Origin of the sequence: Klebsiella pneumoniae (genome assembly GCF_000742135.1) — a bacterium.
In the GTDB taxonomy this organism is placed as follows: Bacteria; Pseudomonadota; Gammaproteobacteria; order Enterobacterales; family Enterobacteriaceae; genus Klebsiella; species Klebsiella pneumoniae.
Genome location: NZ_KN046818.1, coordinates 372841 through 601961 on the forward strand (window position 1 = coordinate 372841; position 229121 = coordinate 601961).

Consider the following 229121-nt stretch of genomic DNA (forward strand, 5'->3'; position numbering starts at 1 on the left):
AACCGAGTCTTAACTGGGCGTTAAGTTGCAGGGTATAGACCCGAAACCCGGTGATCTAGCCATGGGCAGGTTGAAGGTTGGGTAACACTAACTGGAGGACCGAACCGACTAATGTTGAAAAATTAGCGGATGACTTGTGGCTGGGGGTGAAAGGCCAATCAAACCGGGAGATAGCTGGTTCTCCCCGAAAGCTATTTAGGTAGCGCCTCGTGAATTCATCTTCGGGGGTAGAGCACTGTTTCGGCTAGGGGGTCATCCCGACTTACCAACCCGATGCAAACTACGAATACCGAAGAATGTTATCACGGGAGACACACGGCGGGTGCTAACGTCCGTCGTGAAGAGGGAAACAACCCAGACCGCCAGCTAAGGTCCCAAAGTCATGGTTAAGTGGGAAACGATGTGGGAAGGCACAGACAGCCAGGATGTTGGCTTAGAAGCAGCCATCATTTAAAGAAAGCGTAATAGCTCACTGGTCGAGTCGGCCTGCGCGGAAGATGTAACGGGGCTAAACCATGCACCGAAGCTGCGGCAGCGACACTATGTGTTGTTGGGTAGGGGAGCGTTCTGTAAGCCTGCGAAGGTGTGCTGTGAGGCATGCTGGAGGTATCAGAAGTGCGAATGCTGACATAAGTAACGATAAAGCGGGTGAAAAGCCCGCTCGCCGGAAGACCAAGGGTTCCCGTCCAACGTTAATCGGGGCAGGGTGAGTCGACCCCTAAGGCGAGGCCGAAAGGCGTAGTCGATGGGAAACAGGTTAATATTCCTGTACTTGGTGTTACTGCGAAGGGGGGACGGAGAAGGCTATGTTAGCCGGGCGACGGTTGTCCCGGTTTAAGCATGTAGGCTGGTTGTCCAGGCAAATCCGGATAATCAAGGCTGAGGTGTGATGACGAGGCACTACGGTGCTGAAGTAACAAATGCCCTGCTTCCAGGAAAAGCCTCTAAGCATCAGGTAACATCAAATCGTACCCCAAACCGACACAGGTGGTCAGGTAGAGAATACCAAGGCGCTTGAGAGAACTCGGGTGAAGGAACTAGGCAAAATGGTGCCGTAACTTCGGGAGAAGGCACGCTGGTGTGTAGGTGAAGTCCCTGCGGATGGAGCTGAGACCAGTCGAAGATACCAGCTGGCTGCAACTGTTTATTAAAAACACAGCACTGTGCAAACACGAAAGTGGACGTATACGGTGTGACGCCTGCCCGGTGCCGGAAGGTTAATTGATGGGGTTATCCGTAAGGAGAAGCTCTTGATCGAAGCCCCGGTAAACGGCGGCCGTAACTATAACGGTCCTAAGGTAGCGAAATTCCTTGTCGGGTAAGTTCCGACCTGCACGAATGGCGTAATGATGGCCAGGCTGTCTCCACCCGAGACTCAGTGAAATTGAACTCGCTGTGAAGATGCAGTGTACCCGCGGCAAGACGGAAAGACCCCGTGAACCTTTACTATAGCTTGACACTGAACATTGAGCCTTGATGTGTAGGATAGGTGGGAGGCTTTGAAGCGTGGACGCCAGTCTGCGTGGAGCCAACCTTGAAATACCACCCTTTAATGTTTGATGTTCTAACGTTGGCCCCTCACCGGGGTTGCGGACAGTGTCTGGTGGGTAGTTTGACTGGGGCGGTCTCCTCCCAAAGCGTAACGGAGGAGCACGAAGGTTAGCTAATCCTGGTCGGACATCAGGAGGTTAGTGCAATGGCATAAGCTAGCTTGACTGCGAGCGTGACGGCGCGAGCAGGTGCGAAAGCAGGTCATAGTGATCCGGTGGTTCTGAATGGAAGGGCCATCGCTCAACGGATAAAAGGTACTCCGGGGATAACAGGCTGATACCGCCCAAGAGTTCATATCGACGGCGGTGTTTGGCACCTCGATGTCGGCTCATCACATCCTGGGGCTGAAGTAGGTCCCAAGGGTATGGCTGTTCGCCATTTAAAGTGGTACGCGAGCTGGGTTTAGAACGTCGTGAGACAGTTCGGTCCCTATCTGCCGTGGGCGCTGGAGAATTGAGGGGGGCTGCTCCTAGTACGAGAGGACCGGAGTGGACGCATCACTGGTGTTCGGGTTGTCATGCCAATGGCACTGCCCGGTAGCTAAATGCGGAAGAGATAAGTGCTGAAAGCATCTAAGCACGAAACTTGCCCCGAGATGAGTTCTCCCTGAGACTTTAAGTCTCCTGAAGGAACGTTGAAGACGACGACGTTGATAGGCCGGGTGTGTAAGCGCAGCGATGCGTTGAGCTAACCGGTACTAATGAACCGTGAGGCTTAACCTTACAACGCCGAAGATGTTTTGGCGATTTGAGAGAATTTTCAGCTTAGATTCAGAGTTGAGTACGCAATAATTTGCGCAGCAGCAAGGCGACAAGCGACGGAAAGGAAGGAGCATACTGAAGTATGTGACTGACTTTACGAGCGCAGGCAACGCAGCTGATGCGATAAAGAATTGCGTACTGAGCACAAAGAATTTGCCTGGCGGCACTAGCGCGGTGGTCCCACCTGACCCCATGCCGAACTCAGAAGTGAAACGCCGTAGCGCCGATGGTAGTGTGGGGTCTCCCCATGTGAGAGTAGGGAACTGCCAGGCATCAAATAAAGCAGAAAGCCCGGTCGAAAGACCGGGCTTTTTGTTTTATCTGTTGTTTGTCGGTGAGCGCTCTCCAGAGTAGGACAAATCCGCCGGGAGCGGATTTGAACGTTGCGCAGCAACGGCCCGGAGGGTGGCGGGCAGGACGCTCGCCATAAACTGCCAGGCATCAAACAAGTGAAGAGCCCATCCTGCCGGATGGGCTTTTTGCGTTTCTGTCGTCCGGCCAGCGTGCCGGCATGTCTCCCCGGTGGCGCTGCGCTTGCCGGGGCTACGGATCCGACACGGGGCTACGTCCCTGTGGCCGGACAAGGTGCGCAGCACCGCCTTTATTGCTTCGCAAAATAGCGTGACGAATGCTTGTGGCATGGTCAACCGGATAGTGAATTTACCGGATGATACAAGTCGGAAAATAATTATCAGCAGCTACGATTAATATTATCTCTTTATTTCAGCGCCATTATATTGTGCCCCGGTAAAATAATGATGCGGCCTCTTCCTCCCACAAAATAACGCGTTTACGCTTCAGAAAAAATATTTCCGTGACTGGATACTTCGCTTCCGGATGTATTGTGGCGAACGGTATGCTTCTTCCCTGTTTTTGTCTAAATGAGCTTTATCATTAACACTTTGTTAACTTGATCTGGTTTATATGGCAGCAAATTTGATATACAAAGAGGGATGATTGCCTGTATGGATGCTGCCCGAAATACCTTGCGAGACATATGCAGGTTCTCGGCTGGCAAATGAGAATAGAAATGAAAATCCTGCTTAACTGGTCGCCATTGCGCCAGCTCTTCACTTACATTCAGGAGCGCTTTACCTTTCTGGTGCTGCTCTGCTGGCCAGCGATTATCTGGTTATTCTGTCGGGTCGGCGTGTGGCTCACCGATAACGTTTATGAACTGCTGGGAAAATCACCCGCCCAGTCCTTCACCGTGTATCTGCAGCCGTTTATGACCCCCGGCACGCTGCTGCGCATCTCCATCAGCTGGGTGGTGTTGCTGTTCATTCTCTTCAGTATGGCGATGGCCTTCACCTGGGGTTTACGTCGCTTTATGAATCGCCATAAATAAACCATTCGGCCGCCGTAAGTCGACGGCCCTTCTTAAGCCTTTATGCCATCTCACCAATAGTCTTACGAAAACGCAGCAACGCGATACTAAAGAACACTCCGCCGATAGCCAGCAAGGTTAAGAACTGCGGCCAGACGATGGCGAAGCTGGCGCCTCGATACAATATCGCCTGCGCCAGGCTGACGAAGTGGGTGGTCGGCATGGTCAACATAATATCCTGTACCAGCTGCGGCATACTTTCTCGCGGCGTGGATCCGCCGGAGAGCATCTGCAGCGGCAGTAAGACCAGGATCATCAGCAGCCCCAGCTGCGGCATCGAGCGGGCGAGGGTGCCCATAAAAATGCCGATTGAGGTCGTGGCGAACAGGCTGAGCGCCACCCCCAGCATAAACAGGGGAATCGACCCTTCAATGGGCACCTGCAAAATCCCCTGTACCATCAGCACCACCAGGCCCATCGACCAGATCTTGGCCAGCATAATTTCAAACGGCGTGATCGGCATCACCAGCAGATGCTCAATGGTGCCATGTTCCCGCTCGCGGATCAGCGCCGAACCGGTGAGGACAATGGCCAGCATGGTGATATTGTTGATGATCGCCATCACCGCGCCAAAGCGCTCCTGCTCAAGGTTAGGATTAAAACGCATCCTGACCGCCAGCTCTACCGGCAGCACGCTGTTATCCCGATAGCGGGCGATAAAACTGTTTACTTCGCCGGTGATAATATTCTGGATGTAACCGTTGCCGGTAAAGGCCTGACTCATGCGCGTGGCGTCGACGTTGACCTGGATTTCCGGCTGCCGACCGGCCAGTACATCGCGCTGGAAGTTAGGCGGGATGTTGATGGCGAACGTGTAGCGCCCGGCATCCAGCCCGGCGTCCATCTCATCAGCGGTGATCAGCTCCGGCTCAAGAAACCAGGGACGGTAAAAAGCGTTAATAATGCGTGAGGAGAGCTGTGATTTATCCATATCAGCAACCGCGATCGGCGCCAGGTGCAGCGAACCGGGCATCACCGTGGCCGAGGAGTACACCGACACGGTAAACGCAAACACGATCAGCGCCAGCATCGCTTTATCACCGAGCAGGCTGCGCAGCTCTTTGACGCCAAGATTATAAATATTGCGTAATCCGCGCATCATCCCTCCTGTTTCTTCAGCAGCAGCACGCTCAACCCGAGCACCAGCGGCACCGCAATCAGTAGCGGAATGAATGAGCCCCACAAATCGCTAATATTCAGCGCTTTGGAAAAGGTCCCGCGGGCGATAGTCAGGAAGTGGCTGGTCGGGTAGATTTGCCCAATCCAGCGTCCGGGACCTTCCAGCGAGGCCACCGGATCGATCATTCCGGAAAACTGGGTTGCCGGGATCAGCGTAATAATCGCGGTACCGAAAATAGCGGCGATTTGGCTCTTCATAAAGGTTGAGATCAGCAGCCCCAGACCAGTGGCGATGGTGACATACAGCAGCGCCGCCAGGGTCAGCGTCAGGAAACTCCCCTTATGCGCGACGCCAAAGACAAAGACCGACAGCGCGCACAGCAGGAAGAAGTTAAACATCCCCAGTACGATGTAAGGCAGCTGCTTGCCGAGCAGGAATTCGCTGCGGGTGGTTGGCGTCACGTACAAGTTGATAATCGATCCGAGCTCTTTCTCACGCACTACGCTCAGGGCGCTGAGCATCGCCGGGATCATCATCAGCAGCAGCGGGATCACCGCCGGGACGATGGCCGGCAGGCTCTTCACATCTGGATTGTAGCGATAGCGGGTCTCGATGGAGATGAGCGAGGTATCGCGCTGCGGGCTGCTCTGCCGGCCGGCCATCTCCTGCAGCCAGGCCAGATGCATCGCCTGTACGTAGCCGCGCACGGTTTCCGCGCGGTTGGGCATCGCGCCGTCCACCCACACGCCGATTTGCACCGGCGTGCCGCGGGCGATATCGCGACCAAAGTTCGGCGGGATCTCTATTGCCACCGCCAGCTCGCCATCGCGCATCCGGCGGTCCAGTTCGTCATAGCTGTGCAGCGGCGCCTGCTCGATAAAGTAGCGTGAACCGGCTATGTTCTGCGACCAGCCCTGGCTGCTGAGGGTTTGATCGCGGTCGAGGACGGCAAAGCGCAGATCCTCAACGTCCATGCTGATCCCATACCCCATGATAAACATCAGGATCACCGTCCCCAGCAGCGCCAGCGTCGATCGTACAGGATCGCGGCGCAGCTCCAGCGCCTCGCGGCGGCTATAGCTAAACAGCCGGCGAAGACTGAAGGCCTGCCGTGGAGCCGTATGTCCGGAATGCGATGCCACAGCAGACGTGGGTTCTTCTGGTACTGGAGAGGACGGCTGGGCCTCTTTAAGCCAGGCGATAAACGCCTCTTCCAGGCTGTTTGAACCGCGCTGCTCGACCAGCGCCTGCGGCGTATCGCTGGCCAGCACTTTGCCGGCGTGCATCAGGGAGATACGATCGCAGCGTTCCGCCTCATTCATAAAGTGGGTGGAGATAAAAATGGTCACCTGATCCTGCCGCGCGAGGTCTACCATCAGCTGCCAGAACATATCCCGCGCCACCGGGTCGACGCCGGAGGTCGGCTCGTCGAGGATCAGCATCTCCGGGCGATGGATGACCGCCACCGCTAACGACAGGCGCTGACGGATCCCCAGCGGCAGATCGGCGGGAAGCGCGTCTTCAACCTCGGTCAGCATAAAGCGCTCGCACATTTCCGCCACCCGGCCGGGGATTTCGCCGTCCGGAATATGGAACAGGCGGGCGTGCAGCTCGAGGTTTTGCCGGACGGTCAGCTCGCTATAGAGCGAGAAGGCCTGCGACATATAGCCCACCCGCTGGCGGGTGGCGATATCCTTCGGGTCGACCGGCTGGCCGAACAGCCAGGCTTCACCTTCGCTGGCGGGCAGCAGGCCGGTGAGCATCTTCATGGTGGTGGATTTGCCGCAGCCGTTGGAGCCGAGGAAGCCGAAGATTTCACCGCGGGCGATGCGGAAATTAACGTGGTCGACGGCAACAAAGTTGCCGAAGCGCATGGTCAGGCCGCGCGCTTCGATGGCGATCTCTTCCTCACGGCTGTCGCGCGGTGGGATAACTACCGCCCTATGTGCCTGACGCTGTGCTTCTGGCAGCAGGGCGATAAACGCCTGCTCCAGGGTCTGGCTGCCGGTCTGGGCTTTGAGCTCTGCGGCGCTGCCGGTCGCCAGCACCTCGCCGGCGTTCATCGCCACCAGCCAGTCAAATCGCTCGGCCTCTTCCATGTAGGCGGTGGCCACCAGCACGCTCATCGCCGGCTGGCGCTGGCGAATACTGTCGATAAGCTCCCAGAACTGCGCCCGGGAGAGGGGATCGACGCCGGTGGTCGGTTCATCAAGGATCAGCAGCTGCGGATCGTGGATCAGCGCGCAGCACAGGCCGAGCTTTTGCTTCATCCCACCGGAGAGTTTTCCGGCGGGGCGATCGCGAAACGGCGCCAGCCCGGTACTCTGCAGCAGCTCGTTGATGCGCAGTTCGCGCTCGGCTTTATCGTGGCCGAACAGGCGGGCGAAGAAGTCGACGTTTTCATACACCGAGAGAGTGTGATAGAGGTTTTTCCCCAGCCCCTGCGGCATCCACGCGATTTTCGGGCACACCTCGCGGCGGTGATGCACATCGCGCATATCGCCGCCAAGCACCATCACGTTCCCCTGCTCGATGATCCGCGCCCCGGCGATCAGCGAAAGCAGGCTCGATTTGCCGACGCCGTCCGGGCCAATCAGGCCAACCATACGCCGTGCCGGGATCGCCAGACTGATATCGCGCAGCGCGATGGTGGCGCCAAACTGCTGACCAACATGTTCCAGCAGGGCGACGGGGGGCGAGGTATCCTGCGGCGTCAGTTTCATTGCGGCAACCTCACCGCCAGGGCATCAGGCCAGGGTTGTTGTTTATCCAGCCGTACGTAAGCCATACCGGGCAGGCCGGTTTTGACATACTCCAGGTGCTGCGCCAGCAGCTCCGGCGGGATACGCGCTTTGACGCGGAACATTAGCTTCAGGCGCTCGTCGCTGGTCTCGACCGTTTTCGGCGTGAACTGGGCGACGCTGGCGACAAAGCTGATATTGGCCGGGATCACCAGATCCGGCGCGGCATCAAGGACCAAGCGCGCTTCGCTGCCGAGCGCCAGCAGACCTGCCTGTTCGGTGGGCAGAAAGAAGGTCATATAGACATCGGCGAGATCGACCATGTTCAGTACCCGGCCACCGGCGGCCAGGACTTCGCCTGGCTCAGCGACGCGATACTGAATGCGGCCGTCGCGGGGGGCTTTCAGCTCGCTATCGTCAATATCGGCGAGGATCCGCCGCTCGGTCGCCTGGGCGGCTTCGACGCGGGTTTGCGCCTGAATAATGCTGGTGCGGGCAGCTTCGATGGCGGCGCGGGCGGCGGAGACCTGGGCTTTCGCCGATTCCAGCGCCGCGCGGGCGCTCTCGGCGGCCGCGCGATCGTCATCCAGCTGCTGGGCGGAGACGGCGCCATGCTGGGAGAGGGTGTTGGAGCGAACATGGCGTTTCGCCGTGGAATCCAGCTCCGCCTGACGCTGCTTCACTACCGCTTCGCTGGCGCGCATTTCACTTTGTCGCTGATCGAGCAAGGCTCTGGCGGCCAGGACCGCGCTTTCCGCCTCCTTGATTTGCGCGGCGGCTTCAAGACGCTGCTCGTTCAGTACCCGGGTATCCATTCTCGCCAGCACCTCTCCCTGGTGCACGAACTGACCCTCTTTGACCAGAATGGTGTCGATACGCCCGGCGATTTTACTGGCAATATCGACTTCGGTGGCTTCGATTCGGCCGTTGCTGCTGGCAAACCCCGCCGGGAGTCCCGGCGGGCGCAGCAGCCACCATGCGGCGGCGGCGAGCACCACCAGTAAGCCGACAAAATACCCTGCCCAACGTTTCTTTATTTTGTCCATACGCGACTCGCTTGATTCCCTGTGCTGAGTGGTGCGCGTGTTTCCTCCGGCGGGCGGAGCGTCCTTCTTGCGAAGGACGAAAAAGTGGAGGGAGGGCCGCTGACGCCGCGCTCTGCCGCGCCGATGCGCAGCCGCTCGCTGGGCTACTTATGTGGTCATCATCAGCGATCCTGGCCTTAATGAAACACGCATAGTGAGAGCTACCGTTAACGCGATAGTAACAGCCGGGGCGATATTGTCCATACGAAAGGCAGGGTCTTGTCGGCGTGTTAACAAAATTATCCGCACAGGGAGTATTTCACCATCTCAGAACAGCACCGGCAGACCCAGCCCACGCTTCACCTCATGCAGCGTCTGCTGTGTGAGGTGGTGGGCGCGTTCGCTGCCCTGGCGCAGCAGCTCCAGCAGCATCCCTTTATCCTGAATAAAAGTGGCCCTGCGTTCGCGGATCGGCGCCAGTAGCGTCTGCAAGCAGGTCTCCAGCTCATTCTTACACTGGCGATCGCCCAGCCCGCCGCGCTGATAGTGGGCTTTCATCTCTGCCACCCGCGCCTTATCGCTGTGGAATGCATCGAGATAGGTAAACACCACGTTGCCCTCGACATGCCCCGGATCGCTGACTCTCAGGTGCGTCGGGTCGGTATACATCGCGCTGACCGCGTGGTGGATCTCCTCCTCTGTGGCCGATAACGTCAGCGTATTGCCCAGCGATTTCGACATTTTGGTGTTGCCATCGACGCCCGGCAGGCGACTCACTTCGCTGAGTAGCGCCTTGCAGTGGCGCAGCACCGGCTCGCCGGTGAGGCTATTCATCTTGTGGACGATCTCGTTGGTCTGCTCAATCATCGGTAGCTGATCGTCGCCCACCGGCACCAGTTCGGCCTTGAACGCGGTGATATCGGCCGCCTGGCTAATCGGATAGGCGAGAAAACCCACCGGCAGCGAGCGGGCGAATCCCTTCTGGGCAATCTCATTTTTGACCGTCGGATTACGTTCTACGCGGGCGACGGTGACGATATTCATATACAGCGCGCTGAGCTCCGCCAGCGCCGGCAGGGCGGACTGCAGGCAAATAGTGGTGAGCCTGGTGTCGATGCCGACGGCCAGATAATCGGCCATGACTTCGAGGATATGGTGGCTGATTTTTTGCGGATTGCTGCCGTTGTCCGTGAGCCCTTGCAGGTCGGCGATCAGGATAAATTGCTGGTGGTTATGCTGCAGCGCGACGCGCTGGCGCAGCGAGCCGACGTAGTGGCCAAGATGAAGTTGGCCGGTCGGGCGGTCGCCGGTGAGGATGGTTTGTGGATGGTTCATCAGGGACTCCTTATCAGACTGTTCAGCCGAAAGACGTCCTGAAAACACCAAAGCCGCCTTCCGGCGGCTTTGAAAATGGAAACGTGTATCGTGCCGCCTGTTATGCAGGCAGCCACCAACGGCGGGGATAGGTAACGATAACGTTTCTGTTCATAGGGAGTATCCTGCCACGGAAGGGGCTGGAGGCGCAATCAAAAATCACATACTTTTCCTGATGTTATTTATGTGATTGTTTTTCGGTAAATAACGAAGCGGGAAAAATATATTTTCTCTGCGACCCGATCATTATTCTGGAACAACAAACTATGTTGCATTTTTTTTGTGAAAAAGCTCACGCCACAGGATTATAGTATTATTATCCATATTTATAGCTGAATATTACCTGTCTGCTGTTACAGCTTGTGTTTATTCTCTTCTAAATTATTAACATTATTACAATTTCTATCTATTTTTCCGCTTTGCGTCATACCCCTGTCTGACTACAACGTATTGAGGCTAATTATTATGTATAAACGTCTGGTCGTTAATATTTTTTCATCCTTGCTGTTGGGGGCTGCGCTTATTTCCGCGCCGGTATATGCGGCGGAAAAAACCGTAGTCAATATTTCAAAAGTGGACGGCATGCCATGGTTTAACCGGATGGGTGAAGGGGTAGTCCAGGCCGGGAAAGAGTTTAACCTCAACGCCTCCCAGGTAGGGCCGTCCAGCACCGATGCGCCGCAGCAGGTGAAAATTATTGAGGACCTGATTGCACGTAAAGTGGATGCCATCACTATCGTGCCTAACGATGCCAACGTGCTGGAGCCGGTATTCAAAAAAGCCCGTGACGCCGGCATCGTGGTACTGACCAACGAATCGCCCGGGCAGCCGAGCGCCAACTGGGATGTGGAGATAATCGATAACGAGAAGTTCGCTGCTGAATACGTGGAGCATATGGCCAAGCGGATGGGTGGCAAAGGCGGCTACGTTATCTATGTCGGTAGCCTTACGGTACCGCAGCACAACCTGTGGGCCGATCTGCTGGTGAAATACCAAAAAGAACATTACCCGGACATGCATGAAGTCACCCGCCGAATGCCGGTGGCGGAAAGTGTTGATGATTCCCGCCGTACCACGCTCGATCTGATGAAAACTTACCCGGATCTGAAAGCGGTGGTCTCTTTTGGTTCGAATGGCCCGATTGGCGCGGGGCGCGCGGTGAAAGAGAAGCGTGCGAAAAATAAAGTCGCGGTCTACGGGATGATGATCCCCTCGCAGGCGGCTTCTCTTATTAAGAGCGGCGATATTACCGAAGGGATCACCTACGATCCGGCGACAGCCGGCTATGCCCTCGCGGCCGTCGCCAGCACCCTGCTGAACGGCAAAACCATTGAGCCGGGATTTGAACTGAAAGAGCTCGGTAAAGCGGAGGTCGATAGCGACAAGCATATTATCCGCTTCCATAAAGTGCTGCTGGTAAATAAAGACAATATTGATTCGCTCTACTAATCCACCTTCCGGGGCGCCTGCCGCCCCGGCTTAACCAGCCAGGGGATGCTATGGAACCTTTCCTTTCCCTTCGACACGTCAGCAAAACCTTCCACGCCAACCGCGCGCTCAATGATATCAGCATCGACTTTATGCCCGGAGAAGTGCACTGCCTGGCCGGGCAGAACGGTTGCGGGAAGTCGACGTTGATCAAAATTATCTCTGGCGTCTATCGCCCGGATGAGGGCGCAGCGATGACGCTGGGCGGCAAGACGTGGCCCAAACTGACGCCAGCGGCCTCTGTCGCCCATGGGATCCAGGTGATTTATCAGGATCTGTCACTGTTTCCCAATCTCAGCGTGTGGGAGAACATTGCTATAAACCACTATCATCGCGGCGTGCTGGTGAGGCGCAGCGAACTGCGACGCAGTGCGGAGCAGGCGATGCGCAGTATTAACGTCTCGCTGCCGCTGGATGCCGCCGTGGAATCGCTCTCCATCGCTCGCTGTCAGCTGGTGGCTATCTGCCGCGCGCTGGCGCAGGATGCCCGGCTTATCATTATGGATGAACCCACGGCCTCATTGACCCATCAGGAAGTGGAGGGACTATTGCATGTGGTGCGCCAGCTGCGTGAGAGGGGGATCTGCATCGTCTTCGTAAGCCACCGTCTGGAAGAGGTCATGGCCGTATCGGACCGCATCAGCGTGCTGAAGGATGGCAATCTGGTCGGCACCTTGCCGGCGGCAGAGGTAACCACCCGCCGGCTCGGTTTTCTGATGACGGGCCAGGAGTTTGACTATCAGGTGCGCGATCTGTGGCAGGGGCAGGGCAGTACGCCGGTGCTGGAGGTGCGCAATCTCAGCCGCAAGGGGGAATATCATAACGTCTCCCTGAAGGTCGAAGCCGGAGAAGTAGTGTCGATAGTCGGCCTGTTGGGCGCCGGGCGAACAGAGCTGTGCCTGAGCCTTTTCGGCATGACCCGCCCTGACAGCGGCGAGATCCTGATAAATGGCCACCCGGTGCGGTTGCGTAGCAATCAGGACGCTATCCGCCACGGTATCGGCTATGTCTCCGAGGACCGTATGTCGCGCGGCCTGGTGATGAGTCAGTCGATTGAAAACAACATTATCAGCACCGTGTTTCATAAAGTGAAAGGCGCTTGCGGACTATTGAGTGATAGTAAAGCTCAGCAGCTGGTCGCAAGAATGGTCAACGCGTTGACCATTAAGGCGCCGGATACGCATCTGCCGGTGAATACCCTCTCCGGTGGTAATGCCCAGCGCGTTTCTATCGCCAAATGGCTGGCGATCTCTCCTAAGCTGCTGCTCCTCGATAGCCCAACCGTGGGGGTGGATATCGCAAACAAAGCCGGGATCTATCATATCATCAGCGATTTGGCTGCCCATGGTATCGCCGTGCTGATGATTTGCGACGAGATTGAAGAGGCGTGGTACCAGAGTCATCGCATCCTGGTGATGAAGCAGGGCGAGTTGACCCATAGCTTCCTGCCGGACAGCAGTACCCAGCAGCAGATAGCGGAGGTGGTCAATGGCTAATCTGTTGAAACGACATGAATTCTGGTTAGGCATGTTCATTATTGCGCTGTGCCTGCTGCTGGGCTGGCGCAGTGAGGAATTTTTCACTTTCGGCAATATTTACGACCTCGCTAATAACTATGCGATGCTGACCATTCTCGCCTGTGGTCTGTTCGTGGTGCTGATCGCCGGCGGGATTGATATCTCCTTCCCGGCTATGACCATTATCGCCCAGTACGGCATGGTGGTGATGCTGCAAAAAGTAGGCGGCAACTTCGCGGTGGCTTTTGTGCTTGCCGGCGGCATCGGCGTGCTGCTGGGGCTGGTGAACGCGCTGTTGGTTAATCGTCTGCGGGTGCCCTCGATCATTATCACCATTTCTACGCTCAACATTTTCTACGGTTTGCTGCTGTGGTTAAGCAAAGGTGTCTGGCTCTACGACTTCCCTCCGTGGTTTGAAAAGGGGGTTATGCTGTTCAAATATACCGATGCCGATGGTTACGATTACGGCCTGGGGCTGCCGCTGCTGACGATGATCGTCGTGGTGCTGTTGACCGCGTTTATCATGAATTTCACCACCGTTGGCCGCAAGATCTATGCCATGGGGGGCAACCGGGAATCCGCCAGCCGCGTCGGCTTCAGCGTGCTCCGCCTGCAGCTGTTCGTTTATGGCTATATGGGGCTAATGTCGGGGGCCGCAGGTGTCGTGCAGGCGTGGACAGTGATGACCGTTGCGCCGGATTCACTGCTGGGCTATGAGCTGACGGTGCTGGCGGCGGTGGTGCTGGGCGGCACCAGCCTGATTGGCGGGCGCGGAACTCTCACCGGTACGCTGCTGGGGGTGATTTTACTGGCGGTGATGCAGAACGGCCTGAACCTGCTAGGGGTCTCCTCCTACTGGCAGACCCTGATCACTGGGGCGATCATCGTCGTCAGCATCAGCGTAACGGCATGGAGCCAGCATCAGAACCGGAGCTTGTTATGAAAAAATCGTGGCGCAACAACGTTGAGTTTTACCTGATCGGCCTGCTGCTGCTGATGGTTATCGCCTTTAGCATCGCCATGCCAAACATCTTCTGGTCTGTCAGCAATTTCCAGTCGATTGCCTCGCAAATGCCGGTGCTGGGGATCCTGGCGCTGGCGATGGCCATGACTATGCTTTGCGGCGGCATTAATTTGTCAATTATCGCGACGGCTAACGCCTGCTCGCTGGTGATGGCTTGGGTGGCGACGAGCTATCCGCCTGGGGGCGCTACCGCGCTGGCGACGCTGCTGGCTGGCGGAGGGGCGGCGATGATCATTGGCCTGTGCAACGGGATATTGATCGCCGGGATCCGCGTTTCGCCGATCCTGGCTACCCTTGGCATGATGACCCTGCTCAAAGGGATAAATATTCTGATCACCGGCGGCAGCGCCATCGCTAACTATCCGCAGTGGGTGCTGTGGCTGAATCACGCCCAGTGGTTCGGTATTCCGCTGCCAATGTGGCTTTTTGCGGTGGTGGCGGCCGGGCTGCGGGTGCTGCTGGAGAAAAGCCCGCTGGGTCGGGCGATCATGTTGATCGGATCCAACGAACGGGCGACCCATTATTCCGGGATCAATACCCGGCGGGTGTTGATGTGGGTATATGTCATCTCGGCCCTGCTCTGCGCGGTGGCTGCGTTTCTGATGATGTCGAAGCTGAACTCAGCCAAAGCATCTTATGGGGAATCGTATTTGCTGGTGTCGATCCTCGCGGCGGTGCTTGGCGGCGTGAATCCGGATGGCGGTAGCGGGCGCATCGTTGGGATGGTGCTCGCGCTGTTCCTGCTGCAGATTATTGAGAGTGGGTTCAATATCCTCGGTATCAGCCCCTATTTGACGATGGCGCTGTGGGGCGTATTGCTGCTGTGCTTTATCCAGGCGCGAGGCATGCTGGGACTGGAGAGAGCCGGGTAAATGACCCGTCCTCGGGGGCGAAGACGGGATAGCCAGTTATTCGCTACGCAAATGCACCGCCAGGCCGCTTTGCCCTGGCGCCAGCTCCGGGCGCAGCGTCAGCGACGGGATCAGATAATCGCCATGATTCTGGCGGCGGAATGGAATGGGCTCGGTTTGCCACAGCGTGTCCAGCCGCTCGGCCAGGGCGGCGCACTGATCGGCGAACTGCCCGGCATCGGTTTTATCCGTGCGGTAGAACACCAGCGGCGGAAGCACCTCAAAGCCGGGGTAGAACAGCATACCGTGCTGAATGGGGAACAGGATGTCGTCGATGGGGCCATTGATCCCGCGCGGTGAATAGTGTTCCGCCCAGCCGCCGGCGGTGACGATCAGCATCGCCCGCTTGCCGACGAAAGTGCCTTCCCCGTAGCGATCCCCCCAGTGGCGGTCGCTGTGCTCGCCGACGCCATAGGCAAAGCCCCAGGCGTACACCCTGTCGATCCAGCCCTTCATGATGGCGGGCATCGAGAACCACCATAGCGGGAACTGGAAAATCACCGTATCGGCCCACAGCAGCTTTTCCTGCTCGGCTGCGATATCCGCACTTTGGGTGCCCTGGGCAAAGGCCTGTTTGGAATCGAGGGTCGGCCGCCAGAACTCGCCGACCGGCGGGGCGCCGCTGTCATCGGCGTCATACCCGGCCTTCCAGCGCATGGCGTAGAGATCGGAGACTTGCACTTCATGCCCGGCCTGCTGCAGATGGCGGACGGCAAAATTTTTCAGCGCGCCATTGAGCGAGCGCGGTTCCGGATGGGCGTAAATCAGCAGTACTTTCATAATATCACCTCTGGCGTATGGAGAGCTGCAGAGTAGGAAAGCTGACGCTATAGTAGAAATTAATTACTTAAATTCCCGGTATAGTCGTGATTAATTTACAGCGTCTGGATCTCAATCTGTTGCGCACCCTGGATGTGCTGCTTAGCGAAAACAACGTTACCCGGGCGGCGCAGCGGCTGAATCTGTCGCAGCCCTCGGTAAGTATTCAGCTCGCCAGGCTGCGGGAGATTTTCGCCGATCCGCTGCTGATGCCGGGCCCGCGCGGCATGCAGCCCACCGCCCGCGCCGATGAGCTTCGCCAGCCGCTGCGCGCCGCATTAGCCGCGCTGGAGCAGGCGGTGGCGCCGGTCAGCCCTTTTGATCCGGCCACGGCGGCGGAGACCTGGCGGGTGGCGGCGACGGACTATATGGCCTCGGCGATCCTCCTGCCGATGCTGGCTGGGTTACGCCAGGCCTCTCCCGGCAGTCGGCTGGCGGTATTCGAGCTGCAGCCTGCGCGGCTGGAGCAGCAGGCGGCCAACGATACAGTAGATCTTTTCTTTCATACCCGCGAGGGCGCGCCGCCGGGGCTGCATCAGCGCCTGCTGTTTCGCGAACGCTACGTGCTGGCTGGCCGGGCGGAACATTCGGCGCTGCGGCCTGGGCTTAGCCTGGAAACGTTCTGTCAGCTGGAGCACGTGATCGTCTCCCCGGACGGGGGCGGCTTCAGCGCGGCGACCGATATCGCGCTGGCGAACCTCGGACTGATGCGGCGGGTTGTCCTTTCCGTGCCACATTTCCTGTTTATGCTGGAGACCCTGCGCAATAGCGATCTGGTGGCGGTCCTGCCGGAGCGGCTGGTGCGCGGGCAGAGCGGGCTGGTGGTCGTCGAGCCGCCGCTGGCGGTCGCCGGCTTTGAGATGCTGATGCTGTGGCACGAGCGCTGGCACCGCGACCCGGCGCATCAATGGCTGCGTCAGTTCATTGTGAATTCACTGGAGGAACAGACATGCTGAGTGGACTGAATCACCTGACCCTGGCAGTCAGCCAGCTGGCGCCGAGTGTGGCGTTTTATCAGCAGCTGCTGGGCATGACGCTGCATGCCCGCTGGGACAGCGGGGCTTATCTCTCCTGCGGCGATTTGTGGCTGTGCCTGTCGCTGGATCCGCAGCGGCGCGTTACTCCGCCGGAAGAGAGCGACTACACCCATTATGCGTTTAGTATTAGCGAAGCCGATTTTGCTAGCTTCGCCGCCCGCCTTGAGGCTGCCGGCGTGGCGATCTGGAAGCTGAACCGTAGCGAAGGCGCTTCGCACTATTTCCTCGATCCCGATGGCCATAAGCTGGAGCTGCACGTCGGCAGTCTCGCCCAGCGTCTGGCCGCCTGCCGCGAACAGCCGTATAAGGGGATGGTGTTTTTTGAGGATGAGTAAGTGGTAACTGGGAACCTGTAGCCCCGGTAAGCGCAGCGCCACCGGGGAGATGAGCGTCGTGTATTAACCTTCGAGGTTCAGTTCGACATTGCACTTGAACACCAGGAAGCCCATCAGCGCGCACAAGTTCACCAGACGGCTGAGATTATTACTATTGCCGTCGAATCGGAGGCTGGAAACCAGAGATATCAGCGCCACATGCAGGGGGGATGTAGGTATTTTTAGTCGCAGGCGTACTTTCGCCAGCAGCGGCTTATCACCTGCCATCCTGCAGTAAACTTAGTGCAGCGTGTTAATATGATGCTGCTTAAAATTCTCCGCCTGCGCCAGTACGCCCATATACACATCATCATTCGCCACCGGTGGGAACTTATGCTTATGCAGTAACAGAATGAGTTCCACTTTCAGTTTCGCTTTAATGTCATCACGCTTGCTCCAGTCCGGATACTTCGAGGTGTTATCGACCACCGCCTTCATCTCTTTCGCCAGCGCCAGCATCTTGTCATCCTCATAGGTGAATTGATACTTATCGCGCATATGCGCCAGAATGTCGTAGAAGGCTTTCTCTTCGATATCAATCCCCATTTCGGCGTAGGTACCCATTTCGGTTTTGATATCGTAGATAATATCGGTCATCTCCTGGCTGAAAGAATCAAACTCTTCACCGTTGAGAACATCATCTTCCCGGCGTTCGTTATATTTATCCATAATTGACTGGAAACGGCGAGTAAAGTTGATCCCCTGAAGCTGGTTGATCTTTTTAAAGTCGCTAATGGCTTTTTCCAGCAGCTTTTGCAGCAGCTGAATTTTGGTTGCCGGCAGTTTGATCTTATTGATTCGCGCCAGATAATCGTCGTCGAAAATATCGATCGACTCCGCTTTTTTGTCGCCAAGGAAAAACAACTCTTCCACGCCGTCGGCCTTCAGCGCATCGGCAATCATCTCGCGTACGCGGGCGTTCATTTGGGTCACGTCCGGTGCGTCGCCTTTGGTCAGCTTGAAGACGATGGAGCGCACGGCAATATAAAAGTGAATGTAGTCGCGCTCGGTCTGCGCAAGCGCTTCGCTGCCGCAGCAGACGTCGTAGGCCGCTTTCAGGCGCTTCACCAGCCCCATAAAGCGGCGCTCTGTCTTCTGAGTGCGCATGACAAACTCTGCCGCCTGATTCAGGCAGGCCAGCTGCGCCTGCGGTTCTCCTGTGAAGTAAGCCCGGCTGTCGAAGTCGTGCAAAACCTGCGCCAGCAGTTCGAGATGGTTTTTCACCTCAATCACTGACTGCTGGATATCTTCAAAGTTAGTGGCGTCAATGCGGGAATACATCGCCAGCGCCTGGTTCATCTGGCGCTTAATGCCGATATAGTCGACGACCAGCCCTTTACTTTTGCCTTCCAGCTTGCGGTTAACGCGGGAGATGGTCTGGATCAGGTTATGCTTTTGCAGCGGCTTATCGATATAAATAGTGTCCAGCTCCGGTACGTCAAAACCGGTCAGCCACATGTCCACCACGATGGCGATTTTGAAATTTGATTTGTCGTTTTTGAACTGCTTATCCAGTTCCTTGCGGTACTCTTTACTGCCCAACAAATCGTACAGTTGTACGCTATCGTCTTTGCCGCGGGTCATTACCATCTTGACCATTTCGGACGGCGGCAGTTCCTTCTGCTCCTGCTCGGTAAGCTCTATACCATCCGGCGCTTGTTTCACCGCAAACCATGCCGGACGAAAGTCTTTTAATTGACGATAGAAATCCCAGGCAATTTCCCGGCTGGCGCAGACAAACATCGCTTTACCTTTCACCGTGGAGCCTTCGGTGACACGTTTTTCATAGTGTTTAGCAAAGTCTTCCGCCAGCGCTTTCAGGCGGTCTTCATCACCGAGAATGGCGTTCATAGTGGCGCTGGCTTTTTTGCTCTCGTCGATTTGCCACTCGTTGGTGCCCGCATTGGCGCACTCTTCGTAATATTTTTCCACCTCTTCCAGCTTGCGGGCATCGAGGATGACCTTCGCGGCGCGGCCTTCATAGACGATGCGCACGGTGATCTCATCCTGCACGGATTCGGTCATGGTGTAGCTGTCGACGATGTTGCCAAAGACTTCCATCGTGGCGTCGATAGGGGTACCGGTAAAACCAACATAGGTGGCCTGTGGCAGCGAGTCGTGCAGATATTTGGCGAAACCGTAAGTTTTGCGCACCTTGCCATTTTCTTTATCGACGATCACTTTCTGATCGAGGTTGACCTGGCTGCGGTGCGCTTCGTCGGAAATACAGATGATATTGCTGCGCTCGGAGAGCAGTTCAGTGTCTTCGGTAAATTTATGGATAGTGGTCAGGAAGACGCCGCCGCTGTTGCGACCGGCCAGCTTTTCCCGCAGATCCTCACGGCTGGTTACGGGCACCACGGTCTCGTCGCCGATATAGTTTTTGGCATTGCACATCTGCGCCGAGAGCTGATCGTCCAGATCGGTGCGGTCGGTGATCAGCACGATCGTCGGGCTGGCGAACTCGACGCTTTTCATCAGCAGACGGGTTAAGAACTGCATGGTGTAGCTCTTGCCGCAGCCGGTCGCGCCAAAGTAGGTGCCGCCCTTGCCGTCGCCGAAAGGTTTACGCGCCCGTTCGATGCTGTAGTACAGCTTGCGCGCCGCATAATACTGCGGGTAGCGGCAGCAAATTTTTACTTCGTGTTTGGCTTTATCCGGGAAGCAGATAAAGTTTTTGATCACGTCCAGCAGACGGACCGGGTGAAACAGTCCCTGAATCATCGAATGCAGGGAGGAGATGCCGTCCTGCTCGCGGTTTTCATTGCCGGTAACTTTGCGCCAGGAGTAGAAATACTCGTATGGCGCAAAAAGGTTACCCATGCGGTTATTGACGCCGTCGCTGATAATGCACAGCGCGTTATAGACAAACAGCTGCGGAATATCGCGGCGATAGCGGGTGCAGAGCTGCTTATACGCATCGCCAATATTGGCTTCCTGCTCGCGCACCGCGCTTTTAAATTCAAATACCACTAACGGCAGGCCGTTGATATACAGGATGGCATCCGGAATACGCGGCTGGTTTTCTTTGCCGGTGATGGTCAGCTGATTGACGATTTTAACCCTGTTCAGCGGCTGGATAAGATAGCTTGCAGGGGGCTCAGCAGCATGCTGCAGCGGCATGTCTTCGGTATCGAACAGTTCACGCAGCGCAGCGGCCTGGTGCCGGGTATCGAGCAGTTCGATATAGAGATCTTTCTGCTGGCGATCGTCGCGTTTAAACAGGAAACCGTTGGCCAGCCAGGCGCAGAAGGTTTTATTGCTTTCGTAGAGATCGGAGGCGGGCAGGGTGGTGAGCTGCTTAATCAGCCGCTGGATCTCCTCTTCGGTGATGCCGTCGGCCTGATAGCGGGCGGCGAGGTAATGGCGAAGATCGTCTTCGATAATCACCTGATCGAGGCTGGAACGCGGGACATCATCGCCGATCAGGTGCTGATAGCCCTGATCCTGTAGCAGTTCGATAATGGCTTGTTCTAACTTCGCTTCACTGAATGAGAGATGCATATCTCGCTCCGGCCCTGGCTGTTTTTCTGGTAAAGGTTCCTGTTACTAAAGAAAACCTTACCAGAAAGCCCCTGATTTAACAGGGGCAAAATGCATTAAGCGGGTTCGGTTTGGGTTACTAAATCTGGTAGATCCTCCAGGGACAGCTCGCCGGAGATAAGTTTGGGGAGCAGAGTGTCGCGGAGGGCTGTTAAAGTATTATTTTCAGCTGTATTAGAAAACCAGTTCATAAATAATGGGGCTACATTATCTTCAAATATAGAAATTATCGCATTAGAGGGACGTGTAAATTTTGTTGAGGATATTATAAGTTTATTAAGATTCTGTTGCGCTGAGCCCGTAGCTTTTGATGCTATTTCATATGCTTTATCGCTGACAAAATTATAGACATAGAATGGATATTTTTCTGAATACAATCCACAACATGCTTGGTTGGCTGTCATCTTATCGCCAATAAGACACACTTCTCCCGCAGTTGCACCGTACATTGCAACAACGGTTGTATACTTTGCCCATAATTTCGCTGAGCTATTTAGTAATCCAATATCTGTGATTTTTTCTTTTGTATCTAATACTATTTTCCCTTTCACTTCGCCAGATGAAAGCCATTTTATTGTACCTTCATCCCAGAATGATGTTTCCTTTCTTGAAGGTGTTCCCCCACTCTGAATCAAATCACAGAATGAATCGAAAGTCACGCTCTCCCACCCCTTTGGTACCCAGCCCAACTCTGTTTCTTCAAATTCAGCGGGGAATAGTGCACGAATATCCGCCGGAAGTGGTTTGAAATCTGCACTATTGCGTACTTTTTGACGCAGTTCGGCGCGAGATTGCAGCGTTTCCGGGATTGAGTTTACTGCATCCAGCGCGTTATCAATCACCGGGTCGAAATCCACAAACCATGATTTGAACAGGGTTTGGGATATTTGTTCTAGGGTGTTATTAATAGCGTTATTTTTAATTATTCGATCGTTAATTTCATCCAGTATCTTTGCCATTTTACATTGCAAATGATATTCAGGATAGGGAATTAATATTGACTGAATAACTGCAGGGCTTAGGTTTGGTTGTCCGCTTCCCGAAGCATTGTTAAACAATATGTTTTGATACTGCTTAGTTGTTAAAATATAATATAAATAGCTAATGTTGAGTTTTTTTTCATCGGCAATGAATTTACCTACACGTTGGTTTAGATAGGGGGCTTTATCTCCATTAAAAGATAAGCGACCAACTCTCCCAACACTGCCTTGCCCTGTCATTGCGATTAATACATCACCATTATTTAATCTGAATTTTTTTAGACCTTCAACTGTTTTGGAAGTAACGCAGTGACTATCTTCAAGAGTAACAAACCCGTCATGAATATTTTTAATCTTAATAACAGGATATCCAATATCTGTAAAATCTTTACTCTTAAATGCATAACCGGATATGAAAGTACATCCATCAGAAACCGGGGCTAGAGGAAATTTAGTTTTTCCTAATGGGGAATTATAAACCATAACCCAGCGCCTCCAGGTTCTGGCGTATTGCCTTATCCAGTTCTTCCGCCTGCTTCATCTGTGCAAATAACGTCTGCGATAACTCGCGCATTTTGATTTCAAACGCCACACCGTCGTCTTCCTGCTCGGCGGCGCCGACGTAGCGGCCGGGGGTCAGCACATAGTCGTTAGCCTTGATCTCTGCAATCGTCGCAACCTTGCAGAACCCGGCCCGATCTTCGTACTGCGCCAGCTTGCTGTCGCCGCGCTTAACGCGCTCAGCCAGCTCTTCTGGCGTGCTGCGCCAGGCATGGTAGGTATCGGCGATGGTGACGATATCGTCCGCCGTCAGCTCTTTGGTGGTGCGGTTGATCATGGTGCCAAGGTTACGCGCATCGATAAACAGCGTCTCACCCTGACGGTTGCGATAGCCTTTGGCCGGATCGGCCGCCTTCGACTTGGTCATAAACCACAGGCACACCGGGATCTGGGTGGTGAAGAACAGCTGGCCGGGCAGGGCAATCATGCAATCGATCAGATCGTTTTCGATCATCTGCGCGCGGATCTCGCCTTCGCCGCTGGTGTTGGAACTCATCGAGCCGTTCGCCAGCACAAAACCGGCGGTGCCGTTGGCCGACAGCTTGGAAAGCATATGCAGAATCCAACCGTAGTTAGCGTTACCGGTTGGCGGCGTGCGGTAGCCGGCAAAGCGCGGGTCTTTGGTCAGCTCGGCGTCGTTGCGCCAGTCTTTCAGGTTAAACGGCGGGTTGGCCAGAATATAGTCGGCTTTCAGGTCCGGGTGCTGGTCGCTGAAGAAGGTGTCCGCCGGGCGTTCGCCGAGGTTGGCGGAAAGACCGCGAATCGCAAGGTTCATCTTCGCCAGCTTGTAGGTCGTCGCCGTCAGCTCCTGACCGTACAGGGCGATATCGCGGCTTTTCCCCTGATGGCTTTCGACAAATTTCACCGACTGGACAAACATCCCCGCCGAGCCGCAACACGGGTCATAAATTTTGCCCTGGAACGGTTCGAGCATTTCGGTCAGCAGCGTCACCACGCATTTTGGCGTATAGAACTCGCCGCCGCCTTTGCCCTCGGTGGCGGCGAACTTGCCGAGGAAGTATTCGTACACGCGACCGACCAGGTCTTCTTTCGACAGCGCTTCGACGTCGGTTTCGTGGGCCAGCGTTTCGATGTTATCGATGGTGTCGATAAGCGACGCCAGCTTCTTGGTTTCCAGATTCTGGCGGCTGAAGTAGTTGTCCGGCAGCGCGCCTTTCAGCGTCGGGTTGCGCTTCTCAATGGTGGAGAGCGCAGTATCAATGCGTACCGCAATGTCGTCCTGCTTGGCATTTTGCTTGATGAACGACCAGCGCGCCTCTTCCGGCAGATAGAAGATGTTGTCCTGCTGATAGAAGACTTCCATCTCAAGGAAATCGCCCTGTCCCTCGTCTTTCATCTTCTGACGGCGGGCTTCAAACTTATCGCTAATAAATTTGAGGAACACGAGGCTCAGCACCACGTGCTTGTACTCAGAGGATTCAACGCTGCCGCGAAGCTGGTTCGCGGTATCCCATAATGTGTCTTCAAAGCCTTTCTTTGCTTTGGCTTTTTTGGTTGGTGCTTTGGCCATGATGAACTCGTTCTGGAAAAATTTGGTGGCTATTGTAACGGTAAAAGCGGTGAAGTTCGCCCTCTACTCAATATCCAGCTCATCAAACAGCTGTAAGTCTACGTCGAGCAATTCAACGGCATTACTGCGTCTGATCCCGACGTTGTTTTCAATCAACAGTTCCAGCAGGCGATCGCCGTCAATTAGCGTAATCGGCGCGGCTCCGGGAAATAGCGCCGCCTCTGCACATTTCGCTGCAAATTTTCCGGTGGTGATAAGCGTGCCGCGAATGGCTTTGTGGTAGGGCAATGCGCCGCGCAGCTGATCGATAAACGGGCGGGTAATAGTATTTTGCATCCGCTTCACCTGCACCACTTCGGTAATGGTAGTGATGCCAACCTGCACTTTACCGACCACATCCACGCCTTTATCGCCGGAGGCTTTGGTCACTTCGACTTGCTCATAGCCCATTGCTTCCAGCAACTGGCCGACCAGATGCTCAAACTTGTAGGGATTCATGGTGGATATTTGCTCGCGCAGTAATTCCTTTTGCTGCTGGTTATAGCGTTTAACCGCATCCAGCAGCTCTTTGCGCGGGTCGGTTTGGCGTTCTGGCAGCGCTTTGCCAAGCCACTTTCTTCCTGCTTCGGTGATTTTGTAGCTCATGCCTTCACGAGTAATAAGTTCGCGCTCGACCAGATTGTAAAGCCGGGCATAGAGCGTTGTTTTAACTGAACTGGGAGAGGCGAATTTAGAGTGCTGATGCAAGAAAGCCTGCCATTCCGGAAGCAGATCGGCGCGCCGGGCCTGTTCGCGACCGGCGAGCAATTCCAGTAGCTGCAGCATGCCTTCGATATCGTCCAGTTTACGCAGCGTCGCTTCATCGTGAGCGAGGAATAAACGTCCCTGTTCACTGGGATGCCAGCCGCCATCCTCATCGGTCTGCATCAAATCGAATAGCGGATTATTGATAAACATATAACAGCCATAGCTGTGGCGGGGGTTAAGTATATGGTTATCGGTATTCCAGATTTGCCAGGCTATTTTGGCGTCTTCTCCGCTCAGTCGTTCCTTAATCCAGTGGTCCGGCTCTGACCAGTCTACCGGGTTTTGCGGGGTACCGGTCTGTTCCTGAATGGCGGAGATCATATTACGGACAGATTTTACTGAGCATCCTGCTACGGCTTTCATCATCGCTCGGGTCTGGTCGTAGGTCGGGAATAACGGAGTAATGACTTTGTAATTTCGCATGGCAATTCCTTCGCTAAAGCAATGTACGGCATCATGCCATTTTATAAAGGCTAATGGCGGGCCGACTATCATTAAATTCGTTTAATTTCATTCTATTGCTCGCCTGGCTGATGGTGAGTGTGTTTATCCCAGAGGCGGCGCTTGCCGCGCCTTTTCCGGGCTACTGGCCCCGTAGCCCGGTAAGCGCAGCGCCAACGGGGAGAACAGGCTAAACCTCACTCCATCGCCACCTTCACCGCTTCTCCCAGCTTCACCATCACCGCTTTATGTTTCTCGGTCGGCGGCAGGGCGCAGTTGATCCTGACGCAGTTGCGATACTTGCCCGCCGCGGAAAACAGCGAGCCCGGCGCGACCTGGATCTTCAGCCGGCACAGCTGCTTGGCGACGCAGACCATATCTACCTGCTCCGGGAGCTCAACCCACAGCATAAAACCGCCCTTCGGCCGGGTGACGCAGATCCCGCAGGGGAAAAATTCCCGCAGCCAGCAGGTGTAGATCTCGATATTGCGCTGATAGATCTGCCGCATCCGCCGCACGTGGCGGTGGTAGTGGCCTTCGCGAATAAAATTGCAGGCCGCCAGCTGAGTGGAGGGGACGTTGGTCCCGCTGGCGGCGTACTTCATCTGTAGCAGCTTGTCGTAGTAGCGCCCGGGGGCGATCCAGCCGATACGCAGCCCGGGGGCGATGGTTTTGGTAAAGGAGCTGCAGAGCATCACCCGGCCGTCGATATCCCAGGAGTGGATCGTGCGCGGGCGCGGGTATTCGGTGGCCAGCTCGCCGTAAATATCATCCTCGAAAATAACGATATCGTAGCGTTGGGCAAGGTTCAGCACCGCGCGCTTGCGGGCGTCCGGCATGATAAAGCCCAGCGGGTTATTGCAGTTTGGCACGAGGATCACCCCTTTGATCGGCCACTGATCCAGCGCCAGCTCCAGGGCCTCGATGCTGATCCCGGTTTCCGGATCGGTGGGGATCTCAATCGTCTTTAATCCCAGCCCGCGCAGCATCTGCATGGTGCCGTAGTAGCAGGGGGATTCCACGGCGATGATGTCCCCTGGCTGGCACACCGACAGCAGGGCCAGCGACAGCGCGCTGTGGCAGCCGCTGGTGAGCACCAGATCGTCGGCAGTTACCACCGATCCGCCGTCGAGCATCAGGCGGGCGATCTGCTCCCGTAGCTCGCGACGCCCGGCCAGTTCGTCATAGTTCAACACCTCAGTGAGGTTGTGCTGGATAGCCCGGCTCAGTTCACGCCAGATGGGCTTCAGGCTTGGCTGCGTCACGTCCGGCGAGCCGCCGCCGAAGGGGATGATCGATTTATCGTAGCGGGCGTCAAGCATGGTCAGCACCTGATCCCACTGGGTTATCTCCACCGGGCGCTGGACCGGACGCGACATCGGCGGCACCGGCGGCTGGGCTTTGCGCGGGGCGACGAAATAGCCCGATCGCGGCTGCGGCACAATCATCTGCTGCTGCTCAAGCAGCTGATAGGCCTGCTGGACGGTGCTGATGCTGACGCCGTGCTCCTGGCTCAGGCTGCGCACCGACGGCAGCTTTTCGCCATGGCGATACAGGCCCTGTTCGATGCGTTCGGCCAGCAGCGTAGCGAGATGTTGGTAGCGGGTCATGCTGTATCCTTAATTGCCGCCATACAGATGGAATAACCAGTACAGATGGGCGTAAAAATTGGGCTCTGGTGTACGTTTTAGCTAATCTGTATGTTAAAGAAAAGCGTTTTGTGAATCTGTATTCCTTACCCCCAAATCCGTGAAGATAAAGCCTCTGGCAAGGTGAGGAGGTAGAGGATGGAATTTCACGAGAACAGGGCAAGACAGTCATTTATCGGTTTCGTACTGCTGGTGCGGTTTATCAAAAAATGGTGGCTTCAGGAGCAAACGCGCAGAGTTTTGCAGCAAATGAGCGACGAACAGCTGAAAGATATCGGCCTGCGTCGGGACCAGATCAATTAAAACGTGCAGTTTTTACAGGCAAACCTTCTTCATTATCCCGGTGAGCGCAAAGTGCCGCCGGGATACATTCACGAAATTTATCAATTGATGCGGCACGACCTTCCGTTTCTTGATACTTACCCTGATAAGTATTATTTTCTTCTCAATAATGAGAGGAAGCCCCGTGACTGAAGACGAACTGTTTGCCCGCCGCCCGCTGGGGATGCGGATGGCTATGGTGGTGCGCCAGTGGCGCGCCATTATTGACTCCGCTATCACCGATACCGGACTCACCCAGTCCAGCTGGACGGTGCTGATGCAACTGCATCAGCTGGGAGACAACGTCTCGGTCAGCGAACTGGCGGAGGTGCAGGGCATTGAACTGCCGCCGCTAATGCGCACCCTCTCATTACTGGAAAAGCAGGGCTATCTGGTGCGTTCCACATCGCCATATGACAAACGCATTCGCCTGCTGACGCTGACCGCTGAGGGGCGGGCTATTCTGGAAAAACTGAGCTGCGTGATCGAGACCTATCAGGAGCGCGTAACCCAGACCATCCCGGAGGCCGATCTCGCTACCTTCAGCGCCACGTTAAATCAAATCGCCTGCCGTTTGCGGAATATCCGCGAAGAAGATAACAAGATCTAACACACTATGATGACGCCTGAACAAAAATTTGCCCGCTGGGTACGGGTGAGTATTGCCGCTTTTCTGGGAATATTCGCCTGGTTTATCGTTGCCGATATCTGGATCCCGCTGACGCCGGACTCCACCGTCATGCGCGTGGTGACCCCGGTTTCGTCGCGGGTCTCCGGCTATGTCTCGCACGTCTACGTGCACAACAACAGCCAGGTGAAAAAGGGCGACCTGCTGTATGAGCTCGACCCAACGCCATTCATTAATAAAGTTGAAGCGGCGCAGATCGCCCTCGAGCAGGCGAAACTGAGCAACCAGCAGCTGGACGCGCAAATCGCCGCCGCCCGCGCCAACCTGCGCACCGCGCAGTACACCGCGCGTAACGATAAGGTCACCCTCGATCGCTACCAGCGCTTGAGTACGATGCAGAACGTCTCGCAGTCCGACCTCGATAAGGTGCGGACCACCTGGCAGACCAGCGAGCAGTCGGTCTCGGCGCTGAACGCGCAGATCCAGAACCTGCTGATCCAGCGCGGCGAGCGCGACGATAAGCGCAACGTCACCCTGCAAAAATACCGCAATGCGCTGGAGGAGGCGCAGCTGAACCTAGCCTGGACCAAAGTGCGTGCGGAAACTGACGGCATGGTCAGCAACCTGCAGCTGAACCCGGGGATCTACGCCACCGCGGCGACGGCTGTGCTGGCATTGGTTAACAACAACACTGACATCGTCGCCGACTTCCGCGAAAAAAGCCTGCGCCACACCGCGGTGAATACCGATGCGGCGGTGGTCTTTGACGCCCTGCCGGGTCAAGTCTTCCCGGCGCACGTGACCAGCAGCGACGCCGGGATTCTGGCGGGACAGGAGGCGGTGAACGGTCAGCTGTCGCAGCCCGAGCAGTCCACCCGCTGGGTGCGCGACGCCCAGCGGATGCGCATTCACGTCGCGCTGGATCAGCCGCTGGACAAACCGCTGCCGACCGGCGCCCGCGCTACGGTGCAGCTGTACAATAGCGAGGGACCTTTCGCCCGCACCTTCGCCGGCCTGCAGATCCACCTGGTGAGCTGGTTGCACTATGTCTATTAATACCCTGGCGCACGTCTTTACGCCGCACGGCAATATCGTCTACACGGCGAATGATTTTCGCCAGACGGTGCGTATCGCCGTGGCCGGGACCATTGCGCTCAGCATCTCCACCTTCTACGACGTGCAGTACGGCGTATTTTTCGTCGTTTATCCGCTGATGCTGATGTCGCTGGTGCCGATGTTCAACCTGCACGTCGCCCGCCAGTTTATATTTAGCGCGGCGGTAAACTGTGTCGAAATGGTGCTAATTGTCGGCTATTTGTCGCAGTGGCCGGTGATCATGACCCTGGTGGTGTTTGCCCTGTACGTGATGCGTTTCCGCTTTATGAGCCAGGGACCGCTGTTCCTGTTGGGATCGATGGGGGTGGTGTGCCAGAGCACGATGCTCAATTTTATGAGCTATCCCACCAGCAACTGGCACACCCTGATGTTCTCCAATATGGAAGCCTGCGTGATGGCCGTGGCGCTGAGCGCGCTGCTGCATTACCTGATCCCGGACGTCGAACCGCGCAAGCCGCCGCCGCGGATTGAGAAAGACGCCGCCCGCATCCGTCATGAGTCGCTGCTCTCCGGTACGGTAGCGACGATCATCTTTGTGGTGTTTCAGATCTGCGATCTCAGCGACTCGCTGTCGGCGCTGATGGCCGGGATCCTGATCCTGTTCCCGATGCACTATCGCGGGGCGGTGATCAGCTCGATCTGGCGCGTCGTCGGGGTGGTGCTGGCCTGTCTCTATATACTGGTAGTGCAGCTGATTATCTATGATTTCAGCAACCACATGATCCTGATGATGCCGCTGATTGGTCTCGGGCTGGCCTTCAGCGCCCGCCTCCACGTGATGGAGAAAGTGGGCGCCGGGGTGGGCTTCGCCAGCATCACTACCATCGGCATTATGTTCGGCCAGAACCTGCATCCGTATCAGGATCTGGTGTTCAGCGATCTGTACCGCATCACCTCGGTGACGGTCTCGCTGGTGGTGACGCTGACCCTGGTTTTTCTCATGCACCGCCTGCTGAACTGTTTCGCGGCGACGCGTTTTGTGGTGAGCGATTAACCTGCAGGTGGGAAGGTGGCGAGACAGCGCCATGCTTCCCCGTTCTGCTGATACAGCGCCGCCGTCTGTTCCGGGACGATCCAGCCTCGCGCATCGGCTTCCGTCCCCTCCAGCAGGATGCACAGCCCGCAGCCGCTGCGCAGCTGGCGGGGTATATCTTTGACCTCGAAGGCCACTCCCGCCGCCTGCAGGGCTTTGCGCATCCGCACCACCCCCACCGTGGAGTGAAATAAAAACAGAAACGTTGTCATCCGCGCCTCCGCTGGCGCTGGCCGATCAGCGCCGCGCCGATCGCCCCGGCAAACTGGGCGTCGGGATGGGTTGTCACCGCCATGCCGACATGGCTTTCCAGCATCCGGGCAAAGGCGGCGCAGTGACTGACGCCGCCGGTAAACAGCAGCGGCCCCTGCGCCGATAAGCGGCCAATAAAGTTCGCGCTGCGCCGGGCCATGGCGTTAATCACCCCGGCCAGAATCGCCTCCGGCGCGACACCGGCCGACCGCAGGCTAATGACCTCCGATTCGGCAAACACCGTGCACATACTGGTAATGGCGTGCGGTTCCACGCCGTCGGTAATGGCGTCCAGTTGTTCGACGCTGGCGCCGAGGGTGCGTGAAATGACTTCCAGAAAGCGGCCGGTGCCGGCGGCGCATTTGTCATTCATCAGGAAGTCGCTGAGGTTTCCCCCGGCGTCCAGCTGGATAACTTTGCTGTCCTGGCCGCCGATATCAATCACCGTGCGGGTGTCCGGCGCCAGCAGGCGGGCGCCGAGGCCGTGACAAGAGATCTCCGTCACCTGCTTATCGGCAAAATCCACCAGCTGGCGGCCATAGCCGGTGAGGGTTAAAAAAGGCGTCTCCGTGAGGCCAGCGCGCAGTGTCTCCCAGGCCTCGTGGATGGCGTCGGCGGGGCGAAAGGGGGTGGGGCAGAGGAAGCGGCGCACGATGACGCCGTCCGCCAACAGGATGCCTTTTGTGGCGGTGGAGCCGGAATCAATGCCAACCGTATAGTTCACGCCAGCTCCTTAAAGCATTTCGATAAAGGCGGCGACGCGGGTGCTGAGCTGGCCGAGGTCCGCTGTCGAATAGTCGGTTTCAATCGCCATGTAAGGAAGATCGTGCTGTTGGCGCAGATGGCGTTTAATCGCCAGCGATTCCACGGCATAGGTATGGCAGGCCTGCAAAATGACGTCGATCACCCCGTCGGCCTGATACTCCTCCACCATCTGGCTCAGCAGCTGCAGACGCTGGTCGTTGGGGGAGATACAGGAGCAGCCGATGGCGAGATATTTATCGGTTAAGGCGTCGTAGACGTCACCCTCTTCCGCCACGCAGCGCTCGGTCGCTTTCGCGCCGGTGCAGTTCTCATAGCCGACCACCCAGCCGCCGTTTTCCTCGATGGCGCGGACCACTTTTTCCGCCGCGCCGCCGATCGGGCAGCCGGTGATCAGGATCCGCGGACGAGGTTCCAGCCGTTTACCCTGCTGCCACTCCTGATGGATGCGCTCCGCCATGGCATGCAGTTCATCAATCAGGGCGGTTTTGTCGAAACGAAAAGTGGCGCCGTACACCACTTTCAGGATGTCGCCGCCGCTGAGCGCCGGCGGATTGAGCTGCCCGAGACGATAAAAGTGGGCCAGCGCCCGGCGCTCGCGATTTTTCAACACGATGGCTTCGCGCAGCGCCGCCTCGCTAATCGGCGTGCCAAACCGGGCCTCAATCACCTGCTGCAGGCGCAGGATCTCCGTTTTCCACAGTGCGCGCGAGGCGGCATCGCTGGCGCTGTTCGGCAACTGCATGACGTGGACCGCCTTGAACTCGGCCATGTACTCATACATTTTCTTTTTGCCGTCGCAGGTGGTTTCCCCAACCACCAGGTCAGAGAAATAGAAGTAGGGACATTTATCGGTTTTGCCGAAGCCGTAGCTGCTTTTGATAAGCGGGCAGAGGTTGCGCGGGAGATCTTTTTCCGCTTCCTCGATGGTTTCATCGGAGGTTGAGCACAGCGAGACGACAACGGCGCCCGCCGCCATGGCGATCTCCTGGGGCATAAAGGTGCAGTAAGTGCCCACCAGCGGTACGTTCTGCTCTTTAAGATCCATGACGGTGAGAAAGCCCTTCTGGCGAGCTTCTGAGAACTGGTCAAAAATGGCGGGTAGATCGGTGATAAGCGACATGGTTTTCCTTCCCCGTACACGGGAGATGCTGAAAGAGTCGCCATTATAGCCATGGTGTATGCAGGGTTTTATTGATCTCCTGCGTCTGTACGCGGTGTTAATAGACCTTTTTCAAATCCATCTCTTCCTGGATACGCTCGCTCCATGCCTGATGGGTGCGGATGGCCTCTTCGATACCGGCGTTGTAAAACAGCGGCCCCAGCTCTTTGGCGATAAAGTCGACGAAAAATTCGGCGTCAAACTGCTCCAGTTCGAGGTCGAAGGTCTCTGCGCAGTACTTGCTGAGCCTGTCGCGCAGCAGGTCGCGCTGCGCCTGGCTGAGTTCAATGTCATTCATGATGGGGCTTTCTCCGTAAAAGGGCTCACGACTGCCGGGCTTCGATCACCGCTTGTCCGCGCTGGTGGCGTAACAGTCCGGCCAGGCAGCAGGCGGCGACAATCCCGGCGGCCACCGCCAACAGGTGGAAGGGGAGTCTGCCGCCATGGAACCACAGCCAGCGCGCGCCTTCAATTGATAACGCGCTGACGCTGAGGATCACGATATTCAGCGAGGCGGAGACCGTGCCTTTCGGCAGGTCGTTGGAAAAGAGGGTAAAGCGAAACAGCGTCGGGAAAATCAGCCCGATGCCGAAGGCGTAGAAGCAGGTGCCGAGCACCGACCACAGCCAAACGTGGTGCCATACCAGATTGCCAACGATCAGGATGGCCAGGCCGAGCATCTGTACCGGCACCGCGCTGAGGACAAAGCGCGGGCGGGTAGGGTCTTTTACCCAGCGCGCCACCGACAGGTTGGCGATGATAACGGCGCTGAAGACCGGCACCTGGCTCCAGGCGAACTCGCTGGTGGTCAGTCCGCCGGCGTCCATTAAAATCACTGGCGATACCGCCACCCAGCTCATCAGCGGAATATAGCTCAGCGACAGCGTGGCGGCGCCGAGTAAAAAGATGCGGTTGCGAAAGACGTTGCGAAAATCGCGCAGCACGCCCAGGGGGCTGAACGGCACATCGCCGTGGCGCACCGTCTCCGGCATGGTCAACAGCAGGCCGAGCCAGGCTACCAGCCCCATGGCGGCGATAATGCCGAACAGGGCTTTCCAGTGGATGAAATGCATCAGCGCCGCGCCGGAGAGCGGGCCGACGATCGGCGCCACCAGCACGACGGAGGTGATCACTGCCATCAGCCTGATCGACCTTTTTTCCTCAAAGGCCTCCTGTACGGTGACGTAGCCGACGGTGGCGATAAAGCAGATGCTGGTGCCCTGCACGAAGCGGGCAATCAGGAACTGCGTCATGGAGGTGGTGAACAGGGTCGCCAGGCATGCGAGGGTGAAAATTAGCGCGCCGGTGAGCAGCACCGGACGCCGTCCTATCCGGTCAGAGAGCGGCCCCAGCAGCCACTGTAGCGCCATGCCGCCGGCCATATACAGGCTCACCGAGGCCGGAGCCAGCGCCACATCAGCATTGAAATCCCGCACCACGTGCAGGATCCCCGGCTGGATCAGATCGGTAGTGAGATAAGCGGAAAAATCATACAGAATTAACGCCGCCGGGAAGAACAGCGCGGCGGCGTGTCGGCTCAGCCAGTGGGAAATCCTGTGCATCATCTCGCCCTCCCTGTGGAATATTTATCAGCGCTATTGTTCGGATAGTATCATTGCTAACCAATATGCAGATGCAGCAGCGAGGGGATCTGCGAGAGCAGCCACAACAACAGGCCGATGGTTCCCCCCACCAGGGTACCGTTGATGCGGATGAACTGCAGATCTTTACCGATATTGAGCTCGATCTGCCGCGACATATCGCGGGCGTCCCAGCTCTTCACTGTGTCGCTGATATGGCGGGTGAGGAAGGCGGCGAACTCCGGCGCCACCCGGTGCGCCGCCTGCTCCAGGTGTTCGTTAAGCGATTCGCGCAGCGCATCGTCGCGGAGTAAGGTTTCACCGAACCACTGCCCCGCCTCGGCGATACGCTGCTTAATACGTGAGTCGTCGCTGCTGATATCGTTTTTTACCCAGCCGCGCAGGTCGCCCCATACTTCGCCAAGATAGTGGTTAAAGGTCTCATCATTTTTTAGCCAGGCTTTGATGTTATCGGCCTTCTGCGCCATATCCGGGTCGGATTTCAGGTTATCGATAAGCTTTTGCACGGCGCGGTCAAAAGTCTGACGGATCTGATGCGTACGGTCGTGAGTCACCTCGTCCAGCAGGGTATTCACCGCGTCGGTGACCATCTCAGCGCTGTGCTCGCCGAGCCACTCGGTGGGTAGGAGTTTGGCCTTCAGCGGGTGTTCGGTCTCCAGCCAGTGTACGATGCCGCGGGCGATAAAGGCGCGGGAGCTGTCGCGCTGCAGCAGGGCGATCAGTTGGTTTATCAGCGAATCGAGCAGCTTTTGATGGCGATTGTCGCGGGTCAGCCCCTCCAGCATCATGGCGCTGGTCTGCGTCAGGTCGACCTTATCGATAGCCTTATGCACCGCGCGTCGCAGCAGACGTTGAATGCGCGCGTCATCGGTCAGTTCGAGAAAACCGCTCATCACCTGCAGCAGGTGCTGGCCGACCCGTCGGGCGTTCTCCGGCTGGCTGAACCAGTTGCCGAGCATCAGGGCTGGCTGATAGCGGCGGATCAGCGCGACCAGCGACGGGGTATCAAGGAACTTTTCCTCGACAAAGCGGCCGAGGTTGTCGGCGATGCGGTCTTTATTGCGCGGAATAATCGCCGTATGGCGGGCGACAAAGGGCAGCGGAATACGGCGAAACAGAGCCACGACCGCAAACCAGTCGGCCAGCGCCCCGACCATCGCCGCTTCGGAAATAGCTTTTAGCGCACCGACCCAGGGCGACGGTGGTAGCGCGAGGGTAGTGATAAAAATGGCGGCTGCAATCAGCAGCAGCGACAGCGCCAGCAGTTTGGCGCGTTTCAGTTCAGCGAGTTTTTCCATATGCTTAAGCATATAGCCTGACGGCGAGGTCGTGCAAAAATCGCCAGATAATCCCCAGGCCGAAGAGCATCAGGATCGCCCCCGCCGCCCGCTCGACCCGCCAGACGATGGCGCCCAGGCGGCGCTGTATCTGCGGCAGCGCAATCGCGCTCACCAGCAGTAAATCCCAGAAGAACACCACGCTGACCATCCACAACCCGCTCACCGTTTGCTGAAGCAGGGTCACAGCCGGCCCGAGCAGGGAAGTCATCAGCGCCAGATAAAACAGGGCGTTTTTGGGGTTGAGCAGCGATGATCCCAGCCCGAGCAGCAGCTGCCTGCCGAACCCCGGACGCGCTGCGCGAACGCTCTCCACCGCCAGCGTTGCGGGACGGCTGCGTATCAGCAGGCTGCCAATCCACAATAAATAGCCCGCCCCCAGCAGCTCGATGAGCAAAAAAAGCAGCGGCGCCTGGCGCAGAAGCCCCCAGCCGACGATGGCGAGCACAATATACAGCGCATTGCCTGCGGCGATGCCGAGACACAATCCGATGCTGCCGCGGATCCGGTAGCGCACGGCGTAGCCGACCAGCAGAAAAAAATCAGGGCCCGGACTGAGCAGAGCGACAAAGTGGGACAGGGCTAACGCCGGGAAGGCGGCGGGAAAGAGCGTCGATAAGGTATGCATAGTGGCCTCGATAATGGTGCAGAGGCCACCCTACGCCAGGTGGCGTATTACTTATTGTCAGATATTGATCTGCTTTGCGCATACTGCCGCGGCGTGGCGGCGGTATAGCTGACAAAGGTTTTATGGAAATGGCTCTGATCGGCAAAGCCAGCCTGATAGCCAACGTCGGCGATAGGATCCCCGGCGCGTAAGCGCGTTTTCGCATATTCGATGCGCGCCATGTTGATCAAACTGGCAGGCGTCAGGCCGGTATCTTGTTTCACGGCGCGGATAACGGTCTCTTTACGAAGCGCGCTGTCGTGGGCCAGCTTATCCAGCGACGGCGACGCCGGCAGATCCATCGCCAGGCGCTGAAACAGCAGGGCGCTGGCGTGATGTGGCGCCTGCGGCGCGGCGGCGCACAGCGGCAGCGCGTGCAGGAGTTGCGCCAGCCGGGCGGGCAGTTGTTCAAGGCTCCCGCGGTTCATCAGGGCGACAACCTGCTGGAAACTGGCAAAGAGAGGGCTGTCGCGCAGCAGCGGCTGCGGCGAGGTGATACTGGCGCCAGGGGGAATATCCGGGCGCTGCGCGCGGCACCATGTCGCGTCCAGGTAAAGCATGTGATAGCTGCGCGGCCTGTCATGCAGCGGATTACAGCTATGCGGCGCGTGCGGCGGGATCACGATCAGATCCCCGGGCTGTAGCAGGTACTCCTGGCCAGCGCACAGGCAGCGCGTTTCCCCCTCGATAATCGCCCCCACCGAGAGCTGGGGGTGGCTGTGGCGCTTATAGGCCTGGCGGCTGCGCCAGGTGCTGCGCAGCTCCAGCCACGGCAGACGATCGTCTCGCCAGAAGGTTTGGGGAATATCTCGGGTATGGTTCACTGCTTTGGCCTTTGCTGCGGGGATAAGCCGTTTATAGCATGCTGCGCCGAGGCTGTCGCCCGCCTGGATTTGCGTACCGCGTCGAAAAAGGATGTCACGCTTGCAGTCCGGGGAAATATGTTTTCGTAGCGGAATGTAAAATCCCGGTTTCCGGGGTGCCAGAGACATTCATGGGATGTAGAGTCCCTGCAGGATAAGCAGGCAGGGATGAGCCGATGGCAAAGGGCACCACCTCGACGCCGCATGATGCGGTGTTTAAACAGTTCCTCACTCAGGCCGACACCGCGCGCGATTTTCTGGCGATCCATCTACCGCCTGCGCTGCGTCAGCGCTGCGACCTCGATACCTTACAGCTGGAATCGGCAAGCTTTATCGAGGAGAGCCTGCGGGCCTGGTACTCCGATGTGCTGTGGTCACTCAAAACCGCGTCTGGCGAGGGCTACATGTATGTGGTTATCGAACATCAGAGCTCGCCGGATGCGCAGATGGCCTTCCGCCTGATGCGCTACGCCATCGCCGCGATGCAGCGCCATCTTGATGGCGGTCATACAAAACTGCCGCTGGTGGTGCCGATGCTCTTCTATCACGGAGCGACCACGCCATACCCGTGGTCACTCAACTGGCTGGACTGTTTTGCCGATCCACAGCTGGCGAGTGAGCTTTATATCTCGCCCTTTCCGCTGGTGGATGTCACGGTGATCCCCGACGATGAGATCGTTCGCCACCGGCGCGTGGCATTACTCGAGCTGATACAGAAGCATATTCGCCAGCGCGATTTAATGGGCATTGTTGAGCAACTGACGACGATTTTACTTAGCGGGGACGCTAATGACAGACAGCTAAAAACGCTGTTTAATTATCTGCTGCAGACTGGCAACGCGCGCCGCTTTGGCCGGTTTATCCACGAAGTGGCGCAACGGGTTCCTCAGCACAGGGAGAGATTGATGACCATCGCTGAAAGATTACAGGAAGTGGGCCGCAGAAAAGGCAAACGGGAAGGCCGGCTTGAAGGCAGACAAGAAGGCCGGCAGGAAGGACAGCATGCCGAGGCGCTGCGCATTGCCCAGAGGATGCTGGCCGACGGCATTGCCCGCGAGACGGTGGTGAAAATCACCGGCCTGACCGCCGACGAGATCGCCGCGCTGGCGCATTGATAACGCCGGGGCGGACTGACGGTCGCCCCGGTTAGCCTCTTTATGGAATATTCCGGATATACCTAACTTTACCCGCATCGCCAGCCATCTCGACTACCCTTAATATCCTTAACGGCATTTTTGACTGCCTTAGTAGCGATAACAAGGAGACATGCGATATGGCCTATCAGACGGTGAATCCTGCGAACAATCAGCTTATTAAAACGTACCCGGCGCACAGCGATGCGGATGTGGAGGCGGCGCTGCAGCAGGCGGATGCGCTCTACCATTCTGCCTGGGCAAAAGGCGATATTGAACCGCGGCTGGCGGTACTGCATAAGCTGGCGGATCTGATCGATAGCCGGGCGGAGGAGCTGGCAAAAATCGCTAGCCAGGAGATGGGGAAACTCATTAAGCAGAGCCGCGGCGAAGTGAAACTTTGCGCGCAGATCGCCCGCTATTACGCCGATAACGCCAAATCGTTCCTGGCGCCGGTGAAGTATCCCTCCGAACTGGGTGAAGCCTGGGTTGAGCACCATCCCATTGGCGTCTTACTGGCGGTGGAGCCGTGGAACTTCCCCTATTACCAGCTGATGCGCGTCCTGGCGCCAAACCTGGCGGCCGGTAACCCGGTTATCGCCAAACACGCCAGCATTGTGCCGCACTGCGCGGAGACCTTTGCCCATCTGGTGCGTGAGGCCGGCGCTCCGGAGGGGGCGTGGACCAACCTGTTTATCTCCCAGGATCAGGTGGCGAAGATTATCGCCGACGATCGCGTGCAGGGCGCGGCGCTAACGGGGTCGGAGAAAGCCGGCAGCGTGGTGGCGGCGCAGGCGGCGAAGCATATTAAGAAATCAACGCTGGAACTGGGCGGCAATGATGTGTTTGTCGTGCTGGACGATGCCGACCTGGAGCGCGCGGTGAAAATCGGCGTCCAGGCGCGGCTGAACAACGCCGGCCAGGTGTGTACCGCTGCCAAGCGCTTTATCCTGCACGAAAATATCGCGGATGCGTTCCTGACAAAATTTAGCGAGGCGTTTCGCCAGGTGAAAATCGGCGATCCGCTGGATGAAAGCACCACGCTGGGGCCGCTCTCTTCCAAAGATGCGCTGGATACCCTAAGCAAACAGGTGGACGAGGCGGTGAAAAATGGCGCTAAGCTGCATCTGGGCGGCAAAGCGGTGGCTCGAGAAGGCAATTTCTTTGAACCCACCATTTTGACCGGTATCACCCGTGATAATCCGGCGTACTTCGAAGAGTTCTTTGGCCCGGTGGCGCAGATCTACGTGGTGAAAAACGATGAGGAGGCAATCCAGCTGGCCAATGATTCCCACTATGGTCTGGGCGGCGCGGTGTTCAGTCAGGATATCGAACGCGCCAAACGGATGGCCTCCGCCATTGAAACCGGAATGGTTTATATCAACTGGCTCACCGATACCGCGCCGGAGCTGCCGTTTGGCGGCGTGAAGCGTTCCGGTTACGGACGGGAGCTCTCCGATCTCGGCATCAAAGAGTTTGTGAACCAGAAGCTGGTGGTGGTGCGCCGCTAAGCCTATGACCCGGCCATAAAAAAACCTGCCATTCGGCAGGTTTTTTTTATGGCTAATGCTCAGCGCACCTTAACTTTATCGCGGGGCGTTGACCATAATCAGAAGGTGACCCCGCCGCCCACATAGGCGCCATCAATCAGGGTGTGGTTCGGGCGACCCTCTTTACCGTCAACGCTCACATGGCGGTAACCCACTTTCAACGTCACTGGACCAATCGGAGACCAGCTCACGCCGCCGTTCGCTTCAACATAGTTTTTCACGCTGTTGTTCAGACCATCCGGCGCGACATACCCTTCGCCAAACACGTGGATGCTGTCGGTCAGGGCCACGTTCACTCCGCCGCCGACCGGAAACGCGACGCCGTTATCGCCTTTTTTCGGCCCGAGGTAGATGGCTTTCGCGCCGGCGTTGAGCATCACCGGGCCCACTTCCAGGTTGTAACCCGCGCCCACGCCGCCGGTCTGGCTACCATCATCGGTATTCTTCAGCCAGTGGCTTTCGGCGTACAGTCCAGAAGAGGATTTACCCATTTCCATATTCAGATTAGTGAAGTTTTTACCCTGTTCAACGGTAAACCCCACCGCCATGGCGGAACCAGAGACCGCGGTCAGGGCTGCAAGAATAAGGATGTTAAGCTTTCTCATGGTTTACTCCTCGTCAATAAAGTTGTCTGAGGGCACCTTAACAAGCGATGTTTACCTCTGCAAATGTGACTTGCGTCGATTTTTTATGCTGGTTTTGTCAGGAAGGTGTTTTGAAAATGTTGTAATGGCGTTGGGTTACGGCGAGGTCAATCATCAAATTTAGCCTGTTTAGCCGTGGTTTAATTGGTGGGCTAAACAGAAACTGAACAGAGCAGTCATTAATTATTAAGGGGCCTATTCATTCAGTTTCTTATAATTTCCAAAAATGTTTCTACTGTTACTTATTAAAACGTTGCTTTACATTTTTCGACGCGCTGCCGACGTTTGGTCCCTGTTTTTGACGAGGTCTCAGAGGGAAGGGGGCCTGCGCCTTAGGGCGCAGGCGGGCAGGTTAGCGTCGTAACCCGGCAAACGCCGCGCGAATTTCCTCTTCCGGCAACTGAATGCCGATAAACACCAGCGTGCTGTGCGGCGTTTCATCGCCCCACGGGCGATCCCAGTCGGCGCTGTAGAGGCGCTGCACGCCCTGGAACAGCAGGCGATTTGGCTCGCCGTCGATCCACAGCATGCCTTTATAACGCATCAATTGCTCGGCGAAGGAGAGCAGCAGATTTTCCATTACCCGTGAAACTTCACTGATATCCACCGGATAGTCGAGCTCGACCACAATCGACGAGACGTCATTCTGTTTTTCTGCCACAAAATGAAAGCGCGGTGTGGCGCTGACAACCTTCTCTTCCAGCATAAAACCGCTGGTGTTAAACAACTGGCTTAAATCGATATCGCCGTGAATGACGGTATAAATCGGCGCCCGCGCGTTAATGCGCGCCAGCCGTTCACGCAGCTTTTCGGTGTCGCCGGCGACGTCGGTTTTGGTTAACAGGATCCGGTCCGCGTAGCCGACCTGCGACTGGGCGATGGTGAACTGATCCATCTGCTGGTCGGCATGGACGGCGTCAACCAGGGCGATCACGCCGTCCAGCAGATAGCGCTCGCAGAGCACCTGATGGGAGAAAAAGGTCTGGATAATCGGCCCCGGGTCGGCCATGCCGGTGCATTCAATCACCAGCCGGTCAAACTCGATTTCGCCGCGATCGCGACTGTCGAGGAGATCGAGCAGGGCGTCTTCCAGTTCGTTGGAGCGTGTACAGCAGATACAGCCGTTGGTCAGGGTTTTAATCTGCGTGGCGCGGTCGCCGATCAGCTGATCGTCAACGGAGACTTCGCCGAATTCGTTTTCAATTACGGCGATTTTGAAACCGTGCTGCTCATTGAGGATATGGCGCAGCAGGGTGGTTTTTCCTGCGCCGAGAAAACCGGTGAGTAGGGTGACTGCAATCGGTGCCATTATTGCCTCCATTAACAGCAGCGTACGCCGCCTTTGCCGTCGCCGCCGTAGCGGGCCTGCTGGCGTTCGCGGAAGAATTCTTCATAAGTCATGTACGGCTGATCCGGATGGTTGGTTTGCATATGCGTGACGTAGTTGTCGTAATCCGGAATGCCAATCAGCATTTTTGCCGCCTGACCGAGATATTTTTTTGCCTGACCTAAGTTACCAAACATTATAAGTTCCAGATAACGAATAAAGCCGGATGGCGGCTAGCGCCATATCCGGCCTACGTTAATGCGCTTTTGGTAGGCCGGATACGCGTAGCGCTATCCGGCATCAGGGTTAATGATGTGACGAGGTCTTCACGCCGCCTTCCGGTACCGGCACATACGGAGTCTCTTTGTCGGTACGCACCTTATTGTTGCGGACATTGAGCCAGGTTTTGATGCCGTAGAAGATGATGCTGTACACCACCACCAGGAACAGAATACTCAGGCCGGCGTTGGTGTAGTTGTTGACCACGATATGGTTCATGTTGGCGATCTGCTGCGCGGTCAGCTCGCCGCCGGCGGCAATCTTCTCTTTATATTGCTGAGCCATAAAGAAGAAGCCTTCCATCTGCGGGTTGCTGCTGAACAGCTTCAGGCCCAGCGCCCAGGTGGTGCACAGCAGCAGCCATGCCGCCGGGATAACGGTGACCCAGATATATTTGGTGCGCTGCATCTTGACCAGCACCACGGTGCCAAGCACCAGCGCCACGGCGGCCAGCATCTGGTTAGAGATCCCGAACAGCGGCCACAGGCTCTTCACGCCGCCCAGCGGGTCGACCACGCCCTGATACAGCAGGTAGCCCCACAGCCCGACGCAGCCGGCGGTACCGATAATCCCGGCGACCAGCGAGTCAGTTTTTTTCAGGAACGGCACGAAGTTACCCAACAGATCCTGCAGCATAAAGCGGCCTGCGCGGGTACCCGCATCCAGCGCGGTGAGGATAAACAGCGCTTCAAACAGGATACCGAAGTGGTACCAGAAGCCCATATCCGCCATCGGGATGATTTTATGGAATACGTGGGCGATACCGACGGCCAGCGTCGGCGCGCCGCCAGCGCGGTTCAGTACCGAAGGTTCGCCGATATCTTTCGCCGTCTGCAGGATCTGCTCAGGTGAAATCACAAAGCCCCAGGAGCTGACGGTCGCCGCCGCGTGGACGGTGACTTCTTTCAACTGCGCGGCGATCATCGCCGCGTTTTCACCGCCCATTTCATGCAGGTTCGGCATGACGATGCCCAGTCCCGCCGGCGGGGTGTTCATCGCGAAGTAGAGACCCGGTTCGATAATCGAGGCCGCAACCAGCGCCATGACTGCAACAAAGGATTCCATCAGCATCGCGCCGTAGCCGATAAAGCGGGCATCGGTTTCGTTGGCCAGCAGCTTCGGCGTGGTGCCGGAAGCGATCAGCGCATGGAAACCGGAGACCGCGCCGCAGGCGATGGTGATAAACAGGAACGGGAACAGCGCGCCTTTCCACAGCGGGCCGGTACCATCAATGTACTGGGTCACTGCCGGCATTTTCAGGTCCGGGTTGAGGATAACGATCCCCAGCGCCAGGCCGACGATTACGCCGATTTTCAGGAAGGTGGCCAGATAATCGCGCGGCGCCAGAATCAGCCATACCGGCAGCAGCGCGGAAATAAACGCGTAGCCAATCAGGGTAAAGGTGATGGTGGTGTCTTTAAAGGTCAGCGCCGGGCCCCAGTACGGGTCGTGGGCAATCACGCCGCCGAACCAGATAGAGGCCACCAGCAGCACGATACCGATAACCGACACTTCACCGACGCGGCCTGGGCGCAGGAAGCGCATGTAGATCCCCATAAACAGGGCGATAGGCACCGTCGAGCAGACGGTAAACACGCCCCACGGGCTTTCCGCCAGCGCTTTCACCACGATGAGCGCCAGCACCGCGAGGATGATGATCATAATCAGGAAGCAGCCGAACAGGGCGATAGAGCCCGGAACCGGCCCCATCTCCTGTTTAATCATCTCACCCAGCGAGGCGCCGTTACGCCGCGAGGAGATAAACAGCACCATGAAGTCCTGTACCGCGCCCGCCAGCACCACGCCGGCCAGCAGCCACAGGGTACCCGGCAGATAACCCATTTGCGCGGCCAGTACCGGGCCGACCAGCGGGCCGGCGCCGGCGATCGCGGCAAAGTGGTGGCCAAACAGCACGTAGCGGTTGGTTGGCACATAGTTCAGGCCATCGTTATTAATGACCGCCGGCGTGGAGCGCGTCGGGTCAAGCTTCATCACCTTCTGCGCGATGTACAGGCTGTAATAACGGTAGGCGACGAGGTACACAGAAACCGATGCGACGACGATCCACAGGGCACTGACGTGCTCACCGCGGCGCAGGGCGACGACTGAGAGGCAAAATGCCCCGATGATTCCGAGAATCACCCAGGGTATGTGCTTGAATAGTTTTTTGGTATCCATAGTAAAACCTGGCGTTAATTAGATGAATAATTGGCCGAAGCCGTCTGGTTTTAAGTAAGGGTTGATGGAGGTATTGATTAGCTAGGCTGCCTCCGATCTTGCCAGAACAGCGCGCGCGTAAAGTTGGGTAAATCGGTGAGTGGTTGTATAGGGGGTTAAGCGGTTACTTGCGGGGGTAAGCGGTTAGATATGAGTACGAGAGCGCGTAAATGTGTGATTAAGCTCACAATATTATTCTGCGCATCTCAAAGATATGCTTTCAAACTGAGGATAACGGTTTTTATCACCCGCAGATCACTATCTTTATTTCAAGTAGAGGTATTTTGATATTATGCTGACTTTGCCATGTCGTATGGATAGCGTTTAACAAAGGGAATTCGAGTTATGAAATTTGTAAAGATAATGATCATCGCCAGTGCTTTTTACTTAACATATGCTCATGCAAGAGAGATACATCAGGCTGTTGATGAGCCGGCAGCCCCTTATAATTTGCGCTGGGGGATGAGTTACGATGAGGCCAGAAACACGCCTTTATATTCTCTGGAGGTATCAGATATCAATTATGCCGGAAAAGACCCGGATCTGATTATCTCAACGCTGACTCCCCAGGAAGTGGGGGCGTTGAAATATCAGGAGATGAAGCTTTATTTCGATAAGAATAAAGGGCTAAAAAGTGTTTTTGTTAGCGCTGATGTTGATTCCAGTCAGCAGGCCTATAAAGTTGATGATGGCCGGGAAGCACTCGCCTTATATAATGAGGAAGTTAAGGTTCTTGATCGAGAATATGGGCCAGCGACAATCAAAGAAGAGTTCATTGCAGAAAGAGGGAAATTCTATCAAAGTCTTGCCGCCTGCATTGCAAAACAGCAGGAGTGGTATAATAAAAGATTAGATCTGAATAAAATAACAAATTGTTCAACCTGGCAACGTACTTATAAAAAAGGTCGGGTAACCGTTTTGCTATACATCGAACCGAGACAAGTTTCCAAACATTATATTTATAAATAAATTAAAGGACTTAACGGTGAGAATGTATAAGATTTTTTTAGAATTATTGCCATGGTCATTATGGTTATGATCCTTTCTGATTGTCGTCAGTCGTATTATATTGCCAGAAATACGGGGCGCAATATAATGACCTTATCCGACCATCAGCGCGCTAAATCGGCGTTAAACGCTAACGATTTAAATGCAGCTCAGGGCTACCTGACGGGAGAAAAATACAATAATCGCTACAGGCCTGTTAGCGGTGAGGAATCCTGGGGAAGTTTACAATATCGGGCGGCGAAAATCGTCGCCAACGCCGCGGCGAACGGTCAAAAAGTGCGTGATGATGCGCTCTATCTCGCTTATATCTCTTTGTTTGAAGCAGAAGAGGGAGTGCCCGAACATCCCGATATTATGTTGGGTTACATGCATAAAGCCATGGCGCTACTGTTAGCGAATCCGCAATTACTCGATAAAATCGATTCTAAAAATGTCAGTACTTTACCCAGCCAGTTTACCCTTGAACGCTATGCTGTATGGCAATATTTATACGATGGCGGCGAGATTGACTGGACCAAAAAAGCGCCTGAAGGTGAAGGTTATACAATTGCTGGTGAAAGCTATCAGACCTGGAATATCAAGTTAAAAAAAGCCATCTGGAATCGGGGAGACGCTTTTTTAACAAATATAGGTAAACAACAATTTATTCATGACGCTATAGATTATTCGCAATTTCCGGTTATTGCCTGTACCGCCAGGCGAAAAGGCTGGCACTTAACATTACCTGCTGACTACCGGGAACAAAATTTCCGCGGCGGTGGACGTTTTGATTGGGCTTCATGTCGCGCTGTTGAATAAGGCTGGCGGGTGAGATGACGCATATTAAGCGCCAGGTTTACGTATCGGGCGATAAGTAAACCTGGGCGCGGATTTTAGACTGCGACTTCCATTTCCATCATCACCGGATGGAAACGGCGTTTAAAGTAAATCAGGCCGTGCCCTTGCGGGCTCAGGGTAATATTCCTGATCTCCACCAGATACACCAGGTGGGTGCCGATGGTTTGCACCTGGCTAATCTCGCCTTCGAGGCTGGCCAGCGAGCCTTTCAGCACCGGCTGCCCGAGCGCGCCCTGCTGCCAGCCGCTGAGGGCAAACCGTTCTTCCATCGTCACCCCGGTCATCCCGGCGAAATGACGGGCCATGATTTCCTGCTCGTGGTTCAGCACGTTGATGCACAACTTGCCGTTGCCCTGAAACACCGGGTTCATCGCGCTGTTGGCGTTGATACAAACCATTACCGATGGCGGCGTATCCGTCACCGAGCATACCGCCGTGGCGGTAATGCCGCAGCGGCCGGCTTCGCCTGCGGTGGTGACAACGTTAACCGCAGCCGACAGGCTGGCCATGGCATCGCGAAAACGCAGGCGTTGTTCATCTAATTGCATTATGACCTCCCGCTGTGAATTACTTCAGCAGCTTATCCAACATGTTGATATCAGCGTTATTGTGCAGATGCGGCACCGTCCAGCCGTTCTGGTCGTACTCGGACAGGCAGCGGTCGACCATCGCCATCATTTTGTCCATATTGCCGGAGCTCTGCGCCTGGCGCAGACACTGCAGGCGAATTTCATCCTGGCTACCGGAGTAGTTGATCTCATACAGTTCATGGCGGCCGCCGAATTCGCTGCCGATCGCGTCCCACATCAGTTTGAGGATCTTGATACGTTCAACGTGATCCATACCGTTGGAGCCGCGCACGTACTTCGCCAGATACTGGTCGATCTGCGGGTTGTTCAGATCGCGGGCGCTGGACGGCAGATAAATCAGGCCGCTGGTGACGTTGCGCTCGATGATGTTCTTGATCTTGGCGTAGGCCATCGGCGCCATCACGCGATAGGTCTGCAGCGCGGCGTGATCCGGCAGCCATGCGCCGTTGACCCACGGCGTCGCTTCCGAGCACATGGAATCGCTCAGCGCCCAGAACATGTTGCGCCACGCCACCACTTCGCCAAGGTCGGCCTGCACGCCGCGGAATTCGAGGGTGCCGGTACATTCCAGAGAGCGCTTCAGCAGGGCGGTGATAAAGTCCAGTTTTACCGCCAGGCGTACGCAGGCCTGCAGCGGGTACATGCGGGCGAAACCGCCTTCCATGGTCCAGCGACGGCAGCGGTCAAAGTCGCGGTAAATCAGTACGTTCTCCCATGGGATCAGCACCTTATCCATCACCAGAATCGCATCGTTCTCGTCGAAACGGCTGGAAAGCGGATAGTCGTACGGCGAGCCGGTTGCACCGGCGACCATCTCATAGGAGGCGCGGGAGATAAGCTTGACGCCTTCGGCATCCATCGGCGCGACGAACATCAGCGCGAAGTCCGGGTTCTCGCCCATCACCTGCGCGGAGCCGAAGCCGATCATGTTGTAGTGGGTCAGCGCCGAGTTGGTGGCGACCACTTTCGCGCCGCTAACGATGATCCCGGCATCGGTCTCTTTTTCCAGCTTGATGTAGACGTCCTTCACTTCATCGGCCGGCTTGTGGCGGTCGATCGGCGGGTTGACGATAGCGTGGTTAAAGTACAGGCCGGTTTCCTGAATGCGGGTGTACCAGTTGCGGGCGTTCTGCTCGAACTGGCCGTAAAACGCCGGGTTGGCGCCCAGCGCGCAGCCGAAGGCGGCTTTGTAGTCCGGGGTGCGGCCCATCCAGCCGTAGCTTAAGCGCGACCACTCGGCGATGGCGTCGCGCTGCTGGCGCAGATCGTCGGCGCTTTTCGCCACGCGGAAGAATTTATGGGTGTAGCCGCCGCTGCCGGTATCGGTGCCCCAGCACAGGGAATCCTGCATCTCCGGTTTGTGCAGCGCATCGTACAGCTGAGCGACGGAGGCCGCGGCATTACGGAAGGCCGGATGCGTGGTGACGTCTTTCACGCGCTCGCCGTAGATATAAATTTCGCGGCCATCCTGCAGGCTTTTTAAATACTCTTCGCCAGTTAACGGGCGTTTCGCGTCGGCGCGGAAATCTTCAGGTTTCATAGGGGCCTCTTCAGTATTTATCGGAATAATGATGTTAAATATATGTTTTGTTTTTGTTGTTTAATTGAAGCGGTTATGGCGCTTGTCGTGAAGGGACGTTTGCGACAACGGCGGGTACTTTTCAGGCGGGAGTGAATTTTGTGATCTCTGCAACTTTTACCGGCTGGCGCGGCGCTGACCCGCCCTACGGTCTGTAGCCCAGGCAAGCGCAGCGCCGCCGGGGTATTACGACACCGGTACTTTTTGCGCCCGGTAGCTGCTGGGCGAGCAGCCGACCTGGCGGCTAAAAAAGCGCGCAAAATAGGCGGGGTCTTTAAACCCCAGCTGCCAGGCAATCTCATTGACCGCGCTATCGGAAAACAGCAGCAGGCGCTTCGCCTCGCGCAGCTGACGGTCAAATATCAGCCGCTTCGGCGAACGGTTGGCGAAGCGGCGACAGATGTCGGTCAACCGCGATTCGGTCAGATGCAGCTCCCTGGCGTAATCCGGTACCGTCCAGTGCTGATGGTAGTGGCTGTCGATCATCTGGTTAAAGCGCTGGAATAGCTTCAGCTCGCCGCGCATCCCGCTGGCGGCGTGATCGTCGAGCTTTGCGTTACGCAGCAGCAGGGTAAAGACCGCCTGCGCCAGTAGCGCCAGGGTATGCTCCCGCCCCGGCAACTGGGCGGTAGATTCCCGGCGAATCAGCTGCCAGTAGTGGGCCAGCGCCGCCAGCTCGTCGGGTTTATCCGCCAGCGACAGGCAGATCCCCGGCAGGCCGAAGGTCTCCCGCGTGCCGGGATAAAGTACCTCCAGCAGCGGCCAGATCAGCTCCTCATGGACCGTCAACACATGGCCATCGCTATCGGACTCGGTAATAAAAGCGTGCGGTACCGAGGGCGGCGTTATCACAAACAGCGGCGCCTGCACCGAATAGCGATGGTCATCAAGCTGCAGCTCAATCTGTCCGGTATCAAGGTAGTGCATCTGGAAATAGCGGTCGTGGCGATGCGCCTGCATGTCGCGGCCAAAAAAGGCCGCCATGCGGGAGAACGATTGGTAGTGCACCTCTTCGGTACCCAGACTCTCGTCGTAATCTTTATTGATGTCGATGTTGGCGATGGAATGCTGGCACATACCCGCTCCTTAGTGGCCTTTTTGCGCCGCTAATCCCGGCGCGGCGGCGTCCTCACGCTGGCTCATTGGAATGCGGGTAAGCACCAGCGCGCCGACGATCAGTAATCCGGCGACAAACCACAGCCCGGAGCTAAAGCTGCCGGTGGTATCGCGCAAAATGCCGATCAACAGCGGGCTGACGGCAGAGCCGACGTTGCCGATAGCGTTGATCACCGCCAGCGCCACCGCGCGCGACTGCAGGCTGATCACCCGATCCGGGGTGGTCCAGAAAATGGCCATCGCGGTAAAGGATCCCACCGAAGCCATAATAATGCCGATCAGTTGGATCAGGCTGTGGTGCGTTGCCGAAGCCAGCAGCCAACCCGCCGCGGCGAACAGGTAGGGCAGGATGGTATGCATCTTGCGCTCTTTGCGGCGGTCGGATCGGCGGCTCCACCAGATCATGCCGAAAATAGTGCAGAACTGCGGGATCGCCGCCAGCAGGCCAATCATGATGTTGCTGCTGCCGGTGTTGAAGCTCTGCAGGATCTGCGGCGTCCAGATATTAATGGCGCTGAGGGTATTGGTCAGGCAGAAGTAGGCGAGGGTATACATCAGCACCGCTGGCGTCAGTACTTCGCGCAGCGTGGAACGCGGCGAAGCCGGGACGATCGCCGCATGTTCCCGTTCGCGATCGATCATCGCCTTCAGCGCCTGTTTCTCTTCGTTATCCAGCCAGTTGGCTTTATCCGGCGTGTCGTTGAGGAAGAACCAGGTGACGACGCCGAGCACCACCGACGGCAGGCCTTCCAGCAGAAATAGCCATTGCCAGCCTTTCAGGTTCCACAGGCCGTCGAGCGCCAGAATATAGCCGGAAAGTATCGAGCCGAGCATCATGGTCACCGGCATGGCGATCATAAACAGGGCGTTGGCGCGGGCGCGATGGTAGGCCGGGAACCACCAGGTCAGATAGACGAGGATCCCCGGTAGAAAACCGGCCTCGGCGATGCCGACCAGCATGCGCAGGATGTACAGCGTATGCGGGCTGGTGGCGAACATGGTGCAGGTCGAGGCGATCCCCCAGACCACCATGATCCCGGCGATCCAGCGGCGCGCGCCAACTTTCGCCAGCATGATATTGCTGGGGATCCCGCACAGCACGTAGGTGACGTAGAACAGCGTCGCCGCCAGGCCGAACATGGTGGAGGTCAGGCCGAGATCTTTACCCATCGTCAGGCCGGCGAAGCCGATATTAATTCGATCCAAAAATGAGAAAACAAAGAGAACAAACAGGAAGGTAATCAGGCGGCGGAACAGCTTTTTGATCACCCGGTTTTCTACTTCAACGGCTTTATTATCATTGTGTTGCAGGGTAGAGGTAGTCATGTTGCGCTCCACATTATCCGTTCAATAGACGGATTTATTGTTATCGGTTGTGGTGGTTGCGTTGTGGGTAAACCGGGCCGCCAGCGCTTCTGCGCCGCGGGCCAGCAGGGTGGTATCGACGCCGACGGCGACGAACAGCGCGCCCAGTTCGAGATAGCGTTTCGCCAGCTGTTCATTGGCCATCAGGATCCCCGGCGCCTTGCCGGCCTGACGGATTTGCTGGATGGCATCTTCAATGGCGGCCTGCACTTCCGGGTGCTGCGGATTGCCGCCGTGACCCATATCAGCGCTGAGATCCGCCGGGCCGATAAACACACCATCCACCCCGTCGACATCGAGGATCTGCGACAGATTTTTCAGCGCTTCGCGAGTCTCAATCTGTACCAGCACGCACATGGCGTCATTGGCCTGGTGGATATAATCCGGGACGCGATTCCAGCGTGAGGCGCGGGCCAGCGCGCTGCCGACGCCGCGAATGCCGGCAGGCGGGTAGCGGGTGGCTCTGACCGCCAGCCGCGCTTCTTCGGCGTTCTGCACCATCGGCACCAGCAGGGTTTGCACGCCGACGTCCAGCAGTTGTTTAATTTGTACCGGATCGTTCCACGACGGACGCACCACCGGCTGGCTGGGGTAGGGCGCAATGGCCTGAAGCTGGGTCAGCACCGTTGGTACATTGTTGGGCGCGTGTTCGCCGTCGATCAGCAGCCAGTCGAAGCCCGCGCCGGCCAGCAGTTCGGCGCTGTAGCTGCTGCACAGTCCAAGCCACAGGCCGATTTGCGGACGGCCCGCTTTTAAGGCGTCTTTAAAGGCGTTATTCATGGTGTTTCTCCTAGACAAACCGGCAGCTGATGACGCCCATGTTGCCGTAGTCGACGTGGAAGGTATCGCCCTTGCGCGCCGGGACCGGGCGGGTGAAGGAGCCGCCGAGGATAATCTGCCCGGCTTCGAGCTGGACATCGTACGGCGCCAGCTTGTTGGCCAGCCAGGCCACGCCGTTGGCCGGATGATTGAGTACGCCCGCGGCGACGCCGGTCTCTTCAATTACGCCGTTGCGATACAGCAGGGCGGAGATCCAGCGCAGGTCGAGCTCGTCCGGTTTAATCGGCCGGCCGCCGAGGATCACCCCGGCGTTGGCGGCGTTGTCGGAGATGGTGTCGAACACTTTGCGCGGACGCTGGGTTTCCGGGTCGATGTTGTGGCAGCGCGCGTCGATAAGCTCCAGCGCCGGGATAACGTAGTCGGTGGCGTTGTAGACATCAAACAGCGTACAGTTCGGGCCGCGCAGCGGTTTGGCCAGCACGAAGGCCAGCTCGACTTCGATACGCGGAACGATAAAGCGGTCGGTGGGAATATCGCTGCCGTCGTGGAAGAACATATCGTCGAGCAGCGCGCCGTAGTCCGGCTCGCTGATCTGCGAACTGGCCTGCATCGCTTTAGAGGTCAGGCCGATCTTGTGGCCTTTGAGCACGCGGCCTTCGGCGATCTTCATCTCGACCCACTCGCGCTGGACGGCGTAGGCGTCCTCAATGGTGATCGACGGATAATCCAGCGAGATCGCGCGGATCTGTTCACGCTGCTTTTCGGCCTGGTTCAGCCGCTGGGCAATCAGGGTACGGGTCTGTTTATCGAGCATAGTGATTCCTGTGGCATTGTATTGCCGGATGGCGCTTCGCTTATCCGGCCTACAAATTCATGGCCGTTGTAGGCCCGGTAAGCGCAGCGCCACCGGGCAATTTGCACATTATTTAAATAACGCGTGCACGTTGTTTTGTTTGTAGTTCAGCGTCGGGTCGAGCTCTTCCATGGCGAACGACAGCGCCAGATAGCGGCTCTCCATTAGCGTCGCGAAGTGGGATTTGATCAGCGCGAACAGCATATCTCCCACGTCCTGACGGCTCTCCAGGCTGCGCCCGGCGCCGATCTTCAGGGTCATATGCACGAAAGCGTAATCCTGCCTGCCGTCGGCCATCTGCCAGGTATCCAGCCAGTGGGCGCGGCTGCGGATCCCACCGATCGGAAAGATGCCGGTGGCGGCCAGCGCCTCGTTGACTTTGGCGAACAGCCCAGGCAGATCGGCCTGCTCGCGGATGTTGTCGGTACATTCGGCGATAAAATGCGGCATGGGGCCCCCTTACGCCTGCGCTGGCAACGGGAACACGGCGTTAACCTGGCCGGTACCGGAGCTGGCGAATAGCTCGGTGATAAACTCCACCTTGCCGTCGTATTTATCCCAACCCAGCAGGCCGAGCAGCATCACCGTGTCGTGCATGTTGCCTTCGCCGTAGCAGTAGTCGGCATACTCCGGCAGCATGGTGCAGAACTCTTTGAATTTGCCCTCGCGCCACAGCTTCACCACCCGCTCATCCATCTGATGATCAAACTCGCGGGTGTAGCTGTTCATCCCCTCTTCGGCGCGCTGGTCATCGATAAAGCGGTGCGACAGCGAACCGCTGGCCAGCACCGCCACGGTGCCGTCGTATTTCTCAATGGCTTTGAGGATCGCTTCGCCCAGCCTGCGGCTATCGGCAAAGTCGTGAACGGTACAGAAAGCAGAGATAGATACCACCTTGAAGTGCTTATCGCTGTTCATGTAGCGCATCGGCACCAGGGTGCCGTACTCCAGCTTCAGGCTGGGAATATTGTGCGCTTTGGCACGCACCCCGAGCTTCACCGCCTCGTCGGCGATAAGCTGGCCCAGCTCCGGGTTGCCGTCGTAGTCGTAGGTCATGTCGCGAATGAAATGCGGCAGTTCGTTACTGGTGTAGACGCCCTGAAAATGGTCGGCGCAGTTGATGTGGTAGGCGCTGTTGACCAGCCAGTGGGTATCAAACACGATGATGGTATCGACGCCCATTTCACGGCAGCGCTTGCCAATTTCTTTATGCCCGTCGATCGCGCCCTGACGGCAGCCGTGGTTTTTCCCCGGCAGCTCAGACAGATACATCGACGGCACGTGAGTGATTTTTGCTGCTAACGCTAACTTACCCATATCAGACTCCCCATTTCGGGATCGGATGGTCGCCCATCGAGATGCAGACGTTTTTCATTTCGGCGAACACTTCAAAGCTGTACTCGCCGCCTTCGCGGCCGGTGCCGGAGGCCTTCACGCCGCCGAACGGCTGACGCAGGTCGCGCACGTTCTGGGTGTTGACGAACACCATCCCGGCTTCAATACCGCGCGCCAGACGCAGCACTTTGCTGACGTCCTGGGTCCAGATATACGACGCCAGGCCGTATTCCACATCGTTCGCCAGGCGCAGCCCTTCCGCTTCGTCTTTGAACGGCAGCAGGCAGGCGACCGGGCCAAAAATCTCTTCCTGGGCGACGCGCATACGGTTGTCGACATCCGCCAGCACCGTCGGGCGCAGGAAGTTGCCGGCTTTCAGATGCGCCGGCAGGTCGGACGGTTTATCCGCGCCGCCGGCCAGCAGGGTGGCCCCCTCTTCGATGCCGAGGCGAATGTAGCCGGACACTTTCTCCCAGTGCTGCTGGCTAATCAGCGCGCCGACCTGGGTGTTCGGATCGGTCGGATCGCCTACGCGCAGGCGATTGGCGCGCTCGGCGAAGCGTTTAACGAACTCGGGGTAGATACTCTGCTGAATAAAGATGCGCGAGCCGGCGGTGCAGCGTTCGCCGTTGATCGAGAAGATGGTGAACAGCGCGGCGTCAAGCGCGCGCTCGATATCGGCATCTTCAAAAATCAGCACCGGCGATTTTCCGCCCAGCTCCATGGAGTACTTTTTCAGACCGGCGTTTTTCATGATGTTGCGGCCGGTGGCGGTGCCGCCGGTGAAGGAGACGGCGCGCACATCATGATGGCGCACCAGCGCGTCGCCGGCGGTGGCGCCGTAGCCCTGCACCACATTGAGTACGCCAGCCGGGATCCCGGCTTCCAGCGCCAGCTCGCCCAGACGATCGGCGGTCAGCGGCGACAGTTCGGACATTTTCAGCACCGCGGTATTCCCCAGCGCCAGGCACGGCGCCACCTTCCAGGTGGCGGTCATAAACGGCACGTTCCACGGCGACACCAGCGCGCAGACGCCAACCGGCTGCACGAGGGTGTAGTTCAGCATCTTGTCGTCGACCGGATAGGTCTTGCCGTTCATCTGCTGGCATACTTCGGCGAAAAATTCGAAATTGTGTGAGGCGCGCGGGATCAACACGTTTTTGGTCTGGTGGATCGGCAGGCCGGTATCGGCGGTTTCCATCGCCGCGATCTCCGGGACGTTCTGATCGATCAGATCCCCCAGGCGGCGCATCAGGCGCGCGCGCTCTTTCATCGGCAGGTTAGCCCACTTCGGGAAGGCCTCTTTCGCCGCCGCCACCGCCTGGTTTATTTCGGCTTCACCGCCGGAGGCGACTTCCGCCAGTACCTCGCCGGTGGCCGGGTTGGTGGTATGAAAATAGTCTGCGCCGGCAACGTTTTTACCGTTGATCCAATGGTTAATCTTTTTCATGACAGTGTCTCCTCATACGCTTGCTGGCTGATGATATGGTTGACCAGGCGGCCCACGCCCTCGACTTCAACGATCACCTCATCGCCCGGCACCACATCGGATAGCCCTTTCGGCGTGCCGGTGGCGATCATGTCGCCCGGTTGCAGGGTCATAAATTCGCTTAAATAAGCGATGAGGAACGGGATGCTGAAGATCAGATCGGCGGTGGTGCCCTGCTGGCGCAGTTCGCCGTTGACCCAGGTGCGTAGGGCCAGATTATGCGGATCCGGGATCGCCTCTTTGGCGACGATCCACGGGCCGATCGGCGTCAGGGTGTCGCGGCTTTTCACCCGCAGGTTCGGGCGGTAGTAGTTTTCCAGATAGTCGCGGATCGCGTAGTCGTTGCACAGGGTATAGCCAGCGACATAATCCATAGCCTCGGCTTCGCTGACGCGGCGCGCGGTTTTCCCAATCACCACCACCAGTTCGGCTTCGTAGTGCATGTATTCGACGTTATCCGGGCGTACCGACTGCTGCTGGTGGCCAGTAAAGGTGTTCGGCGCTTTGATAAACACCAACGGCTCGGTTGGCGGTTTAAATTCCAGCTCGCTGGCGTGATCGGCGTAATTCAGCCCCAGCGCGAACAGCGTGCCGTCGGCGGGCGGCAGCCAGCGGAATTCACCTTCTTTTAATACCGTGCCATCGTCCAGGCGCACCTGGTCGCGTTCATTGACCAGCACGTCGCGTACCTGTCCTTGCCATTCAATGCGTGCCTGTTTCATGCCAGCTCTCCTTCTGCGACAACCGGGTTTTCGAGCGCCGGGAAACCGTCGGCGAGAATACGTACCCGGTCGCCGGGGCGCAGCGTGACGCGGGAGTGGGGCGTGCCGATAAGGATCGCGTCGCCGGGATTGAGGGTGGCGAATTCGCTTAAGGCGCTCAGCAGCTGCGCGGCATTACGCTGCAGATCGCCGGTATGCCAGCTATCCGCCTCGCGGCCGTTGATTTCGGTGATGATGGTCAGATCGTCGACGTTGCGTACCGCCGATAGCGTGCCGATGGGGCAGAAGCCATCGCGGCACTTGGCTTTGATCGCCGGGCGATAAAAACTCTCTTCCGGCAGACTCACATCGTTAGCCAGCGCGTAGCCAGCGATATAGTTCGCCGCCTCTTCCGCCGCCACTTTACGCGCGGTTTTGCCGACAATCAGCGCCACCGTTGCGCCGCTTTGTACGGTCTCGCCCTGCGGATACGGGATCGCTTCGCCATCGCCAATTACGGTATTGCGCGGCTTGATAAACCAGACCGCGGTTTTCGGCGGCGTCTTGTAGGGGGCCTGTTGAAACGCCTCGCGCCAGGCGTCGAGCTGGCTGCGATGATTGAGCGCAACGGCGAAGATGGTACCTTTCATTCACCACTCCTCTGGGACAGATTTCGGTTCAAAGGGATTTCGTTAATATATTAATGATCATCTTTTATGCTTTGCGCTGAGGTTTAGCAACTGGAAGTGAATGTTTTGTGATCGGATTAACACAATATTTACATAGCAATTACTTATTTGTTGTAAATCAATAATTTGAATATTTTTCAGGAAAAGACTGGTACTTTTCAGGTGCAGAAACCGGTTGTACATGGCAGGATTAACGCTAATTATTAAGTTATTAATAAGTTTTTGGTGAGGCTGTTGAGGGGATACTATGCATGATTCATTAACCATTGCCTTGTTGCAGGCGCGTGAAGCGGCGATGGCCTACTTTCGACCGATCGTCAAACGGCACAATCTCACCGAACAGCAGTGGCGGATCGTGCGAATTCTCGCCGAACGTCCGTCGATGGACTTTCACGATCTGGCCTTTCGCGCCTGTATCCTGCGCCCCAGTCTGACCGGTATTTTGACGCGTATGGAGCGGGATGGGCTGGTGCTGCGCTTAAAGCCAGTTAACGATCAGCGCAAGCTGTACGTCTCGCTGACGCCTGCCGGAACTGCGCTGTACGAAAGCGCCCAGGCGGAGGTGGAAGAAACCTATCGCCTGCTGGAGGCCCAGTTCACCACGGAAAAGCTGCAGCAACTGACCTCCCTGCTGGAGGAGTTTATTGCGCTTGGCGTCCCTGCCGGGCGCGGTGATGAAGAAGAGTAGCGGTTACGGCTCGGCGCTCAGCCTGGCGAGGGCAATAAGCGTTTCCGCGCGGGCGGGGGACAGCGGCTCTCTCGGTTGCGGCAGCGGCCAGCCATACAGCCAGCGGGCGCTGGGTCAGTTTGGCCTGCAGCCAGTCGTCGGCGGCAGCCACGTCGCCGCAGCGCACATCCTCGCAGCGGCACAGCAGGCTCTCCGGCGTCGCCGCGTTTTTCAAAGATTCCGCCAGCCGGAAGGCGCGGTTTATGGCGTCGGCGAAGCGCTGCCAGCGGCGGGAGCGGCGCTTGCTCAATGATATTCGTCACGTCGCCTCCGGCCTGGTTCATCGTATCCGCCACCGCCTGCAGGCCGCCCGCGCTGCAGCAGAGGATCAGTTTCTGCCAGTAAACCACGCCGCCGCCGTCGGCGGTTTCAAACAGCACGCTGTGCGCGGAGGGGCGGGCAATCAGCCGCGCGCCGTTCACCTCCCGGATGGCGGCGATGTCGTTGGGGATTTACTACTGGGGCGCGCGCAGCTGCCTGCCGCAGGCTAACTTTAGCGGAGACGAAGAAGAGTAAAGGAGAACAGTATGGAGTCGGTAACTCTATCGTTACCTGAAGCTTATGACCTGGCGCTGGAGGTACTCAGCGCCAATGGATTTAGCGCCGACCACGCGGCGGCGATTGCCCGCAATGTGACCGCCGGGGAGCGCGACGGCTGCGCTTCCCACGGCCTGTGGCGGCTGTTGGGCATTGTCGATACCCTGCGCAAAGGTAAGGTATCGCCCGATGCCGAGCCGCAGATCCATGACCAGGCGCCGGGGATTGCGCGGGCGGACGCCGGGGGCGCTTTTTCACTGCTGGCCTACGAGCGCGCGCTGCCGCTGCTGCTGGAGAAGGCGCGCCACAATGGCATTGCGGCGCTGGCAATTAATCGCTGCGTTCATTTTTCCGCGCTGTTTGCCGATATTGAGCCGTTGACCGAGGCAGGGCTGGTAGGGCTAGCCTGTACGCCAAGCCACGCCTGGGTCGCCCCGGCGGGCGGCACACGTCCGCTGTTCGGCACCAACCCCATCGCCTTCGGCTGGCCGCGGCAGGATAAGCCGCCATTTATTGTTGATATGGCGACCAGCGCTGCGGCGCGCGGCGAGATCCAGCTGCATCAGCGCAGCGGCAAAGCGCTACCGGAAGGCTGGGGAATCGACAGTCAGGGACAGCCAACGACCGATGCCGCAGAGGTGCTGAACGGCGCGATGTTGACTTTCGGCGGCCATAAGGGCTCGGCGCTGGCGGCAATGGTTGAGCTGTTGGCCGGGCCGCTTATCGGCGATATGACCAGCGCCGAATCGCTGGCGTGGGATAACGGCGCGGGCGGTCTCCCCTACGGCGGCGAGCTGATTCTGGCGCTGGATCCGCAGCGTTTTCTCGGCGCGCAGGCACCAGAGCAGCTGGCGCGCGCCGAAACGCTGTTCATGGGTATGCAGGAACAAGGGGCGCGTCTACCGGGCGAGCGGCGTTTTGCCTGCCGCCAGCAGAGTGAACGGCAGGGGGTCATTATCAGTCGTTCATTGCATGATGAGATTTGCGCCTTGCGCCAGGGCGGGTAAGGCGCGAAGCGCCGCCGCCGGGACATCCCCCGGTTTTCCTACGCTTAGCCGGGCTACCGAACGTCGCGGGTTGTGTAGCCCGGGTAAGGTGCGAAGCGCCGCTATCCGGATGCCTGTCAAAACAGCGTGTCGAGCTCGTCCAGCACGTTGTAGTCGTCATCGACCAGCAGCAACGTCTTCCACTTATCAAAGGTCAGACACGGGTGCGAGGTGCCGAACAGCAGAATATCGCCGACCTGCACATCGCTGCCCGGCGCCAGGCGCAGCATACAGTGCTGATCCATGATGCCGGTGCTGACGATCGACTCCGCGCGCAGCGCTAACTGCTGGCCATTACGATAATGGGCGATCGGTTGCGGCAGCCCGGCGTCGAAAGCGCAGTCGCGCTTGCCGAAATTCACTACCGCGCGATCCGCCTCCGGCACCGATTGCACCATCGCCATCAGCTCCAGCGCTGAAGTGAGATCGCCGGCGAGATCGCAGGCAATCGGATCGCGGGCGATCAGCTCTTGTTGGGCGAGATCGTAGATCCCGCGATCGTGGGTGATATAACAGCCAGGGCGAATAACGATACGGCAGCGGCGCGGTTTTGCCGCCGCCAGCCAGATATTGCATACCACGTCATACCAGACGGTGCCCGCGCCGGTGAGAATGAATTCGCCGTCAACCAGCGGCTCCATGCGGCAGGCAAGCGCCGCAGCCTGCTGTAACAGCGCTTCCACCTGCGGCTGCGGATCGTCGCCGTGCAGCACCCCTTCATACAGTTCCAGACCGCGTAGCCGTAGCCCCGGCAGGTCGCTTACCCGCTGCGCCAGCGCCAGCGCGTCATCAACGCTACGACAGCCGCAGCGCCCGCCAGGCACGCCAAGTTCAATCAGCACATCCAGCGTTTGTCCCTGGTCTGCGAAGAATGCGGAGAGGGCGCGCACGTTGACCTCGCTATCGACGCAGCAGATAAAATCCACCGCCCGATAGTGGGCTTTTAGCTGCGCGACCACCTGCATATTGGCTTTGCCGACCAGCTGATTAACCATCAGGACGCGTTGGATGCCGCTGGCCATTGCCGCGCTAGCCTGCCAGGCGCTGCCCACGCCGATCCCCCACGCCCCCGCTCGCTGCTGCGCCTGAAATATCCATGGCGTCATTGTCGTTTTACCATGCGGCGCCAGCGATACGCCGCGGGCGTCGGCGTAGCGCTGCATCCATGAAATATTATTTTCCAGCGCCGACTTTTTTAGCAGCGCGGCGGGTAGACAGACCTCTTCCGCCAGCAGATTAGCCGGCGCGGACATGAGGGCGGATTTGTGCGGGATGAGCGGTGCTGAATGGTATTTCATAACACTATCCTTTCAGGGTTTATAATCGGTTAGTCGCTGGGTATCATTTATAACTATTTGATAAATATATTTTTAATATAAAAATGTTATTCGTTTTGAATAAAAGTATCACAAAACGATCTGAGTTTTGCGTAGTTTTCCACTGTTTTTTGCGCTTGTAAATGGTTAACTTATCGGCATGTCGAAAGGGAGTAATTGCTATGAAAGTTGACTGGCTTTTCAAAAACGTCACGGTGATCGACGGGAGCGGCGGGCCGCAATACCGTGCTGATGTGGCGGTGAAGGGCGATCGAATTATGGCTATCGCCCCGGCGCTGGACGTTGCGGCGGAGCAGGTGATTGATGGCCAGGGGCGGGTACTGGCGCCGGGCTTTATTGATGTGCATACCCATGATGATATCAACGTGATCCGCATGCCGGAGTACTTGCCGAAGCTCAGCCAGGGGGTGACGACGGTGATCGTCGGCAACTGCGGGATCAGTGCGGCGACCGCCACCATGCGGGGGGAAGTGCCGGACCCAATGAATCTCCTCGGCGAGCAGCAACACTTTATCTATCCCACCGTGGAGGCTTATGCCCATGCGGTGGAGGCGGCGCGACCGTCGCTGAACGTCGGCACGTTAATCGGTCACACCGCGCTGCGCAATAACCATATGGACGATCTGTTTCGTCCGGCGAACGAGACGGAAATCGCCGGCATGCGCGTACAGCTACGCGATGCGCTGCGCCAGGGAGCATTAGGGCTCAGTACCGGGCTGGCCTACGCCAGCGCCTTCCAGTCGACCACCGAGGAGGTGATGGCGCTGGCGGAAGAGCTGGCGGCCGGGAAGGGCGTCTATACCACCCATTTACGTTCAGAGTTTGAGCCGATTCTCGAGGCGCTGGACGAAGCCTTCCGTATTGGCCGTCACGGCAACGTGCCGGTGGTGGTTTCGCACCACAAGTGCGCCGGGGCAAAAAACTGGGGGCGTACCAAAGAGACGCTGGAGTTTTTCGATGAGATGCGCCAGCAGCAGGATATCGCCTGCGACTGTTATCCCTATTCAGCCAGCTCATCGACGCTGGATATGAAACAGGTGACCGACGAGTTTGATATCGTGATTACCTGGTCCGAAGCGCAGCCGGAGCAGGCGGGGAAAACGCTGCAGCAGATCGCCGATGAGTGGCAGGTGAGCCTGCACGACGCCGCGGCGCGGCTGATGCCGGCGGGCGCTATTTATCACAACATGGACGAGCAGGACGTACGGCGGGTGATGCGCTATCCGGTCACCATGATTGGCTCTGACGGGCTGCCGAACGATCCGATGCCGCATCCGCGCCTGTGGGGCGCCTTCCCGCGGGTGCTCGGCCACTATAGCCGCGACGAGCAGCTATTCCCGCTGACTACCGCGGTACACAAGATGACCGGGCTGTCGGCGGCGCGCTTCCAGCTGGCGGATCGCGGGCTGGTGAAAATTGGCTACTTTGCCGACCTGGTGCTGTTTGACCCGCAGACGGTGCGCGATGTCGCCAGTTTCTCCGACCCGAAACGACCGGCGGACGGCATTGAGGCGGTGATGGTCAACGGCGTGATGAGCTACGGCAGTGATAAGAAAATTACCGGACGGGCAGGGCGTTTCCTGCGTCGTCGGATGGACTAAGGAGTTGAGTATGAGTATCAAGCGTTATGGCGTAGAAGGCGGTACCGGTACCGGCGGGCAGCACCTGCCGTTCGCGCGGGCGGTGGAAGCGGGAGGCTGGCTGTACGTTTCCGGCCAGACGCCGATGAAGGACGGGGAAGTGGTGGAAGGCGGGATTGTCGACCAGTCGCGTCTGGCGATTCAGAACTGCGTAGATATCATGACCGAAGCGGGCTACACCCTGGCCGACGTGGTGCATGTTAAAGTGATCCTCACCGATGCGCGCTATTTTCAGTCGTTCAATAAGGTATTTCGCGAGTTCTTTGGCGACAACCCGCCTGCCCGCATCTGCTGCGTAGCGGACCTGGTGGTGGATTGTAAAGTCGAAGTGGATGTGACCTGTTTTAACGCTTCTCGCGCATAAAAAGTTAGTAACCAGAAATATAAACAGTCATTTTGAGCGCTGAAATAATTCAGCGCTTCGTAGCCTTTTACCTTTTCAAAATTAACTGGCAGGATGTGAATTATGAATAGTCATGTCTTTTTAGTCGGCTTTATTATTTATGCGTTAGCCATGATTTGGCTTGGCTGGTACGTGTCGCGTCATCAAAAAAGCGGTGAGGATTTTTTACTCGGTGGCCGTTCTTTGCCGCTGTTCCTGACGCTGGGGTCCACCGTGGCGACCATGGTGGGAACCGGTTCAAGCATGGGAGCTGTCGGGTTCGGCTACAGCAATGGATGGGCCGGGATGCTTTACGGCGTGGGCGGCGCCATCGGTATTTTACTGGTGGCCTGGCTGTTTGCGCCGGTGCGAAAGCTGCGCTTTATGACCATGAGCGAAGAGCTTTCTTATTACACAGGGGGCAGCCATTTAATTAAAAATCTCGTCGGGATAATGATATTTATTGCCTCAATTGGCTGGCTGGGGGCACATATTCTTGGCGGGAGTATGTATTTAGCCTGGGCGACAGGAATTAATCTGACGGTGGCAAAAATTATTATTGCCATGGCGTTTGCGATTTACGTCATTATCGGCGGTTATTCTGCTGTTGTGTGGACGGACACCATTCAGGCATTAATTCTGTTTTTCGGTTTTATCCTGATGGCGATTCTGGCGCTGGTTCACGTCGGGGGGTGGGATGCCATCGTTCAGGCGATGGATCCAAAGGCGATGAGCCTGTTTGCGGTCGATAAGTTGGGGACTATTCCGGCGCTATCGCTGGCGATGGTCATCGGCGTCGGCGTGCTGGCAACCCCTTCCTATCGCCAGCGTATTTACTCGGGAAAAGACGTCTCTTCGGTGCGGCGCTCGTTTGTCTATACCGGTGTGCTGTATCTGTTTTTCTCGGTGCTGCCGGCGGTTATCGGCATGGCGGCCTGGACGATGAACCCCAATCTTGAGAACAGTAACTACGCCTTCCTGTTCGCCACCAGCTTCTTACCGGCGATCCTGGGGCTGGTGGTCCTGATTGCCGGACTTTCCGCCACCATGTCTTCGGCCAGCTCCGATGCGATAGCCGCCGTGGCCATCATGATGCGGGATGTCTATACCCTCGTTACCGGAAAAATGCCGCCGGCGCATAAGGCGATAACGCTCTCTCGCTGGATGCTGGCGTTCGTTATCGGCCTGGCGATGATCTTCGCCCTGACCTCGAACGATATCATCAGCTATATCACCAAAATGATCTCCATGCTGATGTCCGGGCTCTTCGTCTGTTCCATTCTCGGCCGCTTCTGGCTGCGCTTTAACTGGCAGGGCGCGCTAACCGCGCTGCTGAGCGGCATGCTGGTGTCTATTGTGGTTCTGGTTAAGGCCGACTGGCTGGCTTACTGGGGCAATCCGTGCATTCCATCGGTTGTTGGCAGCTTTGTTTCCGCTATTTTTGTTACCGTCATGACGCCAGCCAGCAAAATCAGCCGTCAGCAGGCGCTGGAAATGATTACCCAGGAGCGGGAAGGGGAGGCGATCCCGGCGAAGACGGTAGTGCAGGTCTCAGGAGAAACACAATGAAGGATTATATTGCCGTCGACTGGGGCTCTACCCAGCTGCGCGGCTGGCTGATTCGCAACGGCCAGTGCGTCGAAACGAAGCAGCTGCCGATGGGTATTACCCGCCTGAACGGACGATCGCCTGCTGATGTATTCGCGGAGCATTTGGCCCCCTGGCGCGGCGCACAGGCGCTGCCGGTGCTGATGGCCGGGATGATCGGCAGCGACGCGGGCTGGCAAGCGGTGCCGTATCTGGACAGTCCGACGGCGATCGACGCGCCTGGGCGGCAGCTATGCGCCGTTGCTGAAGGCGTGTGGATTATACCCGGCCTCAAGATTGAACAGGACGGGGATTTCAACGTGATGCGCGGCGAAGAGACGCAGCTGCTGGGGGCCTGCCAGCTGGCGCCGGCGGAGTGTTACGTGCTGCCGGGTACCCACTGCAAATGGGTACAGGTGGTAGGCGGCGGGGTGCGTCATTTTGTCACGGCGATGACCGGCGAACTGCATCATCTGCTGATGACGCAATCGCTGATCGGCAAAGGGCTGCCTGCCCAGCAGCCGGACGATGCGGCGTTTGAACGGGGGCTGGAAAAAGGGCTGGCGCAGCCGTCGCTGATTAGCGAACTGTTTGTCGCCAGGGCCGCCCGGGTGCTGGGAGGTCTGGCGGCGAGCTCAGTCAGCGATTACCTCTCCGGGCTGTTGATTGGCGCGGAGGTGGCGACCCTGGGGCAGCGTTTCCGTACTTCTGCCGTCACGCTGGTTGGCGAACCGGCGCTGAATGCCCGCTACGGTCGGGCGATGAAGGCGCGCGGAATGATGGTTAACAGCTGCAGTGGCGATGAGGCATTGTTGGCTGGCATGGCGAGGATAATGCATGAACAAGATTAAGCTGGTGGCGATTTTACGCGGCATTCAACCCGCTGAGGCGGCAGATCATATTGAGACGCTAATAAATGCAGGCTTTCGCTATATCGAAATCCCGCTCAATTCGCCGGACTGGCAGCAAAGTATTCCGGCGATGGTGCGTCAGTTTGGCGAGCGGACGATGATTGGCGCGGGAACGGTGCTGAAGGTTGAACAGGTTGATTTTCTCGCTGAAGCTGGGGCGAAACTTATCGTGACGCCCAATACGGCCCCGGCGGTGATCCGCCGCGCGGTAGATAAGGGGATGCTGGTGTGCGCCGGCTGCGCGACGGCCTCCGAGGCGTTTAGTGCGCTGGATGCCGGGGCGCAATGGCTGAAAATCTTTCCGTCATCAGCATTCGGCGCGGACTATATTCGCGCGCTGAAAGCGGTGTTGCCGCCGGAGGTTCCGGTGCTGGCGGTCGGCGGCGTGACGCCGGAAAGTCTGGCGACCTGGATACAGGCGGGGTGCGCCGGTGCCGGTCTGGGCAGCGATCTTTATCGCGCCGGACAGGCCGTGGAACGTACCCGCGAGCAGGCGGAGAGGTTTATCTCCGCCAGTAAAAGTTAGTCCCCCAGCGGCTGCCGATCGACGCCGCCGCGGTGGCTGTCGAGCGCCAGCTTAATACGGCGTAATTTGCCTTTTGCCTGGGGTTTGTTGGCCATCGCCAGTTCGGTGGCCAGCACATCGACCATCGCCAGCATCGCGTAACGGGAAGTGCTGGGCTTAAAGATATAGTCGTTTTCCCGTACCAGCAGCGGTAGCACCAGATCCGCCTGTTCAGCCAGCGGCGTTCCGGCGGGGGTAATCGCAATAACCTTCGCGCCGTACTGGCTGGCAATCGCCGCGCTCTCGATGATTTCCCGGGTATAGCCGCCCAGAGACAGCACGATCACCACATCTTGCGGCGTCACCGCCGAGCTCATCATGCGTACCAGCAGACCATCGCTCTGGCTGACTACCGGCAGACCGAGGCGAAACAGGCGATACTGAATTTCCTGAGCGCAGATGGTCGAACCGCCGCCCATCCCCAGGGCGAGGATCTGCCGCGCATCGCTCAGCCAGCTCACCGCGCGCTTCAGCGCCTCGATATCCAGCGCCCGCCGGTTGGTCTCCAGTACGCTGATGATTGACTCATAGATCCCCTGGACGCCTTCGAGATCCGGAACATCGAGGATAAACCGCTGGCCGACCGCAAGAGATTGCGCAAGCTTCATCTTCAGCTCGCGGACGTCTTTACAGCCGAGCGCCCGGGCAAAACGGGTGACCGAAGCCTGGCTGGTTTGCGTCAGACGCGCTATCTCGGCGATGGGCAGCTCCGCCGCCGCCGCGACATCATCGAGAATAAACTGCGCAATGCGTTTTTCGGTCGCCGTGAGTTCCACAAAGCGATCGGTTATGCAGGAAATAATATCGATTGACCAGGACATACGGTAACAACGGGTAAGTTTTGAATGGTACTTTGTACCATATTGCGCCGCTGAAATCAGTGCTGAAGTCTACAACGCCAGGCGCATGGCGCAGCGCGACTCGGGCGGCAGGCCGTGCCGGGTCTCCTGTTCCCTTTTTGCTGCCAGCCCGGCGGGCAGGGTCAGCTCATCGAGCATGGCGAATCCCAGACGGGTATAAAACGGCGCATTCCACGGCACCTCGCGGAAGGTGGTGAGGGTTACCGCCGGGTAGCCCATCTGCCGTGCGCTCTCGATAACCCGCTCCAGCAGCATCCGGCCGATGCCCTGTTGCTGCCAGGCTTGGTGGACGGCGACTTCGACGATAAATAACGCATCGTCGAGCGGTTCGGTCAGAATAAAGCCAACGGGTTGCCCGGCGGCTACCGCCAGCAGGCTATGCTCCGTTTCCAGATAATCATGATGGCGCGCAACGCTAATCACCTCGCTGTCCGCCAGCCAGGCGAGAGAAGGGATCTGGCGAAATGCCTGGGCGGCAGAACGTTCAATGGCGGGCAGAAGGGCGATATCGCTCTCCTGAGTCAGGCGTAATACGGCACCGGCAGTTATAGTGTTAGTTTTCATCACCTCAGCATAGCAGCCTTCGGGAGAAAAGTATGGAGCTGACCGCCGTTCCCGCCACGCAGTTCAGCAGCGTGCAGTTAACGGATATTCTCAACGCCTGTTTTGAAGCCTACCTGGTGCCTGTTACCCAGTCGGTAGAGGGATTTGTTCAGCGTTTTAGCGCCGAGGGGATGAGCCTGGTCGATTCCCGCGTCTGGCTGGCCGGAGATGAACCGGCGGCGATCGCGATCGTCGCGCGCCGGGGGAGTGCCGCTCGCCTGGCGGCCTTTGCCCTGCGCCCGGCCTGGCGCGGCAAAGGCCTGGGCCGGAAACTGATGCAGGAGCTGCTGATGCTTTTGCAACAGCAGGGGATCGAGACGGTATTCCTGGAGGTGATCCGCGATAACCATGCGGCCGTCGCGCTGTATCAGTCGCTGGGCTTTACGCGACGCTATGGGCTCTGCGGCTACCTGAGTACAGAACTTCTGCCCCCGGTGCCGGGCGTATTGCAGCTTTATCCCACCCTGTCCCTGCTTCGGCGCGCCATTGAGGAGAGTAACAGCCAGCTTCCCTGGCTGCTGGATCCGCTTACCTTCGCCACTCTGCCATGTCAGGTCGTGACGCTGGAACATCGCGCCTTCGCGGTTCTAACGACGGCGGGCTCGCGCCCTGTACTGTCGTTTTTGTGGGTGGAGCCCGCCGCCCGCCGCCAGGGGCTGGCGCGTGAGCTGCTGATGGCGCTGGCGCAGCAGTTCCCGGGCATTGGTACTTCGGTGACGGTCCCGGAAACTTTTACGCCGCTGTTTGCCGCGGCCGGCTATACGCCGCTCTCGCTGCAGCAGTATGAAATGACGATGGATCTGGCCGACGCGAAGTCGGCTTAGCCAGGAGTGTGCGCTGGACCGCAAAAAAACAGCACGGGCCGTCGATAAGCCTCTCTTTTCCCGCATCATATCCCTTCGTAATGGCGAAGAGGGGGATGCGATGCGTAAAACGGAACTGTTGGCTTTTTTGCAAAATCAGACCGATTTTTTCGATCCGGATAACCTGAGCGAGGTCTTTACCGCCAGCTGGCTGGCCCGGCGTTTCGCGATGCAAAGAAATACCGCCAGCCATTATCTCAATCAGCTGGTCGCTCAGGACGTGCTGGTGAAAATCAACACCCGGCCGGTCTATTTTCTGCATAAAAAAGCCTTTTGCCAGCAGTTCTACCCGCTTTCCCGCAGTGAGTATGCCAGCATGGCGGAGTTACTCGCGGAGAGCGACCGCCAGCCGGAGCAGGCGGACCATTTTTCGTTGCTGACCGGGCATGACGGCAGCCTGCGTAAACCGATTGAGCAGATGAAAACCGCGCTGTTTTATCCTAACGGCGGGCTACCGCTGCTTATTACCGGCGACAGCGGGACCGGCAAAAGCTATATGGCTGAGCTGATGCATGAGTTCGCCATCGCCCAGGGGCTGCTGGCGCCCGATGCCCCCTTTGTGAGCTTTAACTGCGCGCAGTATGCGAGTAATCCGGAGCTGCTGGCCGCCAACCTGTTTGGCTACGTCAAAGGCGCGTTTACCGGTGCGCAGAGCGATAAAGCGGGGGCGTTTGAGGCGGCAAACGGCGGGATGCTGTTTCTCGATGAGGTCCATCGCCTGGATGCTCAGGGGCAGGAGAAGCTGTTCACCTGGCTGGATCGTAAGGAGATCTACCGGGTGGGGGAGACCGCGCAAGGCTTGCCGATTTCGCTGCGGTTGGTGTTTGCCACCACCGAAGATATTCACAGCACTTTTCTCACCACCTTCCTGCGCCGAATCCCGATCCTGGTTAGCTTGCCCGATCTTCAACACCGTAGCCGCGAGGAGAAGGAGGCGCTAACGCTACAGTTTTTCTGGCAGGAGGCGCGCACGCTTGCCGCCCGGCTGCAACTAACGCCGCGATTGTTGCAGGTCCTGACGCAGTATGTTTATCGGGGCAACGTCGGCGAGCTGAAGAATGTGGTGAAATACGCCGTGGCGTCAGCCTGGGCCAGGTCTCCGGGCCGCGAAATGCTGACCGTGAGGCTGCACGATCTGCCGGAGAATGTCATGGCCGCGACGCCAGCGCTCAGCGAAGCGATGGGCCAGCAGGAGCCGCTGCTTATCGAGCCGCAGACCAGCCTGGTCTGGCTGCTGCGTGCGCGCGACCCGGTACAGGGGCTGATCTATGACGTTCAGTGTCGGGTTCTGGCGCAGTATGAAGCGGTGCTGAATAAAAAAACGGTCTGGGAAGAGGCGCAAAGGAGCATGGGGGAAGAGATTGAAACCCTCTTCGATCGGCTGATCTTTGATAATCATGACTCCAGTAGCCCGCAGATGCTGCTGCTGATCGCTCATCAGGTTCGGGAGGAGTATTATCGCCTGGAAAAGCGCTTCAATATCCAGTTTAACGGCAACTGCCTCTACGCCCTGAGCCACTACCTGATCCACCGATCCCGACAGGCGCAGTCCACGATAAACAATGAAAAAGCCCGCCAGCTGGAGGACTTCCTGGTACAGAAGTTTCCGCTGCTGTATCGCTTTTGCGAAGCGATCCTCGGTGCGTTGACGCTGAAGCTGGATATTGAACCCCAGCGTATCGACCTGCTGCTGTTAGTGCTGTGGTTCCACAAGAATGGCGCCATCAGCCAGCAGCAGGTGACCCGGGCGATAATTCTCGCTCACGGTTACGCTACCGCCAGCAGCATCGCCAACGTGGCGAACCGCTTGCTGAAAAGCCAGCTCTTTGAGTCATTCGATATGCCGCTGGACGTGACGCCGGAGGCTATCGCTAACCAGGTGATGGCCTACATAGAGAGCCATGCCCTGGCATCAGGATTGATAATCCTGGTCGACATGGGATCGCTGAACGCCATTCACCGCCATTTTAATCGTCGCCTGAGTACGCCGATGGCGATCATCAACAATGTCTCCACCGGTATGGCGATGTACGTCGGGGAGCGCATTTTGCAGGGCGTTATGCTGGAAGATATCGTCCGCGAGATCGGCGATGACCTTGCGATTGAGCACCAGCTCTATTACCCGCAAACCGATAAGCCGCGGGCGATTTTAACCACCTGCGCGACCGGTCTGGGCGCGGCGGCGAATCTGTCGGCGCTGTTAAAAGCCAGCATTCCTGAAGCGCTTGGCATTGATATTGTGGCCTGCGATGTGGAGACCCTTGCCGATCCCGCGCGACGGGAGCCGATGCTAAGCCGCTATGAGGTGCTGGCGATCGTCGGCACCCTGGATCCGCATCTTGCCGATCTACCCTGGATCTCGCTGGATTCGCTGATCTCTGGCGAAGGGAGTCGTCCGCTGATGCGCATTTTTGGCGAACTGGCGACGGCGGAGCAGGTCAGCGAGATCAACAACCTGATCCTGAAAAACTTTTCGCTGCGCCGGGTGATCGAGTCGGTGACGATCCTCGATACGGCTAAGGTGATCAACCAGGTTGAGCAGTTTTTGCTGCGCTATGAGCATCTGGCCGGGCGCGATGTACCTAACGATCGTAAGGTCGCGCTGTATGTGCATATCAGCTGTCTGATAGAGCGATTAATTCGTCACGCTTCCCCAGCCCAATACACTGGAGGGCAGTGTCCGGATCGCGCGCTGGCTACGCTACGCGAGGCCTTTAGTGTCATAGAGAGCGGGTATAGTGTCAAAATTCCCGTTGTAGAGCTCTGCTACATTCACGATATCCTGACGCGGGAAACGGAATTTATTCAGGAAGATCAAGACTTTTAACACATCTCTTCTTTTTTATCCTTGCGTTAGCCGACGCGCCACTGTTTCTGGCACGTCGGTTGCAATTAAGAAAGCAGTGGAATGCGCTTTCGAGGTAAGGATGAAACGACACTATATTTTTGCCAGCCATGGCAGCTTTGCTAACGGTTTGTTGAACTCCGTGGAACTGATCCTCGGTAAACAACCCGATATACATACCTTGTGTGCCTACGTGGAAGAAGAGGTCGATCTGACGCAGCAGGTGGAAGCGCTAGTGGCGCGTTTCCCGGCGCAGGATGAGCTGATCGTGATTACGGATATTTTTGCCGGTAGCGTGAATAACGAGTTTGTTCGTTTTTTATCTCGCCCACATTTCCATTTATTATCCGGTTTAAATCTGCCGTTAATTATTGACTTGCTGATTTCCGCAGCGGAAGACGATACCGAAAAATTAATTACCGAGGCATTAACAAACGCCAAAGAGAGCATTCAGTACTGCAATCAAACGATTGCCAGCGCGATGACTATGGATAAAGACTTCTGAAATGAGGAAGCATGATGATTACATTATTAAGGGTAGACCATCGATTACTTCACGGCCAGGTGGCCTTTTCCTGGACCCAATATGTCGGCGCCGATTGTATTTTAATCGCCAACGATAGCGTCCCTGGTGATGAGCTGCGGAAAACCACCATTAAGCTTGCCAAACCGCCCTCGGTGAAGCTGGTGATTAAAAATATAAATGATTCTATTGAGGCAATAAAAAGCGGGGTTACCGATAAATATAATTTATTTATTGTTGTGGAGTCGGTTAATGACGCCTGGCGTATTGCCAGCGCCCTCGACGAAATAAAAAGCATAAATCTTGGCGGAATAAAGGCTAAAGAGGGCAGTAAAAATATCTCTAAGGCGATTAATTTACTGCCGACAGAAATAGAACAGCTACAACAACTGGTGGGCAAGGGCGTCGAAGTGGAGATTCGCCAGGTCCCGAACGATCGCAAACAGCTTTTTGCGGAATGCGTGTAATTCCGGAGGACAGATTATGGTAGAGGCTCTCTTACTGGGTCTGGTGGCGTTTATCGCGCAATCGGAATATGCCTTAGGGACGTCGCTAATTTCACGGCCTATCGTCACCGGGCTGCTGACCGGGCTGGTGCTGGGGGATGTACAGACCGGCGTCATTATGGGCGCGACGCTGGAGCTGGCGTTTATCGGCTCTTTCTCCGTTGGCGCCTCGATCCCGCCCGACGTGGTGACCGGCGGTATTCTCGGCGTGGCGTTCGCCATTACCTCTGGCGCAGGCACAGAAACGGCGTTGCTGCTTGGCCTGCCTATCGCCACGCTGACTTTGATCCTGAAAAACATCTATCTGGGGATGTTCATTCCAATGCTTAGCCAGAAGGCGGACGGGTATGCGGAACGGGCGGATCTCCGCGGCATTGAGCGGATGCATTTGATTGCCGGATTCGGCCTGTCGCTGATGCTTGCCGCGGTGGTCACCGTCTCATTCCTGGTGGGCAGCAACGCGGTGAAATCCCTGCTCGATACGATCCCGGAATTTATCAAACATGGGCTCAGCGTCGCCACCGGCATCATCCCGGCCCTCGGCTTCGCGATGCTCGCCAGGCTGCTGATTAACAAGAAAGTGGCGCCGTATTTTTTCCTCGGTTTTGTGCTGATGGCCTATTTGAAAATCCCGGTGACCGGTATCGCCATTCTCGGCGCTATCGTGGCGGTGGTCATGGTTAACGTCACCGCATTGAATTCACCTCGTATCACGACAGAACAAGGAGTCAGCGATGACGACGAAGATGATTTCTGAAGAGACCCTGCAGCCGCAGGCGCAGGAAGAAACCCGGATTACGCCGCGCGATTTACGCCGGGTGTTCTGGCGCTCTTTCCAGATGGAGTTCTCGTGGAACTATGAGCGGCAGATGAATCTCGCCTTTGTTTACGCGTTGATCCCGGTGCTGAAGAAGCTCTATCCGCGCAGAGAGGAGCTGGCCGCAGCGCTGAAGCGGCATCTGGTTTTTTTCAATACCACGCCGCATATCGTCACCCTGCTGCTGGGGATCACCACGGCGATGGAAGAGAAAAACAGTCAGCAGAAAAACATGGATGCCACTGCGATTGATAACGTCAAAGCCTCACTGATGGGACCGTTAGCCGGGCTGGGTGACTCTTTCTTTTGGGGGACGCTGCGCCTCATCGCCACCGGGATCGGCACCAGCCTGGCGCTGAAGGGCAACATCCTCGGGCCGATCCTGTTTCTGCTGGTGTTTAACGTGCCGCACATTCTGGTGCGCTGGTGTTTTACCCGCTGGGGCTACGTACTGGGCACCGGGGTCCTGCAGCGGATCCAGAAGAGCGGAATGATGGAGAGCCTGACCTACGGGGCGTCGATTATCGGTCTGATGGTAGTCGGGGCGATGACCGCTTCAATGATCGATATCACCATTCCTCTCTCCTTCGGCGCCGGGGAGGCCAAAACCCAGGTACAGGACATTATCAACGACATTCTGCCCTGCATGCTGCCGTTGGTGAGTTTTGGCATCGTCTACTGGCTACTGGGACGGAAAGTTAAACCGCTCTCAATTATTGGCGGCATGGCGCTGGTGGGCATTCTGGGTTCGTGGATCGGATTGTTTTAACGGGAGTGAGCTATGCGACCAACAATGATGACATATATCAGTGAAGAGCCGGCCTGCCTGGCGCAGATCCTGCGCGACTACCGGCAAAAGCTGGCGCCGATTGAAACCTTCGTCCGCCAGCACCCGGTACGGCGGATATTATTGCTCGCGACCGGATCGTCGCTGAATGCCGCGCTGTGCGCGCGCTATTTCTTTGAGCAACGCTTCGGTGTGCTGCTTGACATTAAAGAGCCGTACAACTTCACCCATTACGACGCGATCGACCCGCATGCCGATCTGGTGGTGGCGATTTCACAGAGCGGAAAAAGCGCGTCGACGCTGGAGGCGATGCGTAAGGTACAGGCTTCCGGCAAGTCGGTTTTCGCCCTGACCTCAGATCCGCAAAGCCCGATAGGATGCGCCAGCGATGGCGTTCTGGATATTAATACCGGGATCGAGAGCGTAGGGTTTGTGACCCGCGGCTTTAGCGCGACGGTGCTCAACCTGTTGCTGATAGCGCTGATCATTGCTCGTAAGCAGGAGAAAGCCAGCGAGGTCGAGGAGCAGCACTATCTCGCTGAATTGCAGCGGCTGGTAGCGGCGATCCCGGAGGTTATCGTACGCACCTCGCGCTTTATTGACCGCCATAGCGAAACGCTGCGCAGCGGCGAGCGCTTTGTCGCCACCGGCTACGGCGCGCTGGTTGGCGTGGCGAAGGAGTTCGAAACCAAATTTACCGAGACGGTGCGCGTGCCTTCCAGCGGCTTTGAGCTGGAAGCCTATATGCATGGCCCCTATCTGGAAGCCAATGCCCGCCATGTGATGCTGTTTATTGAAGATACGCCGGACGCGCGAACCCGGGCGCTGCGCGACTATCTGGCGCCGTCCATTGGCCGGGCCTTTACCCTGACGCTGGGTGACGAAGAGGATGCTCAAACGCTGGCGCTAAACTGTCCGTGCGAGCATCACCTGGCGCCTCTGCTGCTGATTGTCCCAGTGCAGATGCTCGCCTGGCATACCGCAGGACTGAAAGGCATCGATCTGGCTAAACGTATTTTCGACGATTTTGACCGCGTCTTAAAAAGTAAAATCTGAATATTCAGGAGAAAACTATGTTGGGTTTTAATCAGGACGAGTACCTGACCAGTGCTCGCGAGATCATCGCTGCGCGTAAACAGGCTGAAACCGTAGCCGACGATATTTATGACAGCGGCTGTAGCGCATTATTTTTTGCTTCGGTAGGTGGTTCCCTGGCGCCGATGATGGCAATTAATGAATTTGCCAAAGAATTAACCAGCGTGCCGGTATATCTTGAACAGGCCGCGGAGTTAATCCATCGCGGACATAAAAAATTAAATAAAGATGCGGTTGTCGTTACGTTATCTAAATCCGGCGATACCAAAGAGTCGGTCGCCATTGCCGAATGGTGCAAGGCACAGGGGATCCGCGTGGTGGCTATTACTCGTCACGCCGACTCGCCATTGGCTGCCGCCGCCAGCTGGCATATTCCGATGTGCCACAAAAATGGCGTGGAATATGAATATATGCTGCTGTACTGGTTATTCTTCCGCGTCATTTTTCGTCACGGCGAGTTTGCTGATTATGCGCGATTTGCCAGCCAGCTCGAGTTACTGCCGGAAAATCTCCTGCAGGCGAAACGCCAGTTCGATCCCCGAGCGGATAGCATTGCCGCGCAATACCATGACTGCGACTATATGATGTGGATTGGCGGCGCGGAAATGTGGGGCGAGGTCTATCTGTTCTCAATGTGTATTCTCGAAGAGATGCAGTGGAAGCGGACGAAGTCGGTGAGCTCCGCTGAATTTTTCCACGGCACCCTGGAGCTGCTGGAAAAAGAGGTTCCGCTGTTTCTGGTGAAAGGCGAGGGGAGATGCCGGGCGCTGGACGAACGCGTCGAGCGTTTTGCCGAAAAAATAACTGACCATCTGGTGGTTATCGACCCGCGCGACTATCCGCTGAACGGCATTGATGACGCGTTCCGCTGGATTATGGCGCCGTGCGTGGTGTCCACCCTGCTGGTGGACCGGCTGGCGGCCCACTTTGAACACTATACCGGCCACGACCTCAATATCCGCCGTTACTACCGGCAGTTTGATTACTAAGCCGTGATGATGGCGGCCAGCCGGGCTGGCCGCCATGCTATTCTCCGAGGCGCTTCCCAGAAAATTGTCGTCAAACCCAACCGGGTAAAAACCGGTGATAGAGTCCGGCTTACCTTCTCTTTCAGGCAAGCGGATGGCCATGAAAAAACGGATGACCTCGACGCCGCACGATGCGGTCTTTAAGCGATTTCTTCGTCACCCGGAGACAGCGACTGATTTCCTCACCCTCTACCTTCCCGAAGCGATCCTTCAGCGGTGCGATTTCTCTACCCTGAGGCTGCAATCGGCGAGCTTTATCGATGAGGATCTGCGCGCCTGGTATTCAGATGTCCTCTGGTCGGTGCAGACCACCTGCGGCACGGGGTATGTTTACGTGGTGATAGAGCACCAGAGCTCACCGGATAGCCATATGGCCTTTCGCCTGATGCGCTATGCGATTGCCGCAATGCAGCGCCACCTGGATGCCGGGCACAAAACGCTGCCGCTGGTGGTGCCGATGCTTTTTTATCACGGTGCAACCAGTCCGTATCCTTTTTCCCTCAACTGGCTGGATGAATTTGCCGACCCGCAGCTGGCGAAGACGCTGTATGGCTGTCCGTTTCCATTGATCGACGTGACGGTGATGCCGGACGATGACATCGTGCAACATCGGCGAGTCGCCTTGCTGGAGCTGATGCAAAAACATATTCGCCAGCGCGATCTCAGCGGCATAACGGAGTCGTTGGCGGCCGTTGTGATGCTGGGATACACTAACCGTCGACAGTTGAGAATGCTGTTTCACTATATGCTGCAGTACGGTAATACGGTCGAGCCGGGCGTGTTTCTCCGCCGGCTGGCCCGCCGTCTGCCACAGTATGAGGAGACATTGATGTCTATCGCGCAAAAGCTTAAGCAGGAAGGTCGGCAACAAGGCCGACTGGAAGGCCGGGAAGAAGGGCACCTGGAGGGCTTGCAGGAAGGCAGCCGACGCGAGGCGCTGCGCATTGCCGGCAGTATGTTACAGAATGGCCTCGACAAAGAGATGGTACAGAAGATCACCGGACTGTCGGCTGATGAACTACAGCCGCTGTGTGGTTAACGTCCTGCCACGACAACCGCTGCCCGGCACGAAAATCCGCCGGGCAGGATTGCGTTAGCCTTCGCTTTTCACCACTTTGATCTCCACCATGCCGATCCCCAACTGACGCGGGGAGTGGCCGAGGATATTGCCCTCGTTAGTGGTTTGCGGGTCCGGCGGGGTGATGATCAGCGTGTTGCTGCGCGTTGGGTTGTCAAAATGCAGCGTCGTGGTAGTCACGTCATTATCCAGAGTGAGCACTTGCTCACTTTCTCCAACTCGCACCGGAATTGGCTTATTGGCGTTTGGGCCATAAGCTTTGGCGGTGATCACCAGATCAAATTTCTCCGGCAGCGGCTCTTTATATTCAATCTTCACGTCGCTGCCCAACTGAGCATTGGACCACCGCCCCCACGACTCGGGACGCGAAATACCGCTGAACTGTTTAACCTCTTCCGGGGCGCCAGCGACGTTAAACACGAAGCTGTCGGCCTTATAGCGAATATCGTTGTCGACAATTTTCAGCGTATCGACGTTGCCCTTATAGCGCTCCATATCGATAAGGGTGTCCCTGAAGGCGGTCTTGCCTTGCCACTGCGGCTTATCAACGTGCTGGACCTTCTGCTCACCCCCCAGCTGTCCCTGCGAGACGCACCAGTCGGTGGAGAGCGCCAGCTCAGGCGACCACAGCTGGCCCATTTTATAGCAGCGATCGACCCACACGAAATTATCCCGTGGCGCGAAATCGGCCAGCTGGAAGCGCAGCGGCGCAGAGTATTCACTCTCCGGCAGCGGTTCTACGCGCTGGTCAGATACCCGCAGCAGCAGCGGCAGGCGGAAATGGCTGCCGGAGAAAGCGATCATATTTTTCTGCGAGTCGATGGTGAAATTCTTCATTTCTTTGGGGAAATTCCACAGGCGGATCACGTCAGGCTTCCATGCCAGGACTTTCTCTTTCATATTCATGAAAATACCGGAGAGCGACTGGCCGGAGAGGCTGCTACGCCCGAGGCCGATATAGTTATCGCCGCCGAGAATATCCAGCACCGTCGCGCCGTTATCCATGGTGTTGCGTTTCACCGCCAGGGTCTCCTGCTGCGGTTTATCGCCGCGCAGGACGAAGAACAGATTGCTGCGATCGTGCTTGTTGAGATAATCCCAGGCGCTGTTCTTCATGGCCAGGTGATCGGAAGAGACCACGATGACCGTGTTTTTGAAATAGGGTGAGGCTTTAATCTTCTCTATCAGCGCGGCGATATGTTCCTGACTGCAGCTAACGGCGCTGAAAGAGAGGTTTTTCTTGCCGTCCACATCATAGCGTTTATGCTCGCAGGTGCGTGAGATAAAACCGTCGGGATGGTGGGTATCCACCGTCAGGGCGAAGAGCGAGAAGCGTTTCCCGGACTGCGACAGCTCTTCGAATTTTTTCCAGGTCTCGTCGAGCACAGTGTCGTCATAGAAGCCCCAGTCGTTGCGGTAGGTAGGATCCGCCACCGTAGTTTTTAGCTCTTCCGCCCCGTACAGATGATCGAAGCCGTGGGATTTAAGAAACACGTCTTTGCCGGCAAAGCGCAGGTTAGCCCCCTGCACAAAGTAATTCTCGTAACCGGAGTTCTTCAGAATATCGCCAAGGCAAATATTCTGTGGAAAGAAGCTGGAGACTGAGGCTGAGGCATTACCTTCGAACGGCGCGAACAGCGGAATGCCGCACTGTGAGGCGACCATGCCGGCGATAGTGTAATCGGTCCCCGGCAGCTGCATGGTATTGCTGAAATCAATGGCCTCAGCTTTAATTCTGCCAAGCTCAGGGGTGAGGTTGGGGAAGGCGTCGTTATCAAAATAGGTGCGCTCGAGACTTTCGCCATAGATATAGACCAGGTTCAGCTGCGGATTGTCGATTTGCTTCGACGGCTCTTTATAGTACGCGGCAAAGTCTGGATCGCCCTCGCGTGACTGGGATTTCACCAGCTCGCTGATCTGATGGAAGGCCGGGCTGGCATCAACGGAGGCCAGCGCCAGCAGTAGCGCCGCCAGGCTGTAACCGACGTGATGAGGATGATGCCGACGGCGGCGCAGCACCCAGCCGAGGGCGCCAAAGACGGCGACCAGTGCGACGGCCACGCCGACCCCCGGCAGTATATATTTGCCGATCCCGGCGCCGGTCAGGCTGTTGGTCAGAGTGTAGAGTACCGCGTCGTTGATGCCGTCGCCGGTGAAGTAGTCACTGGCGTAGAGGGTGATATTCAGCACCACGAACAGGCCTAACACCGTGAGCGTGGCGGCAAACCACCAGGTGTTACGACCCGCTTTCCAGGCATACAGCACCACCGAAGCTAAAAATAAGGCGATGGATAACAACTCTGACACAGCTCATCCTCATTAATGCCAGTTATCGGCTGGCAGAACAGATTACTTTTCAAGCCCCACTGTAATTGCAGCGCCATCTTGCTGCAATTCTAGCGTCATGAAAGTGTGCAGTTATTCAGAATTGGTTTAGAAGTTGCCTTTTTTGATCGGCATCGCATCGGGTGAAATGGGAAAACGGAACAGGAAAACTGCAAAAAAAAGCGTTTCAGGCCGCGGCGCCGCCGCGAAGGCAACAAATGCGGCCTTGTCAGTCAGGATCAGGAGAGGAAATTAACACCCTGTTTTAAGACCAGATCGCAGGCTTTGGTTTTTACCTGTTTCGCCAGCGAGCTATTGCCGAGCGTATTCAGGTCCAACTGCTGGCCGTTTTTGCTGTTGAGCAGCCCCTGCAGGCCATCCAGATAGCTGGTGTCCTGTTTTTGTTTTTCCGGCGTGCTAAGTCCCAGTTTATCCAGCACCTGATTTTTGACGTTATCGGCGCTGGTCACGGAGGCCAGCTTCTGTTTCGCGCAATATGACAGGATCCCGGCCGCATTATTCATGCTGCTGGCGGTCAGGGATTGGCTGCTGCCGTTAAGCAGGCTGGTTAGCGAGGAGACGGACATGCCGCCGCTGGCCTGGGCGTTACTGCCGCTGAGCTGGCTGGCAGCGCTGTTAAGGGAATCCTGCCAGGAGGCGGCGTGGGCGCCAGAGAGGGTAAACGCGCTAACGGCAAGCGCGGCAATAACGCTATTTTTAAACGATTTCATAGACGGACTCATAAGCGTGACTGAATAATCGCTTTAGTATAACGCCGTCGTCGCCCGGAAATCTCTTAATACTCCTTGCCTGTAACGCGGTGCCGGTAACTTTCCCAATTGAAGATAACCCACAGGCTGTTGCCGAGCCGCATACGGTCCATCACCCGCTCGCCGAGCAGTTTGTTCATCTCTTCCATATTGCTGTTGGTGAGCATCCCGGTAGGTCGTTTGGAGGATGAGCGCCGGTCAACTATCTGATTGATAATGACCTTTTCATAGCGAGACTCCGTCTGCATACCAATTTCATCGATCACCAGCAGGTCGACCATGCTGAGGTCGTTAAGCAACTGTTCTTCGCTCGTTTCCCGGTTGCCGAAGGTATCTTTCATCGCCGACATAATATCGGCCACAGTGATGATTAAGACCGACTTCCCGCGCAGCAGCAGCTCGTTGCAAATGGCTGCCGCCAGGTGGTTTTTGCCAGTGCCCGGTTTACCGGAGAAGATAAAGCTGGCGATATTGCCATCGAACTCTTCCACGTACTGGCGCGCCCGGGCGAGCGCATTCATCTGCCCCTCGCACTCGACGCGATAGTTATCAAAGGAGCAGTTCTGATGCAGCGGGCGGATCCCCGAGCGGTTGAAGGTGCGCTGCATTTTCATCGCGCGATTCTCTCGCTCCAGCGCTTCGGAACGCAGCCGGCCTTGCTCTTTTTGCCAGGCCAGCAGCTCTTCGCCGGTTTTAAACGCCGGTTCAATATGTGCCGGCATCATTTTCTGCAGGCGTTTCATCAGGTCGCCAACGTTTTTCATGCTCATCCTCGGAAACCTCGCGGAATATGGCTGTCGGGTTCGCTAACGCTGTTCACATCGCGCTTCGGCTGTCCGCCGTTGCTGGCGCGGCTGATTTGCACGCTACGCGCCAGCTTCTGCTGCCACTGCACGTGGTGAAAGACTTTACCTTCCGCCTGCCAGTAAGCGACGAAAGCGGCCAGCTCTTCGGGGGTAACCGGCTGGCTCAGGGCAATGCCCCACAGCGCGGCCAGGCGCTGAAAATCGGCGTCAGGCCGCCACCCGGCGTACATAGCAAATTTGCCCATCGGCACCGCAACCGGCGCCGCGGCGGGCTCCTCGAAAAACTGCGGGTCAAGCGCGATGTCGCTGCCGGGGCGCGCCAGCCTGGCTTCCAGCTCCAGCAGTTGCGCCAGCCGCGCTGGCGTCAGCGCATAGAATGCCGGCGCGTTATTGGCAAAAACGGCAACGGTGCCGTCAGTCGATTTTGCCAGCAGCGCCGCGTGCTGCTGGAGGAACTCTTCCAGGCCGCTAAAATGGGAGGTTAAAATTCGCGAAGACATAACTCTATCTCAACTCTGAACTGCAAAGAGTGGGGTGATCTGCACATAGTAGCACAGAGGCCATCGCGGAAGGAGCGTCGCGGATTAACCGCGACGTCGGGGTTAGACGCGAGGACGCTTACGATACAGCCACAGGCCGGGTATCGACAGGCCAATCGAAAGGGCGCCCACAATCGAAGAGGCCTTTAAAAAATTGCTCAGCAGCAAAATCATCATCTCTTCCGAATAGCCAAAATGACTGATTTTTACCGCGGAAATCATCGCCGTGTAGGCTGAGATGCCAGGAAACATCGGGATCACGGCGGCGACGGTAAAAATCTTCGGATGCGCCAGATACCAGCGCGACCATTGAATGCCAATGCTGCCCACCAGCAGAGCGGCGAGAAAGGTGGCCCATTCAATGTTAAAACCGGCGCTCATCATGATCATACGCGAGCCATGGCCAATCGCCCCCAGCAGCGCGCACCAGCGCAGAGCGCGCTGAGGGACATTAAAGACCATCGCAAACCCGACGGCGGGGATCGCCGCCAGCAGCATGTCTTCCGCCAGCGCAAAAATAAATGAGATTATGCCCATCCGCGCAGCCCCCATACGGTCATGGCCATCACCACGCCAATGCAGGTGGCGAGGGTTAGCAGGCTGGCAATCGCCCAGCGGGCGAGTCCGGTATTGATATGCCCTTTAAACATATCGGCGACGGCATTGATTAATGGAAAACCCGGGACCAGCAGCAGAACGCTGGCGGCCATGGCAATGGTCGGCGTGCTGGCAAACGTCGGGAGGCGCAGCAGCAGCCCGGAGATGGTGGTGGCGACAAAGGCGGTGATGCAGAAGTTGATCTGCGGATGCATGGAGCGATGGGTCAGCACCTGGCGAATGTACATGGCTACCGTGCTGGCGCAGAAGCTGACCAGCGCCCCATCCCAACCGCCGTTATTCAGTTTGCAGAAACAGGCGCAGGAAAGACCCACCATCAGCACCAGCAGCCAGCGCGGATAGCGCAGGGGAACGATCTGCGCAAAACGCTTCTCGACGTCGCGATAGTCCAGCAGCTTATGCTCGGCGAGGATCACAATGTGCTGCACTTCCGTCACCACATGCATATTAATGCCGCGATCGACATTTTTGCGCGTAGAGGTAAGACATTCGCCATTTTTAATGGTGGTCAGGACGATGGCATTCGAAGAGATGGCGCTTTCAACGCTGTCCATCCCCAACGCCAGCCCGAGACGTGTTGACAGTTCCTCCACCAGCGCACTCTCGGCGCCGTGCTGTAACAGAAAAAGACCACACTGGATGCATAAACGTGTGATTGCCCGCTGCTGTGTCCGATCAACCTGCATACTTCCTCTATTGTTCACGACGCCTGGTATCTGCCGATACTTTAACCTGAAGCGCAGTGGCGGCTGAGGGGGGGGATCAAATAATGTGCAAAAATTCCCAGTCTGCGGGGCGGCAGAATTTGAAGCATCCCACACTTTTGCCAGTTTGGTGAAAAGTGCAATTTTTGTCGCCATTCATCCCTTCTTTTTCCCCACTGACTTATCAAAAATGCAGAAAAGCACTTTTATTAAACATAAATTATACAAATAATTAACACTGCAAGAGTGAGACATCCCTATGAAGACACAGGTCGCGATTATTGGCGCGGGCCCCTCCGGGCTGCTGCTGGGGCAGTTGCTGCACAACGCCGGGATCCATACCGTGATCCTTGAGCGTCAAACGCCGCAGTATGTGCTGGGGCGCATCCGCGCGGGAATTCTGGAAAGCGGCACCGTCGATCTGCTACGCGAAGCGGGCGTGGCGCAGCGGATGGATGCCGAAGGCCTGGTGCATCATGGGGTGGAGTTTCTGTTTGACGGCCAGCGGGTGCCCGTCGCACTGAGCGAGCTAACCGACGGTAAGAGCGTAATGGTTTATGGCCAGACCGAAGTCACCCGCGATCTGATGGCTGCCCGGGCCGCCAGCGGCGCGCCGATCGTCTATGGCGTGAGCGAGGTGGCTATCCATGACGCCAAAAGCGACCGGCCGACGATCACCTACCTCAGCGAAGGGGAAACCTGCCGTCTGGAGTGCGATTTTATTGCCGGTTGCGACGGTTTCCACGGCGTATCGCGGCAAAGTATTCCAGCTGGCATTTTGCAGACCTACGAGAGCGTGTGGCCGTTTGGCTGGCTAGGCCTGCTGGCGGATACGCCGCCGGTCAATCCGGAGCTTATTTATGCGCACCATCAGCGGGGGTTTGTATTGTGCAGTCAACGCTCACTGACTCGCAGCCGCTATTATCTGCAGGTTCCGCTGAGCGATAAGGTTGAAGCATGGTCGGACGAGCGCTTCTGGCAGGAGCTGAAAAGCCGCTTGCCGGAGGAGCTGGCATCCAGGTTAGTGACTGGTCACTCACTTGAGAAGAGCATTGCCCCCCTGCGTAGCTTCGTCGTGGAGCCGATGCAATATGGGCGGTTGTTCCTGGTGGGGGATGCGGCGCATATCGTTCCGCCAACCGGGGCGAAAGGATTAAATCTGGCGGCATCGGACGTGAACTATCTGTGGCGGATTCTGCGCGAATACTACCATCGTGGCCGCAGCGATCTGCTGGCGGCCTACTCGCAACTGGCGCTGGATCGGGTCTGGAAAGGGGAACGCTTTAGCTGGTTTATGACCCGCCTGCTGCATGATTTTCCGGATCAGAACGCGTTCGACGCTAAAATGCAGGCCGCCGACCGCCGCTACTATCTGGGCTCGCGCGCCGGGCTGACCACCATCGCGGAAAACTACGTGGGCTTGCCCATGGAGCGTGTCGCCTGAATTAAGAGGAGTCATCATGCCGTTCGTTCAAACCGTGCCCGTATTTAAGCTGTATGGCGAAGAGTGCGGCTGGCCGACGCCGGACCTGCTACACTGTGAGTCGATTTTACAGCGCAGCAGCCTGTATCAGTGGCATATTCGCGTCCATCAGCATGCGGAAATGGTCCAGCTTCTCTATCTGCATCAGGGGCGGGCGGAGATCGAAATTGAAGGCGCCACCGCGGTGATGACGGAGTCCTGCATCCAGGTGGTTCCCGCCCTCTGTATTCACGGGTTTAATTTTTCACCCGGGACGCAAGGGTTTGTGCTCTCTCTGGCGCTGCCGCTGCTGAGCCGGTTTGAAAATCAGTTCGGTCGCCCTCTGGATGTGCTTAGCGTGCCGCAGTGTGTGCCGGTGGGCCGTTCTCGCGGGCGCATGCATACGCTGTTTTCAGCGCTTCGCGAGGAGTACTGCGAAGAGCACGATGCGCGAGAAATGATGCTCTATTCGCTGCTGGGGACGCTGTTGGTCTGGCTGAACCGACAGTGCCATCCCGCGTCCCCCGCGGAAGATAAAGCGGAGCGGAAGCGCAGCATGATGCGCCACTTCGCCCGCCTTATCGAGAGCCACTACCGACAGCATCTCCCGTTGGCGGAGTATGCGAAGCTGATTGGACTGTCGGTTACGCACTTAAATTATTTATGTCGTGAGTTTTATGGCTGTAGCGCTCTTGGAGTATTGCACCAGCGGTTGATGCTTGAAGCGCGACGCAATCTGCAGTACACCCGCATGACGATTACACAACTCTCTGATTATTTAGGGTTTAGCGATGCAGCCTATTTTTCGCGTTTTTTCCGTCGCTATAGCGGTATGTCACCCAAAGCATTTAGAGAAACAATTAAAAATAATGCTTCATAATGTTCAGTACTGAAATTATTTTTGCTAAATAATGTTTTTATCTTTTCTAATTTATTAGCGCAGGAACGTCTGTGTTAATATTAATCGCAAGTATACACGGCAATAATATTTTACACGGTATGACCACGGTTCGGTCGTTACGTATATCGTGTGCGCAGGCCATGAATATGATTTTAATATTCATCCAGGAAATGATATGGCGATAAAGTCGCTCGCCGATCGTTTGCAGGCAAGCGAAGGAACTTCGACAGGAAGCGGAGGTGTTATGTTACCAGGACAAGGTAAGTTTGGCGTCGTTATTAGTAAAATTCCCGTCATGCAATCAGGGTTAAAGGTGATCTTCAATGAGAACCTCCCTGATTACGAACTGAGTTTTTGTCGTTCTCATGATGAGCTCACCCTTTTACAACTGCGGCGGGCGGTGCTGGTTGTCGCGGATATCTCCGGCGAGATTGCGCACCCCCGAGCCGTCTGCGAGCGTTATTACTCCCTCATGACCCAGTACCGTGATATTCACTGGGTTTTTATGGTCAGCGACAGCCTCTATCCGTTGGCCGTTGAGCTATTAATTCGTCCTGAAAGCTCGTTGATCTCCGAGAGCGAGCCGGTTAACCGGCTGATTGAGGTGATTTGCGCCGGTAGCCGTGCGGCTGAACAGATTAGCCGTACGCTGTTTGCCGGGGATGAGGACAGCGATTTCGCAAGCTACCACTCTGCGGCGATGCTCACTCTTTCAGAGCGTAAAGTTCTGCGCCTTCTGGCGAAGGGGTGGGGAATAAACCAGATCGCCGCGCTGTTGAAAAAGAGTAATAAGACGATCAGCGCGCAGAAAAACAGCGCAATGCGTCGCTTATCGCTACGCAGCAACGCTGAAATGTATGCCTGGATCAACAGCGCGCAGGGAATGCAAGAGCTGAATATCAATTCAGCTTACGGGGAGCAAATGGAATGGAAAAAAATAGTACAACCCGCCATGTCGCCATCGTAGAAAAATGCGTGATGACGGAAATGGCATGGCGCTATATCTTTAGTCGTGAAGATAATCGCCGTTATCATATTCATCTGTTTAAAAATGTCAGTATGCTCAGGGCGGCGGAAATACCGTTTCCCTGGTCAACCATTATTTTTTCTCTTTCGGGAAGTCGTTCTTCACGAGCCGAGAGTCTGCTCTTTGTTCATGAAATGGCGCGGTGCCGGCCGGAAGTCCAAACGATTATTCTGGCTAATAATGAAAGTGAAATGCACCTGATCGGCCATCTTATGCCGGCCTGTTTGCACGGCATACTGAATAAATCCGCGCCGCGACGCGGGCTACAGGAGCGTTTGCTGCAGCTACTGGACAATCATCATCTCAGCGGCAGCGAACAATTTTGCGACAGAGAGGCGTGCAACGATCCGCTAAGCCCGACGGAGCACGCCATCCTTCGGTATATGTCGTGGGGATATTCGCTTTCTGATATTGCGATACAGCTCAACCGGAATATTAAAACGATCCGCGCGCATAAGTTTAACGCCATGACCAAGCTCGGAGTCCGCTCAGACATTGGTTTATTAAACGCGGCGGATATCCTGTTGCATTTACCGCTCAATAGTACGACCAGCGCCGTTAAACAGGTAGCGTAATGCGGCTATAAACACACATCTACCCATGTTGCATCGGTGAGCTGCGCCATGCGTTCTGGTTCAATGCGAACCGCGCTATGGATGGCTCCCGCTGCGGGTAGTACTTCCTGATAATGTCTGAGAGAGACGTCGCAGTAGACTGCCAGCGGGTTTTCCAGACCAAACGGGCAAACGCCGCCGACCGGATGACCGGTCCAGGTAACCACTTCATCGCTGCTTAGCATGCGTGCTTTCGCGCCAAAGGTCTCTTTCAGCTTTTTATTATCCAGGCGCGCATCGCCCCTGGCGACGATCAGTACAATCTTATCTTTGATCTTGAGCGACAGCGTTTTGGCAATTTGCCCCGGCTCAACGTTGTGTGCGGCAGCGGCAAGTGCGACGGTGGCGGTACTCTGATTTAACTCAATAATTTCGATATCGGGGGCGTGTTCGGCAAAAAACTGCCGTACAGACTGCAGACTCATTGGATTCTCCTGATTTAAGCCTGGTTAAATCTGTCACAAGCCTGGCGGAGTGTAAATATCAGCGCGGACAATCCAGATTCTTTCTATTTTGTCGATCTCCTTCACAATCGCCGTAACCGGTTACTGTAACCGGTTGCGGTTCTCTGCATTGAGATGAATACTGGAACAGTCACTTCTCCTTTTATTTATAACAAAAGAGCCGTGTATGAATCGTTGCCTCATGAGCAGTATAGCCGGTTGCACATCCGCCAGCGGCCTGCTGCGTCAAAAAGCGGTCATCGTAACGGCAGGGTAATCGTTGTTGGGCCAGTATCAATAGCCTGTCAGGAGGGCTACTATGTCTGCTAACCATGCTGCGTTTAATTTGATATTTCGCTTTGTAGAAAATTACATAAGCCCCATAGCAGGGCGGATCTCGTCGCAGCGCCACGTCATGGCTATCCGTGACGGATTTATCTCAGCGATGCCGTTTATGATCGTCGGATCGTTCCTGTTAGTGTTTGCTTATCCACCGTTCTCACCGGATACCACCTGGGGTTTTGCCCGCGCCTGGCTGGATCTGGCGAAAGAGTTTGAGGGGCGTATTCTGACCCCCTTTGATATGACGATGGGGATCATGTCGATCTACATCTGCGCGGCAATCTCCTATAACCTCGGTAAGCATTACGAGAAATCCAATCAGCTCGATCCCTTTATGTGCGCAATGCTGTCGATCATGGCCTTTTTGCTGATTGCCGCGCCGAAGACCAATGGCACGCTGCCGGTGGATAGCCTCGGGGGGACCGGGATCTTTACCGCCATCCTGGTGGCGATCTACTGCGTGGAGATGATGCGTTTCTTGAAAGCGCACAACATTGGGATCCGCTTGCCGGACCAGGTTCCGCCGATGATCAAAAACTCGTTTGATCTGTTGATCCCGGTGCTGGTGGTCGTGCTGACGCTCTATCCGCTGAGCCTGTTTATCCAGCACCATTTTGACATGCTGATCCCGCAGGCCATTATGGCCATTTTCAAGCCGCTGGTTTCGGCAGCCGACTCTCTGCCGGCAATTCTGTTGGCGGTGCTGATCGGCCACCTGCTGTGGTTTGCCGGGATCCACGGTGCGGCGATCGTGTCCGGGATGCTGCAGATGTTCTGGCTGACTAACCTCGGTATGAACCAGCAGGCGCTGGCCCAGGGCGCGCCTCTGCCGCATATCTTTATGGAGGCGTTCTGGACCTTCTTTATCGTGGTCGGAGGTTCCGGGGCGACCATGGGACTGGTGTTCTGTTATCTGCGCAGCCGTTCAGCGCATTTGCGCTCCATTGGACGTTTGAGCGTGGTGCCAAGCCTGTTCAATATCAACGAGCCGGTGATCTTTGGGACGCCTATCGTCATGAACCCAGTGTTCTTTATTCCGTTCCTGCTGGCGCCGATGGTGAACGCGGTGCTGGCCTGGGCGGCAATGAAGCTGGATCTGATTGGCCGCGTCATCTCCGTCGTACCATGGACGGCGCCAGCGCCAATTGGCGGCGCCTGGGCGTTGGGCTGGGATTTCCGGGCGGCGATTCTGGTCATTGTTCTGGCCTGCGTGTTGGCAATCATCTACTTCCCATTCTTTAAGGTATATGAGAAACAGCTGCTTGCTCAGGAAGCGGAAGAGGCCGAGCGGGCGGAGCAGGAGAGTCAACAGACCGCATAAATAGCAACGGGCGGTAAAGGCCGCCCGTTACTTTTCAGGTAAGTGGTAATTATTTAAGCGTACAGTCGCCGCACTGTTGGACATCCGGCAGGCGATAGCGCTGACAGCAGGTGCGCCGGACTAACTGCCCTTCACGCAGCATCACCGTTCGCCACAGCGGGTTATCCTGGCTATCGGCGAGTTGTTTTTCAAAAAAACAGTGCTGACGTAGCGCGGCAAGCCGCTCATCACCCAGCAGCGCGCGCATTTCCCCAAGATACCAGTTAATCAGATAGCCGGTATTGCTCCAGATAAGTTTGCTATTGATTTCGCCCGTCGCTGCCAGCGCCTCAACAACCGGCTGCAGGGTGCGCGTTACCAGGGCATCCATTCGCGCCTGCGGTGAAAGCCTCTCGATGTCGGCATCGCTATGCACATCAATCCAGAAGCAGGCCGCCCGGCCGCTTTCATGAAATTCGACATGGAAATGTTCTGGCGCCAGGCTGAGGCCTTGCGGTTCATTGAGCAGCGCCAGCATCAGCGGCGGCACCAGCAGGCCGATATACCATTGCGCCCAGAGCGAGAGCAGAGGCTTCTGTTCCCGAGGCAGCGTCGGCTGATGACGATAGATATGATCGGACCAGGTGGCCAGCAGGGAGCGCAAGGCGATGGGTTGCGACCATTCGGCAAGCGTTAACGCGTGCCGTGGGGCGGGTTCGTCAAGTCGCAGGAAATCGAGCAGGTGTGGGCGCAGGGTGGCGATTTTTTCCCGAATACTCTCCGCCAGGGCATGCTCAGCCGTCGGCAAAGGAGCCCGCCAGATAAGTTCATCGCTGAGAGGAAGGGAACGCCAGGCCATTCGATTTCCAGATACAAATCTAAATGATAATGATTACTGATATTAGTTGCTTGCAGGCGGCATGGCAAGGCTTTTATCGGCGCCGCGATGTCGCAGCGCGCGCAGGTCAACTGGCAAGAATAATGTTGCGGCCTTTATTTTTGGCCTCATAGAGTGCGCCGTCGGCGCGCGCCAGCGCTTGTTCAATGTTGTCATTAATGAGCGGCGTCAGGCCAATACTGATGGTGACGTTGGTGGCGACGCTTTCATTAAACATATGCGGGATCTTCAGGTCATAGACCCGCTGACGTATACGTTCGGCTGTCTTCCAGGCCGTTTCTTCGCTGCTATTGGTCAGCAGCACCATAAACTCCTCTCCACCAAAGCGGGCGACAATATCGCGTGAGCGTACAGCGTTGCGAATGGCAGCAGAGACGCGAATAAGCGCCTGGTCACCCATCATATGACCATAGTGATCGTTATAGGCCTTGAAGTGATCGATATCGAGGAGCAGCACGTAGTGGTTGTCGCCGTCCAGCGCCAGCAGGGTATCGAGGCGGTTTTGCAGTCCGCGGCGATTATACAAACCGGTCAGGGGATCGAGCATACTGAGATCGTTGAGCGTATTGCGTTCATGCATCAGTTTATCCATTAAACCCTGCGTAAAGGCATCGCTGCGCTTCTGGATAATATTTTGCAGGGTAATACCGGCTATAGGCAGCATAAAGCAGTAAGTCATACGCAACCATTGTTCCCCCTCCGCCATTATCAGGCAGGCAAGGAAAGTTGGTAAAGAGTGGAGGGTAAAGGCAGTGATATTATTGGAAAAAGCGATGGTGCCGATAAACAGAATGCTTAATAGGGCGATCACCAGATAGTTAAAATGCGGTGGTGTCAATAGCATCGCTTTTGTCACTACGTGCCATGCCCATAGCATGCCAAATAACAACGAGATAGTGGGAATATTTATTTTCGATTGCGGCCATTTCCAGTGCCAGAGCAGCAGCAGCCCGCTGCAGACGACGATCAGGGCGCAGGGCAGCGTAAAACGAACTACCGTAAATAGGGGGGTGACCAGCGACAGCGAGGAAGAAATGAAATTAAGCAGTAAAAAAAGCCGTAAGGAATATTGATATTTTTGTGCGTAGTGTGCTCGCCAGGTTTGTGCAGTCATATCGGAAGAATCATTATTAGTCGTTAAATTTCAAAATGATGAAAGCCAAAAATGAAGAGTCTGATAACAATGTGCAAAAAAAGGTTATTTGCAAAATAAGCAAAATATTTAATATATATCGATAATCCGCTTAATTTATCACCTTCATGAATGTATGTCATTACCGCGAACGTAAAGAAAAAGGGGCAGAGCACGTCGCAAATGACAAATGATAAAGATTATCATATGATATTGGTTATCATTATCGTTGTGAGAGGTGAAACCATGCTGCAGCGAGCATTAGGAAGCGGCTGGGGAGTGATGATTCCCGGCGCGCTAATTGTCGCTCTCGGGTATGCCGGAGTGTCGGCTGACGTATGGCGGGTACTGGTCGCGGTGGGCATGCTGATGTCCGCGGCGATGATCTGGCATCGTCAATTGCGCCATTTTATCCTGCTGCCATCGTGCGTCGCATTGATTGGCGGAATAATGCTGATGATTGTGGATATTAAACTGAGAGGATAATGCCGGGAGAGGGAAGAATATTGGTGCGAGGGGGGGGACTTGAACCCCCACGTCCGTAAGGACACTAACACCTGAAGCTAGCGCGTCTACCAATTCCGCCACCTTCGCCCAGTGCGAGCAATATCTTCGTGGATTATGGTGCGAGGGGGGGGACTTGAACCCCCACGTCCGTAAGGACACTAACACCTGAAGCTAGCGCGTCTACCAATTCCGCCACCTTCGCATACCATCGATACTCTGAAAGTATCGTTACCACGGAGGCGCATTCTAGTGGTTTTCGGCGACACGTCAATAGTTAATTATGCAGGTTGTATCGATTGCTGCAAAAATGGGCGGATTTGCCCGCGGGAAGCGCCAGCGGTACCAGGAGCGGGCCGCCGGCGTGAAAAGACGATTATTTTTTCGCCTGACGGGTCATAATGGTGCGATAGACCTTAAAGCGCCCGGTCTGAGCGATCACCTCATGGAAGCCGAACGTCTCATCCAGCACCTGCGGATACGGCAGGAAGGCGTTGGCGACAATGCGCAGCTCGCCGCCGCTGTTCAGATGGCGAACTGCGCCGCGGATCAGCGCCTGGGCGGCTTCGAGACTGGTCTGCAGGCCGTCATGGAATGGCGGGTTAGAGATGATCATGTCGAAGCGACCATTGACCTCGGAGAAGACGTTGCTGGCAAACACATCGCCAGCCAGGCCGTTGGCGGCAAGCGTCGCGCGGCTGGCTTCGACCGCCGGGGCGCTGACGTCGCACAGGGTGAGGCGCACTTTCGGTGAATGGCTGGCCAGCGCGGCGGCCAGCACGCCCGCGCCGCAGCCGACGTCGAGCACTTTCCCTTTGGTATGCGGCTCGAGGGTGGAGAGCAGCAGCTGGCTGCCGACGTCCAGACCGTCGCGGCTGAAGATGCCCGGCAGGGTTTTTATCGTCAGATTATCCAGTGTGTATTCGCCCCAGAATGCGTCGGCGTCGAAGGTCGGCTGCTTTTCCAGACGGCCATGATAGAGGCCACAGCGGCGGGCGCTATCCACTTTGTTTAATGGCGCGTATTCAGCCAGCATCTGCTCCGCGCTGCGGACGCCGCTGCGGTTTTCACCGACGACGAAAATGTCGCTTCCCACCGGCAGCAGAGAGAGCAGGTTCATCAGCTGGAACTGCGCCTCTGGTTTGTTCTTTGGCCAGTAGTAGATCAGGGTGTCGCATTCGGCGACGTCAGCGGCCTCAGCCACTAAGCTAAAACGGACGGTGTCACCCATCTGGCGGTTGAGGACCTGCCAGTGGTGGAACTGTTGGGTGTGGGCGCGGCTGGCCGCGGTATCCAGACGCGCAGGCAGGTCATCCTGCAGGTCACCGGCAAACAGAACGCGGGCGGACTCGAAATCATCACTGTGGCGCAGCAAGACTTCACTTGCCGGGGTAAAAGCGGACATGAAACACTCCTTCATTAAGACTGGCGCCGATTATAGTAGTTTGTTGGCGCAGATACGACGGATTTGCTATATTGCGCGCTTGTTTAACAGGAGTGTTTCGCTATGACATCCCGACGAGACTGGCAATTACAGCAGCTGGGCATTACCCAGTGGTCGCTGCGCCGACCGGGGGCGTTGCAGGGCGAAATCGCTATCTCGCTTCCTGAACATATTCGTCTGGTGATGGTGGCGGAAACCCCGCCGTCGCTGACAGAGCCGCTGATTGGCGACATATTACGCGCGCTGGCCGTGACGCCAGATCAGGTCCTGCAGCTGACTCCGGAGCGGGTGGCGATGCTGCCGCAGGACAGCCGCTGCAACAGCTGGCGGTTGGGCACAGAGGCGTCGCTGCCGCTGGCGGGCGCCCAGGTGTCCACCCCCGCTTTTGATGAACTCCAGACCAGCGCGCCGGCTCGCAGGGCGCTCTGGCAACAAATCTGCGCACATGAACACGATTTCTACCCTCAGCACGGCTGATTTAACCAAAGCCTGGCACATCGAAAAACGCGCCCACGCTTTCCCGTGGAGCGAACAGACTCTGGCCAGTAACCAGGGGGAGCGCTATTGCAACTATCAGCTGTCGGTAGATGGCGAAATGGCGGCTTTCGCCATTACGCAAGTGGTACTGGATGAGGCTACGCTGTTCAATATCGCCGTCGATCCCGCGTACCAGCGCCGCGGCCTGGGGCGAGCGCTGCTGGAGCATGTCATTGATGAAGTCGAAAAACTCGGCGTCGTCACGCTGTGGCTGGAGGTGCGAGCATCCAACGTTGCCGCCATCGCGCTGTATGAGAGCGTAGGCTTCAATGAGGCAACCATCCGCCGCAACTACTATCCTACGACCGACGGACGCGAAGACGCCATTATTATGGCTCTGCCAATCAGTATGTAACACAAGGTGATACGATGAAATGGGACTGGATTTTCTTTGATGCCGATGAAACGCTGTTTACGTTTGATTCTTTCAGCGGCTTGCAGCGGATGTTTCTCGACTACAGCGTGACCTTTACCGCCGAAGATTTTCAGGACTATCAGGCCGTGAACAAGCCGCTATGGGTGGATTACCAAAACGGCGCCATCACCTCGCTGCAGCTGCAGCACCAGCGTTTTGACAGCTGGGCGGAACGTTTGAATGTGCCGCCCGGGGAACTCAACGACGCGTTTATGAATGCGATGGCGGAAATCTGTGCCCCGTTGCCGGGCGCGGTCTCGCTGCTCAACGCGCTGCAGGGCAAGGTCAGAATGGGCATCATCACCAACGGCTTTACCTCGCTGCAGCAGACTCGTCTGGAGCGGACAGGTTTACGCGATCACTTTGATTTGCTGATTATTTCTGAACAGGTGGGTGTCGCCAAGCCGGACGCGCGTATTTTCGATTATGCGCTGGCGCAGGCGGGTAACCCACCGCGCTCGCGGGTGCTGATGGTCGGTGATACCGCCGAGTCGGATATTCGCGGCGGCGTGAACGCCGGACTGGCGACCTGCTGGCTCAATGCGCATCAGCGCGAGCTGCCGGCGGACCTCGAGCCGGACTGGACGGTGACCTCGTTAAGCGAACTGGAGCAGCTCCTGTGTAAACACTGATTGCCTCCCCCCCGTTGATGGGTAAAATAGCCGCAATTTTTCGTATTCCACATGCGTGGCCCATGGCCGCGTTTACTTAGAAGATTAATTATGACGTTGTCTCCTTATCTGCAAGAGGTGGCCAAACGCCGCACTTTTGCCATTATTTCTCACCCGGATGCCGGTAAGACCACCATCACCGAAAAGGTGCTGCTGTTCGGACAGGCGATTCAGACCGCCGGTACAGTAAAAGGTCGTGGTTCCAGCCAGCACGCGAAATCCGACTGGATGGAGATGGAAAAGCAGCGTGGTATCTCGATCACTACCTCGGTAATGCAGTTCCCGTATCATGACTGCCTGGTGAACCTGCTGGATACCCCGGGGCACGAAGACTTCTCCGAAGATACCTACCGTACCCTGACGGCGGTGGACTGCTGCCTGATGGTGATTGACGCGGCAAAAGGCGTCGAAGATCGGACCCGTAAGCTGATGGAAGTCACCCGTCTGCGCGATACGCCGATCCTCACCTTTATGAACAAACTTGACCGTGATATCCGCGATCCGATGGAGCTGCTGGATGAAGTCGAGAACGAGCTGAAAATCGGCTGCGCGCCGATTACCTGGCCTATCGGCTGCGGCAAGCTGTTCAAAGGCGTTTATCATCTCTACAAAGACGAAACCTACCTGTATCAGACCGGTAAAGGCCACACCATCCAGGAAGTGCGTATCGTGAAGGGGCTCAACAACCCGGATCTCGACGCGGCGGTGGGGGAAGACCTGGCGCAGCAGCTGCGTGACGAGCTGGAGCTGGTGCAGGGAGCGTCGAATGAGTTCGACAAAGATCTGTTCCTGGCCGGGGAAATCACCCCGGTCTTCTTCGGAACCGCGTTAGGTAACTTCGGCGTTGACCATATGCTGGATGGCCTGGTGGAGTGGGCCCCGGCGCCGATGCCGCGCAACACCGACACGCGTGAAGTCACCGCCACGGAAGAGAAATTCACCGGCTTCGTGTTTAAAATTCAGGCCAACATGGATCCGAAACACCGCGACCGCGTGGCTTTCATGCGGGTGGTGTCCGGCAAATATGAAAAAGGTATGAAGCTGCGTCAGGTGCGTATCGGCAAGGACGTAGTGATTTCCGACGCGCTGACCTTTATGGCGGGCGATCGCTCGCACGTTGAAGAAGCGTACCCAGGCGATATCATCGGCCTGCATAACCACGGCACCATTCAGATTGGCGATACCTTTACCCAGGGCGAGATGATGAAGTTCACCGGTATTCCGAACTTCGCGCCGGAACTGTTCCGTCGTATTCGCCTGAAGGATCCGCTGAAGCAGAAACAGCTGCTGAAAGGGCTGGTTCAGCTCTCTGAAGAGGGCGCGGTCCAGGTCTTCCGCCCGATCGCTAATAACGATCTGATCGTTGGCGCCGTCGGCGTGCTGCAGTTTGACGTGGTGGTAGCGCGTCTGAAAAGCGAATACAACGTGGAAGCGATTTACGAATCGGTCAACGTGGCCACCGCGCGCTGGGTTGAATCTACTGACGTGAAGAAGTTCGAAGAGTTCAAGCGGAAAAATGAAGTTCAGCTGGCGCTGGATGGCGGCGATAACCTGACCTACATCGCCCCGACAATGGTCAACCTGAACCTGACGCAGGAGCGTTACCCTGACGTGGTGTTCCGCAAAACGCGCGAGCACTAATCCCTGACGAAGCGCGGCGCAGGCCGCGCTTTTTTCTGATTACGCCCCCGTTCCCTTCCTTCTGGAAAGTTCTTAAAACACCGCTAATTCGTCTGTTTTTTATCCATATCCTCCGCAACCCCTTCGTCTGTCTACTATATTTAATTCGTGTTTTTAAAAATGCTGGCGTAATTCACTGCGATAAGACGCCAGCGCTGGTGAAAAAACGAGGACATAACGATGACCAGACTAAAGAATGCCAATATGTTGCTGGCGCTCTTCTTAGGCTTAGCCGCGTTGAACGCCTCGGCAGAGACGGAAAAAACAACGGTAGACAGTGCGAAGTCGGCTGCCAGCAATGCGGGAGAGGCGGTAGATAATTCGATTAACAAAGTCGGCGATTTTATGGATGACAGTACCATTACCGCACGGGTAAAAGCGGCGCTGATCGACCATAAAGATATTAACTCCGGCGATATTTCGGTGAAAACGGAGAATAAAGTGGTCACCCTCAGCGGCGACGTCACCAGTGCTGAACAGAAAAGTCAGGCACTGAGCGTAGCGAAAGAGGTCAAAGGCGTCTCACACGTTAACGACAAGCTGACGGTCCATCATAAATCATCGAGCGAGACGGCGACGCTGAAAGGCTATGCCGGGGATACCGCCATTACCAGCGAAGTGAAAGCCAAGCTGCTGGCGGATGACATTGTCCCTTCGCGCAATGTGAAAGTCGAAACCAACGCCGGCGCGGTACATCTGACCGGTACGGTGGCTTCCGCGGCGCAGGCGGAGCGTGCCGCAGAGATTGCGAAAGCGGTCTCCGGTGTGAAAAGCGTGCGCAACGATCTTAGCGTTAAGTAAACCGAGTTATTAACAAAAGTGTTGTCTGGCCAAGGTTGCCGAACGAATAGCAGCATCCACTGAGCGATGAGCTATACAGAAAGGGTGCGCAAACCGCTGTTCACCGTCCATTATGGTAAGGAGAAAAGTATGTTTCGATGGGGAATTATTTTTCTGGTCATTGCATTAATTGCTGCGGCTCTGGGCTTTGGTGGTCTGGCGGGTACGGCCGCTGGCGCTGCGAAAATCGTCTTTGTCGTCGGGATTATCTTGTTCCTGGTGAGCCTGTTTACAGGACGCAGACGTCCTTAGGCGGCCCGCGATGCGGGCGATACTGAAGCCTAAGCATTTTTACTGACACGTCATCTTACACAAAGCCAGTCCTGAGGACTGGCTTTCGCGGTTTAAGCGGCGGGCAAATTGCGTTACCTTGTCAGGAGAAGATCAATCGAACAGGAAAGCAGGGTGGGGCAACGCATTCCCGTCACGCTGGGCAATATCGCCCCGCTGGCGGTTAAACCCTTCCGACCAGGCAAGCTGGCGCTGGTATGCGAAGGCGGAGGACAGCGAGGGATTTTTACTGCCGGGGTGCTGGACGAATTTATGCGCGCCGGATTTAACCCCTTTGACCTGATGCTGGGTACTTCCGCCGGCGCGCAAAACCTCTCCGCCTACATGTGTAATCAGCAAGGATATGCCCGCAAAGTTATCACCCGCTACACCACTTCACGCCAGTTTTTCGATCCGATGCGCTTTGTGCGCGGCGGCAACCTTATCGATCTCGACTGGCTGGTTGAGGCCACTTCGCAGCAAATGCCGCTTGCCATGAACTATGCCGAAGCGCAGTTCGCGTTGGGGAAAGAGCTGTGGCTATGCGCTTGCCGCGGTGACGATTACTCCGCCAGCTATTTTTCGCCGACGCCGCAAACGTGGCTGGATCTGATCCGCGCCTCCAGCGCCATCCCCGGCTTTTATCGCAGCGGCGTGTTGCTCGACGGCGTTAGCTACCTGGACGGCGGCGTCAGCGATGCGATCCCGGTGCAGGAGGCGGCCCGCCGCGGCGCCCAGACCATCGTGGTGATCCGTACCGTCCCTTCGCAGATGTTTTATACCCCGCAGTGGTTCAAGCGGATGGAGCGCTGGCTGGGAGAGAGTAGTCTGCAACCGCTGGTCAATTTGGTGCATCATCACGAAACCACCTACCGCGCCATCCAGCAGTTCATCGAGAAATCGCCGGGTAAGTTGCGGATCTTCGAAATCTATCCGCAGCGGCCGCTGCGCAGCATGGCGCTTGGCAGCCGACTACCGGCGCTGCTGGAGGACTACAAAACCGGGCGCCAGTGCGGCCGTTATTTCCTGGCAACGGTGGGTAAACTACTGGCCGACCAGCCGCCGCTGCTGCGCCACGCGCCGCGTATTGCCCGGCCCGCGCCGGTGGTGGTGCCGCCGGTGCCGGTGGCCAATGAAGCGCCCCAGGCGACCATCATTCCTGCGCCCCAGGCGAATGACCCCAGTTTTGATCATGAGGATCTGGCGTGACGCACCGTTTTATCGATACCCACTGTCACTTTGATTTTCCCCCCTTCGCGGCAGATGAGGTCGCCAGCCTGGCGCGTGCGGCGCAGGCCGGCGTCGGGCGAATTATCGTTCCAGCCATCTCTGCTGAGCGTTTTAGCCGCGTGCTGGCGCTGGCAGCTCAGCACGAAGCGCTGTACGCCGCGCTGGGTATGCATCCGATCGTCATCGAAGAGCATACTGATGAGGGACTGGCGCAGCTGGAAGCCTTGATGGCGCAGCGGCCGCCTAAACTGGTGGCGGTGGGAGAGATTGGCCTCGATCTTTATCGCGACGATCCGCAGTTTGATCGTCAGCAGGCGCTGCTGGAAGCGCAGCTGAGGCTGGCGAAGCGTTACGATCTGCCGGTGATCCTCCACTCCAGACGCACCCACGATAAGCTGGCGATGCTGCTGAAAAAACATGCCCTGCCGCGTACCGGAGTCATCCATGGCTTTGCCGGCAGCCTGCAGCAGGCCGAGCGCTTCGTTCAGCTTGGCTATAAGATCGGCGTTGGCGGCACCATTACCTATCCCCGCGCCAGTAAAACCCGTGAAGTGATGGCGCGTCTGCCGCTTTCCGCTCTGCTGCTGGAGACCGATGCGCCGGATATGCCGCTAAATGGCTTTCAGGGACAGCCCAATCGACCGGAACAAGCTGCACGGGTATTTGAGGCGCTGTGTGAACTGCGTCCGGAGTCGCCGGCAGCCATAGAAGAAAGGATCATGCACAATACGCTCGCCTTGTTTTCCCTTCCCCCGGCCTCTGTATGGTGATCGATTTCTCATAATTGTCCATCCATATCATTGATTTGCTTAAAATGTGTGAAGCCAGACGGGCAGGATAGTTTCAGGCCGATATAATCACGCGGTTAGTACTGGACTATCAAAAACACAGGGAATCTGTATGCAAATCCTCATGGGACTTATCGGCATGGTGGCGCTATTGGCCATTGCTGTGCTGCTCTCCAATAACCGAAAAGCCATTAACCTGCGCACCGTGCTCGGCGCCTGGATAATCCAGGTGGGTATCGGCGCGTTAATATTGTATGTACCGGCCGGGCGCGCGGCGCTATTAGCGATGTCGAATGGCGTCGCCAGCGTTATTGCCTACGGCAATGAAGGGATTAGTTTCATCTTCGGCGGGCTGGTCTCCGATAAAATGTTCGAGGTGTTTGGCGGCGGCGGCTTCGTCTTTGCCCTGCGCGTGCTGCCGGTGATCGTCTTCTTCTCGTCGCTGATTGCCGTGCTTTACTACCTGGGCATTATGCAGCTGGTCATTCGCATTCTCGGCGGCGCGCTGCGGGCAGTGCTGAAGACCTCACGTACCGAATCGCTGTCGGCCACGGCGAACATCTTTGTTGGCCAGACCGAAGCGCCGCTGGTGGTGCGTCCTTATATCGCCACCATGACTCGCTCGGAGCTGTTTGCGGTCATGTGCGGCGGCCTGGCCTCGGTGGCGGGCTCGGTACTGGCGGGCTATGCGCAGATGGGCGTTCCGCTGGAGTACCTTATTGCCGCGTCGTTTATGGCGGCGCCGGGAGGCCTGCTGTTTGCCAAAATTATCGTACCGGAAACGGAAAAACCGGACGATAACCCGGCTCATGACAGCCAAAGCGCTGACGCGGATAAACCGGCCAACGTGCTGGATGCCGCCGCCTCCGGCGCCGCGTCTGGTATGCAACTGGCGCTCAACGTCGGCGCGATGCTGCTGGCGTTTATTGCGCTGATCGCCCTGCTGAACGGCATACTCTCCGGCGTCGGCGGCTGGTTTAACCATCCTGAGCTGTCGCTGCAGATGATCCTCGGCTGGATCTTCTCACCGCTGGCGTGGGTGATTGGCGTGCCGTGGCACGAAGCGGCGGTGGCGGGGTCGTTTATCGGCCAGAAGCTGATCATTAACGAGTTCGTGGCCTACATGAACTTTGGCGAATATTTAAAGGCGGATGCCGAAGTGGCGGCGGCCGGGCTGCAGGTCATTTCAGATCACACCAAAGCCATTATCTCTTTCGCGCTGTGCGGCTTTGCCAACCTGTCATCGATCGCCATTCTGATTGGCGGACTCGGGGGAATGGCGCCCAACCGGCGGCAGGATATCGCTCAGCTTGGGCTACGTGCGGTAGCGGCGGGGACGCTGTCCAACCTGATGAGCGCCACCATCGCCGGGGTTTTTCTCGCCCTGTAAGCCTGTCTCCTGAACCAGCGGCCACCGTGCCGCTGGTGTTGCTGTAAATGTGATAATTCCATCACCTCTCTCTTTTTTGAAAAATAGTTTATATTTCAATTTGTAGCGTTTTTATTGCCCGTAAATTGGGCAAAATGTGCGCCACGCTATCGAGTGCATCTGTTATTGTGTGTTAGAATTATCACATTCTCATCGGCGGTATAGTATCGATTATGCTTAAGAGGGTACTAACGATAATTGCTGCGGTATTGAGTGGTAATTTGTGATTTTGATCACGTTACAGTAATGCAAATTAGTAAGTAGTTTTCATTAACTGTGATGAATGTCGAAGTGTAACGACGAGCGAATGTTACAATAGTAACAGACTCGCAAGGTGAACAAACTATTGATCCGGCATGACGCCGGCGGAGTATGAAATGACTGATTTAAAAGCAAGCAGCCTGCGCGCGTTAAAACTGATGGACCTGACCACTCTGAATGACGACGACACCAATGAGAAAGTCATTGCCCTGTGTCATCAGGCGAAAACGCCGGTGGGTAACACCGCGGCGGTCTGCATCTACCCGCGCTTCATCCCGATCGCCCGTAAAACGCTGAATGAGCAGGGGACGCCGGATATTCGCATCGCCACGGTCACCAACTTCCCGCACGGGAATGACGATATCGACATTGCGCTGGCGGAAACCCGCGCGGCGATCGCTTACGGCGCTGACGAAGTGGACGTGGTCTTCCCGTACCGCGCGCTGATCGCCGGCAACGAGCAGGTCGGTTTCGAGCTGGTGAAAGCCTGTAAGGAAGCCTGTGCGGCGGCTAACGTGCTGCTGAAAGTGATCATCGAAACCGGTGAGCTGAAAGAAGAAGCGCTGATCCGTAAAGCGTCTGAAATCTCTATCAAAGCCGGGGCCGATTTCATCAAAACCTCGACCGGTAAAGTGCCGGTAAATGCCACGCCGGAAAGCGCGCGCATCATGATGGAAGTGATCCGCGATATGGGCGTTGAGAAAACCGTTGGCTTCAAACCGGCGGGCGGCGTGCGCAGCGCGGAAGACGCGCAGCAGTTCCTGGCGATCGCTGATGAACTGTTCGGCGCCGACTGGGCCGATTCTCGTCACTATCGTTTTGGCGCATCCAGCCTGCTGGCTAGCCTGTTGAAAGCCCTGGGTCACGGCGACGGCAAGAGCGCCAGCAGCTACTAATCCCTTGATTTGCCGGATGGCGCTGCGCTTATCCGGCCTACGAATTGATGCCTGTAGGCCGGATAAGGCGCTCGCGCCGTCATCCGGCAATTTATTCTCTTTGGGAGGTTACCGTGTTTCTCGCACAAGAAATTATTCGTAAAAAACGTGATGGTCAGGCATTAAGCGATGAAGAGATCCGCTTTTTCATCAACGGCATCCGCGACAATACTATCTCTGAAGGGCAGATCGCCGCGCTGGCGATGACCATCTTCTTCCACGATATGTCTATGCCGGAGCGCGTTTCGCTGACCATGGCGATGCGGGATTCCGGTACCGTTCTGGACTGGAAAAGCCTCAACCTTAACGGTCCGATCGTCGATAAACACTCTACCGGCGGCGTCGGGGATGTCACTTCGCTGATGCTGGGGCCGATGGTGGCCGCCTGCGGTGGTTACGTACCGATGATCTCCGGCCGCGGCCTCGGCCATACCGGCGGTACGCTGGACAAACTGGAAGCGATCCCGGGCTTCGATATCTTCCCGGACGACAACCGCTTCCGCGAGATTATTAAAGATGTTGGCGTGGCAATTATCGGGCAGACCAGCTCCCTTGCCCCGGCCGACAAACGTTTCTATGCCACCCGCGATATTACCGCGACGGTGGACTCCATCCCGCTGATTACCGCCTCGATTCTGGCGAAGAAGCTGGCGGAAGGGCTGGATGCGCTGGTGATGGACGTCAAAGTCGGCAGCGGCGCGTTTATGCCGACTTATGAACTCTCTGCCGCGCTGGCCGAAGCGATCGTGGGTGTCGCCAACGGCGCCGGCGTGCGCACCACCGCGCTGCTGACCGATATGAATCAGGTACTGGCCTCCAGCGCCGGCAACGCCGTTGAAGTTCGCGAAGCGGTGCAGTTCCTGACCGGCGAATACCGCAACCCGCGCCTGTTCGACGTGACAATGGCGCTGTGTGTGGAAATGCTGATCTCCGGCAAGCTGGCGGCGGACGATGCCGAGGCGCGCGCGAAGCTGCAGGCGGTGCTGGATAACGGTAAAGCGGCGGAAGTGTTTGGCCGCATGGTCGCGGCGCAGAAAGGGCCGAGCGACTTTGTCGAGAATTATGCTAATTATCTGCCGACGGCGATGCTGAGCAAAGCAGTCTATGCTGATACCGAAGGTTTTATCAGCGCGATGGATACTCGCGCGCTGGGCATGGCAGTGGTTTCTATGGGCGGCGGCCGCCGTCAGGCATCGGACACCATTGACTATAGCGTTGGCTTTACCGAGATGGCGCGTCTGGGTGACCGCGTCGACGGACAGCGTCCGCTGGCGGTGATCCATGCCAAAGACGAGAACAGCTGGCAGGAGGCCGCGAAAGCGGTCAAAGCGGCCATTAAACTGGACGATAAAGCCCCGGAAATTACACCGACAGTCTATCGCCGTATCACTGAATAGCGATATACTGATCTGATCGCTTTTTTGCAGCGCAAGATGTATGGAGAACAAGATGAAACGTGCATTTATCATGGTGCTGGACTCCTTTGGGATTGGCGCAACGGAAGACGCAGACCGCTTTGGCGACGTCGGCGCCGATACGCTGGGCCACATTGCAGAAGCCTGCGCCAAAGGCGAGGCTGACCACGGCCGCAAAGGCCCGCTGAATTTACCGAACCTGACCCGTCTGGGTCTGGTGAAAGCGCATGAAGGCTCCACCGGTAAAATTGCCGCGGGTATGGATGGCAATGCCGAAGTGATTGGCGCCTATGCCTGGGCGCATGAACTTTCTTCCGGTAAAGATACCCCGTCCGGCCACTGGGAAATCGCCGGCGTGCCGGTGCTGTTTGACTGGGGCTACTTCAGCGACCAGGAAAACAGTTTCCCGCAGGAGCTGCTGGATAAGCTGGTGAAACGCGCCAACCTGCCGGGCTATCTCGGCAACTGCCACTCCTCCGGGACGGTGATCCTCGATCAGCTCGGCGAAGAGCATATGAAAACCGGGAAACCGATCTTCTATACCTCCGCTGACTCGGTGTTCCAGATCGCCTGTCACGAAGAGACCTTTGGCCTCGACAAGCTGTATGAGCTGTGCGAAATCGCGCGTGAAGAGCTGACCGAAGGCGGCTATAACATTGGTCGCGTGATTGCTCGTCCTTTCGTGGGCGACAAAGCCGGTAACTTCCAGCGTACCGGTAACCGTCACGACCTGGCGGTAGAGCCGCCGGCGCCGACCGTGCTGCAGAAGCTGGTCGATGAGAAAAACGGCCACGTGGTGTCCGTGGGTAAAATCGCCGATATCTACGCCAACTGCGGTATCACTAAGAAAGTGAAAGCCACCGGGCTGGACGCGCTGTTCGACGCGACCATCAAAGAGATGAAGGAAGCGGGCGACGAGACTATCGTCTTCACTAACTTCGTCGATTTTGACTCCTCCTGGGGCCACCGTCGTGACGTCGCTGGCTACGCGGCGGGTCTGGAGCTGTTCGACCGCCGTCTGCCGGAGCTGATGGAGCTGGTTGGTGAAGACGACATTCTGATCCTCACCGCCGACCACGGCTGCGACCCGACCTGGACCGGTACTGACCACACCCGCGAGCATATCCCGGTGCTGGTGTACGGCCCGAAAGTGAAACCAGGTTCGCTCGGTCACCGTGAAACCTTCGCGGACATCGGCCAGACTATTGCGAAATACTTTGGTACGTCTGACATGGAATATGGCAAAGCCATGTTCTGAGGTCATTGCCCGGTGGCGCACAGCGATCCGGGCCTACGATTTGTAGGCCGGGTAAGGCGTAGCCGCCACCCGGCAAAAACAACAATGTAAAAGGAACTGAAGATGGCAACTCCTCACATTAACGCAGAAATGGGCGATTTCGCTGACGTCGTTTTGATGCCGGGCGACCCGCTGCGCGCGAAGCACATTGCAGAAACCTTCCTCGAAGACGTGCGTGAAGTGAACAACGTGCGCGGCATGCTGGGCTTCACCGGTACCTATAAAGGCCGCAAAATCTCCGTGATGGGCCACGGGATGGGTATCCCGTCCTGCTCTATCTACACCAAAGAGCTGATCACCGATTTCGGCGTGAAGAAAATCATCCGCGTGGGCTCCTGCGGCGCGGTGCGTGAAGATGTCAAACTGCGTGACGTGGTGATCGGCATGGGCGCGTGCACCGACTCTAAAGTGAACCGTCTGCGTTTCAAAGACCATGATTTTGCGGCGATTGCCGATTTCGGCATGGTGCGTAATGCGGTAGACGCGGCGAAAGCGCTGGGCGTTGACGCGCGCGTCGGCAACATCTTCTCCGCAGACCTGTTCTATACGCCGGACCCGTCCATGTTCGACGTGATGGAAAAATACGGCATTCTGGGCGTGGAAATGGAAGCGGCGGGTATCTACGGCGTGGCGGCGGAGTTCGGCGCGAAAGCGCTGACCATCTGCACCGTCTCCGACCACATCCGTACCCACGAGCAGACCACTGCCGCTGAACGTCAGACGACCTTCAACGACATGATCAAAATCGCGCTGGAATCCGTGCTGCTGGGCGATAAAGAGTAAGAGCTGTTGTGCCGGGTGGCGGCTTCGTCTGACCCGGCCTACGGTTTTCCAGGCCCGCTAAGCGCAGCGGGCTTTTTTTATCAGCGCACTGCGCCGGCAATCCACGCCGACAGTTCTTTCAGTTCCGCTTCCTGCTCCGGGAAATCGCCGACCAGCGCCTCGCACTGCTGCTGTAATACTTCCGCCCGATACTGACAGCCGACTAAGCGTGCCGCAAGGGCCTCCAGCGGCGCCGGGTTCAGGCTATCGGTAAAGGCCTGCGCGCGGGTGATATGCCCTTTTTCGACGTCAAAATGCAGCTCAACGCCGCCCCAGCGAAAGCGCTCGTCCAGAAGATGAGAGAAGGCCGGTGCCTGGCCGAAGTTCCACTCCCAGCTGCTCTGACGGGCGAAGGTCTCAGCAAAATTTGGTAGATCCGGCGTGTTGTCCGGGGAGATCACCTCGGCGTCCACCCGTTCGCCGTAATGGCTGAAGAATGCTTCCTGGATCGCCTCGCAAACTTGCTGATGGGTAATGCCCGGCAGCAGCTCAACCAGGTTCGCCACCCGTCCGCGCACCGAGGTAATGCCTTTAGCCTGCAGCTTTTTCTGGTCCGGGTTGAGGTAGTTGGCGAGACGGCTTAAATCGGCGTTGAGCAGCAGGGTGCCGTGATGAAAACCGCGGTCCATGGTTTCACGATAGGCGGAGCCGGAGACTTTGCGGTCGCCGCTGTCGGTTTTGACCACCAGATCGTTGCGCCCGGAGGCTTCGGCGGTTACGCCGAGTGAATTAAGCGCCGTCAGCACAATAGCGGTGGAGACGGTTTTGTCGTACTCCGGTTTGCCTGCCATAAAGGTAAAGCAGGTATTGCCGAGGTCGTGGAACACCGCGCCGCCGCCGCTGCTGCGACGGGCCAGCCGCACATGGTCTTCCTCCATGCGGCGGGTATTACACTCCTTCCACGGGTTCTGCGCGCGGCCGATGACCACGGTATCGGCATTGCGCCACAGGAACAGCACCCGCTGGGTGGCGGGCATCTGGCGGAAAATGCACTCCTCGACCGCCAGGTTGAACCACGGGTCGTAAGAGTCAGAGAGCAGGAGGCGCAATGTGGACATTATAGATTTCCTTTCTTTTCATCGTCTTCATCCTCAACCGGCTTGTTGGCGGTGAGCAGGAAGGGCGATTGCTGCCAGCGGGTGCGTTTGCCCTGCAGCAGCGTGCGGGTCAGTACCACGCCGATAGCCAGGGACAGTAACAGCATCAGGCGTAAGATATTGGTGGTATTATCCACCTGCTTCGCCTCGGTCGCCAGGGTATGAGTATCGAGGGTCAGACGCAGGTAGCCCAGCGGGCCGTTTTTTCCTGGCACCGGTTCGACAATCTGCTGGTTGAAGTAGCCGCCGGCTTTTTTACCATCCAGCGCCAGCCGGTCGCGAACCTCGACGCTTTCGCCAGAGCGCGCCACCAGGTCGCCCTGTTCGTCATATACCCCGGCGTCCAGGACGCGGCTGTTATGGGTTAGCTGGGTCAACAGCTGATTGATGCGCTTCTCGTCAGGCGTCTCGCTGCGCATCAGCGGCGCGAGATTCAGCACCACCTGCTGCGCCAGCGTGCGGGCCAGCTCTTCCAGCTGCGGATTGCGTTGTTTCTGACTGTTCTGACTGAACCACGAAGCGCCCTGCATCAGCGCGACGAGCAGGGCGAGACAGATAAGAACAATGACCGCACGATGCAGCCGGAATTTCAGTTTTGCGCGAACCATATTCCACCTTTGAAAATTTGCAGCTTAATGTTGCCAGAAGCGCTGGTTACAAGGTAGCCTCATGCGTTATTTTCCTCGCCTGAATGAAGAGATGTGGAGCCGTAATGCCTAACAGTTTGACCTGGTGCGACCTGCCTGAAGACGTTTCCCTGTGGCCTGGGTTGCCGCTTTCCCTGAGCGGCGACGAGGTCATGCCGCTGGATTATCACGCCGGGCGCAGCGGCTGGCTGCTATATGGTCGCGGTCTGGATAAACGTCGGCTGACGGCGTGGCAGCGTGAGCTGGGTGCCGCGTTAGTGATCGTTGCCTCCTGGGTGGTCGAGGATTACCAGGTGATCCGTCTGGCCGGTTCGCTGACTCCCCGTGCGACGCGACTGGCGCATGAGGCGGGGCTGGACGTCGCGCCATTGGGTAAAATCCCCCATCTGCGCACCCCGGGCCTGCTGGTGATGGACATGGACTCCACGGCGATTCAGATCGAATGCATCGATGAGATTGCGAAACTGGCCGGCACCGGCGAGCTGGTCTCGGAAGTGACCGAGCGGGCGATGCGTGGCGAGCTGGACTTCACCGCCAGCCTGCGCCAGCGCGTGGCGACGCTGAAAGACGCCGATGCCAGTATTTTGCTGCAGGTTCGCGACGCGCTGCCGCTGATGCCGGGCCTGGCGCAGCTGGTGCTCAAGCTGGAAACGCTGGGCTGGAAAGTGGCGATCGCCTCCGGCGGTTTCACCTTCTTTGCCGAATATCTGCGCGACAAACTGCATCTCGACGCGGTATTCGCCAATGAGCTGGAGATCCGCGACGGCAAGCTCACCGGCAACGTGCTCGGCGATATCGTCGATGCGAAATATAAAGCCAATACGTTGCGCAAGCTGGCGGAAAAGTATGAGATCCCAACGGCGCAAACCGTGGCTATCGGCGATGGCGCCAACGACCTGCCGATGATTAAGGCAGCAGGGCTTGGCATCGCCTATCACGCGAAGCCCAAAGTGAATGAACAGGCGGAAGTGACTATCCGCCACGCTGACCTGATGGGGGTATTCTGTATCCTCTCGGGCAGCATGAACCAAAAGTAAGAGGTAAACGTGGCGAAAGCTCCAAAACGCGCATTTGTCTGTAATGAATGTGGTGCGGATTATCCGCGCTGGCAGGGGCAGTGCAGCGCCTGCCATGCCTGGAACACCATCACCGAGATGCGCATCGCCGCGTCGCCGCAGGTGGCGAGAAACGAGCGTCTTTCAGGCTATGCCGGTAACGCTGGCGTGTCGAAGGTGCAGAAGCTGTCAGATATCAGCCTGGAGGCGCTGCCGCGTTTCTCCACCGGCTTTAAAGAATTTGACCGCGTGCTGGGCGGCGGCGTGGTGCCGGGCAGCGCGATCCTGATTGGCGGCAACCCCGGCGCGGGCAAATCGACGCTGCTGCTGCAAACCCTCTGCAAACTGGCGGAAGGGATGAAAACCCTGTACGTCACCGGGGAGGAGTCCCTGCAGCAGGTGGCGATGCGCGCCCATCGTCTCGGGTTGCCAACGGCCAACCTGAACATGCTCTCGGAAACCAGCATTGAGCAGATCTGTCAGATCGCCGATGAAGAAAAGCCGCAGCTGATGGTGATCGACTCCATCCAGGTGATGCATATGGCCGACGTGCAGTCGTCGCCGGGCAGCGTCGCCCAGGTACGGGAAACCGCGGCCTATTTGACGCGCTTTGCTAAAACTCGCGGCGTGGCGATTGTGATGGTCGGCCACGTCACCAAAGACGGCTCGCTGGCCGGTCCGAAGGTGCTGGAGCACTGTATCGACTGCTCGGTGCTGCTGGACGGGGATGCCGACTCCCGCTTCCGCACGTTGCGCAGCCATAAAAACCGCTTTGGCGCGGTGAACGAGCTGGGCGTCTTCGCCATGACCGAGCAGGGCCTGCGCGAAGTGAGCAACCCGTCCGCTATCTTCCTCAGCCGGGGAGATGAAATCACCTCCGGTAGCTCGGTGATGGTGGTCTGGGAAGGGACCCGCCCGCTGCTGGTGGAGATCCAGGCGCTGGTCGATCACTCGATGATGTCCAACCCGCGCCGCGTTGCGGTGGGGCTGGAACAGAACCGTCTGGCGATCCTGCTGGCGGTGCTGCACCGTCACGGCGGCCTACAGATGGCCGATCAGGACGTCTTCGTCAATGTGGTCGGCGGGGTGAAGGTCACGGAAACCAGCGCCGACCTGGCGCTGCTGCTGGCGATGGTCTCCAGCCTGCGCGACCGTCCTCTGCCGCAGGATCTGGTGGTCTTTGGCGAAGTGGGGCTGGCCGGGGAAATTCGCCCGGTACCGAGCGGTCAGGAGCGTATCTCCGAAGCGGCGAAGCACGGCTTCCGCCGCGCCATCGTCCCGGCGGCCAATGTGCCGAAAAAAGTGCCGGAAGGCATGCAAATCTTTGGCGTGAAAAAGCTTTCAGACGCGCTAAGCGTTTTTGACGACTTATAATAAGTTAAAAGGAGATTAGCGATGTCGTCATTTGACTATTTAAAAAGCGCCATTAAGCAGAAAGGCTGTACCCTGCAGCAGGTGGCGGAAGCCAGCGGAATGACCAAGGGGTATCTTAGCCAGCTGCTGAATGCCAAAATCAAAAGCCCGAGCGCGCAGAAGCTTGAAGCGCTGCATCGTTTCCTCGGGCTGGAGTTTCCCCGCCGACAGAAAAGCGTCGGCGTGGTGTTTGGTAAGTTTTACCCGCTGCATACCGGGCATATCTACCTGATACAGCGCGCCTGTAGCCAGGTCGATGAGCTGCATATCATTATGGGCTATGACGATACCCGCGACCGCGAGCTGTTTGAAGAGAGCGCCATGTCGCAACAGCCGACGGTGCCTGACCGCCTGCGCTGGCTGCTGCAAACCTTTAAATATCAGAAGAATATTCGCATCCACGCCTTCAATGAAGAGGGGATGGAGCCCTATCCGCACGGCTGGGACGTCTGGAGCCATGGGATCCGCGCTTTTATGAGCGAAAAAGGGATCGAGCCGAACCGGATCTATACCTCGGAAGAGGCCGATGCGCCGCAGTACCTTGAGCATCTGGGGATCGAGACGGTGCTTATCGATCCTAAGCGGACCTTTATGAATATTAGCGGCGGGCAGATCCGCGAGAACCCGTTCCGCTACTGGGAATATATTCCGACGGAAGTGAAACCGTTCTTTGTGCGGACGGTGGCGATCCTCGGCGGCGAGTCGAGCGGTAAATCGACGCTGGTCAATAAGCTCGCCAATATCTTCAATACCACCAGCGCCTGGGAATATGGCCGGGATTATGTTTTTTCGCATCTCGGCGGCGATGAGATGGCGCTCCAGTATTCGGATTACGATAAAATTGCCCTTGGGCATGCGCAGTATATTGATTTTGCGGTGAAATATGCCAACAAGGTGGCGTTCATCGATACCGACTTCGTCAGCACTCAGGCCTTCTGTCTGAAGTACGAGGGACGTGAGCACCCGTTTGTGCAGGCGCTGATTGATGAATACCGCTTCGACCTGGTGATCCTGCTGGAGAACAATACCCCGTGGGTGGCCGATGGACTGCGCAGTCTTGGGAGCTCGGTGGATCGTAAAGAGTTTCAGTCGTTGCTGGTATCGCTGCTGAAAGAGAACGAGATCGAATTCGTCCATGTGAAGGAGTCGGACTACGATGCCCGGTTCCTGCGCTGCGTCGAGCTGGTGAAACAGCTGATGGGCGAGCAGGGGTAGGGGCTCTGCGGGCTGTAGCCCTCACCCCAACCCTCTCCCAATGGGAGAGGGAGCAAACATTAAAAAAGGCAACTTGCGTTGCCTTTTTGCGTTTTATTTCGCGATACGTTTGTACTTGATTCGCTTCGGCTCCAGCGCGTCGGCGCCAAGAGTGCGTTTCTTGTACTCTTCGTACTCGGTAAAGTTACCTTCGAAGAACTCAACCTTACCTTCATCCTGGTAATCCAGAATGTGGGTGGCAATACGGTCAAGGAACCAGCGGTCGTGCGAGATAACCATCGCGCAGCCCGGGAACTCCAGCAGGGCGTTTTCCAGCGCGCGCAGGGTTTCGATATCCAGGTCGTTGGTTGGTTCATCGAGCAGCAGGACGTTACCGCCGACCTGCAGCAGTTTCGCCAGGTGCAGACGACCACGTTCACCGCCGGACAGCTCGCCAACGCGTTTACCCTGGTCGACGCCTTTGAAGTTAAAGCGGCCCACGTAGGCGCGGCTCGGCATCTCGGTGTTGCCGATCTTCATGATATCCAGGCCGCCAGACACTTCTTCCCACACGGTCTTACTGTTGTCCATCGCGTCGCGGAACTGATCGACGGAAGCCAGCTTAACGGTTTCACCCAGGGTGATGGTGCCGGAATCAGGCTGTTCCTGGCCGGACATCATGCGGAAGAGGGTGGATTTACCCGCGCCGTTCGGACCGATGATGCCGACGATAGCGCCTTTCGGTACCGAGAAGCTCAGATCGTCAATCAGAACGCGGTCGCCGTAGGATTTGCGCAGATGGCTGACTTCCAGAACTTTATCGCCCAGACGCGGGCCTGGCGGAATGAACAGTTCGTTAGTCTCGTTACGTTTCTGATATTCAACGTTGTTAAGCTCTTCAAAGCGCGCCAGGCGGGCTTTGCCCTTAGACTGACGGCCTTTCGCGCCCTGGCGAACCCACTCGAGTTCTTTCTCGATAGATTTGCGGCGTGCGGCTTCCTGAGAAGCTTCCTGCGCCAGACGCTGGTCTTTCTGCTCCAGCCAGGAGGAGTAGTTGCCTTCCCACGGAATACCTTCGCCGCGGTCAAGCTCGAGGATCCAGCCGGCGACGTTATCAAGGAAGTAACGGTCGTGGGTAATCGCCACCACGGTGCCTTCGAAGTCGTGCAGGAAGCGTTCCAGCCAGGCGACGGACTCGGCGTCGAGGTGGTTGGTCGGTTCGTCGAGCAGCAGCATATCCGGTTTTTCCAGCAGCAGACGGCACAGCGCGACGCGGCGGCGTTCACCACCGGAAAGATTAGCGATTTTCGCATCCCAGTCCGGCAGGCGCAGGGCGTCGGCCGCGCGCTCCAGTTGGACGTTCAGGTTGTGGCCGTCGTGCGCCTGGATAATCTCTTCGAACTTGCCTTGCTGTGCGGCAAGCTTATCGAAGTCCGCATCCGGCTCGGCGTATTTGGCATAGACTTCGTCCAGCCCCTTCAGCGCGTTAACCACTTCGGCGACCGCTTCTTCCACGGACTCGCGCACGGTGTGCTCCGGGTTGAGCTGCGGCTCCTGCGGCAGGTAGCCGATTTTGATGCCGGGCTGCGGACGCGCTTCACCTTCGATCTCGGTGTCGATACCGGCCATGATGCGCAGCAGGGTAGATTTACCGGCGCCGTTCAGACCGAGCACACCGATTTTCGCGCCAGGGAAAAAGCTGAGGGAGATATTTTTCAAAATATGACGTTTCGGCGGAACCACTTTGCCGACACGATGCATGGTATAAACGAATTGAGCCACGTTGGACTTCGCCTCTTTCTATTTTGATAGATAGTTCAAAGCCGAAGTGTAGCCTTTTTCGCGCGCTAATCCCAGCGAGGCGACAGGATTCACAGAAGCGTAAAAAAATGTCCAGGACATGGCGCGTTTAGCGTTGTCTGATTAGCATAAGTAAAGCCGCCTGCCGAACCGGCAGGGGTTTTTAAGCGGCACGATGCTGCGAAAATGCACCGGAAAGAGGAAGAGCTTGTGGAAAAAGCCAAAAAAATGGCGTGGCATCTTTTGGTTGCCAGCGTTGGTTTGTTGACGTTGAGTCAGCTGGCGCATGCGGATTCATTGGATGAACAGCGCAGCCGCTACGCACAAATTAAGCAGGCGTGGGATAACCGGCAGATGGATGTAGTCGACCAGCTGATGCCCACGTTAAGCACCTATCCCCTGTATCCCTATTTGCAGTACCGACAGATCACCGACGATCTGATGAACCAGCCGGCGCTGGTGGTGAAAAACTTTATTGACGCCAATCCGACGCTGCCCCCTGCGCGTTCATTACGTTCGCGCTTCGTGAATGAACTGGCCCGGCGCAGCGACTGGCGCGGCTTGCTGGCGTTTAGCCCGGATAAGCCGACCAGCACCGAGGCGCAGTGCAACTATTACTACGCCAAGCTGAGCGTGGGGCAGTCGCAGGAGGCCTGGAGCGGGGCGAAAGAGCTGTGGTTGACGGGCAAGAATCAGCCCGGCGCCTGTGAACCGCTGTTCAGCGCCTGGCGCGACTCCGGTCAGCAGGATCCGCTGGCCTATCTCGAACGGATCCGCCTGGCGATGAAGGCCGGCAATATGGGGCTGGTGAAATCGCTGGCCCAGCAAATGCCCGCCAACTACCAGAGCATCGCCAGCGCCGTGGTCGCCCTGGCTAACGATCCAAACAGCGTCCTCACCTTCGCCCGCACCACCGGGGCGACGGACTTTACCCGTCAGATGGCCGCCGTCGCCTTCGCCAGCGTCGCCCGCCAGGACGTGGAAAATGCCCGCCTGATGATCCCTTCGCTGGTACAGGCTCAGCAGCTCAATGAGGATCAGACCCAGGAACTGCGCGATATTGTCGCCTGGCGCCTGATGGGTAGCGATGTAACCGAAGAGCAGGCCATCTGGCGCGATGACGCAATCATGCGTTCGCAGTCCACGCCGCTGGTGGAGCGGCGGGTACGGATGGCGTTGGGGACGGGCGATCGCCATGGCCTCAACACCTGGCTGGCGCGCCTGCCGATGGAGGCGAAAGAGAAAGACGAATGGCGCTACTGGCAGGCGGATCTGCTGCTGGAGCGCGGCAGGGATGAGGAGGCGCAGGCGATCCTTCGCTCGTTGATGCAACAGCGAGGCTTCTACCCGATGGTCGCCGCGCAGCGTCTTGGCGAGGAGTATACCTTCCGCATCGATAAAGCCTCGGGCACCATCGATCCGGCGCTGGCCTCCGGGCCGGAGATGGCGCGGGTACGTGAGCTGATGTACTGGAATATGGATAACACCGCGCGCACCGAATGGGCCAACCTGGTCACTAGTCGCACCAAATCCCAGCAGGCGCAGCTGGCGCGCTATGCCTTCGATCAGCACTGGTGGGATCTGAGCGTGCAGGCGACGATCGCCGGTAAGCTGTGGGATCAGCTGGAAGAACGTTTCCCGCTGGCCTATAACGACCTGTTTGCCCGCTATGTTAGCGGCAAAGATATTCCGCAGAGCTACGCGATGGCGATTGCCCGTCAGGAGAGCGCCTGGAACCCGAAAGTGCGCTCGCCGGTCGGCGCCAGCGGACTGATGCAGATTATGCCGGGCACCGCGACGCATACCGTCAGTATGTTCAGCATTCCCGGCTACAGCGGCCCGTCGCAGCTGTTGGATCCGGAAACCAACATCAATATCGGCACCAGCTATCTGCAGTACGTTTATCAGCAGTTCGGCAATAACCGTATCTACGCCTCAGCGGCCTATAACGCCGGGCCGGGCCGGGTACGCAGCTGGCAGGGGAACAGCGCCGGACGGATCGACGCCGTGGCGTTTGTCGAGAGTATTCCGTTTTCGGAAACCCGCGGCTACGTGAAGAATGTCCTCTCCTATGACGCCTACTACCGCTACTTTATGGGGCAGCAGGATAAGATCCTCAGCGATGCGGAGTGGCGCCAGCGTTACTGATCGCCGGGAAGTATGTTATGCTTTGTACTCGTTGAAGAGTACATTCGACGGGCAGCGTAAGCTGCCCGTCTCAATATGGTGGCGCGATATGACCCAACAATCTCCCTATTCCGCGGCCGTTGCCGAACAACGTCATCAGGAGTGGCTGCGCTTTGTTGCCCTGCTTCAGCAGGCCTATGCTGAGGATCTGCATCTGCCGTTGCTGCAGCTGATGCTGACGCCCGACGAGCGCGAAGCCTTGGGTACCCGGGTGCGCATTATCGAAGAGTTGCTGCGCGGCGAGATGAGCCAGCGTGAGCTGAAAAATGAGCTCGGCGCCGGAATTGCGACCATTACCCGCGGGTCGAACAGCCTAAAATCGGCGCCGGTAGAGCTGCGCCAGTGGCTTGAGCAGACGCTGCTGGCTAGCGATAAATAGCATTATGGAACGGGCTTAGCGCCAGCACGACCGCCTGGTGGTAAACGCTGCTGCGGGTTAATCTGCCGCCGGTGAAAACCCCAATCGCCCCCTCTTTACGACCGATCTGATCGATGCCGGTATACTGCGACATGACCGGGCCGAGGGCTTCGCCAGCGCGAACCTGCTCAAGAATAACGTCAGGCAACGGCAGCGTGGCTGAGCGCGCTTCTCCGCGCTGGCTGGCGCTTTCGATGACCACCCAGCTAAAGGTGCTGTCATCGTCGATACCGGCTTCGATGGCTACCCAGAAATCGGCATTTGGCTGGGCAAGGCGCGCATTGGCGACGCGATTTCGTGCGCCAGCGCGCGTTTCCTCGCTGCCGAAGGGCTGTTCCGGCACGCCGCTCTCGACGGCGACGGACTCAATGTGGCAGGATCCTTCGCCGAAAATCTCGTCAAAAGCCTGCAGAATTGCCTGAATTTTGGCGGGATTAGTGGTCGCTGAGACAACATGGTGCATAATCAAAACAACTCAGAATAAACTAACGTCATCGCAGTATACTCTAAATCACCCCGAGGGCAGGCGGTAATGCCCGAAAGCGGTTGATAACGAGTCCAGAACGGAAAAAAAGCATGTTACAAGTATACCTTGTTCGCCACGGTGAAACGCAGTGGAACGCCGAGCGACGTATTCAGGGTCAGTCCGACAGCCCGCTGACCGCCCATGGTGAGCGCCAGGCCTGGCAGGTGGGCGAGCGCGCCAGAACGCTGGGGATCACCCATATCATTACCAGCGATCTGGGGCGAACCCGCCGCACAGCAGAAATTATCGCCGAAGCCTGCGGCTGCAGCGTGATCGCCGATGCGCGCCTGCGCGAACTGGATATGGGGGTGCTGGAGAAGCGCCATATCGACTCGCTCAGCGAAGAAGAAGAAGGCTGGCGTCGCCAGCTGGTCAACGGCACACCGGACGGTCGTATTCCGCAGGGCGAATCGATGCAGGAGCTCAGCGAGCGTATGCATGCGGCGCTGGCATCCTGTCTGGAATTACCCGCCGGTAGCCGGCCGCTGCTGGTGAGTCATGGGATCGCGCTGGGCTGCCTGGTGAGCACGATATTAGGGCTGCCGGCGTACGCTGAGCGTCGTCTGCGGCTGCGCAACTGCTCTATTTCGCGCGTCGACTATCAGCAAAGCCCGTGGCTGGCTTCCGGCTGGGTGGTGGAAACGGCGGGCGACGTCTCGCATCTTGACGCCCCCGCAATGGACGAGCTGCAGCGTTAACGGCGGATCGGGATCAGATACTCGCAGCGCAACTGAATCGGCGTGGCCTGATCCCGGCTTTCATCTTCAGGGTAGAAGCGTTCAATATCCAGCCCCTTGCGACGCGTCAGGTTCAGCATCGGCATGCAGGTGCCGTAGACGGTCAGGATGAATTCCTGCAGACCGGTACCCAGCCCTTCATACGTAAACATGACATACTCGCCGCCCTCCAGGGTCACTGGATGGGCATGCTGCAGGTGGCCGTTAGCCATCTCCGGCGTCAGCGCGGTGGTATAGAATACTTCCTGCTCATCGTCTTTTTCCAGGCTCGGACGCGGCTCATGCAGCCCGTAGAGCACCGGGGGGATTGACGGTGAGTTGCCGAGGAAGTCTCGCCAGAACTGGACCCGCATCTGGTTACGAAAATCGGAGATTTCCTCGAGCTTACAGGTATAGCTCTGGGTCACGCCAAGCAGCTGAGTGGGGGGAAGAGTGATAAACTCATGTTTCGGCAGGGTAAATTCGCCAAGACGCAGCGGCGGGCGCATACCGAACGAGCTCCAGTCCGGCGAGCGGCGGTAGAGCGCCGGCGTCAGCGAGAATTGTTTCTTAAACGCTCGGGTGAAGGTCTGCTGGGAGTCGAAACGGTACTGCAGCGCAATATCAAGGATTGGACGGGCGGTCAGGCGTAATGCGACAGCAGATTTCGACAAGCGGCGCGCGCGAATATAGGCACCGATGGCATGGCCGGTGACATCCTTAAACATTCGCTGCAAATGCCACTTGGAATAACCTGCCTTCGCCGCCACATTATCCAGAGAAAGCGGCTGATCCAGGTGACCTTCCAGCCAGCTAAGGAGATCGCGAATAATCCCTGCTTGATCCATAAAATGTCCCCATCCTTAAACACAGGTGCCTGATATTAAAGTAGCGGATAATAGCATTTTTTGATGTTTTAGCATTCAGTGTTTTTTTTGCTTTTAAATGCGGTAGGTCAGGGGATTTGGACGATAATTTTGTAAAGCTGTGATCTATAAACCTTTTCTGCTAAGTGCGTGATAATCACTCAGCTATATTTTTTAATAATGGTAACAATATGAAATACAAGAAGTTTGCGATGGGGCTGCTCCTGCTGGCCGGTAGCCAGCTGGCTCAGGCGGAGCAGATTGGTTCCGTGGATACGGTCTTCAAATGGTTAGGGCCGGATCACAAAATCGTCGTCGAAGCCTTTGACGATCCGGATGTACAGAACGTGACCTGCTATATCAGCCGGGCGAAAACCGGTGGCATCAAAGGCGGGCTGGGGCTGGCGGAAGATACCTCTGACGCGGCGATTTCCTGCCAGCAGGTCGGGCCGATTGAGCTAACGGACAAAATCAAAAACGGTAAAAGCCAGGGCGACGTGGTGTTCCAGAAGCGCACCTCGCTGGTGTTTAAAAAACTGCAGGTCGTGCGTTTCTATGATGCGAAGCGCAATGCGCTGGTCTATCTGACCTACTCGGATAAAGTGGTTGATGGCTCGCCGAAGAACGCCATCAGCGCCGTGCCGATCATGCCATGGAATAAATAAACGGGAGCGCGCATGCAGCAGCCACGGATTTGGTTAGTTGAGGATGAACAGAGTATCGCTGATACCCTGGTTTACATGCTGCAGCAGGAGGGCTTCCTGGTCAGCGTCTTTGGCCGCGGTTTGCCCGCGCTGGAGGCGGCGGCGCATCAGGCGCCAGATGTCGCCATCCTCGACGTCGGCTTGCCGGATATCAGCGGCTTCGAGCTCTGTCGGCGTCTGCTGACGCGTTATCCGGCGCTGCCGGTGCTGTTTTTGACGGCGCGTAGCGACGAGGTCGATAAGCTGCTGGGGCTGGAAATCGGCGCTGACGATTACATCGCCAAGCCGTTTTCACCACGCGAAGTCTGCGCGCGGGTGCGAACCGTGCTGCGGCGGCTGCAGAAGTTTGCCGCGCCATCGCCGGTGGTACGCGTCGGCGAGTTTGTGCTCGATGAGCAGGCGGCGGCGATCAGCTGGTTCGGCCAGCCGCTGAATCTGACGCGCTACGAATTTCTGCTGCTGAAAACCCTGCTTCACGCGCCCGGTCGCGTCTTCTCCCGTCAGCAGCTGATGGAGCTGGTGTGGATCGATGCCTGGGAAAGCCTCGACCGTACCGTCGATACCCATATCAAAACCCTGCGCGCTAAGCTGCGGGCTGTGAATCCTGAAAAGGCGCCAATCAATACCCATCGCGGTATGGGCTATAGCCTGGGGCGCGGCTGATGCGCATCGGCATGCGCCTGCTGCTGGGCTATTTTCTTATCGTCGCGATCGCCGCGTGGTTTGTGCTGTCGATCTTTGTCCAGGAAGTGAAGCCGGGCGTGCGCCGGGCGACAGAGGGGACCCTCAATGATACCGCTACCCTGTTGGCGGCGCTGGCGCGTGAGGATCTGCTGGCGGCAAACCCGCAGCAGGGCAGGCTGGCGCAGGCCTTTCACCAGCTCAACCAGCAGCCGCTCAACGCCAATATTGGCGGAATTAAAAAGGTACGTAATGAGTACCGCGTCTATCTGACCGATGCCCGGGGCAAGGTGGTGTTTGACTCCAGCGGGCAGGCGACAGGGCAGGACTATTCGCGCTGGAACGATGTCTGGCTCACCCTGCGCGGCCAGTACGGCGCGCGCAGTACGCGCAGCGATCCGCATGATGAAGCCAGCTCGGTGATGTATATCGCCGCGCCGGTGATGGATAAGGGGCGGATTATCGGCGTGCTGAGCGTCGGTAAACCCAACCTGGCGATGACGCCGGTCATTAAGCGCAGCGAGCGGCGGATCCTCTGGGCCGGCGGCGCCCTGCTGGGCATTGCGCTGTTGATTGGCGGCGGCGTCGTCTGGTGGATCAATTTCTCTATCGGCAAGCTGGTGCGCTATGCGGACTCGGTGACCGCTGAGCGCCCGCTGCCGCTGCCGGAGGTTGGCAGCAGCGAATTGCGCAAGCTGGCCCAGGCTCTGGAGAGCATGCGGGTAAAGCTCGAAGGTAAGAATGCCATCGAAAACTATGTCTATGACCTGACCCATGAACTGAAAAGCCCGCTGGCGGCCATCCGCGGCGCGGCGGAGATCCTGCGCGAAGGGCCGCCGTCTGAGGTGGCGGCGCGGTTTACTGATAATATCCTCGCGCAAAACACCCGGATGCAACTGCTGGTGGAGCGGCTGCTCCAGCAGGCGAGACTGGAAAGCCGGCTGGAGATAAAGCAGCATCCGGTGTCGATAGATGCGCTATACCAACGGCTGACGGAGGAGCGCAACATCGCTCTGGCGGCGAAAGCTATCACCCTGCGCTGGCGGGAGAGTGGGATGCTGGTCAATGGCGATGGCGAGCTGCTGGCCCAGGCGCTGGGTAATCTGCTCGACAACGCGATTGACTTTACCCCCCAGGGCGGTGAGATCGCCCTGGCTGCGGAGAAGCGAAATGAAGAGGTGCAATTGAGCGTTATCGACAACGGGTGCGGTATTCCGGACTATGCCCTGGAACGAATCTTTGAGCGATTCTATTCGCTGCCGCGCGAAGACGGCCATAAGAGCAGCGGCCTTGGGCTGGCGTTCGTTCGTGAAGTCGCGCGCCTGCATCACGGCGATATCAATCTGCACAATCGGCCCGAAGGCGGCGTGGTCGCCACGCTGCGACTTCACCGTCCCTTCACATAGCTTCAAATTCTCCCCACACAGCCGTCCTATTGTGAGGCCATCACGATAGGGAGAAAGGCTATGTTGAAATCACCGTTATTCTGGAAAATCACCACGTTAATAGGCTGTATTGTGCTGCTATCTTTGCCGTTAATGATGGTCAGGGAGCTTATTAATGAGCGAGCGGATTATCGTAGCGAAGTGGTGGACGCCATTGAGCAAAGCACCAGCGGCTCGCAAAAACTCGCCGGACCGCTGATCGCTATTCCGATAACCGAGACCCTGTCCCGCATGGAGAACCAAAAAGAGGTCAACTATCAGCGGAGCTGGGTGTATTACTGGCTGCCGGAGTCGCTGGCGGTCACCGGCAAACAGACCGTGGAGTCGAGGAGGGTGGGCATCTACAGCGGCCAGGTCTGGCATAACGCCTTGCAGATTAAGGCCTCGTTTGATCCGCTGCGTCTGGCGGCGCTGAGAAAAACGAATATCGTCTTAGGCCAGCCGCGGCTGGTGGTGAGCGTCGGCGATGCCCGCGGCATTGGCGCCATCCATGCCCCGGAGGTCAACGGTAACGTATTAAGCGTGGAGCCGGGGCTGGGGATAAGCGGCTATGGCGCAGGTATTCATATGCCAATGCCTGCGCTGGCGGAGGACAACAAGCCGCTTGAGATTGCCTTTTCACTCGATCTGAACGGGACGGGAGAGTTTTCACTGGTGCCGCTCGGGCGTAACAGCGAGCTGCAGCTGACCAGTAACTGGCCGCATCCCGGTTTTCTCGGCAGCTTCCTGCCAACGCAACGGGAAGTGAGTGCTGCCGGCTATCGCGCCCACTGGCAAAGCAGCTGGTTCGCCAACGATATGGGGAGCTATTTCAAGGATGATATGGAGATCCCGTGGTCGCGACTGCCGGCGTTCAGTGCCGATGTGATGTCCCTTGCCGACCAGTACCAGCTAACCGATCGGGCGACAAAATATGCCATCCTGTTAATCGGGCTGACCTTTATGGCTTTTTTCGTGTTCGAGAGCCTGACCCGTCGTCCCCTGCATCCGATGCAATATCTGCTGGTGGGCTTATCGCTGGTGCTGTTTTACCTGGTGCTGCTGGCGCTCTCAGAGCACATTGGTTTTACCGCCGCCTGGCTGGCGGCCAGCCTGTCTGGCGCGGTGATGAATGGGATCTACCTTCAGGCAGTGCTCAGAGGATGGCGTAACAGCCTGCTGTTTGTCGCCGCGCTACTGCTGCTGGATGGCGTGATGTGGTTTCTGTTGCATTCTGAGGATAGCGCGCTGCTGCTGGGTACCGGGGTGCTGGCGCTGGCGCTGAGCGTCCTGATGTTTTTGACCCGTCGCGTGGACTGGTATGCGTTATCGCTGCCGAAAGGCACAGTGCCTCCGACACCGGCTGCCGATGAGGATAAGCTGCGTCTCTGGAAAGAGTGACGGCATAAAAAACGGCGCCCCTGGGGCGCCGTTTTCGCATCATGGCTGCGGAATAAATCGTATTATTCCTGCAGATCGCCACAGAAACGGTAGCCTTCACCGTGAATGGTAGCGATGATTTCCGGGGTATCCGGAGTGGATTCGAAGTGTTTACGAATCCGACGAATGGTCACGTCAACGGTACGGTCATGCGGCTTCAGCTCGCGACCGGTCATTTTCTTCAGCAGCTCGGCACGAGACTGAATTTTGCCCGGGTTTTCGCAGAAGTGCAGCATCGCGCGGAATTCACTGCGCGGCAGCTTGTACTGTTCGCCGTTCGGGCTAACCAGGGAACGGCTGTTGATATCGAGTTCCCAGCCGTTGAACTTGTAGCTTTCCACGCTGCGACGCTCTTCGCTCACGGTACCGAGGTTCATGGTACGGGAGAGCAGGTTGCGCGCGCGAATAGTCAGTTCACGCGGGTTAAACGGTTTAGTGATATAGTCGTCAGCGCCGATTTCGAGGCCAAGGATCTTATCCACTTCGTTGTCGCGACCGGTTAAGAACATCAGCGCGACGTCTGCCTGCTCGCGCAGCTCGCGCGCCAGCAGAAGACCATTTTTACCCGGCAGGTTGATATCCATGATCACCAGGTTGATATCATTTTCAGACAGGATCTGATGCATTTCCGCGCCATCGGTCGCTTCGAATACATCGTAACCTTCTGCTTCGAAAATACTTTTTAACGTGTTGCGTGTTACCAACTCGTCTTCAACGATAAGAATGTGCGGGGTCTGCATGTTTGCTACCTAAATTGCCAACTAAATCGAAACAGGAAGTACCAAAGTCCCTGACCTGCCTGCTGCATGTCGCAAATTAACATGCGCGGCGTAACATGACTAAAGTACGTAATTGCGTTCTTGATGCACTTTCCATCAACGTCAACAACATCATTAGCTTGGTCGTGGGTACTTTCCCTCTGGACCCGACGGTGTCAAAAACGGCTGACATCCTAACCATTTTAACAGCAACATAACAGGCTAAGAGAGGCCGAACACCCAATAAAACTACGCTTCGTTGACATATATCAAGTTCAATTGTAGCACGTTAACAGTCTTGTGAAATCATTGCATCGCCATGCTCTTTATAGTCACAATCTTTACCCGGCTCAACTAGTTGCGTGGATAAATTAATAAATACAGTGAATCCAAAGCCTGAAACGATGCATCAGATGAAATTGCATTGCCCATCATATGGATAAATGGGTTCTGTTAACATACTCCTTGTCACGGCCTCCTGAGAACAGTTTAGATTTTTTTATGGGTAAGAAAACGCAATTTTAGTGATTTTTGTTGCAAATTTGTAAATTTTCACCGCGTAAAATGGGGGGCGCTGCGCCTCGATAACGCCTGAGAGAGAGAAAGAAACCGCAATGCGTTTAACGATTATTTTAGTCGGTCCTGCCCGGGCCGAGAACGTCGGCGCTGCCGCCAGGGCGATGAAAACCATGGGATTTCGCGAACTACGGATCGTCGATAGCGAAGCCCACCTGGCGCCGCCGGCACGCTGGGTGGCGCATGGCTCAGGCGACATCCTCGATGGTATCACCACCTATCCCACCCTTGCCGAGGCGCTGCATGACGTTGATTTTACCGTCGCCACCACCGCCCGCAGCCGCGCGCGTTTTCACTATTACGCCACGCCGCAGCAGCTGTTGCCGCTGCTGGAGGAGAAGGCGCAGTGGATGACGCACGCGGCGCTGGTTTTTGGCCGTGAAGACTCCGGGTTGAGCAATGAGGAGCTGGCGCTGGCTGATGTGTTGACCGGTGTGCCGATGGCTGCGGATTATCCGTCGCTGAATCTCGGCCAGTCGGTGATGGTCTACTGTTATCAATTAGCATCGCTAATGCAACAAACGGCGCCCGCCGCCGCTGCGGCAGACCATCATCAGCTGCAGGCCTTACGTACTCGTACCCTGGCGTTACTTTCGCGTTTGGGCGTGGAGGATGATGCCAAACTGGCCGACTGGTTGTCGCAACGGCTGGGCCTGCTGCAGCAGCGCGACACGGCAATGTTGCATCGTTTGCTGCATGATATTGAAAAAAACCTGCCAGAATAAAACTCTGTCATATTTTTTATTTATGGATGTGTATGCTGTTCTATGAGCTGGTTTTCCGCCGATCTGGATGTTTTTTCTCACGGCAGCGGGAAAATACGTAAGCCTGCTGAAATGGGGCAAATTGAGAAATTCATTGACTTAAGACGGCAGATACTTTAACCAATATAGGCAGGACATACAGACAGATAAAAATACAGAGTACACAACATCCATGAATCGCATCGGCATGATTACCACCATTATCACCACCACCATTACCACAGGTAACGGTGCGGGCTGACGCGTACAGGAAACACAGAAAAAAGCCCGCACCTGAACAGTGCGGGCTTTTTTTTTGACAAGAGATCAAGGGGTAAGAACCATGCGAGTGTTGAAGTTCGGCGGTACATCAGTGGCAAATGCGGAACGGTTTCTGCGGGTTGCCGATATTCTGGAGAGTAATGCCAGGCAGGGGCAGGTAGCGACGGTCCTGTCTGCCCCGGCGAAGATCACTAACCACCTGGTAGCGATGATTGAAAAGACCATTGGCGGCCAGGATGCCCTCCCCAATATTGCCGACGCCGAACGCATTTTTGCCGAACTTCTTCAGGGCCTTGCCGACGCCCAGCCCGCTTTCCCGCTTGCCCAGTTAAAAGCCTTCGTGGAGCAGGAATTTGCTCAGATTAAGCATGTTCTGCACGGCATCAGCCTGCTGGGTCAGTGCCCGGACAGCGTCAATGCCGCGCTGATCTGCCGCGGCGAAAAGCTCTCCATCGCCATCATGGCGGGTCTGCTGGAAGCCCGTGGACATAAAGTCAGTGTCATTAACCCGGTCGAAAAACTGCTCGCCGTGGGTCACTATCTGGAATCCACCGTCGATATCGCCGAATCCACCCGCCGCATTGCCGCCAGCCAGATCCCGGCAGACCATATGATCCTGATGGCCGGGTTTACCGCCGGCAATGAGAAAGGCGAGCTGGTGGTGCTGGGGCGTAACGGCTCCGACTACTCGGCTGCGGTACTGGCCGCCTGCCTGCGCGCTGACTGCTGCGAAATCTGGACCGATGTCGACGGAGTGTACACCTGCGATCCGCGTCAGGTGCCGGATGCGCGCCTGCTGAAATCGATGTCTTATCAGGAGGCGATGGAGCTCTCCTACTTTGGCGCGAAAGTGCTGCACCCGCGCACTATCGCCCCTATCGCCCAGTTCCAAATCCCATGCCTGATTAAAAATACCGGCAACCCACAGGCGCCGGGAACGCTTATCGGCGCCAGCCGCGACGAAGACGATTTGCCGGTGAAAGGCATCTCCAACCTCAACAACATGGCGATGTTCAACGTCTCCGGGCCGGGGATGAAAGGGATGGTCGGCATGGCGGCCCGCGTCTTCGCCACCATGTCCCGCGCCGGCATCTCGGTGGTGTTGATCACTCAATCTTCTTCCGAGTACAGCATCAGTTTCTGCGTGCCGCAGAGCGACTGCGTACGTGCCAAACGGGCGATGGAAGATGAGTTTTATCTGGAGCTGAAAGAGGGGCTGCTGGAGCCGCTGGCGATTATGGAGCGTCTGGCGATCATCTCCGTGGTGGGCGACGGAATGCGTACCCTGCGCGGTATCTCGGCGAAATTCTTTGCGGCACTGGCCCGCGCCAATATCAATATCGTGGCGATTGCCCAGGGCTCTTCCGAGCGCTCAATTTCGGTAGTGGTCAGCAATGACGACGCCACCACCGGCGTGCGCGTGACCCATCAGATGCTGTTCAACACCGACCAGGTGATTGAAGTGTTTGTCATCGGCGTCGGCGGCGTCGGCGGCGCGCTGCTAGAGCAGATCAAGCGCCAGCAGGGGTGGCTGAAGAACAAACATATCGATCTGCGCGTCTGCGGTGTAGCCAATTCTCAGGCGCTGCTGACCAGCGTGCATGGCCTGAATCTGGAAAACTGGAGTGCGGAACTGGCGGAGGCGAAAGAGCCGTTTAATCTTGGCCGCCTGATCCGCCTGGTGAAAGAGTACCACCTGCTCAATCCGGTGATCGTCGACTGTACCTCCAGCCAGGCGGTCGCCGATCAGTATGCCGACTTCCTGCGCGAAGGTTTCCATGTGGTGACGCCGAACAAAAAGGCCAATACCTCTTCGCTGGATTACTATCACCAGCTGCGCCATGCGGCCAGCAGCTCGCGGCGTAAGTTCCTCTATGACACTAACGTTGGCGCGGGCCTGCCGGTGATTGAGAACCTGCAGAACCTGCTCAACGCCGGCGATGAGCTGCGCCATTTCTCCGGGATCCTGTCCGGCTCCCTGTCGTTTATCTTCGGCAAGCTGGACGAGGGGGTGAGTTTCTCCGCGGCGACGGCGATGGCCCGTGAGATGGGGTATACCGAGCCGGATCCGCGCGACGATTTATCCGGGGTGGATGTGGCGCGTAAACTGCTGATTCTGGCCCGTGAGACCGGGCGCGAACTGGAGCTGGCGGACATTATCGTCGAGTCGGCGCTGCCGCCGGACTTCGACGCCAGCGGCGATGTCGAGACCTTTATGGCCCGCCTGCCGTCGCTGGACGATGGTTTTGCCTCGCGGGTTGCTAAGGCGCGCGATGAAGGTAAAGTCTTGCGCTACGTCGGTAACATCGAAGAGGATGGTACCTGCCGGGTAAAAATAGCCGCGGTTGACGGCAACGATCCGCTGTTCAAAGTTAAGAATGGTGAGAACGCGCTGGCTTTTTATAGCCATTATTATCAGCCATTGCCGCTGGTGCTGCGCGGCTATGGCGCCGGGAACGACGTCACGGCGGCCGGCGTATTCGCCGACCTGCTGCGCACCCTGTCCTGGAAGTTAGGAGTTTAAGATGGTCAAAGTATATGCCCCGGCTTCCAGTGCCAATATGAGCGTCGGGTTTGATGTGTTGGGCGCGGCGGTCACGCCGGTCGATGGCACGCTGCTTGGCGACAACGTCACTGTCGAAGCGGCGGAGCAATTTAGCCTGCAGAATCTTGGACGCTTCGCCAGCAAACTGCCGACGGCGCCGCAGGAGAACATTGTTTACCAGTGCTGGGAAAGCTTTTGCCGGGAGATCGGCAAGACGGTGCCGGTGGCGATGACGCTGGAAAAAAACATGCCGATTGGCTCCGGGCTGGGTTCCAGCGCCTGCTCGGTGGTCGCTGCGCTGGTGGCCATGAACGAGTTCTGCGGCAAGCCGCTGAACGAGACGCGCATGCTGGCGCTGATGGGAGAGATGGAAGGGCGTATCTCCGGCAGCATTCACTACGACAACGTGGCGCCGTGCTATCTTGGCGGCATGCAGTTGATGATCGAAGAGAATGGGATTATCAGTCAGCAGGTGCCCGGGTTTGATGAGTGGCTGTGGGTGCTGGCCTATCCGGGGATTAAAGTCTCTACTGCTGAAGCGCGGGCGATTCTGCCGGCGCAGTATCGCCGCCAGGATTGTATCGCCCATGGTCGCCACCTCGCGGGCTTTATTCACGCCTGCTACACCCGCCAGCCGCAGCTGGCGGCAAAATTGATGAAAGATGTGATTGCCGAACCGTACCGAACCAAACTGCTGCCGGGCTTTAGCGAAGCGCGTCAGGCGGCCATGGAGATGGGCGCCCAGGCTTGCGGCATCTCCGGCTCTGGCCCAACGCTGTTCGCGTTGTGTGATAAACCGGATACCGCACAGCGCGTCGCCGACTGGCTTGGCGCGCACTATCTGCAGAATCAGGAAGGCTTTGTTCATATTTGCCGGCTGGACACGGCGGGCGCACGCGTAGTGGGATAACCAATGAAACTGTATAACTTAAAAGATCATAACGAGCAGGTCAGCTTTGCGCAGGCCGTCACCCAGGGACTTGGCAAGCATCAGGGCCTGTTCTTTCCGCACGATCTGCCGGAATTCAGCCTGACTGAAATCGACGACATGCTGGCGCAGGACTTTGTCACCCGTAGCGCCAAAATTCTATCCGCCTTTATCGGCGATGAGATCCCGCAGGATGTCCTGCAGCAGCGGGTGCGCGCGGCGTTTGCGTTTCCGGCGCCGGTAAGCAAGGTTCAGGAAGATGTCGGCTGTCTGGAGCTGTTCCATGGCCCTACGCTGGCGTTCAAGGATTTCGGCGGCCGCTTTATGGCGCAGATGCTGACCCACATCGCAGGCGATAAGCCGGTCACCATCCTCACCGCGACCTCTGGCGACACCGGGGCGGCGGTGGCGCATGCTTTCTACGGCCTGCCGAACGTCAAGGTAGTGATCCTCTATCCGCGCGGCAAGATCAGTCCGCTGCAGGAGAAGCTGTTCTGTACCCTCGGCGGCAATATTGAAACCGTGGCGATTGATGGCGACTTTGATGCCTGCCAGGCGCTGGTGAAGCAGGCGTTTGACGATGAAGAGCTGAAGGCGTCGCTGGGTCTCAACTCGGCTAACTCCATCAACATCAGCCGCCTGCTGGCGCAGATCTGTTACTACTTCGAAGCGGCGGCGCAGCTGCCGCAGGAAGCCCGCAATCAGCTGGTGATTTCCGTGCCGAGCGGCAACTTCGGCGATCTGACCGCCGGTCTGCTGGCCAAGTCGCTGGGGCTGCCAATCAAGCGCTTTATCGCCGCCACCAACGCCAACGACACCGTTCCGCGCTATCTGCAGGGCGGCGAGTGGGCGCCAAAAGCCACCCAGGCGACGCTGTCCAACGCCATGGACGTCAGCCAGCCGAACAACTGGCCGCGCGTTGAAGAGCTGTTCCGCCGTAAAATCTGGCGTCTCAGCGAGCTGGGCTATGCCGCGGTCGATGATGAGACCACCAAAGCAGCGATGCGCGAGCTGAAGGCCATCGGCTACATCTCTGAACCGCATGCGGCGATTGCCTGGCGCGCGCTGCGCGATCAGCTGCAGCCGGGAGAGTACGGCCTGTTCCTCGGCACCGCCCATCCGGCGAAGTTCAAAGAGAGCGTGGAGGAGATCCTGCAGGAGACTCTGCCGCTGCCGAAGGAGCTGGCCGACCGCGCCGACCTGCCGCTGCTGTCTCACAACCTGCCGGCGGATTTCGCCGCGCTGCGTAAGCTGATGATGGGCTAAGCCAGGCAATAATATCGGCAACATGATCGACCAAACCGGGCAGCTATTGCCCGGTTTTTATATTTAACGCACTTTTCCATATCAGTAAAATTTCTCTCCATAAAATTCCCCACACTATTTTATTGTCAGCGCACTGCTTTTATTGCAAACTCTTTTACGGATTGTCTTCTTTGCCGGATAATTCCACTGGATTATCTTTTTTATTTATTATTTCATGCTGCTTATATTTATGCTGCTGATTTTATTATGAAGCAGCTATAGATATCATTTGTTATAGATGCATTGTTAATGCACAAGGTTTTCAAGGAGGAAACATGCGTATTTTATCTCTTTTTTTGGTGATGTTCGCTTTAACAGGCTGCTCCGGGACAACGATTGGCGGTAATGAAGATAAATTAACGCCAGCCTATCTGAAACAACATCTCATTGTCGGAAAAACCACCAAGGCCGAGGTTCGTCAGTATTTTGGTGCCCCGGATTCTGGTCATACGACGGTGACGGCGTCGGGTAAAGAGAGCTGGTATTATTCAGTAGATAAAGGGATCAACCTGGTCAGCCTCGCGGGTTCCATGATCCCGGTAACCGGGGCATCGCAAGCTGCCGATGCGGTCGATAAGTCCAGCCAAAAAGATTCGAACTCGCTGATGATTTTCTTCGATGAAAAAGGCGTGGTGGAAAACTGGGTGCGTTAAAATAAGTAATAATCTGCTTAATTATATTGAAAAGGGGAATGACTCCCCTTTTTTATTACCGTAACGTGTTACTGCTCGTGGCGTTTAAACACCAGTTCGCCTTTCTCTGAGGCATCCGCATCAAAGAAATAGCCTTCGCTATTAAAAGCTTTGAGCTGCTCCGGCTGGGTTAAGCGGTTTTCAATAATGTAGCGACTCATCAGGCCGCGGGCTTTCTTCGCATAAAAACTGATCACTTTGAATTTGCCGTTCTTCTCATCGAGGAATACCGGCTTGATCAGCTGACCCTGCAATTTTGGCGTTTTCACCGATTTAAAATATTCATCGGAAGCCAGGTTGATGACGATATCGTCGCCCTGGTCGCGCAGCGCCTGATTCAGCTTCTCGGTAATGGTATCCCCCCAGAACTGGTACAGATCTTTGCCGCGCGGATTTTCCAGACGGATCCCCATCTCCAGGCGGTAGGGCTGCATCAGGTCTAACGGGCGCAGCACGCCATACAGCCCGGAGAGCATGCGCAGATGCTGCTGGGCGAAGTCAAAGTCGTCCTCGGTGAGCGTCTCTGCCTGGAGGCCAGTGTAGACATCGCCTTTAAAGGCGAGGATCGCCTGGCGGGCATTTTGCGGCGTAAAGTCAGGGTGCCAGTCGTGGAAGCGGGTGGCGTTTAGATCCGCCAGCTTGTCACTAATGCTCATCAGCTTGCCGATTTGCGGTGCGCTCAGCTTACGGGCGATGCCGATAAGCTGCTGAGAATACTCGAGGAGTTCGGGCTGGGTATAGCGAGTCGTTGCCAGCGGGCTTTGATAATCGAGCGTTTTAGCAGGTGAAATCAGAATCAGCATATCCAGTCCTTGCAGGTAATTTCGACGAATTTTAACAAAAAAAGTGCATGGTGGGATCGATAGCTGCAATTGCCGCGCTATTCGCGCGGCAATTCATTCCAGGTGCCTGGGGCCAGCTGTTGGTCAATATCCGGGTAACGAGTGGCATCGAAAGTCGGCTGGATACCCAGCCGCCGCTGACGCAGATAATCGCTGGCGATAATCCGCACCGTCGGGGAGAGCAGCAGAATGGCCGTCAGGTTGGTCATCGCCATCAGCGCCATGATGATATCCGCGCTCTGCCAGACGACAGGCAGGCTAACCATGGTCCCCAACAGCACCATCAGGACGGTGAGTATTCGCAGCCCCCAGATATAGCGGGGCTTATCCAGGCGCAGGAAGACCAGATTATTTTCCGCGTACACGTAATTGGCTACGATAGAGCTAAAGGCGAACAGCAGCACGATGAGGGCGATAAAACCCGCTCCCCAGCCGCCGACCAGCACGCTCATCGCGTGTTGCAAGTCCTGAATACCGTTGAGCGTATATTCATTGTCGGGCCGCGGCGCCAGCATGACGATAATCGCGCTTGCGGTACAGATCACGATAGTATCGATAAACACGCCAATCATCTGCACGATCCCCTGCGCCGCCGGGTGCGGCGGCCAGGAGGCGGCGGCCGCGGCGGCGTTAGGCGAAGAGCCCATCCCTGCTTCATTGGAGAACATGCCGCGCTGGAAGCCGCTGGTCAGCGCCTGGCTGATGGTGTAGCCCACCGCGCCGGCGGCGGCCTCCTGCCAGCCGAAGGCGCAGCGAAAGATGGTGGCGAAAATCGTCGGCAGGGCGGTGATGTGCCACAGGCCGATGAGCAGGCTGGTGGCGATCCACAACAGCGCCATAAAGGGAACGATCCATTGCATCAGACGCGCCACGCCGCGTAAACCACGGAGGATCGCCAGCAAAACGACAACGGCCAGCACGCCGCCGCTGACCGCCGCCGGCAGATCGAACGCATAGCGCAAGGCATGGGCCACGGAGTTAGCCTGCACGGTATTGAAGATAAAACCATAGGCCAGCAGGAGGAGGATCGAAAACAGGACGCCCATCCAACGCATGCCGAGCCCGCGCGCCATGTACCAGGCCGGGCCGCCGCGAAACTGTCCGCGGCTATCGCGTTCTTTATACAGCTGAGCAAGGGAACATTCAGCAAAGCTGCTGGCCATGCCGAGCAGGGCGGAAACCCACATCCAGAATACGGCGCCGGGCCCACCGGCGGCGATCGCCAGCGTCACCCCGGCAAGATTGCCGCTGCCGACCCGGGCGGCAAGGCTGGTACAGAGCGCCTGAAAGGACGTTAAACCACCCGGCTGCGGGTGCAGGCTTTTTTTTAGACTGCGGCCGAATTTGCGCACGTAACGAAACTGAATACCCCGGGTTTGCCAGCTAAACCAGATACCGGCGCCCAGTAGCAGATAAATCATCACTGAGCCCCAGAGTATTTCATTGATAAATGAGAGAAAATCAGGCATTAAACATCCTCTTGTCCATGCCGGCACGCCAGTGTAAGCGTTACCAATTAAGTGACAATCCTTTCGCTTTCAGCAAATTAATCTGCATAGTTTATCACACTCTGCGCTCTTCTCTCGTCGGCGGTTGCGCTGACCCGGCAGCGTGTTATCATCTGGGCAGACCGGTTACATCCCCTTAACTGCTGTTTAAGAGAAATATATCATGACGGATAAATTAACTTCTCTGCGTCAGTACACCACTGTCGTCGCTGACACCGGAGATATTGCGGCAATGAAGCTGTATCAGCCTCAGGATGCCACCACTAACCCTTCCCTGATTCTCGGCGCGGCTCAGATCCCTGAGTACCGTAAGCTGATTGACGACGCTGTCGCCTGGGCTCGTAGCCAGAGCAGCGATCGCGCGCAGCAGATCCTCGATGCTTCCGATAAGCTGGCGGTGAACATCGGTCTCGAAATTCTGAAACTGATCCCGGGCCGTATCTCCACCGAAGTGGACGCACGTCTCTCCTATGACACCGAAGCGTCTATCGCGAAAGCCAAGCGCATCATCAAGCTGTACAACGACGCGGGCATCAGCAACGATCGCATTCTGATCAAACTGGCCTCCACCTGGCAGGGCATTCGCGCCGCTGAACAGCTGGAAAAAGAAGGCATTAACTGTAACCTGACGCTGCTGTTCTCCTTCGCTCAGGCTCGCGCTTGCGCCGAAGCGGGCGTCTTCCTGATTTCGCCGTTCGTTGGCCGTATCCTCGACTGGTACAAAGCCAACACCGACAAGAAAGAGTACGCACCGGCAGAAGATCCGGGCGTAGTTTCCGTCAGCGAAATCTACGAGTATTACAAGCAGCACGGCTATGAAACCGTCGTGATGGGCGCAAGCTTCCGTAACGTTGGCGAAATTCTGGAACTGGCTGGCTGTGACCGCCTGACCATCGCCCCGGCGCTGCTGAAAGAGCTGTCCGAAAGCGAAGGCGCTGTTGAGCGTAAGCTGGTATATACCGGTGAAGTGAAAGCGCGTCCGGAGCGTATTACCGAATCTGAGTTCCTGTGGCAGCATAACCAGGATCCGATGGCGGTAGACAAACTGGCGGAAGGTATCCGTAAGTTTGCGATCGACCAGGAAAAACTGGAAAAAATGATCGACGAACTGCTGTAATCGCGCAGGTGGCCGACGCCCGTCGGCCACATTACACTGTCTGTCCCGCCTCCGGCAGTGTATCATTTCGTTTAACGCCACAGTTTGAACGGAATAACCATGAATACCTTACGAATCGGCTTAGTTTCCATTTCCGATCGCGCCTCCAGCGGCGTCTATCAGGACAAAGGCATCCCGGCACTGGAAGAGTGGCTGGCACGTGCCCTGACCACCCCTTTCGAGCTGCAAACCCGTCTGATTCCGGATGAGCAGGCCATCATTGAGCAAACGCTGTGCGAACTGGTTGACGAAATGGGGTGCCATCTGGTGCTGACCACCGGCGGAACCGGCCCTGCGCGTCGCGATGTGACGCCCGACGCAACGCTGGCGATCGCCGATCGCGAGATGCCGGGCTTCGGCGAGCAAATGCGCCAGGTTAGCCTACACTTTGTGCCGACGGCTATCCTTTCCCGGCAGGTCGGTGTGATCCGCAAGCAGGCGCTGATCCTCAACCTTCCCGGGCAACCGAAAGCAATTCAGGAGACTCTGGAAGGGGTGAAAGATGCTGACGGCAACGTGCTGGTGCACGGTATTTTCGCAAGTGTACCTTATTGTGTACAGTTGCTTGAAGGGCCTTATGTGGAAACCGATGGCCGTGTAGTAGAAGCTTTTCGTCCCAAGAGCGCCAGACGCGAAACTTTATCCTGAATTTGATGCATTTTTGATATAACCTGCATCGCTAATGGTGTGCCGTTTTATTTACGATATAGTGATTTTTACTTTACACACTATAAAACACGCTGCACACCTCAGGATGAAATTGCGTTATGTCATATGCAAACCGACCGCTCAACCGCCAGGATTATAAAACGCTGACGCTGGCCGCCCTGGGCGGCGCGCTGGAGTTTTATGACTTTATCATTTTCGTTTTCTTCGCCGCCGTCGTCGGCGAGCTCTTCTTCCCTGCGGATATTCCCGAATGGCTGCGCCAGGTGCAAACTTTTGGCATTTTCGCCGCCGGTTACCTGGCGCGTCCGCTGGGGGGAATCATCATGGCCCACTTTGGCGATCTGGTGGGGCGCAAGAAAATGTTCACCCTCAGCATCCTGCTGATGGCGCTGCCAACCCTGGCGATCGGTCTGCTACCGACCTATAGCTCGGTAGGTATCATCGCCCCGCTGCTATTGCTGCTGATGCGTATTCTGCAGGGAGCGGCGATCGGCGGTGAAGTTCCAGGCGCCTGGGTGTTTGTCGCTGAGCATGTCCCGGAAAAACGCATTGGTATCGCCTGCGGCACGCTGACGGCCGGCCTGACGGTTGGCATTCTGCTGGGGTCGGTGGTGGCCACGCTTATCAATACCAGTCTGACGCCGCAGGGGATCCACGACGGCGGCTGGCGGATCCCCTTCCTGCTGGGCGGCGTATTTGGTCTGATAGCGATGTATCTGCGCCGCTGGCTGCAGGAGACGCCGATTTTTCTTGAGATGCAGCAGCGCAAAGCGCTGGCGCAGGAGCTGCCGGTAAAAGCGGTGGCGCTCAAGCACCAGAAGGCGGTGGTGATCTCTATGCTGCTGACCTGGCTGCTGTCGGCTGGCGTGGTGGTGGTGATCCTGATGTCGCCGGTCTGGCTGCAGAAGCACTATGGTTTTGCGCCGGCCATTACCCTGCAGGCCAACAGCATCGCCACCATTATGTTGTGCATCGGCTGTCTGCTCGCCGGGCTGGCGGCGGACCGCTTCGGCGCCAGCCGCACTTTTATCGTCGGCAGCCTGCTGCTGGCGGTTGCCAGCTGGGCATTTTACCATCTTGCCGGCGCCAGCCCGCAGCGGCTGTTTCTGCTCTACGGTACGGTGGGGCTGTGCGTCGGCGTGGTGGGGGCGGTGCCCTATGTGATGGTGCGGGCCTTCCCGGCGGAAGTACGCTTCACCGGCATCTCTTTCTCCTACAACCTGTCGTACGCGATCTTTGGCGGCCTGACGCCGATTGCGGTCACCATGCTGATGGGGGTGTCGCCGATGGCGCCGGCCTGGTATGTGCTGGCCCTGTCGCTGATGGGGCTGGGATTAGGTATCTGGCTGCGTCAGGAGCTGACGGCGCCGACGGGGATGCCGGAAGGGGAGCTGCAGCGTTAACGATGGCTAGCTGATGCTGATAATGACCTGCCGCCGCCCTGTGACCGGACGGCGGCGGAAGATTAGCGCGGTTCGCCGATCGGCAGCACGGTGCGGCCGAACTGTTCGTTCAGCACTTCACCCATCGCCAGGTAAATAGCGCTGGCGCCACAAATCAGGCCGACCCAGCCGGCTACCTTCACAATGCCTTCGTTATCGACCAAATGGCCAATCGCCAGCAGCGCGAACAGTACGGTCAGGCTCAGGAAGACAAACTGCAGCATGCGGGCTGCCTTCAGGGTGCCAAAGAACATAAACAGGGTAAAGACGCCCCACAGGCCGAGGTACATACCGAGGAAGTGCGCGTTTGGCGCGTCTGCCAGGCCCATTTTCGGCATCAGAAGAATCGCCACCAGCGTCAGCCAGAAGCTGCCGTAGGAGGTAAAAGCGGTTAAGCCAAAAGTGTTGCCTTTTTTGTATTCCAGCAGGCCGGCAAAAATTTGCGCAATGCCGCCGTAAAAAATGCCCATCGCCAGGATAGCTACATCGAATGCGAACAGGCCGCTATTCGCCAGGTTAAGCAGAATAGTGGTCATGCCGAAGCCCATAAGGCCCAGCGGTGCCGGATTAGCCAACTTAGTGTTGCCCATAATTCCTCAAAATTATCATTAAAAGGGAAGCATTACCCCGCGACTTGGCGGCGGGGCGCGGCATAATAATGAGGCGCTGAAGGGCTGTCTATGATCTGGCGGGGTATTTTTCACCAATTTCCGCGGTGTCTGACGGCGGCTGGAGCATGTGCCGTAAACAGGCAATATGCAGGACCGCGGGGATGGTGACCCGGTAGGCGCTGCCGCTCACCGCTTTCACGCTGTTCAGCGCGGCGCCGAGCGGTCCGCCCAGCCCGGCGCCGCGCACCAGGCCATGACCGATGACGCTCACCGCGGCGTGCGTGCGCAGGATGGCGGTTAAGCGTTCGTCCAGCAACAAAGTGACGCCTTCGCTTAGCTTGCGATGCCTCAGCAGATGAGCCATCAGGCTGTCCAGCTCATGGCTCCGGCACTCCACCGCGGCGAGAAAGTGCGCTTTTTGCTCCGCGTTCAGTTTATTCCAGCTGTGCTGCAGAAAATGCGCCAGCAACTGCTGCTCGATCTGCGGCGTCGACAGCTGTTTGTCGACCTTCGCTTTCAGTCGTTTACATACATCCAGCAGGATCGCGCGATAAAATTTGCCATGGCGGCGCAGCGTGTTGGCGATGCTATCGCCGCCAAAATGCTGTAGCTCACCGGCGATTAGCTGCCAGTTGCGGCGATAACGCTCCGGGTGCCCCTCCATCGCTAAAAATGTCTCGTTGCGCAGGAGCGTGCTGGAGAGACGGGGTTTGCCATTTTCCCCGTGGGTCAGAATGCGGGTAAAGGCTTCCAGATGCGCCTCGCTGCACTCAGGCAGAAAGGCGAGATCGTCATCCTCCAGGTAATTAATATGCATAACGTTTTCTCTCGGGCAGGGGCGACATTAGTCATCGCCGATAATTTTCAGTGATGCCATATCTGAGGAGTGCACCGTGTGGCCGGAGAAGGCGATCTTCTTCACGCAACGTTTGTTGTCGTTATCGCTATTGATGTTGATCCAGCCGGTGGTGCTGCCCTCTTTGATCCCGGCGGGGACGTTCAGCGTGTGGCTGGCGCCGCGGCTGGCCTTAAAGTAGACCGTCGCCCCGGAGAGTTGTACATCGCCGCGGTCGGCGCTGAGCTGAATGCGTTTGACCACCCGGCAGACGGGGAGCGTCAGCGTCAGGTCGTTGGTTTCATTGCGCGGCATAGCTATCACGCCGAGAATTTTATGGTCGTTAGCGGCCGCCGAGGTGATAAATGACACGCCGAGGATAAGCCCTACGGAAAGCCGGTATAGCGATTTCATTAATTTGTCCCCTGAATAAGCGAAGTGCGATGGCGGGGAAGTTTATCACTGCGAAAACGGGGCTTTTAGCGCGCAAGTATTGCGGGTTATGTCAATGATATTATGAATGTATTTCCTATTTTAATCCGTTTTTTGTATGTATATTTCGCCGTCGTTTTTGCCATCCAACAACCTTGTTCGGCAAGTCATCCGTAACCCTGTGCGAATCCGAGGCAAAAAATTTTTATGCTTGCCCCTTGATGCCGGAGTGGGCGACCCCATCTTGTAGTCAACCGCAGTGAAGAACCTGAAAAAAAATGATGTCTGGGCAGTTGAAACCGCACGTTTCGCCCTTATTACAGGTTCACAACCACATGTTGATCGAATTTTTAGTGGAGACGTTTAGATGGGTAAAATTATTGGTATCGACCTGGGTACTACCAACTCTTGTGTAGCGATTATGGATGGCACTACTGCACGCGTGCTGGAGAACGCCGAAGGCGATCGCACCACGCCTTCTATCATTGCCTATACCCAGGATGGTGAAACTCTGGTTGGTCAGCCGGCTAAACGTCAGGCAGTGACAAACCCGCAAAACACCCTGTTTGCGATTAAACGCCTGATTGGCCGCCGCTTCCAGGACGAAGAAGTTCAGCGTGACGTTTCTATCATGCCATACAAAATTGTTGCCGCAGACAATGGCGACGCATGGCTGGATGTGAAAGGCACCAAAACTGCACCGCCGCAGATCTCTGCTGAAGTGCTGAAGAAAATGAAGAAAACGGCTGAAGATTACCTGGGTGAACCGGTAACTGAAGCGGTTATCACCGTACCGGCTTACTTTAACGATGCGCAGCGTCAGGCAACCAAAGATGCCGGCCGTATCGCCGGTCTGGAAGTTAAACGTATCATCAACGAACCAACCGCGGCCGCGCTGGCTTACGGTCTGGATAAAGAAGTGGGCAACCGTACTATCGCGGTTTACGACCTCGGTGGTGGTACTTTCGATATCTCGATTATCGAAATCGACGAAGTTGATGGCGAAAAAACCTTTGAAGTTCTGGCGACCAACGGTGATACCCACCTGGGCGGCGAAGACTTCGATACTCGTCTGATCAACTACCTCGTTGATGAGTTCAAGAAAGATCAGGGCATTGACCTGCGCAACGACCCGCTGGCCATGCAGCGCCTGAAAGAAGCCGCTGAGAAAGCGAAGATTGAACTGTCTTCTGCTCAGCAGACCGACGTTAACCTGCCGTACATCACTGCAGACGCGACCGGTCCGAAACACATGAACATCAAAGTGACTCGCGCGAAACTGGAAAGCCTGGTAGAAGACCTGGTTAACCGTTCCATCGAGCCGCTGAAAGTCGCTCTGCAGGATGCCGGTCTGTCCGTTTCCGATATCAACGACGTGATCCTCGTTGGTGGTCAGACTCGTATGCCGATGGTGCAGAAGAAAGTGGCCGAGTTCTTTGGTAAAGAACCGCGTAAAGACGTTAACCCGGATGAAGCCGTGGCGATCGGTGCTGCCGTTCAGGGCGGTGTACTGACTGGCGATGTGAAAGACGTTCTGCTGCTCGACGTAACCCCGCTGTCGCTGGGTATCGAAACCATGGGCGGCGTGATGACTGCGCTTATCAGCAAAAACACCACCATCCCGACCAAGCACAGCCAGGTGTTCTCTACCGCTGAAGACAACCAGTCTGCGGTAACCATCCATGTGCTGCAGGGTGAGCGTAAACGCGCGTCTGATAACAAATCTCTGGGTCAGTTCAACCTGGATGGTATTAACCCGGCGCCGCGCGGCATGCCGCAGATCGAAGTGACCTTCGACATCGATGCTGACGGTATCCTGCACGTCTCCGCGAAAGACAAAAACAGCGGTAAAGAGCAGAAGATCACCATCAAAGCGTCTTCCGGTCTGAATGAAGAAGAAATTCAGAAAATGGTTCGCGAAGCAGAAGCTAACGCCGAATCTGACCGTAAGTTCGAAGAGCTGGTACAGACCCGCAACCAGGGCGACCATCTGCTGCACAGCACTCGTAAGCAGGTTGAAGAAGCAGGCGATAAACTACCGGCTGACGACAAAACTGCCATTGAGTCTGCGCTGACCGCGCTGGAATCTTCTCTGAAAGGCGAAGACAAAGCGGATATCGAAGCGAAAATGCAGGCGCTGGCGCAGGCTTCTCAGAAGCTGATGGAAATTGCTCAGCAGCAGCACGCTCAGCAGCAGGCGGGTTCCGCTGACGCTCAGGCGAGCAACGCGAAAGACGACGATGTTGTCGACGCTGAGTTCGAAGAAGTGAAAGATAAAAAATAATCGCCCTTTGAACGGGTAAAACACTGGCACGGGCGAAGAGGTTTCCTCTCCGCCCGTGCACGCATGTTAAGGGGCTGAAAAACACCGATGGCAAAGCAAGATTACTACGAGATTTTAGGCGTTTCCAAAACAGCGGAAGAGCGTGAAATCAAAAAGGCTTATAAGCGCCTGGCCATGAAATATCACCCGGACCGCAACCAGGGTGATAAAGAGGCTGAAGCCAAATTTAAAGAAATCAAAGAAGCGTATGAAATCCTGACTGATGCCCAGAAGCGTGCGGCCTATGATCAGTACGGCCACGCGGCCTTCGAACAGGGCGGCATGGGCGGCGGCGGCGGTTTTGGCGGCGGTGCCGACTTCAGCGATATCTTTGGCGATGTTTTCGGCGATATCTTTGGCGGCGGGCGTGGTCGTCAGCGCGCGGCACGCGGCGCCGATCTCCGTTACAACATGGAGCTGACGCTGGAAGAAGCGGTGCGCGGCGTCACTAAAGAGATCCGTATTCCGACGCTGGAAGAGTGCGACGTCTGCCACGGTAGCGGCGCCAAGGCCGGCAGCAAACCGCAGACCTGTCCGACCTGTCATGGCGCAGGCCAGGTGCAGATGCGCCAGGGCTTTTTTGCGGTACAGCAGACCTGTCCGCACTGCCAGGGACGCGGTACGCTGATTAAAGATCCGTGCAATAAATGTCATGGCCATGGCCGCGTAGAAAAGACCAAAACCCTGTCGGTTAAAATTCCGGCGGGCGTGGATACCGGTGACCGGATCCGTCTGGCGGGCGAAGGCGAGGCCGGCGAACATGGCGCGCCGGCAGGCGATCTGTACGTTCAGGTTCAGGTGAAGCAGCACGCTATCTTTGAGCGTGAAGGCAATAACCTGTACTGCGAAGTTCCGATCAACTTCACCATGGCGGCGCTGGGCGGTGAGATCGAGGTCCCAACGCTCGACGGCCGCGTGAACCTGAAAATTCCAGGTGAAACCCAGACCGGCAAGCTGTTCCGCATGCGTGGAAAAGGCGTGAAATCCGTTCGCGGCGGTGCGCAGGGCGATCTGCTGTGCCGCGTGGTGGTGGAGACGCCGGTGGGGCTGAATGAGAAGCAGAAGCAGCTGCTGAAAGAGCTTCAGGAGAGCTTCGGCGGTCCGACCGGGGAAAACAACAGCCCGCGTTCGAAAAGCTTCTTTGACGGCGTGAAGAAGTTCTTCGACGACCTGACCCGCTAATTCCACCTTTGTTGATATCCGGCCCGGGCCTTTGCTGCCCGGGCTTTTTTTCGCCTTAGAACTCCCCTTTAACTCGTAAAAAGCGAATATTAGCGCAACTTAAATCTGATTTTTTCGAGTTATCAGTATGTGTATTATGCTTTTATCGAGTTATTCACCAACAGGATGAAAGTAAAAGTGAAACATCTGCAACGATTCTTTAGTAGCGATGCTTCCGGCGGCATTGTCTTAATTATCGCCGCCGCGCTGGCGATGGTGATGGCCAATACCAGCGTGACCAGCGGTCTGTATCACTCCTTCCTTGATACGCCAGTACAGCTGCGTGTGGGCGCGCTGGAGATCAACAAGAACATGCTGTTATGGATCAATGATGCCCTGATGGCGGTTTTCTTTTTGCTGATTGGCCTGGAGGTCAAGCGCGAGCTGATTCAGGGGTCGCTGGCGAGCCGCCGTCAGGCGGTCTTCCCGGTGATAGCCGCGCTGGGCGGCATGATCGTCCCGGCGCTGGTCTACCTGGCCTTTAACGCCCAGGATCCTGTCGCCAGAGAAGGGTGGGCGATCCCGGCGGCGACGGATATTGCCTTTGCCCTCGGCGTGCTGGCGCTGTTAGGTAGCCGGGTCCCGACGGCGCTGAAGATTTTCCTGATGGCGCTGGCGATTATTGATGACCTCGGGGCTATCGTGATTATCGCGCTGTTTTATACCCACGACCTGTCCATGCTCTCGCTGGGCGTGGCGGCGGCGGCGATCGCGGTGCTGGTGGCCCTGAATCTGAGCGGCGTGCGGCGTACCGGGATCTATATTCTGGTTGGCGCGGTGCTGTGGACGGCGGTGCTGAAGTCTGGCGTTCACGCGACCCTTGCCGGGGTGATTGTCGGCTTTATGATCCCGCTCGAGGAAAAGCATGGCAAGTCGCCGGCCAAAGCGCTTGAGCATGTCCTGCACCCGTGGGTGGCGTTTATGATCCTGCCGCTGTTTGCCTTCGCGAACGCGGGGGTCTCACTGCAGGGGGTCACCCTTGCCGGGCTGACGTCGCTCCTGCCGCTGGGCATTATGGCTGGCCTGTTTATCGGTAAGCCGCTGGGGATTAGCCTGTTCTGCTGGCTGGCCCTGAAGCTGAAGTGGGCTTCGCTGCCGGAGGGAACCACCTGCAAGCAAATTATGGCGGTGGGGATCCTGTGCGGGATTGGCTTTACGATGTCGATTTTCATCGCCACCCTGGCCTTTGGCAGCGTGGATCCCGCGTTGATCAACTGGGCTAAGCTGGGCATCCTGATCGGCTCAGTGCTATCAGCGGTCGTCGGCTACCTCATACTGCGTCAGCGCGTGACGGATACTCGCCTCGCGGTATAACCTTTTTGCAGGAGAGCCCGCCAGGCTCTCCTGGACATTATCAGGGAGAGAAGCATGTCACATATTAACTACAATCATCTGTACTACTTCTGGCACGTGTATAAAGAAGGGTCCGTCGTGGGCGCGGCGGAGGCGCTGTTTCTGACGCCGCAGACCATTACCGGGCAGATCAAAGCCCTGGAGGAGCGCCTGCAGGGAAAATTATTTAAGCGAAAGGGAAGGGGGCTTGAGCCGAGCGAGCTGGGGGAGCTGGTTTTTCGCTATGCCGACCGGATGTTTACCCTCAGCCAGGAGATGCTCGACATCGTCAACTATCGCAAAGAGTCGAACCTGCTGTTTGACGTCGGCGTGGCCGATGCGCTCTCGAAACGGCTGGTCAGCGGCGTGCTGGATGCCGCTGTCGTTGAGAGCGAGCAGATTCATCTGCGCTGTTTTGAATCCACTCATGAGCTGCTGCTGGAGCAGCTGAGCCAGCATAAGCTCGACATGATTATCTCTGACTGCCCGATCGACTCGACGCAGCAGGAAGGGCTATTTTCGGTGAAGATCGGCGAGTGCAGCGTCAGCTTCTGGTGCATGAATCCGGCGCCGACGAAGCCGTTCCCGGCCTGCCTCGAAGAGCGGCGGCTGCTGATCCCCGGCCGGCGATCGATGCTGGGACGTAAGCTGCTGAACTGGATTAACGTGCAGGGCCTGAAGGTGGAGATCCTCGGCGAGTTTGACGACGCGGCGCTCATGAAAGCCTTCGGCGCCGCACATAATGCGATATTTGTCGCGCCGACGCTCTACGCGCATGATTTCTACCATGATGAATCGATTGTCGAAATTGGCCGTATGGATAGCGTGATGGAGGAATATCACGCTATTTTCGCTGAACGAATGATTCAGCACCCGGCGGTACAGCGTATCTGTAATCGCGATTATTCGTCGCTGTTCACCGAACCCCGATAGCCGGAAGGCGTGGGCTGGCGTGGCTCAGATCGCGCCAGCGTGCGCTACCGGGGGAAGATGGTGGGCATAAAAAAACCCGCTTTCGCGGGTTTCTTTAACAAAGTTCAGCAAGCAGGCGATTAAGCCAGTTTGTTGATCTGTGCAGTCAGGTTTGCTTTATGACGCGCAGCTTTGTTTTTGTGGATCAGACCTTTAGCAGCCTGACGGTCCACGATCGGTTGCATTTCGTTAAATGCTTTCTGTGCAGCAGCTTTGTCGCCAGCTTCGATAGCTGCGTATACTTTCTTGATGAAAGTACGCATCATAGAGCGACGGCTTGCGTTGTGCTTGCGAGCCTTTTCAGACTGAACGGCGCGCTTCTTAGCTGATTTGATATTAGCCAAGGTCCAACTCCCAAATGTGTTCTATATGGACAATTCAAAGGCCGAGGAATATGCCCGTTTAGCCTTCTTTTGTCAATGGATTTGTGCAAATAAGCGCCGTTTAACACCACAGCGCTTCATTACGTAGTGATGGCGCAAGATTCTACCAGCTTGTTGCAGGCGAATACAGCTTTTCCACCATAAAAATCGCCGGGCGCGGCCAGTTTTCACGCTTTCTCGCGCTGAGTGAATGAATTCCTGAGAACTTTCGTTGCCGAGGTGCAATCGCTGGTTAACGTTGACAGTTGTACAAGGTATACTCGGACGATTTTCACTGTTTTGAGCCAGACATGAAGCTGATACGCGGCATACATAATCTCAGTCAGGCCCCGCACGGGTGCGTGCTGACCATTGGTAATTTCGACGGCGTGCATCGTGGGCATCAGGCGCTGCTGCAGCGGTTGCGCGAAGAGGGCCGCCAGCGCGGTTTACCGGTCGTGGTGATGATTTTTGAACCCCAGCCGCTGGAGCTCTTTGCCGCTGATAAAGCCCCGGCGCGATTGACCCGCCTGCGTGAAAAGCTGGGCTATCTGGCTGAAAGCGGGGTTGACTATGTATTGTGCGTTCGCTTTGACCGCCGGTTCGCCGCGCTAACCGCGCAGGATTTTATCAGTGAACTGCTGGTGCGTCGCCTGGGCGTGCAGTTCCTCGCCGTTGGTGACGATTTCCGCTTTGGCGCTGGTCGCCAGGGGGATTTCTTGTTATTACAAAAGGCGGGGGCGGAATATGGCTTCGACGTCACCAGTACCCAAACCTTCTGCGAAGGCGGGGTGCGAATCAGCAGCACGGCGGTACGCCAGGCGCTGGCCGATGACGATCTCCTGCTGGCGGAGACGCTGCTCGGCCATCCGTTTAGCATCTCCGGACGCGTCGTGCATGGTGATGAACTAGGCCGAACCATAGGTTTTCCGACGGCGAACTTACCGCTGCGTCGTCAGGTTTCCCCGGTTAAAGGGGTCTATGCGGTAGAAGTGACAGGGCTGGGTGACAAACCGATAGCGGGCGTCGCCAATATTGGCACCCGTCCAACGGTTGCGGGCGTGCGTCAGCAGCTCGAAGTACATCTGTTGGACGTTGTAATGGACCTCTACGGTCGCCATATCAATGTAATACTGCGTAAAAAGATACGTAACGAGCAGCGGTTTGCGTCGCTGGACGAGCTGAAGGCGCAAATCGCACGTGATGAGTTAACGGCCCGCGAATTATTTGGGCTGACCAGCCAGGCCTGAGCCACTGGTGTTTATCAAACCGAAATACGGAACCGAGAATCTGATGAGTGACTATAAATCGACCCTGAATTTGCCGGAAACAGGGTTCCCTATGCGTGGCGACCTCGCCAAACGCGAACCGGGAATGCTGGCGCGTTGGACCGATGATGACCTGTACGGCATCATTCGTGCAGCCAAAAAAGGCAAAAAAACCTTCATTCTGCATGATGGCCCTCCTTATGCGAATGGCAGCATTCATATTGGTCACTCGGTAAACAAGATTCTGAAAGACATTATCGTTAAGTCCAAAGGACTGACGGGCTATGACTCGCCTTACGTTCCGGGCTGGGACTGCCACGGTCTGCCGATCGAGCTGAAAGTGGAGCAGGAATACGGCAAGCCGGGTGAGAAATTTACCGCTGCCGAATTCCGCGCTAAGTGCCGCGAATATGCCGCCGAGCAGATCGATGGCCAGCGTAAAGACTTTATCCGTCTCGGCGTGCTGGGCGACTGGTCGCATCCGTACCTGACCATGGACTTCAAAACCGAAGCCAACATCATCCGCGCGCTGGGCAAAATCATCGGTAATGGCCACCTGCATAAAGGCGCCAAACCGGTGCACTGGTGCGTAGACTGCCGTTCCGCGCTGGCGGAAGCGGAAGTGGAGTATTACGACAAAACCTCTCCGTCTATCGATGTCGCGTTCCACGCGGTAGACAAAGCCGCGGTACTGGCGAAATTCGGCGTAGCCGACGTCAACGGTCCGGTGTCGCTGGTTATCTGGACCACCACGCCGTGGACCCTGCCGGCCAACCGCGCTATCTCTCTGTCTCCTGAGTTCGACTATGCGCTGGTGCAGGTTGACGGCCAGGCGCTGATCCTGGCGAAAGACCTGGTTGAGAGCGTAATGAAGCGCGTTGGCGCGACGGACTACACTATTCTGGCGGCGGTACAAGGTTCTGAGCTTGAGCTGATGCGCTTTAAGCATCCGTTCCTCGATTTCGACGTGCCGGCGATCCTTGGCGACCACGTGACGCTGGATGCCGGTACCGGTGCGGTGCATACCGCTGGCGGCCACGGTCCGGACGACTACACCATCAGCCAGAAATACGGTCTGGAAATCGCCAACCCGGTTGGCCCGGACGGCGCTTACCTGCCTGGCACCTGGCCGTCTCTGGACGGCATTAATGTTTTCAAAGCCAATGACATCATCGTTGAGATGCTGCGTGAGCGTGGCGCGCTGTTACACGTTGAGAAACTGCAGCACAGCTATCCATGCTGCTGGCGCCACAAGTCGCCGATCATCTTCCGCGCCACTCCGCAGTGGTTCGTGAGCATGGATCAGAAAGGCCTGCGCGCGCAGTCGCTGAAAGAGATCAAAGGCGTGCAGTGGATCCCGGACTGGGGCCAGGCGCGTATCGAATCGATGGTCGCTAACCGCCCTGACTGGTGTATCTCCCGTCAGCGCACCTGGGGCGTGCCGATGTCGCTGTTCGTGCATAAAGAAACCCATGAACTGCACCCGCGTACCCTTGAACTGATGGAAGAAGTGGCAAAACGCGTTGAAGTTGACGGCATCCAGGCGTGGTGGGATCTCGATTCCCGCGACATTCTTGGCGATGACGCCGACAGCTATGAGAAAGTGCCGGATACCCTCGACGTCTGGTTTGACTCCGGGTCGACCCACTCTTCCGTGGTTGACGTGCGTCCGGAATTCGCCGGTCACGCCGCCGATATGTATCTGGAAGGTTCTGACCAGCATCGCGGCTGGTTCATGTCCTCGCTGATGATTTCCACGGCGATGAAAGGCAAAGCGCCATATCGTCAGGTACTGACCCACGGCTTCACCGTCGACGGTCAGGGCCGCAAAATGTCCAAGTCTATCGGCAACACCGTTAGCCCGCAGGACGTGATGAACAAGCTCGGCGCCGATATCCTGCGCCTGTGGGTGGCTTCCACCGACTACACCGGCGAAATGGCGGTCTCTGACGAGATCCTCAAACGCGCCGCCGACAGCTATCGTCGTATCCGTAATACCGCGCGCTTCCTGCTGGCGAACCTTAACGGTTTCGATCCGGCGAAAGACATGGTTAAACCGGAAGAGATGGTGGTGCTGGACCGCTGGGCGGTCGGCTGCGCGCAGGCGGCACAGGAAGATATCCTGAAAGCCTACGAATCCTACGACTTCCATGAAGTGGTGCAGCGCCTGATGCGCTTCTGCTCCATCGAGATGGGCTCGTTCTACCTCGACATCATCAAAGACCGCCAGTACACCGCCAAGGCGGACAGCGTGGCGCGTCGCAGCTGCCAGACCGCGCTGTTCCATATCGTGGAAGCGCTGGTGCGCTGGATGGCGCCGATCATGTCCTTCACCGCAGATGAAATCTGGGGCTATCTGCCGGGCGAGCGTGAGAAATATGTCTTCACCGGCGAGTGGTATGAAGGTCTGTTCGGCCTGGCCGACGACGAAGCGATGAACGACGATTTCTGGGACGAGCTGCTGAAGGTGCGTGGCGAAGTCAACAAGGTGATCGAGCAGGCGCGTGCGGATAAGAAAGTCGGCGGCTCGCTGGAAGCGGCAGTCACGCTGTATGCTGATGCCGATCTGGCGGCTAAGCTCAATGCGCTGGGCGATGAATTGCGATTTGTCCTGTTGACCTCCGGGGCGAACGTCGCAGACTATGCGAGCGCGTCCGCTGATGCGCAGCAAAGCGAACTGCTCAAAGGGCTGAAAGTCGCATTGAGTAAAGCTGAAGGTGAGAAATGCCCGCGCTGCTGGCATTACACCACCGATATCGGCAAGGTGGCGGAACACGCGGAAATCTGCGGACGCTGTGTGAGCAACGTCGCCGGTGACGGCGAGCAACGTAAATTCGCCTGATGAGTAAATCGATCTGTTCAACGGGGCTACGCTGGCTGTGGGTGGTCGTAGCCGTGCTGATTATCGATCTGGGCAGCAAATTCCTGATCCTCCAGAACTTCGCTCTGGGGGAGACGGTTCCGCTGTTCCCGTCGCTTAATCTGCATTATGCCCGCAACTATGGCGCGGCCTTTAGCTTTCTCGCCGACAGCGGCGGCTGGCAGCGCTGGTTCTTTTCCGGGATCGCGATCGGCATTTGCGTAGTACTGACGGTGCTGATGTACCGTTCGAAGGCGACGCAAAAGCTGAACAATATTGCCTACGCGCTGATTATCGGCGGCGCGCTGGGCAACTTGTTCGATCGCCTGTGGCATGGCTTTGTGGTCGATATGATAGACTTCTACGTCGGCGACTGGCATTTTGCCACCTTCAACCTCGCCGATAGCGCGATCTGCATCGGCGCAGCGCTGATTGTGCTGGAAGGCTTCCTGCCGAAACCGACTGTGAAAGAGCAGGCGTAAATCTCAATGCCGGGTGACGTGACGCTTACCCGGCCTACAGAATTTTTGGCCCCCGTAGGCCCGGTAAGCGTAATGCCGCCGGGCACCGGGTGACCTAAACAAGCGAGCAATTTGCATGTCTAAATCCGTACAGAGCAACAGCGCGGTACTGGTGCACTTCACTCTGAAACTGGACGACGGCTCCACTGCCGAGTCCACCCGCAGCAACGGCAAACCGGCGCTGTTTCGCCTCGGCGACACCTCTTTGTCTGAAGGGCTGGAGCAACAGCTTCTCGGTTTGAAAGAGGGGGAGAAAAAGGCCTTTTCGCTGGAGCCTGACGCCGCCTTTGGCGTACCCAGCCCGGACCTGATTCAGTATTTCTCTCGCCGCGAGTTTATCGACGCTGGCGAGCCGGAGATCGGCGCGATTATGCTCTTTACCGCAATGGATGGCAGCGAAATGCCTGGCGTGATCCGCGAAGTGAACGGCGATTCCATCACCGTTGACTTCAACCATCCGCTGGCCGGGCGCACTGTTCATTTTGATATTGAAGTGCTGGAGATCGATCCGGCGCTGGAGGAGTAACATGCAGATCCTGTTGGCTAACCCGCGCGGTTTTTGCGCTGGCGTTGACCGCGCTATCAGCATTGTAGAAAACGCGCTGACGCTGTATGGCGCACCGATCTATGTTCGTCATGAAGTGGTGCACAACCGCTATGTGGTGGATAGCCTGCGCAAGCGTGGCGCCATTTTTATCGAACAGATCAGCGAAGTGCCGGACGGCGCGATCCTGATTTTCTCCGCCCACGGCGTGTCGCAGGCGGTACGCAACGAAGCGAAGAGCCGCGACCTGACGGTATTCGATGCCACCTGTCCGCTGGTGACCAAAGTCCATATGGAAGTCGCCCGCGCCAGCCGCCGCGGCGAAGAGTCGATTCTGATTGGCCATGCCGGCCATCCGGAAGTCGAAGGCACCATGGGACAGTACAACAACCCGCAAGGGGGGATGTACCTGGTCGAGTCGCCGGAAGACGTGCTGAAGCTGGAAGTGAAAAATGACGCCCGGCTGTCGTTTATGACCCAGACCACGCTCTCCGTCGACGATACCTCGGATGTGATTGACGCCCTGCGCGCGCGTTTTCCGAAAATCGTCGGCCCGCGCAAAGACGACATTTGCTATGCCACCACTAACCGTCAGGAAGCCGTGCGCGCGCTGGCGGAGCAGGCTGACGTAGTGCTGGTGGTCGGGTCGAAAAACTCCTCCAACTCTAACCGCCTCGCCGAGCTGGCGCAGCGGATGGGTAAGGCGGCTTACCTGATTGACGACGCCTCCGATATCCAGGAAGCGTGGGTCAAGGATGCGGCCTGCGTCGGCGTGACGGCGGGCGCGTCGGCGCCGGATATTCTGGTGCAGAACGTCATTACCCGCCTGCAGGAGCTGGGCGGCGGCGAAGCCGTGCCGCTGGAAGGCCGGGAAGAGAATATCGTCTTTGAAGTGCCGAAAGAGCTGCGTGTGGATGTCCGTGAAGTAGAGTAAGTTCTTTCCTCCAGCAGTATGAGAAGATGCCAGACTTAACGTCTGGCATTTTTTTAGGGAGAAACCATGCGCTTACCAATCATTCTTGATACCGATCCGGGCATCGACGATGCCGCCGCCATTGCCGCGGCGCTGTTCGCGCCTGAGCTGGATCTGCAGTTGATGACCACCGTAGCGGGCAATGTCTCGGTGGAGAAGACGACCCGTAACGCGCTGCAATTGCTGCATTTCTGGAATGCCGATGTACCGCTGGCGCAGGGCGCGTCGATGCCGCTGGTGCGTCCGTTGCGCGACGCCGCCTCGGTGCATGGCGAATCCGGCATGGAGGGGTATGACTTTGTTGAGCATCAACGTCAACCGCTGGCGAAGCCGGCCTTCCAGGCGATCCGTGATGCGCTTATGCATGCTGCCGAGCCGATCACCCTGGTGGCGATTGGTCCGCTGACCAATATAGCGCTACTGCTGACCCAGTACCCGGAATGTGTGTTTAATATTCGCCGGCTGGTGATCATGGGCGGCTCGGCGGGCCGCGGCAACTTCACGCCGAATGCGGAATTCAATATCGCTATCGACCCGGAGGCCGCCGCGAAAGTGTTCCACAGCGGGCTGGAGATTGTGATGTGCGGGCTGGACGTCACCAACCGGGCGCTGCTGGCGGCGGATTATCTGGCGACGCTGCCGACGCTGAACCAGACCGGTAAAATGCTCCATGCGCTGTTTAGCCACTATCGCAGCGGCAGCATGAGCAGCGGTCTGCGCATGCACGACTTGTGCGCTATTGCGTGGCTGGCCCGCCCGGAACTGTTCACTCTCCAGCCGTGCTTTGTGGCGGTGGAGACGCAGGGGACCTGGACCGCCGGCACCACGGTGGTGGATATCGAAGGACGACTGGGCCAGCCGGCGAACGCCCAGGTGGCGCTGGACATAGACGTCGAAGGGTTTCAGCGCTGGGCGGCGGAGGTGATTGCCCTGGCGCCGTGATATATCACTCGATTTTCAAGGAGAGAAGCAATGACCTATGGACAGGCGTATTTGAGCGGCTGGAAAGAGACCTTTAACTTTAGTGGCCGCGCCAGCCGGCAGCAGTTCTGGACGTTTTTTCTCATCAATGTATTGATCGCCGCCGCGCCAGTGGCCGCCTGGAGTCTGGCCACCCTTGTTGACCCTCACTACGGGATCCTCAGTTTTGTTGTCATACCCTTTGCGGCGCTGTGGCTGCTGTTGATGGCGATCCCCCTGCTGGCTGTAGGCTGCCGGCGAATGCATGATATCGGCCGCTCCGGGATCTGGTTTGTGTTGGGAGTTATCATTCCGTGGTTTGCAATTATTTCGCTGGCTCTGTGCTGCCTGCGTTCAGCGCCGGCACCGTCTCGCTGAGATAATCAATCATCGCCCGCATCCTGGCGGGCATATGTTTATCTCCCGCCCACAGCAGCCACAGGTCGCCGGAGTAGCTGCTGATAAATTCCCACTCGGGCAGCACCTGCACGATGTCGCCCTTCGCCAGCGCCTCACGGGCGGTGAACAGCGGCAGGCTGCCGATCCCTAAATGCTGTCTGACCGCGTCGAGGCGTACGGCGGTATGGTTGGCGGCGTACCGCCCGTAGGTTTGCACCGTTTCTGTTTTGCCTTCCCGACGGAACTTCCAGCGCGCATCGGCGGGCGTTTCGCCAAGGCTAATGCAGCTATGCGCGCGCAGATCCTGCGGCGTGTACGGCGTACCGTGCTGCTGTAAATAGGCCTCAGTGGCGCAGATAACGTGCCTGATTGGCATCAGCGGTTTGCCATGCAGGCCGGGGGAGGGGGTATCGGTGATGCGTAGCGCCAGATCAATACCGTCATCGATAAAATCGAGAGGGCGATCTTCCAGCCGCAGGCAGACGTCCACCTGCGGGTAGCGGTGGAAAAACGCCATCATCAGCGGGTGGATCACAAAGCGGCCGACGGCTTTCGGGACGCTGAGCGTCAGCTTTCCCTGGGCGACCGTTTGGCGACTGCCTGCGGAATCCATTGCCTGTCGCGCCGCTTCCAGCATCTGCTGGGCATGCTGATACACCGTTTCCCCGGCATCGCTAAGACGCAGCTTGCGGGTGGTACGCTGCAGCAGTTTGCAGCCCATCTCTCGCTCCAGCCGTGACACGCTGCGGCTAACGGCTGAAGGGGTAATGCCGTTCTGGCGGGCGACGGCGGAGAAGCTGCCCTGGTCGACTATCTGAACGAAAAGAGCGAGGTCGGGCAGGAGGTTCAGATTCATTTGTGCTCCCGGAGCAAGAGTGCATTGGCTGGTGGTGGGATTATCGCTGTCGGCATTAATAATATACTGGCCGGACAGAGAGGAGAATCACTATGACTGAACGGGTTTATTACACCAGCGATGCTACCGACGGGCGCGCCCAGATCATCGCCTGCACTGCAGAAGCGGATGGCCGTTACGCCATCGAACTGGATCGGACGCTGTTTCACCCGCAAGGGGGCGGTCAACCGGCGGACCGTGGATGGATTGCCGGGCAGGTGGTTGAGACGGTGGCTGTGCGCGGCGAAAGGGTGCTGCATATTCTGTCGCAACCCCTTCCCCTCGGTGAAGTGGAGATGAAAATTGATGCCTCCGCGAGACAGCTGCATGCTCGTCTGCATTCTGCCGGCCACCTGCTTGGCCTGGCGGGCGAACAGCTTGGCTGGCAACCGGTGAAAGCGCACCACTGGCCCGGCGAAGGGCGGATAACCTTTGCCAGCAGGAATAGCGCCGCGCTGCCGGACGCCAGTGCGCTACTGGCGTTAGTAAAGGCATGGCAGGCGCAGGACTTACCGCGTCAGGTGACGTTCGCTGATGGCATGCGCAAGGTGGGATTCGGCGAGCTGCCAGCCTATCCCTGCGGAGGCACCCACGTCGCCCGTCTGGCGGAGCTGGGCGACATTGTCATTAGTCAGATTAAGATGAAGAAGGGGCAGCTGGTGGTCAGCTACACCCTGGCGTAAGCGTTTTATCTCTGCTCAGGATAGGTCTGCTTGCCGTGATAGATACGCTCAGGTCGGCCAACCTTGCCGTAGCTGATTTCCGCTTCCAGAAAGTCGTTCTTTACTCCTTGTTCCAGATAACGGCGAGCGGTGGTTTTGCTGCTGCCGAGGATACGGGCCAGCGAGTCGGCGGTATGCACCACCGTCGGGTCGGCAAACAGCTGGAGCACGCGCTGAAAGGTGCTTTCATCGATCCCGCGCAGTGGTGCGCTGGCGGGTTCCGTTTGTTCCCGGGCCTGAATATTAAACAGCGCGTCGACATGGAGCTGGCTGGCCTGTTCACTGGAGCGCAGCGAGCTACGATAGCGGGCAAAGCGCTCCAGCGTGTGCTGCAGGCGCTGATAGTGCACCGGCTTAATCAGGTAATCAAACACCCCAAGACGCAGCGCTTCGCTGATGGTTTCCATGTGATTATCCGCGGTAATAAAGATAATCCGTCCCTTGTAATGTGTACTGACTGCATGGCGGATCAGATCGATACCTTTGCCGTCGGGTAAAAAATTATCCAGCAGGATCAGCTGCGGTTGATACAGTCTGAGCTGTTTCCTGGCGCTCTCAAGCTTATCCGCAATACCAATGACGTCGAACTGGGGAAACTGTTTAATGTTATCCACCAGGATCTCCGCCAGCATAGGTTCGTCTTCAACAATAAGAGTAGTGATGCTATCCATGATGTTCATCTCGGGTCAGGGGGATATAAAGCGTAAAAATGGTGCCAAAAGGAATATTATTTTCGACGACGATACTGCCGCCTGCTTGTTCCACGTAGCTGCGTACCAGCCAGAGTCCGATACCATGATCTTTGCTGGCGCTGCTGGTGACGCCGCGCTCGAAGATCCGATCGCGCAGCGCCTCGTCAATGCCGCATCCCTGGTCGGCGATCTCAATGATCACCTCCTGGCCATCACTGTTGATCAGGCATTCGATCTGTTTTGAACCCTGCGGTTGACGCAGGCTGGCATTGTAGGCGTTATCAAGTAGATTCCCCACGATCGAGATCCATTCGTTGTGCGAAAGGGCGGTAGGTAATCTATCAACGAAGCAGGCCGGATCGAAAATCAGCTCAAGTCCAAGCTCTTTGGCCCGGTAATATTTGCCGATCAACAGCCCGGCCAGGTGGTTGTCCTGGAAATTGCGTGCAATAAAATCGATCACCTTCTGGTGACTTTCCGACTGCTGTTGGATCAGTTCCAGCGCTTGGTTATAGCGTTTAAGAAACAGCAGACCGGCGATAGTGGAGATCAGATTGCGATGCTCATGCTGTACGGCGCGCAGGTTATCGGCATATTGTTGTACCTGGCTAAGCTGCAGGCTAAGGGTGTTGATATCGTCTTTGCTGCGAAAGCTGATCACCCAGCCCTGTGGCTCATTGTTTAAGATCACCGCCATCCGGCTGGCGATCACTTTGATCTGATTGAAGGTAACGATCTCGTCTTTTTTATTGGTCTGTGGCGCATCGTAGAAGAAGACCTCCTGCGAGATAACGCTGCTGATCCGTTTGCCGATAAGCGTCGGTTCCGGCTGACTCAAATTGAGCAGGCGACGCGCAGTCTGATTAATCGCAGTGATTTTATAATCGGAGTCGATGGCGATAAGCCCTTCGAACACCGATTCAAACAGCACGCTTTGCTGGATCAACAGCTGTGACAGCTGCTGGGGTTCCATATTGAGCATCTGTTTTTTGATATGCAGTGAGAAGCGGCGGGCGCAAAAGAGCAGAAGCAGTAACATGATGGCCATCGGGATCAGCAGCGAACTTATCTGCAGGCTGAGCCAGTTTTCCAGTTGCTCAATGGTATAGCCTACCGACACAATGCCGATCACCTTGCCGGTTGCGTCCTGAATCGGCGATTTACCGCGCAGCGACGATCCCAGCGAGCCTTTGCGCACTGACACGTAGCTTTTAGCGTTTATCAACGCCTCATCGCTATCGCCGCCTTCCATCGATTTGCCGATTTCATCAGGATTGACGTGATAGAGGCGCTGGCCGCTGGCATCACCGACGGTGATGTAGGTGGCGTCGGAGAACGAACGCATGGGGTCGATAAGGGCTTTGATTCTGGCGAGATCGCGTTTCTGCACTGCCTCCACCAGCTCCGGCATCGCCGAAATCTGCATCGCCTGAATCAGCGCCCGTTGCCCGACCTGATAATGCAGACGCTCCTCGGTAATGTCTGTCAGATACCATGACATCGCCAGCATGACGATCGTCGAGGTGAATAAGATCAGCAGGAAGATGCGATTCTGAAACGATCGCCTGGCAAACCAGTGGGTGATTTTTCGGGTATACATTGGGTAGATAGACATTAAATTGTTATTCTCCCCGTTTTGCGCCCCCGGCGCCGACAGGTGGAGCACAGAACAGAAAATTTCAGACATGTGCCCGGCCCCGTCATGCCAGGAGTGGGTATCAAATCAGCCCGGAGGTGGGGCGACAGCCACACCTCCGGGAAGGATGCCGGCCTACATCGCCAGCACGTACTTGAGCATCACCCCGGCGGCGATCGCCGAGCCGATCACCCCCGCCACGTTCGGACCCATCGCGTGCATCAGCAGGAAGTTCTGCCCGTCCGCTTCCAGACCCACCTTGTTCGACACCCGCGCCGCCATCGGCACCGCCGACACCCCCGCCGAGCCGATCAGCGGGTTGATTTTGTGCCGGCTGAACACGTTCATCAGCTTCGCCATCAGCACCCCGGCGGCGGTCCCCACGCAGAAGGCGATCACCCCCAGCACCAGGATCCCCAGCGTCTGCGGCTGCAGGAACTTGTCCGCCACCAGCTTGGCCCCCACCGACAGCCCGAGGAAGATGGTGACGATGTTGATCAGCGCGTTCTGCACCGTATCGCTCAGCCGCTCCACCACGCCGCTCTCGCGCATCAGGTTGCCGAAGCAGAACATCCCCAGCAGCGGCGCGGCGTCCGGCAGCAGGAGCGCCACCAGCAGCAACAGCACCGCCGGGAAGAGGATCTTCTCCCGCTTACTCACCGTGCGCAGCTGCACCATGCGGATCTTCCGCTCCTTATCCGTGGTCAGCGCCTTCATGATCGGCGGCTGGATCAGCGGCACCAGCGCCATATAGGAGTAGGCCGCCACCGCGATGGCCCCCAGCAGCTCCGGCGCCAGCTTGCCCGACAGGTAAATCGCCGTCGGGCCGTCGGCGCCGCCGATGATGCCGATGGCCGCCGCCTGCGGCAGGGTGAAGCTGATGATGCCGAAGTAGTTCAGCGTCAGCGCCCCGAGCACGGTGGCGAAGATCCCGAACTGCGCCGCCGCCCCCAGCAGCAGGGTGCGCGGGTTAGCCAGCAGCGGGCCGAAATCGGTCATCGCTCCGACGCCCATAAAGATGACCAGCGGCGCGATACCCGAGCCAATCGCCACCTTATAGAAGATGGCCAGCACCCCGGCGGAGTAGCCCATGTCCACCGCGAGGCTCTCCATCTGCCCCTGTACCGACGGCAGGGCCAGCGCCAGTGCCTCTTTGATGGCGTGGACGTCCGGCGCGCAGTGGAGCTTCGCGGCAATCACCGCCAGCTGCGCCGGGTCGTGGTGAGCCAGCAGGCTCTCCAGGGCGGTGAGCGCCAGCCCGGCCTCCGGAATATTGGAGAGCAGGCCGCCGAAGCCAATCGGCAGCAGCAGTAACGGCTCGAACTTCTTCGCAATCGCCAGCCAGAGCAGCAGCAGGCTGACCAGCAGCATCACCGCCTGGCCGGCGCCGAGGTGCATCAGCCCCATGCCCTGGATCAGGGCGTTCAGACTTTCCATTTCCGTTCCTTTTCCTTACGCCAGAGTCATCAGGGTGTCGCCGACCGCCACCGCGTCGCCGGCTTTCGCCGCGATACCGCGCACGGTCCCGGCCTGCGCGGCACGGATTTCGGTTTCCATCTTCATGGCTTCCAGAATCAGCAGCACCTCGCCTGCGGCCACCGTCTGGCCTTCGCTGGCCAGCACCTTCCAGATAGTGCCCGCCAGCGGGGCGGTCACCGGGGTACCGGCACCGGCCGGGGCGGCAGCGGCGGGTGCAGAGGCAGGAGCAGCCGCCGTCAACTGGCTGACGTCACCGCCGTCGCTGACTTTGACCACAAAGGCTTTGCCTTCCACCTCCACGGTGTAGACGCCGGAGGCGGCAGGTTTTTCTGCTTTTGCCACTGGCTGCGCGGCTTCCGCCTGCGGTACCGGCTCAAAGGCCACCGGGTTGTGGCGGTTTTCGAGGAACTTCAGGCCGGGCTGCGGGAACAGCGCCACGGTGAGCACGTCGTCGATGGCGTTTTCGGCAAGCGTGATGCCCTTCTCCTGTGCCTGGCGTTTCACATCCGCTTCCAGCTGCGCCAGCTCCGGCTTCAGCAGGTCGGCCGGGCGGCAGGTCACCGGGTCGGCGCCGTCGAGCACCCGCGCCTGCAGGGCGGCGTTCACCGGGGCCGGGGTGCGGCCGTACTCGCCCTTCAGGATACCGGCAGTCTCCTTCGCAATGGTTTTGTAGCGCTCGCCGCCCAGCACGTTGAGCACCGCCTGGGTGCCGACAATCTGCGAGGTCGGGGTCACCAGCGGGATGAAGCCGAGGTCCTCGCGCACGCGGGGGATTTCCGCCAGTACTTCATCCAGACGGTGGGCGGCGCTCTGCTGCTTCAGCTGGCTTTCGAGGTTGGTGAGCATCCCGCCCGGCACCTGGGCCACCAGGATACGGCTGTCGGTGCCCTTCAGCTGGCCTTCGAAGGCGTGGTACTTCTTACGCACCTCGCGGAAGTAGGCCGCGATGCTCTCCAGCCTGTGGATATTGAGGCCGGTGTCATATTGCGTGCCGGCGAGGGTGGCCACCAGCGCCTCGGTGGCCGGGTGGCCATAGGTGGCGCTCATCGAGGAGATGGCGGTATCGACGCCGTCGACCCCGGCTTCAATGGCCTTCAGCAGGGCCATCTCCGCCATCCCGGTGGTGGCATGGCAGTGCAGGTGCAGAGTGACGTCGTAGCGCTTCTTGATTTCGCTGACCAGCTCAAAGGCGGCATGCGGCGTCAGAATGCCGGACATGTCCTTGATGGCGACGGAGTCAACGCCGGTCTCCAGCAGCTGTTCGGTGAGGTCGAGCCAGGTCTGCAGGGTGTGCGCCGGGCTGGTGGTGTACGAAAGCGTACCCTGGGCGTGGGCGCCGTGGCGGCGGACCGCCTGCAGGGCGGCCTGCATGTTGCGCGGGTCGTTCATGGCATCAAAGACGCGGAAGACGTCCATGCCGTTTTTGACGGCGCGCTCCACGAAGCGCTCCACCACATCATCGGCGTAGTGGCGGTAGCCGAGCAGGTTCTGGCCGCGCAGCAGCATCTGCAGCGGAGTTTTCGGCATCGCCTTTTTCAGCTCGCGCAGGCGGACCCACGGGTCCTCGCCGAGAAAGCGGATGCAGGCGTCAAAGGTGGCGCCGCCCCAGCACTCCAGCGAGCGGTAGCCGACGTCGTCCAGCTGAGCGGCAACGGGCAGCATATCGTCGAGACGCAGACGGGTGGCGAACAGGGACTGGTGGGCGTCGCGCAGGACGACATCGGTAATGGCAACGGTCATGAATTCCTCCGTGAATTAAGGGTGAAGACGGCGATGGTGGTGAATGGCGGCGACAATCGCCGGCTTCAGGCGGGCGAAATCGTCGGCGGGCGCGACGGCGGCCGGCGCCGGTTTGGGGGCGGCAGGCGGCTCGGGAAACAGGCGGTTGACGGCGAGGGACATTCCCCGGATGGCAAAGATGAGCAGCAGCAGGAACACCAGTACAAAGCCCATGCCGAGACACATCAGGGTGAAGCCTTCGCCTAACAGGATGGCATTGTCAGTCATTTATACATCTCAAATAGGGGCACGATGACGCGCTGTCTGACAAGGTTTCTGGCGTTTCCGGCTAAGGAGCAGGGTGGATTTCCCTCTGCCGCTCCCGGCATGGGACCCTGATTCGTTCTTCACCTGTCAGTTCAACGTGCCATCGTGCGTATGGGTTAAATCATCATGCCGAACACGATGCTGGAGATGACCAGCACAATACCGCCGCCCAAACGGGAGGAGATTTGCGCATAAGAGATAAGGTTCATACGGTTACAGGCAGAGAGAACTTCCAGGTCGCCGGAGCCGCCGCGGTTGGCCATACACAGGCCTGCAGTGATGGCCGATTCTATTGGGAAGAAACCCATCAGCCAGCCACCGATCGCCGCGCCGAGCACCGCACCGATAACGATAATGGCGGCGATAACAACGTTAGCGAAGGTGATGGCGTTGATAATTTCCTGTAGGTCGGTGTAGCAGACGCCGACCCCGACCATCAGCACCCACAGCAGCTGTTTGGAGAAGAAATCAGACAAGCGTTTAGCACCGGCTTTGATTTCCGGTGAGCACAGCCCGGAGGCGTTCAGGGCGGCGACGATCAGCACCATCCACGCGAAATAGTGAATAGCCACACCGCCAATGCTGGGCAGAATTTTCTTCGCCACGACGTAGGCCAGCAGGAAGCAGGTAGTGGACAGCACCAGACCGACGGCGGTTTCGCGATGGGTGATTTGTCCCGCTTTCTCATCTTCTTCCACTTTGAACGAGGCTTTACGCACCAGTTCCCCTTCGCCGCTCAGCCAGGTGTGTTTTTTGCCGATGATATCGAGGACGGCGGCAAAGACGATGGCGAAGATGTTAGCGATGGTCAGAATAGCGATAGCGGTTGAGTAATACTCTTCGCGAGAACGACCGGTGACGGAGTGGTAAATCTCCGACAGGGGGACCGCGCCCGCGCCGTTACCGCCGCCCATGATCGGCAGGACGTACAGCATCATGATGCGATCCACTGGAATACCGAACACCAGGCCGATAGCGATGCCAAAAATAGACGCGCCGACAATGCCCATCAGGATAGTTGGAATATAGCCGAGCAGTGATTTCAGCAGCAGGCGGCGGTTTACCGACAGAATTGCTCCGGTAATTAATACCGCGATGAATAAGTTAAGGAAGTTACTCTTATCCATAACGTTGCTGATAGCATCGATTTCTTTCTGCGTAAAAATACCGGCGTAGACGAAATAAGCCGCCACCAGGAAAATCATCACCGGAGCGCCACCGATATATTTGTTGAATATTGGCAGGCGCTTGCCAATTTCCCCGAATATAGCGCCGATAATAAACATGATGGCAAAGCCGCCGACGATATCGGTGGGTAAAGCGTTATAAAAATGTGAAAGTAATAGTGTAATTAACGCAAATGCGTAAAGGGGGAGCGGCATGCCGAAGATTTTAAATCCCAGCAGATCGCTAACGCCCTTTTTCTCCGTCGCCGGAGCCTGACTCATGTTAGTCATAAACGTTATCCTGTTTATTGATGGAGTAGTAAGACCGGCGCATAGTAATAAATAGATCCAGGGGTAAGGTGTGATTATCTTCACTGAATACTCGTGTTTTTTATTAATTTAATTGTTTTTATGATTCTGAATTAATTAACAACATAAAAACCATAAAGCCAATTAAGCCACGAGAAAAACTGTGACTTAAATACAAGAATCCATAGCCGAACGCTGGCGAAATACAGTTCGTTTTGAAATGACGAAGCGCTAAAAAATGACACTGATATTAAAACGCGTTCAGCTATTAAAAGATAAACCGCGGCGAGAGGCGATCGATCGGTTTCTCCGCCAGCATCAACTGTCGTTAGAGGCCGACTGCGAAATGGCGATTATCGCCGAGTATCAGCAGCGGCTGGTCGGCTGCGGTGCTATCGCCGGCAATGTGCTGAAATGCATCGCCATCGATCCCTCGCTGCAGGGGGAGGGGCTGAGCCTTAAATTACTGACCGAGCTCCTGACGCTGGCCTATGAGCTGGGGCGCAGCGAACTGTTTTTGTTCACTAAACCTTGCAATGCCGCGTTATTTTCCGGCGCCGGCTTCTGGCCGATAGCCCAGGCGGGCGACCGCGCCGTGCTAATGGAAAATAGCCGCGAACGGCTGACTCGTTACTGTCGACAACTGGCGATGTACCGTCAGCCGGGAAGAAAAATCGGCGCTATCGTGATGAATGCCAATCCATTCACCCTCGGCCACCGCTGGTTGGTAGAACAGGCGGCCAGCCAGTGCGACTGGCTGCATCTGTTTGTGGTCAAAGAAGATGCGTCCTGCTTTTCCTATCACGATCGCTTCAAGCTCATTGAACAGGGGATTACCGGCATCGATAAGGTGACGCTGCATCCCGGTTCGGCGTATCTGATCTCGCGGGCGACGTTCCCCGGCTATTTCCTGAAAGAGCAGGGGGTGGTTGATGACTGCCACAGCCAGATTGACCTGCAGCTCTTCCGCGAGCGCCTGGCCCCGGCGCTGCAGATTACCCATCGCTTTGTCGGCACCGAGCCGCTGTGTCCCCTGACCCGTAATTACAACCAGCGCATGAAGTCACTACTGGAAGCGCCAGGCGACACGCCGCCCATTGAAGTAGTTGAGCTTGCGCGAATCGAAAAAAATGGTGGACCCGTGTCGGCCTCCCGAGTGCGCGAACTCTATCGACAGCGCAACTGGCAGGCGGTCGCGGCGCTGGTACCGCCGGGAACCCTCTCTTTTCTGATGCAACTGGCGGAAAGCGAACATCAAACCGCCTGATTTATACGCCCTAACTAAGGATTTTCCCCTATGGAAATGAAGATTGACGCCCTGGCCGGCACGCTGGAGTCCAGCGATGTGATGGTCAGGATTGGACCCGCGGCGCAGCCGGGCATTCAGCTGGAAATCGACAGCATTGTGAAACAACAGTTTGGCGCTGCGATTGAGCAGGTAGTGAGAGAAACGCTGGCTCAGCTTGGCGTGAAACAGGCCAACGTGGTGGTCGATGATAAAGGCGCGCTGGAATGTGTTTTGCGAGCTCGCGTACAGGCCGCGGCGCTGCGCGCGGCGCAACAGACCCAATTACAATGGAGCCAGCTATGAAACCACGTCGCAGTATGTTGTTCATCCCTGGCGCCAATGCCGCCATGTTAAGCACGTCATTCGTCTACGGCGCCGATGCGGTGATGTTCGACCTGGAAGATGCCGTTTCGCTGCGCGAGAAAGATACCGCTCGTCTGCTGGTGTATCAGGCGCTGCAGCATCCACTGTATCAGGATATCGAAACCGTGGTGCGCATTAACCCGCTGAATACGCCGTTCGGTCTTGCCGACCTTGAAGCGGTAGTCCGCGCGGGCGTGGATATGGTGCGTCTGCCGAAAACCGACAGCAAAGAAGATATCCATGAGCTGGAAGCGCATGTTGAGCGGATTGAACGCGAGTGCGGCCGGGAAGTGGGCAGCACCAAGTTAATGGCGGCGATCGAGTCGGCGCTGGGCGTGGTGAACGCGGTGGAAATCGCCCGCGCCAGCCCGCGTCTGGCGGCGATCGCGCTGGCGGCCTTCGATTACGTGATGGATATGGGCACCTCCCGCGGCGACGGTACTGAACTGTTCTACGCCCGCTGCGCTGTACTGCATGCCGCCCGCGTTGCCGGCATCGCCGCCTATGACGTGGTGTGGTCGGATATCAATAACGAAGAGGGCTTCCTGGCGGAAGCGAATCTGGCCAAAAACCTCGGTTTTAACGGCAAATCGTTGGTTAACCCACGACAAATTGAACTCCTGCATCAGGTCTATGCCCCGACGCGCAAAGAGGTCGATCACGCGCTGGAAGTGATTGCCGCGGCGGAAGAAGCCGAAACGCGAGGTCTGGGTGTGGTATCGCTGAACGGCAAGATGATCGATGGACCGATTATCGACCATGCTCGCAAAGTGGTGGCGCTCTCGGCTTCCGGTATTCGTGATTAAGGGGAATAAGATGAAAGACACAGTAGCAATGCTTAATCAGCAGTACGTGATGCCGAATGGACTGACATCTTATGCCGGCGTAACGGCGAAAAGTCCCTGGCTGGCGAGTGAGAGCGAAAAGCGCCAGCGCAAAATCTGCGATTCGCTGGAAACGGCAATCCGTCGCTCCGGCCTGCAAAACGGCATGACCATCTCGTTTCACCACGCGTTTCGCGGCGGTGACAAAGTCGTCAATATGGTAGTGGCGAAGCTGGCGGAAATGGGTTTTCGCGATCTCACCCTGGCGTCCAGTTCGCTGATCGACGCCCACTGGCCGCTGATCGAGCATATTAAAAATGGCGTGATCCGCCAGATCTACACCTCCGGCCTGCGCGGCAAGTTGGGCGAGGAGATCTCCGCCGGTTTAATGGAAAACCCGGTGCAGATCCACTCCCACGGCGGTCGCGTACAGCTGATTCAAAGCGGCGAGCTGTCGATTGATGTCGCGTTTCTCGGCGTTCCTTGCTGCGATGAGTTTGGCAACGCCAACGGCTTTAGCGGTAAATCACGCTGCGGTTCGCTGGGCTACGCGCGCGTCGATGCCGAGCACGCTAAATGCGTGGTGCTGCTGACCGAAGAGTGGGTGGATTATCCTAACTATCCGGCCAGTATTGCCCAGGATCAGGTGGATCTGATAGTCCAGGTAGATGAAGTCGGCGATCCGCAAAAAATTACCGCGGGTGCCATCCGTCTGACCAGCAACCCGCGCGAGCTGCTGATCGCCCGCCAGGCGGCGAAAGTCGTTGAGCACTCCGGTTACTTTAAAGAGGGTTTCTCGCTGCAGACCGGTACCGGCGGCGCCTCGCTGGCAGTAACTCGCTTCCTTGAAGATAAAATGCGCCGTAACGGCATTACCGCCAGCTTCGGCCTCGGCGGTATCACCGGGACGATGGTCGATTTGCACGAAAAAGGGTTGATCAAAACGCTGCTCGATACCCAGTCCTTCGATGGTGACGCGGCGCGTTCGCTGGCGCAGAACCCGAACCATGTCGAGATCTCCACCAATCAGTATGCCAGCCCGGGCTCCAAAGGCGCCTCCTGCGAGCGCTTAAACGTGGTGATGCTCAGCGCGCTGGAAATTGATATCGACTTTAACGTTAACGTGATGACCGGTTCTAACGGTGTGCTGCGCGGGGCGTCCGGTGGCCATAGCGATACCGCCGCCGGTGCGGATTTGACCATTATTACCGCGCCGTTAGTTCGCGGCCGTATTCCCTGCGTCGTGGAAAAGGTGCTGACCCGCGTCACGCCGGGGGCCAGCGTGGATGTGCTGGTCACTGACCACGGCATTGCGGTCAACCCGGCACGTCAGGACCTGATCGACAATTTGCGCAGCGCAGGCATTCCGCTGATGACCATTGAGGAACTGCAGCAGCGTGCTGAGCTGTTGACTGGCAAGCCGCAGCCGATCGAATTCACCGATCGGGTGGTGGCGGTGGTGCGCTATCGCGACGGTTCGGTCATCGATGTGATTCGTCAGGTGAAAAACAGCGACTAAACGCAGAGGGGAAAGGCCATGAGCGACGTGTTAATTAATCCTGCGCGTGTGCGGCGCGTGAAGCCACTGAGTGCCGAAGAGGTGGTCAGCGCGGTAGAGCGCGCGCTGTTGACCGAAGTTCGCCTGACCCCAAAGCCCGGGTTGGTGGATATTCGTAACGCTGGTGCGCACTGGGATATGGATCTGGCCTCGTTTGAGGCCAGCACCGCGGTGGTGGCTCCGTGGATGGAGAAATTTTTCATCATGGGCCACGATACTGCGGCGGTCGCGCCGGAGCAGGTATTGATGATGCTGCGCCCGGTAGGGATGGCCTGTGAGAACGATATGCTGGAGGCCACCGGCGGGGTGAATACCCATCGCGGGGCGATCTTCGCTTTTGGCCTGCTCAGCGCGGCGGCGGGCAGGCTGGTGTCGAAAGGTGAGCCGATAGAGCAGCACCGGCTTTGCGACCAGGTGGCGCGCTTCTGTCGCGGCATGGTTATGCAGGAGTTGTCTTCTGCTGGCGGGGAACGGCTCAGTAAAGGCGAGGCTCATTTTCTGCGCTATGGTCTCTCCGGGGCCCGCGGCGAGGCGGAGAGCGGTTTCCTGACGGTGCGTACCCAGGCCATGCCAGTCTTTACCCGCATGATGGAAGAGACCGGCGACAGTAATCTGGCGCTACTGCAAACCCTGCTGCATCTGATGGCGTGGAATGATGACACCAACCTGGTCTCGCGCGGCGGGCTTGCCGGGCTGAACTTTGTCCAGCAGGAGGCGCAGCGACTGCTGTGGCAGGGCGGCGTGCTGGCGGACGGCGGGCTGGAGGCGCTGCGACAGTTTGACGATGAGCTGATTGCCCGCCATCTCAGCCCCGGCGGCAGCGCCGATCTGTTGGCGGTGACCTGGTTTTTATCCGCGTTTCCCGCCGGCGCGCTTTTCCCGCTGTAACCCACTGCAATACCGCCTTCGCCCGCACTGTACGGGCGAAGGCGCCATCATTAGCCTTCCCGGTTGTCATCCGGTAAACACGGAATCGCGGCACAATCGTATAGTTTTTACTGATATCGTCCGCCGTTTGTCATAAATTTCTAATTATCGGCGTTTTTGAGTAGCGGCCCGCTGACGGGCTGGTTACTCTGAAAACAATTTACGTAATGTTAACAAAAGAGAATAGCTATGCATGATGCACAAATCCGCGTGGCCATCGCCGGCGCGGGCGGCCGGATGGGACGCCAGTTAATTCAGGCTGCAATGCAGATGGAAGGCGTGGCGCTGGGCGTGGCGCTGGAGCGCGAAGGGTCAAGCCTGGTGGGCAGCGACGCCGGCGAGCTGGCGGGCGCCGGCAAAGCGGGCGTCGCGGTGCAGAGCAGCCTGGCGGCGGTAAAAGATGATTTCGACGTGTTGATCGATTTTACCCGCCCGGAAGGCACGCTGAACCATCTGGCGTTTTGCCGCGAGCACGGCAAAGGGATGGTCATCGGCACCACCGGTTTTGACGACGCTGGCAAACAGGCGATTCGCGATGCCGCGCAGGACATTGCCATTGTCTTCGCCGCTAACTTTAGCGTTGGCGTCAACGTCCTGTTGAAGCTGCTGGAGAAGGCGGCAAAGGTGATGGGCGACTATACCGACATCGAAATTATCGAAGCGCACCACCGGCATAAAGTGGATGCGCCGTCAGGCACCGCGCTGGCGATGGGCGAAGCGATCGCCGGGGCATTGAACAAAGATCTCAAGGACTGCGCGGTCTACAGTCGTGAAGGCTACACTGGCGAACGCGTCCCGGGCACCATCGGCTTCGCGACCGTTCGCGCGGGGGATATCGTCGGGGAGCATACGGCAATGTTTGCTGACATCGGTGAGCGTATTGAAATCACCCATAAAGCGTCCAGCCGCATGACCTTTGCAAATGGCGCTGTTCGTTCAGCATTATGGCTGAAAGGCAAGAAAAATGGCCTGTTTGATATGCGTGATGTGCTGGATCTGAATAGTTTATAACGATTGTTAACCATCGTGATGTGGTTATTGCTATCAATAAGTTATTGATGCAGAGGGCAATATTTTGTTGCCCTTTTTTATTTTTGCGAATTATGGCGTATGTTTTAAGTGTAATGCGTAAAAAATACAGTATTAGCGTGTTTTTTAGTGAATGAAATGTAAATTTTGACCATCTGGTCCACTTTTTTGTCGATCATCCCTCTGTTTTACACTCTTCCACATCCGCAAGCGTTTTCTCAGCCAGGTTTGTTGATCTTTTTGGCGTAAAAATCACGTGTTACGCACCAGTGGCGTAAAATGACATTAAAAATCTCCGCTTTAAGTTGACTTTTATCCGACATCTCTCCAGAATGCCGCCGTTTGCCAAAAATCTGCGGGCAACAGATTTGCATTGATTCAGATCGTATTTATGAATTAATATGCAAATAAAGTGAGTGGATATTCTCTGGAGGATGTTTTGATTAAGTCAGCGCTATTGGTTCTGGAAGACGGAACCCAGTTTCACGGTCGGGCCATCGGGGCAACCGGCACGGCGGTTGGGGAAGTCGTTTTCAATACTTCAATGACCGGTTATCAAGAAATCCTCACTGATCCTTCCTATTCCCGCCAAATCGTCACTCTTACTTATCCTCATATTGGTAATGTCGGCACCAACGCCGCCGATGAAGAATCTTCTCAGGTACATGCGCAGGGTCTGGTTATTCGCGACCTGCCGCTGATTGCCAGCAACTTCCGCAGTACTGAAGACCTCTCTTCTTATCTGAAGCGCCATAACATCGTGGCGATTGCCGATATCGATACCCGCAAGCTGACGCGTCTGCTGCGTGAGAAAGGGGCGCAGAACGGCTGCATCATCGCGGGCGACAGCCCGGATGCCCAGCTGGCGCTGGAAAAAGCGAAAGCGTTCCCGGGCCTGAACGGCATGGACTTGGCGAAGGAAGTGACCACCGCAGAAACCTATAGCTGGACGCAAGGCAGCTGGACCCTGGCGGGCGACCTGCCGGAAGCGAAAGCGGAAAGCGAGCTGCCGTTCCACGTTGTGGCATATGACTTCGGCGCGAAACGCAACATCCTGCGCATGCTGGTTGACCGCGGCTGCCGCCTGACGGTGGTGCCGGCGAAGACCTCCGCCGCGGACGTGCTGGCGCTCAATCCGGACGGTATCTTCCTCTCCAACGGCCCTGGCGACCCGGCGCCGTGCGATTACGCTATCGAGGCGATTGAAAAATTCCTTGAGACCGATATTCCGGTATTCGGCATCTGCCTTGGCCATCAGCTACTGGCGCTGGCGAGCGGTGCCAAGACCATTAAGATGAAGTTCGGCCACCACGGCGGCAACCACCCGGTGAAAGATATTGATAACAACGTGGTGATGATCACTGCCCAGAACCATGGTTTCGCCGTAGATGAGGCGACGCTGCCGGCCAACCTGCGCGTGACCCATAAGTCGCTGTTCGACGGCACCCTGCAGGGGATCCATCGTACCGACAAACCGGCGTTCAGCTTCCAGGGGCACCCTGAAGCGAGCCCGGGGCCGCACGATGCCGCGCCGCTGTTCGACCACTTTATCGAGTTAATTGAGCTCTACCGTCAGTCCGCGAAATAATCAGAACCTGTTTATGTTCTGCTGTGCTCGGGAATACGGCGTTAAAAATTTGTTCAAAATGCTCATTTACGTTTTGTAAACTGCGCTTTCTCACAAATTTTTTCCTTGTCTACCCATCGCTCGCGACGACCATAAACAGGTTCTTCGGAGAAGAAAGCAATGCCAAAACGTACAGACATAAAAAGTATCCTGATTCTGGGCGCGGGCCCGATTGTTATCGGTCAGGCGTGTGAGTTTGACTACTCCGGCGCCCAGGCGTGTAAAGCGCTGCGCGAAGAGGGCTACCGCGTTATCCTGGTGAACTCTAACCCGGCGACCATCATGACCGACCCGGAAATGGCCGATGCCACCTACATCGAGCCGATTCACTGGGAAGTGGTGCGTAAAATCATCGAAAAAGAGCGCCCGGATGCGGTGCTGCCGACCATGGGCGGCCAGACGGCGCTGAACTGCGCGCTCGAGCTGGAGCGTCAGGGGGTACTGGCTGAATTCGGCGTGACCATGATTGGTGCCACCGCCGATGCGATTGATAAAGCCGAAGACCGTCGCCGTTTCGATATCGCAATGAAAAAAATCGGCCTCGACACCGCGCGCTCTGGTATCGCCCACACGATGGAAGAGGCGCTGGCGGTTGCCGCCGACGTTGGTTTCCCGTGCATCATCCGTCCGTCCTTCACCATGGGCGGCACCGGCGGCGGTATCGCCTATAACCGCGAAGAGTTCGAAGAAATTTGCGAACGCGGCCTGGATCTCTCTCCGACCAACGAACTGCTGATCGATGAATCGCTGATCGGCTGGAAAGAGTACGAGATGGAAGTGGTGCGCGATAAGAACGATAACTGCATCATCGTCTGCTCCATCGAAAACTTCGACGCCATGGGGATCCACACCGGTGACTCCATCACCGTTGCCCCGGCGCAGACCCTGACCGACAAAGAGTACCAGATCATGCGTAACGCCTCGATGGCGGTGCTGCGTGAAATCGGCGTCGAAACCGGCGGCTCTAACGTGCAGTTCGCGGTCAACCCGAAAAACGGTCGCCTGATCGTTATCGAAATGAACCCGCGCGTCTCCCGCTCCTCGGCGCTGGCCTCTAAGGCCACCGGCTTCCCGATTGCTAAAGTGGCAGCCAAGCTGGCGGTAGGTTATACCCTTGACGAGCTGATGAACGACATCACCGGCGGCCGCACCCCGGCTTCCTTTGAACCGTCCATCGACTACGTGGTCACTAAAATCCCACGCTTTAACTTCGAAAAATTCGCCGGCGCCAACGACCGTCTGACCACCCAGATGAAGTCTGTCGGCGAAGTGATGGCGATTGGCCGTACCCAGCAGGAATCTTTGCAGAAAGCGCTGCGCGGTCTGGAAGTGGGCGCTACCGGCTTTGACCCGAAAGTGAGCCTCGACGACCCGGAAGCGCTGACCAAAATCCGCCGCGAGCTGAAAGATGCCGGCGCTGAGCGTATCTGGTATATCGCTGACGCGTTCCGCGCGGGCCTCTCGGTTGACGGCGTCTTCAACCTGACCAACATCGACCGCTGGTTCCTGGTACAGATTGAAGAGCTGGTCCGTCTGGAAGAGAAAGTGGCGGAAGTGGGCATCAACGGCCTCGACGCTGACTTCCTGCGCACCCTGAAGCGTAAAGGCTTTGCCGATGCGCGTCTGGCGAAGCTGGCGGGCGTGCGGGAAGCGGAAATCCGCAAGCTGCGCGACCAGTATGACCTGCACCCGGTCTACAAGCGCGTGGACACCTGCGCTGCGGAATTTGCTACCGATACCGCCTACATGTACTCCACTTATGAAGAAGAGTGTGAGTCCAACCCGTCCGTTGACCGCGATAAAATCATGGTCCTCGGCGGCGGCCCGAACCGTATCGGTCAGGGTATCGAATTCGACTACTGCTGCGTACACGCCTCGCTGGCGCTGCGCGAGGACGGTTACGAGACCATCATGGTCAACTGTAACCCGGAAACCGTCTCTACCGACTACGACACCTCCGACCGTCTGTATTTTGAGCCGGTGACCCTGGAAGACGTGCTGGAAATCGTGCGCATCGAGAAGCCAAAAGGCGTTATCGTCCAGTACGGCGGCCAGACCCCGCTGAAGCTGGCTCGTGCCCTGGAAGCTGCCGGCGTGCCGGTTATCGGTACCAGTCCGGACGCTATCGACCGGGCGGAAGACCGTGAGCGCTTCCAGCACGCGGTTGACCGTCTGAAGCTGAAGCAGCCGGCGAACGCCACCGTCACCGCCATTGAGCAGGCGGTAGAGAAAGCGAAAGAGATTGGCTACCCGCTGGTGGTACGTCCGTCTTATGTGCTCGGCGGCCGGGCGATGGAGATCGTCTATGACGAGCAGGATCTGCGCCGCTACTTCCAGACCGCGGTCAGCGTCTCCAACGACGCGCCGGTGCTGCTGGATCGCTTCCTCGACGATGCGATTGAAGTGGATGTCGATGCCATCTGCGATGGCGAAATGGTGCTGATTGGCGGCATCATGGAGCATATCGAGCAGGCAGGCGTTCACTCCGGCGACTCCGCCTGTTCCCTGCCGGCCTACACCCTGAGCAAAGAGATTCAGGATGTAATGCGCGAGCAGGTGCAGAAGCTGGCCTTCGAGCTGCAGGTTCGCGGCCTGATGAACGTCCAGTTCGCGGTGAAAGATAACGAAGTTTATCTGATTGAGGTCAACCCGCGTGCGGCGCGTACCGTACCGTTCGTCTCCAAAGCCACCGGCGTCCCGCTGGCGAAAGTGGCGGCGCGCGTGATGGCCGGTAAGACGCTTGCGCAGCAGGGCGTGACCAAAGAGATCATCCCGCCGTACTACTCGGTGAAAGAGGTGGTCCTGCCGTTCAATAAATTCCCGGGCGTTGACCCGCTGTTAGGGCCAGAAATGCGCTCCACCGGGGAAGTGATGGGCGTCGGCCGCACCTTTGCCGAAGCGTTCGCCAAAGCGCAGCTGGGCAGCAACTCGACCATGAAGAAACAGGGTCGCGCGCTGCTCTCCGTCCGCGAAGGCGATAAAGAGCGCGTGGTTGACCTGGCGGCGAAGCTGCTGAAGTTTGGCTTCGAGCTGGATGCGACTCACGGTACGGCGATTGTGCTGGGTGAAGCGGGCATTAACCCGCGTCTGGTGAACAAGGTGCATGAAGGTCGTCCGCACATTCAGGACCGCATCAAGAATGGCGAATATACCTACATCATCAACACCACCGCAGGTCGCCAGGCGATTGAAGACTCCAAGCTGATTCGCCGCAGCGCGCTGCAGTACAAAGTGCATTACGACACCACCCTGAACGGCGGCTTTGCCACCGCGATGGCGCTGAACGCTGACGCCACCGAGAAGGTGATTTCGGTTCAGGAAATGCACGCGCAAATCACTAAATAAGCTTCCCGGCCTGGCCGGATAGCAACAATCCTGGGCTGACGACATCGTCAGCCTATTTTTTTGGGCCGCAGCCATCTTCAGAGAGTTCTGCTTTTAACCCCCTGTCGGGTCAGGCTAACTATAGTTAGCACCATAACGATACCTATTGATGAAAAGACAGGAGGATACAATGCGGAACAATATTCTGGTGGCATCCGCACTGGCAGCGACGGCAATCATGTTCGTGGCCGGCTGCTCATCGAATCAGTCGATCAAAACCACCGACGGCAAGACCATTGTCACCAGCGGCAAACCGCAGGTGGATGATGACACCGGCCTTGTCTCATACAAAAATGCCGAAACCGGCCGCGTGGAGCAGATTAACCGCGACCAGGTGAAGTCCATGGACGAGCTGGATAACTAAGGCCTGACGTTAACCCTCAGGGCGCGCGTTGCGTAAGCCATCGCGACATAAATCACAGTTATCATTGTAAGCGGTTCGCTTAACTGTCTACACTCTTGCTGATTACGACAAGAGCAAACGCAGGCCAATCAATGATTCTGATAATTTATGCGCATCCTTATCCGCAGCATTCTCATGCGAATAAGCGAATGCTTGAACAGGCAGGGACGCTTGAAGGCGTAGAGATACGCTCCCTCTATCAACTCTATCCCGACTTTAATATCGATGTCGCCGCCGAGCAGGCGGCGCTGGCCCGTGCCGATCTGGTTATCTGGCAGCATCCTATGCAGTGGTATAGCGTACCGCCGCTGCTCAAGCTGTGGATGGACAAGGTGCTGTCGCACGGCTGGGCCTATGGTCACAACGGTATTGCCCTGCGCGGTAAATCGCTGATGTGGGCGGTGACCACCGGCGGCGGTGAAAGCCACTTCGACATCGGCTCATTCCCCGGTTTTCCGGTGCTGGCGCAGCCGTTGCAGGCAACCGCGCTTTACTGCGGAATGAAATGGCTGCCGCCGTTCGCTATGCACTGCACCTTTATCTGCGATGATGAAACGCTGCAGGCGCAGGCCCGCCGCTATCGTCAACGCTTAATCGACTGGCAGGAGGCACACCAGAATGGATAGCCACACGCTGATACAGGCGTTGATTTACCTCGGCGCCGCGGCGCTGATTGTGCCCATCGCCGTCCGTCTGGGGCTGGGGTCAGTGCTGGGCTATCTCATCGCCGGCTGTATTATCGGCCCGTGGGCGCTGCGGCTGGTGACCGATGCCGAGGCGATTCTGCACTTTGCCGAGATTGGCGTGGTGCTGATGCTGTTCGTCATTGGTCTGGAGCTCGATCCGCAGCGCTTATGGAAGCTGCGCGCCTCGGTGTTTGGCGGCGGCGCACTGCAGATGGTGGCCTGCGGGGTGTTGATCGGCCTGTTCTGCATGCTGCTGGGCCTGCGCTGGCAGGTGGCCGAGCTGATTGGTATGACTCTGGCGCTTTCCTCAACCGCGATCGCTATGCAGGCGATGAATGAGCGCAATCTGACGGTGTCGCAGATGGGGCGCAGCGCCTTCGCAGTGCTGCTGTTCCAGGATATCGCCGCGATCCCGCTGGTGGCGATGATCCCGCTGCTGGCGGCCAGCGGCGGCGCCACTTCGCTGATGGCTTTTGCCCTCTCCGCGCTGAAAGTGGCCGCAGCGCTGGCGCTGGTGGTGGTCCTTGGGCGCTATCTGACCCGCCCGCTGCTGCGCTTTGTCGCCCGTTCCGGCCTGCGCGAAGTGTTCAGCGCCGTGGCCCTGTTCCTGGTCTTCGGCTTTGGCTTATTGCTGGAAGAGGTGGGGCTGTCGATGGCGATGGGGGCGTTTCTCGCCGGGGTGCTGCTGGCCAGCTCCGAATATCGTCATGCGCTGGAGAGTGATATTGAGCCGTTTAAAGGACTGCTGTTGGGGCTGTTCTTTATCGGCGTCGGCATGTCGATTGATTTCGGCACCCTGGTCACCCATCCGCTGCGTATTGTGATTTTGCTGGTCGGTTTCCTGGCGATAAAAATGCTGATGCTGTGGCTTATCGCCAGGCCGCTTGGCGTACCGCGCGCCCAGCGCCGCTGGTTTGCGGTGCTGCTGGGGCAGGGGAGTGAGTTCGCGTTTGTGGTGTTTGGCGCCGCGCGGATGGCGGATGTACTGGACGGCGAATGGGCAAAAGCGTTGACCCTGGCGGTGGCCCTGTCGATGGCGGCAACCCCCATTCTGCTGGTGCTGCTGACCCGTCTGGAGAAATCGTCCAGCGGCCAGGCGCGTGATGCTGACGAGATTGATGAAGAGCAGCCGCGGGTGATTGTCGCCGGCTTTGGCCGCTTCGGGCAGATAGCCGGCCGTTTGCTGCTCTCGAGCGGGGTGAAGATGGTGATCCTCGATCACGATCCGGACCATGTCGATACCCTGCGCAAATTTGATATGAAGGTTTTCTACGGCGATGCCACCCGGGTCGATCTGCTGGAGTCGGCCGGCGCCGAAAAGGCGGAAGTGCTGATCAATGCCATTGACGATCCGCACGTCAGCCTGGAGCTGGTGGCGAGGGTAAAAGAGCATTTTCCGCATCTGCAGATCATCTCCCGCGCCCGCGATGTCGATCATTACATTCAGCTGCGCCAGGCTGGCGTCGAGGCCCCGGAGCGTGAAACCTTCGAGGCGGCGCTGAAGTCCGGCCGAATGACGCTGGAGGCGCTGGGGCTCGGCGCCTATGAAGCGCGCGAGCGGGCCGATCTGTTCCGTCGATTCAACCTGCAGATGGTCGAAGAGATGGTGGCGATGGCGGAAAACGATGCCGCGTCGCGGGTGGCGGTCTTCAAGCGGACCAGCGATATGCTGACCGGCATCATCAACGAAGATCGTCATCATCTGTCGCTGGTGCAGCGTCATGGCTGGCAGGGTACGGAAGAGGGCAGGCACACCGGGGATATCGCCGATGAGCCGGAAAATAAGCCCTCAGCCTGAGGCTGACCAGTAACATTTTGTTTTCGTTTGGATCCTCTTCTGGCGGCCCACGGTGTGAACGTGGGCTTGCCAGCAAATCAGAAAATTTTCTTATTCTTTACCCTCCGGCCAGTCGACGAAGTTGTACGCTTTCCGTATAGTGGCGACAATTTTTTGCACTCGGGAATGAATGAATGATCAGTCTGATTGCGGCGTTAGCGGTAGATCGCGTCATTGGTATGGAAAACGCCATGCCATGGAACCTGCCTGCCGATCTCGCCTGGTTCAAACGCAACACGTTAAATAAGCCGGTGGTGATGGGGCGTCTGACCTGGGAATCCATTGGGCGCCCATTGCCGGGGCGTAAAAATATCGTGATCAGCAGCAAACCCGGCAGCGACGATCGCGTGCAGTGGGTCTCCTCCGTAGAAGAAGCAATTGCCGCCTGCGGCGATGTGGAAGAGATTATGGTGATCGGCGGCGGCCGGGTGTATGAGCAGTTCCTGCCGAAAGCGCAGAAGCTCTACTTGACCCATATTGATGCGGAAGTGGAAGGCGATACCCATTTCCCGGATTACGATCCGGACGAATGGGAGTCGGTGTTCAGCGAGTTTCATGACGCCGACGCGCAGAACTCCCATAGCTACTGCTTTGAGATCCTCGAACGCCGTTAAGCGGGCAGGATAGCGATAAAAAAACCCCGGTCGCGTCTGGCGTGACCGGGGTTTTCTTTTGCATGAATTGCGCGACGATGGCGCACTCAGTATCTCGTCGTGTTTCCCGTCGCGGGCTTCGTCTTCCTGGAGCGCTGCCCAAGGCTACAAATGGCAAGGAAATGTAGGTCGGGTAAGGCGTTAGCCGCCACCCGACAAAACGACGCAGCAGGTAGCCCGGATAAGGCGCAACGCGCCGCTATCCGGGAAGAGTCAGGACGCGACGGCTTCGCCTTCGTCGAGGCTTTTCTGCCGGTTTGACGGCTGGGTGAAGTACTGCTTATCTTCCCAGCGCAGGCAGGTGAGTTCCCCGCCCCAGCAGCAGCCGGTATCCAGGGCGTAAATCCCCTCCGGCGTGCCGCGTCCCTCCAGCGAAGCCCAGTGGCCAAAGGCAATGCTGTAGGCATTGCTGACCGGGCCGGGAATGGCAAACCACGGCTTCAGCGGCGCCGGGGCGTCCTCGGGCGCTTCCTTCGAATACATATCCAGCTGGCCGTTCGGGAAACAGTAGCGCATGCGGGTAAAGGCGTTAGAGATAAAGCGCAGGCGCGCCAGGCCGCTCAGCTCGTTGCTCCAGTGGTTCGGCATGTCGCCGTACATGGCATCGAGGAAGAAAGGATAGGAGTCGCTGGAGAGCACTGCTTCAACATCGCGCGCGCACTGCTGGGCGGTCTCCAGATCCCACTGCGGCGTAATGCCGGCATGGGCCATCACCAGCTTTTTCTCTTCATCCACCTGCAGCAGCGGCTGGCGACGCAGCCAGTTGAGCAGCTCATCGGCATCCGGCGCTTCCAGCAGTGGTTTCAGACGATCCTTCGGCTTGTTGCGGCTGATACCGGCAAAGACCGCCAGCAGGTGTAAGTCATGGTTGCCCAGCACCAGTCGTACGCTGTCGCCCAGAGATTTGACATAGCGCAGGACCTCCAGCGATCCCGGGCCTCGGGCCACCAGATCGCCGGTCAGCCACAGCGTATCTCTCCGCGGATCGAATTCAACCTGCGCTAATAATGCGATCAGTTCATCGTAGCAACCGTGAACGTCGCCAATAAGGTATGTTGACATTGTTTTAATGAATGAGCGTTGGAACTGCGAGACGGAAAACAGGGATCTCAATACGGAACGGCGCGCCGTCGATATCGATCATCTCATAATGACCCTGCATGGTTCCCAGCGGCGTTTCAATCACTGCGCCGCTGGTATATTGATATTCACCGCCGGCGGGAATATACGGTTGCTCGCCGACCACCCCTTCACCCTGAACTTCAGTCTCACGACCGTGGCCGTTAGTGATGAGCCAGTAGCGGCCAAGCAGCTGAACCTGACTCCGCCCCAGGTTGCGAATGGTGACGGTGTAAGCGAAGACGTAGCGCTCTTCTTCCGGGGAAGACTGCGATTCGATATAGACGCTCTGTACCTGGACACACACCCGGGGCGAATGAATCATGGTTAGCTCTCCTTCGTTGGCAGATTGTCAGACAGCCAGTTGGCCATCAGGCAGTACTGCGCCACGGAAATATTTTCGGCGCGCATGGCCGGGTCGATGCCCAGCTCGGTCAGCACTTCCACGCTGAACAGATTGCCGAGACTGTTGCGGATAGTCTTGCGGCGCTGGTTGAACGCTTCGGTGGTGATGCGGCTCAGCACCCGGATCTCTTTGACCGGATACGGCATGGTGCTGTGCGGCACCAGGCGTACCACCGCGGAGTCGACCTTAGGCGGCGGGGTAAACGCGCTCGGCGGCACTTCGAGTACCGGGATCACCTGGCAATAATATTGCGCCATCACGCTTAACCGACCATACGCCTTACTGTTCGGTCCGGCAACCAGACGATTCACTACTTCCTTCTGCAGCATAAAGTGCATATCGGCGATGGCATCAGTATAGCTGAACAGATGGAACATCAGCGGGGTCGAGATATTGTACGGCAGGTTGCCGAAGACGCGCAGCGGCTGGCCCATTTTCTCCGCCAGTTCGCCAAAGTTCATGGTCATCGCATCCTGCTGATAGATGGTCAGCTTTGGACCGAGGAACGGATGCGTCTGTAGGCGAGCCGCCAGATCGCGGTCCAGTTCGATGACGGTCAGCTGGTCAAGGCGTTCGCCGACCGGCTCGGTCAGGGCCGCCAGGCCGGGGCCGATTTCAACCATCGCCTGGCCTTTCTGCGGGTTAATCGCCGAGACGATGCTGTCGATCACAAACTGATCGTTGAGGAAGTTCTGCCCGAAGCGTTTACGGGCTAAATGGCCCTGATGGACTCGATTATTCATTGGGTATTAACAATCATTTTGATGGCGAGATTAAGCGCCGTGATAAAACTGCCGACGTCCGCTTTTCCCTGGCCCGCTAATTCCAGTGCGGTGCCGTGGTCGACGGAGGTACGAATAAAAGGTAAACCGAGCGTAATGTTCACGCCGCGGCCAAAGCCCTGGTATTTTAGCACGGGCAGGCCCTGATCGTGGTACATCGCGAGTACCGCATCGGCATGATCAAGATATTTCGGCTGAAAGAGGGTGTCTGCCGGCAGCGGACCGCTGAGGTTCATCCCCTTTGCGCGCATCTCTTCCAGCACCGGAATGATGGTGTCTATCTCTTCTGTTCCCATATGGCCGCCTTCGCCAGCGTGCGGGTTAAGCCCGCAAACCAGCACATGCGGCTGGGCAATGCCAAATTTCGTGCGCAGGTCGTGATCGAGAATGGTGATGATCTCGCGCAGTAGCTCGGGGGTAATCGCTTCGCTGATGGCTTTCAACGGCAGATGGGTGGTGACCAGCGCCACCCGCAGCTCCTCGGTCGCCAACATCATCACCACTTTGCTGGCCTTCGCGCGCTCTTCAAAGAACTCGGTATGACCGGTAAAGGCGATACCGGCGTCGTTGATGTTGCCTTTATGCACCGGGCCGGTCACTAACGCCGCAAACTCGCCACTAAGGCAGCCGTCGCAGGCGCGCGCCAGCGTCTCCACTACGTAGGCGCCGTTTTGCACGTTCAGCACGCCGGGCTCCGCCGGGACGTTTAGCGGCACGTTCAGCAGCGTCAGGGTACCGGCGCGCTGAGGAACAGGAGGTTGCGCGGGATCGTAAGGGAGGAGAGATAAAGGAAGACCGAGCCGCTTGGCTCGGTCAGTTAACAGGGCGCCATCGGCGCAAATCACCAGCTCAACTGGCCAGTCGCGCTGGGCAAGCTGCACGACCAGGTCAGGGCCAATCCCGGCGGGTTCGCCGGGAGTGATAACAACTTTACGGGTTTCAGGCATCGATATTAGTTGCTCAGAATTTTAACATACGCACTGGCGCGCTGTTCCTGCATCCAGGTTGCCGCTTCTTCAGAGAATTTGCGGTTCATCAGCATGCGGTAAGCACGATCTTTCTGTGCGGCGTCGGTTCTGTCGACCTGACGGCTATCCAGCAGTTCGATCAGATGCCAGCCAAAGGAAGAGTGCACTGGTCCGCTGGTCTGCCCTTTGTTCAGACGCATCAGCGCATCGCGGAACGCCGGGTCAAAGATGTCCGGCGTGGCCCAGCCTAAATCACCGCCCTGGTTTGCCGAACCCGGATCTTCCGAATAGGTTTTCGCCGCTTGAGCAAACGTGATTTTCCCGCTCTTAATCTCGGCTGCGATCTGTTCCAGCTTAGCCTGAGCCTGGGCGTCGTTCATGATCGGCGACGGTTTCAGCAGAATATGACGGGCGTGAACCTCGGTAACGGAGATATTCTGGGTACCACCGCGCAGGTCGTTGACTTTCAGAATGTGGAAACCAACGCCGGAACGAATCGGACCGACGATATCCCCTTTCTTCGCGGTGCTTAACGCCTGAGCGAAAATTCCCGGCAGCTCCTGGATACGGCCCCAGCCCATCTGGCCACCCTTCAGCGCCTGTTGGTCAGCGGAGTAGGTGATCGCCAGTTTGCCGAAGTTGGCGCCGTTGCGCGCCTGCTCAACGATGGAGTTTGCTTGCTCCTGGGCCGCGGCGACTTCGTCAGAGGTCGGGTTCTCCGGCAGCGGGATCAGGATGTGGCTCAGGTTGAGCTCGGTGCTGGCGTCGTTCTGGTCGCCGATCTGTTTCGCCAGCGCTTCCACTTCCTGCGGCAGCACGGTGATGCGACGACGCACTTCATTGTTACGCACTTCCGAAATCAGCATCTCTTTACGGATCTGGTTACGGTAGGTGTTGTAGTTGATGCCTTCATAGGCCAGACGGCTGCGCATCTGATCCAAGGTCATATTATTTTGTTTGGCGATGTTGGCGATAGCCTGATCGAGCTGGTCGTCAGAGATCTTCACGCCCATCTTCTGCCCCATCTGTAACACGATCTGGTCCATGATCAGTCTTTCGAGGATTTGATGGCGCAGGGTGGCGTCATCCGGCAGCTGTTGGCCAGCCTGACCAGCATTGAGCTTAACCGATTGCATCAAACCATCGACGTCGCTTTCCAGCACGACGCCATTATTGACGACGGCCGCTACTTTATCGACCACCTGGGGGGCAGCGAAACTGGTATTCGCGATCATGGCGATACCGAGAAGCAGCGTTTTCCAGTTCTTCATACTTTTTCCATTTCGATTAACCGCAAATGCGGATGATGTTGTAAACCAGCCGCATCACAGGGAGCTCTGGTACGGTAAAATGTTCGAGCGCAGCATCTGCTGGGTGCCGAGGCCGTAGTTAGAGCTCAGACCGCGCAATTCGATATTGATTCCGAAGGTGTTATCGTATTTGCTCTCGCCGCCGTTGTCGTTGCTGTTCCAGCCGTTGACTTTACGTTCGTAGCCAAGACGGATGGCGTAGCAGCAGGAGTTATACTGCACACCCAACATCTGGTTTGCTGCTTTCCGGGTATTAGTATCGTAGTAGTAGGCCCCGACCACGGACCAGCGATCGACAATCGGCCAACTGGCGGTCATCCCCACCTGCGAAATACCCTGTTTATATTGTGCCGCGGTGGAATATGACGGCAGCGTGGCCTGAATATATTCCGGGCTGGCGTAACGATAGTTAAGCTGGACTAAGCGGTTCTCATCGCGACGGTATTCAATGGTGCCGTTACCAGTGGCAACGTTATCCAGACGCGTATCGTACTGGATCCCCCCGCGCAGACCCCATTCATCGGCAATGCGCCAGTAGGTATCGCCGGCCCAGACCAGTGAACCCGTGGTATCGTTGTTCTCCCAGTTGATGTTGTCATCACCGGTGCGTGACTCGGTGAAATAGTAGATTTGACCAACGGAAATATTAAAACGTTCCACCGCGGCGGCATCATACACGCGCGAGGTGAGCCCGGTGGTGACCTGATTAGCCGACGCGATGCGGTCCAGACCGCTATAGGTACGGTCGCGGAACAGACCGGTGTAATCCGACTGCAACAGCGTGGAGTCGTAGTTGCCGATTTCACTCTGATCGCGGTACGGCACGTACAGATACTGCACGCGCGGTTCCAGCGTTTGGGTGAATCCCTCCTGCAGGTCGCGTTCAAAGACCATTTTGCCGTCGACTTTAAACTGCGGCATTACGCGGCTGACGGACTCTTTATAGTCAGTGCCGTTGGCGGCATTGTACTTATCGAGGTTGCTCTGCTGGTAGTGAGTCGCCAGCAGCTTGGCTTCGGTATTCAGACTGCCCCAACCGTTGGACAGCGGCAGGTTGATCGTCGGTTCGAAGTGAACGCGGGTCGCTTCCGGCATGTTGTTATTCGAGTTAACAAAATGGGCAACCTGTCCATAGAGATGGGTATCGAACGGACCGACATCATTCTGGTAGTAGTTGACGTCGAGCTGCGGCTCAGCCGAATAGGAGTTGCTCGATTCGCGGTCAAAGACCTGGAACTGTTTGGTCGATACCGTGGCGTCAAAGTTCTGGTTGACGTAACCGGCGCTGAATTTCTGCGTCGCATAGCCGTCGGTACTGGAACCATATTTCGAGCTGAAGTCGTTGAAGTAGTCAGGATCGCTGACCTTGGTGTAGTCAGCGTTCAGACGCCATACCTGATCGATAACCCCTGAGTGGTTCCAGTAGAACAGCCAGCGGCGGCTGTTGCTGTCGCTCGAGTGGTCGTCTTCGTAGACTTTATCCGACGGCAGGTAGTCGAATTCAGTTAAGCCGCTGCCGAGCTGGGTCAGATAGCGGAACTCGTTTTCCCACATCACGCCGCCGCGTTTGTTCATATAGTGCGGAGTAATGGTGGCATCGAAGTTTGGCGCGATGTTCCAGTAGTACGGCAGGGAGAATTCCACGCCGTTTTTGGTGCTGTATTTCGCGTTCGGGATCAGGAAGCCTGAACGACGCTTATCGCCCACCGGCAGCTGCAGGTAGGGGCTATAGAAAATCGGCACAGAGCCAAGCTTGAAGCGGGCGTTCCAGATCTCGGCAACCTGCTCTTCGCGATCGTGGATAACTTCGCTGCCGACGACGCTCCAGGTGTCGGAGCCCGGCAGACAGGAGGTAAAGCTGCCGTTTTCGAGAATGGTATAGCGGTTTTCACCGCGCTGTTTCATCAGGTCGGCGGTGCCGCGTCCCTGGCGTCCGACCATTTGATAATCGCCCTGCCAGACGTTGGTATCTTTGGTATTCAGATTCGACCAGGCTTTTGGCCCTTTGAGGATCACCTGGTTATCGTCGTAATGCACGTTGCCCAGCGCGTCCACCGTGCGCACCGGCTGCGCCTGGCCCGCGGCCTGCTGCTGATGCAGCTGAACTTCGTCGGCGCGGAGGCGACTATTCCCCTGGTTAATATCGACGTTGCCGGTAAAGACGGCGTTGTCAGGGTAGTTGCCCTTCGCATGATCGGCGTTAATCGTCACCGGCAGATCGCCAGGACGACCTTCCACGAGCGGACGATCATAGCTTGGCACGCCAAGCATACATTGCGTTGCGAGATCGGCAGCGAGGCCTTGTTGGCTATACAAGGCGCTGGCAATCATCGTAGCCAGGAGGCTGGGAATACGTTTTTTCATACGTTGTATTTATTGTTCCATCATCTTGTGACAGCGGCTTGCAAACGGTCAGAGCCTAACTTACTCAACATTATCACGCTAGTGTTAATCCTGCCCGTTTCGAGCCCGAGCGTTAGGCACCCTGTTGAATGACGAGTATGATAAAGCAAATTATAGGCTATGTCCCACAATTGACCGAGGCGCGAGTGCCGGGTAACGTGCGGTCATATTCGAGCTTAACGGCGATAAACAGTTGGGGAGTCTATGCAGTATTTGGGTAAAGTGATTGGCGTGGCAGTGGCTTTGCTGATGGGTGGTGGGTTCTGGGGCGTGGTGCTTGGCTTTCTGGTCGGCCATATGTTTGACCGGGCGCGCAGCCGCCGGTTAAATCTCTTCGCCAATCAGCAGGAGCGTCAGTCGCTCTTCTTTTCCACCACCTTCGAAGTGATGGGGCACCTGACCAAATCCAAGGGCCGCGTTACCGAAGCGGATATTCATGTCGCCAATGTGCTAATGGATCGCATGAACCTGCATGGCGCCTCGCGCACCGCGGCGCAGCAGGCGTTTCGCGACGGTAAGGCCGACAACTATCCCCTGCGCGAGAAAATGCGTCAGCTGCGCAGCGTCTGCTTTGGCCGTTTCGATCTGATTCGGATGTTTCTGGAAATTCAGCTGCAGGCGGCGTTCGCTGATGGCGAACTGCATCCTAACGAACGTGAAGTGCTGTTCGTCATTGCCGACGAGCTCGGCATCTCCCGCGCCCAGTTCGATCAATTCCTGCGGATGATGCAGGGCGGCGCCCAGTTTGGCGGCGGTTCGCAGCAGCGCTCTTATGGCCAGCATGGCGGCAACGCCGGCTGGCAGCAGGCGCAGCGTGGGCCGACCCTCGAAGATGCTTGCAATGTGCTGGGAGTAAAACCGACCGACGACGCGGCGACGGTGAAGCGCGCCTATCGCAAGCTGATGAACGAACATCATCCGGACAAGCTGGTAGCTAAAGGTCTGCCGCCGGAGATGATGGAGATGGCCAAACAGAAGGCCCAAGAGATCCAGAAGGCCTGGGAGCTGATCAAAGAGCAGCGCGGCTTCTGACGTTTCCAGCCCCTCCCGTCCGGCGAGGGGTTTTAACTTTTGACCTTAGCGCGGCGATACAGCCGCCGCGGATGGCCAATTTTTCCGTACAGCATCTCCACTTCCAGAAAACCGGTCTCAACGCCGTGCTCCAGATAGCGACGGGCGGTGGTTTTGCTAAGCCCGGCGGCGCTGACCACTTCATCAACGGAAAAACAGTGCGCTTCCCGGTCGCTAAACAGTCCCTGCACCAGCGCCAGCGTTTTCTCTTCAATCCCCTTGCTGCCGCTATCCACGCGATAGTTCTTCGCCTGCAGTTGATAGAGGGAATCGACGTTTTGCTGATCGACGATTTTCCACTCCCGTTGCTGATCGTAGAACTGGATAAAGCGCTCCAGCGACTGGCTCAGCCGCTTCCATGATACCGGCTTAAGGATATAGTCGAAGGCGCCGTTGCGGATGGCCTGGCTGCAGGTTTCCATATCGCTGGCGGCGGTGATAAAGATCACCGAGCATTGGCTGGTCGCCAGCGCCGGGTCGGTCATCAGCGTGACGCCTTTGCCGTCCGGTAAATAGTTATCCAGCAGCACCAGCTGCGGCGGCGTGGCGTGAAGCAGCTGCCGCGCCTGGGCGAGGGAGGCCGCCATGCCTGCCAGCCGCAGTCGCGGGTGTTTTTGCACAAGCTCGGCGTGCAGGCGCGCCAGTTCGCTCTCATCTTCAATGATTAGCACATCGACCAGGTCATGATGCATCGTGGGCCTCCGGTTGCGGACAGGCGTGCGCGTCGGCCGGGATAAAAAGGGTGAAGATCGTTCCCCGCGGCGCGTTATCGGCGACTTCGATGGTGCCGCCCGCCTGAGTGACATAATGTTCAATAAGATACAGACCAATGCCGTGATCGCCACGGGTTTTGGTGGTGACGCCGCGTTCAAAAATGCGCTCGCGGATATCGGGGCGGATGCCGACGCCGCGGTCGGCCACTTCGATAATCAACTCCCGGGCGTTGAGCTGGATCAGGACTTCCACCGGCTCATGCGGCAGCTCGGCACGCTGCGTGGCTTCGATGGCGTTATCCAGCAGGTTGCCGATGATGGAGATCAGCTCGGATTCCATCAGCGACGGCAGGGGGCGGTCGATGCGGCAGGCCGGGTCGAAGCTCAGCGCCACGCCTTTTTCGCGGGCGCGGGTGGCTTTGCCGAGCAGCAGACCGCATAGCGTCGGCGAGTGGAAGTGCGAGGAGATAAAATCCAGTAGCTCCTGAGCATGTTCCGACTGGGCCTGAATATAGCGGATCGCTTCGTCATAATGGCCCATATGCAGCAGGCCGGAGAGGGTAGTCATCCGGTTGAGCTGCTCGTGGCGCATGATGCGCAGATTGTCGACATAGCGCTTCACCTGGCTCAGCTGGGCGGTGAGGGCATTGATTTCATTGCGGTCACGGAATGTGATCACCCAGCCCTGCAGGGTATTCTCCAGCATAATGCGCACCCGACTGGCGAGCACGGTCAACTGGTTGAAGCGGCATAGCTCATCGTGGGTATCGCGTTCGAGCATGTCGCCGCTGGCGAAAAAGGGCTGCGGCGAAATGACGCTGTCGATCGACTGACCGCGCAGCTGGCGGGCGGGCTGGCTGAGCCCCAGCAGGCTGCGGGCGGCATGGTTTATCACCTCAATACGCCGCTGGCGATCGATGACGATCACCCCCTCAAAGATCGACTCCATCATCGCCTTTTGCTGGCGAACCAGCAGGCCAATTTCCCGCGGCTCGAGCGAAAAAATCTGCTTCTTGATACTGCGGGTAAAGTACCAGGAGAAGATAAACAGGGCGATGAGCAGCAGGACGGCGGCGATAAAAATATTGATCACTTTAGTCAGAGTAATGCTGTCGAGATAGCTGGTGAGGTAGCCGACGGAGACAATACCGATCACTCGCCCTGCGTCATCAACGATGGGCGTTTTGCTGCGCAGCGAGACCCCGAGGCCGCCTTTGCGAATGGTGGTGATGGATTTTCCTTCCAGTACCGCCTGGTTGTCGCCGCCGACCAGTCGGGTGCCGACCCACTCCGGATGGACGGAATGAAACAGATGAACTCCCTGACGGTCGCCGATGACGATAAAGCTGGCGTCGCTATGGGCGGCGATTTGCTGCATAAACGCCTGAATCGCCTGTGGGTCGTGCCGGCTGACCTGTTGACGTAAATTCGGCATCAGGGCTATCTCTTCGGCCTGTATTTTGGCCCGGGCGCTCATCTCCTGATAAAGCTGGCGGCTGGCGTCAAAATAATAATAAATGCCCAGTGCGATAAAAAGGACCGAGAAAAAAGCGACCAGAGAAATAAACAGCTTATATTGAAAAGATAATTTCATAGGCCCCGGACGACGTATTAACCATACCGGCACTCTAACATTTTTCTGTCACGTGACGTAAATGTTAAGGGAAAGTTGTGATCAGCGGCGCAGGCGCGGTCTGCCGCCAGCGGTCGCGGCGGAAATAGGCGGCCTGCGGGAAATAAAAACCATAAAAACCACAGTCATAAATCAGAGATATATCACTCCCGGGCAGTTCAGCGAATAGAAACCATAAAAACCATAGTGACCATTAAAACTTCTTTTTTAATCTGGGAAGCTTCACATTAACGACGCCGCTGTCCCTTTACGCTGAAAATGAATAATAACGACAGGGCTGAATTTATGAGCACCACAGACAATGCATTCTCTGCAACCCTTGAACCGATCGATACGCCGAAAACCACGCTCAAGCAGCGCTGGTGGCATATCATGGATAACTGGAAGGTGGGGATCGTCCCGCTGCCGCTGTTTCTGCTGGCCGGAGGACTGATTGCCCTCGACTGCCTTGGCGGCAAACTGCCGAGCGATATCGTGGTGATGGTGGCCACCCTGGCTTTCTTTGGCTTCGCCTGCGGCGAGTTTGGTAAACGCCTCCCGGTGCTGGGGAAACTCGGTGCGGCGGCGATCTGCGCCACCTTTATTCCTTCCGCGCTGGTCCACTATGGTCTGCTGCCTGACGTGGTTATTGAATCCACGACCAAATTCTATAAATCCACTAACATCCTCTATCTCTATATCTGCTGCATCATTGTCGGCAGCATCATGAGTATGAATCGCACCACGCTGATTCAGGGCTTTCTGAAGATCTTCTTCCCGATGCTGTGCGGCGAAGTGGTCGGCATGCTGGTGGGCATCGGCGTCGGCACGCTGCTGGGCATGGAGCCGTTCCAGGTGTTCTTCTTTATCGTGCTGCCGATTATGGCCGGCGGCGTGGGAGAGGGGGCGATCCCGCTGTCAATGGGTTATGCCGCGCTGATGCATATGGAGCAGGGCGTGGCCCTGGGCCGGGTATTGCCGATGGTGATGCTTGGCAGCCTGACGGCGATCGTCATCTCCGGCTGCCTCAACCAGCTCGGCAAGCGCTTCCCGCATCTGACCGGCGAAGGGCAACTGATGCCGAACCGCAGCCATGAAACCCGCAGCCTCAGCGAGAGCGAAGGCGTGAGCGGTAAGACCGACGTTGGGACCCTCGCCTCCGGCGCGCTGCTGGCGGTACTGCTGTATATGATGGGGATGCTCGGCCACAAACTGATTGGTCTGCCGGCGCCGGTAGGCATGCTGTTCCTCGCGGTGCTGTTAAAGCTGGCTAACGTGGTGTCTCCGCGTCTGCAGGAGGGGTCGCAGATGGTCTATAAATTCTTCCGCACCGCGGTCACCTACCCGATCCTCTTTGCCGTCGGCGTGGCGATCACCCCGTGGCAGGAACTGGTAAACGCCTTCACTTTAACCAACCTGCTGGTGATCGTCAGTACCGTCTCCGCGCTGGTGGCGACCGGTTTCCTGGTTGGTAAAAAGATAGGGATGCACCCGATCGATGTGGCGATTGTTTCCTGTTGCCAGAGCGGGCAGGGCGGCACCGGCGATGTAGCGATCCTGACCGCCGGCAACCGCATGAGCCTGATGCCGTTCGCGCAGATCGCTACCCGCATCGGCGGGGCGATAAATGTCTCGCTGGGGTTGCTGTTCCTCAGCCACTATCTGGCGTGATATAACGCTACGCTCAGCGATAAATCTGCTATTTTCCGCTACAGAACGCCGAAAATATCTGCGTTCTGTATCCTAAATGCTCCGCATTTAGCGTTACAATCAGCGCGCGATCGGCTATCGCAACCATCATCATGACAGTCCAGGCGCTGTCGTATTTATCATATGTAGGAGAGGAATTAATGTCAGTGGATACTCCCGCCCAGGCGGGCGTCAGCATCGACGCATTGCTGGCGGCGAAAGAGCAGCGTGCAGCCCGCCAGGCCGACTGGTTGGCCCATTATCAGCAGCCTGTTATTTCCCTGACCCTGGTGACCCCGGGGGCGGTGAAGGACAGCATTCGCTATCGCAATATGATGGGCGTTGCCCTCCAGGCCTGCGATCAGCTGCTGTGGAAGCACCGCTGGCAAACGCTGGATCGTCAGGTGCTATGGCTGCCGACCGGGCCAGAAGCGCTGTGGTGCGTAGCGCATCCGGCCAGCGAAATCAAAGCGATGTGCAGTACGCTGGAGCAGAGCCATCCGCTGGGACGCCTGTGGGATATCGATGTAATCTGTCCGCAGAACGGGCTGGTGGGACGCCAGTCGCTGGGCGAATCGCAGCGCCGCTGCCTGCTGTGCGATGAGCCGGCGCACGCCTGTGCGCGCAGCCGTCGTCACGACACCGATCTCGTCGTCGCCCGCGTTGAGCAGATGATTGACGCGTGGTTCGCCCGCGATTAATCGGGATTGTTTTCTGTATCCTCACTAATCCGAGTTGCACGCAGCCAACCCGCATGCAACTCGAAGTATGAGCGTTAAAAGTCGATCGGCGCGCGAAAGGTCATCGCGTTGCCGTAGGCAGGATGGGTGATGGTGAGCGTCTCGGCGTGCAGCAGCAGGCGCGGGGCCATCGCCAGCGCCTCCGGCGTGGCATAGAAGCGGTCGCCAAGGATCGGATGCCCCAGCGCCAGCATATGCACGCGCAGCTGGTGCGACCGTCCGGTAATCGGCTTCAGGCGCACGCGGGCGGTGTTATCCTCTGCGTACTCCAGCACCTCATATTCGGTTTGCGCCGCTTTGCCGGTTTCATAGCACACCTTCTGCATTGGCCGGTTCGGCCAGTCGCAAATCAGCGGTAAATCCACGAGGCCTTCCGCCGGCTGCGGATGGCCCCAGACGCGGGCGACGTACTGCTTCTTCGGCTCGCGCTCGCGGAACTGACGCTTCAGTTCACGCTCGGCGGCTTTATTCAGCGCCACCACAATCACGCCGCTGGTGGCCATATCCAGGCGATGCACCGATTCGGCCTGCGGGAAGTCGCGCTGAATGCGCGTCATCACGCTGTCTTTATGCTCCTCAAGACGACCGGGGACGGACAACAAGCCGCTCGGCTTGTTGACCACCATGATGTGCTCATCCTGATACAGGATCACCAGCCAGGGATCCTGCGGCGGATTGTAGTTTTCCATCGCCATGTTCGCGTTCCGTTACTGGTGAGTGACGACGATCAGACGCAGCGCGTCCAGACGCCATCCGGCCTGCGCCAGCGCATCCATCACCTGCTGACGGTTGCTTTCGATCGCCGCCAGTTCGTCGTCACGGATGTTCGGGTTCACCGCCTTCAGCGCTTCCAGACGGGAAAGCTCAGCCGTCAGCTTTTCATCGGCTTCGTTACGCGCCGCGTCGATCAGCCCCTGCGCCGCTTTGGCGATCTGCGCTTCACCCTGCTGCAGAATCGCGTGAACGTCCTGCTGCACCGCATTGACCAGCTTGCTACCGGTATGGCGGTTGACCGCGCTCAGCTGGCGGTTGAAGCTTTCGAACTCCACCTGCGCGGCGAGGTTGTTGCCGTTTTTATCCAGCAGCATGCGAACCGGGGTCGCCGGCAGGAAGCGGTTGAGCTGCAGCTGCTTCGGCGCCTGCGCTTCGACGACATAGATCAGCTCCAGCAGCAGGGTGCCGACCGGCAGCGCCTTGTTCTTCAGCAGCGAAATGGTGCTGCTGCCGGTATCGCCGGAAAGGATCAGGTCCAGACCGTTGCGTATCAGCGGGTGTTCCCAGGTAATAAATTGCGCATCTTCACGCGACAGCGCCACGTCACGTTCGAAGGTGATGGTGCAACCGTCTTCCGGCAGGCCCGGGAAATCCGGCACCAGCATATGGTCGGAAGGGGTGAGGACGATCAGGTTTTCACCGCGGTCGTCCTGGTTGATGCCGACGATATCGAACAGGTTCATCGAGAAAGCGATCAGGCTGGTGTCGTCATCCTGCTCTTCGATGCTCTCCGCCAGGGCCTGGGCTTTCTCGCCGCCGTTGGAGTGGATCTCCAGCAGACGGTCGCGGCCCTGCTCCAGCTGCGCCTTCAGGGCATCATGCTGTTGGCGGCAGGATTTGATCAGATCGTCAAAGCCGTCGGTGGATTCCGGCGCCGCAAGATAGTTGATCAGTTCATCGTGCACGCTGTCGTAGACGGTGCGACCGGTCGGGCAGGTATGTTCGAAGGCGTCGAGCCCTTCGTGATACCAGCGCACCAGCACCGACTGCGCGGTTTTTTCCAGGTACGGAACGTGGATCTGGATATCGTGCGCCTGGCCGATACGGTCGAGACGACCGATACGCTGCTCCAGCAGATCCGGGTTAAACGGCAGGTCGAACATCACCAGGTTGCTGGCGAACTGGAAGTTGCGTCCTTCGGAGCCGATCTCGGAGCACAGCAGCACCTGGGCGCCGGTGTCTTCTTCAGCAAACCACGCCGCGGCGCGGTCGCGTTCGATAATCGACATCCCTTCATGGAACACCGCGGCGCGGATGCCTTCGCGCTCGCGCAGCACCTGTTCCAGCTGCAGGGCGGTGGCGGCCTTAGCGCAGATTACCAGCACCTTCTGCGAGCGATGGCTGGTCAGGTAACCCATCAGCCACTCGACGCGCGGGTCGAAGTTCCACCAGGTACCGGTATCACCTTCAAATTCCTGATAGATCTGCTCCGGATAGAGCATGTCGCGCGCGCGCTCTTCCGCGGTTTTGCGCGCGCCCATAATGCCGGACACTTTGATGGCCGTCTGGTACTGGGTCGGCAGCGGCAGACGAATGGTGTGCAGCTCGCGTTTCGGGAAACCTTTGACGCCGTTACGGGTATTACGGAACAGCACGCGGCTGGTGCCGTGGCGGTCCATCAGCATCGAGATCAGCTCCTGGCGCGCGGCCTGGGCATCTTCGCGATCGCTGTTGGCGGCCTGCAGCAGCGGCTCGATATCCTGCTCGCCGATCAGATCGCCCAGGGTATTGAGTTCGCTATCGCTCAGCTTGTTGCCCGCCAGCAGCAGCGCGACGGCGTCGGCCACCGGACGGTAGTTCTGCTGTTCTTCGACAAACTGTTCAAAATCGTGGAAGCGGTTCGGATCCAACAGACGCAGGCGCGCAAAATGGCTCTCCATTCCCAGCTGTTCCGGCGTCGCGGTCAGCAGCAGGATACCCGGCACGCGCTCAGCCAGCTGTTCAATAGCCTGATATTCACGGCTCGGCGCCTCTTCGCTCCACACCAGGTGGTGCGCTTCGTCGACCACCATCAGGTCCCACTCGGCGTCGCACAGGTGCTCCAGGCGCTGCTTGCTGCGACGCACGAAGTCTAAAGAGCAGATCACCAGCTGTTCGGTTTCGAACGGATTGTAGGCATCGTGCTGCGCTTCGGCGTAGCGCTCGTCGTCGAACAGCGAGAAACGCAGGTTGAAACGGCGCAGCATCTCCACCAGCCACTGGTGCTGGAGGGTTTCCGGGACCACGATCAGCACGCGCTCGGCGGCGCCGGAGAGCAGCTGCTGGTGCAGGATCATCCCGGCTTCAATGGTTTTACCTAAGCCCACTTCATCGGCCAGCAGGACGCGCGGCGCGTGACGACGGCCCACATCGTGGGCAATATGCAGCTGGTGCGGGATCAGGCTGGTGCGCTGGCCGCGCAGGCCGCTCCACGGCATGCGGTACTGTTCGCTCTGGAACTTGCGCGCGCGGTAGCGCAGGGCAAAGCGATCCATGCGGTCGATTTGGCCGGCGAACAGGCGGTCCTGCGGTTTGCTGAATACCAGTTTGCTGTCGAGCAGCACTTCACGCAGGGTGACGTTCGCTTCCTGGGTGTCCAGGCGGGTGCCAGTGTAGGACAGCAGCCCGTTCTCTTCATTCACTTTGTCAACGTGGAGCTGCCAGCCTTCATGGCTGGTGATGGTGTCGCCCGGGTTAAACATTACGCGGGTGATCGGGGAATCGTTGCGAGAGTACAGACGGTTTTCGCCGATGGCGGGGAAAAGGAGAGTGACCATGCGCGCATCCAGCGCTACCAGCGTCCCTAATCCTAGTTCGCTCTCTGTGTCGCTAATCCAGCGTTGACCAAGTGTAAAAGGCATATATGTTCGGCTCTTTAGTTCTTTAATTGCAGGCAATAGTTGATCATCTCCATGAACAATCGGAGATGCGTCAAAATTGGGGCCAGGAATGGAAAGGGCGCTATATTACTGGATGGCAGAACGTTCGTCACGTTCTCCTCACGCTTCATTTTTAGGCTTTCTTGCCCGTGGAATGGGTGACAAAAAATCAAAATAGCCCCAACTGTCCTGTCACTATTGTAGCAAAGTCATCGTTGACGAAGGGCAGGATCCCTTCCGCCACCGGCTGCAACTGCTTTGTTAAATAGTGATCGTAATCGAGCGGCGACTGCTGGTAATCCACCGGCTCCGGGCCGCTGGTGGTCCAGACGTATTTGATGGTGCCGCGCTGCTGATACTGCTGCGCCCGCCCAAGCTTCAGGTTGTGTTCATCGGCAAGCCGGGCGGCGCGCACGTGCGGCGGTACGTTGCGCTGATACTCCGCCAGCGGCCGGCGCAGGCGTTTGCGATAAACCAGCTGTTCGTCGAGCTCGCCGTTCATCAGCCTGGCGATAGTCTCCCGCACATAATCCTGATACGGCTGGTTGCGGAAGATGCGCAGGTATAACTCCTGTTGAAACTGCTGGGCCAGCGGCGTCCAGTCGGTACGCACCGTTTCCAGCCCCTTAAACACCATGCGCTGGGCATCGCCCTCCTGAATCATCCCGGCATAGCGCTTCTTGCTGCCGGTATCGGCGCCGCGGATCGTCGGCATTAAAAAGCGGCAGAAGTGGGTTTCATACTCCAGCTCCAGGGCGCTGGTAAGCTGGCTTTTGCTAAGCTCCTGCGCCCACCAGGCGTTGACATCGCTGACCAGCTCGCGGCCGATCTCCGCCGCCTGGGCTTCGCTGTGCGGGCGCTTAAGCCAGACGAAGGTGGAGTCGGTATCGCCGTAGATAACGTCATAGCCTTTGGCTTCAATTAACGCTTTGGTCTGGCGCATGATCGCATGGCCGCGCATGGTGATCGACGAGGCGAGACGCGGGTCGAAGAAGCGGCAGGCGCTGGTCCCCAGCACGCCGTAAAAGGCGTTCATAATGATCTTCAGCGCCTGGGAGAGCGGCTTATTGTGCTGGCGTTTGGCTTCATCCCGGCCGTGCCAGATCTGGCTGACAATCCCCGGCAGGCAGTGCTTATCTCGCGAGAAGCGGGCGCCGAGGAAGCCCTCGATACTGTGCTGGTCATCGGGTTGCGCCAGCCCTTCAACCAGGCCGACCGGATCGATTAGAAAGGTACGAATAATCGACGGATACAGGCTTTTATAGTCCAGCACCAGCACCGAGTCATACAGGCCGGGGCGGGAGTCCATCACGTAGCCGCCGGGGCTCGCCTGCGGCGGTACGTCGCCGAGATTCGGCGCCACGTAGCCCAGGCGGTGCATGCGCGGGAAATAGAGATGGCTGAAGGCGGCGACCGAGCCGCCGTGGCGGTCGGCGGGCAGACCGTTGACCGTCGCCCGTTCGAGCAAAAACGGCATGATCTCCGTTTTGTGGAAGATCCGCGTCACCAGCTCGCAATCCTGCAGGTTATAGATGGCCAGCGCCGGTTTGTCTTCATGAAACCGGCGATCGATCTCATCCATCCGATCCCATGGGTTGTCGATGGCTTTGCCTTCTCCCAGCAGCTCGCGGGCCACCGCCTCCAGCGAAAAGGAGGAGAAATTCCAGAACGCCGATTTTAGCGCGTCGATGCCGTCGATAATCAGCCGCCCGTTGGCCTGGGCGAAAAAGACGCCGTTCTTAAAGCCGTGCTCACGCCACTCCAGCTCGCTGTTGCCGCGGCCGAGCCGCAGCGGGATACGATAGCGTTCGGCGTGCTTTTGCAGAACGCGCAGATCGAACTGCACTACGTTCCAGCCGATCAGCACGTCGGGGTCGTGTTCGGCAAACCAGGCGTTAAGCTTTTCCAGCAGCAGGGGACGGCTGGCGATGAAGACCAGCTCGAAGTCGACGTCTGGCGGCGTTTCCGGTTCGGGGCCCAGCATGTAGACCACCCGCTGGCCGCAGCCTTCCAGACCGATGCAGTACAGCTCGCCGTGGCGGCTGGTTTCGATATCCAGCGACACCCATTTCAGCGGCGGACGATAGTCAGGGTTCGGCTTCATGCGTGCGTTGACCAGCTGCGAGCCGCGCGTTTCGCCTTCCACCCACACCGGGGCGGTGATAAAGCGCTCCATCAGATAGCGCTCCGGCGGGCGGATATCGCCTTCGTAAACGGTGACGCCGCTGTCGCGGAGCATCTTCTCCAGACGCATCAACTGGCGATGGGCGCGGCAGTAGAGGCCAACAATTGACTGACGGTGGAAATCTTTCAGGGCCAGCGGGGCGAAGCGGAGCCCTTTCTCCCCCTGCAGCAGCCGTTCAGCCTGCGCCCGCTGCGCTTCGGGAATAAAGGCGACGGACTCCTGCGGCGGGAGGGTGACCTGCAGCGGACCGTCGTCGGTGGCCAGCCAGAAGGAGAGCTCGGTGCCCTGCGGAGTGTCCCGCCAGTGACGGGTGAGTAAAAATCCTGCTCGTGGCTGGGTCACGGGTATTCTCGCCGATAAAAAACCAGGCCTGATTATAGCCTGGTTTCATGAGGGGCGCTGGGGTTTTATACAGGTGTTCGGCGCTAATGTTGCTCCGGATTGCGGCTTGCGCCTTATCCCGGCTACCAGATGGCGCAGAGCCCTGGCCCTGCTAAGCGCAGCGCGAGCAGGGTGATTATTGGCCGTAGTAGGCTTTGGCCCCATGCTTACGCAGATAGTGCTTATCCAGCAGGGTCTGCTGCATAGCCGGCAGCTGCGGCGCCAGCTGGCGGCAGAAAATCCCCATATAGGCGATCTCTTCCAGCACGATGGCGTTATGCACCGCGTCTTCGGCGTTCTTGCCCCAGGCGAACGGACCGTGGGAATGGACCAGCACGCCGGGCATCTGCGCCGGGTCGATTCCCTGCTGGCGGAAGGTTTCGACAATCACGTTGCCGGTTTCCCACTCATAGTCGCCGTTGATCTCCGCATCGGTCATTAACCTGGTGCAGGGCACCGGGCCATAAAAGTAGTCGGCATGGGTAGTGCCGGTCGCGGGAATAGATTGCCCGGCCTGCGCCCAGATGGTGGCGTGGCGCGAATGGGTATGCACAATGCCGCCCAGCGTCGGGAAGGCCTGATACAGCAGGCGATGGGTCGGGGTATCCGACGAGGGCTTTTTATTACCCTCTACCACTTCGCCGCTCTCCAGACTGACCACCACCATATCGTCGGCGGTCATCACGCGGTAATCCACACCGGAGGGTTTGATCACGAACACCCCTTTCTCGCGGTCGACGGCGCTGACGTTGCCCCAGGTTAAGGTCACCAGATTATGCTTTGGCAGGGCCAGGTTAGCTTCCAGCACCTGGCGTTTAAGATCTTCTAACATAGTGTGCTCCGAATAGCAGGCGAGTCGGGTATCCCTCACCCCGACCCTCTCCCGGCGGGAGAGGGAGAAAGGCGGCATGGCGCCCGGTCGGTCCCCTCTCCCCAACGGGGAGAGGGGAAGGGTGAGGGGACGGCCTCTTAGCGTTTTGAACCGTAATACACTTCATTCCAGCGCAGCGCGTCCTTGAAGGACGGCAGACGGGTCTCGTTGTCGATGACGGTCAGCTCGATATCATGCAGCTCGGCGAACTGGCGCATATCGTCGAGGTTCAGCGCATGGCTGAAGACGGTATGGTGCGCGCCGCCGGCGATGATCCAGGCTTCCGACGCGGTACGCAGATCCGGCTGCGCTTTCCACAGGGCGTTGGCCACCGGCAGCTTCGGCAGATCGTGCGGCGTTGGGACGGTTTCGATGGTATTGACCAGCAGACGGAAGCGGTCTCCCAGGTCGATCAGGCTGGCGACGATCGCCGGGCCGGTTTGAGTATTGAAGATCAGGCGCGCTGGATCCGCTTTGCCGCCGATGCCCAGCGGCTGAACGTCGAGGATCGGTTTCTCGGCGGTGGCGATCGTCGGGCACACTTCCAGCATGTGCGAGCCAAGCACCAGATCGTTACCATTGTCGAAGTGGTAGGTGTAATCCTCCATAAAGGAGGTGCCGCCCTGCAGACCAGTTGACATCACCTTCATGATGCGAAGCAGAGCGGCGGTTTTCCAGTCGCCCTCGCCGGCAAAGCCGTAGCCCTGCTGCATCAGGCGCTGTACGGCGAGACCTGGGAGCTGTTTCAGGCCGTGGAGATCTTCAAAGGTGGTGGTAAAGGCGTGGAAACCGCCCTGTTCGAGGAAGCGTTTCATCCCCAGCTCAATGCGCGCGGCGTCCAGCACGTTCTGGCGCTTCTCGCCGTGAACCTGCGCCGCCGGGGTCAGACGGTAGCTGCTTTCATATTCATCGACCAGGGCGCTGATATCGCCGTCGCTGATGCTGTTCACCACCTGCACCAGATCGCCGACCGCCCAGGTGTTCACCGAGAAGCCAAACTTAATCTGCGCGGCGACTTTATCGCCGTCGGTCACCGCCACTTCGCGCATGTTATCGCCGAAACGGCACACTTTCAGATGACGGGTATCCTGTTTGGAGACCGCCTGACGCATCCAGCCGCCGATACGCTGGTGGGCCTCTTTATCCTGCCAGTGGCCGGTGACCACGCTGTGCTGTTGGCGCATACGGGCGCCGATGAAGCCGAACTCGCGGCCGCCGTGCGCGGTCTGGTTCAGGTTCATAAAGTCCATATCGATGCTGTCCCACGGCAGCGCGGCGTTGTACTGAGTATGGAACTGCAGCAGCGGCTTATTGAGGATGGTCAGGCCGTTGATCCACATTTTTGCCGGCGAGAAGGTATGCAGCCAGACCACTAACCCGGCGCATTTGTCATCGTAGTTGGCGTCGCGGCAGATATGGGTGATCTCGTCCGGGGTGGTGCCCAGTGGCTTAAGGACCAGTTTGCACGGCAGTTTGGCTTCCGCATTCAGGCTGTTCACCACATGTTCGGCATGCTTCGTCACCTGGCGCAGGGCTTCCGGGCCGTACAGATGTTGGCTGCCAATAACGAACCATACTTCATAGTTATCAAAAATCGTCATTTTCGTATCCTTAATGGGTGAGCGCTGCCTGAGATTGCGGGGCTTTTTCCGCCTTTGCAGCCGAAGGGAGATAGTGTTGTTCCGCGCTGACCGACCACTGCTGGTAGCGCTGATAGAGTTGTTCGAAACGCTGTGCCTGCGCCGGACGCGGCTGCAGGGTAGTTTCCACCTGGCTTGCCATCCGCTGTTGGGCGGCTGGAATATCCTCATAGACGCCGGCGGCGACGGCGGCGAAGATAGCCGCCCCCAGCGCGCAGCACTGATCGGAGGCGACAATCTGCAGCGGACGGTTCAGCACGTCGCAGCAGGCCTGCATGATGACCTGGTTTTTCCGCGCGATACCGCCAAGCGCCATGACGTTGTTAACCGGGATCCCCTGCTCGGTGAAGCACTCCATAATGGCGCGAGCGCCGAAGGCGGTGGCGGCGATCAGACCGCCGAACAGCGCCGGCGCGTCGGTGGCCAGGTTAAGGTCGGTGATCACCCCTTTCAGGCGCTGGTTGGCATTCGGCGTGCGGCGGCCGTTGAACCAGTCGAGCACCACCGGCAGATGCTCCAGCGATGGATTGTTGGCCCAGGCTTCGGTGAGCGCAGGCAGTAACTGTTTTTGACTGGCTTTGATTTGCTCGCGCAACGCCGGCTGCTGCTGAGCCAGCTGCTCCAGCGGCCAGCCGAGAATGCGGCCAAACCAGGCGTAAATATCGCCGAAGGCGGACTGGCCTGCCTCCATGCCGATAAAGTGTGGAACCACGCTGCCGTCGACCTGGCCGCAGATGCCTTTGACCGTGCGCTCGCCGACGCTCTCTTTATCGGCGATCAGAATGTCGCAGGTGGAGGTGCCGATGACTTTCACCAGCGCGTTAGGCTGCGCGCCGGCGCCAACGGCGCCCATGTGGCAGTCAAAGGCGCCGCCGGAGATGGCCACGGTCTGCGGCAGACCCAGGCGCTGGGCCCACTCTGCGCTCAGCGTGCCGACCGGCACATCGGCCGTCCAGGTATCGGTGAACAGCGGCCAGGCCAGATGCTGGTTGATGATGGGATCAAGCTCATCGAAGAAGCTGGCCGGCGGCAGACCGCCCCAGCTCTCATGCCACAGCGATTTATGTCCGGCGCTGCAGCGGCCGCGGCGCAGATCCTGCGGACGCGTAGTACCGGAGAGCAGGGCGGGCACCCAGTCGCAAAGCTCTACCCACGAGGCGGCTGCATGGGCGACAGCGCTATCTTCGCGGGTGACGTGGAGGATTTTGGCCCAGAACCATTCGCTGGAGTAGATCCCGCCGATATAGCGCGAGTAATCCTCTTTGCCCGGCTGGTGGCACAGGCGGGTGATCGCCTCGGCTTCCTCGACCGCGGTGTGATCCTTCCACAGGACAAACATGGCGTTAGGGTTGTCAGCGAATTCTTCGCGCAGCGCCAGCACGTTGCCCTCGGCATCGACGGGAGCCGGAGTTGAGCCGGTGCTGTCGACGCCAATGCCCACGACGTCGGCGCGCTGTTCGGCGCTCAGCGAAGCGAGCACGCTTTTCAGCGCCGCTTCCATGGACTCGATGTAATCTCGCGGGTGATGGCGGAAGCGGTTGTTAGCGCCATCGCAATACTGTCCTTCCCGCCAGCGCGGATACCACTCCACGCTGGTCGCCAGCTCTGCGCCGGACGCGCATTCCACCGCCAGAGCGCGGACTGAGTCACTACCAAAGTCGAGGCCAATCGCAATTGCCATCTTGTTACTCCATGCAGAAATCATTCATGCAGCAACAGTAGATATCCCCGGCAAAATCCGTCAGGCCGGATTCGCTAATCTTATGGATTATTTTGCTGTTACCTTGCAAAGTGTGACGCCGTGCAAATATTCGATGTGGACTTTTCTGCCGTATTTATAGACACTTTTGTTACCCGGCATATCACGGTGGAATGCACGCTACTGGCGCTTTTTTCGCTTGCTGTGCGGGTTTTTCGCCAAATTCCCACCGCCGTCGCAGTCGCGACAGGGCCGAGAGCGATAAAATGATGAATATGGACAATTGGTGCCACTGATACCTTCGGGGAGAACCACGCGTATGGCCGAAACGCAAAACGATCCGCTGCTGCCGGGCTACTCTTTTAACGCTCATCTGGTTACCGGCCTGACGCCGATTGAGGCGCAGGGATACCTGGATTTCTTTATCGACCGCCCGCTGGGTATGAAAGGCTATATTCTCAATCTGACGATTCGCGGCGAGGGGGTGATCAACAACCACGGCGAACAGTTTGTCTGCCGGCCGGGCGATATGCTGCTGTTCCCGCCCGGGGAAATTCATCACTATGGCCGCCATCCCGACGCCAGCGAGTGGTATCACCAGTGGGTCTACTTCCGCCCGCGCGCCTACTGGCACGAGTGGCTCAACTGGCCAACGATTTTTGCCCAGACCGGCTTTTTCCGTCCGGATGAACAGTGGCAGGCGCGCTTTGGCGAGCTGTTCGGCCAGATCGTTGATGCCGGGCAGGGGGCGGGGCGCTATTCCGAACTGTTGGCGATAAACCTGCTGGAACAGCTGCTGCTGCGGCGCATGGAGGCGATCAACGAATCGCTGCATCCCCCGCTGGACAACCGGGTGCGCGACGCCTGCCAGTACATCAGCGACCATCTGGCGGACAGCCATTTTGATATCGCCAGCGTCGCCCAGCACGTCTGCCTGTCGCCCTCGCGTCTGTCGCACCTGTTCCGCCAGCAGCTGGGGGTCAGCGTCCTCGGCTGGCGGGAGGATCAGCGCATCAGCCAGGCCAAACTGTTGCTCAGCACCACGCGGATGCCGATCGCCACCGTTGGGCGCAACGTCGGCTTCGAAGATCAGCTCTATTTTTCCCGCGTGTTTAAAAAATGCACCGGGGCCAGCCCGAGCGAATTCCGCGCGGGTTGTGAATAAAAAGTAAAGAAAGTGAAATGATGACCCGCTTAAATGTCACAGCCAGTAAACTATTAAGACAATTGATGGCTTGACGACGGCGCGATGGCTTCGGAGAATCCGGGCTTCGTTTTTTAACCGGGTACATTATGCAAGCATTGCTCGAACACTTTATTACCCAATCCACGGTCTACTCATTGTTAGCCGTGATGCTGGTGGCCTTTCTCGAGTCGCTGGCGCTGGTGGGGCTTATCTTACCCGGCACGGTGATGATGGCTGGCCTTGGGGCGCTCATCGGCGGCGGCGAAGTTAACTTCTGGCAGGCGTGGCTGGCGGGGATTGTCGGCTGCCTGCTGGGCGACTGGATCTCATTCTGGCTCGGCTGGCGCTTTAAGAAGCCGTTGCACCGCTGGTCGTTTATGAAGAAAAACCGCGCCCTGCTGGAGAAAACCGAGCATGCGCTGCATCAGCACAGCATGATCACCATTCTGATTGGCCGCTTTGTCGGACCGACGCGTCCGCTGGTGCCAATGGTCGCCGGGATGCTCGACCTGCCGGTGGCCAAGTTCGTGCTACCGAATATTATCGGCTGCCTGCTCTGGCCGCCGCTCTATTTCCTTCCGGGCATCCTCGCCGGGGCGGCGATTGATATTCCGGCTGATGAATACAGCGCCAGCTTTAAATGGCTGCTATTGGGGGCGGCGCTGCTGGCCTGGCTGGCGGGATGGCTGTGCTGGCGGCTGTGGCGGAGCGCGAAAACCTCAGGCGATCGGCTGACCCGCTGGCTGCCGCGCGGCCGACTGCTGTGGCTGTCGCCGCTGATGGTCGCGCTGGCGGCTACAGCGTTAACATTTGTCTTCCGCCATCCGCTGATGCCGGTCTATCTGGCGATCCTGCACAAAGTCATCGCGCGCTGATCCCCATCAAATGCGAGGCGCTGCTGTGGCCGCTTAACAGCTCGGCGGTGGCGCCATCCCAGACAATGCGCCCTTCGGCGACCACCATCGAGCGCGGCGCGATGCGCGCGGCGTCCTCTACGCTGTGGGAGACCATCAGCAGGGTGAGCTGCTGCTGCTCGCAGACATCGGCGACCAGGGACAGCATCTCCTGGCGCAGCGCCGGATCGAGCGCCGAGAAGGGTTCATCCAGCAGCAGCACCGGCTGCTGGCGCACCAGACAGCGGGCCAGCGCCGCGCGCTGCCGCTGACCGCCGGAGAGCTCGCCGGGCAGACGTTCCAGCAGCGCATCAATTCCCATCTGTCCAGCTATCGCCGTGACCTGCGCCTGCTGCTCGCGGTTCAGTTTAAGGCCTGGGTGGATGCCGAGGCTGATATTTTGTCGAATGGTCAGATGGTTAAACAGGTTATTCTCCTGAAACAACATCGAGACCGGACGCTGCGCCGGCGGCGTCGCGTTATGCGCCTCGCCGTTAATCAGCAGGCTGCCGCTGGCGGGTGGCAGAAACCCGGCGATCAGATTCAGCAGGGTGCTCTTTCCGGCGCCGCTGGGACCGAGCACCGCGATGCGCTCCCCGCGCGCGACGTCGAGGGTGAAGCGCATCGGCAGATGCTGGTATAGCCAGGTCACATCATTGAGTTTTAGCATCACGCCCCGGAAGTTTTTCAATCAGCGTAAACAACAAGAAACAGAGCAGCAGCAGGAGCAGGGCGGTGACGGCCCCGTCCTGGCTGCGGTAGGCGCCTATCTGCTGGTACAGATAGAAAGGCAGGGTGCGGAACGCCTCGTTGCCGAACAGCGCCACCACGCCGAAATCGCCAATCGACAGTACGCAGGCGAAGGCGAGCGCCTGGGCCAGCGGGCGCCGGAGAGCGCGAAGCTCGACCACCCGCAGCCGGGCAAAGCCTTCAATACCCAGCGACTGGCACAGCATGCTGTAGCGGGCGGCAATGTCGCGCATCGGGTTTTCCAGTACTTTCAGCGCATAGGGGATCGCCATCAGGGCATTAGTGAAGATGACGATGCCGTCGGCGGACTCCGGCAGGCCGATAGTGTTATTGAGCAGCAGGAAGAAGCCGGTCGCCAGCACAATTCCCGGCATCGCAAGGATCAGCATGCCGCTCAGCTCCATTGCCTGCCCGGCCAACGGCCGCTGGCGAGCGCGCAGCTCCCGGCTGCTCCATAACAGCATCATCGTCAGGGTCACGCTCAATAGCCCGGCGGCGATGGCGATGCGTAGAGAGGTGCTCAATGCCTGCCAGAGCGCTGGCTGCGCCAGCACGTCCAGCATATTACGGTTGATCCCGTCGACGATGACCGCCAGCAGCGGCGGGAGCAGCAGCAGCAGGGCGGCGCCGATCAGCAACCCGTCGCTCAGGCGGCTATGCAGGCGATCGTCAGGGTCGCGCCAGCCGCGCACATGGCTGACGCCGATGGCGACGGCTTTACTCAGACGCTGGCTAAGCAGCACCAGCCCAAGGCAGCAGAGCATCTGGATCAGCGCCAGCATTGCCGCTCGCGCCGGATCGTAGTCAAAGCTCAGCGCCTGGTAGATAGCCAACTCGATCGTGGTGGCTTTCGGGCCGCCGCCCAGCGAGAGTACGGTGGCGAAGCTGGCGAAGCAGAGCATAAAAATCAGCGCGGCGACGGCGGGAATGTGCCGGCGCAGCCACGGCCATTCGACGAGGCGGAAGAAGGCATAGCCGCGCATGCCAAGCTGGGCGGCAATTTGCCGCTGCTCGCCGGGAATGTTCTCCAGCGCCTGCAGCAGCAGGCGGGTCGCCATCGGCATATTGAAAAAGACGTGCGCCAGCAGGATGCCCTGCAGACCGTAGGGCGAGAACTCCCATTGCCAGCCGAGCGCGTGAAATAGTGAGGCCAGCCAGCCCTGGCGGCCATAGACGCTGAGGATACCGAACACCGCCACCAGCACCGGCAGGATCAGGGTCATCGCGCACAGGCGCAGCAGCAGCGTACGGCCCGGGAAGCGACGCCGATAAAGCGCGCGGGCGAGAAAGATGGCTGGTCCCACCGAGATCAGCGCTGACAGCGACGCCTGCCAGAAGGAGAAGCGGACCACATGCCACAGGTAGCTATCGCTGAAGACCGATTGCCAGCCCGCGCCGGGGGCGCTAAACCACAGCGCCAGAAACGCCGCCAGCGCGACAGCGCACAGCAGCGTAGCGGCGAACAGGCCCGGCATCAGCCCGCGAAGGTTTAGCGGCTGACGGCGCGTTGCCATGCGCTAATCCAGGTTTGACGCTCGCTAGCGACCTGCTGCGGGGTAAAGGACAGGGTGGTCTGCGGCTTCACCAGGGTATCAAACCCGGCCGGCAGGGTGACCTGGGTCACCGGATACATCCAGTTGCCGGTAGGGATGGCGTTCTGGAAGCCAGGAGATACCATAAATTTGAGGAATTTTTCCGCCAGTTCCGGCTGCTTGCTGGCGGCGGTACGCGCGGCAACTTCGACCTGCAGATAGTGGCCCTCGGCGAAGTTCGCCGCCGCATAGTTGTCTTTCTTCTCTTCAATCATGTGGTAGGCCGGCGAGGTGGTATAGCTCAACACCAGGTCGCTTTCCCCTTTCAGGAACAGGCCATAGGCTTCGCTCCAGCCTTTGGTGACGGTAACGGTTTTCGCAGCCAGCTTCTGCCAGGCCTCGGGCGCTTGATCGCCATAGACCTTTTGCATCCACAGCAGCAGGCCCAGTCCCGGGGTGCTGGTACGCGGATCTTCATAGATGACCCGCCATTTTTGCGGCCCCTCGACCAGCTCTTTCAGGCTCTTCGGTGGATTAGCCAGTTTGTTTTTGTCATAGACGAAGGCGAAATAGCCGTAGTCGTAGGGAACAAAGGTGTCATTATCCCAGCCGCCCGGCACGCTGACCGCGCTGGCGGGTACGTTGCTTTTGGCAAACAGTTTACTCTGCGCCGCGGCTTCCAGCAGGTTGTTATCAAGGCCAAGCACGACGTCGGCCTTGCTGTTTTTGCCTTCCATGCGCAGGCGATTCAGTAGCGAAACGCCATCTTCCAGCGCGACGAACTTCAGCTCGCAGCCGCACTCCGCTTCAAAGGCTTTTTTGACCGCCGGGCCGGGGCCCCAGTCGGCAGAGAAGGAGTCATAGGTATAGACGGTAAGAACAGGCTTAGCCAAAGCGGGCATGGCGACCAGCGCCAGCAGCGGGAGTAATTTTTTCAACACTTTGCACCTCAGAAAAAAGGGGTGGCAAAGGATTTTGAGTGAGCCTCAAATCCCTTCGCCGGCGTTATCCGGATCAGGTTCGACGGGTATTTTCTCAGCCCATGCGCTTCATCCTTCAAGCCGCATCTGCGTTAGCTTCGCGCGTTCACCCCAGTCACATAGTTATCTATGCTCCAGGGGATTCACCCGCTTGCTGCCTTGATGCAACTTGAATGATATTGCGTATGTTTATTAGCACCCCGTTGAGAACGGCCTTAGTGTAATGATTTTGTCAGATGACGGAAAGCGCTTACGGCTCCGGCGGCGCAAACCATGCGGATTTAAAATCGAACCAGCCGAGGGTATTCATCCTCACGCCGCGCATACTGCGCTGACCCTGAATCATCAGCCAGTGGTGGATCAGCGGCACGATATGTTGCCTGGCCAGCAGCCGCTGGCTCCAGGTGGCCGGATTAAACTCTCCTGCTCGCCAGCGGCAGGCGTCTGCCTGCCAGTCAATGGGAATGCAGCGCTGAATCAGCGGGACTTCGTACAGATAGGCGAAGAGCGAAAATTCGATCGGTAAGGTGAAGTTCACGCTGTTGAGCCAGATATCGCTGACCACCTCGCCGCGATGCCAGGCATCGTACTCCAGCTCCTGGATCTCCAGCTTTACCTGATGCGCCGCCAGCAGGTCGCGCATGATCCCGCCGATCACCCGATGTTCGACGTGATCGCGGTAGTAGGTAAGGGTGACTGTCTCCAGCCCCGCCGGCTTCTCGCAGGCGTGGTTGCTGGCGTGATGCCAGCGCGGCAGCAGGCCGTAGGCGGGAAACCAGTTGCCCTGGTAGTGTTCGCCCGCATGGTAGAGCAGGTTGGCGGGCTGAAACAGATAGCTTAGCCAGCGGCGCACCGCGTCGTTGGCCCCCAGCGGGCTTCGCGAGTCGAACAGCAGGTAATAGCAGCCCTCTTCCAGGCGACTCTCTACCGCTTTTTCGCTTTCGGTATTGCCCTGCAGCGTCAGGCCGCCGTTGGGCTCTTCGCTAATCTCCGGCAGCACCCAGACGTTCACCTCATCGATCAGCGCCCGGTAGCCAAAATAGTCCTCAAAGGCATGGATCTTGAGCTGATTCTGGTTGTTACGCACCACGGCATAGGGGCCGGTGCCGACCGGCATGGAGGAAAAGTGGTTCATGGTCTGCCACTCCTGCGGCAGCACCATTGCCGGCACCTGCCCCAGCAGCCAGGGCAGCCAGCGGTCGGGCTGGCGCAGATGAATATCCAGGGTCCAGGCGGTGGGCGATTCGATGCGTTCGATATGTGAATAGAGCGGCAGGGCATTGCTGCGCTGCAGAGAGGCGATCACATCCGCCATCTCCAGCTCACGGCCATGGTGAAAATGGATGCCGGGACGGAGGAAAAAGCGCCAGTGGGTGGGGGTCAGCTGCTGCCAGTGGTGGGCAATATCGGCTTCCAGTTCCCCATTTTCCTCATTTACCCGCGTCAGGGCGCTGAATATTTGCCGGGCAATATGGGTTTCCGAACGCCGCAGCGCGCTACCGGGCAGCAAATTCTTCATCGGACGATAGTAGAGCACGCGCAGGATGTGCCGCCCCTGGCGGAAGCTGCGGCCGAGATGCGAGACCAGCATCTGGCGGACGGCAGCCTTATCGCCGACCAACTGCACCAGCTGATCGATGCGATCCTGCTCAAGGAGATCTTCGGCACGTTGCTGCTGCAGGGCGAGGCCGGTATAGAGAAAGGTTAGCCGCGAACGCTTGCCGCGGCCTGCCTCCGCTTCCCAGGTCAGCCAGCCGCGGGACTCCATCATATTGAGCAGGGTGCGCATATGGCGGCGCGAGCAGCTCAGCATTTCCGCCAGCTCGTTAAGGGTGGTCTCCTGCGACTTGCCGTCGCAGCACTGCCATAGGCGAATGAACTGTTGTTGCAGACGGCCGGAAGACATAAAAGGGGAACTCCTGCGCAAAACTCAGCAATTTATTACTTCCTATATTAAGCCAATAATGAATCCCGATGAAGCGAGGAGGTGAATATGATGAGGTCTACCGCAAAATCGTTCTACCAACGCTACTTTTCTGCGACGCAGGAAGCGTCCTGGCTGGCCCGCCTGATGGCAGGACGACAGCAGGAAATTCTGGGGGAACTGATGCAGTGGGGAGTGACGTCAACGACCTCTGATCATTGACTTGCAGACATCATGTGTGACTGAGTATTGGTGTTATACTCGTCGTTTTTCAAACTGCAGGTGCGCTGTCGATGCTTCCTGGGCCGTATGTTCGGGCTGCGTGATTCGCCTCTACGGGACTCACCTTTTCAGGGCCAGCGCGAGCGCGGCGCAAAATGGTTAACCGTTTTGTCCTGCAGCATGAAATCCATAGAGTATAGAATCACCCGCCAGCAGAAAGCCTCTGCTGGCTTTTTTCGTTTTCTTCGCGTGTGTTAAGGACATTCCATGCTGTGGTTGATGACGATGGGACGACGGCTTAACGGCGTCTATGCCGCCTTTATGCTGGTTGCTTTTATGATGGGCGTGGCGGGCGCGTTGCAGGCGCCGACGTTGAGTTTGTTTCTCAGCCGCGAAGTGGGGGCGCAACCGTTCTGGGTGGGCCTGTTCTATACCGTAAACGCCATCGCCGGGATCCTGGTTAGCCTGTGGCTGGCCAAGCGCTCCGATAGCCGCGGCGACCGGCGGCGGTTGATTATGTTCTGCTGTCTGATGGCGGTTGGTAATGCGCTGCTGTTTGCCTTCAACCGCCACTATCTGACGCTGATCACCTGCGGCGTGATGCTGGCATCCATTGCCAACGCGGCCATGCCGCAGCTCTTCGCGCTGGCGCGGGAGTACGCCGACAGCTCGGCGCGGGAAGTGGTGATGTTCAGCTCGGTCATGCGCGCCCAGCTGTCGCTGGCTTGGGTGATTGGCCCGCCGCTGGCCTTTATGCTGGCGCTCAACTATGGCTTCACCACCATGTTCTCCATTGCGGCGGGCATTTTTGTCATTAGCCTCGCTCTGATTGCCATCAAACTGCCTTCGGTTCCGCGTGTGGAACAGCCCTCGGAGGAGGCGGCGGCGCTAGCGCAGGCCGGCGGCTGGCAGGACAAGAACGTGCGTATGCTGTTTATCGCCTCCACCCTGATGTGGACCTGCAACACCATGTACATCATTGATATGCCGCTGTGGATCAGCAGCGATCTCGGGCTTCCCGACAGCCTGGCCGGGATCCTGATGGGCACTGCCGCCGGGCTGGAGATACCGGCGATGATCCTCGCCGGCTACTACGTAAAGCGCTTTGGCAAACGTAAAATGATGGTGGCGGCGGTGGCCGCCGGCGTGCTGTTTTATGCCGGACTGATCCTGTTTCATGGTCGCACGGCGCTGCTGGCTCTGCAGCTGTTCAATGCCATCTTTATCGGCATTATCGCCGGGATAGGCATGCTGTGGTTCCAGGATTTAATGCCGGGACGGGCGGGAGCGGCGACCACCCTGTTCACCAACAGTATTTCCACCGGCGTGATCCTTGCCGGCGTGATGCAGGGGGCGCTGTCCCAGAGCTATGGTCACGCCAGCGTTTACTGGACGATCGCGGCCATTTCGCTGGTGACGCTGTTTTTGACCAGCAAGGTGAAGGATATCTGACTACTCGCCCCGGCATCGCCGGGGCGACCAGGCCTACTTGAGTTCGATACGCTTAATGTCGCCGATGATAAAAATGTAGGCAATCACCCCAATCAGCGCCGTCAGGCCGACGTAGATCAGCGCGTAAAAGAAATTACCCGTGGCGGAAATAATCACACCAATTATCAGTGGTGCGATAATCGAGGCCATATTGGCACAGAAATTAAATATGCCGCCGGTGAGGCCTGCCATATTTTCCGGGGCAATATCCGAAATTAAGGTCCAGCCCAGACCGACCATCCCCTGGCCAAAAAAAGCCACCGACATGATAATAATTACGGTGCTATTGGCGCTTACCCAATTCGCCGCGATAATACAGCTGGACAGCAATAAACCGGAAATTATTGGTAACTTTCGACTGATGTTGACGGAGCCGGTTCGCTTCAACAACCGATCGGAGATCCAGCCGCCGAAGAGGATGCCAATCGCGGCGGCAAGGAAGGGCCAGGTGGCGAAGAAGCCGACGTGCAGCCATGGAAGATGGCGCTCGTTGGCGAGGTAGCTGGGAAACCACGTCAGGAAAAAGACCAGTGTGGTGTTGCCGGCGAACTGACCCAGGCTGGCGCCGAGGATCTGGCGACAGCCCAGCAGGCGTCTGGCGTCACGCCAGTTAAATGGAACGTTCTGGATTTTATTGTTAATGCCGTTTGCGCCGATATACTCCAGCTCCGCTTGATTAGCCGTGCGCGATTCATGCGGTTCATGATAAAAACGCCACCACACTAAAGTAAATAAAATACCTAATCCGCCGGTGAGGAAAAAAAGCGTTCTCCAGCCATGATGTTCGAGAATTAAAAATAACAGCGGCGAGAAAGCGGCCAGCCCTATATATTCACCAACTGTATACGTTGCCGTTGCCCGCGCGCGCTCATGCTGAGGGAACCAAGTGCTGACGATGCGGCTGTTGGCCGGAAAGCAGGGCGCTTCGCTGACGCCGAGTCCCAGGCGCAGAAGCAGCAGGGATTTTAGGCCGAGGGTGAAACTTTGCAGCAGGGTAAACAGCGACCAGAAGAAAATTGACAGGGCATAGGTCAGTTTGTTGCCAAAGCGGTCTAAAAACATCCCGCCGGGGATCTGCGCCAGCGCATAAGTCCAGGCGAAGGCGGAGAAGATGATGCCCATCATCGCCGGATCGATATGGATTTCTTTGCTTAACTGTGGCGCTACAATACCCAGGATGGTACGGTCGAGATAATTGATCATCGTTCCGACGGAGAGTAGCAGCAGAATAACTATCCGTACGCGGCTTCTTTTTTTCGCCCCCGATGTGGAAGTGAGGACTTCCTGAGAGTTTGACATACTCATAGCGAGTTCCTTTAAAGTTTAAAATATTTTTGCATATATTCTAATATGCAAAAATATCTCAAGGAGCTATAGGTAGTATCTATGAATGGCAATGCCTTGTGGCACATTCATGCCCTTCGTCAAATAATATTTGATGTAACGCCGATATTTACCCGTTCATGCGCATTATTGGTGGCTTGCATGGTATATTAGCGTCAGTGCATTTATTCTTATATTATACGGGTAAAAATAATGAACCTAAAGCAACTTTATTATTTTAAACGTCTGTCTGAAACTGAGCATTACACCGAAGCCGCCTCCAGTCTGTGCATCACCCAGCCCTCGCTAAGCCACGCGATATCGGAGCTGGAGAAGGAGTTAGGGGTCGCGCTATTCGCCAGACAGGGGCGGAACGTAAAAATTACCCAAAACGGCAAGCGTTTTTTGCCGTATGTTGAAGATGCGCTGGCCTCGCTGGAGAACGGACGCATGATATTGCAAAAAAATGGCGCTGAGAATAAAGAGAATATTCGCATCGCCTTTATTTACACGATGGGGGAGTATGTTGTTCCACAGTTAATTAATAAATATTCTCTTTCACCTGAATGTCACAATGTGACTTTTTCTTTTACTCAAGGGACATCGCTGACGCTGTTGCAGGAGCTGAAGGCCGGAAAAGTCGATCTGGCGATCTGCTCTTATATTGCCGATGAACCCGATATCGATTTTATTCCGGTGATCCAGCAGGAACTGGTGGTGGTCACGGCAAAGGATCATCCGCTGGCCCGGCTATATGAACATGAAGTCGATCTGGTGGAGACGATTCATTATCCGTATATCTATTTTTCAGAAAATAGCGGCTTACGTCCGTTTATCGATAATGTATTTATGCAGCAAAAGCTGGTGCCGGAGATCGCCTGCTATGTGGATGAGGATACGGCGATGGCCGGGCTGGTGAGTATTGACTACGGGATCGCGATTATGCCGCGCATCACCGCGCTCTCCTATTACAACGTCCATATCCTGAAGATTAAAAACACCATCCCCCCCCGCTATATCTATCTGGCGACCATGAAAGACAAGGGGCTCTCTCCGGCGCTGGAGTCATTTAAAAATGTGGTTATCCACGATAGCCAGAAGATCTGTTAACGGATGGCCCGGATGTGACCTCCGGGCCATCCGGATATCAGGAGAGAATATCCATCACTTCACGCAGCTTAGCGATGGCGATCTGCCCCGGCGCGGAGGCCTGACCAACGGTACCGAAGGTCATCGCCGAACCGAACAAGCGCCCGGTGACCCGGCTAACGCCACCGGATTTGCCCATCGACATGGTGATCAGCGGACGCGTCGCATACTTCTCTTTCATGGTCAGCGTGGCGGCGAGCAAGGTGAGTACGTCCTGCGGCGACTGCGGCATCACCGCGATCTTCGGCAGATCGGCCCCCAGATCCTGCATGCGGCGCAGGCGATAGATAATATCTTCCTGAGCGGGGGTCTTATGGAAATCATGATTACTCATGATCACCTTGACGCCCGCGGCATGCGCATCGTCAACCAGCGCGCGGATCTGCGCTTCATCATTGAACAGTTCGATATCGATAACATCAACCAGTCCACTGCGTGCGGCCTCGCGGTTGAGCGCAAAATAGGCTTCGTCGCTGAGCTCGGTTTCGCCACCTTCTTTCTTACTGCGGAAGGTAAACAGCAGCGGAAGCGCTTTCAGCGCGCCACGGATTTCCGCCAGCGCGGCCATCACCTGGGCCATCTCTCTGACCTGGGCAAAGTGGTCAACGCGCCATTCGATAATATCAGCGCCGGCATCGACCAGGCCGTGGGCGTTACCCAGTATCTCATCCAGGGTTTTACCGATCAGCGGTACACAAATGAGGGTTTCCCCTTCCTGAAAGGTGATGTTCTTTACGGTTACTGCATTTGTCATGTAGGTATCCATTATTTTTCGCGTTGTACTTCAGGCGGTGACTGCGGTGCGTGACACTTTTTGCGCCGCCCGAGCCTGCAGTTGACGATAGCCGATGTACAGGGCGATCACAAAGCCGATAACGGCGATCAGAAAATCAAACCACATAATGCTGGCAATACTGATCTGCGAAAGCTTTGCGGTGATCAACGGGATCGTGAAGCTGGCGATACTGCCGGCAGTGTAGAAGATGCCGGTTGCTTTGCCTTTTCCATTCGGGAAGCTCATCGCCATGATTGTCGCACCCAGCTGCAGCACTCCGCCAGCGGCGGCAAAGCCGATGACAAAAGCAAAGCCGGTCACCATCATCGGCGTCGGGAACAGGCACACCAACAGCAGCGAAATCATCGACAGGCCAGTATAAATAATCATCGCAATGGCCGAGCTAAACACCTCTTTGACGAAGGCGGCAGTTACAAAGACGCAGACCAGCGAGCCGACGGTATAGATGCTAAGCAGTTTAATCGCCGAGGCATAGGGCAGGCCGACGACGAACTGGCCGTACTGCGCCAGCCATTGGCTGACCAGATAGAAGGTCGCCATGCCGATATAACCGTACAGGGTGAAGATCACCATATCCAGCTTATTAGCCTGTGGCTGGACGGCTGTTTCCGCCTGTGCCGTAGGGGCTTCCTCTTTTTTCGCCGCCTGGCTGTCAGGGAACGGCATTTTAAGCAGATAAATCCCGCTCAGTACAAAGAGCGCTGCCGCAATCACGAACGACCAGCCGAACCACAGATTTGCCCATATCAGGAAGCTGATAATGAACGGCAACAGGAACTGCCCTGCAGAGACGAAGGCTTTGATCAGCACGTTGGCCCGGCTGGCAGAGTGCGGGAAAGATTCCATCAGCGCCGGATAGGTACCGGAGTCGAGGAAGCTGTTCGCCAGGCCCGCCATAATGCCGAACACGTAAGCCAGATAGATATTTTTGGTCAGCAGGATGCCGACGAAAAAGATCAGGTAACTCAGGATCCCAAGATAGATAAAGGGCTTGCGACCGAAGCGATCCGACAGGAAGCCGGTCACGATGGTTGCCAGTTTGCCGATACCTAACGAGGAGATCACCACCGATACGCCAGCCGCGTCCGTTCCCCACTGTTCCTGAAGATGGGCCATGTTGAGGGTGATTAACAGCACCCCCATACCGTGGATCAGGTAGTTGAGGTACAGCCCTGCCGCAGTAGGGATGTATTTATTTTTCATCATTCGCCTCTTAGAACAGAATGCTCTTGATGTAATCAACCGGCATCTGTTTGCCCGTCCAGATTTCGAACGCGCGCGCGCCTTGCCACAGCATCATCCCCAGGCCGTTCAGCGTGCGGCAGCCTTTTTTCTCGGCCACTTCCAGCAGGTGGGTTTTGCGCGGGTTGTAGACGACGTCGGAGACGATCAGGTCCGGAAGCAGGAAGCTGTCGTCAGGTAGCAGCATCTGGCCTTCGAACGGCTTCATGCCGACCCCGGTGGCATTGGTCAGGATCACGCTGCTGTCAATTTCGGCGCGCAGCTTGTCATGATCGTCGAGATCGAACAGATGGATCTCGCAGTCGGTGTTGTGGCGGATCTTGGCCACGGTTTCTTCTGCGTTAGCGAAGAATTTATCGCGACGGTTAAAGATGGAGATCGCCTTCACGCCATCCAGTGCTGCCTGGACGCAGAGCGCCGTTGCCGCGCCGCCGGCGCCGAGTACGGTCATCTTCTTGCCGATGATATCGATACCGGCTTCGCTAAGGGCGCGCATGTAGCCGGTGCCATCGGTGATATGTCCGGTCAGTACGCCGTCGTCGTTGACCACGGTATTGACCGCCCCGACCAGCTGTGCCGCCGGCGACAGTTTATCGAGATACTGGCAAATCTCGGTTTTGTTCGGCATAGAGACGTTAAAGCCGCGCAGCTTCATCGCCCGGAAGCCCTGCACCACGTCTTTTAGCTCCTGGTTACCGACTTCAAAAGCGAGATAGACGTAGTCCAGCCCGAGATGGGCGAAAGCCTCGTTGTGCATGGTGGGCGACATGCTGTGACGAATCGGGGTGGCGATCAGGCCAATCAGCTCAGTGTGTCCAGTAATACGTTCTGCCATGACAAAAATCCTCAATAAGTTAGAAAGGGAATTCGTTGTGCTTCGCGGCTGCCCAGCGCACCCATGTCTTCCAGTGCATCCAGTACGTTGCGGCCTTCGCGGACGCCATCGATAATGCGTCGCGCCATCACGCTGTCGCCGATGTTCATGATTTTGACGTTATTGGCATTGGCCCAGCGCTCGATCTCGTCGAGACCCGTCCGGTTGGCGCGCATCCCCAGACAGACAAAGCCGTAGTCGAAGGGAATATCGAAGGTTTGCTGTGTATTTTTCACCTGGAAATGGTCGGCAGCGACCGCCATCAGTTGGGTATTCATGTGCTGTTCGACCTGGTGCTCGTCGAGCATGGTCAACATGGCATTTTTGGTAATGATGTCGAGATCGCGGCCGGCGGCGTCCTGCATCTCGATTAGCACCGCCTGTGCGCCGCGAGCGGTAAAGTATTCGATAACGTCAAGGCCAACGGCGCCGGCGCCGACTACGGCGATGCGTTTGCCCTTGATATCGGTAAATTTCGCCAGATTGTCGATCATGCCGGTAATGGAAAAGATCTTGCCGTTCTCGACGTCAATGTTTTCCCGCAAGCCTTCAATGGGCGGCAGCAGCGGCGTTGAGCCGGTGGCGTTGACAATCAGATGCGGACGCAGGGCGGAAACTGAAGCCACGTCGGCCCGCTTGCCGATCTGCAGCATCAGGTTGTCCAGCGAGGCGATACGATTTTTCATAAACTGCGGGAAATCAGCGATGCGTTTTTTCTCCGGCAGGCGGGAGATTTCGCTGGCGAGGCCGCCGACGTGGTTTTTCGCTTCCAGCAGCCAGGTATGGCAACCAACTTCCGCCGCGGTGCAGGCGGCTTCCATCCCGGCGGTGCCGGCGCCGATGACCACCACGTTAGTGTCGCGATTCACGCGCCGCATTTTATAGGCGTCACCGTGAATAATATCCGGGTTAATCGAACAGCGCAGCGGGCGCGAGCGGGCGATGCGATGGTCGGCGCAGCCGATGTTGCAGGAGATACATTTGCGCATCAGACGCTCTTTTCCGCCTTGCACTTTCTGCACCCACTCCGGCTCGGCAATCAGACCGCGGCCAATGGCGATAAGATCGGCATCGCCGCTGGCGAGGATATCTTCGGCTACCTGCGGAGTGCGAATATTGCCGGCGATGACGGTGGGTTTATGGAATTTATCGCGCACCGCGCGGGAGAGATAGCGCTTCCAGCCATCCTCCAGCGACATCTGATCGATTTGCAGATTCAGGTTATCGTTCTGCGCCGCAGAGACGTTGATGATATCGACCTTCTCCTGGCAGAGCTCAAGAATACGCAGGGAATCTTCGAGGGTATTGCCGCCCTTGAGGAAGTCGTCGGCGCTGATGCGCAGGCTGACCGGAAAACGCGGCCCCACGCAGGCGCGCACTTTATCGACAATCAGACTCAATATCCGGGTGCGATTTTCGACGCTGCCGCCAAATTCATCAGTGCGCTTATTAAACAGCGGCGATAAAAACTGGCTAATTAAATAGGAGTGACCGGCATGAATTTCGACGCAGTCAAAACCTGCGCGCCGAACGCGCTCCGCGGCGTCACCAAATTTTTCTACCGCATGATATATTTCCTCATGGGTCATCGGACGCGGAATATTACCGTGCTTCTTCGACGGTGTTGTAGAAGAGGAGAGCGGCGTCTGGCCTTCCAGTCGGTAGGCATAAGCGGAAGCGCCGGCATGATTTAACTGAATGGATACGCAGGCGCCATGTTTATGCAGGGTCTCGGTTAATTTAAACAGCCGTGGAATATATTGATCGTTATCGATGCGCAGTTGGGTGGTGCCGTTGGAGGCGAAGGGGAAATCAATACAAATATTTTCGATGGTGATAAGCCCGGTGCCGCCTTTGGCCCGCAGTTCGTAGTATTCCAGCTGTTCCTGCGACACCTCGCCATTGAGCGTGGCCATATTGGTGCCCATAGGGGGCATAATAATGCGGTTTTTTAACGTCATACCGTTGATGGTCAACGGACTGAAAAGGTGCGGATAGTGGCTCATCTCTTCTCTCCACAGGAGGCCGGGAGGCCGATATGCGGGGCCCAGGCGTGTCCTTAGTTAATATTTCTCTGTGGCAAAAGATAACGAGGGGAAAAATCGAAAAATAATGCTTTTTTTTGTGCATAGCCATAGGGGTTCTCTATGAGATTAACGCTTTCTTCACATTCTTATATTTTTATATTAAACACTCGTGCCTTATTTTTACTTGCAGTGCAGGGAAAATACATAAACAGTGCTGGAGAAGGGGAGGAAAGCGGAATAATTCTTCTTTAGGCGGTAGGGCAGGGTGGCGGTAAGGTCTGACAATCAGCAAATTAAAATTGGTTTTTGTGCGTGAGATCGCAATTTTCTCCGCAATAAAATAAAAAGCCCGATCAAATGACCGGGCCCAAAGGTTAATTCATAAACGCCGGCAGCTTGCGTTCATAGTCGGAGATCGCCGCTTCATGCTGCAGCGTCAGGCCGATGCTATCCAGGCCGTTGAGCATGCAGTGGCGGCGGAAATCGTCGATCTTAAAGCTGTAGGTTTTATCCCCGGCTTTAACTACCTGCGCTTCCAGATCCACTTCAAACGTAATGCCCGGGTTGGCCTGCACCAGCTTGAACAGCTCGTCGACCTGCTCGTCGCTCAGGGTCACCGGCAGCAGCTGGTTATTGAAGCTGTTGCCGTAAAAGATATCGGCAAAGCTCGGGGCGATAACGACCTTAAAGCCGTAATCGGTCAGCGCCCACGGCGCGTGCTCGCGCGAGGAGCCGCAGCCGAAGTTTTCCCGCGCCAGCAGTATCGATGCCCCCTGGTACTCAGGAAAATTCAGCACGAACTCCGGGTTCGGCTGTTGACCTTTATCGTCGAGAAAGCGCCAGTCGTTAAACAGGTGCGCGCCAAAGCCGGTGCGGGTGACCTTCTGCAAAAATTGCTTAGGGATGATCGCGTCGGTATCGACGTTTGCAGCATCCAGCGGAACCACCAGGCCGGTATGTTGGGTAAATTTCTCTGCCATGATGGTCTCCTTACTTCAGATTACGGATATCGGCGAAATGGCCGGTAACGGCTGCCGCCGCGGCCATTGCCGGGCTCACCAGGTGCGTGCGTCCGCCGCGGCCCTGACGGCCTTCAAAGTTACGGTTGCTGGTTGAGGCACAGCGTTCGCCCGGATTCAGGCGGTCATTATTCATTGCCAGACACATAGAGCAACCAGGTAAGCGCCACTCAAAGCCGGCTTCGATAAAGATCTTATCCAGACCTTCCGCTTCCGCCTGCGCTTTCACCGGACCAGAACCCGGCACCACCAGCGCCTGGACGCCCGGCGCCACTTTACGCCCTTTAGCGATTTCCGCCGCGGCGCGTAAATCTTCGATGCGCGAGTTGGTGCAGGAGCCGATAAACACTTTATCGATAGCGACTTCCGTCAGCGGGATCCCGGATTTCAGCCCCATATAGGCCAGCGCTTTTTCGGCGCTGGCGCGTTCCACCGGATCGCTGAACGACGCTGGATCGGGGATGTTATCCGTCACCGAGATCACCTGGCCCGGGTTGGTGCCCCAGGTCACCTGCGGGGCAATTTCCGCCGCCTGCAGCGTCACCACGGTATCAAACGTCGCGCCGTCGTCGGTTTTCAGGGTTTTCCAGTACGCTACGGCATCGTCAAAATCTTTGCCTTTCGGCGCATGCAGACGGCCGCGTACGTAATTGAAGGTGGTTTCGTCCGGCGCGACCAGGCCCGCTTTGGCGCCCATCTCGATCGCCATGTTGCACAGGGTCATACGCCCTTCCATGCTCAGATCGCGGATCGCTTCGCCGCAGAACTCAACCACATGGCCGGTGCCGCCGGCGCTACCGGTTTTACCAATGATGGCCAGCACGATATCTTTGGCGGTAATGCCCGGCGCCGCTTTGCCCTGGACTTCGATTTTCATGGTCTTCGCGCGGCCCTGTTTCAGGGTCTGGGTCGCCAGCACATGCTCCACTTCGGAGGTGCCGATACCGAACGCCAGCGCACCGAACGCGCCGTGGGTAGCGGTATGGGAGTCACCGCACACGATCGTCATCCCCGGCAGGGTAACCCCTTGTTCCGGGCCCATGACGTGGACGATGCCCTGATACGGGTGGTTCAGGTCGTACAGTTCAACGCCGAACTCTTTACAGTTCTTAATCAGCTCCTGCATCTGAATGCGGGCCATCTCACCGGACGCGTTAATGTCTTTGGTCTGCGTCGAGACGTTATGATCCATGGTAGCGAAGGTTTTACCCGGCTGGCGCACCTGGCGGCCATGGGCGCGCAGGCCGTCAAACGCCTGCGGAGAGGTGACTTCGTGCACCAGATGGCGGTCGATATACAGCAGCGGGGTTTCGTTCTGCGCCTCATACACTACGTGCGCATCAAATAATTTTTCGTATAACGTCTTCGCCATGATTACACCCCTTCTGCGACATAGCGGGCAATAATATCGCCCATTTCATCAGTGCTGACCGCCGCCGTGCCGCGCGCTAAGTCGCCGGTTCGAACCCCTTCTTCTAAGGCGCGGTTGATCGCGTTTTCAATGGCGGTCGCCGCTTCGTCAGCGTCGAGGCTGTAGCGCAGCAGCAGAGCCAGGGAGAGGATCTGCGCGATCGGGTTGGCGATATTTTTGCCGGCGATATCCGGTGCGGAACCGCCCGCCGGCTCGTACAGGCCAAAACCTTGTTCATTGAGGCTGGCGGACGGCAGCATACCCATCGAGCCGGTGATCATCGCGCACTCGTCGGAGAGGATGTCGCCAAACAGGTTGGAGCACAGCAGCACGTCGAACTGGGACGGATCTTTAATCAGCTGCATGGTGGCGTTATCGATATACATATGCGCCAGCTCAACGTCCGGATACTCCTTGCCGATCTCGCTGACGATTTCGCGCCACAGGATGGAGGACTGCAGAACGTTGGCCTTATCGATGGAAGTCACTTTGTGACGACGCTTGCGGGCGGATTCAAAAGCGATGCGCGCGATACGCTCGATCTCAAAGCGGTGATACACCTCGGTATCAAAGGCTTTCTCATGCTGACCGCTGCCTTCGCGGCCTTTCGGCTGGCCGAAGTAGATGCCGCCGGTCAGTTCGCGTACGCAGAGAATGTCGAAGCCGTTAGCAGCGATGTCGGCGCGCAGCGGGCAGAACTCTTCCAGCCCCTGATACAGTTTGGCCGGGCGCAGGTTGCTGAACAGTTTAAAGTGTTTACGCAGCGGCAGCAGCGCGCCACGCTCTGGTTGTTCCGCCGGCGGCAGGTGCTCCCATTTCGGACCGCCAACGGAGCCGAACAGGATCGCATCCGCCTGCTCGCATCCGGCGACGGTCGCCTGCGGCAGGGGAGTTCCCTGACGGTCGATGGCCGCCCCGCCAACGTCATACTGGCTGGTGGTAATGTGCATGGCAAAACGTTGGCGTACGGCTTCCAGTACTTTCATCGCCTGGTTCATCACTTCCGGGCCAATGCCATCACCCGGCAAAACGGCAATATGGTAATTCTTCGACATTACACGGTTTCCTTATTGTTCTCTTTATTCTGAGCTTTGCGTTGCAATTCTTTTTCGACTTCGGCGGCGCGCCAGATGTTGTTCAGCACGTGAACCATCGCTTTGGCTGACGACTCTACGATATCCGTTGCCAGACCAACGCCATGGAAGCGGCGGCCATTGTAGTCAACGACGATATCCACCTGGCCCAGGGCGTCTTTGCCGTGGCCTTTCGCGCTTAAGCCATACTTCACTAATTCAATGTTGTAGTCGGTGACGCGATTAATCGCCTGGTAGATAGCATCGACCGGACCGTTGCCGTTGGCGGCTTCGGTTTTGATCTCATCCCCGCAGACCAGTTTGATCGAGGCGGTGGCGATATCGCTGGATCCGGATTGGACGTTGAAGTAATCCAGGCGGAAATGCTCTGGCTCTTCCTGCTGCTTGTTGATAAAGGCCAGCGCTTCCAGATCGTAATCGAAGACCTGGCCTTTTTTGTCCGCCAGCTTCAGGAATGCGTCGTACAGATGATCCAGGTTGTAATCGCTCTCCTGGTAGCCCATCTCTTCCATCCGGTGTTTCACCGCCGCGCGGCCGGAGCGGGAAGTCAGGTTCAATTGCACCTGGTTCAGGCCGATAGATTCCGGGGTCATGATCTCGTAGTTTTCGCGGTTCTTCAGCACGCCGTCCTGGTGAATGCCGGAGGAGTGGGCGAAGGCGCCGGTGCCGACGATGGCCTTGTTCGCCGGGATCGGCATATTGCAGATCTGGCTGACGGTCTGGCTGGTGCGCCAGATTTCATGATGATTAATGTTGGTGTGCACGTTCATGATGTCTTTGCGCACTTTGATCGCCATGATCACTTCTTCCAGCGCGCAGTTGCCGGCGCGTTCGCCGATACCGTTCATCGCACCTTCTACCTGGCGCGCACCGGCGTGGACCGCGGCGAGGGCGTTACCGACAGCGATGCCCAGATCATCATGGGTGTGGACGGAAATAATTGCTTTGTCGATATTCGGCACGCGATCATACAGGCCGCTGATGATGTTGGCATATTCGAACGGCATGGTATAGCCGACGGTATCCGGGATATTAATGGTGGTGGCGCCGGCGTTGATCGCCGCTTCCACGACGCGAGCCAGATCGGCAATCGGCGTACGGCCGGCATCTTCACAGGAGAACTCAACGTCGTCAGTGTAGTTGCGTGCCCGCTTCACCATATAGATCGCGCGCTCAATAACCTCATCCAGCGTACTGCGCAGTTTGGTGGCGATATGCATCGGCGAGGTGGCAATAAAGGTATGAATACGGAAAGCCTCGGCCACTTTTAACGATTCCGCCGCCACGTCGATATCTTTCTCAACGCAGCGCGCCAGGGCGCACACGCGGCTGTTTTTAATGGTGCGTGCGATGGTTTGCACCGATTCAAAATCGCCCGGCGAGGATACCGGGAAACCGACTTCCATTACGTCGACCCCCATTCGCTCAAGGGCCAGTGCGATCTGCAGCTTCTCTTTGACACTCAGGCTTGCCTGTAACGCTTGTTCGCCATCACGTAAGGTCGTATCGAAAATAATGACTTGCTGGCTCATGGTTTGGATCCTTAGTCTGTGTCCTGGCGCCTTGTTGACGAGCATAAAAAAACCCGCGCCAAGGCGCGGGTTTTATAGTCTTGCTGGAAGATGACTTAACGATGAACGTCGCCCAACAGCCTACCGCGCAAATGGCATGCGTTTAGTAGTAGTAGGCTGGTGATACGAGCGGTGCGAATCATTGCGTCAAACTCCAGATGAAATCGTTATGCTTTTAGAGTTACTGGATAGCCGTTTTAAAGTCAACCCCTGGCATGGAAAAAGCGTTTTGGGCTGACTAAATGAATTAGCAAAATGTGCTGATGTAAGCCCCATTTTGCCGAAGATCCTATTTTGGACCGAAGGCGGTTTATCCCCATTTGTTTCATTTGAAAAAGTGCTTTGCATTCAAGGCATCGTCGAAGAGGTGTCGCCAATGAAGGGACAAAAAACGGTATCTGGATGAAAATATTAAATTTATTTTTCCTGTGAATGTATTCGAACGCTAGCGGATTATTTTTCAATGATAAGGATTTGTTAATTTTATGGAGGGAAAAATAAAATACTTTATTATTGCTTAAGTTACAGTTAACTCGTGGTGCTGTTTTTATTTTTATGGATTATGGTTACACTTATCATCATTAAGTAATCAGTATGGTTTGAGCGGCTCAATTTTTTGATCAGGACCGTTTCTTCACTGCCACTCATAGCCTTGATATATTCCTAAAAATTTCTTTTGCTATTTTGTAAATGTCATTTGCATGGTAAATGATATTTTCGGCGCTAATTATAGCGGTTTAGTGAAGGGAATTCATCGTGACGGCGGAATTAGATATGTTAATTGAAACTCCAGAATATAAATCAGCCCCCGGACAGGAAGTCGTTAAACCTCAACTACGGATGGTTGATCTCAATCTGCTTACCGTTTTTGATGCGGTTATGCAAGAGCAGAATATTACTCGTGCCGCCCATACGCTCGGCATGTCACAACCCGCGGTGAGCAATGCGGTTTCACGACTGAAAGTGATGTTTAATGACGAGCTTTTTGTGCGCTATGGCCGCGGTATTCAGCCGACGGCGCGCGCCTATCAGCTGTTTGGCTCGGTACGCCAGGCGCTGCAGCTGGTCCAAAACGAATTGCCAGGCTCCGGTTTTGAACCACTGAGCAGTGAGCGCGTGTTCCATCTGTGCGTCTGCAGCCCGCTGGATAACATCCTGACGTCGGTTATTTTTAATAAAGTTGCAGAGATAGCACCCAATATTCATTTAGTCTTTAAGTCTGCGCTGAATCAAAATACGGAACATCAGCTACGTTATCAGGAAACAGAATTCGTAATCGGTTATGAAGAGTTCCGTCGCCCTGAGTTTGCCTGCGTTCCGTTATTTAAAGACGAAATGGTCCTGGTCGCCAGTCGCAACCATCCGCGTATTTCCGGGCCGATGATGGAGGCGGATATTTATCGCGAGGAGCATGCCGCCGTTGCTCTCGACCGGTATGCCTCATTTAGTTTGCCGTGGTATGACACGGCCGATAAACAAGCGCGTATCGCCTATCAGGGTAATGCGATGGTCAGCGTATTAAACGTAGTATCGCAAACCCAGATGGTGGCCATTGCCCCGCGCTGGCTGGCAGATGAATTTGCTGACAAGCTTGCCCTGCAAATATTACCTTTGCCGTTGAAGGTCAACAGTCGGACCTGCTATCTCTCCTGGCACGAAGCCGCTGGTCGTGATAAAGGCCACCAGTGGATGGAAGAGCTGCTGGTGGACATTTGCAAGCGCTGACCCGACGACGATAGATAGCAAAGGAGCTTCGGCTCCTTTTTTTATATGACATAAATCAAATAAAGCAGAATTTTATTCTGTTTACCTTGCGCGAGGGGTTCGTTGTGTTCGTGAAAAATGGATCTATTCCTGTTATTACCCTTTTTCGCCGAGTATTTACCATTCTCTTTTCTTATCTCTGAAGCAATTCACCATATTTTCCCCTCACCGCTTTCTTTTCTTCTTATTCAAGAAATAAGGCCTCAGCTGCGGCGAATTGCCTGCCTGCTGGCGAGCAGTTATGGTAGTGGCATGCAGTACATTCACCTCAATGCGGAGGACCACTCCTTCGCATCGTGCGAGCGCGCGGAAATTGAGTTCCGCTGTCGTAAAACAATAAGCCTGGAGGCAAACCATGGAGATGTTGTCAGGAGCCGAGATGGTCGTCCAATCGCTTGTCGATCAGGGCGTCAAGCAAGTATTCGGCTATCCCGGAGGCGCAGTCCTCGATATCTATGATGCGTTACATACCCTTGGCGGTATCGATCATGTGCTGGTTCGTCACGAGCAGGCGGCGGTGCATATGGCGGATGGCCTGGCGCGGGCGACCGGGGAGGTCGGCGTGGTGCTGGTGACCTCTGGGCCTGGGGCGACGAACGCCATCACTGGCATTGCGACAGCCTATATGGACTCTATTCCGTTGGTGATCCTCTCGGGGCAGGTAGCCACCTCGCTTATCGGCTACGATGCCTTCCAGGAGTGCGACATGGTGGGGATTTCCCGTCCGGTGGTGAAGCACAGTTTCCTGGTGAAGCAGACCGAAGATATTCCCGGCGTGCTGAAGAAAGCCTTCTGGCTGGCGGCCAGCGGTCGCCCCGGTCCGGTAGTGGTCGATCTGCCGAAGGATATTCTCAATCCGGCGAAGAAGCTGCCTTACGTCTGGCCGGACGCAGTGAGCATGCGCTCGTATAACCCAACCACCAGTGGCCATAAAGGGCAGATTAAACGCGCCCTGCAGACCCTGGTGGCCGCAAGTAAGCCGGTCGTCTACGTCGGCGGCGGGGCGATCAATGCGCATTGCGAACCTCAGCTGCGCGAGCTGGTGGAAAAACTGAAGCTGCCGGTGGCCTCATCCTTGATGGGACTTGGCGCTTTCCCGGCGACACACTCGCAGGCGCTGGGGATGCTGGGGATGCACGGCACCTATGAAGCCAACATGACCATGCACCACTCGGACGTGATTTTTGCCGTCGGCGTTCGCTTTGACGACCGGACCACCAATAACCTGGCCAAGTATTGTCCGAACGCGACGGTACTGCATATTGATATCGATCCGACTTCAATCTCGAAAACCGTGCCGGCAGATGTGCCGATCGTCGGCGATGCCCGGCTGGTCCTGGAGCAGATGCTGGAGCTGCTGGAGCAGGAGGAAGCGCAGCAGCCGCTGGACGACATTCGCGACTGGTGGCAACAGATCGAGCAGTGGCGTGCCCGTCATTGTCTGCGCTACGACGACCAGAGCGATAAAATCAAACCGCAGGCGGTAATTGAAACTATCTGGCGGCTGACCCAGGGCGATGCCTACGTCACTTCCGATGTGGGTCAGCATCAGATGTTCGCCGCCCTGTATTACCCCTTCGATAAACCGCGGCGCTGGATTAACTCCGGTGGTCTCGGCACCATGGGCTTTGGCCTACCGGCTGCGCTGGGGGTCAAAATGGCTCTGCCGGACGAAATGGTGGTCTGCGTGACCGGTGACGGCAGTATCCAGATGAACATTCAGGAACTCTCCACTGCGCTGCAGTATGAGCTGCCGGTCCTGGTGCTTAACCTCAACAACCGCTATCTCGGGATGGTGAAGCAGTGGCAGGATATGCTCTATTCCGGGCGTCACTCGCAGTCCTATATGGAATCGCTACCGGACTTTGTCCGTCTGGCGGAAGCCTATGGCCACGTCGGGATCCGCATCAGCGAGCCGCAGGAGCTGGAGACGAAGCTTGCTGAAGCTCTGGAGCAGGTGCGCCAGCGTCGGCTGGTGTTTGTCGATGTGACCGTCGACGGCAGTGAGCATGTGTACCCCATGCAGATCCGCGGTGGCGGCATGGATGAAATGTGGTTGAGCAAAACGGAGAGGACCTGATTATGCGCCGGATATTATCGGTATTACTTGAAAACGAATCGGGCGCATTGTCCCGCGTTATCGGCCTCTTTTCCCAGCGTGGCTATAATATAGAAAGCCTGACTGTCGCGCCGACGGACGATCCCACTCTCTCCAGAATGACCATTCAGACCGTGGGCGATGAAAAAGCGATTGAGCAGATTGAAAAGCAACTGCACAAGCTGGTGGATGTCCTGCGGGTCAGCGAGCTGGGGCAGGGGGCTCATGTTGAACGCGAAATTATGCTGGTGAAGGTTCAGGCCAGCGGCTATGGCCGTGAAGAAGTGAAGCGCAACACCGAAATCTTCCGCGGACAGATTATCGACGTGACACCTTCTATCTATACCGTCCAGCTCGCCGGCACCAGCGATAAGCTGGATGCATTTCTGGCCTCGCTGCGCGATGTCGCTCGGATTGTGGAAGTGGCTCGCTCCGGCGTGGTCGGCCTGTCTCGCGGTGATAAAATCATGCGCTAAGGATCGGGAACTGCTGTAAAAATAGCCCGGCAGAGACTGTCGGGCTTTTTTTTTGCGAAATCAGTAGGAACTGTAAGCGAAAGCGGTTGCTGCGCTAACTATTCTGCGCTTAGATGTTATAAAAAGGATTCCATACCTGAATAATGGTTATGTTTGGCACTTCTTACCCAAGGGGCAATTGTGAAACTGGATGAAATCGCCCGGCTGGCCGGTGTTTCAAGAACCACCGCGAGCTATGTGATTAATGGCAAAGCGAAGCAGTACCGCGTAAGCGATAAAACGGTCGAAAAAGTGATGGCTGTGGTGCGAGAGCACAACTATCACCCAAATGCGGTCGCTGCTGGCCTGCGTGCAGGACGCACACGCTCTATCGGTCTGGTGATCCCGGATCTGGAAAACACCAGCTATACCCGGATTGCAAATTATCTCGAACGTCAGGCGCGTCAGCGCGGCTATCAGCTGCTGATTGCCTGCTCGGAGGATCAGCCCGATAACGAGATGCGCTGCATTGAGCATCTGCTGCAGCGCCAGGTGGACGCTATCATTGTCTCTACTTCGCTGCCGCCGGAGCATCCATTTTATCAGCGCTGGGCTAACGACCCGTTTCCGATTGTCGCCCTCGACCGCGCCCTCGATCGCGAGCACTTCACCAGCGTGGTTGGCGCTGACCAGGATGACGCCGAGATGCTCGCAGCTGAGCTGCGGACGTTTCCTGGCGAAACGGTGCTCTATCTCGGCGCGCTGCCGGAGCTGTCGGTGAGCTTCCTGCGTGAACAGGGCTTCCGTAAAGCCTGGCAGGACGATCCGCGTGAGGTGCATTATCTCTATGCCAACAGCTATGAGCGCGAAGCGGCGGCCCAGCTGTTTGAGAAATGGCTTGAAACCCATCCGATGCCACAGGCGCTGTTTACCACCTCTTTCCCGCTGCTGCAGGGCGTAATGGATGTGACCTTGCGTCGCGAGGGTAAACTGCCCTCCGAGCTGGCGATCGCCACCTTCGGTGATAATGAGCTGCTCGATTTTCTGCAGTGTCCGGTACTGGCCGTGGCCCAGCGTCATCGCGATGTCGCTGAGCGGGTGCTGGAGATCGTCCTCGCCAGCCTCGACGAACCTCGCAAGCCGAAGCCGGGTCTTAGCCGTATTCGCCGTAATCTCTATCGTCGCGGTAGCCTGAATCGCCGCTAAGGGCGCCATATCGCCAGCGCCCAGGTATAAACCTGGCAGGCCTGACCGTAAGCAGGCCGCTGGCGATAAATCAGGCAATTGACGTGCAAAATGCAAAACTGAATATATTTCAGACAAATCCCTAAACTTCTTTACTCGTTATTTTATTTTATTCACTGACCATCGTTTTGTGACTCCAAATGGGGTACAAAAAATGACTGCGCGGACTTTAATTGTATTATTTTGTTACATTCATCAGGTTAATTGCTGAATTAACACTCATTTTGTACGCGCCACGCTTTCTTCCCCGTCATATCCCGCGCCTGGCCAGTCCCTCTGCCAGCAACAGGTACTGTTAACGGCCGGCATAATGGCCTAAAATGCCGCTCGCGTCGCAAACTGACACTTTATATTTTCCCGCCGAAGATATTCTGTTGTTTATAACTGTTACGAGTTTGTTGGTTATTTTCTTACACGTATTCATAACGTTAATTTGCCTCGCCTGTTGATGATTTTTTCATCAGGGCTAATGTCGGCTGTAAATAATGGGTTTTTGAGCTCCGTTGGCATCCGTGCTGGCTTGACAAGCTTTTCCTCCGCTCCGTAAACTCCTTCTGGTGGGAATTTGTGGGGTAAAGTGGCGAAAAGGGGTGAGGCTGGCATGTTCCGTGGAGCAACGTTAGTCAATCTCGACAGCAAAGGCCGCCTGGCCGTGCCAACGCGCTATCGCGAAGGGCTGATCGAGGACGCTGCCGGTCAATTGGTATGCACCATTGACATTCATCACCCGTGCCTGCTGCTTTATCCATTGCCTGAATGGGAAGTCATCGAGCAGAAATTGTCGCGTTTATCGAGCATGAATCCCGTTGAGCGGCGCGTACAGCGTTTGCTTTTGGGTCATGCCAGCGAATGTCAGATGGATAATGCCGGCCGCTTGCTGATTGCGCCGGTGTTACGGCAGCATGCCGGGCTGACAAAAGAAGTGATGCTGGTCGGGCAGTTTAATAAATTTGAACTGTGGGATGAAACGACCTGGTATCAACGGGTCAAGGAAGATATCGACGCTGAGCAGTCCGCGACCGGTGAACTGTCGGAGCGCCTGCAGGATTTGTCCTTATAAAAATGATGGAAAATTATAAACATACTACGGTACTTCTGGATGAAGCCGTCAACGGCCTCAATATTCGTCCAGACGGTATCTATATTGATGGTACTTTTGGCCGCGGCGGTCACTCGCGCCTGATCCTCTCCCGGCTGGGTGCGGAAGGACGCTTGCTGGCTATCGATCGCGACCCGCAGGCGATTGCCGTCGCGCAAACCATCGATGACCCCCGCTTTTCCATCGTACATGGTCCCTTTTCACAACTCGCTGAGTACGTCGGCGAGCGCAATCTTACCGGTAAGATCGACGGCATTCTGCTCGATCTCGGCGTCTCTTCCCCGCAGCTTGACGATGCGGAACGCGGCTTTTCCTTTATGCGTGACGGGCCGCTGGATATGCGCATGGATCCGACGCGCGGTCAGTCCGCGGCCGAATGGCTGCAGACGGCTGAAGAAGACGATATCGCCTGGGTGATTAAAACCTTTGGCGAAGAGCGTTTCGGCAAACGTATCGCCCGCGCGATCGTCGAACGTAATCGCATTCAGCCGATGACCCGTACCAAAGAGCTGGCGGAAGTCATCGCCGCGGCGATGCCGGTAAAAGATAAGCACAAACATCCCGCGACCCGTACCTTCCAGGCGGTGCGCATATGGGTAAACAGTGAACTGGAGGAGATAGAGCAGGCGCTAAAAAGCTCGCTCAGCGTGCTGGCCCCGGGTGGGCGGCTGTCGATCATTAGTTTTCATTCGCTGGAAGATCGCATTGTGAAGCGCTTTATGCGTGAGCAAAGCCGCGGTCCGCAGGTTCCGGCGGGAATACCGATGACCGAAGCGCAGCTCAAAAAACTGGGCGGCCGTGAGTTGCGAGCACTAGGCAAGTTGATGCCGGGCGAAGAAGAGGTGGCAGAGAATCCACGCGCCCGTAGTTCAGTGCTGCGTATCGCAGAGAGGACGAACGCATGATCGGCAGAGTGACAGAGGCCTTAAGCAAGGTTAAAGGGTCGATTGGAAGCAACGAGCGCCATGCTTTGCCTGGCGTGATCGGGGACGACCTTCTGCGGTTTGGGAAACTGCCACTCTGCCTGTTCATTTGCATCATTATTACGGCGATTACCGTGGTCACCACTGCGCATCACACGCGCCTGTTGACCGCGCAGCGTGAACAGCTGGTTCTGGAGCGCGACGCCCTGGATATTGAGTGGCGCAACCTGATCCTCGAAGAGAACGCGCTCGGCGATCACAGTCGGGTTGAGCGGATCGCGACCGAGAAGTTACAGATGCAACACGTCGATCCATCACAAGAAAATATCGTTGTACAGAAATAAGGATTATTGCGACGGATGAAAGCAGCGCCAAAAACGCCTAAAGCAAAACGTCAGGAAGAACAGGCCAACTTTATCAGTTGGCGTTTTGCGTTGCTGTGCGGCTGTATTCTGCTGGCGCTGGCTTTTCTGCTGGGTCGCGTCGCCTGGCTACAGGTGATCAGCCCCGATATGCTGGTGCGCCAGGGCGATATGCGTTCTCTGCGCGTACAGGAAGTGTCCACCGCGCGCGGGATGATTACCGATCGCTCCGGACGTCCGCTGGCGGTCAGCGTGCCGGTGAAGGCTATCTGGGCCGACCCGAAAGAGCTCCATGACGCCGGCGGGGTTACCCTGGATACGCGCTGGAAAGCGCTGGCGGATGCCCTCAATATGCCGCTGGATCAGCTGGCGACGCGCATCAATACCAATCCGCGGATGCGGTTTATCTATCTGGCGCGTCAGGTTAACCCTGACATGGCCGATTACATCAAGAAGCTGAAGCTGCCGGGCATTCATCTGCGCGAAGAATCCCGTCGTTACTACCCTTCCGGGGAAGTAACCGCTCACCTCATCGGCTTTACCAACGTCGATAGCCAGGGGATTGAAGGGGTTGAGAAAAGCTTTGATAAATGGCTTACCGGTCAGCCGGGCGAGCGTATCGTACGTAAAGACCGCTATGGCCGGGTAATTGAAGACATCTCTTCTACCGATAGCCAGGCAGCGCACAACCTGGCGCTGAGTATCGACGAACGCCTGCAGGCGCTGGTCTATCGCGAGCTAAACAACGCCGTGGCCTTTAACAAAGCCGAGTCGGGCAGCGCCGTGTTAGTGGATGTTAACACCGGTGAAGTGCTGGCGATGGCCAACAGCCCATCCTATAACCCGAACAACTTCGCCGGTACGGCAAAAGACACCATGCGTAACCGTGCGATTACCGACGTGTTTGAGCCGGGTTCGACGGTGAAACCGATGGTGGTCATGACGGCGCTGCAGCGCGGTATCGTCAACGAAAATACCGTGCTCAATACCGTGCCTTATCGAATTAACGGCCACGAAATCAAAGACGTGGCGCGCTACAGCGAATTGACCCTGACCGGGGTGCTACAGAAGTCGAGTAACGTCGGTGTTTCTAAGCTGGCGTTAGCGATGCCGTCCTCAGCGTTAGTAGATACTTACTCACGTTTTGGGCTTGGAAAGGCGACCAATTTGGGGTTGGTCGGAGAACGCAGTGGCTTATATCCTCAAAAACAACGGTGGTCTGACATAGAGAGGGCCACCTTTTCTTTCGGCTATGGGCTAATGGTAACCCCGTTACAGTTAGCGCGAGTCTACGCAACGATTGGCAGCTATGGCATCTATCGCCCGTTGTCGATTACCAAGGTTGATCCTCCGGTTCCGGGCGAGCGCGTCTTCCCGGAATCACTCGTTCGTACCGTCGTTCATATGATGGAAAGCGTGGCGCTGCCCGGCGGCGGCGGTGTGAAAGCGGCGATCAAAGGCTATCGCATCGCGATTAAAACCGGTACGGCGAAAAAAGTGGGGCCGGATGGCCGCTATATCAACAAATATATTGCTTACACCGCAGGCGTTGCGCCCGCCAGCCATCCGCGCTTCGCGCTGGTGGTGGTGATCAACGACCCGCAGGCAGGTAAATACTACGGTGGCGCCGTTTCCGCGCCGGTCTTCGGTGCCATCATGGGCGGCGTATTGCGCACCATGAACATCGAGCCGGATGCGCTGGCAACGGGCGAAAAAAGTGAATTTGTAATTAATCAAGGCGAGGGAACAGGTGGCAGATCGTAATTTGCGCGACCTACTCGCTCCATGGGTGCCAAACGCACCGGAGCGCATTCTGCGAGAGATGACGCTGGACAGCCGGGTGGCTGCTTCCGGCGATCTCTTTATCGCGGTACAGGGTCATCAGGCGGACGGGCGTCGTTATATCCCGCAGGCGATAGCGCAAGGTGTGGCTGCCATTATTGCTGAAGCGCAGGGCGAAGCTAAAGACGGTGAGATCCGTGAAATGCACGGCGTGCCGGTTATCTACCTGAGCCAGCTTAACGAACGCTTATCGGCGCTGGCCGGGCGTTTTTATCATCAGCCGTCGCAGCAGCTGCGTCTGGTGGGCGTCACCGGCACCAACGGGAAAACCACCACCACTCAGCTGCTGGCGCAGTGGGCAAAGCTGCTCGGTGAAACCAGCGCGGTGATGGGGACCGTCGGTAACGGTCTGCTGGATAAAGTCGTTCCAACTGAAAACACCACCGGTTCCGCGGTGGACGTTCAACATGTGCTCTCCAGTCTGGTCGGGCAGGGGGCTACCTTCGGCGCGATGGAAGTCTCCTCCCACGGTCTGGTACAGCACCGCGTAGCGGCCCTGCAGTTTGCCGCCTCGGTGTTTACCAATCTCAGCCGCGATCATCTCGACTACCATGGCGACATGGAGCACTACGAAGCGGCGAAATGGCTGCTGTACTCCACCCATCATTGCGGTCAGGCCATCGTCAATGCTGACGATGAAGTCGGTCGTCGCTGGCTGGCAAAACTGCCGGACGCGGTGGCGGTATCGATGGAAGATCATATCAACCCGAATTGCCACGGCCGCTGGCTAAAGGCCACCGCGGTGAACTATCACGACAGCGGGGCGACCATCCAGTTTGACTCCAGCTGGGGCAAGGGCGAAATCGAAAGCCGCCTGATGGGCGCATTTAACGTCAGCAACCTGCTGCTGGCGCTGGCCACGCTGCTGGCGCTGGGCTATCCGCTGGCCGATCTGCTGAAGAGCGCAGCGCGTTTACAGCCGGTGTGCGGCCGTATGGAAGTGTTCAGCGCGCCGGGTAAACCTGCCGTGGTGGTAGATTATGCCCATACGCCTGACGCGCTGGAAAAAGCGCTGCAGGCGGCACGCCTGCACTGCAGCGGCAAGCTGTGGTGCGTCTTCGGCTGCGGCGGCGACCGCGACAAAGGTAAACGTCCGTTGATGGGCGCTATCGCGGAAGAGTTTGCCGACATCGTGGTCGTTACTGACGATAACCCGCGCACCGAAGAGCCGCGGGCGATTATCAACGATATTCTGGCCGGCATGCTCGATGCAGGTCAGGCGAAGGTGATGGAAGGCCGCGCGGAAGCGGTGACCAACGCCGTGATGCAGGCGAAAGAGAACGACGTGGTGCTGGTGGCGGGTAAAGGCCATGAAGATTACCAGATCGTCGGCAACCGCCGTCTGGATTATTCCGACCGCGTGACCGTCGCGCGTCTGCTGGGAGCGGTAGCATGATTCGCTTTACGTTAAGTCAACTTGCCGCGATCGCCCATGGCGAACGGCAGGGTAGCGATGTCGCTATCGACGAGGTGACCACCGATACCCGTAAAGTGACGACGGGCTGCCTGTTTGTGGCGCTGAAAGGGGAGCGTTTCGACGCCCATGATTTTGCCGAACAGGCGAAAGCGGCGGGCGCCGGCGCGCTGCTGGTGAGTCGTCCGCTGGCCTGCGATCTCCCGCAGGTGATTGTGAACGATACCCGGCAGGCTTTCGGTGAGTTAGCCGCCTGGGTGCGTCAGCAGGTGCCGACTCGCGTCGTCGCCCTGACCGGCTCGTCCGGTAAAACCTCGGTTAAAGAGATGACCGCGGCGATCCTCAGCCAGTGCGGCAACACGCTGTATACCGCCGGCAACCTGAACAACGATATCGGCGTCCCGATGACGCTGCTGCGGCTGACCAAAGAGC

General features: G+C 57.2%; 208 protein-coding genes, 2 tRNA genes, 1 rRNA gene, 2 pseudogenes and 4 other annotated features (1 of these 217 running past the window's edge). Of the genes and pseudogenes, 114 read left to right on the forward strand and 99 right to left on the reverse strand.

Annotated features, from left to right (window positions below):
- Positions 1-623 (forward strand) — a sequence feature (23S ribosomal RNA rRNA prediction is too short).
- Positions 624-629: 6 nt separating this feature from the next.
- Positions 630-1386 (forward strand) — a sequence feature (23S ribosomal RNA rRNA prediction is too short).
- Between the two features lies 1 nt (position 1387).
- Positions 1388-2260: a sequence feature (23S ribosomal RNA rRNA prediction is too short), on the forward strand.
- Positions 2261-2468: 208 nt separating this feature from the next.
- Together rrf and DR88_RS23140 are read left to right on the forward strand one after the other, a co-directional pair.
- A 5S ribosomal RNA gene (gene rrf / locus DR88_RS23145) occupies positions 2469-2584 on the forward strand.
- Between the two features lie 758 nt (positions 2585-3342).
- The gene (locus DR88_RS23140) at positions 3343-3660 is read left to right on the forward strand and encodes a hypothetical protein (protein WP_002887322.1); all 318 of its coding nucleotides are present in this window, start codon (positions 3343-3345) and stop codon (positions 3658-3660) included.
- Between the two features lie 40 nt (positions 3661-3700).
- Here the strand turns inward: DR88_RS23140 and DR88_RS23135 are convergent, their stop codons facing one another.
- The 4 genes from DR88_RS23135 to trpS form a co-directional block, all read right to left on the reverse strand.
- Positions 3701-4798 (reverse strand): ABC transporter permease, encoded by a 1098-nt coding sequence (locus DR88_RS23135; RefSeq protein ID WP_004146902.1) that lies wholly within the window; start codon positions 4796-4798, stop codon positions 3701-3703.
- A complete protein-coding gene (rbbA, locus tag DR88_RS23130) occupies positions 4798-7542 on the reverse strand; it encodes a ribosome-associated ATPase/putative transporter RbbA (RefSeq protein ID WP_004146903.1) in 2745 nt (914 codons plus the stop codon). The genes DR88_RS23135 and rbbA overlap by 1 nt, the downstream gene beginning before the upstream one ends.
- Positions 7539-8606 carry an HlyD family secretion protein gene (locus tag DR88_RS23125; RefSeq protein WP_004146904.1) on the reverse strand — a complete coding sequence of 356 codons (1068 nt, stop codon included), beginning with the start codon at positions 8604-8606 and terminating at the stop codon, positions 7539-7541. Before DR88_RS23125 ends, rbbA begins: the two co-directional genes overlap by 4 nt.
- A gap of 306 nt (positions 8607-8912) precedes the next feature.
- Entirely contained in the window at positions 8913-9920 is a 1008-nt protein-coding gene (gene trpS, locus DR88_RS23120; RefSeq protein ID WP_025862024.1) for a tryptophan--tRNA ligase, read from the reverse strand.
- 504 nt (positions 9921-10424) lie between these two features.
- Here trpS and DR88_RS23115 point away from each other — a divergent pair.
- From DR88_RS23115 to DR88_RS23100, 4 genes are read left to right on the forward strand one after another with little or no spacing between them, the layout of a single operon-like run.
- Positions 10425-11408 (forward strand): autoinducer 2 ABC transporter substrate-binding protein, encoded by a 984-nt coding sequence (locus DR88_RS23115; protein WP_032443784.1) that lies wholly within the window; start codon positions 10425-10427, stop codon positions 11406-11408.
- Positions 11409-11458: 50 nt separating this feature from the next.
- On the forward strand, positions 11459-12943 hold the full coding sequence (locus tag DR88_RS23110; protein WP_004146908.1) for a sugar ABC transporter ATP-binding protein: 1485 nt from the start codon (positions 11459-11461) through the stop codon (positions 12941-12943).
- Positions 12936-13907 carry an ABC transporter permease gene (locus tag DR88_RS23105; protein WP_004146909.1) on the forward strand — a complete coding sequence of 324 codons (972 nt, stop codon included), beginning with the start codon at positions 12936-12938 and terminating at the stop codon, positions 13905-13907. Before DR88_RS23110 ends, DR88_RS23105 begins: the two co-directional genes overlap by 8 nt.
- Entirely contained in the window at positions 13904-14860 is a 957-nt protein-coding gene (locus DR88_RS23100) for an ABC transporter permease (RefSeq protein WP_025862025.1), read from the forward strand. Before DR88_RS23105 ends, DR88_RS23100 begins: the two co-directional genes overlap by 4 nt.
- 36 nt (positions 14861-14896) lie before the next feature.
- On the opposite strand, the gene DR88_RS23095 is transcribed toward DR88_RS23100, so the two are convergent.
- The gene (locus DR88_RS23095; protein WP_002887354.1) at positions 14897-15679 is read right to left on the reverse strand and encodes an NAD(P)H-dependent oxidoreductase; all 783 of its coding nucleotides are present in this window, start codon (positions 15677-15679) and stop codon (positions 14897-14899) included.
- 86 nt (positions 15680-15765) lie between these two features.
- Here DR88_RS23095 and DR88_RS23090 point away from each other — a divergent pair, with 86 nt between their 5' ends.
- Positions 15766-16674 (forward strand): LysR family transcriptional regulator, encoded by a 909-nt coding sequence (locus DR88_RS23090; RefSeq protein WP_004894547.1) that lies wholly within the window; start codon positions 15766-15768, stop codon positions 16672-16674.
- The gene (gene fosA, locus DR88_RS23085) at positions 16668-17090 is read left to right on the forward strand and encodes a FosA5 family fosfomycin resistance glutathione transferase (protein ID WP_023302439.1); all 423 of its coding nucleotides are present in this window, start codon (positions 16668-16670) and stop codon (positions 17088-17090) included. Before DR88_RS23090 ends, fosA begins: the two co-directional genes overlap by 7 nt.
- A gap of 63 nt (positions 17091-17153) precedes the next feature.
- Here the strand turns inward: fosA and DR88_RS23080 are convergent, their stop codons facing one another.
- From DR88_RS23080 to DR88_RS23055, 6 genes are all read right to left on the reverse strand, one after another.
- Entirely contained in the window at positions 17154-17357 is a 204-nt protein-coding gene (locus tag DR88_RS23080; protein ID WP_023302440.1) for a hypothetical protein, read from the reverse strand.
- A 12-nt stretch (positions 17358-17369) separates the two neighbouring features.
- Positions 17370-20633 carry a type I restriction endonuclease subunit R gene (locus tag DR88_RS23075; RefSeq protein ID WP_004146911.1) on the reverse strand — a complete coding sequence of 1088 codons (3264 nt, stop codon included), beginning with the start codon at positions 20631-20633 and terminating at the stop codon, positions 17370-17372.
- 95 nt (positions 20634-20728) lie between these two features.
- Positions 20729-22135: a restriction endonuclease subunit S gene (locus tag DR88_RS23070; RefSeq protein ID WP_004146912.1), complete on the reverse strand. Its 1407-nt coding sequence runs from the start codon at positions 22133-22135 to the stop codon at positions 20729-20731.
- On the reverse strand, positions 22125-23744 hold the full coding sequence (locus DR88_RS23065; RefSeq protein ID WP_004146913.1) for a type I restriction-modification system subunit M: 1620 nt from the start codon (positions 23742-23744) through the stop codon (positions 22125-22127). Before DR88_RS23065 ends, DR88_RS23070 begins: the two co-directional genes overlap by 11 nt.
- A 63-nt stretch (positions 23745-23807) precedes the next feature.
- Complete coding sequence (locus DR88_RS23060; RefSeq protein WP_023302444.1) at positions 23808-24974, reverse strand: restriction endonuclease; 1167 nt, start codon at positions 24972-24974, stop codon at positions 23808-23810.
- A 215-nt stretch (positions 24975-25189) separates the two neighbouring features.
- Positions 25190-26602, reverse strand: coding sequence for an aminotransferase-like domain-containing protein (locus DR88_RS23055; RefSeq protein WP_002887384.1), 1413 nt, complete (start codon positions 26600-26602; stop codon positions 25190-25192).
- Positions 26603-26779: 177 nt separating this feature from the next.
- On the opposite strand from DR88_RS23055, the gene DR88_RS23050 reads away from it, so the two are divergent.
- The 4 genes from DR88_RS23050 to DR88_RS23035 all read left to right on the forward strand — a co-directional run bounded on the left by DR88_RS23050 (position 26780) and on the right by DR88_RS23035 (position 29700).
- Positions 26780-26944, forward strand: a complete 165-nt coding sequence (locus DR88_RS23050; RefSeq protein WP_004146915.1) for a DUF1127 domain-containing protein — start codon at positions 26780-26782, stop codon at positions 26942-26944.
- Positions 26945-27107: 163 nt separating this feature from the next.
- Entirely contained in the window at positions 27108-27572 is a 465-nt protein-coding gene (locus DR88_RS23045; RefSeq protein ID WP_004177547.1) for a MarR family winged helix-turn-helix transcriptional regulator, read from the forward strand.
- A gap of 6 nt (positions 27573-27578) precedes the next feature.
- Positions 27579-28646 carry an HlyD family secretion protein gene (locus DR88_RS23040; RefSeq protein WP_002887394.1) on the forward strand — a complete coding sequence of 356 codons (1068 nt, stop codon included), beginning with the start codon at positions 27579-27581 and terminating at the stop codon, positions 28644-28646.
- Positions 28636-29700 (forward strand): DUF2955 domain-containing protein, encoded by a 1065-nt coding sequence (locus DR88_RS23035; RefSeq protein WP_002887411.1) that lies wholly within the window; start codon positions 28636-28638, stop codon positions 29698-29700. The genes DR88_RS23040 and DR88_RS23035 overlap by 11 nt, the downstream gene beginning before the upstream one ends.
- On the opposite strand, the gene DR88_RS23030 is transcribed toward DR88_RS23035, so the two are convergent.
- The 8 genes from DR88_RS23030 to DR88_RS22995 form a co-directional block, all read right to left on the reverse strand.
- Positions 29697-29951, reverse strand: a complete 255-nt coding sequence (locus tag DR88_RS23030; protein WP_004177546.1) for a putative Se/S carrier protein — start codon at positions 29949-29951, stop codon at positions 29697-29699. The two genes, DR88_RS23035 and DR88_RS23030, sit on opposite strands and share 4 nt — an antisense overlap.
- Positions 29948-30715: a putative 2-hydroxyacyl-CoA dehydratase activator YjiL gene (gene yjiL / locus DR88_RS23025; RefSeq protein ID WP_002887413.1), complete on the reverse strand. Its 768-nt coding sequence runs from the start codon at positions 30713-30715 to the stop codon at positions 29948-29950. Before yjiL ends, DR88_RS23030 begins: the two co-directional genes overlap by 4 nt.
- Positions 30716-30724: 9 nt before the next feature.
- Positions 30725-31876, reverse strand: coding sequence for a double-cubane-cluster-containing anaerobic reductase (locus DR88_RS23020; protein WP_002887414.1), 1152 nt, complete (start codon positions 31874-31876; stop codon positions 30725-30727).
- Positions 31877-31973: 97 nt separating this feature from the next.
- Positions 31974-32213 (reverse strand): DUF2164 domain-containing protein, encoded by a 240-nt coding sequence (locus DR88_RS23015; protein WP_002887416.1) that lies wholly within the window; start codon positions 32211-32213, stop codon positions 31974-31976.
- A 25-nt stretch (positions 32214-32238) separates the two neighbouring features.
- Entirely contained in the window at positions 32239-33480 is a 1242-nt protein-coding gene (gene mdtM, locus DR88_RS23010) for a multidrug efflux MFS transporter MdtM (RefSeq protein ID WP_004146917.1), read from the reverse strand.
- Between the two features lie 53 nt (positions 33481-33533).
- Positions 33534-34826, reverse strand: a complete 1293-nt coding sequence (locus DR88_RS23005) for a DUF445 domain-containing protein (protein WP_004146918.1) — start codon at positions 34824-34826, stop codon at positions 33534-33536.
- Complete coding sequence (locus DR88_RS23000) at positions 34819-35481, reverse strand: LysE family translocator (RefSeq protein ID WP_023313910.1); 663 nt, start codon at positions 35479-35481, stop codon at positions 34819-34821. The genes DR88_RS23005 and DR88_RS23000 overlap by 8 nt, the downstream gene beginning before the upstream one ends.
- A 47-nt stretch (positions 35482-35528) precedes the next feature.
- Positions 35529-36344 carry an AraC family transcriptional regulator gene (locus DR88_RS22995; protein WP_004211325.1) on the reverse strand — a complete coding sequence of 272 codons (816 nt, stop codon included), beginning with the start codon at positions 36342-36344 and terminating at the stop codon, positions 35529-35531.
- A gap of 215 nt (positions 36345-36559) precedes the next feature.
- Here DR88_RS22995 and DR88_RS22990 point away from each other — a divergent pair, with 215 nt between their 5' ends.
- Together DR88_RS22990 and DR88_RS22985 are read left to right on the forward strand one after the other, a co-directional pair.
- On the forward strand, positions 36560-37498 hold the full coding sequence (locus tag DR88_RS22990) for an Rpn family recombination-promoting nuclease/putative transposase (RefSeq protein ID WP_004146920.1): 939 nt from the start codon (positions 36560-36562) through the stop codon (positions 37496-37498).
- Between the two features lie 158 nt (positions 37499-37656).
- Positions 37657-39027: an NAD-dependent succinate-semialdehyde dehydrogenase gene (locus tag DR88_RS22985; protein ID WP_004146105.1), complete on the forward strand. Its 1371-nt coding sequence runs from the start codon at positions 37657-37659 to the stop codon at positions 39025-39027.
- 98 nt (positions 39028-39125) lie between these two features.
- On the opposite strand, the gene DR88_RS22980 is transcribed toward DR88_RS22985, so the two are convergent.
- The 4 genes from DR88_RS22980 to DR88_RS22965 form a co-directional block, all read right to left on the reverse strand.
- Positions 39126-39671 (reverse strand): YfaZ family outer membrane protein, encoded by a 546-nt coding sequence (locus DR88_RS22980; protein WP_004177540.1) that lies wholly within the window; start codon positions 39669-39671, stop codon positions 39126-39128.
- A 391-nt stretch (positions 39672-40062) separates the two neighbouring features.
- Complete coding sequence (gene yjiA / locus DR88_RS22975) at positions 40063-41019, reverse strand: GTPase (RefSeq protein WP_002887442.1); 957 nt, start codon at positions 41017-41019, stop codon at positions 40063-40065.
- A gap of 11 nt (positions 41020-41030) precedes the next feature.
- Positions 41031-41234: a YbdD/YjiX family protein gene (locus DR88_RS22970; protein ID WP_002887451.1), complete on the reverse strand. Its 204-nt coding sequence runs from the start codon at positions 41232-41234 to the stop codon at positions 41031-41033.
- 109 nt (positions 41235-41343) lie between these two features.
- Positions 41344-43494, reverse strand: coding sequence for a carbon starvation protein (locus DR88_RS22965; RefSeq protein WP_002887454.1), 2151 nt, complete (start codon positions 43492-43494; stop codon positions 41344-41346).
- Between the two features lie 384 nt (positions 43495-43878).
- Between DR88_RS22965 and DR88_RS22960 the strand changes: the two genes are divergently transcribed.
- Together DR88_RS22960 and DR88_RS22955 are read left to right on the forward strand one after the other, a co-directional pair.
- Positions 43879-44502 (forward strand): hypothetical protein, encoded by a 624-nt coding sequence (locus tag DR88_RS22960; protein WP_004146923.1) that lies wholly within the window; start codon positions 43879-43881, stop codon positions 44500-44502.
- A 126-nt stretch (positions 44503-44628) separates the two neighbouring features.
- Complete coding sequence (locus DR88_RS22955) at positions 44629-45339, forward strand: ascBF operon repressor (RefSeq protein ID WP_002887465.1); 711 nt, start codon at positions 44629-44631, stop codon at positions 45337-45339.
- A gap of 74 nt (positions 45340-45413) precedes the next feature.
- Here DR88_RS22955 and DR88_RS22950 read toward each other — a convergent pair whose 3' ends face one another.
- From DR88_RS22950 to DR88_RS22900, 11 genes are all read right to left on the reverse strand, one after another.
- Positions 45414-45926, reverse strand: a complete 513-nt coding sequence (locus tag DR88_RS22950; RefSeq protein WP_002887467.1) for a 4-hydroxyphenylacetate 3-monooxygenase reductase subunit — start codon at positions 45924-45926, stop codon at positions 45414-45416.
- Between the two features lie 19 nt (positions 45927-45945).
- Positions 45946-47508, reverse strand: a complete 1563-nt coding sequence (gene hpaB, locus DR88_RS22945; protein ID WP_002887473.1) for a 4-hydroxyphenylacetate 3-monooxygenase, oxygenase component — start codon at positions 47506-47508, stop codon at positions 45946-45948.
- 225 nt (positions 47509-47733) lie between these two features.
- Entirely contained in the window at positions 47734-48624 is an 891-nt protein-coding gene (gene hpaA / locus DR88_RS22940; RefSeq protein WP_004177537.1) for a 4-hydroxyphenylacetate catabolism regulatory protein HpaA, read from the reverse strand.
- Between the two features lie 9 nt (positions 48625-48633).
- Positions 48634-49989 carry a 4-hydroxyphenylacetate permease gene (hpaX, locus tag DR88_RS22935; RefSeq protein WP_004146927.1) on the reverse strand — a complete coding sequence of 452 codons (1356 nt, stop codon included), beginning with the start codon at positions 49987-49989 and terminating at the stop codon, positions 48634-48636.
- A 21-nt stretch (positions 49990-50010) separates the two neighbouring features.
- A complete protein-coding gene (gene hpaI, locus DR88_RS22930; protein ID WP_004146931.1) occupies positions 50011-50808 on the reverse strand; it encodes a 4-hydroxy-2-oxoheptanedioate aldolase in 798 nt (265 codons plus the stop codon).
- Between the two features lie 10 nt (positions 50809-50818).
- On the reverse strand, positions 50819-51622 hold the full coding sequence (hpaH, locus tag DR88_RS22925; RefSeq protein WP_004182838.1) for a 2-oxo-hept-4-ene-1,7-dioate hydratase: 804 nt from the start codon (positions 51620-51622) through the stop codon (positions 50819-50821).
- A 108-nt stretch (positions 51623-51730) separates the two neighbouring features.
- Positions 51731-52111, reverse strand: a complete 381-nt coding sequence (locus DR88_RS22920) for a 5-carboxymethyl-2-hydroxymuconate Delta-isomerase (protein ID WP_004151392.1) — start codon at positions 52109-52111, stop codon at positions 51731-51733.
- A gap of 9 nt (positions 52112-52120) precedes the next feature.
- On the reverse strand, positions 52121-52978 hold the full coding sequence (gene hpaD, locus DR88_RS22915) for a 3,4-dihydroxyphenylacetate 2,3-dioxygenase (RefSeq protein WP_002887492.1): 858 nt from the start codon (positions 52976-52978) through the stop codon (positions 52121-52123).
- Position 52979: 1 nt separating this feature from the next.
- A complete protein-coding gene (gene hpaE, locus DR88_RS22910) occupies positions 52980-54446 on the reverse strand; it encodes a 5-carboxymethyl-2-hydroxymuconate semialdehyde dehydrogenase (RefSeq protein ID WP_002887494.1) in 1467 nt (488 codons plus the stop codon).
- Positions 54443-55207, reverse strand: coding sequence for a fumarylacetoacetate hydrolase family protein (locus DR88_RS22905; RefSeq protein WP_004146933.1), 765 nt, complete (start codon positions 55205-55207; stop codon positions 54443-54445). The genes hpaE and DR88_RS22905 overlap by 4 nt, the downstream gene beginning before the upstream one ends.
- Positions 55204-55836, reverse strand: a complete 633-nt coding sequence (locus tag DR88_RS22900) for a fumarylacetoacetate hydrolase family protein (RefSeq protein ID WP_004146085.1) — start codon at positions 55834-55836, stop codon at positions 55204-55206. Before DR88_RS22900 ends, DR88_RS22905 begins: the two co-directional genes overlap by 4 nt.
- 286 nt (positions 55837-56122) lie before the next feature.
- Between DR88_RS22900 and hpaR the strand changes: the two genes are divergently transcribed.
- Positions 56123-56563, forward strand: a complete 441-nt coding sequence (gene hpaR, locus DR88_RS22895) for a homoprotocatechuate degradation operon regulator HpaR (RefSeq protein ID WP_002887503.1) — start codon at positions 56123-56125, stop codon at positions 56561-56563.
- 3 nt (positions 56564-56566) lie between these two features.
- Here hpaR and DR88_RS31380 read toward each other — a convergent pair.
- Positions 56567-57039: pseudogene (locus DR88_RS31380) on the reverse strand (hypothetical protein); the annotation flags it as partial.
- Between the two features lie 90 nt (positions 57040-57129).
- On the opposite strand from DR88_RS31380, the gene DR88_RS22880 reads away from it, so the two are divergent.
- The gene (locus DR88_RS22880) at positions 57130-58146 is read left to right on the forward strand and encodes an Ldh family oxidoreductase (RefSeq protein ID WP_004146935.1); all 1017 of its coding nucleotides are present in this window, start codon (positions 57130-57132) and stop codon (positions 58144-58146) included.
- A 116-nt stretch (positions 58147-58262) separates the two neighbouring features.
- Here DR88_RS22880 and DR88_RS22875 read toward each other — a convergent pair whose 3' ends face one another.
- Positions 58263-59483, reverse strand: coding sequence for an amino acid deaminase (locus DR88_RS22875; protein ID WP_004146936.1), 1221 nt, complete (start codon positions 59481-59483; stop codon positions 58263-58265).
- A gap of 43 nt (positions 59484-59526) precedes the next feature.
- Positions 59527-59706, reverse strand: coding sequence for a hypothetical protein (locus DR88_RS0125030; RefSeq protein WP_009485350.1), 180 nt, complete (start codon positions 59704-59706; stop codon positions 59527-59529).
- Here DR88_RS0125030 and DR88_RS22870 point away from each other — a divergent pair.
- The 5 genes from DR88_RS22870 to DR88_RS22850 all read left to right on the forward strand — a co-directional run bounded on the left by DR88_RS22870 (position 59684) and on the right by DR88_RS22850 (position 64568).
- Positions 59684-61123, forward strand: coding sequence for an N-acyl-D-amino-acid deacylase family protein (locus tag DR88_RS22870; RefSeq protein ID WP_032443785.1), 1440 nt, complete (start codon positions 59684-59686; stop codon positions 61121-61123). The two genes, DR88_RS0125030 and DR88_RS22870, sit on opposite strands and share 23 nt — an antisense overlap.
- Before the next feature lie 10 nt (positions 61124-61133).
- Positions 61134-61526, forward strand: coding sequence for a RidA family protein (locus tag DR88_RS22865; RefSeq protein ID WP_025368470.1), 393 nt, complete (start codon positions 61134-61136; stop codon positions 61524-61526).
- 102 nt (positions 61527-61628) lie between these two features.
- Positions 61629-63113 (forward strand): sodium:solute symporter family protein, encoded by a 1485-nt coding sequence (locus tag DR88_RS22860; RefSeq protein WP_004146939.1) that lies wholly within the window; start codon positions 61629-61631, stop codon positions 63111-63113.
- On the forward strand, positions 63110-63982 hold the full coding sequence (locus DR88_RS22855) for a 2-dehydro-3-deoxygalactonokinase (protein WP_004146940.1): 873 nt from the start codon (positions 63110-63112) through the stop codon (positions 63980-63982). Before DR88_RS22860 ends, DR88_RS22855 begins: the two co-directional genes overlap by 4 nt.
- The gene (locus DR88_RS22850) at positions 63969-64568 is read left to right on the forward strand and encodes a 2-dehydro-3-deoxy-6-phosphogalactonate aldolase (protein ID WP_032443786.1); all 600 of its coding nucleotides are present in this window, start codon (positions 63969-63971) and stop codon (positions 64566-64568) included. The genes DR88_RS22855 and DR88_RS22850 overlap by 14 nt, the downstream gene beginning before the upstream one ends.
- On the opposite strand, the gene DR88_RS22845 is transcribed toward DR88_RS22850, so the two are convergent.
- Together DR88_RS22845 and DR88_RS22840 are read right to left on the reverse strand one after the other, a co-directional pair.
- Complete coding sequence (locus tag DR88_RS22845) at positions 64565-65428, reverse strand: MurR/RpiR family transcriptional regulator (RefSeq protein ID WP_002887559.1); 864 nt, start codon at positions 65426-65428, stop codon at positions 64565-64567. The two genes, DR88_RS22850 and DR88_RS22845, sit on opposite strands and share 4 nt — an antisense overlap.
- Before the next feature lie 69 nt (positions 65429-65497).
- A complete protein-coding gene (locus tag DR88_RS22840; protein WP_002887560.1) occupies positions 65498-66031 on the reverse strand; it encodes a GNAT family N-acetyltransferase in 534 nt (177 codons plus the stop codon).
- Between the two features lie 32 nt (positions 66032-66063).
- Between DR88_RS22840 and DR88_RS22835 the strand changes: the two genes are divergently transcribed.
- From DR88_RS22835 to DR88_RS22795, 9 genes are all read left to right on the forward strand, one after another.
- Positions 66064-66894, forward strand: a complete 831-nt coding sequence (locus DR88_RS22835; protein WP_004214407.1) for a GNAT family N-acetyltransferase — start codon at positions 66064-66066, stop codon at positions 66892-66894.
- Positions 66895-66994: 100 nt separating this feature from the next.
- On the forward strand, positions 66995-69760 hold the full coding sequence (locus DR88_RS22830) for a sigma-54-dependent transcriptional regulator (protein ID WP_004146941.1): 2766 nt from the start codon (positions 66995-66997) through the stop codon (positions 69758-69760).
- A 100-nt stretch (positions 69761-69860) separates the two neighbouring features.
- Positions 69861-70283, forward strand: coding sequence for a PTS sugar transporter subunit IIA (locus DR88_RS22825; RefSeq protein WP_004177518.1), 423 nt, complete (start codon positions 69861-69863; stop codon positions 70281-70283).
- A gap of 14 nt (positions 70284-70297) precedes the next feature.
- Positions 70298-70768, forward strand: a complete 471-nt coding sequence (locus DR88_RS22820) for a PTS sugar transporter subunit IIB (protein ID WP_025861096.1) — start codon at positions 70298-70300, stop codon at positions 70766-70768.
- Positions 70769-70784: 16 nt separating this feature from the next.
- Positions 70785-71564: a PTS mannose/fructose/sorbose/N-acetylgalactosamine transporter subunit IIC gene (locus DR88_RS22815; protein ID WP_002887608.1), complete on the forward strand. Its 780-nt coding sequence runs from the start codon at positions 70785-70787 to the stop codon at positions 71562-71564.
- Positions 71542-72393 carry a PTS system mannose/fructose/sorbose family transporter subunit IID gene (locus DR88_RS22810; RefSeq protein WP_004146068.1) on the forward strand — a complete coding sequence of 284 codons (852 nt, stop codon included), beginning with the start codon at positions 71542-71544 and terminating at the stop codon, positions 72391-72393. Before DR88_RS22815 ends, DR88_RS22810 begins: the two co-directional genes overlap by 23 nt.
- Before the next feature lie 12 nt (positions 72394-72405).
- The gene (locus DR88_RS22805) at positions 72406-73467 is read left to right on the forward strand and encodes an SIS domain-containing protein (RefSeq protein WP_004146945.1); all 1062 of its coding nucleotides are present in this window, start codon (positions 72406-72408) and stop codon (positions 73465-73467) included.
- Between the two features lie 17 nt (positions 73468-73484).
- On the forward strand, positions 73485-74495 hold the full coding sequence (locus DR88_RS22800) for an SIS domain-containing protein (RefSeq protein WP_004146946.1): 1011 nt from the start codon (positions 73485-73487) through the stop codon (positions 74493-74495).
- Positions 74496-74628: 133 nt separating this feature from the next.
- Complete coding sequence (locus DR88_RS22795; RefSeq protein ID WP_021313592.1) at positions 74629-75573, forward strand: Rpn family recombination-promoting nuclease/putative transposase; 945 nt, start codon at positions 74629-74631, stop codon at positions 75571-75573.
- Between the two features lie 54 nt (positions 75574-75627).
- On the opposite strand, the gene opgB is transcribed toward DR88_RS22795, so the two are convergent.
- From opgB to DR88_RS22765, 6 genes are all read right to left on the reverse strand, one after another.
- Positions 75628-77919, reverse strand: a complete 2292-nt coding sequence (gene opgB, locus DR88_RS22790) for a phosphatidylglycerol--membrane-oligosaccharide glycerophosphotransferase (protein WP_004146948.1) — start codon at positions 77917-77919, stop codon at positions 75628-75630.
- A 257-nt stretch (positions 77920-78176) separates the two neighbouring features.
- On the reverse strand, positions 78177-78668 hold the full coding sequence (locus DR88_RS22785) for a YjjA family protein (RefSeq protein WP_002887620.1): 492 nt from the start codon (positions 78666-78668) through the stop codon (positions 78177-78179).
- A 65-nt stretch (positions 78669-78733) separates the two neighbouring features.
- Positions 78734-79471: a replicative helicase loader DnaC gene (gene dnaC / locus DR88_RS22780; RefSeq protein WP_002887623.1), complete on the reverse strand. Its 738-nt coding sequence runs from the start codon at positions 79469-79471 to the stop codon at positions 78734-78736.
- A 2-nt stretch (positions 79472-79473) separates the two neighbouring features.
- On the reverse strand, positions 79474-80013 hold the full coding sequence (dnaT, locus tag DR88_RS22775; protein ID WP_004178536.1) for a primosomal protein DnaT: 540 nt from the start codon (positions 80011-80013) through the stop codon (positions 79474-79476).
- A gap of 102 nt (positions 80014-80115) precedes the next feature.
- Entirely contained in the window at positions 80116-80589 is a 474-nt protein-coding gene (locus tag DR88_RS22770; protein WP_002887631.1) for a threonine/serine exporter, read from the reverse strand.
- Positions 80580-81356: a threonine/serine exporter family protein gene (locus DR88_RS22765; RefSeq protein ID WP_016946263.1), complete on the reverse strand. Its 777-nt coding sequence runs from the start codon at positions 81354-81356 to the stop codon at positions 80580-80582. The genes DR88_RS22770 and DR88_RS22765 overlap by 10 nt, the downstream gene beginning before the upstream one ends.
- Before the next feature lie 277 nt (positions 81357-81633).
- Between DR88_RS22765 and pobA the strand changes: the two genes are divergently transcribed.
- The 4 genes from pobA (at position 81634) to bglJ (ending at position 85339) form a co-directional block, all read left to right on the forward strand.
- The gene (gene pobA, locus DR88_RS22760) at positions 81634-82818 is read left to right on the forward strand and encodes a 4-hydroxybenzoate 3-monooxygenase (RefSeq protein WP_004146953.1); all 1185 of its coding nucleotides are present in this window, start codon (positions 81634-81636) and stop codon (positions 82816-82818) included.
- Between the two features lie 16 nt (positions 82819-82834).
- Positions 82835-83716, forward strand: coding sequence for a helix-turn-helix domain-containing protein (locus tag DR88_RS22755; RefSeq protein ID WP_032443787.1), 882 nt, complete (start codon positions 82835-82837; stop codon positions 83714-83716).
- Between the two features lie 265 nt (positions 83717-83981).
- Positions 83982-84704, forward strand: coding sequence for a helix-turn-helix transcriptional regulator (locus tag DR88_RS22750; RefSeq protein WP_002887645.1), 723 nt, complete (start codon positions 83982-83984; stop codon positions 84702-84704).
- Positions 84665-85339 (forward strand): DNA-binding transcriptional activator BglJ, encoded by a 675-nt coding sequence (gene bglJ, locus DR88_RS22745; RefSeq protein ID WP_002887647.1) that lies wholly within the window; start codon positions 84665-84667, stop codon positions 85337-85339. The genes DR88_RS22750 and bglJ overlap by 40 nt, the downstream gene beginning before the upstream one ends.
- Positions 85340-85344: 5 nt before the next feature.
- Here bglJ and DR88_RS22740 read toward each other — a convergent pair whose 3' ends face one another.
- Positions 85345-85803, reverse strand: a complete 459-nt coding sequence (locus tag DR88_RS22740) for a YbaK/EbsC family protein (protein ID WP_004151383.1) — start codon at positions 85801-85803, stop codon at positions 85345-85347.
- Positions 85804-86140: 337 nt separating this feature from the next.
- Here DR88_RS22740 and DR88_RS22735 point away from each other — a divergent pair, with 337 nt between their 5' ends.
- Entirely contained in the window at positions 86141-87484 is a 1344-nt protein-coding gene (locus DR88_RS22735) for a PTS cellobiose transporter subunit IIC (RefSeq protein ID WP_004146960.1), read from the forward strand.
- A gap of 49 nt (positions 87485-87533) precedes the next feature.
- Here DR88_RS22735 and fhuF read toward each other — a convergent pair whose 3' ends face one another.
- The 3 genes from fhuF to DR88_RS30280 form a co-directional block, all read right to left on the reverse strand.
- A complete protein-coding gene (fhuF, locus tag DR88_RS22730; protein ID WP_023288218.1) occupies positions 87534-88322 on the reverse strand; it encodes a siderophore-iron reductase FhuF in 789 nt (262 codons plus the stop codon).
- A 106-nt stretch (positions 88323-88428) separates the two neighbouring features.
- Positions 88429-89475 carry a GGDEF domain-containing protein gene (locus tag DR88_RS22725; protein ID WP_002887653.1) on the reverse strand — a complete coding sequence of 349 codons (1047 nt, stop codon included), beginning with the start codon at positions 89473-89475 and terminating at the stop codon, positions 88429-88431.
- A gap of 23 nt (positions 89476-89498) precedes the next feature.
- On the reverse strand, positions 89499-89669 hold the full coding sequence (locus DR88_RS30280; RefSeq protein WP_004221147.1) for a hypothetical protein: 171 nt from the start codon (positions 89667-89669) through the stop codon (positions 89499-89501).
- 70 nt (positions 89670-89739) lie between these two features.
- Between DR88_RS30280 and DR88_RS22720 the strand changes: the two genes are divergently transcribed.
- Positions 89740-89979: a DUF1435 domain-containing protein gene (locus DR88_RS22720; RefSeq protein WP_002887654.1), complete on the forward strand. Its 240-nt coding sequence runs from the start codon at positions 89740-89742 to the stop codon at positions 89977-89979.
- A 21-nt stretch (positions 89980-90000) separates the two neighbouring features.
- On the opposite strand, the gene DR88_RS22715 is transcribed toward DR88_RS22720, so the two are convergent.
- The 3 genes from DR88_RS22715 to rsmC all read right to left on the reverse strand — a co-directional run bounded on the left by DR88_RS22715 (position 90001) and on the right by rsmC (position 91402).
- Positions 90001-90087, reverse strand: a tRNA-Leu gene (locus DR88_RS22715).
- 28 nt (positions 90088-90115) lie between these two features.
- Positions 90116-90202 (reverse strand) — tRNA-Leu (locus DR88_RS22710).
- A 171-nt stretch (positions 90203-90373) separates the two neighbouring features.
- Positions 90374-91402 carry a 16S rRNA (guanine(1207)-N(2))-methyltransferase RsmC gene (gene rsmC, locus DR88_RS22705; RefSeq protein WP_032443788.1) on the reverse strand — a complete coding sequence of 343 codons (1029 nt, stop codon included), beginning with the start codon at positions 91400-91402 and terminating at the stop codon, positions 90374-90376.
- 102 nt (positions 91403-91504) lie between these two features.
- On the opposite strand from rsmC, the gene DR88_RS22700 reads away from it, so the two are divergent.
- The 13 genes from DR88_RS22700 to deoD all read left to right on the forward strand — a co-directional run bounded on the left by DR88_RS22700 (position 91505) and on the right by deoD (position 103992).
- The gene (locus tag DR88_RS22700) at positions 91505-91918 is read left to right on the forward strand and encodes a DNA polymerase III subunit psi (protein ID WP_004146046.1); all 414 of its coding nucleotides are present in this window, start codon (positions 91505-91507) and stop codon (positions 91916-91918) included.
- Positions 91887-92333 (forward strand): ribosomal protein S18-alanine N-acetyltransferase, encoded by a 447-nt coding sequence (gene rimI / locus DR88_RS22695; protein WP_004214431.1) that lies wholly within the window; start codon positions 91887-91889, stop codon positions 92331-92333. Before DR88_RS22700 ends, rimI begins: the two co-directional genes overlap by 32 nt.
- Before the next feature lie 14 nt (positions 92334-92347).
- A complete protein-coding gene (gene yjjG / locus DR88_RS22690) occupies positions 92348-93025 on the forward strand; it encodes a pyrimidine 5'-nucleotidase (protein ID WP_004146044.1) in 678 nt (225 codons plus the stop codon).
- Between the two features lie 90 nt (positions 93026-93115).
- Entirely contained in the window at positions 93116-94705 is a 1590-nt protein-coding gene (prfC, locus tag DR88_RS22685; protein ID WP_002887711.1) for a peptide chain release factor 3, read from the forward strand.
- Between the two features lie 219 nt (positions 94706-94924).
- Complete coding sequence (osmY, locus tag DR88_RS22680; RefSeq protein WP_004146042.1) at positions 94925-95545, forward strand: molecular chaperone OsmY; 621 nt, start codon at positions 94925-94927, stop codon at positions 95543-95545.
- 129 nt (positions 95546-95674) lie between these two features.
- Positions 95675-95836: a DUF1328 domain-containing protein gene (locus tag DR88_RS0125045; protein ID WP_002887716.1), complete on the forward strand. Its 162-nt coding sequence runs from the start codon at positions 95675-95677 to the stop codon at positions 95834-95836.
- Between the two features lie 153 nt (positions 95837-95989).
- On the forward strand, positions 95990-97063 hold the full coding sequence (locus DR88_RS22675; protein ID WP_025861080.1) for a patatin-like phospholipase family protein: 1074 nt from the start codon (positions 95990-95992) through the stop codon (positions 97061-97063).
- Positions 97060-97854, forward strand: coding sequence for a metal-dependent hydrolase (locus DR88_RS22670; protein ID WP_004177496.1), 795 nt, complete (start codon positions 97060-97062; stop codon positions 97852-97854). Before DR88_RS22675 ends, DR88_RS22670 begins: the two co-directional genes overlap by 4 nt.
- A 130-nt stretch (positions 97855-97984) precedes the next feature.
- Positions 97985-99262 (forward strand): NupC/NupG family nucleoside CNT transporter, encoded by a 1278-nt coding sequence (locus DR88_RS22665; RefSeq protein WP_004146967.1) that lies wholly within the window; start codon positions 97985-97987, stop codon positions 99260-99262.
- 416 nt (positions 99263-99678) lie between these two features.
- The gene (gene deoC, locus DR88_RS22660; RefSeq protein WP_002887784.1) at positions 99679-100458 is read left to right on the forward strand and encodes a deoxyribose-phosphate aldolase; all 780 of its coding nucleotides are present in this window, start codon (positions 99679-99681) and stop codon (positions 100456-100458) included.
- Between the two features lie 113 nt (positions 100459-100571).
- Positions 100572-101894 (forward strand): thymidine phosphorylase, encoded by a 1323-nt coding sequence (gene deoA / locus DR88_RS22655; RefSeq protein ID WP_002887787.1) that lies wholly within the window; start codon positions 100572-100574, stop codon positions 101892-101894.
- Positions 101895-101946: 52 nt separating this feature from the next.
- The gene (gene deoB, locus DR88_RS22650; RefSeq protein WP_004151380.1) at positions 101947-103170 is read left to right on the forward strand and encodes a phosphopentomutase; all 1224 of its coding nucleotides are present in this window, start codon (positions 101947-101949) and stop codon (positions 103168-103170) included.
- 102 nt (positions 103171-103272) lie between these two features.
- Positions 103273-103992 carry a purine-nucleoside phosphorylase gene (gene deoD / locus DR88_RS22645; RefSeq protein ID WP_002887789.1) on the forward strand — a complete coding sequence of 240 codons (720 nt, stop codon included), beginning with the start codon at positions 103273-103275 and terminating at the stop codon, positions 103990-103992.
- An 80-nt stretch (positions 103993-104072) separates the two neighbouring features.
- Here the strand turns inward: deoD and lplA are convergent, their stop codons facing one another.
- The gene (gene lplA / locus DR88_RS22640; protein ID WP_004146971.1) at positions 104073-105089 is read right to left on the reverse strand and encodes a lipoate--protein ligase; all 1017 of its coding nucleotides are present in this window, start codon (positions 105087-105089) and stop codon (positions 104073-104075) included.
- A complete protein-coding gene (locus DR88_RS22635; RefSeq protein ID WP_002887794.1) occupies positions 105089-105736 on the reverse strand; it encodes a YtjB family periplasmic protein in 648 nt (215 codons plus the stop codon). The genes lplA and DR88_RS22635 overlap by 1 nt, the downstream gene beginning before the upstream one ends.
- Before the next feature lie 104 nt (positions 105737-105840).
- On the opposite strand from DR88_RS22635, the gene serB reads away from it, so the two are divergent.
- Genes serB through nadR form a run of 3 tightly spaced genes read left to right on the forward strand, consistent with a single transcriptional unit; the run spans position 105841 to position 109458 of the window.
- Positions 105841-106812: a phosphoserine phosphatase gene (gene serB / locus DR88_RS22630; protein ID WP_004177487.1), complete on the forward strand. Its 972-nt coding sequence runs from the start codon at positions 105841-105843 to the stop codon at positions 106810-106812.
- Between the two features lie 9 nt (positions 106813-106821).
- Entirely contained in the window at positions 106822-108204 is a 1383-nt protein-coding gene (gene radA / locus DR88_RS22625; RefSeq protein ID WP_002887800.1) for a DNA repair protein RadA, read from the forward strand.
- A 21-nt stretch (positions 108205-108225) separates the two neighbouring features.
- Positions 108226-109458 (forward strand): multifunctional transcriptional regulator/nicotinamide-nucleotide adenylyltransferase/ribosylnicotinamide kinase NadR, encoded by a 1233-nt coding sequence (gene nadR / locus DR88_RS22620; RefSeq protein ID WP_002887802.1) that lies wholly within the window; start codon positions 108226-108228, stop codon positions 109456-109458.
- A gap of 93 nt (positions 109459-109551) precedes the next feature.
- On the opposite strand, the gene ettA is transcribed toward nadR, so the two are convergent.
- Positions 109552-111219 carry an energy-dependent translational throttle protein EttA gene (ettA, locus tag DR88_RS22615; protein ID WP_002887805.1) on the reverse strand — a complete coding sequence of 556 codons (1668 nt, stop codon included), beginning with the start codon at positions 111217-111219 and terminating at the stop codon, positions 109552-109554.
- Between the two features lie 228 nt (positions 111220-111447).
- Here ettA and sltY point away from each other — a divergent pair, with 228 nt between their 5' ends.
- Together sltY and trpR are read left to right on the forward strand one after the other, a co-directional pair.
- The gene (sltY, locus tag DR88_RS22610; RefSeq protein ID WP_032444006.1) at positions 111448-113385 is read left to right on the forward strand and encodes a murein transglycosylase; all 1938 of its coding nucleotides are present in this window, start codon (positions 111448-111450) and stop codon (positions 113383-113385) included.
- An 88-nt stretch (positions 113386-113473) separates the two neighbouring features.
- Positions 113474-113803 (forward strand): trp operon repressor, encoded by a 330-nt coding sequence (gene trpR / locus DR88_RS22605; RefSeq protein WP_002887809.1) that lies wholly within the window; start codon positions 113474-113476, stop codon positions 113801-113803.
- On the opposite strand, the gene yjjX is transcribed toward trpR, so the two are convergent.
- On the reverse strand, positions 113790-114305 hold the full coding sequence (yjjX, locus tag DR88_RS22600; RefSeq protein ID WP_002887810.1) for an inosine/xanthosine triphosphatase: 516 nt from the start codon (positions 114303-114305) through the stop codon (positions 113790-113792). The genes trpR and yjjX overlap by 14 nt on opposite strands.
- A gap of 113 nt (positions 114306-114418) precedes the next feature.
- On the opposite strand from yjjX, the gene gpmB reads away from it, so the two are divergent.
- Positions 114419-115066: a 2,3-diphosphoglycerate-dependent phosphoglycerate mutase GpmB gene (gene gpmB, locus DR88_RS22595; RefSeq protein ID WP_002887811.1), complete on the forward strand. Its 648-nt coding sequence runs from the start codon at positions 114419-114421 to the stop codon at positions 115064-115066.
- Here gpmB and robA read toward each other — a convergent pair.
- Positions 115063-115932, reverse strand: a complete 870-nt coding sequence (gene robA / locus DR88_RS22590; RefSeq protein ID WP_002887812.1) for an MDR efflux pump AcrAB transcriptional activator RobA — start codon at positions 115930-115932, stop codon at positions 115063-115065. The genes gpmB and robA overlap by 4 nt on opposite strands.
- 209 nt (positions 115933-116141) lie before the next feature.
- Between robA and creA the strand changes: the two genes are divergently transcribed.
- Genes creA through creD form a run of 4 tightly spaced genes read left to right on the forward strand, consistent with a single transcriptional unit; the run spans position 116142 to position 120160 of the window.
- Positions 116142-116615, forward strand: coding sequence for a protein CreA (gene creA, locus DR88_RS22585; protein ID WP_002887814.1), 474 nt, complete (start codon positions 116142-116144; stop codon positions 116613-116615).
- Positions 116616-116627: 12 nt separating this feature from the next.
- A complete protein-coding gene (creB, locus tag DR88_RS22580; RefSeq protein ID WP_032417861.1) occupies positions 116628-117317 on the forward strand; it encodes a two-component system response regulator CreB in 690 nt (229 codons plus the stop codon).
- Positions 117317-118741 carry a two-component system sensor histidine kinase CreC gene (gene creC / locus DR88_RS22575; protein WP_004146982.1) on the forward strand — a complete coding sequence of 475 codons (1425 nt, stop codon included), beginning with the start codon at positions 117317-117319 and terminating at the stop codon, positions 118739-118741. The genes creB and creC overlap by 1 nt, the downstream gene beginning before the upstream one ends.
- A 60-nt stretch (positions 118742-118801) precedes the next feature.
- Positions 118802-120160, forward strand: a complete 1359-nt coding sequence (gene creD, locus DR88_RS22570; RefSeq protein WP_004146983.1) for a cell envelope integrity protein CreD — start codon at positions 118802-118804, stop codon at positions 120158-120160.
- Positions 120161-120222: 62 nt separating this feature from the next.
- Here the strand turns inward: creD and arcA are convergent, their stop codons facing one another.
- Positions 120223-120939: a two-component system response regulator ArcA gene (gene arcA, locus DR88_RS22565; protein ID WP_002887843.1), complete on the reverse strand. Its 717-nt coding sequence runs from the start codon at positions 120937-120939 to the stop codon at positions 120223-120225.
- A gap of 95 nt (positions 120940-121034) precedes the next feature.
- Here arcA and yjjY point away from each other — a divergent pair, with 95 nt between their 5' ends.
- From yjjY to DR88_RS22540, 7 genes are all read left to right on the forward strand, one after another.
- Entirely contained in the window at positions 121035-121175 is a 141-nt protein-coding gene (yjjY, locus tag DR88_RS29615; RefSeq protein ID WP_004146984.1) for a YjjY family protein, read from the forward strand.
- 396 nt (positions 121176-121571) lie between these two features.
- Positions 121572-122258, forward strand: coding sequence for a tRNA/rRNA methyltransferase (locus tag DR88_RS22560; RefSeq protein WP_004182880.1), 687 nt, complete (start codon positions 121572-121574; stop codon positions 122256-122258).
- Between the two features lie 211 nt (positions 122259-122469).
- Positions 122470-122538, forward strand: a complete 69-nt coding sequence (gene thrL, locus DR88_RS27610) for a thr operon leader peptide (protein ID WP_004222578.1) — start codon at positions 122470-122472, stop codon at positions 122536-122538.
- Positions 122477-122594 (forward strand) — a sequence feature (Thr leader region). It overlaps the preceding gene by 62 nt.
- Before the next feature lie 25 nt (positions 122595-122619).
- Positions 122620-125082 carry a bifunctional aspartate kinase/homoserine dehydrogenase I gene (gene thrA / locus DR88_RS22555; protein WP_025861072.1) on the forward strand — a complete coding sequence of 821 codons (2463 nt, stop codon included), beginning with the start codon at positions 122620-122622 and terminating at the stop codon, positions 125080-125082.
- 1 nt (position 125083) lies between these two features.
- Positions 125084-126013 carry a homoserine kinase gene (thrB, locus tag DR88_RS22550; protein ID WP_002887853.1) on the forward strand — a complete coding sequence of 310 codons (930 nt, stop codon included), beginning with the start codon at positions 125084-125086 and terminating at the stop codon, positions 126011-126013.
- A 3-nt stretch (positions 126014-126016) separates the two neighbouring features.
- Entirely contained in the window at positions 126017-127297 is a 1281-nt protein-coding gene (thrC, locus tag DR88_RS22545; protein ID WP_004146988.1) for a threonine synthase, read from the forward strand.
- Positions 127298-127611: 314 nt separating this feature from the next.
- On the forward strand, positions 127612-127989 hold the full coding sequence (locus DR88_RS22540; protein WP_004222583.1) for a hypothetical protein: 378 nt from the start codon (positions 127612-127614) through the stop codon (positions 127987-127989).
- 68 nt (positions 127990-128057) lie between these two features.
- Here DR88_RS22540 and yaaA read toward each other — a convergent pair whose 3' ends face one another.
- Together yaaA and DR88_RS22530 are read right to left on the reverse strand one after the other, a co-directional pair.
- Positions 128058-128831, reverse strand: a complete 774-nt coding sequence (gene yaaA, locus DR88_RS22535; protein ID WP_002887869.1) for a peroxide stress protein YaaA — start codon at positions 128829-128831, stop codon at positions 128058-128060.
- Positions 128832-128908: 77 nt separating this feature from the next.
- Positions 128909-130339, reverse strand: a complete 1431-nt coding sequence (locus DR88_RS22530; RefSeq protein ID WP_004222586.1) for an alanine/glycine:cation symporter family protein — start codon at positions 130337-130339, stop codon at positions 128909-128911.
- A 202-nt stretch (positions 130340-130541) separates the two neighbouring features.
- On the opposite strand from DR88_RS22530, the gene tal reads away from it, so the two are divergent.
- The 3 genes from tal to DR88_RS22515 all read left to right on the forward strand — a co-directional run bounded on the left by tal (position 130542) and on the right by DR88_RS22515 (position 133606).
- Positions 130542-131495, forward strand: coding sequence for a transaldolase (gene tal / locus DR88_RS22525; protein WP_002887897.1), 954 nt, complete (start codon positions 130542-130544; stop codon positions 131493-131495).
- A 99-nt stretch (positions 131496-131594) separates the two neighbouring features.
- Positions 131595-132182 (forward strand): molybdopterin adenylyltransferase, encoded by a 588-nt coding sequence (mog, locus tag DR88_RS22520; RefSeq protein ID WP_002887898.1) that lies wholly within the window; start codon positions 131595-131597, stop codon positions 132180-132182.
- Between the two features lie 119 nt (positions 132183-132301).
- On the forward strand, positions 132302-133606 hold the full coding sequence (locus DR88_RS22515; RefSeq protein WP_004146012.1) for an MFS transporter: 1305 nt from the start codon (positions 132302-132304) through the stop codon (positions 133604-133606).
- A 62-nt stretch (positions 133607-133668) separates the two neighbouring features.
- Here DR88_RS22515 and satP read toward each other — a convergent pair whose 3' ends face one another.
- From satP to DR88_RS22500, 3 genes are all read right to left on the reverse strand, one after another.
- Positions 133669-134235 carry an acetate uptake transporter gene (gene satP, locus DR88_RS22510; RefSeq protein ID WP_004177461.1) on the reverse strand — a complete coding sequence of 189 codons (567 nt, stop codon included), beginning with the start codon at positions 134233-134235 and terminating at the stop codon, positions 133669-133671.
- Between the two features lie 88 nt (positions 134236-134323).
- Positions 134324-135073: an acidic protein MsyB gene (gene msyB / locus DR88_RS22505; protein WP_032443789.1), complete on the reverse strand. Its 750-nt coding sequence runs from the start codon at positions 135071-135073 to the stop codon at positions 134324-134326.
- Between the two features lie 27 nt (positions 135074-135100).
- Positions 135101-135505: a DUF2541 family protein gene (locus DR88_RS22500; RefSeq protein WP_002887909.1), complete on the reverse strand. Its 405-nt coding sequence runs from the start codon at positions 135503-135505 to the stop codon at positions 135101-135103.
- A gap of 385 nt (positions 135506-135890) precedes the next feature.
- On the opposite strand from DR88_RS22500, the gene dnaK reads away from it, so the two are divergent.
- The 4 genes from dnaK (at position 135891) to nhaR (ending at position 141332) form a co-directional block, all read left to right on the forward strand.
- Entirely contained in the window at positions 135891-137807 is a 1917-nt protein-coding gene (gene dnaK, locus DR88_RS22495; protein WP_004146997.1) for a molecular chaperone DnaK, read from the forward strand.
- Between the two features lie 87 nt (positions 137808-137894).
- Positions 137895-139028: a molecular chaperone DnaJ gene (gene dnaJ, locus DR88_RS22490; protein ID WP_002887955.1), complete on the forward strand. Its 1134-nt coding sequence runs from the start codon at positions 137895-137897 to the stop codon at positions 139026-139028.
- 177 nt (positions 139029-139205) lie between these two features.
- Positions 139206-140381 carry a Na+/H+ antiporter NhaA gene (nhaA, locus tag DR88_RS22485; protein ID WP_002887958.1) on the forward strand — a complete coding sequence of 392 codons (1176 nt, stop codon included), beginning with the start codon at positions 139206-139208 and terminating at the stop codon, positions 140379-140381.
- Between the two features lie 54 nt (positions 140382-140435).
- Positions 140436-141332 (forward strand): transcriptional activator NhaR, encoded by an 897-nt coding sequence (nhaR, locus tag DR88_RS22480; protein ID WP_002887961.1) that lies wholly within the window; start codon positions 140436-140438, stop codon positions 141330-141332.
- Positions 141333-141451: 119 nt separating this feature from the next.
- On the opposite strand, the gene rpsT is transcribed toward nhaR, so the two are convergent.
- Complete coding sequence (gene rpsT / locus DR88_RS0125060) at positions 141452-141715, reverse strand: 30S ribosomal protein S20 (protein ID WP_002887965.1); 264 nt, start codon at positions 141713-141715, stop codon at positions 141452-141454.
- Positions 141716-141831: 116 nt separating this feature from the next.
- On the opposite strand from rpsT, the pseudogene DR88_RS31385 reads away from it, so the two are divergent.
- The 8 genes and pseudogenes from DR88_RS31385 to DR88_RS22445 all read left to right on the forward strand — a co-directional run.
- Positions 141832-142037 (forward strand): annotated as a pseudogene (locus tag DR88_RS31385) (DUF2575 domain-containing protein); the annotation flags it as partial.
- A 7-nt stretch (positions 142038-142044) separates the two neighbouring features.
- A complete protein-coding gene (ribF, locus tag DR88_RS22475) occupies positions 142045-142983 on the forward strand; it encodes a bifunctional riboflavin kinase/FAD synthetase (protein WP_002887969.1) in 939 nt (312 codons plus the stop codon).
- A 43-nt stretch (positions 142984-143026) separates the two neighbouring features.
- Entirely contained in the window at positions 143027-145843 is a 2817-nt protein-coding gene (gene ileS / locus DR88_RS22470) for an isoleucine--tRNA ligase (RefSeq protein WP_004212580.1), read from the forward strand.
- On the forward strand, positions 145843-146343 hold the full coding sequence (gene lspA, locus DR88_RS22465) for a signal peptidase II (RefSeq protein ID WP_002887973.1): 501 nt from the start codon (positions 145843-145845) through the stop codon (positions 146341-146343). The genes ileS and lspA overlap by 1 nt, the downstream gene beginning before the upstream one ends.
- 115 nt (positions 146344-146458) lie before the next feature.
- Positions 146459-146908, forward strand: a complete 450-nt coding sequence (fkpB, locus tag DR88_RS22460; protein WP_002887976.1) for an FKBP-type peptidyl-prolyl cis-trans isomerase — start codon at positions 146459-146461, stop codon at positions 146906-146908.
- Between the two features lies 1 nt (position 146909).
- Positions 146910-147860, forward strand: coding sequence for a 4-hydroxy-3-methylbut-2-enyl diphosphate reductase (ispH, locus tag DR88_RS22455; protein ID WP_002887979.1), 951 nt, complete (start codon positions 146910-146912; stop codon positions 147858-147860).
- A gap of 66 nt (positions 147861-147926) precedes the next feature.
- On the forward strand, positions 147927-148841 hold the full coding sequence (rihC, locus tag DR88_RS22450) for a ribonucleoside hydrolase RihC (protein WP_002887981.1): 915 nt from the start codon (positions 147927-147929) through the stop codon (positions 148839-148841).
- A gap of 30 nt (positions 148842-148871) precedes the next feature.
- The gene (locus tag DR88_RS22445) at positions 148872-149237 is read left to right on the forward strand and encodes a DUF805 domain-containing protein (RefSeq protein ID WP_016529043.1); all 366 of its coding nucleotides are present in this window, start codon (positions 148872-148874) and stop codon (positions 149235-149237) included.
- Here DR88_RS22445 and DR88_RS22440 read toward each other — a convergent pair.
- Positions 149185-150114 carry a LysR family transcriptional regulator gene (locus DR88_RS22440; protein WP_004147006.1) on the reverse strand — a complete coding sequence of 310 codons (930 nt, stop codon included), beginning with the start codon at positions 150112-150114 and terminating at the stop codon, positions 149185-149187. The genes DR88_RS22445 and DR88_RS22440 overlap by 53 nt on opposite strands.
- 92 nt (positions 150115-150206) lie before the next feature.
- On the opposite strand from DR88_RS22440, the gene DR88_RS22435 reads away from it, so the two are divergent.
- Positions 150207-150836, forward strand: a complete 630-nt coding sequence (locus DR88_RS22435) for an alanyl-tRNA editing protein (protein WP_004192057.1) — start codon at positions 150207-150209, stop codon at positions 150834-150836.
- 5 nt (positions 150837-150841) lie between these two features.
- On the opposite strand, the gene citB is transcribed toward DR88_RS22435, so the two are convergent.
- The 6 genes from citB to citS form a co-directional block, all read right to left on the reverse strand.
- Positions 150842-151546 carry a citrate response regulator transcription factor CitB gene (citB, locus tag DR88_RS22430; RefSeq protein ID WP_004222618.1) on the reverse strand — a complete coding sequence of 235 codons (705 nt, stop codon included), beginning with the start codon at positions 151544-151546 and terminating at the stop codon, positions 150842-150844.
- On the reverse strand, positions 151539-153167 hold the full coding sequence (citA, locus tag DR88_RS22425) for a citrate sensor histidine kinase CitA (RefSeq protein WP_004151379.1): 1629 nt from the start codon (positions 153165-153167) through the stop codon (positions 151539-151541). The genes citB and citA overlap by 8 nt, the downstream gene beginning before the upstream one ends.
- A 171-nt stretch (positions 153168-153338) precedes the next feature.
- Complete coding sequence (locus DR88_RS22420; protein WP_004147009.1) at positions 153339-154640, reverse strand: oxalacetate decarboxylase subunit beta; 1302 nt, start codon at positions 154638-154640, stop codon at positions 153339-153341.
- A gap of 15 nt (positions 154641-154655) precedes the next feature.
- Complete coding sequence (gene oadA, locus DR88_RS22415) at positions 154656-156422, reverse strand: sodium-extruding oxaloacetate decarboxylase subunit alpha (protein ID WP_032443790.1); 1767 nt, start codon at positions 156420-156422, stop codon at positions 154656-154658.
- A gap of 15 nt (positions 156423-156437) precedes the next feature.
- Positions 156438-156689 carry an oxaloacetate decarboxylase subunit gamma gene (locus tag DR88_RS22410; RefSeq protein ID WP_023302318.1) on the reverse strand — a complete coding sequence of 84 codons (252 nt, stop codon included), beginning with the start codon at positions 156687-156689 and terminating at the stop codon, positions 156438-156440.
- Positions 156690-156844: 155 nt separating this feature from the next.
- The gene (gene citS / locus DR88_RS22405) at positions 156845-158185 is read right to left on the reverse strand and encodes a citrate/sodium symporter CitS (RefSeq protein WP_025860623.1); all 1341 of its coding nucleotides are present in this window, start codon (positions 158183-158185) and stop codon (positions 156845-156847) included.
- Positions 158186-158441: 256 nt separating this feature from the next.
- Here citS and citC point away from each other — a divergent pair, with 256 nt between their 5' ends.
- From citC to folA, 12 genes are all read left to right on the forward strand, one after another.
- Positions 158442-159470, forward strand: a complete 1029-nt coding sequence (gene citC / locus DR88_RS22400; protein ID WP_004147016.1) for a [citrate (pro-3S)-lyase] ligase — start codon at positions 158442-158444, stop codon at positions 159468-159470.
- 30 nt (positions 159471-159500) lie between these two features.
- Positions 159501-159794 (forward strand): citrate lyase acyl carrier protein, encoded by a 294-nt coding sequence (gene citD, locus DR88_RS22395; protein WP_004151373.1) that lies wholly within the window; start codon positions 159501-159503, stop codon positions 159792-159794.
- Complete coding sequence (citE, locus tag DR88_RS22390) at positions 159791-160660, forward strand: citrate (pro-3S)-lyase subunit beta (protein WP_004151372.1); 870 nt, start codon at positions 159791-159793, stop codon at positions 160658-160660. Before citD ends, citE begins: the two co-directional genes overlap by 4 nt.
- 10 nt (positions 160661-160670) lie before the next feature.
- Positions 160671-162197, forward strand: a complete 1527-nt coding sequence (gene citF / locus DR88_RS22385) for a citrate lyase subunit alpha (protein WP_025860625.1) — start codon at positions 160671-160673, stop codon at positions 162195-162197.
- An 18-nt stretch (positions 162198-162215) separates the two neighbouring features.
- Positions 162216-163124, forward strand: a complete 909-nt coding sequence (citG, locus tag DR88_RS22380; RefSeq protein ID WP_004222628.1) for a triphosphoribosyl-dephospho-CoA synthase CitG — start codon at positions 162216-162218, stop codon at positions 163122-163124.
- Positions 163125-163352: 228 nt separating this feature from the next.
- Positions 163353-164174 (forward strand): 4-hydroxy-tetrahydrodipicolinate reductase, encoded by an 822-nt coding sequence (dapB, locus tag DR88_RS22375; RefSeq protein WP_025860628.1) that lies wholly within the window; start codon positions 163353-163355, stop codon positions 164172-164174.
- A gap of 457 nt (positions 164175-164631) precedes the next feature.
- On the forward strand, positions 164632-165780 hold the full coding sequence (carA, locus tag DR88_RS22370; RefSeq protein WP_004177433.1) for a glutamine-hydrolyzing carbamoyl-phosphate synthase small subunit: 1149 nt from the start codon (positions 164632-164634) through the stop codon (positions 165778-165780).
- Between the two features lie 159 nt (positions 165781-165939).
- Positions 165940-169164, forward strand: a complete 3225-nt coding sequence (gene carB / locus DR88_RS22365; RefSeq protein WP_002888056.1) for a carbamoyl-phosphate synthase large subunit — start codon at positions 165940-165942, stop codon at positions 169162-169164.
- Positions 169165-169333: 169 nt separating this feature from the next.
- A complete protein-coding gene (locus DR88_RS22360; RefSeq protein WP_002888059.1) occupies positions 169334-169567 on the forward strand; it encodes a YgdI/YgdR family lipoprotein in 234 nt (77 codons plus the stop codon).
- A 131-nt stretch (positions 169568-169698) separates the two neighbouring features.
- Positions 169699-170232, forward strand: a complete 534-nt coding sequence (gene kefF / locus DR88_RS22355) for a glutathione-regulated potassium-efflux system oxidoreductase KefF (RefSeq protein WP_002888068.1) — start codon at positions 169699-169701, stop codon at positions 170230-170232.
- Positions 170225-172090 carry a glutathione-regulated potassium-efflux system protein KefC gene (gene kefC / locus DR88_RS22350; protein ID WP_004145992.1) on the forward strand — a complete coding sequence of 622 codons (1866 nt, stop codon included), beginning with the start codon at positions 170225-170227 and terminating at the stop codon, positions 172088-172090. The genes kefF and kefC overlap by 8 nt, the downstream gene beginning before the upstream one ends.
- 173 nt (positions 172091-172263) lie before the next feature.
- A complete protein-coding gene (gene folA / locus DR88_RS22345) occupies positions 172264-172743 on the forward strand; it encodes a type 3 dihydrofolate reductase (protein WP_002888320.1) in 480 nt (159 codons plus the stop codon).
- 252 nt (positions 172744-172995) lie between these two features.
- On the opposite strand, the gene apaH is transcribed toward folA, so the two are convergent.
- From apaH to lptD, 6 genes are read right to left on the reverse strand one after another with little or no spacing between them, the layout of a single operon-like run.
- Entirely contained in the window at positions 172996-173844 is an 849-nt protein-coding gene (gene apaH, locus DR88_RS22340; RefSeq protein ID WP_002888321.1) for a bis(5'-nucleosyl)-tetraphosphatase (symmetrical) ApaH, read from the reverse strand.
- A gap of 4 nt (positions 173845-173848) precedes the next feature.
- A complete protein-coding gene (gene apaG, locus DR88_RS22335; RefSeq protein ID WP_004182901.1) occupies positions 173849-174226 on the reverse strand; it encodes a Co2+/Mg2+ efflux facilitator ApaG/CorD in 378 nt (125 codons plus the stop codon).
- Positions 174227-174228: 2 nt separating this feature from the next.
- Positions 174229-175050, reverse strand: a complete 822-nt coding sequence (rsmA, locus tag DR88_RS22330) for a 16S rRNA (adenine(1518)-N(6)/adenine(1519)-N(6))-dimethyltransferase RsmA (RefSeq protein ID WP_002888324.1) — start codon at positions 175048-175050, stop codon at positions 174229-174231.
- Entirely contained in the window at positions 175047-176036 is a 990-nt protein-coding gene (gene pdxA, locus DR88_RS22325; protein ID WP_002888327.1) for a 4-hydroxythreonine-4-phosphate dehydrogenase PdxA, read from the reverse strand. The genes rsmA and pdxA overlap by 4 nt, the downstream gene beginning before the upstream one ends.
- A 5-nt stretch (positions 176037-176041) precedes the next feature.
- Entirely contained in the window at positions 176042-177328 is a 1287-nt protein-coding gene (gene surA / locus DR88_RS22320) for a peptidylprolyl isomerase SurA (protein ID WP_002888329.1), read from the reverse strand.
- A 54-nt stretch (positions 177329-177382) separates the two neighbouring features.
- On the reverse strand, positions 177383-179731 hold the full coding sequence (gene lptD, locus DR88_RS22315; protein WP_004147026.1) for an LPS assembly protein LptD: 2349 nt from the start codon (positions 179729-179731) through the stop codon (positions 177383-177385).
- 243 nt (positions 179732-179974) lie between these two features.
- Here lptD and djlA point away from each other — a divergent pair, with 243 nt between their 5' ends.
- Positions 179975-180802: a co-chaperone DjlA gene (gene djlA / locus DR88_RS22310; RefSeq protein ID WP_002888332.1), complete on the forward strand. Its 828-nt coding sequence runs from the start codon at positions 179975-179977 to the stop codon at positions 180800-180802.
- A gap of 32 nt (positions 180803-180834) precedes the next feature.
- Here djlA and DR88_RS22305 read toward each other — a convergent pair whose 3' ends face one another.
- Positions 180835-181533: a response regulator gene (locus tag DR88_RS22305; protein WP_002888337.1), complete on the reverse strand. Its 699-nt coding sequence runs from the start codon at positions 181531-181533 to the stop codon at positions 180835-180837.
- On the reverse strand, positions 181523-183148 hold the full coding sequence (locus DR88_RS22300; protein WP_002888340.1) for an ATP-binding protein: 1626 nt from the start codon (positions 183146-183148) through the stop codon (positions 181523-181525). The genes DR88_RS22305 and DR88_RS22300 overlap by 11 nt, the downstream gene beginning before the upstream one ends.
- A gap of 324 nt (positions 183149-183472) precedes the next feature.
- On the opposite strand from DR88_RS22300, the gene DR88_RS22295 reads away from it, so the two are divergent.
- Positions 183473-184837, forward strand: coding sequence for a 2-hydroxycarboxylate transporter family protein (locus DR88_RS22295; protein WP_002888345.1), 1365 nt, complete (start codon positions 183473-183475; stop codon positions 184835-184837).
- A 179-nt stretch (positions 184838-185016) separates the two neighbouring features.
- Positions 185017-185556 carry a citrate lyase holo-[acyl-carrier protein] synthase gene (citX, locus tag DR88_RS22290; protein ID WP_002888347.1) on the forward strand — a complete coding sequence of 180 codons (540 nt, stop codon included), beginning with the start codon at positions 185017-185019 and terminating at the stop codon, positions 185554-185556.
- Positions 185557-185630: 74 nt separating this feature from the next.
- Here the strand turns inward: citX and rluA are convergent, their stop codons facing one another.
- From rluA to araB, 6 genes are all read right to left on the reverse strand, one after another.
- The gene (rluA, locus tag DR88_RS22285) at positions 185631-186290 is read right to left on the reverse strand and encodes a bifunctional tRNA pseudouridine(32) synthase/23S rRNA pseudouridine(746) synthase RluA (RefSeq protein ID WP_004145980.1); all 660 of its coding nucleotides are present in this window, start codon (positions 186288-186290) and stop codon (positions 185631-185633) included.
- Between the two features lie 12 nt (positions 186291-186302).
- Positions 186303-189209: an RNA polymerase-associated protein RapA gene (gene rapA, locus DR88_RS22280; RefSeq protein WP_004147031.1), complete on the reverse strand. Its 2907-nt coding sequence runs from the start codon at positions 189207-189209 to the stop codon at positions 186303-186305.
- A 187-nt stretch (positions 189210-189396) separates the two neighbouring features.
- The gene (polB, locus tag DR88_RS22275; protein WP_004147033.1) at positions 189397-191754 is read right to left on the reverse strand and encodes a DNA polymerase II; all 2358 of its coding nucleotides are present in this window, start codon (positions 191752-191754) and stop codon (positions 189397-189399) included.
- 175 nt (positions 191755-191929) lie between these two features.
- Positions 191930-192625, reverse strand: coding sequence for an L-ribulose-5-phosphate 4-epimerase (araD, locus tag DR88_RS22270; protein ID WP_002888353.1), 696 nt, complete (start codon positions 192623-192625; stop codon positions 191930-191932).
- Between the two features lie 137 nt (positions 192626-192762).
- Positions 192763-194265 (reverse strand): L-arabinose isomerase, encoded by a 1503-nt coding sequence (gene araA / locus DR88_RS22265; RefSeq protein WP_004147034.1) that lies wholly within the window; start codon positions 194263-194265, stop codon positions 192763-192765.
- Positions 194266-194275: 10 nt separating this feature from the next.
- Positions 194276-195985: a ribulokinase gene (araB, locus tag DR88_RS22260; RefSeq protein ID WP_025860631.1), complete on the reverse strand. Its 1710-nt coding sequence runs from the start codon at positions 195983-195985 to the stop codon at positions 194276-194278.
- Positions 195986-196322: 337 nt separating this feature from the next.
- Here araB and araC point away from each other — a divergent pair, with 337 nt between their 5' ends.
- The gene (gene araC, locus DR88_RS22255; RefSeq protein WP_004145972.1) at positions 196323-197168 is read left to right on the forward strand and encodes an arabinose operon transcriptional regulator AraC; all 846 of its coding nucleotides are present in this window, start codon (positions 196323-196325) and stop codon (positions 197166-197168) included.
- Positions 197169-197296: 128 nt separating this feature from the next.
- Complete coding sequence (locus DR88_RS22250) at positions 197297-198064, forward strand: DedA family protein (protein ID WP_025860633.1); 768 nt, start codon at positions 197297-197299, stop codon at positions 198062-198064.
- On the opposite strand, the gene thiQ is transcribed toward DR88_RS22250, so the two are convergent.
- The 4 genes from thiQ to sgrR form a co-directional block, all read right to left on the reverse strand.
- On the reverse strand, positions 198051-198752 hold the full coding sequence (thiQ, locus tag DR88_RS22245) for a thiamine ABC transporter ATP-binding protein ThiQ (protein ID WP_004178579.1): 702 nt from the start codon (positions 198750-198752) through the stop codon (positions 198051-198053). The two genes, DR88_RS22250 and thiQ, sit on opposite strands and share 14 nt — an antisense overlap.
- Positions 198736-200346 carry a thiamine/thiamine pyrophosphate ABC transporter permease ThiP gene (gene thiP, locus DR88_RS22240; protein WP_004147039.1) on the reverse strand — a complete coding sequence of 537 codons (1611 nt, stop codon included), beginning with the start codon at positions 200344-200346 and terminating at the stop codon, positions 198736-198738. The genes thiQ and thiP overlap by 17 nt, the downstream gene beginning before the upstream one ends.
- Positions 200322-201305: a thiamine ABC transporter substrate binding subunit gene (gene thiB / locus DR88_RS22235; protein WP_004147041.1), complete on the reverse strand. Its 984-nt coding sequence runs from the start codon at positions 201303-201305 to the stop codon at positions 200322-200324. The genes thiP and thiB overlap by 25 nt, the downstream gene beginning before the upstream one ends.
- A gap of 289 nt (positions 201306-201594) precedes the next feature.
- The gene (gene sgrR, locus DR88_RS22230) at positions 201595-203250 is read right to left on the reverse strand and encodes an HTH-type transcriptional regulator SgrR (protein ID WP_004147044.1); all 1656 of its coding nucleotides are present in this window, start codon (positions 203248-203250) and stop codon (positions 201595-201597) included.
- A gap of 87 nt (positions 203251-203337) precedes the next feature.
- Here sgrR and sgrT point away from each other — a divergent pair, with 87 nt between their 5' ends.
- Together sgrT and DR88_RS22220 are read left to right on the forward strand one after the other, a co-directional pair.
- Complete coding sequence (gene sgrT / locus DR88_RS22225; protein WP_002888448.1) at positions 203338-203490, forward strand: glucose uptake inhibitor SgrT; 153 nt, start codon at positions 203338-203340, stop codon at positions 203488-203490.
- Positions 203491-203757: 267 nt separating this feature from the next.
- Positions 203758-204942, forward strand: a complete 1185-nt coding sequence (locus DR88_RS22220) for a sugar efflux transporter (protein ID WP_004147046.1) — start codon at positions 203758-203760, stop codon at positions 204940-204942.
- A 33-nt stretch (positions 204943-204975) separates the two neighbouring features.
- On the opposite strand, the gene DR88_RS22215 is transcribed toward DR88_RS22220, so the two are convergent.
- A complete protein-coding gene (locus tag DR88_RS22215; protein ID WP_004147047.1) occupies positions 204976-206286 on the reverse strand; it encodes an MFS transporter in 1311 nt (436 codons plus the stop codon).
- A 231-nt stretch (positions 206287-206517) separates the two neighbouring features.
- Between DR88_RS22215 and DR88_RS22210 the strand changes: the two genes are divergently transcribed.
- Positions 206518-207414: a LysR family transcriptional regulator gene (locus DR88_RS22210; RefSeq protein ID WP_002888455.1), complete on the forward strand. Its 897-nt coding sequence runs from the start codon at positions 206518-206520 to the stop codon at positions 207412-207414.
- Positions 207415-207451: 37 nt separating this feature from the next.
- Here the strand turns inward: DR88_RS22210 and aroD are convergent, their stop codons facing one another.
- From aroD to DR88_RS27625, 9 genes are all read right to left on the reverse strand, one after another.
- Entirely contained in the window at positions 207452-208207 is a 756-nt protein-coding gene (gene aroD, locus DR88_RS22205; RefSeq protein WP_004177420.1) for a type I 3-dehydroquinate dehydratase, read from the reverse strand.
- Positions 208208-208237: 30 nt separating this feature from the next.
- Positions 208238-209452, reverse strand: a complete 1215-nt coding sequence (locus tag DR88_RS22200; RefSeq protein WP_004177419.1) for an MFS transporter — start codon at positions 209450-209452, stop codon at positions 208238-208240.
- A 10-nt stretch (positions 209453-209462) separates the two neighbouring features.
- A complete protein-coding gene (locus DR88_RS22195) occupies positions 209463-210326 on the reverse strand; it encodes a shikimate dehydrogenase (RefSeq protein WP_004147051.1) in 864 nt (287 codons plus the stop codon).
- 11 nt (positions 210327-210337) lie between these two features.
- Positions 210338-212371: an oxidoreductase gene (locus DR88_RS22190; RefSeq protein ID WP_004147052.1), complete on the reverse strand. Its 2034-nt coding sequence runs from the start codon at positions 212369-212371 to the stop codon at positions 210338-210340.
- A gap of 395 nt (positions 212372-212766) precedes the next feature.
- Positions 212767-213372, reverse strand: a complete 606-nt coding sequence (gene leuD, locus DR88_RS22185; protein WP_002888481.1) for a 3-isopropylmalate dehydratase small subunit — start codon at positions 213370-213372, stop codon at positions 212767-212769.
- Positions 213373-213382: 10 nt separating this feature from the next.
- Positions 213383-214783: a 3-isopropylmalate dehydratase large subunit gene (gene leuC, locus DR88_RS22180; RefSeq protein WP_004177417.1), complete on the reverse strand. Its 1401-nt coding sequence runs from the start codon at positions 214781-214783 to the stop codon at positions 213383-213385.
- Between the two features lie 2 nt (positions 214784-214785).
- Entirely contained in the window at positions 214786-215877 is a 1092-nt protein-coding gene (leuB, locus tag DR88_RS22175) for a 3-isopropylmalate dehydrogenase (RefSeq protein ID WP_002888487.1), read from the reverse strand.
- Complete coding sequence (leuA, locus tag DR88_RS22170) at positions 215877-217448, reverse strand: 2-isopropylmalate synthase (RefSeq protein ID WP_004178594.1); 1572 nt, start codon at positions 217446-217448, stop codon at positions 215877-215879. Before leuA ends, leuB begins: the two co-directional genes overlap by 1 nt.
- Before the next feature lie 95 nt (positions 217449-217543).
- The gene (locus DR88_RS27625; protein WP_071531349.1) at positions 217544-217630 is read right to left on the reverse strand and encodes a leu operon leader peptide; all 87 of its coding nucleotides are present in this window, start codon (positions 217628-217630) and stop codon (positions 217544-217546) included.
- Positions 217631-218243: 613 nt separating this feature from the next.
- Here DR88_RS27625 and leuO point away from each other — a divergent pair.
- From leuO to murF, 10 genes are all read left to right on the forward strand, one after another.
- Positions 218244-219212, forward strand: a complete 969-nt coding sequence (gene leuO / locus DR88_RS22165; RefSeq protein WP_004192013.1) for a transcriptional regulator LeuO — start codon at positions 218244-218246, stop codon at positions 219210-219212.
- 394 nt (positions 219213-219606) lie between these two features.
- Entirely contained in the window at positions 219607-221331 is a 1725-nt protein-coding gene (gene ilvI / locus DR88_RS22160) for an acetolactate synthase 3 large subunit (RefSeq protein WP_002888534.1), read from the forward strand.
- A 2-nt stretch (positions 221332-221333) separates the two neighbouring features.
- A complete protein-coding gene (gene ilvN / locus DR88_RS22155) occupies positions 221334-221825 on the forward strand; it encodes an acetolactate synthase small subunit (protein WP_002888536.1) in 492 nt (163 codons plus the stop codon).
- A 180-nt stretch (positions 221826-222005) separates the two neighbouring features.
- On the forward strand, positions 222006-223010 hold the full coding sequence (cra, locus tag DR88_RS22150) for a catabolite repressor/activator (RefSeq protein WP_004145952.1): 1005 nt from the start codon (positions 222006-222008) through the stop codon (positions 223008-223010).
- A 640-nt stretch (positions 223011-223650) separates the two neighbouring features.
- Positions 223651-224109, forward strand: a complete 459-nt coding sequence (gene mraZ, locus DR88_RS22145; protein ID WP_002888541.1) for a division/cell wall cluster transcriptional repressor MraZ — start codon at positions 223651-223653, stop codon at positions 224107-224109.
- 2 nt (positions 224110-224111) lie between these two features.
- Positions 224112-225053 (forward strand): 16S rRNA (cytosine(1402)-N(4))-methyltransferase RsmH, encoded by a 942-nt coding sequence (rsmH, locus tag DR88_RS22140; RefSeq protein ID WP_002888547.1) that lies wholly within the window; start codon positions 224112-224114, stop codon positions 225051-225053.
- Positions 225050-225415 carry a cell division protein FtsL gene (gene ftsL, locus DR88_RS22135; RefSeq protein ID WP_002888550.1) on the forward strand — a complete coding sequence of 122 codons (366 nt, stop codon included), beginning with the start codon at positions 225050-225052 and terminating at the stop codon, positions 225413-225415. The genes rsmH and ftsL overlap by 4 nt, the downstream gene beginning before the upstream one ends.
- 15 nt (positions 225416-225430) lie before the next feature.
- Positions 225431-227197: a peptidoglycan DD-transpeptidase PBP3 gene (gene ftsI / locus DR88_RS22130; RefSeq protein ID WP_002888559.1), complete on the forward strand. Its 1767-nt coding sequence runs from the start codon at positions 225431-225433 to the stop codon at positions 227195-227197.
- The gene (gene murE, locus DR88_RS22125; protein ID WP_004147071.1) at positions 227184-228671 is read left to right on the forward strand and encodes a UDP-N-acetylmuramoyl-L-alanyl-D-glutamate--2,6-diaminopimelate ligase; all 1488 of its coding nucleotides are present in this window, start codon (positions 227184-227186) and stop codon (positions 228669-228671) included. The genes ftsI and murE overlap by 14 nt, the downstream gene beginning before the upstream one ends.
- Positions 228668-229121: the 5' end (the start) of a UDP-N-acetylmuramoyl-tripeptide--D-alanyl-D-alanine ligase gene (gene murF / locus DR88_RS22120; RefSeq protein WP_004147073.1), read on the forward strand. It continues 905 nt past the right edge of the window; only the first 454 of its 1359 coding nucleotides appear in the window; the start codon lies at positions 228668-228670; its stop codon lies off the right edge, out of view. Before murE ends, murF begins: the two co-directional genes overlap by 4 nt.

Bases quoted from the DNA above. Each gene is read 5' to 3' on its own strand.
- DR88_RS23140 (WP_002887322.1), top strand. From the start codon at position 3,343: ATGAAAATCCTGCTTAACTGGTCGCCATTGCGCCAGCTCTTCACTTAC.
- DR88_RS23135 (WP_004146902.1), bottom strand. From the start codon at position 4,798: ATGCGCGGATTACGCAATATTTATAATCTTGGCGTCAAAGAGCTGCGC.
- rbbA (WP_004146903.1), bottom strand. From the start codon at position 7,542: ATGAAACTGACGCCGCAGGATACCTCGCCCCCCGTCGCCCTGCTGGAA.
- DR88_RS23125 (WP_004146904.1), bottom strand. From the start codon at position 8,606: ATGGACAAAATAAAGAAACGTTGGGCAGGGTATTTTGTCGGCTTACTG.
- trpS (WP_025862024.1), bottom strand. From the start codon at position 9,920: ATGAACCATCCACAAACCATCCTCACCGGCGACCGCCCGACCGGCCAA.
- DR88_RS23115 (WP_032443784.1), top strand. From the start codon at position 10,425: ATGTATAAACGTCTGGTCGTTAATATTTTTTCATCCTTGCTGTTGGGG.
- DR88_RS23110 (WP_004146908.1), top strand. From the start codon at position 11,459: ATGGAACCTTTCCTTTCCCTTCGACACGTCAGCAAAACCTTCCACGCC.
- DR88_RS23105 (WP_004146909.1), top strand. From the start codon at position 12,936: ATGGCTAATCTGTTGAAACGACATGAATTCTGGTTAGGCATGTTCATT.
- DR88_RS23100 (WP_025862025.1), top strand. From the start codon at position 13,904: ATGAAAAAATCGTGGCGCAACAACGTTGAGTTTTACCTGATCGGCCTG.
- DR88_RS23095 (WP_002887354.1), bottom strand. From the start codon at position 15,679: ATGAAAGTACTGCTGATTTACGCCCATCCGGAACCGCGCTCGCTCAAT.
- fosA (WP_023302439.1), top strand. From the start codon at position 16,668: ATGCTGAGTGGACTGAATCACCTGACCCTGGCAGTCAGCCAGCTGGCG.
- DR88_RS23080 (WP_023302440.1), bottom strand. From the start codon at position 17,357: ATGGCAGGTGATAAGCCGCTGCTGGCGAAAGTACGCCTGCGACTAAAA.
- DR88_RS23075 (WP_004146911.1), bottom strand. From the start codon at position 20,633: ATGCATCTCTCATTCAGTGAAGCGAAGTTAGAACAAGCCATTATCGAA.
- DR88_RS23070 (WP_004146912.1), bottom strand. From the start codon at position 22,135: ATGGTTTATAATTCCCCATTAGGAAAAACTAAATTTCCTCTAGCCCCG.
- DR88_RS23065 (WP_004146913.1), bottom strand. From the start codon at position 23,744: ATGGCCAAAGCACCAACCAAAAAAGCCAAAGCAAAGAAAGGCTTTGAA.
- DR88_RS23060 (WP_023302444.1), bottom strand. From the start codon at position 24,974: ATGCGAAATTACAAAGTCATTACTCCGTTATTCCCGACCTACGACCAG.
- DR88_RS23055 (WP_002887384.1), bottom strand. From the start codon at position 26,602: ATGACCCGCTACCAACATCTCGCTACGCTGCTGGCCGAACGCATCGAA.
- DR88_RS23050 (WP_004146915.1), top strand. From the start codon at position 26,780: ATGGAATTTCACGAGAACAGGGCAAGACAGTCATTTATCGGTTTCGTA.
- DR88_RS23040 (WP_002887394.1), top strand. From the start codon at position 27,579: ATGATGACGCCTGAACAAAAATTTGCCCGCTGGGTACGGGTGAGTATT.
- DR88_RS23035 (WP_002887411.1), top strand. From the start codon at position 28,636: ATGTCTATTAATACCCTGGCGCACGTCTTTACGCCGCACGGCAATATC.
- DR88_RS23030 (WP_004177546.1), bottom strand. From the start codon at position 29,951: ATGACAACGTTTCTGTTTTTATTTCACTCCACGGTGGGGGTGGTGCGG.
- DR88_RS23020 (WP_002887414.1), bottom strand. From the start codon at position 31,876: ATGTCGCTTATCACCGATCTACCCGCCATTTTTGACCAGTTCTCAGAA.
- DR88_RS23015 (WP_002887416.1), bottom strand. From the start codon at position 32,213: ATGAATGACATTGAACTCAGCCAGGCGCAGCGCGACCTGCTGCGCGAC.
- mdtM (WP_004146917.1), bottom strand. From the start codon at position 33,480: ATGATGCACAGGATTTCCCACTGGCTGAGCCGACACGCCGCCGCGCTG.
- DR88_RS23005 (WP_004146918.1), bottom strand. From the start codon at position 34,826: ATGCTTAAGCATATGGAAAAACTCGCTGAACTGAAACGCGCCAAACTG.
- DR88_RS23000 (WP_023313910.1), bottom strand. From the start codon at position 35,481: ATGCATACCTTATCGACGCTCTTTCCCGCCGCCTTCCCGGCGTTAGCC.
- DR88_RS22990 (WP_004146920.1), top strand. From the start codon at position 36,560: ATGGCAAAGGGCACCACCTCGACGCCGCATGATGCGGTGTTTAAACAG.
- DR88_RS22985 (WP_004146105.1), top strand. From the start codon at position 37,657: ATGGCCTATCAGACGGTGAATCCTGCGAACAATCAGCTTATTAAAACG.
- DR88_RS22980 (WP_004177540.1), bottom strand. From the start codon at position 39,671: ATGAGAAAGCTTAACATCCTTATTCTTGCAGCCCTGACCGCGGTCTCT.
- yjiA (WP_002887442.1), bottom strand. From the start codon at position 41,019: ATGGCACCGATTGCAGTCACCCTACTCACCGGTTTTCTCGGCGCAGGA.
- DR88_RS22970 (WP_002887451.1), bottom strand. From the start codon at position 41,234: ATGTTTGGTAACTTAGGTCAGGCAAAAAAATATCTCGGTCAGGCGGCA.
- DR88_RS22965 (WP_002887454.1), bottom strand. From the start codon at position 43,494: ATGGATACCAAAAAACTATTCAAGCACATACCCTGGGTGATTCTCGGA.
- DR88_RS22960 (WP_004146923.1), top strand. From the start codon at position 43,879: ATGAAATTTGTAAAGATAATGATCATCGCCAGTGCTTTTTACTTAACA.
- DR88_RS22955 (WP_002887465.1), top strand. From the start codon at position 44,629: ATGACCTTATCCGACCATCAGCGCGCTAAATCGGCGTTAAACGCTAAC.
- DR88_RS22950 (WP_002887467.1), bottom strand. From the start codon at position 45,926: ATGCAATTAGATGAACAACGCCTGCGTTTTCGCGATGCCATGGCCAGC.
- hpaB (WP_002887473.1), bottom strand. From the start codon at position 47,508: ATGAAACCTGAAGATTTCCGCGCCGACGCGAAACGCCCGTTAACTGGC.
- hpaA (WP_004177537.1), bottom strand. From the start codon at position 48,624: ATGTGCCAGCATTCCATCGCCAACATCGACATCAATAAAGATTACGAC.
- hpaX (WP_004146927.1), bottom strand. From the start codon at position 49,989: ATGACTACCTCTACCCTGCAACACAATGATAATAAAGCCGTTGAAGTA.
- hpaI (WP_004146931.1), bottom strand. From the start codon at position 50,808: ATGAATAACGCCTTTAAAGACGCCTTAAAAGCGGGCCGTCCGCAAATC.
- hpaH (WP_004182838.1), bottom strand. From the start codon at position 51,622: ATGCTCGATAAACAGACCCGTACCCTGATTGCCCAGCGGCTGAACCAG.
- DR88_RS22920 (WP_004151392.1), bottom strand. From the start codon at position 52,111: ATGCCGCATTTTATCGCCGAATGTACCGACAACATCCGCGAGCAGGCC.
- hpaD (WP_002887492.1), bottom strand. From the start codon at position 52,978: ATGGGTAAGTTAGCGTTAGCAGCAAAAATCACTCACGTGCCGTCGATG.
- hpaE (WP_002887494.1), bottom strand. From the start codon at position 54,446: ATGAAAAAGATTAACCATTGGATCAACGGTAAAAACGTTGCCGGCGCA.
- DR88_RS22905 (WP_004146933.1), bottom strand. From the start codon at position 55,207: ATGAAACAGGCACGCATTGAATGGCAAGGACAGGTACGCGACGTGCTG.
- DR88_RS22900 (WP_004146085.1), bottom strand. From the start codon at position 55,836: ATGAAAGGTACCATCTTCGCCGTTGCGCTCAATCATCGCAGCCAGCTC.
- hpaR (WP_002887503.1), top strand. From the start codon at position 56,123: ATGCATGATTCATTAACCATTGCCTTGTTGCAGGCGCGTGAAGCGGCG.
- DR88_RS22880 (WP_004146935.1), top strand. From the start codon at position 57,130: ATGGAGTCGGTAACTCTATCGTTACCTGAAGCTTATGACCTGGCGCTG.
- DR88_RS22875 (WP_004146936.1), bottom strand. From the start codon at position 59,483: ATGAAATACCATTCAGCACCGCTCATCCCGCACAAATCCGCCCTCATG.
- DR88_RS22870 (WP_032443785.1), top strand. From the start codon at position 59,684: ATGAAAGTTGACTGGCTTTTCAAAAACGTCACGGTGATCGACGGGAGC.
- DR88_RS22865 (WP_025368470.1), top strand. From the start codon at position 61,134: ATGAGTATCAAGCGTTATGGCGTAGAAGGCGGTACCGGTACCGGCGGG.
- DR88_RS22860 (WP_004146939.1), top strand. From the start codon at position 61,629: ATGAATAGTCATGTCTTTTTAGTCGGCTTTATTATTTATGCGTTAGCC.
- DR88_RS22855 (WP_004146940.1), top strand. From the start codon at position 63,110: ATGAAGGATTATATTGCCGTCGACTGGGGCTCTACCCAGCTGCGCGGC.
- DR88_RS22850 (WP_032443786.1), top strand. From the start codon at position 63,969: ATGAACAAGATTAAGCTGGTGGCGATTTTACGCGGCATTCAACCCGCT.
- DR88_RS22845 (WP_002887559.1), bottom strand. From the start codon at position 65,428: ATGTCCTGGTCAATCGATATTATTTCCTGCATAACCGATCGCTTTGTG.
- DR88_RS22840 (WP_002887560.1), bottom strand. From the start codon at position 66,031: ATGAAAACTAACACTATAACTGCCGGTGCCGTATTACGCCTGACTCAG.
- DR88_RS22835 (WP_004214407.1), top strand. From the start codon at position 66,064: ATGGAGCTGACCGCCGTTCCCGCCACGCAGTTCAGCAGCGTGCAGTTA.
- DR88_RS22830 (WP_004146941.1), top strand. From the start codon at position 66,995: ATGCGTAAAACGGAACTGTTGGCTTTTTTGCAAAATCAGACCGATTTT.
- DR88_RS22825 (WP_004177518.1), top strand. From the start codon at position 69,861: ATGAAACGACACTATATTTTTGCCAGCCATGGCAGCTTTGCTAACGGT.
- DR88_RS22820 (WP_025861096.1), top strand. From the start codon at position 70,298: ATGATTACATTATTAAGGGTAGACCATCGATTACTTCACGGCCAGGTG.
- DR88_RS22815 (WP_002887608.1), top strand. From the start codon at position 70,785: ATGGTAGAGGCTCTCTTACTGGGTCTGGTGGCGTTTATCGCGCAATCG.
- DR88_RS22810 (WP_004146068.1), top strand. From the start codon at position 71,542: ATGACGACGAAGATGATTTCTGAAGAGACCCTGCAGCCGCAGGCGCAG.
- DR88_RS22805 (WP_004146945.1), top strand. From the start codon at position 72,406: ATGCGACCAACAATGATGACATATATCAGTGAAGAGCCGGCCTGCCTG.
- DR88_RS22800 (WP_004146946.1), top strand. From the start codon at position 73,485: ATGTTGGGTTTTAATCAGGACGAGTACCTGACCAGTGCTCGCGAGATC.
- DR88_RS22795 (WP_021313592.1), top strand. From the start codon at position 74,629: ATGGCCATGAAAAAACGGATGACCTCGACGCCGCACGATGCGGTCTTT.
- DR88_RS22785 (WP_002887620.1), bottom strand. From the start codon at position 78,668: ATGAAATCGTTTAAAAATAGCGTTATTGCCGCGCTTGCCGTTAGCGCG.
- dnaC (WP_002887623.1), bottom strand. From the start codon at position 79,471: ATGAAAAACGTTGGCGACCTGATGAAACGCCTGCAGAAAATGATGCCG.
- dnaT (WP_004178536.1), bottom strand. From the start codon at position 80,013: ATGTCTTCGCGAATTTTAACCTCCCATTTTAGCGGCCTGGAAGAGTTC.
- DR88_RS22770 (WP_002887631.1), bottom strand. From the start codon at position 80,589: ATGGGCATAATCTCATTTATTTTTGCGCTGGCGGAAGACATGCTGCTG.
- DR88_RS22765 (WP_016946263.1), bottom strand. From the start codon at position 81,356: ATGCAGGTTGATCGGACACAGCAGCGGGCAATCACACGTTTATGCATC.
- pobA (WP_004146953.1), top strand. From the start codon at position 81,634: ATGAAGACACAGGTCGCGATTATTGGCGCGGGCCCCTCCGGGCTGCTG.
- DR88_RS22755 (WP_032443787.1), top strand. From the start codon at position 82,835: ATGCCGTTCGTTCAAACCGTGCCCGTATTTAAGCTGTATGGCGAAGAG.
- DR88_RS22750 (WP_002887645.1), top strand. From the start codon at position 83,982: ATGTTACCAGGACAAGGTAAGTTTGGCGTCGTTATTAGTAAAATTCCC.
- bglJ (WP_002887647.1), top strand. From the start codon at position 84,665: ATGGAAAAAAATAGTACAACCCGCCATGTCGCCATCGTAGAAAAATGC.
- DR88_RS22740 (WP_004151383.1), bottom strand. From the start codon at position 85,803: ATGAGTCTGCAGTCTGTACGGCAGTTTTTTGCCGAACACGCCCCCGAT.
- DR88_RS22735 (WP_004146960.1), top strand. From the start codon at position 86,141: ATGTCTGCTAACCATGCTGCGTTTAATTTGATATTTCGCTTTGTAGAA.
- fhuF (WP_023288218.1), bottom strand. From the start codon at position 88,322: ATGGCCTGGCGTTCCCTTCCTCTCAGCGATGAACTTATCTGGCGGGCT.
- DR88_RS22725 (WP_002887653.1), bottom strand. From the start codon at position 89,475: ATGACTGCACAAACCTGGCGAGCACACTACGCACAAAAATATCAATAT.
- DR88_RS22720 (WP_002887654.1), top strand. From the start codon at position 89,740: ATGCTGCAGCGAGCATTAGGAAGCGGCTGGGGAGTGATGATTCCCGGC.
- rsmC (WP_032443788.1), bottom strand. From the start codon at position 91,402: ATGTCCGCTTTTACCCCGGCAAGTGAAGTCTTGCTGCGCCACAGTGAT.
- DR88_RS22700 (WP_004146046.1), top strand. From the start codon at position 91,505: ATGACATCCCGACGAGACTGGCAATTACAGCAGCTGGGCATTACCCAG.
- rimI (WP_004214431.1), top strand. From the start codon at position 91,887: ATGAACACGATTTCTACCCTCAGCACGGCTGATTTAACCAAAGCCTGG.
- yjjG (WP_004146044.1), top strand. From the start codon at position 92,348: ATGAAATGGGACTGGATTTTCTTTGATGCCGATGAAACGCTGTTTACG.
- prfC (WP_002887711.1), top strand. From the start codon at position 93,116: ATGACGTTGTCTCCTTATCTGCAAGAGGTGGCCAAACGCCGCACTTTT.
- osmY (WP_004146042.1), top strand. From the start codon at position 94,925: ATGACCAGACTAAAGAATGCCAATATGTTGCTGGCGCTCTTCTTAGGC.
- DR88_RS0125045 (WP_002887716.1), top strand. From the start codon at position 95,675: ATGTTTCGATGGGGAATTATTTTTCTGGTCATTGCATTAATTGCTGCG.
- DR88_RS22665 (WP_004146967.1), top strand. From the start codon at position 97,985: ATGCAAATCCTCATGGGACTTATCGGCATGGTGGCGCTATTGGCCATT.
- deoC (WP_002887784.1), top strand. From the start codon at position 99,679: ATGACTGATTTAAAAGCAAGCAGCCTGCGCGCGTTAAAACTGATGGAC.
- deoB (WP_004151380.1), top strand. From the start codon at position 101,947: ATGAAACGTGCATTTATCATGGTGCTGGACTCCTTTGGGATTGGCGCA.
- deoD (WP_002887789.1), top strand. From the start codon at position 103,273: ATGGCAACTCCTCACATTAACGCAGAAATGGGCGATTTCGCTGACGTC.
- lplA (WP_004146971.1), bottom strand. From the start codon at position 105,089: ATGTCCACATTGCGCCTCCTGCTCTCTGACTCTTACGACCCGTGGTTC.
- DR88_RS22635 (WP_002887794.1), bottom strand. From the start codon at position 105,736: ATGGTTCGCGCAAAACTGAAATTCCGGCTGCATCGTGCGGTCATTGTT.
- serB (WP_004177487.1), top strand. From the start codon at position 105,841: ATGCCTAACAGTTTGACCTGGTGCGACCTGCCTGAAGACGTTTCCCTG.
- nadR (WP_002887802.1), top strand. From the start codon at position 108,226: ATGTCGTCATTTGACTATTTAAAAAGCGCCATTAAGCAGAAAGGCTGT.
- trpR (WP_002887809.1), top strand. From the start codon at position 113,474: ATGACCCAACAATCTCCCTATTCCGCGGCCGTTGCCGAACAACGTCAT.
- yjjX (WP_002887810.1), bottom strand. From the start codon at position 114,305: ATGCACCATGTTGTCTCAGCGACCACTAATCCCGCCAAAATTCAGGCA.
- gpmB (WP_002887811.1), top strand. From the start codon at position 114,419: ATGTTACAAGTATACCTTGTTCGCCACGGTGAAACGCAGTGGAACGCC.
- robA (WP_002887812.1), bottom strand. From the start codon at position 115,932: ATGGATCAAGCAGGGATTATTCGCGATCTCCTTAGCTGGCTGGAAGGT.
- creA (WP_002887814.1), top strand. From the start codon at position 116,142: ATGAAATACAAGAAGTTTGCGATGGGGCTGCTCCTGCTGGCCGGTAGC.
- creB (WP_032417861.1), top strand. From the start codon at position 116,628: ATGCAGCAGCCACGGATTTGGTTAGTTGAGGATGAACAGAGTATCGCT.
- creC (WP_004146982.1), top strand. From the start codon at position 117,317: ATGCGCATCGGCATGCGCCTGCTGCTGGGCTATTTTCTTATCGTCGCG.
- creD (WP_004146983.1), top strand. From the start codon at position 118,802: ATGTTGAAATCACCGTTATTCTGGAAAATCACCACGTTAATAGGCTGT.
- arcA (WP_002887843.1), bottom strand. From the start codon at position 120,939: ATGCAGACCCCGCACATTCTTATCGTTGAAGACGAGTTGGTAACACGC.
- yjjY (WP_004146984.1), top strand. From the start codon at position 121,035: ATGACTAAAGTACGTAATTGCGTTCTTGATGCACTTTCCATCAACGTC.
- DR88_RS22560 (WP_004182880.1), top strand. From the start codon at position 121,572: ATGCGTTTAACGATTATTTTAGTCGGTCCTGCCCGGGCCGAGAACGTC.
- thrA (WP_025861072.1), top strand. From the start codon at position 122,620: ATGCGAGTGTTGAAGTTCGGCGGTACATCAGTGGCAAATGCGGAACGG.
- thrB (WP_002887853.1), top strand. From the start codon at position 125,084: ATGGTCAAAGTATATGCCCCGGCTTCCAGTGCCAATATGAGCGTCGGG.
- thrC (WP_004146988.1), top strand. From the start codon at position 126,017: ATGAAACTGTATAACTTAAAAGATCATAACGAGCAGGTCAGCTTTGCG.
- DR88_RS22540 (WP_004222583.1), top strand. From the start codon at position 127,612: ATGCGTATTTTATCTCTTTTTTTGGTGATGTTCGCTTTAACAGGCTGC.
- yaaA (WP_002887869.1), bottom strand. From the start codon at position 128,831: ATGCTGATTCTGATTTCACCTGCTAAAACGCTCGATTATCAAAGCCCG.
- DR88_RS22530 (WP_004222586.1), bottom strand. From the start codon at position 130,339: ATGCCTGATTTTCTCTCATTTATCAATGAAATACTCTGGGGCTCAGTG.
- tal (WP_002887897.1), top strand. From the start codon at position 130,542: ATGACGGATAAATTAACTTCTCTGCGTCAGTACACCACTGTCGTCGCT.
- mog (WP_002887898.1), top strand. From the start codon at position 131,595: ATGAATACCTTACGAATCGGCTTAGTTTCCATTTCCGATCGCGCCTCC.
- DR88_RS22515 (WP_004146012.1), top strand. From the start codon at position 132,302: ATGTCATATGCAAACCGACCGCTCAACCGCCAGGATTATAAAACGCTG.
- satP (WP_004177461.1), bottom strand. From the start codon at position 134,235: ATGGGCAACACTAAGTTGGCTAATCCGGCACCGCTGGGCCTTATGGGC.
- msyB (WP_032443789.1), bottom strand. From the start codon at position 135,073: ATGCATATTAATTACCTGGAGGATGACGATCTCGCCTTTCTGCCTGAG.
- DR88_RS22500 (WP_002887909.1), bottom strand. From the start codon at position 135,505: ATGAAATCGCTATACCGGCTTTCCGTAGGGCTTATCCTCGGCGTGTCA.
- dnaK (WP_004146997.1), top strand. From the start codon at position 135,891: ATGGGTAAAATTATTGGTATCGACCTGGGTACTACCAACTCTTGTGTA.
- dnaJ (WP_002887955.1), top strand. From the start codon at position 137,895: ATGGCAAAGCAAGATTACTACGAGATTTTAGGCGTTTCCAAAACAGCG.
- nhaR (WP_002887961.1), top strand. From the start codon at position 140,436: ATGTCACATATTAACTACAATCATCTGTACTACTTCTGGCACGTGTAT.
- ribF (WP_002887969.1), top strand. From the start codon at position 142,045: ATGAAGCTGATACGCGGCATACATAATCTCAGTCAGGCCCCGCACGGG.
- ileS (WP_004212580.1), top strand. From the start codon at position 143,027: ATGAGTGACTATAAATCGACCCTGAATTTGCCGGAAACAGGGTTCCCT.
- lspA (WP_002887973.1), top strand. From the start codon at position 145,843: ATGAGTAAATCGATCTGTTCAACGGGGCTACGCTGGCTGTGGGTGGTC.
- fkpB (WP_002887976.1), top strand. From the start codon at position 146,459: ATGTCTAAATCCGTACAGAGCAACAGCGCGGTACTGGTGCACTTCACT.
- ispH (WP_002887979.1), top strand. From the start codon at position 146,910: ATGCAGATCCTGTTGGCTAACCCGCGCGGTTTTTGCGCTGGCGTTGAC.
- rihC (WP_002887981.1), top strand. From the start codon at position 147,927: ATGCGCTTACCAATCATTCTTGATACCGATCCGGGCATCGACGATGCC.
- DR88_RS22445 (WP_016529043.1), top strand. From the start codon at position 148,872: ATGACCTATGGACAGGCGTATTTGAGCGGCTGGAAAGAGACCTTTAAC.
- DR88_RS22440 (WP_004147006.1), bottom strand. From the start codon at position 150,114: ATGAATCTGAACCTCCTGCCCGACCTCGCTCTTTTCGTTCAGATAGTC.
- DR88_RS22435 (WP_004192057.1), top strand. From the start codon at position 150,207: ATGACTGAACGGGTTTATTACACCAGCGATGCTACCGACGGGCGCGCC.
- citB (WP_004222618.1), bottom strand. From the start codon at position 151,546: ATGGATAGCATCACTACTCTTATTGTTGAAGACGAACCTATGCTGGCG.
- citA (WP_004151379.1), bottom strand. From the start codon at position 153,167: ATGTATACCCGAAAAATCACCCACTGGTTTGCCAGGCGATCGTTTCAG.
- DR88_RS22420 (WP_004147009.1), bottom strand. From the start codon at position 154,640: ATGGAAAGTCTGAACGCCCTGATCCAGGGCATGGGGCTGATGCACCTC.
- oadA (WP_032443790.1), bottom strand. From the start codon at position 156,422: ATGACCGTTGCCATTACCGATGTCGTCCTGCGCGACGCCCACCAGTCC.
- DR88_RS22410 (WP_023302318.1), bottom strand. From the start codon at position 156,689: ATGACTGACAATGCCATCCTGTTAGGCGAAGGCTTCACCCTGATGTGT.
- citS (WP_025860623.1), bottom strand. From the start codon at position 158,185: ATGACTAACATGAGTCAGGCTCCGGCGACGGAGAAAAAGGGCGTTAGC.
- citC (WP_004147016.1), top strand. From the start codon at position 158,442: ATGACACTGATATTAAAACGCGTTCAGCTATTAAAAGATAAACCGCGG.
- citD (WP_004151373.1), top strand. From the start codon at position 159,501: ATGGAAATGAAGATTGACGCCCTGGCCGGCACGCTGGAGTCCAGCGAT.
- citE (WP_004151372.1), top strand. From the start codon at position 159,791: ATGAAACCACGTCGCAGTATGTTGTTCATCCCTGGCGCCAATGCCGCC.
- citF (WP_025860625.1), top strand. From the start codon at position 160,671: ATGAAAGACACAGTAGCAATGCTTAATCAGCAGTACGTGATGCCGAAT.
- citG (WP_004222628.1), top strand. From the start codon at position 162,216: ATGAGCGACGTGTTAATTAATCCTGCGCGTGTGCGGCGCGTGAAGCCA.
- dapB (WP_025860628.1), top strand. From the start codon at position 163,353: ATGCATGATGCACAAATCCGCGTGGCCATCGCCGGCGCGGGCGGCCGG.
- carB (WP_002888056.1), top strand. From the start codon at position 165,940: ATGCCAAAACGTACAGACATAAAAAGTATCCTGATTCTGGGCGCGGGC.
- DR88_RS22360 (WP_002888059.1), top strand. From the start codon at position 169,334: ATGCGGAACAATATTCTGGTGGCATCCGCACTGGCAGCGACGGCAATC.
- kefF (WP_002888068.1), top strand. From the start codon at position 169,699: ATGATTCTGATAATTTATGCGCATCCTTATCCGCAGCATTCTCATGCG.
- kefC (WP_004145992.1), top strand. From the start codon at position 170,225: ATGGATAGCCACACGCTGATACAGGCGTTGATTTACCTCGGCGCCGCG.
- folA (WP_002888320.1), top strand. From the start codon at position 172,264: ATGATCAGTCTGATTGCGGCGTTAGCGGTAGATCGCGTCATTGGTATG.
- apaH (WP_002888321.1), bottom strand. From the start codon at position 173,844: ATGTCAACATACCTTATTGGCGACGTTCACGGTTGCTACGATGAACTG.
- apaG (WP_004182901.1), bottom strand. From the start codon at position 174,226: ATGATTCATTCGCCCCGGGTGTGTGTCCAGGTACAGAGCGTCTATATC.
- rsmA (WP_002888324.1), bottom strand. From the start codon at position 175,050: ATGAATAATCGAGTCCATCAGGGCCATTTAGCCCGTAAACGCTTCGGG.
- pdxA (WP_002888327.1), bottom strand. From the start codon at position 176,036: ATGCCTGAAACCCGTAAAGTTGTTATCACTCCCGGCGAACCCGCCGGG.
- surA (WP_002888329.1), bottom strand. From the start codon at position 177,328: ATGAAGAACTGGAAAACGCTGCTTCTCGGTATCGCCATGATCGCGAAT.
- lptD (WP_004147026.1), bottom strand. From the start codon at position 179,731: ATGAAAAAACGTATTCCCAGCCTCCTGGCTACGATGATTGCCAGCGCC.
- djlA (WP_002888332.1), top strand. From the start codon at position 179,975: ATGCAGTATTTGGGTAAAGTGATTGGCGTGGCAGTGGCTTTGCTGATG.
- DR88_RS22305 (WP_002888337.1), bottom strand. From the start codon at position 181,533: ATGCATCATGACCTGGTCGATGTGCTAATCATTGAAGATGAGAGCGAA.
- DR88_RS22300 (WP_002888340.1), bottom strand. From the start codon at position 183,148: ATGAAATTATCTTTTCAATATAAGCTGTTTATTTCTCTGGTCGCTTTT.
- DR88_RS22295 (WP_002888345.1), top strand. From the start codon at position 183,473: ATGAGCACCACAGACAATGCATTCTCTGCAACCCTTGAACCGATCGAT.
- citX (WP_002888347.1), top strand. From the start codon at position 185,017: ATGTCAGTGGATACTCCCGCCCAGGCGGGCGTCAGCATCGACGCATTG.
- rluA (WP_004145980.1), bottom strand. From the start codon at position 186,290: ATGGCGATGGAAAACTACAATCCGCCGCAGGATCCCTGGCTGGTGATC.
- rapA (WP_004147031.1), bottom strand. From the start codon at position 189,209: ATGCCTTTTACACTTGGTCAACGCTGGATTAGCGACACAGAGAGCGAA.
- araD (WP_002888353.1), bottom strand. From the start codon at position 192,625: ATGTTAGAAGATCTTAAACGCCAGGTGCTGGAAGCTAACCTGGCCCTG.
- araA (WP_004147034.1), bottom strand. From the start codon at position 194,265: ATGACGATTTTTGATAACTATGAAGTATGGTTCGTTATTGGCAGCCAA.
- araB (WP_025860631.1), bottom strand. From the start codon at position 195,985: ATGGCAATTGCGATTGGCCTCGACTTTGGTAGTGACTCAGTCCGCGCT.
- araC (WP_004145972.1), top strand. From the start codon at position 196,323: ATGGCCGAAACGCAAAACGATCCGCTGCTGCCGGGCTACTCTTTTAAC.
- DR88_RS22250 (WP_025860633.1), top strand. From the start codon at position 197,297: ATGCAAGCATTGCTCGAACACTTTATTACCCAATCCACGGTCTACTCA.
- thiQ (WP_004178579.1), bottom strand. From the start codon at position 198,752: ATGCTAAAACTCAATGATGTGACCTGGCTATACCAGCATCTGCCGATG.
- thiP (WP_004147039.1), bottom strand. From the start codon at position 200,346: ATGGCAACGCGCCGTCAGCCGCTAAACCTTCGCGGGCTGATGCCGGGC.
- sgrR (WP_004147044.1), bottom strand. From the start codon at position 203,250: ATGTCTTCCGGCCGTCTGCAACAACAGTTCATTCGCCTATGGCAGTGC.
- sgrT (WP_002888448.1), top strand. From the start codon at position 203,338: ATGATGAGGTCTACCGCAAAATCGTTCTACCAACGCTACTTTTCTGCG.
- DR88_RS22220 (WP_004147046.1), top strand. From the start codon at position 203,758: ATGCTGTGGTTGATGACGATGGGACGACGGCTTAACGGCGTCTATGCC.
- DR88_RS22215 (WP_004147047.1), bottom strand. From the start codon at position 206,286: ATGAGTATGTCAAACTCTCAGGAAGTCCTCACTTCCACATCGGGGGCG.
- DR88_RS22210 (WP_002888455.1), top strand. From the start codon at position 206,518: ATGAACCTAAAGCAACTTTATTATTTTAAACGTCTGTCTGAAACTGAG.
- aroD (WP_004177420.1), bottom strand. From the start codon at position 208,207: ATGACAAATGCAGTAACCGTAAAGAACATCACCTTTCAGGAAGGGGAA.
- DR88_RS22200 (WP_004177419.1), bottom strand. From the start codon at position 209,452: ATGAAAAATAAATACATCCCTACTGCGGCAGGGCTGTACCTCAACTAC.
- DR88_RS22195 (WP_004147051.1), bottom strand. From the start codon at position 210,326: ATGGCAGAACGTATTACTGGACACACTGAGCTGATTGGCCTGATCGCC.
- DR88_RS22190 (WP_004147052.1), bottom strand. From the start codon at position 212,371: ATGAGCCACTATCCGCACCTTTTCAGTCCGTTGACCATCAACGGTATG.
- leuD (WP_002888481.1), bottom strand. From the start codon at position 213,372: ATGGCAGAGAAATTTACCCAACATACCGGCCTGGTGGTTCCGCTGGAT.
- leuC (WP_004177417.1), bottom strand. From the start codon at position 214,783: ATGGCGAAGACGTTATACGAAAAATTATTTGATGCGCACGTAGTGTAT.
- leuB (WP_002888487.1), bottom strand. From the start codon at position 215,877: ATGTCGAAGAATTACCATATTGCCGTTTTGCCGGGTGATGGCATTGGC.
- leuA (WP_004178594.1), bottom strand. From the start codon at position 217,448: ATGAGCCAGCAAGTCATTATTTTCGATACGACCTTACGTGATGGCGAA.
- DR88_RS27625 (WP_071531349.1), bottom strand. From the start codon at position 217,630: ATGATTCGCACCGCTCGTATCACCAGCCTACTACTACTAAACGCATGC.
- ilvI (WP_002888534.1), top strand. From the start codon at position 219,607: ATGGAGATGTTGTCAGGAGCCGAGATGGTCGTCCAATCGCTTGTCGAT.
- ilvN (WP_002888536.1), top strand. From the start codon at position 221,334: ATGCGCCGGATATTATCGGTATTACTTGAAAACGAATCGGGCGCATTG.
- mraZ (WP_002888541.1), top strand. From the start codon at position 223,651: ATGTTCCGTGGAGCAACGTTAGTCAATCTCGACAGCAAAGGCCGCCTG.
- rsmH (WP_002888547.1), top strand. From the start codon at position 224,112: ATGATGGAAAATTATAAACATACTACGGTACTTCTGGATGAAGCCGTC.
- ftsL (WP_002888550.1), top strand. From the start codon at position 225,050: ATGATCGGCAGAGTGACAGAGGCCTTAAGCAAGGTTAAAGGGTCGATT.
- ftsI (WP_002888559.1), top strand. From the start codon at position 225,431: ATGAAAGCAGCGCCAAAAACGCCTAAAGCAAAACGTCAGGAAGAACAG.